Source organism: Amycolatopsis sp. NBC_00348 (assembly GCF_036114655.1).
In the GTDB taxonomy this organism is placed as follows: domain Bacteria; phylum Actinomycetota; class Actinomycetes; order Mycobacteriales; family Pseudonocardiaceae; genus Amycolatopsis.
This window is the reverse complement of sequence record NZ_CP107994.1, coordinates 7,141,745-7,366,392: the sequence shown is the minus strand read 5'-3', so window position 1 is coordinate 7,366,392 and position 224,648 is coordinate 7,141,745. Positions and strand designations below refer to the sequence as shown.

At 70.8% G+C, this 224,648-nt stretch carries 220 protein-coding genes, 2 tRNA genes and 1 pseudogene (2 of these 223 running past the window's edge); 113 read left to right on the top strand and 110 right to left on the bottom strand.

Annotation, left to right across the window (positions count from 1 at the left end; all coding sequences use genetic code 11):
• Positions 1-1,753, top strand: the 3' portion of a protein-coding gene (locus OHS58_RS32275; RefSeq protein ID WP_442875481.1) for a sacsin N-terminal ATP-binding-like domain-containing protein. 1,067 nt of this gene lie to the left of the window's left edge; the window shows 1,753 of its 2,820 coding nt (coding positions 1,068-2,820); the start codon falls outside the window, past its left edge; its stop codon occupies positions 1,751-1,753.
• Positions 1,754-1,757: 4 nt separating this feature from the next.
• On the opposite strand, the gene OHS58_RS32270 is transcribed toward OHS58_RS32275, so the two are convergent.
• Complete coding sequence (locus OHS58_RS32270) at positions 1,758-1,985, bottom strand: DUF2530 domain-containing protein (RefSeq protein ID WP_247063724.1); 228 nt, start codon at positions 1,983-1,985, stop codon at positions 1,758-1,760.
• A gap of 82 nt (positions 1,986-2,067) precedes the next feature.
• Between OHS58_RS32270 and OHS58_RS32265 the strand changes: the two genes are divergently transcribed.
• Positions 2,068-3,561, top strand: coding sequence for an NCS2 family permease (locus OHS58_RS32265; RefSeq protein ID WP_328649896.1), 1,494 nt, complete (start codon positions 2,068-2,070; stop codon positions 3,559-3,561).
• Here OHS58_RS32265 and OHS58_RS32260 read toward each other — a convergent pair whose 3' ends face one another.
• Positions 3,562-4,125 carry a hypothetical protein gene (locus OHS58_RS32260; RefSeq protein WP_328645005.1) on the bottom strand — a complete coding sequence of 188 codons (564 nt, stop codon included), beginning with the start codon at positions 4,123-4,125 and terminating at the stop codon, positions 3,562-3,564. It lies immediately after the preceding gene.
• A gap of 107 nt (positions 4,126-4,232) precedes the next feature.
• Here OHS58_RS32260 and OHS58_RS32255 point away from each other — a divergent pair, with 107 nt between their 5' ends.
• Together OHS58_RS32255 and OHS58_RS32250 are read left to right on the top strand one after the other, a co-directional pair.
• Positions 4,233-4,664, top strand: a complete 432-nt coding sequence (locus OHS58_RS32255) for a MarR family winged helix-turn-helix transcriptional regulator (protein WP_247058446.1) — start codon at positions 4,233-4,235, stop codon at positions 4,662-4,664.
• A gap of 122 nt (positions 4,665-4,786) precedes the next feature.
• Positions 4,787-6,043, top strand: a complete 1,257-nt coding sequence (locus OHS58_RS32250) for an MFS transporter (protein ID WP_328649895.1) — start codon at positions 4,787-4,789, stop codon at positions 6,041-6,043.
• Positions 6,044-6,151: 108 nt separating this feature from the next.
• Here OHS58_RS32250 and OHS58_RS32245 read toward each other — a convergent pair whose 3' ends face one another.
• From OHS58_RS32245 to OHS58_RS32220, 6 genes are all read right to left on the bottom strand, one after another.
• Positions 6,152-7,198, bottom strand: a complete 1,047-nt coding sequence (locus OHS58_RS32245; RefSeq protein WP_328645004.1) for a hypothetical protein — start codon at positions 7,196-7,198, stop codon at positions 6,152-6,154.
• A 224-nt stretch (positions 7,199-7,422) separates the two neighbouring features.
• Positions 7,423-8,226: an arylamine N-acetyltransferase family protein gene (locus tag OHS58_RS32240; RefSeq protein ID WP_328645003.1), complete on the bottom strand. Its 804-nt coding sequence runs from the start codon at positions 8,224-8,226 to the stop codon at positions 7,423-7,425.
• 103 nt (positions 8,227-8,329) lie between these two features.
• Positions 8,330-8,953: a superoxide dismutase gene (locus OHS58_RS32235; protein ID WP_247058440.1), complete on the bottom strand. Its 624-nt coding sequence runs from the start codon at positions 8,951-8,953 to the stop codon at positions 8,330-8,332.
• Positions 8,954-9,144: 191 nt separating this feature from the next.
• Positions 9,145-9,816, bottom strand: a complete 672-nt coding sequence (locus OHS58_RS32230; RefSeq protein ID WP_328645002.1) for a biliverdin-producing heme oxygenase — start codon at positions 9,814-9,816, stop codon at positions 9,145-9,147.
• Positions 9,817-9,888: 72 nt separating this feature from the next.
• A complete protein-coding gene (locus OHS58_RS32225; protein WP_328645001.1) occupies positions 9,889-10,488 on the bottom strand; it encodes a TetR/AcrR family transcriptional regulator in 600 nt (199 codons plus the stop codon).
• Between the two features lie 9 nt (positions 10,489-10,497).
• Positions 10,498-11,997 (bottom strand): glutamate-cysteine ligase family protein, encoded by a 1,500-nt coding sequence (locus OHS58_RS32220; RefSeq protein WP_247058435.1) that lies wholly within the window; start codon positions 11,995-11,997, stop codon positions 10,498-10,500.
• 212 nt (positions 11,998-12,209) lie between these two features.
• Between OHS58_RS32220 and OHS58_RS32215 the strand changes: the two genes are divergently transcribed.
• From OHS58_RS32215 to OHS58_RS32205, 3 genes are read left to right on the top strand one after another with little or no spacing between them, the layout of a single operon-like run.
• Positions 12,210-13,016 carry a TrmH family RNA methyltransferase gene (locus tag OHS58_RS32215; protein WP_326944683.1) on the top strand — a complete coding sequence of 269 codons (807 nt, stop codon included), beginning with the start codon at positions 12,210-12,212 and terminating at the stop codon, positions 13,014-13,016.
• A gap of 51 nt (positions 13,017-13,067) precedes the next feature.
• Positions 13,068-13,688 (top strand): DUF2537 domain-containing protein, encoded by a 621-nt coding sequence (locus OHS58_RS32210; RefSeq protein ID WP_247058431.1) that lies wholly within the window; start codon positions 13,068-13,070, stop codon positions 13,686-13,688.
• Positions 13,689-13,707: 19 nt separating this feature from the next.
• A complete protein-coding gene (locus OHS58_RS32205; protein ID WP_326944682.1) occupies positions 13,708-14,061 on the top strand; it encodes an MmcQ/YjbR family DNA-binding protein in 354 nt (117 codons plus the stop codon).
• Positions 14,062-14,064: 3 nt separating this feature from the next.
• Here OHS58_RS32205 and sepH read toward each other — a convergent pair whose 3' ends face one another.
• From sepH to OHS58_RS32190, 3 genes are all read right to left on the bottom strand, one after another.
• Positions 14,065-14,916 (bottom strand): septation protein SepH, encoded by an 852-nt coding sequence (sepH, locus tag OHS58_RS32200; RefSeq protein ID WP_326944681.1) that lies wholly within the window; start codon positions 14,914-14,916, stop codon positions 14,065-14,067.
• A gap of 301 nt (positions 14,917-15,217) precedes the next feature.
• Positions 15,218-16,369, bottom strand: coding sequence for a sensor histidine kinase (locus OHS58_RS32195; protein ID WP_328645000.1), 1,152 nt, complete (start codon positions 16,367-16,369; stop codon positions 15,218-15,220).
• Entirely contained in the window at positions 16,366-17,028 is a 663-nt protein-coding gene (locus OHS58_RS32190; RefSeq protein WP_326957327.1) for a response regulator transcription factor, read from the bottom strand. The genes OHS58_RS32195 and OHS58_RS32190 overlap by 4 nt, the downstream gene beginning before the upstream one ends.
• Before the next feature lie 121 nt (positions 17,029-17,149).
• Here OHS58_RS32190 and OHS58_RS32185 point away from each other — a divergent pair, with 121 nt between their 5' ends.
• From OHS58_RS32185 to OHS58_RS32160, 6 genes are all read left to right on the top strand, one after another.
• Positions 17,150-17,683, top strand: coding sequence for a hypothetical protein (locus tag OHS58_RS32185; RefSeq protein ID WP_328644999.1), 534 nt, complete (start codon positions 17,150-17,152; stop codon positions 17,681-17,683).
• 5 nt (positions 17,684-17,688) lie between these two features.
• The gene (locus tag OHS58_RS32180) at positions 17,689-18,774 is read left to right on the top strand and encodes a peptidoglycan-binding protein (protein WP_328649894.1); all 1,086 of its coding nucleotides are present in this window, start codon (positions 17,689-17,691) and stop codon (positions 18,772-18,774) included.
• Complete coding sequence (locus OHS58_RS32175; protein WP_328644998.1) at positions 18,771-19,457, top strand: ABC transporter ATP-binding protein; 687 nt, start codon at positions 18,771-18,773, stop codon at positions 19,455-19,457. The genes OHS58_RS32180 and OHS58_RS32175 overlap by 4 nt, the downstream gene beginning before the upstream one ends.
• 77 nt (positions 19,458-19,534) lie before the next feature.
• Complete coding sequence (locus tag OHS58_RS32170; RefSeq protein WP_328649893.1) at positions 19,535-20,668, top strand: ABC transporter permease; 1,134 nt, start codon at positions 19,535-19,537, stop codon at positions 20,666-20,668.
• A gap of 172 nt (positions 20,669-20,840) precedes the next feature.
• The gene (locus tag OHS58_RS32165; RefSeq protein ID WP_328644997.1) at positions 20,841-22,367 is read left to right on the top strand and encodes an amidohydrolase family protein; all 1,527 of its coding nucleotides are present in this window, start codon (positions 20,841-20,843) and stop codon (positions 22,365-22,367) included.
• 47 nt (positions 22,368-22,414) lie between these two features.
• On the top strand, positions 22,415-23,659 hold the full coding sequence (locus tag OHS58_RS32160) for a glycosyltransferase 87 family protein (protein ID WP_328644996.1): 1,245 nt from the start codon (positions 22,415-22,417) through the stop codon (positions 23,657-23,659).
• 1 nt (position 23,660) lies between these two features.
• Here the strand turns inward: OHS58_RS32160 and serC are convergent, their stop codons facing one another.
• On the bottom strand, positions 23,661-24,788 hold the full coding sequence (serC, locus tag OHS58_RS32155; protein ID WP_247058410.1) for a phosphoserine transaminase: 1,128 nt from the start codon (positions 24,786-24,788) through the stop codon (positions 23,661-23,663).
• A gap of 153 nt (positions 24,789-24,941) precedes the next feature.
• Here serC and OHS58_RS32150 point away from each other — a divergent pair, with 153 nt between their 5' ends.
• Positions 24,942-25,259, top strand: a complete 318-nt coding sequence (locus tag OHS58_RS32150) for a hypothetical protein (protein WP_326957339.1) — start codon at positions 24,942-24,944, stop codon at positions 25,257-25,259.
• Positions 25,260-25,302: 43 nt separating this feature from the next.
• On the opposite strand, the gene OHS58_RS32145 is transcribed toward OHS58_RS32150, so the two are convergent.
• The 5 genes from OHS58_RS32145 to OHS58_RS32125 are packed head-to-tail and all read right to left on the bottom strand — an operon-like array spanning position 25,303 to position 30,092.
• Complete coding sequence (locus tag OHS58_RS32145) at positions 25,303-26,640, bottom strand: serine hydrolase domain-containing protein (protein WP_328644995.1); 1,338 nt, start codon at positions 26,638-26,640, stop codon at positions 25,303-25,305.
• A 23-nt stretch (positions 26,641-26,663) separates the two neighbouring features.
• A complete protein-coding gene (locus OHS58_RS32140) occupies positions 26,664-27,284 on the bottom strand; it encodes a response regulator transcription factor (RefSeq protein ID WP_247058404.1) in 621 nt (206 codons plus the stop codon).
• On the bottom strand, positions 27,281-28,438 hold the full coding sequence (locus tag OHS58_RS32135) for a sensor histidine kinase (protein WP_326951680.1): 1,158 nt from the start codon (positions 28,436-28,438) through the stop codon (positions 27,281-27,283). The genes OHS58_RS32140 and OHS58_RS32135 overlap by 4 nt, the downstream gene beginning before the upstream one ends.
• Positions 28,435-29,256, bottom strand: coding sequence for an ABC transporter permease (locus tag OHS58_RS32130; protein WP_326944671.1), 822 nt, complete (start codon positions 29,254-29,256; stop codon positions 28,435-28,437). The genes OHS58_RS32135 and OHS58_RS32130 overlap by 4 nt, the downstream gene beginning before the upstream one ends.
• Positions 29,253-30,092: an ABC transporter ATP-binding protein gene (locus tag OHS58_RS32125; RefSeq protein WP_247058397.1), complete on the bottom strand. Its 840-nt coding sequence runs from the start codon at positions 30,090-30,092 to the stop codon at positions 29,253-29,255. Before OHS58_RS32125 ends, OHS58_RS32130 begins: the two co-directional genes overlap by 4 nt.
• Before the next feature lie 1,014 nt (positions 30,093-31,106).
• Here OHS58_RS32125 and OHS58_RS32120 point away from each other — a divergent pair.
• Both OHS58_RS32120 and OHS58_RS32115 read left to right on the top strand, forming a co-directional pair.
• Entirely contained in the window at positions 31,107-32,813 is a 1,707-nt protein-coding gene (locus tag OHS58_RS32120) for an SDR family oxidoreductase (RefSeq protein WP_328649892.1), read from the top strand.
• A 20-nt stretch (positions 32,814-32,833) separates the two neighbouring features.
• The gene (locus OHS58_RS32115; RefSeq protein ID WP_326951678.1) at positions 32,834-33,418 is read left to right on the top strand and encodes a TetR/AcrR family transcriptional regulator; all 585 of its coding nucleotides are present in this window, start codon (positions 32,834-32,836) and stop codon (positions 33,416-33,418) included.
• Positions 33,419-33,473: 55 nt separating this feature from the next.
• On the opposite strand, the gene OHS58_RS32110 is transcribed toward OHS58_RS32115, so the two are convergent.
• Complete coding sequence (locus tag OHS58_RS32110) at positions 33,474-34,622, bottom strand: citrate synthase 2 (protein WP_328644994.1); 1,149 nt, start codon at positions 34,620-34,622, stop codon at positions 33,474-33,476.
• A 279-nt stretch (positions 34,623-34,901) separates the two neighbouring features.
• On the opposite strand from OHS58_RS32110, the gene OHS58_RS32105 reads away from it, so the two are divergent.
• The 6 genes from OHS58_RS32105 to OHS58_RS32080 all read left to right on the top strand — a co-directional run bounded on the left by OHS58_RS32105 (position 34,902) and on the right by OHS58_RS32080 (position 39,369).
• Positions 34,902-35,204, top strand: a complete 303-nt coding sequence (locus OHS58_RS32105; protein ID WP_247058393.1) for an urease subunit gamma — start codon at positions 34,902-34,904, stop codon at positions 35,202-35,204.
• Positions 35,205-35,280: 76 nt separating this feature from the next.
• Complete coding sequence (locus OHS58_RS32100; protein ID WP_326957345.1) at positions 35,281-35,586, top strand: urease subunit beta; 306 nt, start codon at positions 35,281-35,283, stop codon at positions 35,584-35,586.
• A 1-nt stretch (position 35,587) separates the two neighbouring features.
• Entirely contained in the window at positions 35,588-37,303 is a 1,716-nt protein-coding gene (locus tag OHS58_RS32095) for an urease subunit alpha (RefSeq protein WP_326957347.1), read from the top strand.
• Positions 37,303-37,983, top strand: coding sequence for an urease accessory protein UreF (locus OHS58_RS32090; protein ID WP_326944668.1), 681 nt, complete (start codon positions 37,303-37,305; stop codon positions 37,981-37,983). The genes OHS58_RS32095 and OHS58_RS32090 overlap by 1 nt, the downstream gene beginning before the upstream one ends.
• Positions 37,973-38,677 (top strand): urease accessory protein UreG, encoded by a 705-nt coding sequence (ureG, locus tag OHS58_RS32085; protein ID WP_326957351.1) that lies wholly within the window; start codon positions 37,973-37,975, stop codon positions 38,675-38,677. Before OHS58_RS32090 ends, ureG begins: the two co-directional genes overlap by 11 nt.
• On the top strand, positions 38,674-39,369 hold the full coding sequence (locus tag OHS58_RS32080; protein WP_328644993.1) for an urease accessory protein UreD: 696 nt from the start codon (positions 38,674-38,676) through the stop codon (positions 39,367-39,369). The genes ureG and OHS58_RS32080 overlap by 4 nt, the downstream gene beginning before the upstream one ends.
• A 63-nt stretch (positions 39,370-39,432) precedes the next feature.
• Here OHS58_RS32080 and OHS58_RS32075 read toward each other — a convergent pair whose 3' ends face one another.
• Positions 39,433-39,774 (bottom strand): hypothetical protein, encoded by a 342-nt coding sequence (locus OHS58_RS32075; protein WP_328644992.1) that lies wholly within the window; start codon positions 39,772-39,774, stop codon positions 39,433-39,435.
• 352 nt (positions 39,775-40,126) lie between these two features.
• Between OHS58_RS32075 and OHS58_RS32070 the strand changes: the two genes are divergently transcribed.
• Positions 40,127-40,837, top strand: coding sequence for a TetR/AcrR family transcriptional regulator (locus OHS58_RS32070; protein ID WP_326944666.1), 711 nt, complete (start codon positions 40,127-40,129; stop codon positions 40,835-40,837).
• 46 nt (positions 40,838-40,883) lie between these two features.
• Here OHS58_RS32070 and OHS58_RS32065 read toward each other — a convergent pair whose 3' ends face one another.
• Positions 40,884-42,557, bottom strand: a complete 1,674-nt coding sequence (locus OHS58_RS32065; protein ID WP_328644991.1) for a purine-cytosine permease family protein — start codon at positions 42,555-42,557, stop codon at positions 40,884-40,886.
• Between the two features lie 229 nt (positions 42,558-42,786).
• Here OHS58_RS32065 and pdxH point away from each other — a divergent pair, with 229 nt between their 5' ends.
• The 3 genes from pdxH (at position 42,787) to OHS58_RS32050 (ending at position 45,589) form a co-directional block, all read left to right on the top strand.
• Positions 42,787-43,464, top strand: a complete 678-nt coding sequence (gene pdxH, locus OHS58_RS32060) for a pyridoxamine 5'-phosphate oxidase (protein WP_247058377.1) — start codon at positions 42,787-42,789, stop codon at positions 43,462-43,464.
• Between the two features lie 285 nt (positions 43,465-43,749).
• The gene (locus OHS58_RS32055) at positions 43,750-45,015 is read left to right on the top strand and encodes an MFS transporter (protein ID WP_442788318.1); all 1,266 of its coding nucleotides are present in this window, start codon (positions 43,750-43,752) and stop codon (positions 45,013-45,015) included.
• A gap of 25 nt (positions 45,016-45,040) precedes the next feature.
• Entirely contained in the window at positions 45,041-45,589 is a 549-nt protein-coding gene (locus OHS58_RS32050; RefSeq protein ID WP_328644990.1) for a DUF3558 family protein, read from the top strand.
• Positions 45,590-45,651: 62 nt separating this feature from the next.
• Here OHS58_RS32050 and OHS58_RS32045 read toward each other — a convergent pair whose 3' ends face one another.
• The 4 genes from OHS58_RS32045 to OHS58_RS32030 all read right to left on the bottom strand — a co-directional run bounded on the left by OHS58_RS32045 (position 45,652) and on the right by OHS58_RS32030 (position 48,935).
• Positions 45,652-46,605: a hypothetical protein gene (locus tag OHS58_RS32045; RefSeq protein ID WP_328644989.1), complete on the bottom strand. Its 954-nt coding sequence runs from the start codon at positions 46,603-46,605 to the stop codon at positions 45,652-45,654.
• Positions 46,606-46,693: 88 nt separating this feature from the next.
• The gene (locus tag OHS58_RS32040; protein WP_326944662.1) at positions 46,694-47,524 is read right to left on the bottom strand and encodes an MBL fold metallo-hydrolase; all 831 of its coding nucleotides are present in this window, start codon (positions 47,522-47,524) and stop codon (positions 46,694-46,696) included.
• The gene (locus OHS58_RS32035; RefSeq protein WP_328644988.1) at positions 47,521-48,357 is read right to left on the bottom strand and encodes an MBL fold metallo-hydrolase; all 837 of its coding nucleotides are present in this window, start codon (positions 48,355-48,357) and stop codon (positions 47,521-47,523) included. The genes OHS58_RS32040 and OHS58_RS32035 overlap by 4 nt, the downstream gene beginning before the upstream one ends.
• A complete protein-coding gene (locus tag OHS58_RS32030) occupies positions 48,357-48,935 on the bottom strand; it encodes a TetR/AcrR family transcriptional regulator (protein ID WP_328644987.1) in 579 nt (192 codons plus the stop codon). Before OHS58_RS32030 ends, OHS58_RS32035 begins: the two co-directional genes overlap by 1 nt.
• A gap of 121 nt (positions 48,936-49,056) precedes the next feature.
• On the opposite strand from OHS58_RS32030, the gene OHS58_RS32025 reads away from it, so the two are divergent.
• The 6 genes from OHS58_RS32025 to OHS58_RS32000 are packed head-to-tail and all read left to right on the top strand — an operon-like array spanning position 49,057 to position 52,983.
• The gene (locus tag OHS58_RS32025) at positions 49,057-49,611 is read left to right on the top strand and encodes a hypothetical protein (RefSeq protein WP_328644986.1); all 555 of its coding nucleotides are present in this window, start codon (positions 49,057-49,059) and stop codon (positions 49,609-49,611) included.
• Positions 49,612-49,621: 10 nt separating this feature from the next.
• The gene (locus tag OHS58_RS32020; RefSeq protein WP_328644985.1) at positions 49,622-50,527 is read left to right on the top strand and encodes an aldose 1-epimerase family protein; all 906 of its coding nucleotides are present in this window, start codon (positions 49,622-49,624) and stop codon (positions 50,525-50,527) included.
• The gene (locus OHS58_RS32015; protein WP_328644984.1) at positions 50,494-50,982 is read left to right on the top strand and encodes a GNAT family N-acetyltransferase; all 489 of its coding nucleotides are present in this window, start codon (positions 50,494-50,496) and stop codon (positions 50,980-50,982) included. The genes OHS58_RS32020 and OHS58_RS32015 overlap by 34 nt, the downstream gene beginning before the upstream one ends.
• 9 nt (positions 50,983-50,991) lie before the next feature.
• Positions 50,992-51,489: a hypothetical protein gene (locus OHS58_RS32010; RefSeq protein ID WP_328644983.1), complete on the top strand. Its 498-nt coding sequence runs from the start codon at positions 50,992-50,994 to the stop codon at positions 51,487-51,489.
• 21 nt (positions 51,490-51,510) lie between these two features.
• Positions 51,511-51,720 (top strand): hypothetical protein, encoded by a 210-nt coding sequence (locus OHS58_RS32005; RefSeq protein WP_328644982.1) that lies wholly within the window; start codon positions 51,511-51,513, stop codon positions 51,718-51,720.
• 45 nt (positions 51,721-51,765) lie between these two features.
• Positions 51,766-52,983: an amidohydrolase gene (locus OHS58_RS32000; RefSeq protein ID WP_326944655.1), complete on the top strand. Its 1,218-nt coding sequence runs from the start codon at positions 51,766-51,768 to the stop codon at positions 52,981-52,983.
• A 69-nt stretch (positions 52,984-53,052) separates the two neighbouring features.
• Here OHS58_RS32000 and OHS58_RS31995 read toward each other — a convergent pair whose 3' ends face one another.
• Both OHS58_RS31995 and OHS58_RS31990 read right to left on the bottom strand, forming a co-directional pair.
• Positions 53,053-53,592 carry a Uma2 family endonuclease gene (locus OHS58_RS31995; protein ID WP_328644981.1) on the bottom strand — a complete coding sequence of 180 codons (540 nt, stop codon included), beginning with the start codon at positions 53,590-53,592 and terminating at the stop codon, positions 53,053-53,055.
• A gap of 226 nt (positions 53,593-53,818) precedes the next feature.
• Complete coding sequence (locus OHS58_RS31990; RefSeq protein ID WP_328644980.1) at positions 53,819-54,958, bottom strand: acyl-CoA dehydrogenase family protein; 1,140 nt, start codon at positions 54,956-54,958, stop codon at positions 53,819-53,821.
• A 104-nt stretch (positions 54,959-55,062) separates the two neighbouring features.
• Here OHS58_RS31990 and OHS58_RS31985 point away from each other — a divergent pair, with 104 nt between their 5' ends.
• From OHS58_RS31985 to OHS58_RS31970, 4 genes are all read left to right on the top strand, one after another.
• Positions 55,063-55,638, top strand: a complete 576-nt coding sequence (locus tag OHS58_RS31985) for a TetR/AcrR family transcriptional regulator (protein WP_247058349.1) — start codon at positions 55,063-55,065, stop codon at positions 55,636-55,638.
• Between the two features lie 41 nt (positions 55,639-55,679).
• On the top strand, positions 55,680-56,621 hold the full coding sequence (locus OHS58_RS31980) for a carbohydrate kinase family protein (protein WP_328644979.1): 942 nt from the start codon (positions 55,680-55,682) through the stop codon (positions 56,619-56,621).
• Positions 56,622-56,818: 197 nt separating this feature from the next.
• On the top strand, positions 56,819-58,135 hold the full coding sequence (locus OHS58_RS31975) for a citrate synthase (RefSeq protein WP_326944651.1): 1,317 nt from the start codon (positions 56,819-56,821) through the stop codon (positions 58,133-58,135).
• 65 nt (positions 58,136-58,200) lie between these two features.
• Entirely contained in the window at positions 58,201-59,547 is a 1,347-nt protein-coding gene (locus OHS58_RS31970) for a cryptochrome/photolyase family protein (RefSeq protein WP_328644978.1), read from the top strand.
• Positions 59,548-59,589: 42 nt separating this feature from the next.
• Here the strand turns inward: OHS58_RS31970 and OHS58_RS31965 are convergent, their stop codons facing one another.
• The 6 genes from OHS58_RS31965 to OHS58_RS31940 all read right to left on the bottom strand — a co-directional run bounded on the left by OHS58_RS31965 (position 59,590) and on the right by OHS58_RS31940 (position 65,189).
• Positions 59,590-60,780, bottom strand: coding sequence for an ABC transporter permease (locus OHS58_RS31965; RefSeq protein ID WP_326957379.1), 1,191 nt, complete (start codon positions 60,778-60,780; stop codon positions 59,590-59,592).
• Complete coding sequence (locus OHS58_RS31960; RefSeq protein WP_328644977.1) at positions 60,777-61,706, bottom strand: ABC transporter ATP-binding protein; 930 nt, start codon at positions 61,704-61,706, stop codon at positions 60,777-60,779. Before OHS58_RS31960 ends, OHS58_RS31965 begins: the two co-directional genes overlap by 4 nt.
• A complete protein-coding gene (locus OHS58_RS31955; RefSeq protein ID WP_328644976.1) occupies positions 61,699-62,253 on the bottom strand; it encodes a hypothetical protein in 555 nt (184 codons plus the stop codon). The genes OHS58_RS31960 and OHS58_RS31955 overlap by 8 nt, the downstream gene beginning before the upstream one ends.
• The gene (locus tag OHS58_RS31950; RefSeq protein WP_247058337.1) at positions 62,250-62,519 is read right to left on the bottom strand and encodes a helix-turn-helix transcriptional regulator; all 270 of its coding nucleotides are present in this window, start codon (positions 62,517-62,519) and stop codon (positions 62,250-62,252) included. Before OHS58_RS31950 ends, OHS58_RS31955 begins: the two co-directional genes overlap by 4 nt.
• Positions 62,520-63,087: 568 nt before the next feature.
• Entirely contained in the window at positions 63,088-64,629 is a 1,542-nt protein-coding gene (locus OHS58_RS31945) for a glycerol-3-phosphate dehydrogenase/oxidase (protein ID WP_328644975.1), read from the bottom strand.
• Complete coding sequence (locus tag OHS58_RS31940; protein ID WP_247063704.1) at positions 64,626-65,189, bottom strand: TetR/AcrR family transcriptional regulator; 564 nt, start codon at positions 65,187-65,189, stop codon at positions 64,626-64,628. Before OHS58_RS31940 ends, OHS58_RS31945 begins: the two co-directional genes overlap by 4 nt.
• Positions 65,190-65,286: 97 nt before the next feature.
• On the opposite strand from OHS58_RS31940, the gene OHS58_RS31935 reads away from it, so the two are divergent.
• The gene (locus OHS58_RS31935) at positions 65,287-66,906 is read left to right on the top strand and encodes an FAD-binding oxidoreductase (protein WP_328644974.1); all 1,620 of its coding nucleotides are present in this window, start codon (positions 65,287-65,289) and stop codon (positions 66,904-66,906) included.
• On the opposite strand, the gene OHS58_RS31930 is transcribed toward OHS58_RS31935, so the two are convergent.
• The 10 genes from OHS58_RS31930 to OHS58_RS31885 all read right to left on the bottom strand — a co-directional run bounded on the left by OHS58_RS31930 (position 66,903) and on the right by OHS58_RS31885 (position 78,001).
• Positions 66,903-67,466, bottom strand: coding sequence for a gamma-glutamylcyclotransferase family protein (locus OHS58_RS31930; protein ID WP_328644973.1), 564 nt, complete (start codon positions 67,464-67,466; stop codon positions 66,903-66,905). The two genes, OHS58_RS31935 and OHS58_RS31930, sit on opposite strands and share 4 nt — an antisense overlap.
• A gap of 65 nt (positions 67,467-67,531) precedes the next feature.
• Entirely contained in the window at positions 67,532-68,629 is a 1,098-nt protein-coding gene (locus OHS58_RS31925; RefSeq protein WP_326944643.1) for an S-(hydroxymethyl)mycothiol dehydrogenase, read from the bottom strand.
• 352 nt (positions 68,630-68,981) lie between these two features.
• Positions 68,982-70,244: a peptidase C39 family protein gene (locus OHS58_RS31920; RefSeq protein ID WP_328644972.1), complete on the bottom strand. Its 1,263-nt coding sequence runs from the start codon at positions 70,242-70,244 to the stop codon at positions 68,982-68,984.
• A 71-nt stretch (positions 70,245-70,315) separates the two neighbouring features.
• Positions 70,316-70,717 carry a PaaI family thioesterase gene (locus OHS58_RS31915; protein WP_328644971.1) on the bottom strand — a complete coding sequence of 134 codons (402 nt, stop codon included), beginning with the start codon at positions 70,715-70,717 and terminating at the stop codon, positions 70,316-70,318.
• Positions 70,718-70,828: 111 nt separating this feature from the next.
• Entirely contained in the window at positions 70,829-72,556 is a 1,728-nt protein-coding gene (locus OHS58_RS31910; protein ID WP_328644970.1) for a TIGR03767 family metallophosphoesterase, read from the bottom strand.
• 169 nt (positions 72,557-72,725) lie between these two features.
• Positions 72,726-73,223: a DUF4190 domain-containing protein gene (locus OHS58_RS31905; protein WP_328644969.1), complete on the bottom strand. Its 498-nt coding sequence runs from the start codon at positions 73,221-73,223 to the stop codon at positions 72,726-72,728.
• Positions 73,224-73,278: 55 nt separating this feature from the next.
• The gene (locus OHS58_RS31900) at positions 73,279-74,094 is read right to left on the bottom strand and encodes a carbohydrate ABC transporter permease (RefSeq protein WP_326944637.1); all 816 of its coding nucleotides are present in this window, start codon (positions 74,092-74,094) and stop codon (positions 73,279-73,281) included.
• On the bottom strand, positions 74,091-74,987 hold the full coding sequence (locus OHS58_RS31895) for a carbohydrate ABC transporter permease (RefSeq protein WP_328644968.1): 897 nt from the start codon (positions 74,985-74,987) through the stop codon (positions 74,091-74,093). The genes OHS58_RS31900 and OHS58_RS31895 overlap by 4 nt, the downstream gene beginning before the upstream one ends.
• On the bottom strand, positions 74,984-76,270 hold the full coding sequence (locus tag OHS58_RS31890; protein ID WP_328644967.1) for an ABC transporter substrate-binding protein: 1,287 nt from the start codon (positions 76,268-76,270) through the stop codon (positions 74,984-74,986). The genes OHS58_RS31895 and OHS58_RS31890 overlap by 4 nt, the downstream gene beginning before the upstream one ends.
• Positions 76,271-76,372: 102 nt before the next feature.
• On the bottom strand, positions 76,373-78,001 hold the full coding sequence (locus tag OHS58_RS31885; protein WP_326944634.1) for a long-chain fatty acid--CoA ligase: 1,629 nt from the start codon (positions 77,999-78,001) through the stop codon (positions 76,373-76,375).
• Between the two features lie 444 nt (positions 78,002-78,445).
• On the opposite strand from OHS58_RS31885, the gene mihF reads away from it, so the two are divergent.
• Both mihF and OHS58_RS31875 read left to right on the top strand, forming a co-directional pair.
• Positions 78,446-78,757: an integration host factor, actinobacterial type gene (gene mihF / locus OHS58_RS31880; protein WP_026468624.1), complete on the top strand. Its 312-nt coding sequence runs from the start codon at positions 78,446-78,448 to the stop codon at positions 78,755-78,757.
• 83 nt (positions 78,758-78,840) lie between these two features.
• Positions 78,841-79,983 (top strand): isochorismate synthase, encoded by a 1,143-nt coding sequence (locus tag OHS58_RS31875; protein ID WP_328644966.1) that lies wholly within the window; start codon positions 78,841-78,843, stop codon positions 79,981-79,983.
• A gap of 197 nt (positions 79,984-80,180) precedes the next feature.
• Here OHS58_RS31875 and OHS58_RS31870 read toward each other — a convergent pair whose 3' ends face one another.
• Positions 80,181-80,867 carry a 4'-phosphopantetheinyl transferase family protein gene (locus OHS58_RS31870; RefSeq protein ID WP_328644965.1) on the bottom strand — a complete coding sequence of 229 codons (687 nt, stop codon included), beginning with the start codon at positions 80,865-80,867 and terminating at the stop codon, positions 80,181-80,183.
• 130 nt (positions 80,868-80,997) lie between these two features.
• On the opposite strand from OHS58_RS31870, the gene OHS58_RS31865 reads away from it, so the two are divergent.
• Positions 80,998-82,167: an acyl-CoA dehydrogenase family protein gene (locus tag OHS58_RS31865; RefSeq protein ID WP_326957413.1), complete on the top strand. Its 1,170-nt coding sequence runs from the start codon at positions 80,998-81,000 to the stop codon at positions 82,165-82,167.
• A gap of 66 nt (positions 82,168-82,233) precedes the next feature.
• On the opposite strand, the gene OHS58_RS31860 is transcribed toward OHS58_RS31865, so the two are convergent.
• From OHS58_RS31860 to OHS58_RS31845, 4 genes are read right to left on the bottom strand one after another with little or no spacing between them, the layout of a single operon-like run.
• Complete coding sequence (locus OHS58_RS31860; RefSeq protein WP_247058300.1) at positions 82,234-82,554, bottom strand: hypothetical protein; 321 nt, start codon at positions 82,552-82,554, stop codon at positions 82,234-82,236.
• A 58-nt stretch (positions 82,555-82,612) separates the two neighbouring features.
• On the bottom strand, positions 82,613-83,254 hold the full coding sequence (locus OHS58_RS31855; protein ID WP_442875480.1) for a TetR/AcrR family transcriptional regulator: 642 nt from the start codon (positions 83,252-83,254) through the stop codon (positions 82,613-82,615).
• Positions 83,245-84,786: an ATP-dependent acyl-CoA ligase gene (locus tag OHS58_RS31850; RefSeq protein WP_328644964.1), complete on the bottom strand. Its 1,542-nt coding sequence runs from the start codon at positions 84,784-84,786 to the stop codon at positions 83,245-83,247. The genes OHS58_RS31855 and OHS58_RS31850 overlap by 10 nt, the downstream gene beginning before the upstream one ends.
• Positions 84,783-85,520, bottom strand: coding sequence for an enoyl-CoA hydratase/isomerase family protein (locus tag OHS58_RS31845; protein WP_326957417.1), 738 nt, complete (start codon positions 85,518-85,520; stop codon positions 84,783-84,785). Before OHS58_RS31845 ends, OHS58_RS31850 begins: the two co-directional genes overlap by 4 nt.
• Before the next feature lie 101 nt (positions 85,521-85,621).
• Here OHS58_RS31845 and OHS58_RS31840 point away from each other — a divergent pair, with 101 nt between their 5' ends.
• The gene (locus tag OHS58_RS31840) at positions 85,622-87,205 is read left to right on the top strand and encodes an amidohydrolase (protein WP_328644963.1); all 1,584 of its coding nucleotides are present in this window, start codon (positions 85,622-85,624) and stop codon (positions 87,203-87,205) included.
• 4 nt (positions 87,206-87,209) lie between these two features.
• Here OHS58_RS31840 and OHS58_RS31835 read toward each other — a convergent pair whose 3' ends face one another.
• Entirely contained in the window at positions 87,210-87,530 is a 321-nt protein-coding gene (locus OHS58_RS31835; protein WP_328644962.1) for a hypothetical protein, read from the bottom strand.
• 58 nt (positions 87,531-87,588) lie between these two features.
• Here OHS58_RS31835 and OHS58_RS31830 point away from each other — a divergent pair, with 58 nt between their 5' ends.
• The 6 genes from OHS58_RS31830 to OHS58_RS31805 all read left to right on the top strand — a co-directional run bounded on the left by OHS58_RS31830 (position 87,589) and on the right by OHS58_RS31805 (position 91,862).
• Positions 87,589-88,029, top strand: coding sequence for a GNAT family N-acetyltransferase (locus OHS58_RS31830; protein ID WP_328644961.1), 441 nt, complete (start codon positions 87,589-87,591; stop codon positions 88,027-88,029).
• Between the two features lie 39 nt (positions 88,030-88,068).
• Complete coding sequence (locus OHS58_RS31825) at positions 88,069-88,752, top strand: metal-dependent transcriptional regulator (RefSeq protein WP_247058286.1); 684 nt, start codon at positions 88,069-88,071, stop codon at positions 88,750-88,752.
• A 68-nt stretch (positions 88,753-88,820) separates the two neighbouring features.
• Entirely contained in the window at positions 88,821-89,654 is an 834-nt protein-coding gene (locus OHS58_RS31820) for an LLM class flavin-dependent oxidoreductase (RefSeq protein WP_326944624.1), read from the top strand.
• A gap of 72 nt (positions 89,655-89,726) precedes the next feature.
• Positions 89,727-90,071 carry a transcriptional regulator gene (locus OHS58_RS31815; RefSeq protein ID WP_326944623.1) on the top strand — a complete coding sequence of 115 codons (345 nt, stop codon included), beginning with the start codon at positions 89,727-89,729 and terminating at the stop codon, positions 90,069-90,071.
• A gap of 51 nt (positions 90,072-90,122) precedes the next feature.
• Entirely contained in the window at positions 90,123-91,181 is a 1,059-nt protein-coding gene (locus tag OHS58_RS31810; RefSeq protein ID WP_328644960.1) for a zinc-binding dehydrogenase, read from the top strand.
• Positions 91,182-91,235: 54 nt separating this feature from the next.
• Positions 91,236-91,862 carry an alpha-ketoglutarate-dependent dioxygenase AlkB family protein gene (locus OHS58_RS31805; protein ID WP_247058276.1) on the top strand — a complete coding sequence of 209 codons (627 nt, stop codon included), beginning with the start codon at positions 91,236-91,238 and terminating at the stop codon, positions 91,860-91,862.
• On the opposite strand, the gene OHS58_RS31800 is transcribed toward OHS58_RS31805, so the two are convergent.
• A complete protein-coding gene (locus OHS58_RS31800; protein ID WP_328644959.1) occupies positions 91,859-92,431 on the bottom strand; it encodes an ArsR/SmtB family transcription factor in 573 nt (190 codons plus the stop codon). The genes OHS58_RS31805 and OHS58_RS31800 overlap by 4 nt on opposite strands.
• An 88-nt stretch (positions 92,432-92,519) precedes the next feature.
• On the opposite strand from OHS58_RS31800, the gene OHS58_RS31795 reads away from it, so the two are divergent.
• On the top strand, positions 92,520-92,876 hold the full coding sequence (locus OHS58_RS31795; protein ID WP_326944619.1) for a hypothetical protein: 357 nt from the start codon (positions 92,520-92,522) through the stop codon (positions 92,874-92,876).
• Positions 92,869-93,093, top strand: a complete 225-nt coding sequence (locus OHS58_RS31790) for a hypothetical protein (protein ID WP_328644958.1) — start codon at positions 92,869-92,871, stop codon at positions 93,091-93,093. Before OHS58_RS31795 ends, OHS58_RS31790 begins: the two co-directional genes overlap by 8 nt.
• A gap of 32 nt (positions 93,094-93,125) precedes the next feature.
• Here OHS58_RS31790 and OHS58_RS31785 read toward each other — a convergent pair whose 3' ends face one another.
• From OHS58_RS31785 to OHS58_RS31765, 5 genes are read right to left on the bottom strand one after another with little or no spacing between them, the layout of a single operon-like run.
• Positions 93,126-93,959 (bottom strand): biotin-dependent carboxyltransferase family protein, encoded by an 834-nt coding sequence (locus tag OHS58_RS31785; RefSeq protein ID WP_328644957.1) that lies wholly within the window; start codon positions 93,957-93,959, stop codon positions 93,126-93,128.
• Complete coding sequence (locus tag OHS58_RS31780) at positions 93,956-94,564, bottom strand: 5-oxoprolinase subunit B family protein (RefSeq protein ID WP_328644956.1); 609 nt, start codon at positions 94,562-94,564, stop codon at positions 93,956-93,958. Before OHS58_RS31780 ends, OHS58_RS31785 begins: the two co-directional genes overlap by 4 nt.
• Entirely contained in the window at positions 94,561-95,313 is a 753-nt protein-coding gene (locus OHS58_RS31775; RefSeq protein WP_328644955.1) for a LamB/YcsF family protein, read from the bottom strand. The genes OHS58_RS31780 and OHS58_RS31775 overlap by 4 nt, the downstream gene beginning before the upstream one ends.
• A 1-nt stretch (position 95,314) precedes the next feature.
• Positions 95,315-96,109, bottom strand: a complete 795-nt coding sequence (locus tag OHS58_RS31770) for a putative hydro-lyase (RefSeq protein ID WP_328644954.1) — start codon at positions 96,107-96,109, stop codon at positions 95,315-95,317.
• Positions 96,110-96,119: 10 nt separating this feature from the next.
• Positions 96,120-97,361 (bottom strand): MFS transporter, encoded by a 1,242-nt coding sequence (locus OHS58_RS31765; RefSeq protein WP_247058259.1) that lies wholly within the window; start codon positions 97,359-97,361, stop codon positions 96,120-96,122.
• A 117-nt stretch (positions 97,362-97,478) separates the two neighbouring features.
• Here OHS58_RS31765 and OHS58_RS31760 point away from each other — a divergent pair, with 117 nt between their 5' ends.
• Positions 97,479-98,210, top strand: a complete 732-nt coding sequence (locus tag OHS58_RS31760; protein WP_247063703.1) for a GntR family transcriptional regulator — start codon at positions 97,479-97,481, stop codon at positions 98,208-98,210.
• A gap of 262 nt (positions 98,211-98,472) precedes the next feature.
• Here the strand turns inward: OHS58_RS31760 and OHS58_RS31755 are convergent, their stop codons facing one another.
• The 5 genes from OHS58_RS31755 to OHS58_RS31735 form a co-directional block, all read right to left on the bottom strand.
• Positions 98,473-99,837 (bottom strand): ricin-type beta-trefoil lectin domain protein, encoded by a 1,365-nt coding sequence (locus OHS58_RS31755; protein WP_328644953.1) that lies wholly within the window; start codon positions 99,835-99,837, stop codon positions 98,473-98,475.
• Entirely contained in the window at positions 99,834-101,699 is a 1,866-nt protein-coding gene (locus tag OHS58_RS31750; RefSeq protein ID WP_328644952.1) for a ricin-type beta-trefoil lectin domain protein, read from the bottom strand. The genes OHS58_RS31755 and OHS58_RS31750 overlap by 4 nt, the downstream gene beginning before the upstream one ends.
• Positions 101,696-102,739, bottom strand: a complete 1,044-nt coding sequence (locus tag OHS58_RS31745) for a ricin-type beta-trefoil lectin domain protein (protein ID WP_328644951.1) — start codon at positions 102,737-102,739, stop codon at positions 101,696-101,698. Before OHS58_RS31745 ends, OHS58_RS31750 begins: the two co-directional genes overlap by 4 nt.
• A gap of 104 nt (positions 102,740-102,843) precedes the next feature.
• A complete protein-coding gene (locus OHS58_RS31740; RefSeq protein WP_328644950.1) occupies positions 102,844-104,076 on the bottom strand; it encodes a family 16 glycosylhydrolase in 1,233 nt (410 codons plus the stop codon).
• Positions 104,077-105,182: 1,106 nt separating this feature from the next.
• Entirely contained in the window at positions 105,183-106,418 is a 1,236-nt protein-coding gene (locus OHS58_RS31735; protein ID WP_326944607.1) for an ROK family transcriptional regulator, read from the bottom strand.
• A 131-nt stretch (positions 106,419-106,549) separates the two neighbouring features.
• On the opposite strand from OHS58_RS31735, the gene OHS58_RS31730 reads away from it, so the two are divergent.
• From OHS58_RS31730 to OHS58_RS31695, 8 genes are all read left to right on the top strand, one after another.
• Entirely contained in the window at positions 106,550-107,737 is a 1,188-nt protein-coding gene (locus OHS58_RS31730) for an ROK family transcriptional regulator (RefSeq protein WP_326944606.1), read from the top strand.
• Between the two features lie 316 nt (positions 107,738-108,053).
• Entirely contained in the window at positions 108,054-109,610 is a 1,557-nt protein-coding gene (locus OHS58_RS31725; RefSeq protein WP_328644949.1) for an ABC transporter substrate-binding protein, read from the top strand.
• 117 nt (positions 109,611-109,727) lie between these two features.
• Complete coding sequence (locus tag OHS58_RS31720; RefSeq protein WP_326951677.1) at positions 109,728-110,750, top strand: ABC transporter ATP-binding protein; 1,023 nt, start codon at positions 109,728-109,730, stop codon at positions 110,748-110,750.
• Complete coding sequence (locus OHS58_RS31715) at positions 110,747-111,727, top strand: ABC transporter permease (RefSeq protein WP_247058240.1); 981 nt, start codon at positions 110,747-110,749, stop codon at positions 111,725-111,727. The genes OHS58_RS31720 and OHS58_RS31715 overlap by 4 nt, the downstream gene beginning before the upstream one ends.
• A gap of 1 nt (position 111,728) precedes the next feature.
• Positions 111,729-112,724 (top strand): ABC transporter permease, encoded by a 996-nt coding sequence (locus OHS58_RS31710; RefSeq protein ID WP_328644948.1) that lies wholly within the window; start codon positions 111,729-111,731, stop codon positions 112,722-112,724.
• Positions 112,721-113,713: an ABC transporter ATP-binding protein gene (locus tag OHS58_RS31705; RefSeq protein WP_326944603.1), complete on the top strand. Its 993-nt coding sequence runs from the start codon at positions 112,721-112,723 to the stop codon at positions 113,711-113,713. The genes OHS58_RS31710 and OHS58_RS31705 overlap by 4 nt, the downstream gene beginning before the upstream one ends.
• 41 nt (positions 113,714-113,754) lie before the next feature.
• Positions 113,755-115,158 (top strand): GH1 family beta-glucosidase, encoded by a 1,404-nt coding sequence (locus OHS58_RS31700; RefSeq protein ID WP_326957458.1) that lies wholly within the window; start codon positions 113,755-113,757, stop codon positions 115,156-115,158.
• 231 nt (positions 115,159-115,389) lie between these two features.
• Positions 115,390-116,019 (top strand): DUF2306 domain-containing protein, encoded by a 630-nt coding sequence (locus tag OHS58_RS31695; RefSeq protein WP_442788319.1) that lies wholly within the window; start codon positions 115,390-115,392, stop codon positions 116,017-116,019.
• On the opposite strand, the gene OHS58_RS31690 is transcribed toward OHS58_RS31695, so the two are convergent.
• On the bottom strand, positions 115,976-117,130 hold the full coding sequence (locus OHS58_RS31690; protein WP_328644946.1) for an acyl-CoA dehydrogenase family protein: 1,155 nt from the start codon (positions 117,128-117,130) through the stop codon (positions 115,976-115,978). The two genes, OHS58_RS31695 and OHS58_RS31690, sit on opposite strands and share 44 nt — an antisense overlap.
• Positions 117,127-119,469 (bottom strand): bifunctional salicylyl-CoA 5-hydroxylase/oxidoreductase, encoded by a 2,343-nt coding sequence (locus tag OHS58_RS31685; protein ID WP_328644945.1) that lies wholly within the window; start codon positions 119,467-119,469, stop codon positions 117,127-117,129. The genes OHS58_RS31690 and OHS58_RS31685 overlap by 4 nt, the downstream gene beginning before the upstream one ends.
• Before the next feature lie 66 nt (positions 119,470-119,535).
• Between OHS58_RS31685 and OHS58_RS31680 the strand changes: the two genes are divergently transcribed.
• Positions 119,536-119,928: a RidA family protein gene (locus tag OHS58_RS31680; protein WP_326944598.1), complete on the top strand. Its 393-nt coding sequence runs from the start codon at positions 119,536-119,538 to the stop codon at positions 119,926-119,928.
• 48 nt (positions 119,929-119,976) lie between these two features.
• Here the strand turns inward: OHS58_RS31680 and OHS58_RS31675 are convergent, their stop codons facing one another.
• Positions 119,977-120,831, bottom strand: a complete 855-nt coding sequence (locus OHS58_RS31675) for a PaaX family transcriptional regulator (RefSeq protein WP_326944597.1) — start codon at positions 120,829-120,831, stop codon at positions 119,977-119,979.
• 288 nt (positions 120,832-121,119) lie between these two features.
• Here OHS58_RS31675 and OHS58_RS31670 point away from each other — a divergent pair, with 288 nt between their 5' ends.
• The 3 genes from OHS58_RS31670 to OHS58_RS31660 are packed head-to-tail and all read left to right on the top strand — an operon-like array spanning position 121,120 to position 123,008.
• Complete coding sequence (locus OHS58_RS31670; protein WP_328644944.1) at positions 121,120-121,797, top strand: GNAT family N-acetyltransferase; 678 nt, start codon at positions 121,120-121,122, stop codon at positions 121,795-121,797.
• 43 nt (positions 121,798-121,840) lie between these two features.
• Positions 121,841-122,611 carry a hypothetical protein gene (locus OHS58_RS31665; protein WP_328644943.1) on the top strand — a complete coding sequence of 257 codons (771 nt, stop codon included), beginning with the start codon at positions 121,841-121,843 and terminating at the stop codon, positions 122,609-122,611.
• A gap of 37 nt (positions 122,612-122,648) precedes the next feature.
• Positions 122,649-123,008: a PLDc N-terminal domain-containing protein gene (locus OHS58_RS31660; RefSeq protein ID WP_328644942.1), complete on the top strand. Its 360-nt coding sequence runs from the start codon at positions 122,649-122,651 to the stop codon at positions 123,006-123,008.
• Between the two features lies 1 nt (position 123,009).
• On the opposite strand, the gene OHS58_RS31655 is transcribed toward OHS58_RS31660, so the two are convergent.
• A complete protein-coding gene (locus OHS58_RS31655; RefSeq protein WP_328644941.1) occupies positions 123,010-123,474 on the bottom strand; it encodes a MarR family winged helix-turn-helix transcriptional regulator in 465 nt (154 codons plus the stop codon).
• Between the two features lie 145 nt (positions 123,475-123,619).
• Here OHS58_RS31655 and OHS58_RS31650 point away from each other — a divergent pair, with 145 nt between their 5' ends.
• On the top strand, positions 123,620-124,015 hold the full coding sequence (locus OHS58_RS31650; RefSeq protein WP_328649890.1) for a nitroreductase family deazaflavin-dependent oxidoreductase: 396 nt from the start codon (positions 123,620-123,622) through the stop codon (positions 124,013-124,015).
• On the opposite strand, the gene OHS58_RS31645 is transcribed toward OHS58_RS31650, so the two are convergent.
• Together OHS58_RS31645 and OHS58_RS31640 are read right to left on the bottom strand one after the other, a co-directional pair.
• A complete protein-coding gene (locus OHS58_RS31645) occupies positions 123,996-125,186 on the bottom strand; it encodes an acyltransferase family protein (RefSeq protein ID WP_328649889.1) in 1,191 nt (396 codons plus the stop codon). The genes OHS58_RS31650 and OHS58_RS31645 overlap by 20 nt on opposite strands.
• 56 nt (positions 125,187-125,242) lie before the next feature.
• Positions 125,243-126,148 carry a LysR family transcriptional regulator gene (locus OHS58_RS31640; RefSeq protein ID WP_328644940.1) on the bottom strand — a complete coding sequence of 302 codons (906 nt, stop codon included), beginning with the start codon at positions 126,146-126,148 and terminating at the stop codon, positions 125,243-125,245.
• Between the two features lie 92 nt (positions 126,149-126,240).
• Between OHS58_RS31640 and OHS58_RS31635 the strand changes: the two genes are divergently transcribed.
• Genes OHS58_RS31635 through ligD form a run of 3 tightly spaced genes read left to right on the top strand, consistent with a single transcriptional unit; the run spans position 126,241 to position 129,003 of the window.
• Positions 126,241-127,548: an FAD-binding oxidoreductase gene (locus OHS58_RS31635; protein WP_328644939.1), complete on the top strand. Its 1,308-nt coding sequence runs from the start codon at positions 126,241-126,243 to the stop codon at positions 127,546-127,548.
• Positions 127,545-127,994 carry an oxygenase MpaB family protein gene (locus tag OHS58_RS31630; protein WP_328644938.1) on the top strand — a complete coding sequence of 150 codons (450 nt, stop codon included), beginning with the start codon at positions 127,545-127,547 and terminating at the stop codon, positions 127,992-127,994. Before OHS58_RS31635 ends, OHS58_RS31630 begins: the two co-directional genes overlap by 4 nt.
• A 52-nt stretch (positions 127,995-128,046) precedes the next feature.
• On the top strand, positions 128,047-129,003 hold the full coding sequence (ligD, locus tag OHS58_RS31625; protein ID WP_326944590.1) for a non-homologous end-joining DNA ligase: 957 nt from the start codon (positions 128,047-128,049) through the stop codon (positions 129,001-129,003).
• 67 nt (positions 129,004-129,070) lie between these two features.
• Here ligD and OHS58_RS31620 read toward each other — a convergent pair whose 3' ends face one another.
• Positions 129,071-129,829, bottom strand: coding sequence for a CDP-alcohol phosphatidyltransferase family protein (locus tag OHS58_RS31620; RefSeq protein ID WP_328649888.1), 759 nt, complete (start codon positions 129,827-129,829; stop codon positions 129,071-129,073).
• A gap of 70 nt (positions 129,830-129,899) precedes the next feature.
• Here OHS58_RS31620 and OHS58_RS31615 point away from each other — a divergent pair, with 70 nt between their 5' ends.
• Genes OHS58_RS31615 through ribA form a run of 6 tightly spaced genes read left to right on the top strand, consistent with a single transcriptional unit; the run spans position 129,900 to position 134,829 of the window.
• Complete coding sequence (locus OHS58_RS31615; RefSeq protein ID WP_328644937.1) at positions 129,900-130,856, top strand: zinc-dependent alcohol dehydrogenase; 957 nt, start codon at positions 129,900-129,902, stop codon at positions 130,854-130,856.
• Positions 130,857-130,888: 32 nt separating this feature from the next.
• Positions 130,889-131,287: a 6-pyruvoyl trahydropterin synthase family protein gene (locus tag OHS58_RS31610; protein ID WP_323323953.1), complete on the top strand. Its 399-nt coding sequence runs from the start codon at positions 130,889-130,891 to the stop codon at positions 131,285-131,287.
• Positions 131,284-132,351: a glycosyltransferase family 4 protein gene (locus OHS58_RS31605; RefSeq protein ID WP_328644936.1), complete on the top strand. Its 1,068-nt coding sequence runs from the start codon at positions 131,284-131,286 to the stop codon at positions 132,349-132,351. The genes OHS58_RS31610 and OHS58_RS31605 overlap by 4 nt, the downstream gene beginning before the upstream one ends.
• Complete coding sequence (locus tag OHS58_RS31600; RefSeq protein WP_328644935.1) at positions 132,348-133,175, top strand: class I SAM-dependent methyltransferase; 828 nt, start codon at positions 132,348-132,350, stop codon at positions 133,173-133,175. The genes OHS58_RS31605 and OHS58_RS31600 overlap by 4 nt, the downstream gene beginning before the upstream one ends.
• Entirely contained in the window at positions 133,172-134,194 is a 1,023-nt protein-coding gene (locus tag OHS58_RS31595) for a lysylphosphatidylglycerol synthase transmembrane domain-containing protein (RefSeq protein WP_328644934.1), read from the top strand. The genes OHS58_RS31600 and OHS58_RS31595 overlap by 4 nt, the downstream gene beginning before the upstream one ends.
• Complete coding sequence (gene ribA / locus OHS58_RS31590; protein WP_247058202.1) at positions 134,191-134,829, top strand: GTP cyclohydrolase II; 639 nt, start codon at positions 134,191-134,193, stop codon at positions 134,827-134,829. Before OHS58_RS31595 ends, ribA begins: the two co-directional genes overlap by 4 nt.
• Here ribA and OHS58_RS31585 read toward each other — a convergent pair.
• On the bottom strand, positions 134,818-135,516 hold the full coding sequence (locus OHS58_RS31585) for a creatininase family protein (protein ID WP_328644933.1): 699 nt from the start codon (positions 135,514-135,516) through the stop codon (positions 134,818-134,820). The two genes, ribA and OHS58_RS31585, sit on opposite strands and share 12 nt — an antisense overlap.
• 28 nt (positions 135,517-135,544) lie before the next feature.
• On the opposite strand from OHS58_RS31585, the gene OHS58_RS31580 reads away from it, so the two are divergent.
• The 4 genes from OHS58_RS31580 (at position 135,545) to OHS58_RS31565 (ending at position 139,702) form a co-directional block, all read left to right on the top strand.
• Positions 135,545-136,345: an inositol monophosphatase family protein gene (locus OHS58_RS31580; RefSeq protein ID WP_328649887.1), complete on the top strand. Its 801-nt coding sequence runs from the start codon at positions 135,545-135,547 to the stop codon at positions 136,343-136,345.
• Positions 136,346-136,481: 136 nt separating this feature from the next.
• Positions 136,482-137,945, top strand: coding sequence for a serine/threonine-protein kinase (locus tag OHS58_RS31575; RefSeq protein WP_328644932.1), 1,464 nt, complete (start codon positions 136,482-136,484; stop codon positions 137,943-137,945).
• A gap of 121 nt (positions 137,946-138,066) precedes the next feature.
• Positions 138,067-139,125, top strand: a complete 1,059-nt coding sequence (locus tag OHS58_RS31570) for a glycosyltransferase (RefSeq protein WP_326951673.1) — start codon at positions 138,067-138,069, stop codon at positions 139,123-139,125.
• Positions 139,126-139,153: 28 nt separating this feature from the next.
• Positions 139,154-139,702 (top strand): DUF4231 domain-containing protein, encoded by a 549-nt coding sequence (locus tag OHS58_RS31565; RefSeq protein WP_328644931.1) that lies wholly within the window; start codon positions 139,154-139,156, stop codon positions 139,700-139,702.
• 92 nt (positions 139,703-139,794) lie between these two features.
• Here the strand turns inward: OHS58_RS31565 and OHS58_RS31560 are convergent, their stop codons facing one another.
• A complete protein-coding gene (locus tag OHS58_RS31560; protein WP_328644930.1) occupies positions 139,795-143,043 on the bottom strand; it encodes a GH92 family glycosyl hydrolase in 3,249 nt (1,082 codons plus the stop codon).
• 177 nt (positions 143,044-143,220) lie between these two features.
• Entirely contained in the window at positions 143,221-144,075 is an 855-nt protein-coding gene (locus tag OHS58_RS31555) for a LysR family transcriptional regulator (RefSeq protein WP_328644929.1), read from the bottom strand.
• A gap of 71 nt (positions 144,076-144,146) precedes the next feature.
• Here OHS58_RS31555 and OHS58_RS31550 point away from each other — a divergent pair, with 71 nt between their 5' ends.
• A complete protein-coding gene (locus tag OHS58_RS31550) occupies positions 144,147-145,379 on the top strand; it encodes an MFS transporter (protein WP_328644928.1) in 1,233 nt (410 codons plus the stop codon).
• Positions 145,380-145,523: 144 nt separating this feature from the next.
• Entirely contained in the window at positions 145,524-145,715 is a 192-nt protein-coding gene (locus OHS58_RS31545; RefSeq protein WP_328644927.1) for a hypothetical protein, read from the top strand.
• Positions 145,716-145,786: 71 nt separating this feature from the next.
• Here the strand turns inward: OHS58_RS31545 and OHS58_RS31540 are convergent, their stop codons facing one another.
• On the bottom strand, positions 145,787-148,702 hold the full coding sequence (locus tag OHS58_RS31540; protein ID WP_328644926.1) for an AfsR/SARP family transcriptional regulator: 2,916 nt from the start codon (positions 148,700-148,702) through the stop codon (positions 145,787-145,789).
• A gap of 199 nt (positions 148,703-148,901) precedes the next feature.
• Here OHS58_RS31540 and OHS58_RS31535 point away from each other — a divergent pair, with 199 nt between their 5' ends.
• A complete protein-coding gene (locus tag OHS58_RS31535) occupies positions 148,902-149,492 on the top strand; it encodes a vWA domain-containing protein (protein ID WP_326957511.1) in 591 nt (196 codons plus the stop codon).
• Positions 149,489-150,421, top strand: a complete 933-nt coding sequence (locus OHS58_RS31530; protein ID WP_328644925.1) for a hypothetical protein — start codon at positions 149,489-149,491, stop codon at positions 150,419-150,421. The genes OHS58_RS31535 and OHS58_RS31530 overlap by 4 nt, the downstream gene beginning before the upstream one ends.
• Before the next feature lie 4 nt (positions 150,422-150,425).
• Here OHS58_RS31530 and OHS58_RS31525 read toward each other — a convergent pair whose 3' ends face one another.
• Both OHS58_RS31525 and OHS58_RS31520 read right to left on the bottom strand, forming a co-directional pair.
• A complete protein-coding gene (locus tag OHS58_RS31525) occupies positions 150,426-151,049 on the bottom strand; it encodes a response regulator transcription factor (protein ID WP_326944572.1) in 624 nt (207 codons plus the stop codon).
• Positions 151,046-152,146 (bottom strand): sensor histidine kinase, encoded by a 1,101-nt coding sequence (locus tag OHS58_RS31520; protein WP_328644924.1) that lies wholly within the window; start codon positions 152,144-152,146, stop codon positions 151,046-151,048. Before OHS58_RS31520 ends, OHS58_RS31525 begins: the two co-directional genes overlap by 4 nt.
• Positions 152,147-152,321: 175 nt before the next feature.
• Here OHS58_RS31520 and OHS58_RS31515 point away from each other — a divergent pair, with 175 nt between their 5' ends.
• A complete protein-coding gene (locus tag OHS58_RS31515) occupies positions 152,322-152,822 on the top strand; it encodes a GlcG/HbpS family heme-binding protein (RefSeq protein ID WP_326944570.1) in 501 nt (166 codons plus the stop codon).
• A gap of 10 nt (positions 152,823-152,832) precedes the next feature.
• Positions 152,833-154,035: an amidohydrolase family protein gene (locus OHS58_RS31510; protein ID WP_328644923.1), complete on the top strand. Its 1,203-nt coding sequence runs from the start codon at positions 152,833-152,835 to the stop codon at positions 154,033-154,035.
• Between the two features lie 7 nt (positions 154,036-154,042).
• Here OHS58_RS31510 and OHS58_RS31505 read toward each other — a convergent pair whose 3' ends face one another.
• Positions 154,043-158,044 (bottom strand): CHAT domain-containing protein, encoded by a 4,002-nt coding sequence (locus OHS58_RS31505; protein WP_328644922.1) that lies wholly within the window; start codon positions 158,042-158,044, stop codon positions 154,043-154,045.
• Between the two features lie 128 nt (positions 158,045-158,172).
• Here OHS58_RS31505 and OHS58_RS31500 point away from each other — a divergent pair, with 128 nt between their 5' ends.
• On the top strand, positions 158,173-158,802 hold the full coding sequence (locus tag OHS58_RS31500) for a hypothetical protein (protein ID WP_328644921.1): 630 nt from the start codon (positions 158,173-158,175) through the stop codon (positions 158,800-158,802).
• 4 nt (positions 158,803-158,806) lie between these two features.
• Complete coding sequence (locus OHS58_RS31495; RefSeq protein WP_328644920.1) at positions 158,807-159,946, top strand: RES family NAD+ phosphorylase; 1,140 nt, start codon at positions 158,807-158,809, stop codon at positions 159,944-159,946.
• 21 nt (positions 159,947-159,967) lie between these two features.
• On the opposite strand, the gene OHS58_RS31490 is transcribed toward OHS58_RS31495, so the two are convergent.
• Together OHS58_RS31490 and OHS58_RS31485 are read right to left on the bottom strand one after the other, a co-directional pair.
• Complete coding sequence (locus OHS58_RS31490) at positions 159,968-160,174, bottom strand: hypothetical protein (RefSeq protein ID WP_247058164.1); 207 nt, start codon at positions 160,172-160,174, stop codon at positions 159,968-159,970.
• Positions 160,171-161,529, bottom strand: a complete 1,359-nt coding sequence (locus tag OHS58_RS31485; RefSeq protein WP_328644919.1) for a glycoside hydrolase family 3 N-terminal domain-containing protein — start codon at positions 161,527-161,529, stop codon at positions 160,171-160,173. Before OHS58_RS31485 ends, OHS58_RS31490 begins: the two co-directional genes overlap by 4 nt.
• A gap of 116 nt (positions 161,530-161,645) precedes the next feature.
• Between OHS58_RS31485 and OHS58_RS31480 the strand changes: the two genes are divergently transcribed.
• The 8 genes from OHS58_RS31480 (at position 161,646) to OHS58_RS31445 (ending at position 170,587) form a co-directional block, all read left to right on the top strand.
• On the top strand, positions 161,646-164,549 hold the full coding sequence (locus OHS58_RS31480; protein WP_328644918.1) for a zinc ribbon domain-containing protein: 2,904 nt from the start codon (positions 161,646-161,648) through the stop codon (positions 164,547-164,549).
• A gap of 8 nt (positions 164,550-164,557) precedes the next feature.
• Positions 164,558-164,968 carry a hypothetical protein gene (locus OHS58_RS31475; protein ID WP_328644917.1) on the top strand — a complete coding sequence of 137 codons (411 nt, stop codon included), beginning with the start codon at positions 164,558-164,560 and terminating at the stop codon, positions 164,966-164,968.
• Positions 164,965-165,438: a hypothetical protein gene (locus OHS58_RS31470; protein ID WP_247058156.1), complete on the top strand. Its 474-nt coding sequence runs from the start codon at positions 164,965-164,967 to the stop codon at positions 165,436-165,438. The genes OHS58_RS31475 and OHS58_RS31470 overlap by 4 nt, the downstream gene beginning before the upstream one ends.
• On the top strand, positions 165,435-167,156 hold the full coding sequence (locus tag OHS58_RS31465; protein WP_328644916.1) for an Hsp70 family protein: 1,722 nt from the start codon (positions 165,435-165,437) through the stop codon (positions 167,154-167,156). The genes OHS58_RS31470 and OHS58_RS31465 overlap by 4 nt, the downstream gene beginning before the upstream one ends.
• Positions 167,157-167,176: 20 nt before the next feature.
• Positions 167,177-167,914 (top strand): vWA domain-containing protein, encoded by a 738-nt coding sequence (locus OHS58_RS31460; RefSeq protein WP_328644915.1) that lies wholly within the window; start codon positions 167,177-167,179, stop codon positions 167,912-167,914.
• 89 nt (positions 167,915-168,003) lie between these two features.
• Positions 168,004-168,885, top strand: coding sequence for a protein phosphatase 2C domain-containing protein (locus OHS58_RS31455; protein ID WP_328644914.1), 882 nt, complete (start codon positions 168,004-168,006; stop codon positions 168,883-168,885).
• Positions 168,882-169,853, top strand: a complete 972-nt coding sequence (locus tag OHS58_RS31450) for a hypothetical protein (protein ID WP_328644913.1) — start codon at positions 168,882-168,884, stop codon at positions 169,851-169,853. Before OHS58_RS31455 ends, OHS58_RS31450 begins: the two co-directional genes overlap by 4 nt.
• Positions 169,854-169,888: 35 nt before the next feature.
• The gene (locus OHS58_RS31445; protein WP_328644912.1) at positions 169,889-170,587 is read left to right on the top strand and encodes a protein DA1; all 699 of its coding nucleotides are present in this window, start codon (positions 169,889-169,891) and stop codon (positions 170,585-170,587) included.
• Here OHS58_RS31445 and OHS58_RS31440 read toward each other — a convergent pair.
• Positions 170,576-170,995, bottom strand: a complete 420-nt coding sequence (locus tag OHS58_RS31440; RefSeq protein ID WP_328644911.1) for a hypothetical protein — start codon at positions 170,993-170,995, stop codon at positions 170,576-170,578. The two genes, OHS58_RS31445 and OHS58_RS31440, sit on opposite strands and share 12 nt — an antisense overlap.
• A gap of 342 nt (positions 170,996-171,337) precedes the next feature.
• Positions 171,338-171,409: pseudogene (locus OHS58_RS48825) on the bottom strand (zinc-ribbon domain-containing protein); the annotation flags it as partial.
• A gap of 171 nt (positions 171,410-171,580) precedes the next feature.
• Between OHS58_RS48825 and OHS58_RS31435 the strand changes: the two are divergent.
• Complete coding sequence (locus tag OHS58_RS31435) at positions 171,581-171,961, top strand: hypothetical protein (protein ID WP_328644910.1); 381 nt, start codon at positions 171,581-171,583, stop codon at positions 171,959-171,961.
• 67 nt (positions 171,962-172,028) lie between these two features.
• Here the strand turns inward: OHS58_RS31435 and OHS58_RS31430 are convergent, their stop codons facing one another.
• A complete protein-coding gene (locus OHS58_RS31430) occupies positions 172,029-173,462 on the bottom strand; it encodes a TIR domain-containing protein (RefSeq protein ID WP_328644909.1) in 1,434 nt (477 codons plus the stop codon).
• Positions 173,463-173,470: 8 nt separating this feature from the next.
• Complete coding sequence (locus tag OHS58_RS31425) at positions 173,471-174,862, bottom strand: TIR domain-containing protein (RefSeq protein ID WP_328644908.1); 1,392 nt, start codon at positions 174,860-174,862, stop codon at positions 173,471-173,473.
• A gap of 48 nt (positions 174,863-174,910) precedes the next feature.
• Here OHS58_RS31425 and OHS58_RS31420 point away from each other — a divergent pair, with 48 nt between their 5' ends.
• Positions 174,911-175,405: a nucleotide exchange factor GrpE gene (locus tag OHS58_RS31420; RefSeq protein ID WP_328644907.1), complete on the top strand. Its 495-nt coding sequence runs from the start codon at positions 174,911-174,913 to the stop codon at positions 175,403-175,405.
• Here the strand turns inward: OHS58_RS31420 and OHS58_RS31415 are convergent.
• The 8 genes from OHS58_RS31415 to OHS58_RS31380 form a co-directional block, all read right to left on the bottom strand.
• Positions 175,402-175,536, bottom strand: a complete 135-nt coding sequence (locus OHS58_RS31415) for a hypothetical protein (RefSeq protein WP_256475619.1) — start codon at positions 175,534-175,536, stop codon at positions 175,402-175,404. The genes OHS58_RS31420 and OHS58_RS31415 overlap by 4 nt on opposite strands.
• Positions 175,533-177,179 carry a TRAFAC clade GTPase domain-containing protein gene (locus OHS58_RS31410; RefSeq protein ID WP_328644906.1) on the bottom strand — a complete coding sequence of 549 codons (1,647 nt, stop codon included), beginning with the start codon at positions 177,177-177,179 and terminating at the stop codon, positions 175,533-175,535. Before OHS58_RS31410 ends, OHS58_RS31415 begins: the two co-directional genes overlap by 4 nt.
• Positions 177,179-179,437, bottom strand: coding sequence for a GAP1-N2 domain-containing protein (locus tag OHS58_RS31405; RefSeq protein WP_328644905.1), 2,259 nt, complete (start codon positions 179,435-179,437; stop codon positions 177,179-177,181). Before OHS58_RS31405 ends, OHS58_RS31410 begins: the two co-directional genes overlap by 1 nt.
• A gap of 2 nt (positions 179,438-179,439) precedes the next feature.
• Positions 179,440-180,549 (bottom strand): TRAFAC clade GTPase domain-containing protein, encoded by a 1,110-nt coding sequence (locus OHS58_RS31400; RefSeq protein WP_328644904.1) that lies wholly within the window; start codon positions 180,547-180,549, stop codon positions 179,440-179,442.
• Between the two features lie 27 nt (positions 180,550-180,576).
• A complete protein-coding gene (locus tag OHS58_RS31395; protein ID WP_328644903.1) occupies positions 180,577-183,135 on the bottom strand; it encodes a hypothetical protein in 2,559 nt (852 codons plus the stop codon).
• Positions 183,132-184,706 carry an Hsp70 family protein gene (locus OHS58_RS31390; protein WP_328644902.1) on the bottom strand — a complete coding sequence of 525 codons (1,575 nt, stop codon included), beginning with the start codon at positions 184,704-184,706 and terminating at the stop codon, positions 183,132-183,134. The genes OHS58_RS31395 and OHS58_RS31390 overlap by 4 nt, the downstream gene beginning before the upstream one ends.
• Positions 184,703-185,668, bottom strand: coding sequence for a vWA domain-containing protein (locus tag OHS58_RS31385; protein WP_328644901.1), 966 nt, complete (start codon positions 185,666-185,668; stop codon positions 184,703-184,705). Before OHS58_RS31385 ends, OHS58_RS31390 begins: the two co-directional genes overlap by 4 nt.
• Before the next feature lie 484 nt (positions 185,669-186,152).
• A tRNA-Arg gene (locus OHS58_RS31380) sits at positions 186,153-186,225 on the bottom strand.
• 262 nt (positions 186,226-186,487) lie between these two features.
• On the opposite strand from OHS58_RS31380, the gene OHS58_RS31375 reads away from it, so the two are divergent.
• The 7 genes from OHS58_RS31375 (at position 186,488) to OHS58_RS31345 (ending at position 193,882) form a co-directional block, all read left to right on the top strand.
• Complete coding sequence (locus OHS58_RS31375) at positions 186,488-187,141, top strand: response regulator (protein ID WP_247058120.1); 654 nt, start codon at positions 186,488-186,490, stop codon at positions 187,139-187,141.
• On the top strand, positions 187,142-187,750 hold the full coding sequence (locus OHS58_RS31370) for a trimeric intracellular cation channel family protein (protein ID WP_247058118.1): 609 nt from the start codon (positions 187,142-187,144) through the stop codon (positions 187,748-187,750).
• Positions 187,751-187,818: 68 nt separating this feature from the next.
• Complete coding sequence (locus tag OHS58_RS31365) at positions 187,819-188,511, top strand: response regulator transcription factor (protein WP_247058116.1); 693 nt, start codon at positions 187,819-187,821, stop codon at positions 188,509-188,511.
• A complete protein-coding gene (locus OHS58_RS31360; RefSeq protein WP_410618533.1) occupies positions 188,508-189,926 on the top strand; it encodes a sensor histidine kinase in 1,419 nt (472 codons plus the stop codon). The genes OHS58_RS31365 and OHS58_RS31360 overlap by 4 nt, the downstream gene beginning before the upstream one ends.
• Before the next feature lie 483 nt (positions 189,927-190,409).
• Complete coding sequence (locus tag OHS58_RS31355) at positions 190,410-191,210, top strand: DeoR/GlpR family DNA-binding transcription regulator (RefSeq protein WP_328644900.1); 801 nt, start codon at positions 190,410-190,412, stop codon at positions 191,208-191,210.
• On the top strand, positions 191,207-192,289 hold the full coding sequence (gene galT, locus OHS58_RS31350; protein ID WP_326944561.1) for a galactose-1-phosphate uridylyltransferase: 1,083 nt from the start codon (positions 191,207-191,209) through the stop codon (positions 192,287-192,289). Before OHS58_RS31355 ends, galT begins: the two co-directional genes overlap by 4 nt.
• Before the next feature lie 72 nt (positions 192,290-192,361).
• The gene (locus OHS58_RS31345) at positions 192,362-193,882 is read left to right on the top strand and encodes a S1C family serine protease (protein ID WP_328644899.1); all 1,521 of its coding nucleotides are present in this window, start codon (positions 192,362-192,364) and stop codon (positions 193,880-193,882) included.
• Between the two features lie 318 nt (positions 193,883-194,200).
• Here the strand turns inward: OHS58_RS31345 and OHS58_RS31340 are convergent, their stop codons facing one another.
• From OHS58_RS31340 to OHS58_RS31320, 5 genes are all read right to left on the bottom strand, one after another.
• Positions 194,201-194,650 (bottom strand): hypothetical protein, encoded by a 450-nt coding sequence (locus tag OHS58_RS31340; protein ID WP_326944559.1) that lies wholly within the window; start codon positions 194,648-194,650, stop codon positions 194,201-194,203.
• Positions 194,647-195,771, bottom strand: a complete 1,125-nt coding sequence (locus OHS58_RS31335) for a molybdopterin-dependent oxidoreductase (protein ID WP_328649886.1) — start codon at positions 195,769-195,771, stop codon at positions 194,647-194,649. Before OHS58_RS31335 ends, OHS58_RS31340 begins: the two co-directional genes overlap by 4 nt.
• A 71-nt stretch (positions 195,772-195,842) precedes the next feature.
• Entirely contained in the window at positions 195,843-196,475 is a 633-nt protein-coding gene (locus OHS58_RS31330; protein WP_328644898.1) for a methyltransferase domain-containing protein, read from the bottom strand.
• Positions 196,475-197,155 (bottom strand): TIGR04282 family arsenosugar biosynthesis glycosyltransferase, encoded by a 681-nt coding sequence (locus OHS58_RS31325; protein WP_328644897.1) that lies wholly within the window; start codon positions 197,153-197,155, stop codon positions 196,475-196,477. The genes OHS58_RS31330 and OHS58_RS31325 overlap by 1 nt, the downstream gene beginning before the upstream one ends.
• Positions 197,152-197,796 carry a glycosyltransferase family 2 protein gene (locus OHS58_RS31320; RefSeq protein WP_328649885.1) on the bottom strand — a complete coding sequence of 215 codons (645 nt, stop codon included), beginning with the start codon at positions 197,794-197,796 and terminating at the stop codon, positions 197,152-197,154. The genes OHS58_RS31325 and OHS58_RS31320 overlap by 4 nt, the downstream gene beginning before the upstream one ends.
• Before the next feature lie 170 nt (positions 197,797-197,966).
• Between OHS58_RS31320 and OHS58_RS31315 the strand changes: the two genes are divergently transcribed.
• Genes OHS58_RS31315 through OHS58_RS31305 form a run of 3 tightly spaced genes read left to right on the top strand, consistent with a single transcriptional unit; the run spans position 197,967 to position 201,149 of the window.
• Entirely contained in the window at positions 197,967-199,394 is a 1,428-nt protein-coding gene (locus OHS58_RS31315; RefSeq protein ID WP_328644896.1) for a hypothetical protein, read from the top strand.
• A gap of 4 nt (positions 199,395-199,398) precedes the next feature.
• Positions 199,399-200,103: a response regulator transcription factor gene (locus OHS58_RS31310; RefSeq protein ID WP_247058098.1), complete on the top strand. Its 705-nt coding sequence runs from the start codon at positions 199,399-199,401 to the stop codon at positions 200,101-200,103.
• Complete coding sequence (locus OHS58_RS31305; RefSeq protein WP_326944555.1) at positions 200,100-201,149, top strand: sensor histidine kinase; 1,050 nt, start codon at positions 200,100-200,102, stop codon at positions 201,147-201,149. The genes OHS58_RS31310 and OHS58_RS31305 overlap by 4 nt, the downstream gene beginning before the upstream one ends.
• A 354-nt stretch (positions 201,150-201,503) precedes the next feature.
• On the opposite strand, the gene OHS58_RS31300 is transcribed toward OHS58_RS31305, so the two are convergent.
• Both OHS58_RS31300 and OHS58_RS31295 read right to left on the bottom strand, forming a co-directional pair.
• Positions 201,504-202,337, bottom strand: a complete 834-nt coding sequence (locus OHS58_RS31300; protein ID WP_328644895.1) for an MBL fold metallo-hydrolase — start codon at positions 202,335-202,337, stop codon at positions 201,504-201,506.
• A 37-nt stretch (positions 202,338-202,374) separates the two neighbouring features.
• Positions 202,375-203,436 (bottom strand): NAD-dependent epimerase/dehydratase family protein, encoded by a 1,062-nt coding sequence (locus tag OHS58_RS31295; RefSeq protein ID WP_328644894.1) that lies wholly within the window; start codon positions 203,434-203,436, stop codon positions 202,375-202,377.
• A gap of 123 nt (positions 203,437-203,559) precedes the next feature.
• Here OHS58_RS31295 and OHS58_RS31290 point away from each other — a divergent pair, with 123 nt between their 5' ends.
• Both OHS58_RS31290 and OHS58_RS31285 read left to right on the top strand, forming a co-directional pair.
• A complete protein-coding gene (locus tag OHS58_RS31290) occupies positions 203,560-204,060 on the top strand; it encodes a MogA/MoaB family molybdenum cofactor biosynthesis protein (RefSeq protein ID WP_247058089.1) in 501 nt (166 codons plus the stop codon).
• Positions 204,061-204,167: 107 nt separating this feature from the next.
• Positions 204,168-204,341 carry a hypothetical protein gene (locus OHS58_RS31285; protein ID WP_326944551.1) on the top strand — a complete coding sequence of 58 codons (174 nt, stop codon included), beginning with the start codon at positions 204,168-204,170 and terminating at the stop codon, positions 204,339-204,341.
• Positions 204,342-204,343: 2 nt separating this feature from the next.
• Here OHS58_RS31285 and mscL read toward each other — a convergent pair whose 3' ends face one another.
• The 4 genes from mscL to OHS58_RS31265 all read right to left on the bottom strand — a co-directional run bounded on the left by mscL (position 204,344) and on the right by OHS58_RS31265 (position 206,634).
• Positions 204,344-204,757 (bottom strand): large-conductance mechanosensitive channel protein MscL, encoded by a 414-nt coding sequence (mscL, locus tag OHS58_RS31280; protein ID WP_326944550.1) that lies wholly within the window; start codon positions 204,755-204,757, stop codon positions 204,344-204,346.
• Positions 204,758-204,840: 83 nt separating this feature from the next.
• Positions 204,841-205,485, bottom strand: a complete 645-nt coding sequence (locus OHS58_RS31275; protein WP_328644893.1) for an SAF domain-containing protein — start codon at positions 205,483-205,485, stop codon at positions 204,841-204,843.
• Between the two features lie 130 nt (positions 205,486-205,615).
• The gene (locus OHS58_RS31270) at positions 205,616-205,957 is read right to left on the bottom strand and encodes an FmdB family zinc ribbon protein (protein WP_247058081.1); all 342 of its coding nucleotides are present in this window, start codon (positions 205,955-205,957) and stop codon (positions 205,616-205,618) included.
• An 86-nt stretch (positions 205,958-206,043) separates the two neighbouring features.
• Positions 206,044-206,634, bottom strand: a complete 591-nt coding sequence (locus tag OHS58_RS31265) for a 5-formyltetrahydrofolate cyclo-ligase (RefSeq protein WP_328644892.1) — start codon at positions 206,632-206,634, stop codon at positions 206,044-206,046.
• Between the two features lie 24 nt (positions 206,635-206,658).
• Between OHS58_RS31265 and OHS58_RS31260 the strand changes: the two genes are divergently transcribed.
• The 5 genes from OHS58_RS31260 (at position 206,659) to OHS58_RS31240 (ending at position 210,680) form a co-directional block, all read left to right on the top strand.
• Positions 206,659-207,564: a UTP--glucose-1-phosphate uridylyltransferase gene (locus OHS58_RS31260; RefSeq protein WP_326944547.1), complete on the top strand. Its 906-nt coding sequence runs from the start codon at positions 206,659-206,661 to the stop codon at positions 207,562-207,564.
• Positions 207,561-208,841: a molybdotransferase-like divisome protein Glp gene (glp, locus tag OHS58_RS31255; RefSeq protein WP_247058075.1), complete on the top strand. Its 1,281-nt coding sequence runs from the start codon at positions 207,561-207,563 to the stop codon at positions 208,839-208,841. The genes OHS58_RS31260 and glp overlap by 4 nt, the downstream gene beginning before the upstream one ends.
• Positions 208,841-209,509, top strand: a complete 669-nt coding sequence (locus OHS58_RS31250; protein ID WP_326944546.1) for a GNAT family N-acetyltransferase — start codon at positions 208,841-208,843, stop codon at positions 209,507-209,509. The genes glp and OHS58_RS31250 overlap by 1 nt, the downstream gene beginning before the upstream one ends.
• Positions 209,510-209,672: 163 nt before the next feature.
• The gene (gene sepX / locus OHS58_RS31245) at positions 209,673-210,554 is read left to right on the top strand and encodes a divisome protein SepX/GlpR (RefSeq protein ID WP_328644891.1); all 882 of its coding nucleotides are present in this window, start codon (positions 209,673-209,675) and stop codon (positions 210,552-210,554) included.
• 53 nt (positions 210,555-210,607) lie between these two features.
• Positions 210,608-210,680 (top strand) — tRNA-Ala (locus tag OHS58_RS31240).
• Between the two features lie 318 nt (positions 210,681-210,998).
• Here OHS58_RS31240 and OHS58_RS31235 read toward each other — a convergent pair.
• Together OHS58_RS31235 and OHS58_RS31230 are read right to left on the bottom strand one after the other, a co-directional pair.
• On the bottom strand, positions 210,999-211,952 hold the full coding sequence (locus tag OHS58_RS31235) for an alpha/beta hydrolase (protein ID WP_328644890.1): 954 nt from the start codon (positions 211,950-211,952) through the stop codon (positions 210,999-211,001).
• Positions 211,953-212,007: 55 nt separating this feature from the next.
• The gene (locus tag OHS58_RS31230) at positions 212,008-213,306 is read right to left on the bottom strand and encodes a cytochrome P450 (protein ID WP_326944509.1); all 1,299 of its coding nucleotides are present in this window, start codon (positions 213,304-213,306) and stop codon (positions 212,008-212,010) included.
• A gap of 236 nt (positions 213,307-213,542) precedes the next feature.
• Between OHS58_RS31230 and OHS58_RS31225 the strand changes: the two genes are divergently transcribed.
• Entirely contained in the window at positions 213,543-214,349 is an 807-nt protein-coding gene (locus OHS58_RS31225) for an SAM-dependent methyltransferase (RefSeq protein ID WP_328644889.1), read from the top strand.
• A 4-nt stretch (positions 214,350-214,353) separates the two neighbouring features.
• Positions 214,354-216,468 carry a putative bifunctional diguanylate cyclase/phosphodiesterase gene (locus OHS58_RS31220; RefSeq protein WP_328644888.1) on the top strand — a complete coding sequence of 705 codons (2,115 nt, stop codon included), beginning with the start codon at positions 214,354-214,356 and terminating at the stop codon, positions 216,466-216,468.
• Here OHS58_RS31220 and OHS58_RS31215 read toward each other — a convergent pair.
• From OHS58_RS31215 to OHS58_RS31170, 10 genes are all read right to left on the bottom strand, one after another.
• On the bottom strand, positions 216,417-216,806 hold the full coding sequence (locus OHS58_RS31215) for a hypothetical protein (RefSeq protein WP_442875479.1): 390 nt from the start codon (positions 216,804-216,806) through the stop codon (positions 216,417-216,419). The two genes, OHS58_RS31220 and OHS58_RS31215, sit on opposite strands and share 52 nt — an antisense overlap.
• A gap of 98 nt (positions 216,807-216,904) precedes the next feature.
• Complete coding sequence (locus OHS58_RS31210; RefSeq protein ID WP_328644887.1) at positions 216,905-218,983, bottom strand: MMPL family transporter; 2,079 nt, start codon at positions 218,981-218,983, stop codon at positions 216,905-216,907.
• Between the two features lie 112 nt (positions 218,984-219,095).
• The gene (locus OHS58_RS31205; protein ID WP_247058029.1) at positions 219,096-219,344 is read right to left on the bottom strand and encodes a hypothetical protein; all 249 of its coding nucleotides are present in this window, start codon (positions 219,342-219,344) and stop codon (positions 219,096-219,098) included.
• Positions 219,341-219,685, bottom strand: a complete 345-nt coding sequence (locus OHS58_RS31200; protein WP_326944504.1) for an ArsR/SmtB family transcription factor — start codon at positions 219,683-219,685, stop codon at positions 219,341-219,343. Before OHS58_RS31200 ends, OHS58_RS31205 begins: the two co-directional genes overlap by 4 nt.
• A gap of 70 nt (positions 219,686-219,755) precedes the next feature.
• Entirely contained in the window at positions 219,756-220,493 is a 738-nt protein-coding gene (locus OHS58_RS31195; RefSeq protein WP_326944503.1) for a Long-chain-fatty-acid--CoA ligase, read from the bottom strand.
• A gap of 54 nt (positions 220,494-220,547) precedes the next feature.
• Positions 220,548-221,273: a DUF2786 domain-containing protein gene (locus OHS58_RS31190; protein WP_326944502.1), complete on the bottom strand. Its 726-nt coding sequence runs from the start codon at positions 221,271-221,273 to the stop codon at positions 220,548-220,550.
• A gap of 116 nt (positions 221,274-221,389) precedes the next feature.
• A complete protein-coding gene (locus tag OHS58_RS31185) occupies positions 221,390-222,052 on the bottom strand; it encodes a response regulator transcription factor (protein ID WP_326957654.1) in 663 nt (220 codons plus the stop codon).
• Positions 222,049-223,194: a sensor histidine kinase gene (locus OHS58_RS31180; protein ID WP_328644886.1), complete on the bottom strand. Its 1,146-nt coding sequence runs from the start codon at positions 223,192-223,194 to the stop codon at positions 222,049-222,051. The genes OHS58_RS31185 and OHS58_RS31180 overlap by 4 nt, the downstream gene beginning before the upstream one ends.
• 175 nt (positions 223,195-223,369) lie before the next feature.
• Positions 223,370-223,927: a TetR/AcrR family transcriptional regulator gene (locus OHS58_RS31175; RefSeq protein WP_328644885.1), complete on the bottom strand. Its 558-nt coding sequence runs from the start codon at positions 223,925-223,927 to the stop codon at positions 223,370-223,372.
• Positions 223,906-224,648: the 3' portion of an SGNH/GDSL hydrolase family protein gene (locus OHS58_RS31170; protein ID WP_328644884.1), read on the bottom strand. The gene runs 55 nt beyond the window's last position; only the last 743 of its 798 coding nucleotides appear in the window; its start codon lies off the right edge, out of view; the stop codon is at positions 223,906-223,908. The genes OHS58_RS31175 and OHS58_RS31170 overlap by 22 nt, the downstream gene beginning before the upstream one ends.

Below are 224,648 nucleotides of genomic sequence, written 5' to 3'. Positions count from 1 at the left end.
CACTCAGGACGGTCGGGAGGTCTCCGGTCGTCAGGCGCGCGTGATCGACGTCGATGTGCCTGGGCTGCCCGCGCTGCTGACCGACGTTGTTCCCGATCTGCTCGCCGAAGCGCCGCCCGCCAGTGCGCTCAAGGCTGTTTCTGTGCAAGTGATCAGCGTTGAAGAGGTGCTGGAAACGCTTACCGGCGCCACGCGGGAGCCGTCCTGGTGGCACGACGTCTACAAAGCACTGAACATCGCCGTCGAATCCCACGCGCTCGCCGCGGCCAGGCTCGACGGGCTGCCCGTGCCGCTCTCCGACGGCCGTACGTTGCCCGGTGCGCGGGGCAGCCTGCTCGTCGACGGCTCGGCCGAACTGCTCGACCTGCTGTCCGATGTGGACATTCCGGGGCTGCGGCTGGTGCACCCCGCGGCGTCGCACCCGCTGCTGGAACGGCTGGGCGCCAAGCACGCCGACGCGCGTGAGCTGCTCAACGCCGACCAGCTGCGTGACGCCGTCGAACGCAGTGTCGAGGACGTCCGGTCCGGTTTGGACGGGACGACGCTCGCCGGCGCGGTCCTCCGGCTGATCGCCGACTGCGGGGACGACGCTCCACAGTGGACCAGCGCGCTCGCGTTGCCCGCCACCGACACCTGGCGCCGTGCCGACGAACTCGTGCTCCCGGCGTCGCCGCTCATCGACATCTTCGACGAAGAGGTCTTCGAGGAGGACGGCACGCTCGACGTCCTCGACGACGACTTCGCCGAAGACTGGCCGGACGGGACGCTGAAAGCCGTCGGTGTGCTCGACTCGTTCGCGCTGGTCAACGACGACGAGCCGCACGAACCCGATCACGACCTGCCGGACGAGGAAGCCTGGTGGGACGCGCGCTCCGAGCCGCCGTCGACGCTCGTCGCGATCCGGGACCTCGACCTCGTCGCCGACGACTCCTGGCCCGCGGCGCTGCGCCTGCTCGCGGCGCGGCCCGAGACGTGGCACGCGCTGCGCACGCCCGGCGGGCACGCCGCCTGGTGGATCGCGCAGTACGCCGTGCTCGGCGGGCTGGCGCCGAACGAGTGGCGGCTGCCGGACGCCGACCTCGCCGGACTCTACGACGAGGTCCCCGACGTCGGGCTGACCGAAGACCTGCTTCGGATCGCCGGAGTGCGCAAGGATCTCACGCTGTCCACAGTGGACGAGGCGGCGGACGTCCTGCGCCGGCTCGGCGACCCGGACCGCACCGTCTCGGCCGGCTTGACCACGCGCGCCTACGACGCCGTCGTCGAGTCCGGGTTCGATCCCGGCGCGCCGGACGCCGTCCGGGCCGCGGACGGGTCCGTCGTCGAAGACGCGCTGGTCCTGGACGTGCCGTGGGTCGCCGGGGCGCTCGAACCGGACCAGTACGTCGTCGCGCCCGACGAGCCGGAGCGGCTGGCGGACCTGCTCGATCTCCCGCTGGCGAGCACCACCCCCGCCGAGATCATCAGCGAGGGCGAGTACGCGCCGTGGGCCGAGCTGCCCGCGCTCAAGCTCGTCGCCGAGCAGCTCGGGATCCGGCTGCCCGACGGTGGTGTGCTGGTGCACGACCCGCTGACCGTGTCGATCCAGCTCACCGAGCACGACGTCCAGTGGTGGTCCGACGGCCGGCTGCACGCGGCCGACACGTCGGAGGGCCTGGCCCGCGCGTTCGCCTGGGCGACCGGGCGCTGGCCGGACCGGCACCTCATCACGGCGCTGCTCGACGACCCGTCGCCGCGGACGCTGCTGGCGTAAAGGACTAGACCCGCTGCGCGGAACGAGAGCCGCGGCGGGCGGCGGCGCGCTGCCACAGGATGATCGCCATCCCGATGAAGCCGAGCACGAACCCGGCCAGCGCCGTCTGCACCCACAGCCCCGAAGTCGTGAAGAAGAGCACCACCAGCGCGACGGTCCAGATCGTGGTGCCTACGATCACCACCGGCGTCAGGTCGGTCAGCCTCTTGGGCAGTTCCGGCGTGTGCCGCAACGAGCCCGTAACCTCCGGTGGATTGCTCGGATCACTCACGAGGTGCAGGGTACTCCGCAGCAGCGAGAGAATGGGCAGGCGAATGGCGGAGCAGGAGACGACCCCCACCGGGACGCCGGAGGCGGCCGGCACCGGGACGTCCACACTGGACCGGTTCTTCAAGATCACCGAGCGCGGGTCGACCGTGCCGCGCGAACTGCGCGGCGGCCTGGTCACCTTCGTCACGATGGCCTACATCGTGGTGCTGAACCCGCTGATCATCGGCAGTTTCGCGCCGGACGACGCGGCCGCGCACAAGGACCTGCTCGGCGGGATCCTGCCGGTGCCGCAGGTCGCCGCCGTCACCGCGCTGGTCGCCGGGGTCATGACGATCCTGATGGGCCTGGTCGCGAACTACCCGTTCGCCATCGCCACCGGCCTGGGCATCAACAGCCTGGTCGCGGTCACCATCGCCCCGCAGATGACCTGGCCCGAAGCGATGGGCCTGGTCGTCATCGAGGGCGTCATCATCGTGGCGCTCGTGCTCACCGGCTTCCGCACGGCGGTGTTCAAGGCGGTGCCGGCGTCGCTGAAGTCCGCGATCGCCGTCGGCATCGGCGTCTTCATCTGCCTGATCGGCCTGGTCGACGCCGGGTTCGTCCGGCGGCTGCCGGATGACGCGCACACCACCGTCCCGGTCGGCCTTGGCATCAACGGCTCGATCGCGTCCTGGCCGACCGCGGTGTTCGTCGTCGGCCTGCTCATCACCGGCATCCTGGTGGTGCGCAAGGTCAAGGGCGCGATCCTGATCGGCGTGCTGTCCTCGGCGGTGCTGGCCATCGTGGTCGAGGCGATCGTCAAGGCCGGGCCGTCGAAGGGCACGAACCCGAAGGGCTGGAACCTCGGCTACCCGGCGCTGCCGGACCAGGTGCTCGGCCTGCCGAACCTCTCGCTCGTCGGCGACGTCTCGTTCGGCGCCTGGACGCGGCTGCCGATCATCACCGTCTGCCTGCTGGTGTTCACGCTGGTGCTGGCCGACTTCTTCGACGCCATGGGCACCATGACCGGCCTGGGCAAGGAAGCCGGGCTGATCACGAAGGACGGCCAGCTGCCCAACGTCGGCAAGGCGCTGTTCGTCGAGGGTCTCGCGGGCGCGGCCGGCGGTTTCGGCTCGGCCAGCTCGAACACGGTGTTCGTCGAGTCGGCGGCCGGCATCGCCGAAGGCGCCCGGACGGGCCTGGCGAACGTCGTCACCGGCGTGCTGTTCATCGCCGCGATGTTCCTGACGCCGCTCTACCAGGTGGTGCCGGTCGAAGCGGCCGCGCCGGCGCTGGTCGTGGTCGGCGCGATGCTGATGGCGCAGGTGCGCGACATCGACTTCACCGACTACGCGATCGCGCTGCCCGCGTTCCTGACCATCGTCGTCATGCCGTTCACGTACTCGATCGCGAACGGCATCGGTGCCGGCTTCGTCAGCTACGTCGTGATCCGCGCGGCGACGGGCAAGGCCCGCCAGGTGCACCCGCTGATGTGGGTGATCGCGGTGGCGTTCGTCGCGTACTTCGCGGTCGGCCCGATCCAGGCGGCGTTCAGCTGATCAGCCCGGCGCGCTGACCTTCATCGCGGCGTCCAGGACGCCGCGGTTGCGGTCGAACTCGGCGGGCGGCGCCTCGAAGCGGATCGTGACGAGGCTGTCGCCCGCGCCGAGCCCGACGACGACGACCCGCTCGGGCGTGCCGTCGCGGAGGTAGGTGTAGTCCCACTCCGCCGCGTCCGGGATGTCACCGGCTTCGACGGGCGTGACGACCGAGCCGTCGTAGTGGGTCTTCGCGGCGATGGCCTTGAGCCCGCTCAGGGCGTCTTCCTGCGTGATCGGCACCTTGTCGGTCTCCAGCAGGAGGTTGCCGCTGCGGTAGCTCGCGCGGTCCTTGTCGCGGGTCACGGCCCAGCCCGACGGGACCGGGATCCGGATCGCCCAGCCGCGGCCGTCCGCCACGTCCGGGAACGCGTACTCCGCCATGGACGGCTGCGCGGACGGGCTCGGTGCCGCCGTCGACGGCGGTGGTGCGGCCGCCGGCGCTTCGCCGCTCCGGAACAGCGCCACCACGACGGCCAGGATCGCCGCGCCGACCACGGCCGCGCCCACCAGTTTCTTGCTCATCCGCCCCCCCAGGTTCCTCCGTCGGGAAGGACGCGCGGCCGTCTTCCGGGTTGCGGGTTGACGGAGATCACCTGAAGGGAGGAAGTTTCGTAAGGTATGCTAACTATATGTCCGGCGACACGCACGAACGCTCCTTGGCGAGCCGTCTGCGTCTCGCGGTGGTCCGGCTCAACCGCCGGCTGCGGGCACAGCGCGTCGGGGACGATCTGACGTTGACGCAGGTCGCCGCGCTGTCCACCTTGCACAAGTGCGGTGCGCTGACCCCGGGTCAGCTCGCCGCGAAAGAAGGCGTCCAGCCGCCCTCGATGACGAGGGTGATCGCCGCGCTCGAGGAGATGAAGTTCGTCGAGCGGCGGCCGCACCCGACCGACGGCCGGCAGGCCATCGTCGAGTTGTCCGAGAGCGGGCTGGCCTACGTTCAGCGGGCCATCTCCGTCCGGGAGGCGTGGCTGGACCGGCAATTGGCCGATCTCGGTGACGAAGAGCGTGAAGTGCTCTCGAAAGCCGCCGAAATCATCGACAGGATGGCGGGGAACTAACCACGGTGACCACCACGGGTAGCGAAACAGAACGACAGATCGAGACCACTGCTACCCGGGACACGGCACCACCGCCGTCTTCGTCACCGCCGTCCGAATCCGTGCCCCAGCGCCGCGGCAGCATGTTCGCCTCCCTGCGGGTCCGCAACTACCGGCTGTTCTTCACCGGCCAGGTCATCTCGAACATCGGCACCTGGATGCAGCGCATCGCCCAGGACTGGCTGGTGTTCACCCTCAGCGGCAACAACCCGATCGCCCTCGGCGTCGCGGTCGCGCTGCAGTTCACGCCGACGCTGTTCCTCTCGCTGTGGGCCGGGGTCCTCGCCGACCGCGTCGACAAGCGGCGGCTGCTGACCTGGATCCAGGCCGCGGCGTGTTCGCAGGCCGTCGTGCTGGGTGTGCTGGACCTGACCGGGCTCGTGGCGCTGTGGCAGGTCTACGTCCTGTGCTTCACGCTCGGCACCACGGCGGCGCTCGAAGTGCCGACGCGGCAGTCGTTCGTCGCCGAGATGGTCGGGCGGGACCAGATCGCGAACGCCGTCGCGCTGAACTCGTCGATCTTCAACATGGCCCGGATCGTCGGCCCGGCGATCGCCGGTTTCGCGATCACCTGGATCGGCACCGGCTGGCTGTTCATCGCCAACGCGGCCAGCACGATCGCGGTCATCATCGGGCTGATCCTGATGAACCCGGACAAGCTGTTCCGCGTCGCGGCCATGCCGCGCGAGAAGGGGCAGCTGGCCGAGGGCCTGCGGTACGTCCGCCGCCGGTCGGACCTGATGACGGTGATGGTGCTGGTGCTGTTCGTCAGCACGTTCGGCATCACGTACTTCAGCTCGCTCCCGATCGTCGCGGCCAACGTCTTCCACACCGCGGCCGACGGTTACGGCCTCCTTTCGACCCTGGTCGCGGTCGGTACCTTCACCGGCGCGATCATGTCCGCCCGCCGCGGCACGAAGGGCAGGCCACGGGTGCGGCTGATGCTGATCTCGGCGTTCTTCCTGGGCGTGTTCGAGCTGATCACGGCGTTCATGCCGAACTACCTGACGTTCGGCCTCGGCCTGATCCCGCTCGGCTTCGCCACGATGACGTTCCTCAACACGGCGAACGCGCTGGTGCAGACCTCGGTCAGCCCGGAGATGCGCGGCCGCGTGATGGGCCTGTACGTGCTGGTCCTGATCGGCGGCAACCCGATCGGCGGCCCGATGGTCGGCTGGATGGCGCAGGCGTTCGGTGGGCGGTCTCCCTTCTACATCGGTGGCGCGGTTTCGGCGCTGGCCGCGGTGGTCTGCGCGATCGTGCTGATCCGGCGGGGCGGGGTCTCCTGGCCGGTGCAGCGGGGGTTCGGGCTGCGGGTGCTGAAGCGGACGAAGGTCTAGTCAGGCGGCTCGCGCACCCAGCCGGCCGGTTCTCGTACCCGGAGGGTCGGTTCGCGTGCCGGGGCGGTCGGTTCGCGTACCTGGAGGGTCGGTTCGTGCGTCCTGGGGTCAGCTGCCGAGCAGGCCGGGGACCATCGACTCGGCCCACGCGCGTAGCTCCTCGTCGGACTTGCGTGGGGACGTCCAGGCGAGCTGGACCTGTTGTCGTGATTCGTCGCTGAGCCGGATCACCACTCGCGGGTTGTCGACCATGGCGGGCCGGCCACCGATCCGGTCGGGGAAGTCCTTGGTGCAGCAGTCGTCGCTCGAAGCCTGGACGCCCAGACCGTCTTCGCGGTGTTCGCACTTGCCGCTGTGCTTCGGCACGAAGTCGGTGAGGGGCCGCTGGGTGCTCTGGGCCAGCAGGGAACAGAGCTGCCACGCGATCATCGGGGTCGAGGCGTCGACGATGCCGCTGCCGGGGGTCGGCCCGACCGCGCGGGACGGGATCGAGTCGTCGTAGGACGCCTTCGGCAGCGCCGGCCCGGGGGCTGTGATGGCGTTGACGATCCCATCGCCGAGGGTTTGTGCCAGGCCGCGCAGATCGCGGGCCGTCTGGTCCCGGGGGTCCTGGGAAACGGAGATCTCCAGGACCGGTTTCGCCCAGTCCGGCGCGCCTGGCCCGAGCAACCGGGTGACGACGCTCGCATCCTTCAAGAACCGTGATTGGTACGAAGTGGCGGCACGTCCGCCGATGGTGACCTGTTCGGGTGCGTCACCGGACCGGGCCGGCTTCCCGTCGCCGAGCTTGGCCGAAACCCGGAGCGTCGTGGTGACGACCTGGCAGCCGAAGATCACGTTGACCTGGCGGAGGACCGGCCCACCGAGCAGCTTCGCCCAGGTCGGTTCGGGCAGGGCCGAGCACAGGACGTGGCTCGCCGTGTAGCCGGGCAGGGCCGCGACCATTTCGCCGGTCGGCATCGGCACCTCGCGGACCGGCTCCGCGCCCTGTTCCGGCCACGGGCTCGGCAGGGTCGACGGTGGGGCGGGTAGTGAGACCGGCGGGAACACGATGCGAAACGCCAGCCACGCCCCGCCGCCGAGCAGCGCGGTGAAGGCGAGGACGGCGACGACGATCAGCGCCGCGGTACGGGTGGAGCCCCCCCTTGTGTTCACGCTGTGACCGTATCGGCACGCACCGACAGAAACCGTCGGTTTCGCGCACCGGAGGTCACCCGTACGAGTGAGATCCGAGTCTCCCTGGAAGACCCCTTGCCTCACGAGATGAGGTTAGGCTAACCTCATACACGTCCGCTTCGTGGTGGGAGCGGCAGTCAGTTCGGGAACGGACGGAGCCCCGGCCCTGGGAACCCCAGGCCGGGGCTTCGTTCATTTGCGGGTCACGGCAGTGTCGGGCTGAGCGAAGGGCTCGTCAAGGGGTTCTCACCCGGGAGCGTGGGCAGGCGCTGCAACGCCATCCCGAAGTACACCCGGTAGGCCGCGCGGATCGCGTCGTCGCCGGTCAGGGGGACCTCGTGGCGGATGCCGTCCACTGTCTCGATCAGCTTGGCGCCCGAGAGCGTCACGCGGCCCTGGGACGTCGGGCGGGAGCACGTCAGCGACCGCGTGAAGTGCGACTCCGGGGACGTCGACTGCCACCAGGCCATCGGCACGAAGTCCGCGAGCGGGCGCGGACGACGTTCCAGGCGGTACTGCGGCTTCCCGTCCATGAGGACGTCCACGTCGCCGTACGGCGCGTCCAGCAGCAGGAAGTCGCCTTCGGGGTCGCTCTGCGCGTCCACTCCGGACAGGCGCAGCGGGTGCCGGGAGAACCGGCCGAAGCCGACGTCGAGCAGCCACGGCTCGTCGAGCTCGACGACGACCGCCGCGTGGTCCAGGGGTGGGCCGAGCGAGCCGTCCGGGCGGAAGACCTGCGCCGCGCGCAGGGAAGCGTCGTAGCCGAGCTCGCGCAGCAGGGCGGCGAACAGGCCGTTGAGCTCGTAGCAGAACCCGCCGCGGCGCCGCTCCACGATCTTGGTGAACAGCGCCTCCTCGGTGAGCTCGATCGGCTCGCCGAGGTGGACGCTCAGGTTTTCGAAGGGGACCGCCGCCAGGTGGCGTTCCTGCAGGGTGCGCAGCGTCGCGAGGTCGGCCGCCGCGGGCCATGCGACGCCCAGCCGGGCCAGATACGCGTCAACGTCCATGCCCCAAGCCAAACACCTCGACCGCACTCGAGGTCAAGTGAATTCACCCGGAACGGAAAACGGGGCCCTCCACAGTGGAGGGCCCCGCTTGCGCACCGCGTGCTCAGCCGAGCAGCAGGCCGTTGCCGCCGGCGACGGCGTTGTCGAAGCGCTTGCTGATCTCGGCCCAGTTGAAGATGTTCCACAGGGCCTCGACGTACTTCGGCTTCACGTTCTTGTAGTCCAGGTAGAACGCGTGCTCCCAGACGTCGACCAGCAGGATCGGCACCGTCGGCAGGATCAGGTTGTTGTGGTGGTCGCGCAGCTGCTGGGTGATCAGCGTCTTGCCGATCGGGTCCCAGGAGAGCGCGCCCCAGCCGTTGCCCTGGATCGTCGTCGACACGGCGGTGAACTGCGCCTTGAACTTGTCGAAGGAGCCGAAGGCCTCGTCGATCGCGGCGGCCAGCTCGCCGGTCGGCTTGTCGCCGCCTTCCGGCGACAGGATCTTCCACCACACGACGTGGTTGGCGTGGCCGGCCAGGTTGAAGGCCAGCGTCGTCTCGAGACCGACGATGCCACCGAAGTCCCCGGCGTCGCGGGCTTCCGCGATCTTGTCGAGGGTGTCGTTCGCGCCCTTGACGTAGGTCGCGTGGTGCTTGCTGTGGTGCAGCTCGTTGATCTCGCCGGAGATGTGGGGCGCCAGGGCGCTGTAGTCGTAGTCGAGATCGGGGAGCTCGTAGCGGGCCATTGGCCCTCCTTCTGTCTTCGACAAGTTTCCGGTATCGAACCTAGTAGCACACGGCCGCTCGCGGCGAGCGGGGGCAGCTGGTCGTCACTGCGTGGGACGACCGGTTCGACAGTGGCGTACCCGGGGGCGCACCACCCGAAACCGAGCCTGCAACCTGGACTTAAGTCGAGGTCAAGGTGCTGTGACGACGATCATTCGGCGGTGCGGAACTCGGTCAGCCGCTGGGCCAGCTCGTCGAACACCGCGACGTTGCACTCGAAAGCCACCAGCGTCTCGTCGATCACCCGGGCGCGCTCGGCGTCGGTCCAGGGCGCGTTGTCCAGCTTCGCGCGGTAGACGTCGCGGAACTTCGGGGCGCTGCCGATGCCCTCGAAGTGGTAGAAGAGCGTGCCCGCGTCGGCGACGTCGTACGTCTTCTCCAGCAGGCGGCGGATGGCCTGGCCGCCCGCGATGTCGCCCAGGTAGCGCGTGTAGTGGTGGGCGACGTAGCCGCCGGCCCACGCGGACGCCTCTTCGATGCGCGCGACGTACGCGCGGGTCGACGCCAGAGGCGTGATCGTCGAGCGCCAGTCCGGGCCGACCAGGTGCGCCAGGTCGCGCTCCAGGCTCGGCAGCCGGCGGAGCGCGTCGAAGACGAACTCGCCGCCGACCGGGTCGCCGGCCATCCGGTCGCTGGCGGCTTCGATCGCGCTGTAGACGAAGTAGTACTGGACCGCCAGCTGGGTGTAGCCGTCCTGGGACAGCTCGCCGCCGAGCAGCGCGCGCATGTACGTCGAGTAGTTCGCCTTCTCGTGCACCTGCAGCGTCGAGGCGCGCAGGGTCGCCGAGAACGGACGGGTGTCGAGGTCCGTGGTCACCGACATGGAAGGCCTCCCGGCGATCGATCTGACACACTGTCAGAAAGAGCCTAAGCCATAACCAGCGGTAAGGCTACCCTAAACTTTCGCCGTCCCGACCGCTCGCAGCACGAACCGGACGGCCGCTTCGACGACGTCGTCGCGCTGCTCCGGCGGCCCCTCGACCAGTGCCCGGTTGCCCAGCGCGGCGGTGATCATGGTGATCAGGACGTCCGGGTCCTCGGCCGGCCAGCGCCCCAGGTCGACGCCGCCGGCGAGGATCGCGCGCAGCCGGTCGGTGATCGGGTCGGCGTGCGCGCTGATCCGCCGGTACGCCGCGGGGGCCAGCGCCGACGCGAGCGCCGTGCCCGGCGGCATGTGGTACTCGGCCAGCACCCGCAGCTGGAGCCGGACGAACGTGGCGAGCTGGTCCACCGGGTCGGCCTGGGCCTCGACGGCGTCGGTCAGCCGGGTGACGTACCGGGCGGCCTCGTCCTCGACGAAGGCGACGAGCAGGCTCTCCTTGTCCGGGAAGTGGTTGTACAGCGCGCTCCGGCCGACGCCGGCGGCCGCGGCGACGCCGGTGAGCGAGATCGCGTCGAAGCCGCGTTCGTACAGCTGGGCGCGCAGGACGTCGAAGACGCGCGCGCGGACTTCACGGCGATGCGCCTCCAGCGACCCACCGAGAATCTTCGGCATCGACCCAGGCTAATCGGCCACGGGCCACGTGTGCACGGGCTCGCCCGCTTCCGAGAGCTCCAGGTAGCGCCCGAGCATCCGGGTCAGCGCCGCCTCCCGGTCGAGCCCGTGCTCCTGCGCGTGCACGACGAAGTCGCGCTGCCAGGTGGCCCCGGTCCGCCGCGCGAGGCACCGCTGCTCGATGATCCCGAGGTAGCGCTCACGGGCCTCGTCGGAGACGTCGGAAGCGCGCAGCCCCTCGTGGGCCAGCGGGAGCAGCACGCGCAGCGCGAGCTCGTCCGGCGGGATCCAGCCGATGCCCGGCCAGTACAGCTGCGCCTCGAAACCGCGGCGCGCGCCCGCGTACAGGTTCTCCTCCGCCGCCTGGAACGACATCTGGCTCCACACCGGGCGTTCCGCCTCGGCGAGCGCGCGCTGGGCGCCGTAGAAGAACGCCGCGTTCGCGACGGTGTCGACGACCGTCGGCCCGGCGGGCAGGATGCGGTTCTCGATGCGCAGGTGCGGCAGGCCGTCGACGACGTCGTACACCGGCCGGTTCCAGCGCCAGATGGTGCCGTTGTGCATCCGCAGCTCGGTGAGCTTCGGCGCCTGACCGGCGTCGAGCGCCTCGATCGGGTCCTCGGCGTCGGTTTCCGGGAGCAGGCCGGGGAAGTAGCGGACGTTCTCCTCGAACAGGTCGAAGATCGACGTGATCCAGCGCTCGCCGAACCACACCCGCGGCCGGACGCCCTGGTTCTTCAGCTCTTCCGGGCGAGTGTCGGTCGCCTGCAGGAACAGCGGGATGCGCGTCTCCTGCCAGAGCGCCTTGCCCAGCAGGAACGGCGAGTTCGTGGCGAGCGCGATCTGCAGCCCGGCCAGGCACTGCGCGGCGTTCCAATGGGCGGCGAACTCCTCCGGCGCCACCTGCAAGTGCAGCTGCACGCTCGTGCACGCGGCTTCCGGAAGAATGGATTCCGCATAGCTGCGCAGGCGTTCCGGTTGCTGGCCCGGCAGCGGCGCGCCCTCCATCGCCAGCACGGTCCGTTCGCCGCGCGCCGCGAAGATCTGGTCGTTCAGCGTGACGTACCGGGATTTGTTGGTGAGCCATTTCTGGTCGAAGTGCTCGTGCTTCAACGTCGGCAGGATGCCGATCATGGCCAGCGCCGACCCGTTGTCCCCGGCTTTCGCCGACGCCGTGCTCAAGTACGCGCGGAGGTCGTCTTCCAATTGGAGCGCGGAATCGCCGGCCAGCGGCCGCGGCGGCACGTTCAGCTCCAGGTTGTGCTGCCCCAGCTCGGTGGTGAACGACGGGTCGTCCAGCGCTTCCAGCACCGCGGTGTTCGTCATCGACGGCCGTAGCTCGCGGTCGACCAGGTTCAGCTCCACCTCGAGCCCGATGTTCTTGCGGGGGAAGGAAAAACTGCCGTCGGTGAGCATCCGGGCCAAGGTGTCGAGACAGCGCTGCACCTTGCGGCGGTACCGTCCTCGATCGAGCGTGTTGAACGGTTGTGCCGCCAGGTCCATCCCCATGACCATCCCTGCTTCGCGTCGGCGTGGAACTAGTACGTGTTTCAGGTTCCCGGCGGATAACCGTTTCACAGCGGTTGAATCCGTGCTAGCGGCCAAACTGGTGCTCTCCGTCACCGGGAGTTAACCGACAGCAAATTGAACCCGTTCGTACCAGAGTGGCGTGGACGTTCGGACCAGTGAGCGACCCGGCAAGCGGATGACAGACTGGGCGGATGGCCGTGATCCACACCGATGACCGGGACGACCCGAGACTCGACGACTTCCGCGACCTGTCCACTGCGGACCGGCGTCCGGACCGCCCTGGTGGCAAGGGACTCGTGATCGCCGAGGGCACCGTCGTGGTGTCGCGGCTGCTGGCGTCCCGGTACCCCGTGCGCGCGCTGCTGGGCGTCGAACGGCGGTTCGCCGAGCTGGCGGACGACCTGGCCGGGACGGACGCGCCCCAGTACGTCACTTCGGCGGAGGTGATGGCCGACGTCGTCGGCTTCCACCTCAACCGCGGCATCCTCGCGATCGCCGACCGGCCGGCGCCGCCGACGGTATCCGACGTCGTGGCCGGGGCCGGCACGATCGCCGTGCTGGAAGGCGTGGGGGACCACGAAAACCTCGGCGCGCTCTTCCGCAACGCGGCCGCGCTCGGCGTCGACGGCGTGCTGCTCGGCCCCGGCTGCTCCGACCCGCTGTACCGGCGCAGCGTGCGCGTGTCCATGGGACACGTCCTGCGCGTCCCCTTCGGGTACCTGACGGACTGGCCGGGCGGGCTCCACGACCTGCGGGCGCGCGGGTTCGCCGTCGCCGCGTTCACCCCGCGGCCGGGCTCGGTCCCGCTGCGCGAGCTGCGTGAGCGCGTGCCGGGTCCGGTGGCTCTGCTGTTCGGCGCGGAAGGGCCCGGACTGACCGAGACGGCGCTCGCGGCTGCTGATCACGCGGTCCGGATACCCATGCCCGCCGGAGTCGACTCCCTCAATATCGCGACGGCCGCCGCCGTGGCGTTCTACGAACTGGTCTCGGGTGACTAAGGTGACGGCGATCTCTATTCTCGGCTGACCCCGCCGGCGCGAAAGGACCCCATGGAGCTGCGGATCCGCGGTGAGCGCGCGGTGCTGGCCGGACCCGGTGGCGACCAGGCGCGCGAGGTGGATCCGTACAAGCTCGCGATCGGCGGGGACCTGGCGCAGGCCCTGCACGAGTGGGCGCGGGTGGCTTCGGCCGTGTCCGCCGACCCGGGCGCGGAGGCGGCCTCCGTCGTCTCGCAGCGCGGCCGTCAGCTGGCCGGCCGGCTGGCCGCGGTGATGGGCACGGCCGTGCGGTTCGTGGATCCGGTGACCGGCGCCGACACCGTCGTCGAGCCGCCGCCGCGCCAGCCCGAAACCGGCCGGAAGCTGGTCCGGACGGTGCTCGGCCCGCCGGGGCCGCCCGGCGAGCCCACCCCGTGGGTCACCGGGCTGATCGTCTCCGCGTTCATCGCGGCCGTGGTCGTGGTGGCGATGCTGGCGCTGGCGACGACGCTGGCGCGCGAGACCAGCAGCTGGCTCGCCCTGGTGGCGTCCGTGGTGGTGACGGCCGGGATCGCGCCGTCGCTGTGGCTGATCCGCCGCACCCCGATCCTGCGCTGGGCCGCCTACGGCGCGGCGGGCGGCGTGCTGATCGCGTGGATCGGCGTGCTGGTCATCGTCTTCAGCGGCGCCTGACGCAGGGGATACTGGCGCGATGGAGCAGCTGGACGCGTTGCGGAAGTTGTGTCTCGCGCTGCCGGAGGCGAGCGAGCGGGACAGCCACGGCGAGCCGACGTGGTTCGTGCGCGGCAAGAAGACCTTCGTCAGCTTCGCGAACCACCACCACGACGACGGCCGGCTCGCCTTCTGGTGCCCGGCGGCGGCCGGGGTGCAGGAGGAGCTGGTACGCACCGAGCCCGAGCGGTTCTTCCGGCCGCCCTACGTCGGGCACCGCGGGTGGCTGGGGGTGCGGCTGGACGTCGACGTCGACTGGGCCGAGATCGACCGGATCGTGCGTGACGCCTACCGCCTGGTCGCGCCGAAGTCGCTCGCCGCGCTGGTCGAGTAGGACCTAACCGCGCTGCGAGCGGACCCCGAGCAGCACGTCCTCCCAGGACGGCACGATCGGGTGATTCTTTTTGGCCTTCGGGCGCGCGGGCTCCTCCGCGGTGGCCGTCTCCTCTTCGGGGTCGGCCGGGACGCGGGGGATCTCGCGGGTGTCGTCGTCCGGGTCCGGCTCGGCGGCCGGCAGCTCGGCGTGGTCCGGCGGCACCGAGTCCAGCGTCGGCTGGAACTCCGCGTCGCGGGCCGGGTTGAGCGCGCGGACCGTCCGGGGCGGGCGGTAGGCGTTGGGGTCGAGCAGGACCTCGGCGTTCTCGTCGAGCGCCGTCACCGTGCCACCGTGCGCTCCCGGGGCGAACGCCCAGTGCGCGCGGTTGTCCGAGCGGCCGGCCTTCCAGCGCAGCACGACGACCCAGCGGCCGTCGTCGCCCTTCCAGGAGTCCCAGGTGGCCTGCGAGTAGTCGTGCCCGCGCACGCCGAAGCCGTACGCGACGACCTCGCCGAGCGTCTGGACGTCCGGGCCGTCTTCGCGGACCGGGTGCGCGCTCTGCGCGAGCTCGGCCGTGCGCGACCGCTCGAGCAGGACGGGGTAGGCGTAGCGCTCGACGCGCTGCTCCGAGATCCCGGCGCCGCTCGCGACCTGTTCGACTGATTCGCCGGCGCGGATTCGCGCCTGGATCTCGCGTGGCCGCATCTGGCTCTCCAACTCGATTTCGATCTGGCCGAGGCGGGTGATGTCACCCCGCGCCGCCGCGCGCAGTCTCTCATCGGCCGGGAGGAGGAATTGCGTACGGCTCGCCGGGTCTTCGCACACGATGGACTTACCGTCCTCGTGCAACCCGACCACTCGCAGCGTGCGCATTGTTCGCCTTCCCCGATGCTTCACCGTTGTGGGTGCCCACGTTAGAACGGCGCGTCGGCTTGACGTGCGAGGCGCGCCGAGTCATCACCCAAAGGACCACTGTTCATCTTGTGACTCTCGCATCATCCGTGCCCAGGTCAGCGGCGATCGTGTGACACGCCGACCACGCAAAGTCACGATCGAGTGGATCGCTTCGGCGTGTTCCGGCAAAATCTCCTCCGACTGGCCCAGTCCGCTGGGCCCTGTGGTTTCTGGGACTGATGTGACTACTGGGACGCGTGGGACGTCGCGAGGTTCCCGCTCAGGACGGCAGGCGAACGGTCACGGTGAGCCCGCCGCGCTTGCCCGGCTGGGCCTCGGCGGTGCCGCCGTGGGCGTGGGCGACCGAACGCACGATCGAGAGCCCGAGCCCGGCGTTGCGCGTGTCGCCGGTCCGCTCGGCGCCGTTGATCCGGCGGAACGGCTCGAAGAGCGTCGGCACGGCTTCCGGGGGGACCACCGGGCCCGAGTTGCGGACCTCCAGGGCCGGGTCGCCGCGGACCTCGACGTACACCCAGCCGCCGCGGGCGTTGTACGTGATCGCGTTGACCACCAGGTTCGTCACCAGCCGCTCCAGCAGCACCGGGTCGCCCGCCACCGTGCGCGGCCGGAAGCGGGTCTCCACCTTGACGCCCGCCGCCTCCGCCTGGGCCGCGGTGGCCCGGACGACCGCCGCGACGACCTGGTCGAGCCGGACCGGCGTGCGCGCGGTCAGGCCGCGGTCGCTGCGGGCCAGGATCAGCAGGCCCTCGATCATCCGCTCGCTGCGCTCGTTGGTGTGCAGCAGGTGCGTGCCGAGCTTCCGCAGGTCGGGCGCGACTTCGGGGTCCGCCATCGCGACCTCGATCAGCGTCCGCTGCACGGCCAGCGGCGTCCGCAGCTCGTGGGAGGCGTTCGCGACGAACCGCTTCTGGCTGTCGAACGACTCCGCGAGCCGGTCGAGCATGCCGTCGAAGGTGTCGGCCAGCTCCTTCAGCTCGTCGGGCGGGCCTTCGAGGTTGATCCGCCGGTCGAGCTTGCCCGCCTCGAGCCGCCGCGCGGCCGACGTGATGTCGTGCAGCGGCCGCAGCGCCCGCCCGGCCATCAGCCAGCCGAACAGGACGGCGAGCGCGGCCGTCGCCACGAGCGCGATCGCCGAGTTGACGACCAGGGTGGACAGCGTCGAGGAGCGGTACTCGTCCAGCGAGCCGCTGACCAGGCGCACGGCCATGCCGGCGGGCGCCTGGACCGTGTCGTCCGGGAGCCCGTACGCCATGTCGGCGGCCGAGCCGAGCGACGCCGTCGCGAACCGGGCCGGGTCCGGCAGCGTGCCCTGCACCAGCAGGTAGTCGATGACGACCAGGACCAGCCCGGCCAGCAGGAACAGCCCGCCGTACCAGGCGGTCAGCTTGGTCCGGACGGACAGCGCGTTCACGGGGTGCCGAACCGGTAGCCGGCGCCGGGCAGCGTCTCGATCACCGGCGGGTCGCCGAGCTTGCGGCGCAACGTCATCACCGCGACGCGCACCGCGTTGGTGAACGGGTCCGCGTGCTCGTCCCACGCCTTGTCCAGCAGGTCCTCGGCGCTCACCACCGTGCCCTCGGCCCGCATCAGCACTTCCAGCACGGCGAACTCCTTCGGCGAGAGCTGCAGGAACCGGCCGTCGCGCGCGGCCTGGTGGCGCGGCAGGTCCAGCACGACGCCGTCGCGCTGCAGCACCGGCGGCAACGCGGGCCGCGCGCGCCGGGACAGCGCCTGCACCCTGGCGACCAGCTCGGCGAACGCGAACGGCTTGGTCAGGTAGTCGTCGGCGCCCAAGCCCAGCCCGGCGACGCGGTCGGTGACGTCGGCGGCGGCCGTCAGCATCAGCACCCGTGCCTCGCCGCCCGCCGCGACGACGGCGGCGCACACCGCGTCGCCGTGCACCTTCGGCAGGTCGCGGTCGAGGACGACGACGTCGTAGCCGTGCACCCCGACCCGCTCGAGGGCTTGTTCGCCGTCGTAACAGACGTCGACGGCCATCGAGAAGCGGCGAAGCCCCTCCGCGACCGAGTCGGCGAGCAGCCGCTCGTCCTCCACCACCAGCACACGCACCCGCCCAGTCTGCCCAGGCGGGCCATAAGCCCCGCATAAGCGACTTCGCTTAGCGCGCCGGAATCCCCCGATCCGTAGACCTTGCCACCGAACCGGAAGACCGGAAGAAGGGAGCGAGCCGATGCGAACACGCCTGACGCTCATCGCGGCGATCGGCGCCGCGGTGCTGCTCGCGGGGTGCGGGGCCAAGCCGGACGACGCGTCGAAGGTGGCCTCGATCTCGGGGCCGTCCTCGTCGGCCCCGGCCAAGGCCGCCGACAACAAGAGCGACGAAGACAAGATGCGCGACTTCGCCAAGTGCATGCGCGAGCACGGCGTCGACATGCCCGATCCGAAGCCGGCGGGCGACGGCGGGATGGCGGTCACGCTCGGGGGTGACGCCAAGGACGCGGGGAAGCTCGACGCGGCGCAGAGCGCCTGCAAGAGCCTCATGCCCAACGGCGGCGAGATGAAGCCGCCGAGCCCCGAAGAGCTGGACAAGATGCGCAAGGACGCCAAGTGCATGCGGGACCACGGCATCGACATGCCCGACCCCGACCCGGCGGGCAAGGGGGCGACCCGGCTGGGTGGCCCGGGCGACGACCCGTCGAAGTTCGAGGCCGCCGCGAAGGCGTGCGGGCTCGGCATGTCGATGCACGCGGAACCGGCCCGATGACCGAGATGATCGAATCCAAGCCGCGACGCCGGGGCCGGGCGCGCTGGTTCATCGCCGCGGCCGTGCTCGTCGTGGTGGTGGGCACCGGCTCCGCCGTGATCCTCACCCGCGTCTCCTCGGCCACTTCGGTGCAGGAGGCCGCTCCGCCGCCCGTCGAGACGGCGGAGGTGGCCAAGACCGACCTCGCCGAGGAAGAGGAGGCCGACGGCACCCTCGGCTACGGCGAGGAGTCCTCGGTCGCCGGCCGCAAGCCCGGCACCGTCACGTCGCTGCCCGACGCCGGCGCGACCCTCACCCGCTGCAAGGCGGTGTACGGCGTCGACGCCAAGCCGGTGCCGCTGTTCTACGGCACGCTGCCGTTCTACCGCGACCTCGCCGCGGGCGCGGCCGACGGCGCCGACGTCAAGCAGCTCGAGGAGAACCTCAAGGCGTGTGGCTACGGCGGTTTCGGCACGCCGGACAAGAAGTTCACGTCGGCGACGGCGGCCGCGCTGAAGAAGTGGCAGAAGGCGCTGGGGCTGGACCAGACCGGCGCGTTCGGCCAGGGCGACGTCGTCCTCGCGGCGGGGGAGCTGCGCGTGTCGGCGTTGTCGGCCAAGCTCGGCTCGCCGGCCCAGGGCGAGGTGCTCAAGACCAGCGGCACCGTCCGCTCGGTACAGGTCAAGCTCGACGCGGCCAAGCAGGACCTCGCCCAGCAGGGCGCGAAGGCGTCCGTGACGATCAACGGTAAGACGTCGAAGGGCACGATCACCGACGTCGGGAAGTCGGCGGTCGAGGGCAAGGACGGGGCGGGCCAGGACGACGGCAAGCCCAAGATCACCGTGACCGTCCAGCTCGACGACCCGGCCGTGGCCGGCACGCTCGACTCGGCCCCGGCGACCGTCCGGTTCACCAAGGACGTCCACTCCGGCGTGCTCGCGGTGCCGGTCGGCGCGCTGCTCGCGCTCGCCGAAGGCGGTTACGCCGTCGAGGTCGACGAGAACGGGAATCGGCGGCTCGTCGCCGTCCAAACGGGATTGTTCAGCGGCGGCAAGGTCGAGGTCAGCGGCAACGGCCTGACCGCGGGCATGCGGGTGGTGACGACGTCGTGACGCCCGTCCTGCGCGTGCACGAGGTCACGCGCGCCTACCCCGGCGGCGTCGCCGCGCTCGACGGCGTCTCGCTGAGCCTGGAAGACGGCGAGATGGTGGCGATCGTCGGGCCGTCCGGGTCCGGGAAGTCGACGCTGCTGCACCTGATGGGCACGCTCGACCGGCCGTCCACCGGCCGCGTCGAGCTGCGCGGCCACGACGTCGCCGTGCTGTCCGACCGGAAGGTCTCGGCGCTGCGATCGCGCTGGATCGGGTTCGTGTTCCAGCAGTTCTTCCTCGACGAAGGGATGAGTGCGGTGGACAACGTGTGCACCGGCCTGCTCTACGCCGGGGTGCCGCGGCGGCTGCGGCGCACGCGGGCCCGGGAGGCGCTCGACCGCGTCGGGCTGGGGCACCGGGCGTGGCACCGGCCCGGCGAGCTGTCCGGCGGGGAACGCCAGCGCGTCGCGATCGCCAGGGCCGTCGTCAACGACCCGGCGATCCTGCTGGCCGACGAGCCGACCGGCAACCTCGACACCGGGACCGGCGCGGCCGTGCTCGCGCTGCTGGGCGAGCTGTCCGCCGACGGCACGACGATCGTGGTGATCACCCACGACCGGGAGATCGCCGCGGGCATGCCGCGCCGGATCGAGCTGCTCGACGGGCACCTGCGGCTCGACACCGGTCTGGTGGGTGCGCGGTGATCGCCCCACCCGAGGTCCAGCTGCCCGAGCCGGCCCGGCTCAAACCACCGGACGTCGTCGCGCTCGGCGCCCACGGCATGCGGACGCGGCCAGTGCGCGCGGTGCTTTCCGCGCTGGGCATCGCGATCGGCGTCGCGGCGATGGTGGCGGTGCTGGCGATCCCGGCGTCCGGCGCGCAGGCCCTGCACGACCGGCTGGCCGCGCTCGGCACCAACCTGCTCACCGCCGGGCCGGGGCAGACGTTGTTCGGGGCCAACGCGACCCTGCCGGACGACGCCGTCGCGATGGCCAAGCGGATCGCGCCGGTGACCGCCGCGACCGGCACCGGGACGACGTCGGCCAGCGTGCGGCGCAGCGACAAGATCCCGGTCGACGAGACGTCCGGGCTCGGCGTCTTCGCGGCGCGACCGGACCTGCTCGGGGTGCTGGGCGGGAAGGTCCGGTCGGGGGCGTTCCTGGCCCCGGGCAACCGGAACTACCCGGTGACGGTGCTCGGTGCGCAGGCCGCCGCGCGGCTCGGCATCGACCACGTCGACCCGGCGCAGCCGCCGCAGGTGCTGATCGGCGCGCAGTGGTTCACCGTCGTCGGGATCCTCGGGTCGATGCCGCTGGCGCCGGAGATCGAACGGTCGGCGCTGGTCGGCTGGGACGTCGCGGAGCGGCTCCTCGGCTTCGACGGCCACCCGTCCACGGTGTACGTCCGCGCGAACGAGTCCGAAGTGGACGGTGTGCGGTCGGTGCTGGGCGCGACGCTGAACCCGCAGGCGCCCAACGAGGTCGAGGTCCGCCGCCCGTCGGACGCGCTCGCCGCGCAGAAGCTCACCGACAACACCTACAGCGCGCTGTTCCTCGGCCTCGGCGGGGTCGCGCTGCTCGTCGGCGGTGTCGGGGTGGCGAACACGATGGTCATCTCGGTGCTGGAACGGCGGCGCGAGATCGGCCTGCGCCGCGCGCTGGGGGCTACGAAACGCCAGGTGCGCGGGCAGTTCCTGGCCGAATCGGTGCTGCTGTCCGGGCTCGGCGGGCTGGCCGGGGTCGTGACCGGGGTGCTGGTGACCGCGGGCTACGCGCTGAGCCAGGGCTGGCCGGCCGTGCTGCCGGTCGGCGCGCTGGCCGGCGGCGTCGGCGTCGCGGCACTGGTCGGGGCGGTCGCCGGGGCCTACCCGGCGGTCCGCGCGGCGCGGCTCGCCCCGACGCGGGCGCTCGCCTGAGCTGTCACTTTCGTACCAAAAGTGTCTTCGGATCACTTTTGGTACGAAAGTGGCGCTTCGGTCGCACCTTCGGGTGTGCCCTGCACCGGAATTGAGCAAGGTGGAAGATTCCCCGACCGTGGCTCGCGGCGTTGAATATCGATCAAATCCGTTGATCGAAGGGGCGGCTGCCGTGGTGCGCGTCGAGGCGAACAGACGTGATTTCCTCCGCTGGCTGGCGACGGCAGGCGCGGGCCTCGCCGCCGCGGGTATCGCGCCCGCGCTCTTCGCCCAGGAAGCCGCCGCGGCCGGCACGGACGTCGTCGTCGTGCTCGGCGCCACCGTCGTCGACGGCACCGACGCCCCGGCCCGGCCGAACTCCGCGGTCGTGCTGGTCGGGGACCGGATCGCCTGGGTCGGCCCGGCGGCCGAGCTGCCGCACCACGCGGGCGCCCGGATCGTCGACGGCCGCGGCCGGTACCTGATTCCCGGCCTCTGGGACATGCACACCCACGGCATCGACTACGAAAAGCTGTGGCCGCCGCTGTTCCTGGCCAACGGCGTCACCGGCATCCGCGAGATGCAGGGCTACGACGAGAACCGCGCCACCCGCGACAAGATCGTGCGCGGCGAGCTGCTCGGCCCCCGGGTGGTGCTCGCCAGCTCGATCCTCGACGGCCCGGTCAGCCTGCTCGGCCCGCCGATCACGCAGGTGGCGACCCCCGAAGAGGGGCGCGCGGCCGTCCGGACCGCCGTCGAGCAGGGCTCCGACTTCGTCAAGGTCTACTTCTACCTGCCGAAGGACGTGTTCCTGGCGATCGCCGACGAGTGCCGCCGCGTCGGCCTGCCGTTCGCCGGGCACTGGCCGTACCGGCTGCGCCAGGTCGAGGCCGCGAGGGCCGGGCAGCGCACCTTCGAGCACCTCTTCGGCCTGTCCATCGCCACGTCCCGGCGGCGGGACGAGTTCCTGGCCCGCCTCGACGCGACGCCGTTCGACCCGGACGCGAAGCGCGACTTCTTCAACCTCGCCCGCGACCTCGACCGGCAGGCGGCCCAGACCTACGACCCGGCCACCGCGGAGCGCCACTTCGCCCAGCTCAAGGCGCTGGACAACTGGGTGAGCCCGACGTTCACCGTCAACCGCGTGATGTCGAGCCCGACCGAAACCTACGCGCACGACCCGCGGCTCAAGTACGTCTCGCAGGACATCGTCGACTACTGGGCCGACCGGCTCCCGATGTTCACGCCGGCCACGGCCGAGCAGATCGACCAGCAGAACGCGTACTTCGAGGCGCAGCTGCGCCTCGTCGGCGCCGCGCACCGGGCCGGGCTGGGGGTCCTCGGCGGCACCGACTGCCTGAACCCGTACGTCTTCCCGGGCTTCAGCCTGCACGACGAGCTCGGCTACCTGGTCCAGGCCGGGCTGTCGCCGCGGCAGGCGCTGCAGACGGTGACGCGCGACGCCGCGCGGTTCCTCGGCCGGTCGGCCACCGCGGGCACGATCACCCCCGGCAAGGTCGCCGACGTGGTGCTGCTCGACGCGAACCCGCTCACCGACATCCGCGCGGTCCGCCGGATCGACACCGTCGTCACCGCGGGCCGCGTGCTCGACCGGGCGCGCCTGACCCGGATGCTGGCCGACGCCGAGACGGCGGCAAAGCAGCCGCTGGCGAGCGCGAACAGCAGGTCAGTGGGCTTGCCGGTGCGTGGCTGCTGCTGAGCGCCCGGTAATCTCGGCCGGTCGGAGACCGGGCTCGAGGGGGACGCGTGACACAGTGGTCCGGGCGGAAGCTGGCGGGGGCGCTGGTCGTCCTCGAGATCGCCGCCGTCGTGCTGGTACTCGTGCTGAAGCGGTTCGACGGCCTCGACCTGGAGGTCTACCTGGGCGGCGCGAAGGCGCTGGCCCAGCAGGGCTCGCCGTACGACGCCTGGGTGCCGACGACGCACCAGATCCTGCTGCCGTTCACCTACACGCCGTTCGCGGCGGCGGTGTTCCTGCCGGGCACGCTGCTGCCGTTCGCGGCGACGATGAAGCTCGTCAGCATCGCCTCGATCCTCGCGACCGGCGTCGTCGCCTACCTCTACGTCGCGACGCTCAACGGCTCGCTGACCGACGCCTCGAAGGTCCGCGGCCGCGCGGTGGCGGCGCTCGTCGCGATCGTGGCGCAGCTGGCCGGCGCGCTGCTCGAGCCGGTGCGCTCGACACTGGGCTTCGGGCAGATCAACGCGCTGCTCATGGTCCTGGTGGTGCTCGACGTCCTGCTGCCCGGCAAGCGCGGGCGGACGAAGGGCCTGCTGATCGGCGTGGCCGCGGCGATCAAGCTGACGCCGGCGGTGTTCGTCGTCTACTTCCTGTTCCGCCGCGACTTCAAGTCGGCCGCGCGAGTGGTCGCCGGGTTCGTGGCGGCGGGTGCGCTGCTGTGGCTGGTCCGGCCGTCGGCGTCCTTCACGTACTGGACGAAGCTCGTCTTCGACGCGGGCCGCATCGGCGGCGTCGACTACGTCGGCAACCAGTCGTTGAAGGGCCTGGTGACGCGGCTGGGCCTGCCGGAAACCGCCGGGAACGTCGTGTGGCTGCTGGCCGCGCTCGCCGTGATGGCGGTGGTCGCGGTGGTGATCGTCCGGGCGGCCGAGCCGGTGCTCGGGCTGACCGCGTGCGCGCTCGGCGGGCTGCTGGTGTCGCCGATCTCGTGGACGCACCACTGGACGTGGTGCGTGCCGATCCTGGTACTGGCCGGGTACTACGGCGTCCGGTCCTGGCGCACCGACCGCGTGGTGACGTGGTGGGCCGGCGCGGTCGTCGTGGCCGGCCTGGCGCTGTTCATCTGGGGGCCGATGTGGTTCGCCCCGCGCCCGGCCCCCTCGGTGGGCTGGTGGCTGGCGACGGAGTCGTACGAACTCTTCGGCCTCGCCCTGCTGGTCCTCGCGGCTTTCGCCGCACCTCGCCTGAAAGCCGTGAAGGCCTCCTTACCGGCTGTAAGAGCCGGTAAGGAGGCCTTCACGGACGTCTAGGTCAGCTGCCCAGGCGTTCGACGACGTATTCGATGCTTTGGGTGAGCTTCGTGATGTCGTCCGGGTCGATGGCCGGGAACAGGCCGACGCGCAGCTGGTTGCGGCCCAGCTTGCGGTACGGCTCGGTGTCGACGATCCCATTGGCGCGCAGCACCTTCGCCACCGCGGCGGCGTCGACCTCGTCGGCGAAGTCCACCGTGCCGACGACCTGCGAGCGCAGGTCCGGGTCCTTCACGAACGGCGTCGTGTAGCTGGTCTTCTCGGCCCACTCGTAGAGCCGCGACGACGAGTCCTTCGTGCGCGCGGTCGTCCACTCGAGGCCGCCCTGGCCGTTCATCCACTCGATCTGCTCGGCGAGCAGGAAGAGCGTGGCCACGGCCGGGGTGTTGTACGTCTGGTCCTTGCGGGAGTTGTCCAGCGCGGTGGTCAGCGACAGGAACTCCGGGATCCAGCGGTCGCCGCCGCCGATCTCGCCGATCCGCTCGACCGCGGCGGGCGAGGCCAGCGCGATCCACAGGCCGCCGTCCGCGGCGAACGACTTCTGCGGCGCGAAGTAGTAGACGTCGAAGTCCTCGGCCTTGACGGGCAGGCCGCCGGCGCCGGAGGTGGCGTCGATCGCGACGAGCGCGCCGTCGGAGCCTTCGGGACGGCGGACCGGGACGGCGACACCGGTCGACGTCTCGTTGTGCGCCCAGCCGACCAGGTCGGCCCCGGCCTCGTAGGCGATCTCGGGCGCGCTGCCCGCTTCGGCCTTGACGACGATCGGGTCGGCCAGGAACGGCGCGCCCTTGGTGACGGAGGCGAACTTCGAGGAGAACTCGCCGTAGGTGAAGTGCTGCGAGCGCTCGCGCACCAGGCCGAACGCGGCCGCGTCCCAGAACGCCGTGGTTCCGCCGTTGCCGAGGATCACCTCGTAGCCCTCGGGGAGCGAGAACAGCTCGGACAGCCCGGCCCGGACGCGCCCGACGAGCGACTTGACCGGCTTCTGCCGGTGTGACGTACCGAGGTAGGTGGAACCGGACTCCGCCAGGGCGCTCAGCTGCTCGGCGCGGACCTTCGACGGTCCGCAGCCGAAGCGGCCGTCGGCCGGCTTGAGATCTGCGGGGATGGTCAACTCAGCGTCGGTCATGTGGCCAGTCTCTCAGGTCGGGACGGAGCAGGTCGAAGCGGTGCTGAAGTGTCCGGAATGTGGAATCGGCGCTGTTCCGGGCAGTGGGACGCGCTGCCGTGACCGTAAAAACACGGTTACCGGACGCCCTGACCGGGGCTACCTTGCCGCGTCATGACGACTGTGCAGCACAGCTTCCCCGCGCCGCCCGAGGTGCTGTGGAACGCACTCCCCGCCGGCGTCGCCGCCGTCGGCGGCCAGGGCCCGTACTACGAGGGCCAGCGCGGTTTCGTGTCCTTCCGCACCGGGATGACCCTCTTCAGCTGGGGCCAGGAGGTCACCGCGACGGTCACGCCGGCCGCGGGCGGGTCGACGCTCACCGTCCTGACCAACCTGAAGTTCGGCCTGTTCGACTGGGGCGAGGGCAAGCGCATCGCCACCCGGTTCGCGGCCGCCGTCGCGTTCTCCGCCGGGACGGTCGCGCTGGCCTGAAGGCCCCGCTCACCCGGCTGGGGGTGTGAGCGGGGCCCTCTGGTCAGCGCCAGCCGTCGACGCCGCCCGGCACCGGCGCGGCCGGGTCGTACGGCGTGCGCGTGAAGACGAACGTCGCGAGGTCGAGGTGGGTCGCGACGCCTTCGCCGTCCCGGCCCACCTTCAGCGTCTCGCCGGAGTAGTAGCCGTCGAGGCCGACGTACGTGTCGTCGCCGGTCGGCCGGAAGCGCGAGCCGCGCCCGGCCCCCTCGACCGGGGCCAGCAGGAGCGCGTCACCCTGGATCCGCAGGTGGTACGGCGTCGGGCCCCAGTGCCAGAGCCCGGTCAGCGCCAGCAGCGCCGGGTCCACAGTGGACGGCTGCCACTCCGCGGGCAGGTGCGGTTCCAGCTCTTCGGTCGTGGTGATCAGGTCCAGCGCGAGCTGGGTGATGCCGACGCCGGACGTCGAGTTCGTGAGCGCCAGCGCGCCGGTCCGGGTGGCCGGGTCGACCAGCGTGACGGCGAGGAAGCCGGGCATCGAGCCGGTGTGCCCGGCCAGCCGGCGGCCGCGGTAGCGCACGAGCATCAGGCCCAGCCCGAAGCCGGTCGTCCAGACGTCGGAGTCGTCGACGGTGACCATCGTGCGCATCTGCTCGAGGGTGTCCGGGCTGAGCACACCGCCGTCGTCACCGCCGAGGAACGCCGTCCAGCGGCCGAGGTCGGTGACCGTCGACCACAGCTGCCCGGCCGGGGCCATCGCGCCGGCGTCCGGGTGCGGCTCAGGCAGCAGGACGTCGGCGAAGGGGTGCACGGCGAAGCCGTCGGCGTGCGCGCCGACCGGGTGCGGGGTGGTGCGGGTCATCCCGAGCGGGCCGAGGATCTCCTCGTCGAGCACGGACAGCCAGTCCTTGCCGCGGTGGCGTGAGATGAGCTCGCCGAGCACGCCGTACCCGACGTTCGAGTAGTGGAACTTCGCGCCCGGGCGGTGCTTGGTGGCGCCGTCGGCGAGGCTGCCGACGAGCGCGTCCCAGTCGGCGCCGGAGGTGCGTTCCCACCACAGGCCGGGCGACTCGGACGTCAGGCCGGAGGTGTGGGAGAGCAGCTGGGCCACGGTCGCGGCGCCGAACGGCGTGCCCGGGACGTGTTTTTCGAGGGGGTCGTTGAGGTCCAGCAGGCCCTCGTCGCGCAGCCGCATGACGGCGGTGGCGACGAGGGTCTTGGTGATCGAGCCCAGCCGGTACTGGGTGTCGGTGCCGGGGACCGCGTCCCCGACGCGCCCCCGCCCGCCGGACCAGACGATCTCCCCGTCGCGCACCACGGCGGCGACCAGCGACGGAGCCCGGCAGGCCGCCTGCTCGTGGGCGATCCGGCGGAGCAGTGCGTGTTCGGTCGACTCAAGCATGCTGGCATTCTGCCGCGCGCCGCTCAGGTGAGCAGGTTCCGGGCCATCGCCGTGGTCACCGCGGCCGTCCGGTCCGAGACGCCGAGCTTGCCGAACGTCCGCAGCAGGTGCGTCTTCACCGTCGCCTCGCTGATGTGGAGCGCGCGGCCGATGTCGGCGTTCGTGCCGCCCTTCGCGACCAGGCGCAGCACCTCCACCTCGCGCGCCGACAGCGACTGGGGCCCGGGATTGCGGACCCGGTTGACCAGCTTGCCCGCCACCGACGGCGCCAGCACCGTCTCGCCGCGCGACGCCGCGCGGATCGCGTTCGCCAGCTCCGTGCGGGACGCGTCCTTCAGCAGGTAACCGGACGCGCCGGCCTCGACCGCGCGCAGGATGTCCGCGTCCGTCTCGTACGTCGTCAGCACGACGATCCGGCGGCCGGGTTGCTCGCGCAGGATCCGCTTGGTCGCGCCGACGCCGTCCAGCCCGGGCATCCGCAGGTCCATCAGCACGACGTCCGGCCGCGCGACGCGGTCGAGCGCGACCGCCTCGTCACCGGAGCCCGCCTCGCCGACGACCGTCAGGTCCGGCTCGGCTTCGAGCATGCCGCGCAGCCCTTCCCGGACGACGGGGTGGTCGTCGACGAGCATGATGCGGATCACGCGGGGACCTCCAGGGTCAGTTCGGTGCCGTCGGCGCCACTGCGGACGCTCAGCGTGCCACCCACCTGTTCCGCGCGGGACCGCATGCCCCGCAACCCGAACCCGGCGGCGCGGTCCGGGTCGAAGCCGGCGCCGTCGTCCCGGACGTCCAGCCGGACGGCGTCGTCCACAAGGGACAGCCGGACGAGCACCGCGGCCGCCGTCGCGTGCCGCCGGACGTTGTTCAGCGCCTCCTGCGCCCCGCGCAGCAGGACCACCTCCGCGGCCATGGCCAGCGCGGGCAGGTCACTGTCCACTTCGTACCGGACGGCCAGCCCGGTCTCGTCGCCGAGCCGGTCGGTCAGCCGGCGAACGGCGTCGACCAGCGAGCCCGACGTCAGGTCGTCCGGCGCGAGCGCGGCGACCATCGTGCGGGCTTCGGCGAGGTTCTCCCGCGCCGTGCGGGCGGCCAGCTCGGCGTGCCGCCGCGCCGCCGCCGGATCGGCGTCCACTTCGGACTCGATGGCCTGGGCGAGGGTGACGATGCTGGTGAAGCCCTGCGCGAGGGTGTCGTGGATCTCCCGGGCCAGCCGCTCGCGCTCGGCCGCCGTCGCCGCCGCCCGGGACAGCCGCACGACTTCCGCCTGGCTCTCCTCCAGCTTGGCGATCAGGTCGGCCCGCGCCCGGCTCTCCTCGATGACGTGCAGGATGAACTTGCCGGCCAGCACCCCGAACACGATGAGGATCGCGGTCATCGGCAGCAGGATGTGCAGCTCCGGGCCCTGCAGCCCGTTGTCGGCGATCGCCGACGCGGGGCTCAGCAGGATCGCCGCCGTGGTGAGCACCGCGGCCGGCCGGAACTCGAGCGTCATGAACAGCAGCGGGCACGCCATGAACAGGACGAAGCTGGCCGTCGTGTTGGCGAGCACCGCGGTCGCGACCAGGGCCAAGACCACGACCGCGAACACCCACCGCTGCCGCGTGTGCTCGTCGTTCCGGACGATCCCGCGGCCCCAGAGCAGGTACGTCAGCGCGAGCGCGGTGAGCGCCCCGACGGCGACGGTGCCGCGGACCGGGTCGGTCTCGTCCAGCAGCACCAGGACCGTCGTGGCGACGTAGGTGACCGCGAAGAGGATCTCCCAGAGCCAGTTGAACCGGTCCCAGGCGTCGTTCACTTCCCGTCGGTCCACCGGAAGCTCAGCCGCGCCAGCACCAGGCCCGCCACGCACCAGATCCCCAGTACCAGCGCCACCCGAGGCAGTTCCCATGAGCCGGCCATCTCCATTCCCACCGCGCCGTCCGGCAGGAACACCGACCGGAAGCCCTGGCAGATCCATTTGAGCGGGAAGAACGACGCGATGTCCACCATGATCTTCGGCAGGTTCGTGATCGGCGTGACGAACACGCCGGAGATGAACTGCAGCACCAGGTACAGCATCTGCACCACGGCCACCGCGCCGGTGGTCGACTTCGCGAGCGAGCTGAGCGCGATCCCGAGCAGCGTGCAGGACACGATGCCGAGCACGAACACCCACAGCAGCGTCAGCCACTTCGCCGGATCGGCCGGCAGCTTCAGTCCGAACAGCAGCGTGCTGACGGCGACCATCAGCACGGTCTGGGCCAGGCTGGACACCGCGACCAGCACCATCTTGCCGATGAAGTAGGACGCCGAGGGCATCGGCGTGCCGCGCAGCCGCTTGAGCGCGCCGGTCTCGCGGTCGGCGGAGACGCCGGTGGCGATGCTGTTGAACGACGTCGAGACGATGCCGGACCCGATCATCCCGGCGGCGAGCAGCTGCCCCGACGTGACGCCGGCCAGCGCGGTCGGGCCGTCCAGGATGGAGCCGAGCAGGATCATCAGCACCGCGGGCAGGGAGAAGGTGAAGACCACCTGTTCCTTGTGCCGGAAGAACTGCCGCAGCTCGGTGCCGCCGCGGGCCAGGCCCAGCGCGAGCGGGCCGGGGAGGTTTCGGGTGGCTGCCGCGGTGGTCATGCCTTGTCTCCGATCAGGTCCAGGTAGATGTCTTCCAGGCTGGGCCGGGTCACCGTGAGGTTCCCCAGCTCGCGGCCGCCCGCGGAGAGCTGGTTGACGAGCTTGGTCGGGTACGCCGTGCGCTCGGTGTGCTCACCGCGTTCGTCGGTCCACCGCACGGTGGCCTCGGCACTCGCTCGGCCGCCGAGGTTCTGCGGCGTGTCCTGGGCGACGATCTCCCCACGCGCGATCACCGCGACGCGATCGGCGAGCGCCTCGGCCTCGTCGAGGTAGTGGGTGGTGAGCAGGATCGTCGTGCCTTCGCCGGCGAGATCGCTGATCAGCGCCCAGAACTGCCGCCGAGCTTCGGGGTCGAACCCGGTGGTGGGCTCGTCGAGGAAGAGCAGCTCGGGCCGCCCGACGATCCCGAGCGCGACGTCGACGCGCCGCCGTTGCCCGCCGGAGAGCGCCTTGACCCGCGACTTGGCCTTCTCGGTGAGCCCGACCTTCTCGATCACCTCGTCGGGATCGCGCGGGTTCGGGTAGTACTTCGCGAAGTGGCGGACGGTCTCGGCAACACTCAGCTCGGCGGCATCGTTCGCGGTCTGCAGCACGATGCCGATCTTGGAGCGCCATTCCCGCCCGGCCTTGCCGGGGTCTTCACCGAGCACGGTCACCTCGCCACCGGTCCGCTGCCGGTGACCTTCGAGAATCTCGACGGTGGTGGTCTTCCCGGCACCGTTGGGCCCGAGCAGGGAGAAAACCTCACCTTGGGCGATGTCCAGATCCAGCCCGGCCACCGCGAGGTGACCGGGATACTGCTTGCGCAGGCCGCGCACGCTCACTGCTGTGGTCATGGGTCCAGCTTGGTCTTCATGCGTGTGGATTCCGCCCAACGCGCGACTGAATCCGGCTGTCCACCGATCGGTGGACAGAGTCGTCGGCCGGGGCGGGTCTTGGACCTCTGACCTGGGCCTGGGCTGCACCTGGGCCGGGGCATGGTGCCGGTGGACCGTTCGCGCTTCAACCGGCGGGGATGGCCCGCTCGTGCCACCTCGGTCCCGGCGCGAGTGGCCCGTTCGTGTCGCTCCGGTCGTGGTGCGAGCGGTCCGTTCGCGCCTCGCCGGGCACAAGTGGTCCGTTCGCGCCCGACTCGGCACGAGCGGCCCTTTCGTGCCACCGGCTCCGGCGCGAATGGCTCGTTTGTGCCGTGCTGCGCGTGAGTGGCATTTCGTGCTCCAGCCCGGCGCGAGTGGCCCGTTGGTGTCGCGTTGGGCGCGAATGGCCCGTTCGTGCCGCTCCGACCTTGGGGCGGGTGGTCCTTATGCGGTGCAGTCCCAGCACGAGTAGCTCTTGCGGGCTGCCACCGGTCCCGGCGTGAGTGGCCCGTTCATGCCGCGCTGCGCGCGAGTGGCCCGTTGGTGTCGTGTTGGGCGCGAACGGCCCGTTCGTGCCGCTCCAGTCCTGGTGTGAACGGTCCGTTCGCGCCTCGCCGGGCACGAGCGGTCCATTCGTGCTCGACTCGGCGCGAGTGGCCCGTTCCGTGCCGCCTTGCGCGCGAGTGGCCCGTTGGTGTCGCCCGGGGCGCGAGTGGCCCTTTCGCGCCCCTCCCGCAGCGAACGAGACCCCGGCGCGTCGCCTCGGCACCGCCCCCGACCCGACCGGCGCGTCCGCGGCATCACCGATCCGTAGGCCGCGTTGTCGGCGCGGCGGCTTGCGAGATCGTGCAAGGTTTCCCGTGGAACCACAAAAACGCTGTCATACAAGGGAAATGCACGAACGGCGCCCATCCGGTAGCCCCCGCAAGGGTGAATGATCAGTCGCGCGCTTGTTGACAAGTTGTCTAACATGACGGAATGCCTCACAAGTGGGTGACCGCCAGCGACGGTATTCGCCTCTCGGTCGACATCGACGGCCGTGACGACGGGCCGACGGTCGTGCTCGTGCACGGCTATCCCGACAACAGCTCGATGTGGGATCCCGTCAAAGCCGAGCTGCGCGGCAGACACCGCGTCGTCACCTACGACGTGCGGGGTGCCGGGCGGTCCGACAAGCCGTCGGGACGCTCGTCCTACCGGCTGGACCAGCTGGCCGATGACCTCAAGGCCGTCGTCGACGTCGTCCAGCCGGGCGGCAAGGTGCACCTCCTCGCCCACGACTGGGGCTCCATCCAGACCTGGCACGCCGTCACCGGCGACGGGCTGCGCGGGCGCGTCGCGTCCTTCACCTCGGTCTCCGGGCCGAGCCTCGACCACGCCGGCGCCTGGTTTCGCGCGCAGCTGACCCGTCCGTCGCCGAAAAGGATCAAGAACGCGCTCGCCCAGTTCCTGCACTCCTGGTACATCCTCGCGTTCCAGCTCCCGTTCCTCCCGCCGCTGCTCTGGCGCACCGGCATCATGCCCGCGCAGATCGCCCGGATGGACCCCGGCGCCGCGAAGCCGAGCACCAAAGACGGCGTCAACGGACTCGAGCTGTACCGCGCGAACATGTTCACCCGGCTGAGCCGTCCGGTACCGCGCGAGGCCGACGTCCCGGTGCAGGTGCTGGCCCCGACCGGCGACGCCTTCGTCACGACGCCGCTGCAGACCGAGATCGCCGAATGGGTGCCTGACCTGCGGGTTCGCCGGATCGTCGGGACGCACTGGGTGACCCGCGCCAAGCCGAAGGTCATCGCCGACGCGGCCGCCGAGCTGATCGAGTACACCGAAAACGGCGCCGAGAGCCGCGCGCTCCGCAAGGCGAAAGTCGGACCGAAACCGGGCAGGTTCGCCCACCAGCTGGTCGTCGTCACCGGCGCGGGCAGCGGTATCGGCCGCGCGACCGCGCTCGCCTTTGCCGACGAGGGTGCCGACGTCGTCATCACCGACATCGATCCGAACGCCGCCGCGGAGACCGTGAAACTCCTGCAGGACAAGGGGGTCGACGCCGCCGAGTACACAGTGGACTCCAGCGACGGCCCCGCCGTGCACCGGTTCGCCGCGCAGGTCAAGGCCGAGCACGGCGTGCCGGACATCGTGGTCAACAACGCCGGGATCGGCATGTCCGGGCCGTTCCTCGACACGTCCGTCGAGGACTGGGAACGCGTCATCGACGTCAACCTCTGGGGTGTCATCCACGGCTGCCGCGCGTTCGCGCCGATGCTCGCCGAACGCGCCGAGGGCGGGCAGATCGTCAACCTGGCGTCCGCCGCGGCCTACCTGCCGTCGAAGATCCTTTCCGCTTACGCCACCACGAAATCCGCCGTGTTGACGCTCAGCGTCTGCCTGCGCGCCGAGCTGGCCGAGCACCACATCGGCGTCACGGCCGTCTGCCCGGGCATCGTCAAGACGAACATCACCAGCACCACGCGGTTCGTCGGAGTGTCCGACGAGGAGCAGCAGCGGCGGCAGAAGGAAAGCTCGAAACTGTACGCGCGGCGCGGGTTCGGCCCGGAAGGCGTGGCGAAGGACATCCTGCGGGCGGTGGAAAAGGACACCGCCATCGCACCGTCCACTCCGGAATCCAAGGTCGCGCTGGTCCTTTCGCGACTGACGCCGGGGCTGCTGCGAGCGGCGGCGAAACTGGACGTCACCCCTTGACCGAACGCCGGCCGCGGCGGATGTCGCCGCAGGCGCGCCGCGACGACCTGATCCGGGCCGCGCTCGACCTGTTCGGGTCGCGGCCGCCGGAACTGGTCACGGTGGACGACATCGTCGCGGCGGCCGAGGTGTCGCGGCCGCTGTTCTACCGGTACTTCCCCAACCTGCGCGAGCTGCAGGTGGAGGCGCTGCGCACGGTCACCGACGGGCTGATCGACGGCCTCGCCGGGCTCGAGGAGGGCCCGCCGGAGGCGCGGCTGCGCGCGGCCGTCCGCGGCCTGATCGACGTCGCGGACAACTACCGCGCGGGCTACATCGCCTTGCTGCGCAGCGGTTCCGTGATCGCGACGTCGGAGACGAACGCGGCGGTCGACGCGGTCCGCAACCGCGCGGTCGCCCTGATCCTCGACGCGCTCGGCGTCACGGACCCGTCGCCCCTGGTGCTGCTGACCCTGCGCTGCTGGACGGCGGTAGTCGAGGGCGCCCTGCTGAGCTGGCTCCAAGAACGCACCGTGCCCCGAGAATCCTTGGACGCCTGGCTCGTCGACCAGCTCACCGCGATGCTCGCCGCCACCGCCGCCCACGAGGTCACCGCAAAGCCGTGAAGGACTCCTTACCGGCCATAAGAGCCGGTAAGGAGTCCTTCACGGACAACGGCGGTCAGCGCTGGGCGACCAGGTCCCAGCCTTCGACGTCCTGCGGGGTGCGCGGCGCGGGGCCGATGTACTTGGCCGACGGCCGCACCAGGCGGCCGGTCCGCTTCTGCTCCAGGATGTGCGCGGCCCAGCCGGCGGTGCGCGCCGAGCTGAACATCGACGGCATCATGTGCGGCGGGACCTGCGCGAAGTCCAGGATCACGGCGGCCCAGAACTCGACGTTCGTCTCGATCGGGTGATCCGGACGGCGCTCGCGCAGCTCCTTCAGCGCGGCCTGCTCCAGCGCCGCGGCGACCTCGTAGCGCTCGGCGCCCAGCTCCTGGCAGGTGCGCCGCAGCACGCGGGCCCGCGGGTCCTCCGCGCGGTAGACGCGGTGGCCGAAGCCCATCAGCCGTTCCTTGCGGTCGAGGATGCCCTTGACCAGGCCGGCGGCGTCACCGGTGCGTTCGACCTCTTCGATCATCGGCAGCACGCGGGCCGGGGCGCCGCCGTGCAGCGGGCCGGACATCGCGCCGATCGCGCCGGACATGGCCGCCGCGACGTCGGCGCCGGTCGAGGCGATGACGCGGGCGGTGAAGGTGGACGCGTTGAGGCCGTGCTCGGCGGCCGACACCCAGTAGGCGTCGAGGGCCTTGACGTGGGCCGGGTCCGGCTCGCCGCGCCAGCGGATCAGGAAGCGTTCGGTGATCGAGTGGGCCTCGTCGACGCGGGTCTGCGGGACGGCCGGCTGGCCGATGCCGCGGGCCGACTGCGCGACGTAGGACAGCGCCATCACCGAGGCGCGGGCCAGCTGCTCACGGGCCTCTTCGTCGGTGATGTCGAGCAGCGGGCGGTAGCCCCAGATCGGGGCGAGCATGGCCAGCGCGGCCTGGACGTCCACCCGGACGTCGCCGGTGTGCACCGGCAGCGGGAACGGCTCGGCGGGCGGGAGGCCGTGGCCGAACCGGCCGTCCACGAGAAGGCCCCACACGTCGCCGAAGGTCACCTTCCCGGCGAGGTCTTCGATGTCGACGCCGCGGTAACGCAGGGCACCGCCGTCCCGGTCGGGTTCGGCGATCTCGGTGTGGAAGGCGACGACGCCTTCCAGACCCGGTCGGAAGCCGTCGTCGGGTTGGCCGGACGGCTGTGGCTTGCTGATCGTGGAGGTAGTCACTGTTTCGCGAAACCTTTCGGTGCGCTTTCTTCCCCGGCTGGTCGCGCTGACGGGATACGCACGGAAAGCGCGCACCATCGCACGGATGGATAGACCTTGCTCCCTCGATCGCCGGGGGGCAATCGAAAGATGTGGTGGTTTCGGTCACGATTACGAGAACGATTCAGTCACCCAGGCCGTCCGACAGGAGAATTTTTCGCCACGGACTGTGACGAACCCCAGGTAAATCCTGTGTTTCCGAACCGGGCGCGGCTGTGGTCCGGGTGATAGACCTGACTGATGCACCTCAGCCCCCAGGAGCGCGACAAGCTGCTGATCCACGTGGCGGCGGACGTCGCGCGGAAGCGGCTGGACCGCGGGGTCCGGCTCAACTACCCGGAGTCGGTCGCGCTGATCACCGACCACGTCCTCGAAGGCGCCCGCGACGGCCGCACGGTCAGCGAGCTGGTCGCCAGCGGCCGGACCGTGCTCGGCCGGGCCCAGGTCCTCGACGGCGTGCCGGAGATGGTCGACTCCGTGCAGGTCGAGGCCACTTTCCCGGACGGCACGAAGCTCGTGACCGTGCACGACCCGATCGTCTGACCGCCCGCCGGTCGTGAGTGCGTAACAGTGTTAGAACACTGTTACGCACTCACGACCCCCACGTGAGAGGAGCCGGATGCGTCCAGGCGAGATCATCCCCGGCGACGAGCCGGTGGAGCTGAACCCGGGCCGCCTGCGCGTCCGGCTGCTCGTGCGCAACCTCGGCGACCGGCCCGTGCAGGTCGGCTCGCACTACCACTTCGCGGCCGTGAACCCGGGCCTCGAGTTCGATCGTGACGCCGCCCGCGGGCACCGGCTCGACGTCCCGGCCGGCACGTCGGTGCGGTTCGAACCGGGCGTCGAACGCGAAGTCGATCTCGTTCCGCTCGCCGGCGCGCGCCGCGTGCCGGGGCTGCGGTCCGAATTCTCGGGGGAGTTCTGAAATGCCGCAGATCGACCGCGAGCGCTACGCGGAACTGTTCGGCCCGACCACCGGCGACCGGATCCGGCTCGCCGACACCGACCTCCTGATCGAGGTCACCGAAGACCGCTCGATGGGCCCCGGCGGTTCCGGCGACGAGGTCCTCTTCGGCGGCGGCAAGGTGATCCGCGAGTCGATGGGCCAGGGGACGGCGACGCGCGCCGAGGGCGCGCCGGACCTGATCATCACCGGCGCCGTCATCCTCGACCACTGGGGCATCATCAAGGCGGACGTCGGCGTCCGCGACGGCCGGATCGTCGGGATCGGCAAGGCGGGCAACCCGGACACGATGGACGGCGTCGATCCGGCGCTGGTGATCGGCCCGTCGACGGAAGTGCTGTCCGGCAACGGGAAGATCCTCACCGCGGGCGGCATCGACTGCCACGTCCACTTCATCTGCCCGCAGCTCGTCGACACCGCGCTCGCCGCCGGACTGACCACTTTGGTCGGTGGCGGCACCGGGCCGAACGAGGGCACGAAGGCCACCACCGTGACGCCCGGCGCGTGGAACCTCGGGCGGATGCTGTCCGCTATGGACGGTTACCCGGTCAACGTCCTGTTGCTGGGCAAGGGGAACACCGTCCGGCACGAGGCACTGCGCGAGCAGCTGGCCGCCGGCGCGGGCGGGTTCAAGCTGCACGAGGACTGGGGCACGACGCCCGCGGCGATCGACGCCTGCCTCACCGTGGCCGACGAGTCCGGCGTCCAGGTGGCCATCCACACGGACACGTTGAACGAGGCCGGCTTCCTGGAGTCCACTGTGGACGCCATCGGTGGGCGCTCGATCAACGCGTACCACACCGAAGGCGCCGGCGGCGGGCACGCGCCGGACATCATCCAGGTCGTCTCGCTGCCGAACGTGCTGCCGTCGTCGACCAACCCGACCCGGCCGCACACCGCGAACACCCTCGACGAGCACCTCGACATGCTGGTCGTCTGCCACCACCTCAACCCGTCGGTGCCCGAGGACCTCGCCTTCGCCGAGAGCCGGATCCGGCCGACGACCATCGCGGCCGAGGACGTCCTGCACGACCTCGGCGCCATCTCGATGATGAGCTCGGACTCGCAGGCGATGGGCCGGATCGGCGAGGTGATCATCCGTACCTGGCAGACCGCGCACGTGATGAAACGCCGTCGCGGCGCGCTGCCCGGCGACGGCGCGGCCGACAACCTGCGCGCGCGTCGTTACGTCGCCAAGTACACGATCAACCCGGCCATCGCGCACGGCATGGAGACCGAGATCGGCTCGGTCGAGGTCGGCAAGCTCGCCGACCTGGTGCTGTGGGAACCGAAGTTCTTCGGCGTCCGGCCGCACGTGGTCCTGAAGGGCGGGTTCCCGGCGTGGGCGGCGATGGGTGACGCGAACGCGTCCATCCCGACGCCGCAGCCGGTCATGGCCCGCCCGATGTTCGGCGCCAACATCGGCGCCGCGCTCAGCCTGCACTTCGTCGCGCCGGAGGCCCTCGACAGCAACCTGCGGGAGACGTTCCGGATCACGCGGCCGCTGGTCGCCGTCTCGAACATGCGCGCGCGGACCAAGGCGGACATGGTGCTCAACGACGCCACGCCGGACGTCCGGGTCGAGCCGGACAGCTTCGCGGTGCACGTCGACGGCGAGCTGATCGAGCCGCAGCCGGTGACCGAACTGCCGATGGCGCAAAGGTACTTTCTCTTCTGATGGACCTTTCGGCACTCATCCTCGCGGACTCGCGCTTTCCCGGCGGCGGGCACGTCCACAGTGGCGGGCTCGAAGAAGCCGTCGCGCGCAAGTTGATCAAGTCCGAAAGGGACCTTCCGGGATTCCTTTCCGGACGGTTGCGGACGGCCGGTTCCCTGGCGGCGGTGTTCGCGGCGGCGTCGGCCCACGCGGCCGCGCGATCTGTCGCGAGTGGACACTGGTCCCGGCTGGACGCCGAGCTGGACGCGCGGACGCCGTCGCTCGCGCAGCGCGAGGCGTCACGGGCGCAGGGGCGGGGGACCGCGCGGGCCGGGCGGATCTCCTGGCCGTCACCGGTGCTCGTCGCGCTGGTGAAGGAAACCCCGCGGCCGCACCACCCGATCGTGCTGGGCGCGCTGGTCGGCGTCGCGGGCGGTGCGCCGTACGACGCCGCGATGGCCGTGGCCTACCTGGCTGTGAGCGGGCCCGCCAGTGCGGCGGTGCGGTTGCTGGGGCTGGACCCGTTCGCCGTCAACGCCGTTGTCGCGCGGCTCGACCTGCGGTCGGTGTGCGAGACCGCGGCCGCGGTCGCCGGCGACGACCCGGCGTCGCTCCCGGCGCCCGGATCACCCGGGTTGGATCTGTTCGCCGAGGCGCACGCCCGGCATCACCAGGAAGAGGTGCGTCTCTTTGCCAGCTGAAGGCCACGGTCACGGGCATTTCCACGAGGTCAACTTCGACCCGACGGCCGCCGAACCCGACCACTACGACCCCGCGCCGACGGCCGGGCGCGCGTACCGGATCGGCATCGGCGGGCCGGTCGGCTCGGGCAAGACGGCGCTGACCGCGGCGCTGTGCCGGGCGCTGGGCGACGAGGTGAACCTCGCCGTCGTCACCAACGACATCTACACGACCGAGGACGCGGATTTCCTGCGTCGCGCGGGAGTTCTCGACCCGGAGCGGATCGAGGCGGTGCAGACCGGCGCGTGCCCGCACACGGCGATCCGCGACGACATCACCGCGAACCTCGACGCCGTCGAGCGCCTGGAGGAGAAGTTCGCCGGGCTGGACCTGGTGATCATCGAGAGCGGCGGCGACAACCTGACCGCGGTGTTCAGTCGCGGGCTGGCCGACAGCCAGGTGTTCGTGGTCGACGTCGCGGGCGGCGACAAGGTGCCGCGCAAGGGCGGCCCCGGCGTCACGACGGCGGATCTGCTGGTGATCAACAAGGTCGACCTCGCGCACCTGGTCGGCGCGGACATGGACGTGATGACGTCGGACGCGCACCGGATGCGCGGCGAGCTGCCGGTCATCACGCAGTCCCTTGTGGACACCCCGGACGCGCCGGCGGTGGCGGACTGGGTCCGGTCGCTGCTCCCGGTCCGCGCCGGGTGAAGGCCCACGCCCGGCTGACGGCGTGCTTCGACGGCTCGCGCACGATCCTGCGCGAGCTGCGCTCGATGGCGCCGCTGACGCTGTTCCCGCGCCGCGGTGGCGGCCGGACGGCGGTGGTCCACCTGGTCAACTCGGCGACGTCCCCGTTGGGCGGCGACGACCTCCGGCTGACCATCAACGTCGGCCCGGGCGCGTCCCTGCGGCTCTCCGGCGTCGCGGCCACCTTGGCGCTGCCCGGCCTGCACGGCGAGGGCTCACTGTCCACAGTGGATGTCTCGGTGGCCGAGGGCGGCCGGCTGGAGTACCTGCCGGAGCCGACGGTCATCACGGCCCGGGCCCGGCACACCGCCGTGTTCCGGGCCTCGCTGGCGGACGACGCCTACCTGCACACGCGCGAGGTGCTGGTGCTGGGCCGGGCGAACGAGAAACCGGGCACGCTCACGACGTCACAGCAGGTCACGCGGGGTGTGACGCCGGTGCTGCGCCAGACGCTGACGATCGGCGACTCCACTTTGGACGCGAGCCTGGCCCACCTGGCGGGCCGCCGGGTCCTGGCCACCGACCTGGAAGTGGGCGGCGAGGAACTCCCGGCGGCCTCCGGTGAGTGGTGGTCACGCACGCCGCTGGCCGCCGGTGGCACCCTCACGACCTCGCTCGCGCCGGACGCCGTCACGGCGCTGGCGCCGTTCTGAGCAGCCCCCGATTTCCACGCTAGCGGAGGGGGCCGACAGTTTCGGGCGCCGCCGCGCGCCGGGTCACTGGTGGTGGCCGCAGGCCCACTTCCAGGTGGCGGCGCCGTACGCGGTCGCCGCTGTGTCGGGGTCCTTCCCGGGAGCCGGCATGGCGATCGCGTCGGCTTGTGCGGGGTCCAGCGCCGTTCGTGCGAGCCCGGCGATCGCGAGCGCCGAGCCGGCGGCGCAGAAGTTCGTGGCCGACTCGAACATCTCGTCGTACGTATGGGGCGAGTTCGGCGTGAACCCGGCCTTCTTCATCTCGGATGTCCATTCCGCCTCGGGGTCTGGTGGCGCATCATTACCGCAACCGGCAAGAGGCAGGGCGGACAGCACGGCGAGCGCGAGCAAGACGATGCGAAGCAACAGTGGTTCCCCTCGAAAGGTGATCGACATCGTGATGTCGTCGACACGTCGGGGCTCGTTACCGGCCGCGGTGCGGCACTTTCGCGTGAACGTGCCGCCGCTCGCCGGGGAAGACCCCCTGCGCCGTCCCCGGCGAGCGGAAGTTGTCGAATGCCGGATCGGCCGGGGAGTACCGGCGCCGGCCTCGCGAAAGCGTTTGCGCGAGCGGGATGCGCTCGTTCTCGATACCGTGCGCGCGCAGGCTCGGTGTCGTACGCGGCGACCGAATCCGCAGATCCTCTGGTAACGAAGATTTTCACAATTTACTCACCCGGGTAGGATCTGGCAATCCCTCGGAAGGAGGAGAGAACCGGTGGCTCGCACGTACGGCGGGGTCGCGCCCGAGCAACGTCGTGCCGATCGCCGTCAACGGCTGCTCGTGGCCGGGCTCGAGCTGTTCACCTCCACCGGTTTCCGGCACACCAAGATCACCGAGGTGTGCGCGCGGGCCGGCGTGTCGACGCGGAACTTCTACGAGGAGTTCACGAGCAAGGAGGACGTGCTCCGCACCCTCCACGACCAGATCAACAGCCTGGCGCTCGCGCACGTCACCGCGGAGCTCGACAAGGTCGCCGACGCCGACGCGCTCACCCGCATCTCGAAGCTGCTGGACGTCTTCATCGCGACGGTCACCGTGGATCCCCGGATGCCGCGCCTCAACTACGTCGAAGCGGTCGGCGTCAGCGCCGAGCTGGAGGCGCAGCACCAGGTGTGGGTCGACCGCTGGGCGAACTTCATCGCCGCCGAGGCGAACCGCGCCGCGGAGCACGGCGTCGTGCCCGTGCGGGACTACCGGCTGACGGCGATCGCGCTGGTCGGGGCGGGCACCGGGCTGCTGCGCGAATGGCAGGCGCACGACCCGCCGCTGCCGGTCGAAGAGATCGGCGCGGAGTTCCGCGCGATGATGCTGTCGGCCATCATGCGGCCGGAAAAGATCTTGGACATCGAGGGCAACCGCGGTGCCGCGGCCGACGTGGAACAGTCGAGCCGGGAGGGGGATCCGGGGGGAACCCGGCCAACGTGAAGGCCCGTTACCGGCGGCGGACGCCGGTAACGGGCCTTCATGGACGTTACGCCTGGCGCGCTGTGGGAATGCCCAGCGAAACCGGACCCGTCGTCTGGCACAGGTCGTGGCAGCTGTTGTCGAGCGTGCAGCACAGCGAGCAGATCGGCCCGCTCTGCTTCGCGCAGTCGGCGACGTCCGGCAGTTCGTACGGATCACCGCAGACCGAGCAGGTGTACGTCGCCCGCAGGTCGACGTCCTGGTCGGGCCCGGCGACCGTGTTCGGCCGGGCCAGGTAGTACTTCCCGCGCGTCACGACCGCCAGCGTCGGCACCAGCACGATCGCGATGACCAGCGCCAGCAGCGGGCTGAACGCGGCCAGGAACGGCCCGAACGCCCCGAAGTACGCCGCGATCGACACCGTCGAGGCGACGAGCATCGAGCCGAACCCGACCGGGTTGATCTTGTGCAGGTAGGCCCGCTTGAACTCGATGTACTTCGGCGAGAGCCCGAGCGGCTTCGCGATCACGAGGTCCGCGCACACCGCGCCGATCCAGGCGATCGCGACGTTCGAGTAGAAGCCCAGGATCTTGTTCAGGAACCCGAACGCGCCGAACTCCATCAGCGCCAGCGCGATCCCGCAGTTCACCAGCACGTACCAGACGCGGCCCGGGTGCTTGTGCAGCACGCGGGAGAAGAAGTTCGCGAACGACAGCGAGCCCGAGTACGCGTTGGTCGTGTTGATCTTGATCTGCGAGACGACGACGAACAGCGCGGCGAACGTCAGCGCGACCGGCCCGAGAGCCGGCTTCACGACTTCGACGTACGGCGCGATCGGTTCGAGCGCGGCCGTCTCGCCGACGACGCCGAGCGCGAGGAACGCCAGCAGCGCGCCCCCGATCTGCTTCGCGGCCCCGAGGATCACCCAGCCGGGCCCGGCGGCGAGCACCGCGGTCCACCAGGCCCGCTTGTTCTCCGCCGTCTTCTCCGGCATGAACCGCAGGTAGTCGGCCTGCTCGCCGATCTGCCCGATCAGCGACAAGGCGACACCCATGCCGAAGCCGAACCCGATCGCGGAGAACCCGGACCCGGCGCCGTCCGTGCCGCCGAAGGCCGCGAAGTCGGCGAAGCGGCCCGGCTCGCGGACCAGCACGACGATGAACGGCAGCACCAGGCCGGCCAGCCACAGCGGCTGCGTCCAGGTCTGCATCTTCGCCACCGCGCCCATGCCGTAGAGCGCGAACGGCAGGACGATCAGCGTGGCCAGCAGGTAACCGACCGCCAGCGGGATGCCGAGGGCGAGCTCGAAGGCCTGGCCCATGATCGAGCCTTCGAGCGAGAAGAAGATGACCGTGAAGCTCGCGTAGACGAGCGAGGTGAGCGTCGACCCGAAGTAGCCGAAGCCGGCTCCGCGGGTCAGGAGATCCATGTCCACTCCGGACTTCGCGCAGGCGGCCGCGATGGGCACGCCGGTCGTGAAGATGACGACGGCGGCGGCGAGGATCGCCAGCACCCCGGAGGTGAAGCCGTAGGAGAGCACGATGCTGGCGCCGATCGCGAAGTCGGCGAGGTAGGCGATGCCGCCCAGCGCCGTTGTCGCGACCACGAACGGTGACCATTTCCGGAACGAATGAGCGGCGAAGCGCAGTGAGTAGTCCTCGCGGTTCTCATTCGCCGCGAGTGGTGCGTACTGGCGTTTCGGTGGGGCCGTTTCTTCAGCGTTCGACAGGATCTCGGTCATGCCTGCCTCCGGGGGTGGTGGGGAACGGGCCGAAAGATAGACGCGTCCTTTATCGATCCCGGTCCGGGAGGTAACGCGGGCGTAAACGCTTGCTGACGGGCGGTTACGTGACGATGGCGGCGAAGTCGTGTCGGGAGTCACCGTTCAGTGGGTTCCGCTGCAGCTCGCGAGGCCCTAACGTCACCTGGACCCAAGTGTCAGGGCCCCGACCGGGTACGGAGGTTTGGCGATGATGCCGGAGATCGAGGACAAGGTGGAAGACGCCGTGGTACGCCTGCCCGGGATGCGCGTCGCCTACGACGGCGCCGCGTTCGACGAGTCGGCGCTGGCGGCCACGTGGACCGACCAGTTGCAGGGCTGGCTGAACCAGGCCGTCGCCGCCGGGATCGCCGAACCCAACGCGATGGTGCTGGCGACCGCGGACGCCGAAGGCCGCCCGTCGTCCCGCACCGTGCTGTGCAAGGGCCTCGACGAACGGGGTGTCGTGTTCTACACGAACTACACCTCGTCGAAGAGCCACGACCTGACCGCGACGCGCTACGCGTCGGTGACGTTCCCCTGGTACCCGCTGCACCGCCAGGTCCACGTCCGCGGTGAGGTCGAGAAGGTCGGCGTCAAGGAGACGGCGGAGTACTGGGCGCAGCGGCCGCGCGGCTCGCAGCTCGGGGCCTGGGCGTCCCCGCAGTCCCGCGTCGTCGACGGGCGCCGCGCCCTGGAGACCGCGCTGCACGGCATCGAGCGGCGCTTCGCCGACGTCGAGCGGATCCCGGCCCCGCCGCACTGGGGCGGCTGGCGGATCCGGCCGGACCTCGTCGAGTTCTGGCAGGGCCGCGAGGACCGCATGCACGACCGGCTCCGCTACATGCGCCACGAGGACGGCTGGAACATCGAGCGCGTCGCCCCGTAGCTGTCGATCTTCCGAAGGGCCCCCGCCGCGGCGGGGGCCCTTCGGCGTTCCGGCGTCGACGCCGGCCGTCGCGGCCGGGTTGTCCCCACCCCGGCCGTGATGTGGACAACCGGGCCCCGGAGACGGCTTTTCCGGCGTCCCGTCGGCCGGCCCCGATAAACTGGGTGCGGGGCCGAACCCCCGGAGAGGGCGGGGGGTGCTCGCCGGCCGCGGCGACGAAAATCACGCGACCGGGGATAGTTAGCCGAGCTAAGCTCATTGGTTGTGAGTGATCAACGGGGGACCTTGCCGCCCCGCACGGGCATCCGCGGGCTTCTCGGTCGCATCATCGTCGACACCCGGCCGCTGAAGATCCCGGCCTTCCGCCGGCTCTGGCTGTCCACTGTGGTCACCGCGGTCGGCACCCAGCTGACCGCCGTCGCCGTGCCCAAGCAGGTCTTCGACCTCACCGGCTCGTCGGCGTACGTCGGTCTCTCCGGGCTTGTCGCGCTCGTCCCGCTGCTGGTCTTCGGGCTCTGGGGCGGCGCCATCGCCGACGCCGTCGACCGGCGGAAACTCCTGTTCGTCACGAACGTCGGGGTCGCGATCACGTCCGCGCTGCTCTGGCTGCAGGCGTTCCTGAACTTCGGCTCGGTGTGGCTGGTGCTCGCCCTGCTGGCCGTCAACCAGGCGTTCTTCGCGATCAACATGCCGACGCGCGGCGCGGTCGTCGCCCGGCTCGTCCCACCCGAGCTGCTGCCGTCGGCGAACGCGCTGAGCAGCACGATGTCGACGTTCGGCGCCGTGTTCGGCCCGCTGATGGCCGGCGCGCTGATCCCCGTCCTCGGCCTCTCGACGCTCTACCTGATCGACGTCGTCGCCCTGACGATCACGCTCTTCGCGGTCTGGCGGCTGCCGTCGATCCCGCCGCTGAACGGGCCGTCGCGTCGCGCCGGCGTCCGCGACGTCGTCGACGGCTTCCGGTACCTCGCCGGGCAGAAGATCCTGCTGGCCTCGTTCGTCGCCGACATCATCGCGATGGTCTTCGGCATGCCGCGCGCGTTGATCCCGGAGATGGCCGAACGCACCTTCGGCGACCCGCCCGGCGGCGGCCCGGCGCTCGGCTGGCTCTACGCCGCGCTGCCCGCGGGCGCGATGCTGATCGGGCTGTTCTCCGGCTGGCTGACGCGCATCCACCGCCAGGGCGTCGCGGTCGTCATCTCGATCTGCGCCTGGGGCGCGGCGGTCGCCGGGTTCGGGCTCGCGCACTCGCTGTGGCTCGCGGTCCTCTTCATGGCGGCGGCCGGCGCCGCGGACATGGTCAGCGCGGTCTACCGGATGGCGATCCTGCAGACCGCCACCACCGACGAGATGCGCGGCCGGCTCCAGGGCGTGTTCACCGTCGTCGTCGCCGGTGGCCCGCGGATCGCCGACCTCACCCACGGCTGGGGCGCCGCCGCGTTCGGCACCGAAGTCACGGCGACCGTCGGCGGGCTGCTGGTGATCGTGCTGGTCCTGGCCGCGATGCTGGTGCTCCCGGCGTTCTGGCGGTACCGGGCGCCGACGGCTTAGGGCGCTTCCGGCTACTGTGCAAAGTATGCGTATCGCAGTCGCTTTGGTCGCTTTTGCCGCTTTGACCGCCTGCTCCGCCGAGGACAAGCCGGCGCCGGCGCCCAGCTCGTCGTCGCCCGCGCCCAAGCCGAGCACGAACGCCGCCGCGGCGTCGCTCGACCCATGCGCGCTGCTGCCGGCCGCGGCCGTGTCGAAGGCGCTGTTCCTGGACAACCTCACGGCGGTGCCGGGACCGGTGCAGGACAACGCGACCAGCGGCGGCAAGGCCCGCACCTGCGAGTACAAGCTCGACGACAAGGCCGCGGGCGCGCTCGCGGTGACGCGGTACGACGGCCGCCAGGCCAAGCCCGCCGACATGGTCGCGTCGATCAAGAAGGCCAAGCCGGGTGCCCAGGACGTCGCCGGGTTCCCGGACGGCGCGGTCTACTACGTCGACGAGCAGAAGACGGCCACCCTCGCCGCGGCCGAGCTGGTGTCCGGGACGCCGGTGCTGATCAACTACACCGGCCCGGCGAAGATGACGCCGGAACAGCTCGCGCCGCTGGTCAAGGCCGCTCTCGCGGCGAGCAACTGAGCTGTGACGGGGCTTCGCCCCGGCCGGGGGCTCCGCCACCCGGACCCCCGAAAGCTGCGGGTTCAGGCCCAGCCGACGAGCTGCCGCTGCCCGGCCGCCGGCAGCTGCTTCAACGCGGGCCGCGTGATCGCGCCCGGCGTGGTGGGCGAGTCGAACCACTCGCCCTGCGTCGTCTGGTAGAGCACGGTGGCCCGGTCCGGCGCGGCGGCCGCCTTGCCGATCCGCGGCTCCGCGCGGTCGACGAGCTTGGTGACCTGCGGAACCCCGTCGTCGACCTTCAGCCGCGCGAGCGCGCCGTGCGCGTCGGTGCCGCCGACGGCGTACAGCAGCACGGTGACGGCGTCGAGCGCGGTGACGAAGTAGTAGCGCGTGCCCGCGTCGTCGTAGGTCGCGTAGCCGATCGCGCCCGACGAGTCGGTCAGGTAGGCCAGGCCGCCGGCGCGCCGGACGTCCTTCCAGGTCAGCACCGTGCCCTGCGCGTCGGGCCACCAGGCCTGGACGCGCGGGTCGAGCGGGTCGTCCGGCGGCACGAGGCCGGCTTCCTCGGTGTTCTGGCCGGGCCGCGTGTAGTCGGTGGAGTAGACGGTTTTGCCGTCGTCGAAGTAGAGCTTCGTGCCCATCGGGCCGAACCGCGGGTTCCGGAAGCCCGCCACGGTGCCGGTGCGTTCGTAGCGCCGCCCGCGGCGGTCGAGCTTGAAGACGTCGACGCCGCCGCCGGACTCGAGGGTGGCGTACTGCCCGTCGGGGGAGACGAGGTCGAGCTTGCTGGCCGGCCCGTCGAACCGGGTCGGCGAGGTGTCGCGCCCGGGCAGCGGCAGGGTGGTCTTCACGACGCCGGTGGCGGGATCGGCGAAGACGACGTCGTCGTGACCGGGGTTGCGCTGGAGCAGCACCACCCCGGAGAGATCGAGCGGCGCCTGCACCGGCGCGACGGCGGGAGCGACCGGCGGGCCGCCCCCGCAGGCCGCCACCAGCAGGGCGAGCAGCACCACGCCCCACCGACGCTTCCCCACCATCGAGCCTCCCGAAGTCCACGGCTCAGATGCGGCGGGCGATCGTCCGGTTCCCGGTCGTGAGTGAGAAACAGTGTTCTAACACTGTTTCTCACTCACGACGGCGCAGGGCGGCCAGTTCCACCGGGCTGTGGGCCGAGAACACCGTCACCTCGTCCTGGTGGGCCTTCACCAGCTCCTGCAGCCGGGCCAGGTTGGCCAGGCGGGCGTCGCGCTTCGTCTGGACGATGTTCTGGAACGCCGTCATGCCCGGCGGGCAGTGCGGGGCGACCGGGTCGAGCTGGCCGTGGAAGAAGTACGCGTCGCCCGCGTGCAGGAGCCAGCCGTTGCCCGTGTCGATCGCGACGCCGTTGTGGCCGAGCGTGTGGCCCGTCAGCGGGACCAGCAGGATCTCCTCCGGCAGGCCCTTCAGCGACCGGACCGCGTCGAAGCCGAACCAGGGCTCGCCCGTCTCGTCGTAGGTGCTCCACAGTGGACGGTGGGCGAACTGGGCCGCGCGGTAGCGGTTCTTCTCGGCCGCGTTCGACGGGGCCGTCGCCGCGCGCTGCTCCTCGGTGCGGACGTGCACCACCGCGTTCGGGAAGTCCGCCAGCCCACCGGCGTGGTCGACGTCGAGGTGGGTCGGCACGATGTGGCGGACGTCGGCCGGGTCGAGGCCGAGCGCCTCGATCTGCGCGACCGCCGTCTCGGCCGCTTCGAGCCGGGCGCCGACCATCGCCATGAACGGCCGGCCCAGCCACTTGCCCGGCTGGGCGACACCCTGGGTGCCGAACCCGGTGTCGACCAGCACCAGGCCGTCGCCGGTCTCGATCAGCAGGCAGTGGGCGACGAGCTCCGCCCGCCGCAGCAGCCCGGGTTCGCCGTCGAGCAGCTTGCCGCCCGCCGGGCGCATCGTGCCGCAGTTGAAGTGGTGCACCTTCATACGCTGCTCCTGGTGCTCAGCCGGAGGAACTGGGTCTCGTCGTGCGCGGCGAAGACGGTGACCTCGTCGCCGTGCTCCTGAACAAGCTGTCGCAGGCGGGCGTGATTGTCCAGCCTGGCGCCCTTCACCGTCTCCATCCGGCCCTCGAACCACTTCAGGCCCGGCGGGCAGTGCGGCGCGGCCGGGTCGACCTGGCCGTGGAAGAAGTACGAGTCGCCCGCGTTGAGCAGCCACCCGCTCCCGGTGTCGACGGCGACGCCGGCGTGCCCGCGCGTGTGGCCGCCGAGCGGGATCAGCAGGACCTCGTCGGTCAGGCCGGCCAGCTGTCGGACGGCGTCGAAGCCGAACCACGGTTCGCCGGTGTCCGGATAGGACGTCCACTGTGGACCGTGACTGAACTGGATCTTCCGGTACCGCCCGCGTTCCGCGGCGTCACGCGGCGACTGCAGGGCCCGCAGCTCCTCGGCGTAGACGTGCACCCGCGCCCACGGGAAGTCGATGAGCCCGCCGGCGTGGTCGAGATCGAGGTGGGTCAGCACGATGTCCCGGACGTCCGCCGGGTCGAGGCCGAGCGCCCGGATCTGCGCGATCGCGGGCAACGCCGGATCCGCGACCGGGTTCGACTGCCGGACGAACCCGGCGCCGAGCCAGGCCTCGCGGTCGACGGCGGCCGGCGTGCCGGTGCCGGTCTCGACCAGCACCAGCCCGGTGGCCGTCTCCAGCAGCAGGCAGTGGCAGACCATGGTGGCGCGGCGGAACAGGCCCGGCCGGCCGTCGACCAGCCGGCCGCCGAGCGGGCGCATGGTCCCGCAGTTCAGGTGGTGGACGCGCATCAGGAGAACTCCCGTTCGAGGGTGGCGTGCAGGTGGGCGGCGACGGCCCGCAGCGGGGCGACGTCGCGGCGGGTGCGGGCCAGCAGCAGCCCGCCTTCGACGGCGGCGAGCACGATGGTGCCCAGCTCGTCCGCGCGCTCTTGCCCGAGTCCCTGGGTGGCCAGGTACGCGGTGAGGATGTCGTGCCAGTCCGAGTAGCCGTCCGCGCAGGCTTCGCGGATCGGCTCGCTCTCGGCGGCGGCGTCCAACGCGACTGTCGCGAGTGGACAGCCGCGTTGGAAGTCGGACTCCGTGAGGAAGTTCGCGAGCGCGTCGACGACCCGGTCGATCGCGGTCACGACGTCCGGGGCGTCGGCGACGACGGCGCGGAGCAGCGCGCCGGTGCGTTCGCTCGACAGCCGGACGGCTTCGGCGGCCAATTGTTCTTTGCCGCCGGGGAAGTGGAAGTAGAGCGACCCCTTCGGCGCGCCCCCGGCCGTCGTCAGCTGGGTGAGGCCGGTGGCGTGGTAGCCCTGCGAGTGGAACAGGTCGGCGGCGGTCTCGAGCATCCGCTGCCGCGTGTCGGTGCGGCGAACCATGGGACGACCGTAACTCAAACTATGACGACCGGTCTAGTGAGTAACGCTGAAAAGTTCGGCTACGGCCATCCGGGTGAGGTCGCTGGTCTGACCGGGTACCGGCGGAGCAGCATCACTAAGCGTGAGCGAATCCGAGTTCGTCGCACTGTCGGGTGGTGTTCGCCGAGCGCTGCCCCGGGCTGCCGCCAGCTTGCGGCGGCGCGTCACCGTGACGCTGGTGCTGCGTCGGCGTTCGTCAATCCCTGACCAGCTCATCGCGGGTCCTGGCACTCTCGGACGAGACCTGTTCGCCGAGCGGTACGGCGCCGATCCGGTCGACGTCGAGATCGTCCGCGCCGCCCTCGCCGACCTCGGACTGGAGGTCGGGGAGAGCGACCTGGGTACACGGAGCGTAGTCGTTTCGGCTCAGGTCAGGACACTCGTCCGGGTCCTCGGGCCCCGGCTGTGGATCCCCGCCGAGCTCGACGGCATCGTCCTCGCGGTACTCGGCCCCGGCGACGGGCCCGGCGACTCCCTGGCCGCACTGGCCGCGGCGGTGCACGCCGAGCCGACTCCACCGGCGCTCGACGTCGACGTGGCCGAGCAGGACTGGACCGAGCAGGAACGCGCGGTGCTGGCCGAACTGCTGGCGGACGCGGCGGCGCTGGGCATCAAGGTCGTCCCGCAGCCTCGGTAAGGTCGTCCGCATGGGCAACCCGACCGGTCAGCAGTTCGAGATCACCCGCGGCAACGCGCGCGCCGTCGTCACCGAGATCGGTGCGGGCCTGCGCGCGTTCGAAGTCGGCGGAGTGCCGTACGTCGAGGAGTTCGCCGAAGACGCGAAGCCGCCGAAGGGCGCCGGGCAGGTGCTGCTGCCCTGGCCGAACCGGACCAAGGCCGGCCAGTGGACGTTCCAGGGTGAGAAGCAGCAGCTCGAGATCACCGAGGAGGCGCGCGGCAACGCCATCCACGGCCTGACCCGCCACCTCGAGTGGGAGCTGCTGGAGCACGCCGAGTCGTCGATCACCCTGGCCGTCGACGTCGAGGTGCAGCCGGGCTGGCCGGTGCCGCTGCGCGCGACGATCACCTACGACCTCGCGCCGCGCGAGCTGACCATCACGCACGAGATCCGCAACGAGGGCGAGCAGCCGATCGGCGTCGGCGTCGGCACGCACCCGTACTTCCGGATCGGCGACGTCCCGACCGACGAGCTGACCCTCACCCTGCCCGCGAGCCGCGTCCGGCCCTACCTCGGCGACGAGCAGATGCCGTACGCGCCGGAGCAGGACGTCGAGGGCACCGAGTTCGACTTCCGCGGCGGGCGCGTCCTCGAAGGCGTCGACCTGGACACGGCGTTCGGCGGTCTCACGACGGCCGACGACGGGCTGCACCACTTCTTCCTCGCCCACGGCGACCAGCAGCTGCTGGTCTGGACCGGCCCGGACTTCCACTGGGCCCAGGTCTTCACGCCGGACGACCTGGTCGGCCGCGGCCGCGCGGTGGCGATCGAACCGATGACCTGCCCGGCCGACGCGCTCAACACCGGCACCGACCTGGTCGAGCTGGAGCCGGCGGCGTCGTGGTCGGGCAGCTGGGGCATCCGCGTCAAGTGAAGCCGCTTCGCCTGGGCGTCGCCGACGCGGGTGAAGTGCTGACGCTGCAACGCGCCGCGTACGTCAGCGAAGCCCGCGCGCACGACGACTTCGACCTGCCGCCGCTGCTGGAAACCTTCGCGGAGGCGCAGGCGGCGTTGGAGTCGTGCCTCTCGTGGGGTTTCCGCGAGAACGGCCGGCTGCTCGCGTCGGTGCGGCTGACGGTGACCGGGCACGTGGGTCTGGTGACCCGGCTGGTCGTCGCGCCGGATCGGCAGGGTGCCGGCCTGGGCGGCGGGCTGCTGCTCGCGGCCGAGGCGGCGGCCCCGCCGGAGGTGACGGTGTTCCGGCTGTTCACCGGGTCGAAGAGCGTCGGGCCGCTGGGGATGTACGCGAAGCACGGCTACCGCGAGACGCACCGGACGCCGGAGAACAACCACGAATTGGTGCACCTGGAGAAGGCGCGGGTTCCGTAGGCTGCTCCGGTGCAGACGGTCTCGTTCTGGCAGGCCTGGGGGCTGTGGTTCGACGGCCGGTCCGTGGCGGGTTTCCGGCTGTGGGGCCTGCCGGTGCTGTGGTGGGGCCGGTTCGGCAAGCTCGGCCAGTTCACCGGCGGCCTGGCGGCGATCATCGACATCGTGGGCGTCGCCCGCATCACGGGGTGGGGCGAGCGGCTGCGGGCGAGGCCGGTCGAGGGACAGCGGCAGACGCTCGCCGAAACCTGGCGCCGAAGCCGGGTGATCTTCCGGGCCGCCTACCGCGACCTCTTGGCCGACTACATCCGGCCGAAGCAGATGAAGGAACGGCGCATCGAAGGGCGGACCGGCGAGCCGAAGCGCGAACCGCTCGACGCGGAGACCCGCCGGGTCAAGCGCATCCTGGTGACCGTCGTGCTCGTCTGGGCGGCGCTGATGTGGGCCCTGACGATCTGGGCCCGCTCAGCGTGGGACGGCGGGTCCGTCGAGCAGGACCTGCCCTGGTGAGTGGCGATTCTGGTTGTCGTCTTGACCTTTCCGCTCTCGCTCATGGCCGTGTTCACCGGCATCTCGCTCGGCCTGAACCTGCTGGCCCGGGCCTGGCCGCTGGTCGTCTACGGCTTGTTCGTCCGGCCGCCGCTCGTGCTGCTGCGCGGTCCGCAGCCCGACCGGTCGCTGCGCGTCATCGGCGTCCTGCTGGTCGTCGTGGGTTTCGCGTTCGATCTGCTGGCGAGCTGAGCCCGGCTCGCGCCTGCCCGGACCAGTTCGTTAGCGTGGCGAACTATGGCGAAGGCAATTGTCGGGGGCTACGTCGTCCCCATCGACGGTGATCCCATCGACAACGGCACGGTCCTGATCGACGACGGCAAGATCGTCGCGATCGGCACGGAGGCCGACGTCGACATCCCGGAGGACGCCGAACTGGTCGACGCGGCCGGCACCTGGGTGCTGCCCGGCTTCATCGACGCCCACGCGCACCTCGGCGTCCACGAGGACGGCGAGGGCTGGTCCGGCAACGACACCAACGAGATGACCGACCCGAACGGCGCCCGGTTCCGCGCGATCGACGGCATCGACCCGTACGAGCCCGGCTTCGACGACGCGCTGGCCGGCGGCGTCACGAGCGTCGTCATCAAGCCCGGGTCGGGCAACCCGATCGGTGGCCAGACCATCGGCGTCAAGACCTGGGGCCGCAGCATCCTCGACATGGTCTTCGCGGAGCACGTCAGCGTGAAGAGCGCGCTCGGCGAGAACCCGAAGCGCGTGTACGGCGAGAAGAAGCAGACGCCGTCGACCCGGCTGGGCGTCGCGGCGATCCTGCGCGAGGCGTTCACCAAGGCCCGCAACTACCAGGCGAAGCGCGACCACGCGGCCGCCGAGGGCAAGCCGCACGAGGTCGACCTGACCCAGGAGGTCCTGGCCAAGGTCCTCGACGGCGAGCTGTACTGGGACCAGCACGTCCACCGCGCGGACGACATGGTCACGGCGATCCGCCTCGCCGACGAGTTCGGCTACAAGCTCGTGATCAACCACGGCACCGAAGGCCACCTGATCGCGGACCTGCTCGCCGAGCGCGACGTCCCGGTCATCCTCGGGCCGCTGTTCACCACGAAGTCCAAGGTCGAGCTGCGCAACCGCACGCTGCGATCCGCGGGCATCCTGGCCCGCGCCGGCGTCAAGATCGCGATCACCACGGACCACCCGGTGATCCCGATCAACTTCCTGGTCTACCAGGCGGCGCTCGCGGTCAAGGACGGCCTCGACCCGCACACGGCCCTCAAGTCGCTGACTGTCAACCCAGCTGAGATGCTGGGTCTGGACAGTCAGATCGGCTCGCTGAAGCCGGGCCTGGACGCGGACGTCGTCCTCTGGTCCGGCGACCCGCTGGACGTGATGAACCGCGCCCTGCGGGTCTTCGTCCGCGGCGCCGAGGTGTACCACTTCGACGAGCAGCTGGGCGAAGGCGTATCGGCGGACCGCCGGTACCGAGAGTCCCGCTGACCGTCCCCAGAGCGGACGGACGACACGCCGGTTACCGGGCGGTTCCAGCGTGTCGTCCGTCTATTCACATCACGACAGCAGGGCGTCGAGGTCGAGCTTGACCGGGAACGGGACGTCGGTCGCGAAGGTCCCGGTGACCGCGGCAGCGTCCACGTAGCCGCGGCAGGCGGCGAGCGAGACCGGCTCGCCGAGGTCGACGATCCAGTAGTGCGGAATCCCGGCGTCGGCGTACTCGTCGTGCTTGACGCGGTAGTCGGTGCGCCGGGAGCCCGGCGACACGATCTCGACGACCACGGCCACCTCGTCGGCGCGGATCAGGTCGCCGGCGCGCGCGACCGCGGCCCGGTCGAAGACCAGCAGGTCCGGGCGGCGGGAGAAGCCGGGCTCGCCGTGCGGTGCCAGTTGCAGGTCAAGGTCCGTGCCGAGGGCGAAGGCGAGATCGCGCGGCAACTGCCGTTCGAGCTGTCCGGCCAGCCGGCACGCGGCCATGTTGTGCCTCCGGCCGGCGCCGGGTGACGGCACCACCCGGCCTTCGACCAGTTCGGTGAAACCGCGGTCGGTTTCCCCGAGCGCTCGGTACTCCTCGACGGACAGCAGACGGCCGGACATGGGGTAACGGTATCCGTGCCGGCCGTGCGACAGCCTTCGCTGGACCGGGCTACAAGACCCCCGGCCGACAACCCGTAACCCGCGTGATCGAAGCCGCGACTCGCGTGATTGAGGCCGGAACTCGCGTGATTGGGGCCGGAACCGCGAGTTCCGGCCCCAATCACGCCGGATACGGCCCGGATCACGCGAGTTCCGGCTCGGATCACGCGGGTTCGGGGTAGCCGGGCTACGCCGAGGCCTTCAGTTCGCGGGCGATGACCATGCGCTGGATCTGGTTCGTGCCTTCGAAGATCTGCGGGACCTTCGCCTCCCGCATGTACCGCTCCACCGGGAAGTCGCGCGTGTAACCGGCCCCGCCGAGGACCTGGACGGCGTCCGTCGTCACCTTCATCGCGCCGTCCGTGGCGACCAGCTTGGCGATCGACGCCTGCCGCTGGAACGGCATCCCGCGGTCGCGTCGCCGGGCCGCGTCCAGGTACGTCGCGCGCGACGACTCGACCGTCGCCGCCATGTCGGCCAGCAGGAACTCGACGCCCTGGAAGTCGATGATCGGACGGCCGAACTGCGAGCGGCCCTTCGCGTAGGTGACCGCCTCGTCCAGCGCCGCCTGCGCCAGGCCCACCGCGCACGCCGCGATACCCAGGCGTCCCGAACTCAAGGACGACAAGGCGATCCGAAGTCCCTGCCCCTCCGCGCCGATGAGCCGCGAAGCCGGCACCACGGCGTTGTCGAAGTTCAGCTGGGCCGTCGGGGAGCCCGTGAGGCCCATCTTCCGTTCGCGCGCCGCCGCCGAGAGGCCGGGCGTCGAGCCGTCGACCAGCAGGCAGGAGATGTCCTGCTCGCTCGTGCGGACCATCGTCGTGTAGAAGTCCGCGACGCCGGCGTGGGTGATCCACGCCTTCGTGCCGTTGACGACGTAGTCCGAGCCGTCGAGCCGCGCGCGGGTCGACAACGCGGCCGCGTCCGAGCCCGCCTGCGTCTCCGACAACGCGTACGCGCCGAGCAAACCCCCTTCGAGCATGTCCGGCAGCCACTCGTCACGCTGCTCGTCCGTGCCCCAGTTGGCCAGGCCGTAGCAGGACATCGTGTGCACCGAGAGCCCGACGCCGACCGTCATCCACGCGGCCGCGATCTCCTCCAGGACCTGCAGGTACACCTCGTACGGCACGTCGCCGCCGCCCCAGCGCTCCGCGTACGGCAGCCCCAGCAGGCCGGACTTGCCGAGCAGCCGGAACTGCTCGCGCGGGAACCGCTCGGCCTCCTCGGCCTCGGCCGCGCGGGGTGCCAGCTCGTCGCGGGCGATCTCGGTCGCCAGCGCGACCAGGTCTTCGGCGTCCGAATCGGGCAGCAGGCGTTCGGCAGGCATGGTCGTCCTCCCAGACAACGGTACTGAAAACAGTACTGTGGGTCTGTTGAGAGTACAGTACGACGAGCCCGGGGTGGTCGTGAGACGTAGGAGATAGTGGTCCGATGGAAGCCAGTCGCAGGCCCACCGCGAGGCAGCGCGCCCTGCTCGCCGACCTCGAGGCCCTCTTCCTCGCGGAGGGTTTCGCCGCCTTCACCCTGGACGACATCGCCGCCCGCCTGCGCTGCTCGAAGTCGACGCTCTACGCGCTCGCGCCCAGCAAGGAGCAGCTCGCCGTCAAGGTCGTCGCCCAGTTCTTCCGCGGCGCCGCGGCGCGCATCGAGGAGCGGATCGCCGGGATCGACGACGCGCCCAAGCTCATCGGCGAGTACCTGGCCGGCGTCGCCGAGCACCTGAATCGCGCGTCGGCGACCTTCATGCGCGACATCGCCGAGTTCGCCCCGGCGCGCGAGACCTACCAGGTCAACAGCCGGTTCGCGGCGCAGCGGATCCACGCGTTCATCGACAAGGGCGTCGCCGACGGCGTCTTCCGCGACGTCCACGCCCGCCTCATCGCCGAGATGACCGGGCTGATCGTCGAGGGCATCCAGACCGGCGTGCTCGCCCAGCGCACCGAGGTGTCGGACGCCGAAGCGTTCACCGCGCTGGGTGAGCTGTTGCTCGGCGGGCTGAACAAATAGCGGACAGGAATTGTCAGCTGAATCTCCTCTAAACTCGCCGCGTGATCGTCGTAGGCGGAGAAGCTCTCGTAGACCTCGTCCCGGGTGACCCCCTGGACTCCACTGTGGACGGTGGGCTGCGCGCGCTGCTGCCGCGCCTGGGCGGCGGGCCGTACAACGTCGCGCTGGCCGCGGGCCGGCTCGGCGTGCCGGCGGCGTTCCTGTCGCGGGTGTCCACCGACCGCTTCGGCGAGGCGATGGTCGAGCGGCTGCACGCGTCCGACGTCGACACGTCGCTGCTGCAACGCGGCGACGAGCCGACGACGCTGGCCGTCGTCGCGCTCGACGCGAAGGGCGCCGCGCACTACACGTTCTACGTCGAAGGCACGGCGGATCGGCTCGTCGCCGACCCCGGCGCGCTGCCGAAGCAGGTCACCGCGCTTTCGCTCGGCACGCTCGGCATGGTCCTCGAGCCCGGCGCGTCGGCGTACGAGGCGATGCTGCGGCGCGAGGCCGCCCGTGGCGTGCTGACCGTGCTCGACCCGAACATCCGCGAAGCGCTGATCACCGATCCGGCCGCCTACCGCGCCCGGTTCGCGTCGTGGCTGCCGGACGTCCGGTTGCTGAAGATCTCCGACGACGACACCGCGTGGCTCACCGAAGGCGCCGACCCGGTAGCCGCCGCGAAGACGTGGGTCGAGTCCGGTGTGGACGCGGTCGTGCTCACCCGGGGCGCCGACGGCGTCGCGGTGATCACCGCCGCAGGTGAGGTGGCCCACGTGCCGTCGCGCAAGGTCACGGTGGTCGACACCATCGGCGCCGGCGACACCGTGCAGGGGGCGCTGCTGGCCTGGCTGACCACCCGCGAGGTCTCGGACCTGGCCTCCCTGGACGCGGACGCGTGGCGCGAAGCCCTCACCTTCGCCGCGAAAGCCGCCTCGATCACCGTGTCGCGCAGTGGCGCGGAGCCGCCCACATCGGCCGATATGGCATCCACCGTGTGAACCTGGTCCCAAAGCGGGTACCAGGGGCAACGTCACCGCTGCGCGGTGCCGGGGTTCTCGACTAGCGTAGAGGGGCATTCTTCATACCCCAGCGGGGCGGTGTGCAGCGAGGCGCCAGTGTTTCCTCGCGTGAACACGTGGCTACCTGTGGAACCTACAGGCGCCGCCGTCCCGTGCCCAACGTGAGAGGGACTTGCATGTCCGACGCGACGACTGCGGGGCAGTCCGGCGGCGAAACCGCGAAGCTGAGCCTTCCGAGTGGCGAGCACGAATTCAAGATCGTCCACCCGGTCGAGGGCGCGCCCGGGATCGAACTGGGGAAGCTGCTGGCGCAGACGGGGTACATCACCTACGACCCCGGTTTCGTCAACACCGGCGCCGCGTCGTCGGCCATCGCCTACATCGACGGCGACGCCGGCATCCTCCGCTACCGGGGTTACCCGATCGAGCAGCTGGCCGAGAAGTCGACCTTCATCGAGGTCTCCTACCTGCTGATCTACGGTGAACTGCCGACCGAAGCCCAGCTTTCCGACTTCACCCAGAAGATACAGCGCCACACGCTGCTGCACGAAGACCTCAAGGCGTTCTTCAGCGGCTTCCCGCGCGACGCGCACCCGATGCCGGTGCTGTCCAGCGCCGTGTCCGCGCTGTCGACGTTCTACCAGGACTCGCTCAACCCGTTCGACGAACCGAACGTCGAGCTGTCCACCATCCGCTTGCTCGCCAAGGTCCCGACCCTGGCCGCGTACGCGTACAAGAAGTCCGTGGGCCAGCCGCTGCTGTACCCGGACAACTCGCTCGGCCTGGTCGAGAACTTCCTCCGCATGACGTTCGGCTTCCCGGCCGAGCCGTACGAGGTCGACCCGGACGTCGCGAAGGCGCTCGACCTGCTGTTCATCCTGCACGCCGACCACGAGCAGAACTGCTCGACCTCGACCGTGCGCCTGGTCGGCTCGTCCGAGGCGAACCTGTTCGCCTCGATCTCGGCCGGCATCAACGCGCTGTTCGGCCCGCTGCACGGCGGTGCGAACGCCGCGGTGCTCGACATGCTCGAGGGCATCAAGAACGACGGCGGTGACGTCGCCAAGTTCGTCGAGCGGGTGAAGAACAAGGAAAAGGGCGTGAAGCTGATGGGCTTCGGGCACCGGGTCTACAAGAACTACGACCCGCGCGCGAAGATCATCAAGAACACCGCCGACGAGATCCTCGGCAAGCTGAAGGGCGGCGACCAGCTGCTCGACATCGCCAAGAAGCTCGAGGAAACCGCGCTTTCGGACGATTACTTCGTTTCGCGCAAGCTGTACCCGAACGTGGACTTCTACACCGGCCTGATCTACCGGGCGCTGGGCTTCCCGACGAAGTTCTTCACGGTGCTGTTCGCGCTCGGCCGCCTGCCGGGCTGGATCGCGCACTGGCGCGAGATGATCAACGACCCGGCCACCAAGATCGGCCGCCCGCGGCAGATCTACACCGGCCACGCGTCGCGGGACTACACCCCGATGTCGGAGCGCTGAGCTTTCTGACCCTGATAAACGCCCCGTCGTGCACTGGCACGGCGGGGCGTTTATCGTTGTCCGGCGTGACCAAAGAAGCACCCGTCGTCCTGTGGTTCCGCCGCGACCTGCGCCTCGGCGACCACGCCGCACTGCTCGAGGCGTCGAAGCACAGCAAGCACGTGCTCGCGCTGTACGTGCTCGACGAGGCGCTGCTCAAGCCGTCCGGTGACGCGCGGACGGCGTTCCTCTACGGCTGCCTGGAGAAGCTCGACGAGCAGCTCGGCGGCCGGCTGATGCTGGTGCGCGGCGACCCGGCGGCCGAAGTGGTCCGGGCCGCGCGCAAGATCGGCGCGTCCGCGGTGCACGTCAGCGCCGACACCGGCCCGTACGGCCGGCGCCGGGACGCCGAGGTCGCGAAGGCCTTGGCGGAGAACAACATCGACTGGGTGGAGACGGGCTCGCCGTACGCGGTGGCGCCCGGGCGTGTCACCAAGCCGGACGGCGACCCGTACCGCGTCTTCACGCCGTTCTTCCGCGCCTGGACCGCGCACGGCTGGCGCGCGCCCGCGGACACCGGACCGTCCCTTGTGGACTGGGTCGAGCCGCCGAAGTCGTTGAAGATCCCCAAGCCGCCGCGCGTGTCCGCGGTGCTGCCCGAACCGGGGGAGCAGGCCGCGCTGGACGTCTGGCACGCCTTCCTCGACGGCGGCGTCGACACCTACGACGAGGACCGCGACCGGCCGGATCGTGAAGGCACCACGCGGATTTCGCCGTACCTGCGCTGGGGGTGCGTCCACCCGCGGACGCTGCTGGCGGACCTCGCCGGTGACGACCGCGTCGGCGCGAAGTCGTTGCGCAGCGAGCTGTGCTGGCGCGAGTTCCACGCCGACGTCCTGTGGCACCGCCCGGAAACCGCGCGCAAGAACTACGACAAGCGCTTCGACAAGATGAGCCACGACGACGACCGCGAGGCCTTCGACCGGTGGTGCGCCGGGAAGACGGGCTACCCGATCGTCGACGCCGGGATGCGGCAGCTGCTGGCCGAAGGCTGGATGCACAACCGCGTCCGGATGGTCGTCGCGAGCTTCCTGGTGAAGGACCTGCACCTGCCGTGGTGGCAGGGCGCGCGGCACTTCATGAACCACCTCGTGGACGGCGACCTCGCGTCGAACCAGCTGAACTGGCAGTGGGTCGCGGGCAGCGGCACCGACGCGGCGCCGTACTTCCGGATCTTCAACCCGACGACGCAGGGCGAGAAGTTCGACCCGAACGGCGACTACGTCCGCAAGTACGTGCCGGAGCTGCGTCCGGTGCAAGGGAAAGCGGTCCACAAGCTGAAGGACCGCCCCGCGGACTACCCGGAGCCGATGGTCGACCACGCCCACGAGCGCCAGGTGTCCTTGGAGCGGTACGGCGCGATCACCTCGTGAGTGTTTAGGGCGGTTAGAACCGCCCTAAACACTCACGACCGGTCAGCCGCGCAGGGCCTCCGACAGCTTGATGCGGCTGCCGATGCGCAGCACGCTGTTGCCGTAGATCTTGCCGCCCAGCCAGGTGAGCAGCGCGACCAGCGCGACGGTCAACCCGAGCGACAGCCCGATCTCCCAGCCCGTCGCGGCGCCGGTCGCGATCCGGGCCGGCATCAGGATCGGCGAGAGCAGCGGGATCAGCGAGACGACCTTGGTCGCCGTGCCGTCCGGGTCCTGCAGGAGCAGGTTGAACCCGGAGACGAACCCGATGATCAGCACGACGTTGATCGGCCCGACCACGGACTGCGTGTCCTCCTGCCGCGACACGAGTGAGCCGAGCGCGCCGTAGATCGTGGCGTACAACAGGAACCCGAGCAGGTACCAGAGCAGGCCCCACAGCAACGCGCCGGTCGCGAAGCCGGTCAGGGAGAGCACGCCGGTCGCCGTCGCCGCGATCAGCCCGGCGACGGTGAGGATGACGAGCTGCGTCAGGCCGACCAGGCCGAGCCCGATCACCTTGCCCAGCAACAGCTGCCACGGCCGAACGCTGGCGAGCAGGATCTCCACGACCCGGCTCGACTTCTCCTCGACGACGCCCTGGGCGACCATCATGCCGTAGGTGATGATGCTGATGTAGAGCAGGAACGCGACGATCACGCCGAGGATGAGCCGTTCCGTGTGGTCGGCGGGCTCCGGCGACAGCGCGTCGTCCTGCACGTGGGTGCCGTTGACCTGCGCCATCACGTCGGCGGGTTCGAGCTGCGCGGCCGAGAGGACGCCGTCGAGCACCTGCTGCTGCGCGACCTGGTCGAGCACCGTGCGCAGGCTGGTGTCCAAAGAGGACTTGTAGGTGGCGGTCAGCTTCGCCGCGCTGCCCGAGACGAGCGCGTCGAAGTCGCCGTCCTCGACCTTCTGCTTGCCCTCGGCGGGATCGGTGACGATGACCGTCGAGATCTGCTGGCCCGACTGCGCCGCCTTGGTCTGCAGCTGCTGGGCGATCCCGATGGCCTGCCCGGTCAGCCCGACCGTGCGCTTGTCCGCCGCCCCGGCCAGCGCCGTCTGGAACCCGACGTAACCCAGCAGCAGCACCAGCATCACGACGGTGCCGATCACGAACGAGCGGGTGCGCAGCCGCGTGTTCAGCTCACGCTTCATCACGAGCCAGACGGCCCGCCGGCCACTCAGCGTCCTCATCGTGGCTCCCCCTTGTCCGCTGTGTCGTTCTGAGAGACGGCGTCGCGGAACAGCTCCGTCAGTGTGCGGCGGCGATGGCTGAACTCGGTGACCGGCCCGGTCGACAACGCCGCGGCGAGCACGGCCTGGTCGTCGGCGCTCGGTTCGAGGCCGAGCACGGTGGTCGTGTCGCGTTCCTCCAGCACGCGCACGCCGGGCAGGCTCGCGGCCCAGCCGGGACGCGCACCCGGCGCCGTCACCACGAGCTTGCTGCCGGCTTCGGCGGTCAGCTCGCCGACGGTGCCGACGGCGACCATCCGGCCGTTGCGGATGATCCCGACGCGGTCGCAGAGCCGTCCGACGAGGTCGAGCTGGTGGCTGGAGAACACGACCGGCACGCCGGCCGCGGCCTTCTCGCGCAGCACCGCGCTCATCACGTCGACGGCCAGCGGGTCGAGGCCGGAGAACGGCTCGTCGAGCACCAGCACGGCCGGGTCGTGCACGAGCGCCGCGGCCAGCTGGACGCGCTGCTGGTTGCCGAGGCTGAGCTTCTGCACCTCGTCCTTGCGGCGCTCGGCCAGCCCGAGCCGGGTGATCCAGGTTTCGGCGTTGCGGTGGGCTTCGTTCGTGGTGAGGCCGTGCAGCTCGGCGAGGTAGACGAGCTGGTCCAGCACCTTCATCTTCGGGTACAGCCCGCGTTCCTCCGGCATGTAGCCGATGTGCGTGCGGGTTTCGTGCGTGATCGGCTTGCCGTCGAAGCGGACCTCGCCGCCGTCCGCGGCCAGCACCCCCAGTGCGATCCGCATCGTCGTGGTCTTGCCCGCGCCGTTGCTGCCGACGAAGCCGAACAGCTCCCCGGCGCGGACGTCGAACGTGACGCCGTCGAGCGCCACTTTCGCGCCGTAGCGCTTGGAGATCGCGTCGATCTCCAGGTTCCCCTCACTCATGTGTGTCCCCCTCTTCGAAATCCTCGGGGTCGTCGTCCGGGAGCGACCAGCCCAGCACGACGGGCGGGACCGTGGTGCCGGTGACCAGCAGCGCGGACATCATCATCACGCCGCGGAACGCGCCCTCGGCCTGCCCGGCGACGACCAGGGTGTAGAACATCGCGACCAGCATCAGCGCGACGAGCGCCAGGTAGCCGATGTAGGTGACGCGGTGGCGCCACTCGCGTTCGCGCTCGTCCAGCAGCCGGGAGAAGCTCCCGCTCATCCGGCCGGTCAGGATCTTCAGCAGCGTGAAGGCGGCTCCGCCGGCCAGCAGCGAGCCCGTCCAGAGGCCGAAGTACAGCCACGGCGAGACCAAGGTGAAGACGGCCGCGCTGCCGACGAGCACGAGGTCGGCAACGACCAGCACCCCGGCCAGCGCGCGCCGGTGCCGCCGGTCGCGCCAGCCCGGCAGCCGCTGGGCGTGCCGCAGTTCGCGTTCGTCCATCTTGTCGAGCTGACGTTCCCAGTAGGCCGCCAGCCGACCCTGCTGTTCGATCATGGTCATGCTCCCCCCTCGCGGTAAACCTGGGTGGACAGTGGCAGGAACGGCTCGCGGCTGAACACCGCTTCGACCGGCAGGTCGAACACCGCGCAGATCCGGAAGGCCAGGTCCAGGCTCGGATAGTGATCGCCGCGCTCGAGCGCCCCGATGGTCTGCGGGTTCACTTCGACGGCGTTCGCCAACGCGGCCCGGCTCATCCCCCGCTCCGCACGAAGCACGGGAAGCCGGTTGTGGATCGGCAGCTCCTTGCCGCGTCTGACCGGACTCATGAAACGTACTGTTGCAAAAACCCAACGACTCGTCAACCTAAGAGAACATCAAGCCTGCTTGTCCACAGCCCGTTTGTGATGTGGACAGCTCGGCCTCGGCGAAGGCTTTTCGCGGGGTTTGTCTGGGGGTGCCGATACGCTGGAAGCGGGGCCGGTCCCCCGGAGAGGGCGGGGGCTGCTTTTGGGCGGCGGGCGTGGCCGGCGAGTTCAACGGCGGCGCGGCTGGCGGGTTCCTGGGGTGGGGGCAGGCCGGGTGGTGGGCGCTTAGCTGGCACGTTCGTGGTGGGGCTGCCGGGATTCGAGCGGCACTTTCACGTAAAAGTGCCGCTTGGGGCGAGACTGTCGACGGGTCCGCAGCCGCGGTGTTGCCACGGCCGCGTCGGAGGGCCGACGCGATCGTTCGCGGATGACTGCTTCTGACGATGGAGGTTTCGGGACGTTCAACGTCCCGAAACCTCCATCAACGGCTAGTAGCCGGGGCGCGGGTGGAGTGAGCAGCGGTCGGTTCGCCTGGTCGCGTGCTCTCCGCCGCCAAGCGGCACTTTCACGTGAAAGTGCCGTCTCGGCGTCAGGCCAGGCCGGCCAGGGCTTTGTCGACCAGTTCGGCCACTCGTGGGGTCGCCGCGGCGGCGTCCGCTGGGACCAGGGCCAAGCGGGTCCGGCGTTCCAGCACATCCTCGATGTCCAACGCGCCCTCGTTGCGGACCGCCCAGACGATCTCCGCCGCCGTGATCTCCGTGCCCGGCGATACCGGTGCCGCGAACTCCGCGTCCAGCTCGCCCAGTGCCGCGACCCGGGGGGCCTCCGTGCCGTACTTGGCCACCAAGCGGGCCGGGGCGTCCACAAGGGACAGATCCTCGCGGCGGGCCGCGCCCAGCAACGGAAGTCTGGCCGTTCGGCAAGGCGAAGCCGACAGCCCGGCCAGTCGCACCGCCGCGTCGACCGCGTCTTCCGCCATGCGCCGGTACGTCGTGAGCTTGCCGCCCACCACCGTCAGCAGGCCGTCGGAACCCGCCAGCACCGCGTGTTTGCGGGACAGGTCCGCCGATCGGCCCCCCGTGCCCTCGATCAGCGGGCGCAGGCCGGCGTATGAGCCCGCGATGTCAGCGCGGGTCAGGGGGCGTGACAGGACCGACGACGCCAGTGACAGCAGGAAGTCCACATCGGACTCGGGAACCGTTGGCACGTCCGGCAACGGACCCGAAACGGGCTCGTCCGTCAGTCCCAAGTAGACGCGGCCGTCCGGCTGGGGGAGCAGGAACACGAACCGGTTGGTCTCGCCCGGCACGCCGATGTTGATCGACGTCGTGCCCATCGGGACTGTTCCCGGCGCCAGCACCAGGTGCGAACCGCGCGATGGGCGCAGGCGGACCGAGCCGGTCAGCGTGCCGGCCCAGACGCCCGTCGCGTTGATCACCTGGCGGGCGACCAGGTCCAGCTCGTCGCCCGAAACGCCGTCGCGGACGCGGACGTGGTCGGCTGTCACCGAGAGCGCCGACAGCCGGGTGAGGATGCGTGCTCCGAACGTCGCGGCTGTTCGGGCCAGGGAAACCACCAGGCGAGCGTCGTCGACAAGAGCGCCGTCGTACGCCAGCAAGGCTCCGCGCAAGCCGGAAGGGGACAACCCGGGCGCCAGGGCCAACGCTTCGGCGGCCGGGATCGTGCGGGGGCGCGGCAGCACCGACGACGGCGTGCGCGCGGCTCGGCGGAGGCCGTCGCCCGCGCGCAAGCCCGCCGACACCAGCGCCTGCTGCGTCCGGGATGTGCTGGGGTACAACGGGAACAGCTGCGGCATCGCGCGCGTGAGGTGTGGCGCCGTGCGCGTCATCATGATGCCGCGCTCGACCGCGCTCTCGTGCGCCAAGCCCAGTTCGCCGTGCGCCAGGTACCGCAGTCCGCCGTGGACGAGCTTCGACGACCAGCGTGACGTCCCGAAGGCGAGGTCGTGTGCCTCGACGAGCGCCACCGACAAACCGCGGGACGCCGCGTCGAGCGCGATCCCGGCGCCCGTGACGCCGCCGCCGACCACGATGACGTCGACGCGCTCGCCCGACGCCAGTTCCGCGAGCTCGCGTTCGCGGCGCCGCGCGTTGAGCGAACCGGACGTCATGGTTTCAAGGCCGCGTCGAGCACGTGGGTGAACTCCGCCATCAGCGCCGCCGGGTCGAGGTCCATCGTGGCCGGCCGCAGCGAGAACGCGAAGGACTGGACCAGTAGCAGCACCGACCGGGCCTGCGCCGCGACCGGCGCGCGCCGGACCGAGCCGTCCTGGTGGCCGGCTTCCAGCAGCTGGTGCAGCACCTGCTCGGCGAACCGCTGGGTCGCGCCGAGCCGCTCCACGATGTACGGCAGCACCAGCTCGGGGTCGACGTCGAGCAGCGTGCGGAACAGCGGGTCGTTCGACAGCGCGCGGATGCCGGCCGAGGCGATGAGCACGAGCCGCTCACGGCTGTCCGCCGCCTCGGCGCCGCGTTCGCTCGCCGTGCGCAGCAAGCCGCTGAACTCGCGCGTCATCAACGCGGCGAGCACGCTGCGCACGTCCGGGAAGCGACGGTAGACCGTCATCCGGCTGACGCGGGCGGTGCGGGCGATTTCGGCGAGTGTGGTGCGGCGCACACCGACGGCCAGCACGCAGGTGCGCGCGGCGTCGAGCAGCACGTCATCGGCCACTCGCGTCGCCGTCTGCCGGTTACGGGTGTCCGCGAGCGCGGAAGATCCCGCGGTCTGCGTGGTGTGACGTTTCACGTCCATATGTCACACTGTAGTCGTGAACGAGCTGATTGACCACCGTCTCCGTCAGTCCTGGACCGCGGAAGCCGCCGACGCCGCCCAGCTGCCCGCGCGGGCGGCGAAGTGGCTTGAACAGCGTATAGGCCAGGTGGCTCCCAGCGCTGCACAGGTGGCCGAATTGACGGTGAAAATACCGTCGTCAAGTTTGGCCGAGTCTGCAGTGGAAGCGCTGTCCGAGGTCGTCGGAACCGCGAACGTGCTGGTCGACGACGCGGCGCGGCTCGCACGGGCCACCGGGCTGTCCTACCTGGATCTCCTGCGCCGTCGGTCGTCCGCGGTGGACTTCCCGGTGCCGGACGCGGTCGTGCTGCCCGCCGGGCCGGACGAGGTCCAGGCGGTGCTCGACGTCTGCGTGCAGCACGATGTCGGAGTTGTCCCGTTCGGCGGCGGGACCTCTGTGGTCGGTGGGGTCGCGGCGCTCAGCGGCGGGAAGACGTCCGTGATCGCGCTCGACCTCGTCCGGCTCGACGCGCTGGTGTCGGTCGACACCGAATCGCGCATCGCCGTGCTGCAGGCCGGCGTCCGCGGACCGGAAGCCGAGCGGCTGCTCGGCGAGCGCGGCCTGACGCTCGGGCACATCCCGCAGTCGTTCGAACGCGCCACGATCGGCGGCTTCGCGGCGACGCGCTCGGCCGGCCAGGCGTCGGCCGGCTACGGCCGGTTCGAGGACATGGTCACGGGCGTCCGGCTGGCCACCCCGCGCGGTGAGTGGAAGCTCGGCGTCGCCCCGGCGTCCGCGGCCGGGCCGGACCTGCGCCAGCTCGCCGTCGGCAGCGAAGGCACGCTCGGCGTCATCACGGAGGTCTCGCTGCGCGTCCGGCCGGCGCCGCCGGTCAAGCGGTACGAGGGTTACGCGCTGCCCGGCTGGGAAGCCGGCGCGGCGGCGGTCCGTGACCTCGCCCAGAACCACGTGCTCGCCGACGTCACCCGGCTGTCCGATGTGGACGAAACCGAGGTGTCGCTCGCGCTGAACGCCGGGCTCAAGACGACGGCGCTGCGCAAGTACCTGGCCGCGCGCGGGGTGCGGCGGCCGTGTTTCCTCATCGTCGGCTGGGAAGGCACCGCGCACGACGTCGCGGTCCGGCGCCGCGAGACCACGCGCCGGCTGAAGGCGCTCGGCGCGGTGCGCGTCGGCAAGGCGCTCGGCGAGTCCTGGCGGCACGGCCGGTTCGGCGGCCCGCGCCAGCGTGACGCCCTGATGGACCGCGGCGTCTGCGTCGAGACGCTGGAGACCGCGACGTACTGGTCCACTGTGGACGAACTGCGCGACGACGTCCGCGCGGCGCTGACGGCGTCGCTGGGCCGCGCGATCGTCATGTGCCACATCTCGCACGCGTACGAGACGGGCGCGTCGCTGTACTTCACGGTGCTGACCGCGCGCGACCAGGCCGACCCGGTCGGGCAGTGGCAGCGCGCGAAGGCCGCGGCGTGCGAGGCGATCAGCGGCCTGGGCACGATTTCGCACCACCACGCCGTCGGCGTCGACCACGCGCCGTACCTGAGCGCGGAGATCGGCAAGCTCGGCGTCGAGGTGCTGCGCGCGGCTAAGTCCGCGGTGGACCCGACCGGGATCCTGAACCCAGGCAAGCTGATCTAGGGGAAGGTGCGCCCGTCCGGTGGCTCGACGACCTCGCACGCGACGCCCGGGCCGGCCGCTTCCTCGCCCCGCAGCTCGACGGCCTGCGCCTGCGGGACGTCGGCGGTGCGGACGGGCTTGCCGTCGACCAGCAGCGGGAAGCGGATCGGCATCGCGCCGATGTAGGCCAGGACGTCGGTGACCTTGCTGCCGTCTTCGAGCGTGATGTCCGGGTCGGTCAGCCGGACGAGGTGGTAGCGGTTGCCGCGGCCCTCGCAGACGTCGAGCACCGCGAGCTGGTCCGGCGTCACGAACCAGACGGCGTGCTCCTCGACGCCCGGCAGCGCGGTGAGCGTCGCCGGGCGCTGGCCGTCGCGGTAGCGCAGGCCGGACGCCCAGACCGCGGCGAGGCCGTCGCACCGGGCGTGCGCGACGACGACCGGGCCCCGCAGGCCCAGCTCGGCGCGCATCCAGCTGATCTTCGACGGGTTCGCGTTGGAGCCGTACGCCAGCACGGCCTGGCGTTGCCGCCAGCCGTCCGGCGCCGTGTCCAGCGGGTAGCCGGCGCCGTCGGTGTGCACGAAGGAGAAGCCCGGCCGGGTCCCCGGGTAGGGGTCGGCCGGGTAGTCCTCGTCGACGAAGAGCGTCAGAACGTCACCACGCTACGCAGGACGTCGCCGTGGTGCATGCGCTCGAAGGCCTGCTCCACGCCGTCGACGCCGATCCGCTCGGTGACGAACTTGTCGAGCGGCAGCCGGCCCTGCAGGTAGAGGTCCACCAGCATCGGGAAGTCGCGGCTCGGCAGGCAGTCGCCGTACCAGGACGACTTGAGCGAGCCGCCGCGCGAGAAGAAGTCGATCAGCGGGAGGTCGTTCAGCCGCATCTCCGGCGTCGGCACGCCGACGAGCACGACGGTCCCGGCCAGGTCGCGGCCGTAGAACGCCTGGCGCCAGGTCTCCGGCCGGCCGACGGCGTCGATCACGACGTCCGGGCCGAAGGAGCTGGTGGCGTCCTGCATGGCCTCGACGACGGCTTCTTCGCTCAGCCCGCGGCTGTTGACGGTGTGGGTGGCGCCGAAGTCCTTGGCCCACTCCAGCTTCCGGTCGTCCATGTCGATCGCGACGATCGTGGTGGCCCCGGCCAGCTTCGCGCCCGCGATGGCCGCGTCGCCGACGCCGCCGCAGCCGATGACCGCGACCGAGTCACCGCGGGTGACGGCGCCGGTGTTGATCGCCGCGCCGAGCCCGGCCATCACCCCGCAGCCGAGCAGCCCGGCGACGGCCGGTTCGGCGTCGCGGCTGACCTTCGTGCACTGTCCGCTGTGGACGAGCGTCTTCTCGAGGAAAGCGCCGACGCCGAGCGCGGCCGACAGCTTGGTGCCGTCGGCGAGCGTCATCGGCTGGGTGGCGTTGAACGTCGAGAAGCAGTACCACGGCTTGCCGCGCTTGCAGGCCCGGCAGGTGCCGCAGACCGCGCGCCAGTTGAGGATGACGTAGTCGCCGGGTTCGATGTCGGTGACGCCGTCCCCGACGGCCTCGACGACGCCCGCGGCCTCGTGGCCGAGCAGGAACGGGAAGTCGTCGTTGATCCCGCCTTCGCGGTAGTGCAGATCGGTGTGGCAGACCCCGCAGGCCTGCACGTTGACGACGGCCTCGCCGGGCCCAGGATCGGGCACCAGAACCGTCTCCAGCGAGACCGGCTCGCCCTTCGCCCGCGAAACGACCCCCTGGACCTCGTACGGCATGTATCCACCTTCCGGCTGCACTGCTGGTTCGTCCGCAGCTTGCCACGGATCACGCGCAGATGGCGACATCCGCATGAGTGAGAGTCGATGCGGAGGGTGCGCTGTGTTGCGCTTCACGCAACTGTGCGGCCGGAGTTGGCGATGGCCTATGCGTGCGTGGCGAGCCAGGCATCGATGACGTCGAGGTCACCCGGCGCGAGGCCGACGCTCGGCGTGACGGTGTGGAGCAGTGCCTGCCCCGGGTGGTGTGCCGCCACCCAGCGCTGATCCGGCCAGGTCAGCGCGGACAGTCATGAGGGGCACCCTGAGGGACACAACGTCCCTGAGGGTGCCCCTCACGACACGTCGAGGGTCAGGCCGGCGTGATGATGTACGCGATCCCGCCCGGGCCGCCCGCTACGGTTCCGTCCGCGCGGTAGCGCTGCGTGCGCTGCCAGATCTTCTCGAACTGGTCCCGCTTGTAGACGTTGCGCACCCGGTCGTTGCTGCTCGACGCCGGGTCGTTGACGATCACGTCGCCGTCCTTGGTGAAGCCGACCACCACCATGATGTGGCCCGCCGTGCCGTAGCCCGCGCCGTCCAGCTCGGAGGCCAGGAACGACTGGGACGTGATCACCGGGATGCCGCGGACGATGTAGTTCTCCAGCTCGTTCAGCGAGTGCAGCCGGGTGATGTGCCCGCGCAGCCCGCGTGACGCCGCATACGCCGTGTTGAACGGCCAGTTGCCCGTGCCGTCGTACGCGTGGTCGTAGGTGTAGCGCGCCGCGAACGCCACCGACGGGTCGACGTAGTCCGACGGGATCCACGACATCTCCGCCGCCGACGGCTTCTTGCCCCAGTACTCGGCCACCATCTCCGTCGACGTCGGGCTGCACCATGCCTCGCCGCCCCCGCCGTACTGCGGGAACTGTCCCTTGTGGAGGTTCTGCGCGTACGCCGGCACCTTCAGCTCGATCCCGCTCGCGCGGCCCGGCTTCGTCGTCTGGACGTCGAAGCGGCTCGGCACCGCCGAGGTCATCGCGCCCAGCGACGTCACCGACGGCGTCGCGTGCGAGCCCGCCTCGCGGTAGAGGCTGATCCGCAGCTTGTACGACTTGAGCGTGACGCCGGCCTTCGTGACCAGGGTGTCGACGTCGACCAGGGCGTTCGCGTCGTCCTGGCCGTCGACGCTGGTGCGCAGGATGTCGGCGTCGCCGCTGGCCCAGCGGCCCATCACGTACCAGCCGGTCTCCGCGCCCGCCGCCGTCTTGCCTTGCGCCTCGACCTGCAGCCAGGTCTTCGCCGGCGTCTGCGCGTTCCACGACGACACGAGCTGCGTCGCGCCGAAGCCCTGGCGGTACGACGGGGACGTCCACTGGCCGTATTCGTACGTCTTCGTCGTGCCCAGCTCGGGCTCGGCGTGCTCGACCGTGCCGATCGGGCGCGTGATGCGCAGGCCGTCGCGGGTCAGCGCGAGCCCGGCGAAGCTGCCCTCGTGCAGGCGGCCGCCGGCCCACTCGTGGTAGTCGATCGACTCGTCGTCGCCCGGCCGGCCGGGCGCGGCCTCGGCGACCTGCGCCGTCACCGCCGTCAGCATCACAACGGACAATATGGCGAACAAACTGCGTACACGCATCCCGGCTCCTCGTTCGACCCACCCAGTAGCCAGGGATTTTCGCCGGTCCGGCCGGGTATGTAAACAGGTACCTAGAGGACGGCCTGGGTCTGTGTCACTTTCGCGACCAACCTGCCGTCGTCGTCGTGGATCTCCGTCTCCACCACGACGAACTTGCGGCCCGCGTGCAGTGGTCCGGACGACGCAGTGGCGTAGCCCGAACGCACCGCGCGCAGGAAGTTCGTCTTCGACTCGACGGTCGTCGTGCCCTGCGCGCCCTCGGGCAGGTTGAGGAACGCGCAGACGGCGCCGGTCGAGTCGGCCAGCGCCATGAGCGCGCCCCCGTGCAGCGCGCCGCCGAGCGTGCAGAGGCTCTCGTCCCACTTCAGCCGGCTGCGCACGAGCGCGGGCCCGTGCTCCAGGACCTCGACGCCGAGGCGTTCGGAGAACGGCATGGAGCGGTGGAAGAGCTGCGTGCCCTCGGGATCGGTCATGCCTCGCAGCTTGCCGGACGCCGAGGCTGCGGGTCGATTACCTCCGGGGTAGTCGTGAGTGGTTAGGGCGGTTAGAACCGCCCTAACCACTCACGACAAGCCGCGGAAGACTCAGGACAGCGGGTTGACGAGCAGCAGTTCCGTGTTGTGGTCCGCGTCCGAGCCGACGCGGCCCAGGTCCACGTGGATGTCGTTGTACGACAGCTCGCGGTACAGGGACGCAAGCGCTTGCGGGGTCCGGGCGTCGTAATCCACGGCGTACGGTGCTTCCGCCTCGATCAACGTCGTGAACAGCGACAACGTGCCGTCGGCGTTGTCCGCGACCTCGACGATGCGGGCCTGCTGCGGGAAGTCGACGTGCGACGCGGTGTTGATCTCCCAGAAGCTCTGCTTCGGCGTGCCGCCGGCGTGGGCGGTGATCTGGTTGCGGTGCGTGTGGCCGTTGACCCAGGCCAGCACGTTCGGGAAGCGCTTGAGCAGCGCGACGAACGCGTTGCCGTCGAGGCGCGGGTCGAGCAGGTGGCGCGAGTCCGGCAGCAGATTGCCCATCGAGCCGCTGGTGTGGTGGCTGAACAGCAGGAACAGCTCGTCGGTGACGCTGTGGGTGACCTTGCGGCCGAAGAAGTCGTAGTACGCCGAGCTGCCGCGCTTGAGCGTCGACTCGACCCAGCTGTACTGCGCGAGGCCGATCGAGCCGTCGGCGAACCCGGCGTCGGTCGTCGTGTCGAGGCTGATTCCGGTGATGCCCGGCGCGATCCGGAACGTGTAGTAGACGGCCTTGCCGTCGGCGTTGTCGGCGCCGAAGCCGTGCCCGACCGGGCCGGGGCCGGTGTTGGCCGTGTCCAGGTGCGCGCGGACGAACTCGCCGGTGCTGAACGGGCGGCGACGCGCGTCCGGCGTGATCTCGCGGATCGTGCCCCCGCCGCCGAACAGCTCGGCGACCGGCACGCTCGAGCCCGGCTTCTTGATGGCCGCGGCGAGCTTCTTCGCGGTGCTCTCGTCCTTGCCGATCACCTTGTACTTGCTGGTGTACCAGGCGTCGATGCCGGGGATCTGGGCCGGCAGCGACCCGACGATGCTGTCGTCGTGGTTGCCGAAGGTGCAGAACCACGGGACGTCGAGACCCGGCGCGGTGAACGTCCCGATGCCCGCTTCGAGCAGGCCGGGCAGCTGCGGGAAACCCTTGGCGGAGTAGGCGTCGGCGCCCGGGGTGGCCGGGTTCCAGAACGTGCTGTTGCCGGAGTTCTGGACGCCTTCGTACGCGCCCGCGTCGCCGGAGTTCGGCGTGATGCTGCCGCCGTTGAGCAGCTTGAGGAACCAGTCGAGCTCGATCAGCTCGTGGTTGTCGGTGTTGTCGCCGGTGGTGACCATGAGGTCGAACGGCCGGCCGGTGAACGGGCCCTGCCGCACGCTGTTGACGCGTTCGACGAGCGCGCTGGTCGCGACGGTCCCCAGCGCTTCCTGCGGCCGGTGCGCGGAGCCGATGTAGGGGTGCAGGTACTCGAAGCGCGCGGGGCTCTCGGTGTCGGTGATGTGCAGGTCGGTGAACTGCACGAACGCGCTGAGCGCGCGACGCCGGTCGTCGCGCCCGGCCTGCGGGGCGGCGAGGTCGCTGCGGACGACGAGCGGCCAGCCGGGGCCGGCGCTCAGCCGGGAGTAGGTCGTGGTGCCGCCGCCGGTCGCGACCTGCTCGAGGGTCGTCCCGGCGGTGCTGACGGAGCGGGTGGAGGTGAGCCGCAGCGCGCGGTCGAGCGCGTTCGCGGTGGGCGTGCAGAGCAGCAGCCCGAGACCGGCGGCGCCGGCGGCGGTGGCGAAGGTGCGCCGCGTGAGTTCGGCCATGGTGTCTCGCTCCCCAGGTATCTCGGTTGCCCAGCACCGTGCCGGACGACGTTGACCACACGGTGAACATGAAAAACATTCACCGTGACACTTGGGTTCACCATGTCACGGCGGCTGGGTGGGGTGTACCGCCGAAGGTCGTGGTCATTTCCGCCGCTGGCGCTGCCGCTCAGCAGGCGATGCCGCACGCTCCGGTGGCGGCGAACAGGCCGAAGAAGAACAGCATCACGATCAGCGCCGGGATCACACCGATGATTCCGCAGATCAGGCCCGCGATCGCCATGCCCTTGCCGGTGTAGCCGGGCCGGCCGCCCTGGACGATGCCGGCCCACGACAGGCCGATCGCCAGGAAACCGAGCAGCAGGTCCGCGAACGGGACCCAGAAGCCGATCAGCGCCAGGATGCCGACGACCATGCCCGCCACCGCCATGCCGCTCGTGCGCAGCATCGGGTACGCCGCCATCGCGTAGGGCTGGGCGAGGTAGGGCTGGGCGGGGTAGGGCTGCGACGGGTAGGCCTGCGCCGCGTAGGGCTGGACCGGGTACGGCTGCGTCCCGTAGTAAGGCTGCATCGCCGCCGGCGGGGCCGGCGTCGGCGTGGACGGCGGGTACTGCTGCCACGCCGGCTCGGCCGGGTCGGGCTGCTGGTAGGAGTCGAAATCGGTCACGCCGCACCCACTTCTGTCAGTAATCCGAAGTCGTTCCGGTGACCCCGGTTGTTACTCAGCCCTTCAGGCCCGACTCCGTCACCCCCTGCACCAGGTACCGCTGCAGGAACGCGAACAGCAGCACGATCGGCAGGATCGACACCGCCGCCGCCAGGAACAGCAGGTTCAGCTGCGGGTTCTGGGCCGTCAGCAGGCCCGACAGCGCCACTTGGACCGTCCACGAATCCGGCGACTGGGCGATGATCAGCGGCCACAGGAACGCGTTCCAGCTGCCGATCACCGTGATCACCGCTATGGCCGCGAAGAAGCCGCGGGAGTTCGGGACCACGATGCGCCAGAACACGCCCCAGCGGGTGAGGCCGTCCACCCGGCCCGCCTCCTCCAGCTCGCGGGGGAAGTCCAGGAAGTACTGCCGGAACAGGAAGACGCTGAACGCGCTGAACAAGCCCGGGATCACCAGGCCGCGGAAGTCCGACAGCCAGCCGAGTGTCGAGACGACCACGAAGCTCGGCACGAACGTCACCGACGTCGGGATCATCAGCGTCGCCAGCACCGCGTAGAACACGATCCCGGAATGCCGGTACGGGATGCGCGCCAGGCCGTAGCCCGCCAGCGAGCACAGCACCAGCAGGCCGACTGTCTGCAGGACCGCCACGATCGCCGAGTTCAGCAAGCTCCTCGCGAAGGGGACGTCGTCCGAGGCGAAGAGCTTGGCGAAGTTCTCCCAGTGCACTGTGGACGGAAAGAATGTCCACTGTGGAGCGGTGATCTCCGCGCGCGAGGCCAGGCCGTTGCGCAGCAGCAGGTAGAACGGCAGCAGGAACAGCACGGCCGCGATGATGAGCGCCGTCCAGCGGAGGAATGCCCTCATGACGCACGTCCGAACCGCAGGACGCGGCCCTGCAGCAGCGTCACCAGAGCGATGATCAGCGCCAGGATCACCGCGCCCGCGCTGCCGCGGCCGAGGTCCTGGCCGCCCGAGCCCAGGGATGTGTAATACAGGTAGACCAACGGCGGCCGCGCGAACGGCGGGTAGCCGCGGGCGTCGCCCATGATGTTGTAGAACTCGTCGAACGCCTGGTACGCGTTGATCAGGTTCAGCAGCAGCACCGCCACGGCCGTCGCGCGCAGCTGGGGCAGCGTGACGTACCGGAACACCTGCCAGCCCGGCTTCGCGCCGTCGAGCCACGCCGCTTCGTACAGGTGGACCGGGATCCGTTGCAGCGCCGCGATGAACAGGATCATGTAGAACCCGAGCTGCAGCCACAGCCGCGCCGTCACCAGCACGATCCAGTACAGCGGCGGGTGGACCGTGCCCGTCCAGGCCACCGGGTCGGCGCCGAACAGCGACAGCACCGTGTTCGCCAGGCCGTACCGGACACCGGAGAACAGCGACGTCTTCCAGATCAGCGACGCCACGACGTACGAGCACGCGAACGGCAGGAAGAACACCGACCGGAAGAACGCGCGCGCGAACCGCAGCTGGTTGACGCCGAGCGCGAGCGCCAGCGACAGGGCGAACGTCAGCGGCACGATGAACAGCGCGAACACGCTGAACGTGCCGAGGCTGGACAGGAACGGCTCGTCGGTGAGCATGTGCCCGTAGTTGTCCAGCCCGACGAACCGCGTCGGCGTGACGGTGTTGCGCGCGTCGAAGAACGAGAGGTACGCGCTCCAGCCGATCGGCAGGTACGCGAACACCGCCAGCCCCAGCAGGAACGGCCCGACGAACAGCCAGAACGCGCGCGCATCGCGCCGCTTCATCCGAACAGGCGCTTGAGCTCGGCCTGCGCGACCCCGACCGCCGTCTTCACCTGCGCGGCCGGGTCCGCCCCCTCCTTCGCGATCTTCGCCGCCGCGTCGGACAGCGCCGTGTTCGCCTGCTGGGTCCACACGGGACCGCCGACCAGGTGGCTGTTCTCCTTGACGAAGCGAGCGGCGTCGGCGGCCGGGCCGGACTTGAGGCTGTCCGCGCGGTCGATCAGGCTCTGGCGCGCCGGGACGTGGAAGCCGAACTTCGTCGCGAACTCCAGCTGGTCCTGCGTCTGGTCGACCCACAGCCACTTGACGAACGCCTTCGCCTCGGCGACGTGCGCGCTCTTGGCGTTGACCATCGCGCCGTACGCGCCGACCGGCACCGACGGCGCGCCGCTGCCGTCGAGCTTGGGGAAGGGCAGCACGCCGAAGTCGTCGTCGAACGCGTCGCGGATCTTCGGCACGTTCCACAGGCCGGTCCACTGCATCGCGGCCAGCCCGTCGATGAACGCGCCCGGGTCCGACCAGTCGGCGGGCGCGCCGAGCAGCAGCGAGCCGTTGGTGTTGAGCGTGTGCAGCTTGGCCAGTGCGGTCGCCGCGCGCGGGTCGTCGAAGCCGACCTCGCGGTTGCCGTTCTTCAGGTAGTCGAGGCCGGCCGACCACAGCAGCGGTCCGGTGAGCACGCCGACGCCGCCGTCGTTGCCCGCGAAGAAGCCCTTGACGCCGTCCTTCGTGAGCTTCGCCGCCGCGTCGATCAGCTCGTCGACGGTCTGCGGCGGTTGCACGCCGGCCGCCTGCAGCAGGCTCTTGCGGTAGAAGAGCACCTGCGTGTCGGTGGCCTGCGGGATGCCGTAGACCTTGCCTTCGACGGTCTGCGCGGCCAGCACGGCCGGGCTGAAGTCGCCCTTCACCGGCCCGATGACGTCGTCGAGCGCGACGACCTGGTTCTGCCGCACCCAGTCGATCTTCACCTGCGCCTCGAAGACGTCCGGCACCTTGCTGTTCTGCAGCGCGGTGACGATCTTCGAGTCGTAGTCGCCGGGGTTCCACTGCACCGTGACGGCGGCGCCGGGGTAGGTCGCGGCATAGCGCTTGACGGCTTCCTGGACGCCGTCCTCGCCATACGCGTGGTACCACTGCTGCAGGCTGACCTTCGGGGCGTCGGACGGCGGCGGTCCCGCCGAGTACGCCGTCGACGCGGGTGGGTCGCCCTGCCGCCCGGTGTTGGACCCGCACGCCGCGACGAGCGCTCCGACCCCCGCGAGCGCGAGAAAACTACGTCTGTTCCGCATCCCCAGTACTCCTCCGCGTACGTCCGTGAATGCCACATCGAGGGACACAGAGTCCCTCAATGTGGCATTCACGGAACTGAAGCCACGCCGGAGATTTACCCGTTAGAGCTGTGAGATGTCGAGCTTTCCCTCGGAGTAGGACGCGCGGATCCGCTTCTTGTCGAACTTGCCGACGCTCGTCTTGGGCACTTCGTCCACGAAGGTCCAGTTTTCCGGCAGCTGCCACTTCGCGACCTTGTCGCTGAGGAACTCGCGCAGCTCCTCGGGCGTGGCCGTCTGGCCCTCCTTGAGGACGACGGCGACCAGCGGCCGCTCGTCCCACTTCTCGTCCGGGATGCCGACGACCGCGGCCTCGGCCACCGCCGGGTGGCCCATGACCTGGTTCTCCAGGTCGACCGACGAGATCCACTCGCCGCCGGACTTGATGACGTCCTTGGCGCGGTCGGTCAGCGTCAGGAAGCCGTCCGAGCTCACCTTGCCGACGTCACCGGTGCGCAGCCAGCCGTCGTGGAACTTCTCGGGGTCGATGTCCTGCCCGCCGTAGTACTGCCCGGCGATCCACGGGCCCTGGACCTCCAGCTCGCCGACGGCCTCGTTGTCCCAGGGCAGCACCTCGCCCGAGTCGCCGATGAGCCGGGCCCGCACGGACGCCGGGAAGCGGCCCTGCGTGTAGCGGTAGCGCCAGGCCTCGTCGCCGGTCGCCGACGCCGGCGGCCGCGCGACGCTGCCCAGCGGCGACGTCTCGGTCATGCCCCAGGCGTGCAGGATCGGCACGTTGTGGCGCTCCTGGAACGCGTGCATCAGCGACGGCGGCACCGCCGAGCCGCCGACCACGACCTCACGCAGGTGCGAGATGTCCTGGGGGTGCGCTTCGAGGTGGGCGAGCAGGCCCTGCCAGACGGTCGGGACCGCGCCGGCGAACGTCGGCTTGACCTCGGCCAGCAGCGCGGCGATCGGGGCGGGCTGGAGGAAGCGGTCCGGCATGACGAGCGTCGCGCCGACCATCAGCGCCGCGTAGGGCAGGCCCCACGCCATCGCGTGGAACATCGGCACGATGGCCAGCGCCTTGTCGTGCTGGGCGAGGTTCATGCTGTCGCTCATGCAGACCTGCATCGAGTGCAGCCAGATCGACCGGTGCGAGTAGACGACGCCCTTGGGGTCACCCGTGGTGCCCGACGTGTAACACATCGCGGCCGCGGAGCGCTCGTCGATCTCCGGCCAGTCGAAGGTGTCCGGCTGCGCGGCCAGCAGCTCGGCGTAGGAGTGCACCTCGACGCCGGCCGGGGCTTCGAGCGCCGACGCGTCGCCGTTGGCCACGATGACGTGCCGGACGGTCTTGAACTCCGGCAGCTGCTTGGCCAGCAGCGGCACCAGCGTGCCGTCGACGATGACGACCTGGTCCTCGGCGTGGTTGGCCACGAAGACCAGCTGCTCGGGGAACAGGCGGATGTTCAGGGTGTGCAGCACGGCGCCCATGGCCGGGACGGCCAGGTAGGCGGCCAGGTGCTCGGCGTTGTTCCACATGAACGTGCCGACGCGCTGGTCGCCGGTGATGCCGAGGCTCCGGAGCGCGTTCGCGAGGCGGGCGGCGTTGCGGCCCAGCTCGCCGTAGGTCTCGCGCCGGGCTTCTGAACCGGTCCAGGTGACGACTTCGCTCGCCGAGTGCACCGACGTGCCGTGGCGGAGCAGGTTCGCCAGCGACAGCTGGCCGTCCTGCATGGTGCTCAACATGGTCACTCCCGGGGGTGTTCGCCGGTGAACTGGGGTTGAGCCGACTCTAGTGCGGATCGGGTGAAGCGGGCATGGTCAACAATGGCTCCGTTCGGTCACGGTCGTCGCCCGATCGCGGGACGACCGAACGGTGATCATGATCATCGGATCTGGCCCTTTTCCTTGTATGTAAGGAAATAAGCGCGGATTCGGGGCGTAGTGGAGGCTTCACTTCCGGGTGAGTCAGGCCACTCGGGACGCGGATTGGGAGCGTTTCCGCAGGCCGGAGCGGGTTGCCCGGCATCACCTCCAGGGGTAATAAGTGCGTGTCGGTTGCACGGCCGCGATCCCGGTGGCGTTTACTGGGGCCGTGGTAAGGGACGGCTGGCCAGCGCTTGCAGCAGCAAGCACAGCAAAAAGCCGTCGGCCGCGAAAGCGGAGACCTGAGAGGAAAGGACTACTACGTTGGCTCTGCCTACGTTGACTCCGGAGCAGCGCGCCGATGCACTCGCCAAGGCGGCCGAGGCTCGCAAGGCGCGTTCGGAGCTGCTCGCGTCGATCAAGTCCGGCAAGGAGAGCATCGAAAAGGTGCTCAAGCAGGCCAAGGAGAACAAGACGATCGGGAAGACGAAGGTCACCCAGCTGCTGAAGGCCGTTCCCGGCCTCGGCGCGGTGAAGGTCGCCGCCCTGCTCGAGCAGGCCGGCATCGACCCGGACCGGCGCGCCGCCGGCCTGGGCGAGCGCCAGCGCGAGGCGCTCATCGACGCGCTCAAGTAGCCGTCACCAGGAGCTGACCGCGGGGGGAGTGTCGCTCGTGACACTTCCCTCGCGGATCTCCCGGATCCTGGGACTCTGGAGTGGTGGACGAACTCCCTGCCGTTGATTTGGCCGCCCGCTACCAGCGCGGCGACTTCCTGTTCACGACCGCCCGGCGCGCACTCCTGGCGCAGGGCACCCTCCGGACCGTCACCGAGACGGACCCCCGGCGGCTCGCCGCGGTGCTCCCCGGCGTCCTCGCCGAGACCGGCGCCCCGCTGGCGGTAGGCGTCCTGCCGTTCGACACCGGGCCCGACACGAAGGTGCCGGGTCACCTGGTCGTGCCGCGGACCGTCCACCGGTCCGAAGGCGCTCCGTCGCTGCCCCGTGAGGTCCTGCCGGCGCCGTCGCGCGTGCGTGCGGTGCCCTCACCCGAGCAGCACATGGCTTCGGTGCGCGCCGCCGTCGACGCTCTTCGTGAGCGTGACCTGCGGAAAGCCGTCCTGGCCCGCGCGCTCGACCTCGAGTTCGCCGCCCCCCTGGTCGCCGAAAGCATCGTGCGCAACCTGGCGGTCGGCAATCCCCGGCACTTCACCTACGCGGCCGAGCTGCCCGGCGGCCGGACGCTCGTCGGCGCGACGCCCGAGCTGCTGCTGCGCCGCACCGGGTCGACGGTCTTCTCCAGCCCGCACGCCGGCTCGATGCCGCGCTCGGCCGACCCGGCGACCGACCGGGCCAACGGCGAGGCGCTGCGGACGTCCCGCAAGGACCAGCTCGAGCACGCCGTGGTCATCGACTACGTCGTCGAGGCGCTGCGGCCGTTCTGCCGGACGCTGGAGGTCCCGGCCGAGCCCGAGCTGGTGACGACGCCGGCCATCTGGCACCTGCGCACGCCGATCACCGGCGAGCTGGCCGACCCGGGCGTCACCGCCCTCGACCTCGCGGCGGCCCTGCACCCGACCCCGGCGATCTGCGGCACCCCGACCGAGGGCGCCCGCGACCTGGTCCAGGAGCTGGAGCCGTTCGACCGCGACTACTACGCGGGCGCGGTCGGCTGGGTCGACGCCACGGGCGACGGCGAGTGGGCGGTGGCGATCCGCTGCGCCGAGATCGCGTCGACGTCGATGCGGCTGTACGCGGGCGGCGGCATCGTCCCGGCGTCGGACCCGAGGGCGGAACTGGACGAGACGACGGCGAAGTTCCGGACCCTGCTGACGGCGATGGGCCTGGAAGACTCGATCACGTAGTCCACAGCACGCGAAGCAGGTCGACCCGGTTCTGGTCTTCGAGGAACCAGGTAGGTCAGCAGTCGTTCGCCGTGAGGGCCGAACACGAGGCCGCGCATGGCGCCGTCCGGGTTCGCGCGGTGGTACGGGTCGCCCTTGTCCGGCACGATTTCGAGCACGGCGACCATAGCGGCGGGAGCCGCTACTCCGTGTCTTTGTCAGGGCACCCAGTGTTCCTCGGTCACCGACAGCTCTTCGGTGGTCAGGACGGCGATCGCCGCGCGGTAGCCGTCTGCGGCCTTCAGGTCCGACAGGCTCGTGCGGGCCGGGTCCAGGGCCGGGTCGCCCGAGGCGAGCAGGCGGGCCGGCTCGTCGTAGCGGGAGAACGTGATGCTCTGCAGCGGGATCTTCAGGCCCTTGCCCGTGGCCTTCATCACCGCTTCCTTGCGCGTCCAGTAGACGAAGAACGCGCGCGCCTTCTCTTCGCCCGACAGGCCGGTCAGGTGCTGGGCCTCGGCGGGGCTCAGCGCGTACTCGATGAGGCCCTCGTCGGCCTTGCGCGTCGCCGTCTCGACGTCGAGGCCGACCGGGACCGCCGGGGTGGCCGCGAGGCCGATCAGGTCGCCCGAGTGTGAGATGGACAACGTCAGGTCCGCGCCCGGGATGCGTGGCCTGCCGTGGGGCTTGCCGCAGTCGTCGCAGGTCGCGTCGAACTTCACCGACTCCAGCGGGATGCCCAGCCGCTCGGCCGTGACCGTCTTCGCCAGGACGCGGCCGGTGAGGAACCGGCGTTTGTCCGCGTCCTGCCGGTACGCCCCGAAGCGGTCCTGCTCGACGTCGTCCAGCAGGCGCAGGAAGCGCGGCTCGGCGGGCAACGGCGCTGACCAGCGGACCACGATCTCCATCACATTCCCGATCCTTCCCGGTGCCAGGCCGGTTGTCACGAATTCGGGTGCAGGACTGGGGTAATGCCACACTCAGCGGGTACTCTTGACTAAGCAAGCGCTTAGCCAGTGTCGGAGGAGCAGCTCACCCATGGACTTTTCTCTCAGCACCGAAGAACGGGAAGTGCGCGACTGGGTCCGCACGTTCGTCCAGCGCGAGCTGGTTCCGCTCGAGCAGGAGGTCCTGCGGCGCGAGCGCGCGCACCAGCCCGGCCTCACCGGCGAGGAGCTGAAGGACCTCCAGCTGAAGGCCAAGGAGTCCGGCTTCTGGGGCATCCTGACGCCGGAGGAGTACGGCGGCATGGGCATGTCCGCCGTGATGGCCGCGCTGCTCGAAGCCGAGCTGGGCCGCACCTTCGTGCCGTTCCGCTTCGGCGGCGCCGCGGACAACATCTTGTTCCACGCCAACGAGGAGCAGAAGCAGGCCTACCTGCTGCCGACCATCTCGGGCGAGCGCAAGTCCTGCTTCGCGATCACCGAGCCGGGCGCCGGGTCCGACGCGAAGGCCATCCGGGCGACCGCGCGCAAGGACGGCACGGACTGGGTCATCAACGGCGAGAAGACCTTCATCACCGGCGGCAACGAAGCCGACTTCACCATGGTCTTCGCCATCACCGACCCCGAAAAGGGCGCGAACGGCGGTGTCACGTGCTTCCTGGTCGACCGCGAGGCCGGCTGGAAGTCCGAGTACATCGACACCATGGGCGAGTGGGGCCCGGCGTCGCTGATCTTCCAGGACGTCCGCGTCCCCGAGACGCAGATCCTCGGTGAGGAAGGCCGTGGCTTCGAGCTGGCCATGCAGTGGATCGGCCAGGGCCGCTACCTGCTGCCGGCGCGCGCGATCGGTTCGTGCGAGCGGCTGATCTCGATGGCCATCGAGTACGCCAACACCCGGGAGACGTTCGGGCAGAAGATCGCCGAGCGGCAGGCCATCCAGTGGATGATCGCCGACTCCGGCGTCGAGCTGGAAGCCCTGCGCTGGCTGGTGCTCAGCGCCGCCTGGCAGGTCGACCAGGGCGTCGACTCGCGGCACGCGCAGTCGATGGCGAAGCTGTACGGCGGCCAGAAGGCCAACGAAATCGTCGACCGCGTCATGCAGATCCACGGCGGCATGGGTTACACGCGGGAACTGCCGGTCGAGCGCTGGTACCGCGAGCTGCGGCTGCTGCGCATCTACGAGGGCACGGACGAGATCCAGCGCCGCACGATCGCGCGCAACCTGCTCAAGGGGCACGTGAAGGTCGGCGGCGTCCTCGGCTGAGGACCCCCGGAACGCGGTCAAGGCCACCTCCCGAACTCCGGGAAGTGGCCTTGACGGCGGTTGGAGCTACTTCTTGTTGCGGATGGCGATCGGTACGCCGGCCAGGTCCTCTTCGTTGCACAGCAGCTTCACGTCGTAGTACGGCGAACCCTGGCGGTCGTCGTAGTCGAGGTGGATGGCCAGGACGTCGAGGGGCTCGCCCAGCCACTCCTGCGCCTGCCGTAGCCACTTGGAGCACCGCTCCAGGGCGGTGGGGAGATCGTCATCGCGGAACTCGACCGGGCGGTAGGGCACGTCCTGCACCTGATCGCGGGGGTTTGCCGGCGTCGGGAGGCCCGGCGCGAGACCCGAGTCGTCCAGTTCCAGTTGGATCGTTTCCTCAGTCACCCTTCGAGCGTCCCCCACGCGCGCCGTCTGAGCAAGGCGTACTCAGGTAAAACCGGCGCTAAACGGACAGCCCCCACTCTTTGGCGATGATTTCGCGGCACCGGGCCAGGTTGCTCACGCCGGGAGCCGACGTGCAGCCCAGCGCCCGCGACGCCAGCTCCGCGTAGTGCTCCGCGAGCTGGTCCAGCGCGAGCGGGCCACGCGGCGAATACCACCGCGCGACACCACTGCACATCTCCAGCAGGGCCAGCCGGGTCACCGCCGGGTGTTCGGTGTGGAACACCCCGGCCGCGACGCCTTCGTCGATGGCCGCGGCCCAAAGCCGCTCGTAACCGTCGCGCAGCGCCACGACCGGCTCGCGCGCCGCCGGGGACAGGACGTCGACTTCGTTGTCCACCACCCGGGTTTCCGCCGGGCCGACCGCGTGCGCGAGCACGTGCAGGGCCACCAGCGTGCGCAGCCGGTGCACCGGGTCGGGGCTGCCGGCGGTCGCTTCGCGGGCGGCGTCGAGGAGGCGGGTCAGCGCGGTGTGCATGATTTCCGCGAGCAGATCCTCCTTGGTGCCCATGTAGTGGTACAGGCTCGCCGACGAAAGTTCCGCCTCCTGGGCCAGATCCCGGATGCCGGTGCCGTGGAAACCTTTGTTGGCGAACAGTTTCACGGCCGCCGCGCGCACCCGGTCGCGACTGCTCACAGCCATCTCTCCACCTTCGTGTCCCAGGCGCCGGCGCGCAGGTCGGCCACCTTCCGCAGCTCGCCCTTGGCGACGCGCTCCGACGGCGTCAGCGGCAGCTCGTCGGCGAACGCCCAGAACCGGGGAACCTTGAAGTAGGCCAGCTTTTCCGCGCAGAACGCCGTCAGCGCGGCCGGTTCGGGACGCTCGCCGTCGCACACGACGTACGCCTTGATCTCCTCGCCGCGCAGCTCGTCCGGGACCGCGATGACGGCCGCCACGCGCACCGCCGGGTGCAGCAGCAGCGCGCGTTCGACCTCGTCGGCGGAGACGTTCTCGCCGCTGCGGCGGATCATGTCCTTCGTGCGGCCGACGTAGTAGACGCGGCCCGCGTCGTCCATCCGGGCGAGGTCGCCGGTGTGGAACCAGCCGTTCTCGAACGCTTTCGCCGTCGCGACCGGGTCCGCGTGGTAGCCGTGCATCAGGCCGATCCCGCGGATCAGCAGCTGCCCGGTTTCCCCGCGCGGCAACGGTTCCCCGTCGGGCCCGGCGATCATCACCTCGCGGTCGCGGCTCGGCCGGCCGATGCAGCCGGTGCCGACGGTCTCGTCGTGGTCGGCGGCGCCCACCCGGATGTCGCCGCCCGTCTCGGTCATCCCGAACGCCTCGAACCACGGCACGCCCCACCGCTGCTCCAGCTCGGCGTGCAGGTCGAGCGGGATCGCGGACGCGCAGATCGCGCGGACCTTGTGATCGCGATCGGCGTCGGCCGGCTCCTGGCGCAGCAGCAGCGCCGGCATCAGGCCCAGGCAGTAGAACCACGTGACGCCGTGCTCGCGGACCTTCGCCCAGAACGTGCTGGGGTGGAACCGGTCCAGCACGACGAGCGTGGCGCCGCCGGCCAGGCCCAGCGCGACGTTCCACTGTGGATCGATGTAGTGGAACGGTTGCGCGGTCAGGATGACGTCGTCCGCGCCGACGGCCGGGAAGTCCGTGGCGAGGCTGACCGCGAGGGTGGTCCAGTACCGGTTCGGCAGCACGCAGCCCTTGGGGGCGCCGGTCGTGCCCGAGGTGTACTGGAGGTTCACCGGCGTTTCCGGCACCGGCGTGAAAGCGGCACTTTCACGTGAAAGTGCCGCTTGGAGCGCGTCCGGGGTGACGACTTCGGCGAGGCTGGTTTCCGGGGCGATGCGCGTGAGCAGGTCCACGAACTCGTCGGCGGCGATCGCGAGCCGGGCGCCGGAGTGGCGGAGCACGTGGGCGCCGTCGAACTCGCGGTAGTTCGTGTTGATCGGCACCAGCAGCGCGCCGATCTTGGCCAGGCCGAGCCAGATCAACGGGAACGCGGGCACGTTGCGCAGCATCACGGCGACCCGGTCGCCCGGGCCGACGCCGCGTTCGGTCAGCGCGGCGGCGATGCGCGACGTTTCGGCGTCGACCTCGGCGAAGGTGAAGCGCTGGTCGCCTTGGTCGAAGATCCACGCCGTCCGCTCAGGCCACAGTTCGGCGGCCCTGGTGACGAGCTGGGCGAGGGTCCCGATCTCGGCCAGCGGCGTCACGTCCGGCTCCGGAAGGCCTCCGTGGACGCGGCGACCGCGGCCGAGTGCTCGGTGATCAGCGCGTGGCTGACTTCCAGCTCCAGCGCGGGCTCGACGTCGATCGGGGTGTCGAGGACGCGCTTCGCCATCGCGGCGGCGGCCGGCGGATGCTCGGCGATCCGCTTCGCCCAGCTGCGCGCCTCGGCCTGGAGCTGATCGGCGGGGACGGCCGCGTTGACCATGCCCAGCTCCGCGGCCTTCCGGCCGTCGAAGCGCTCGCCGAGCAGCAGCAGCTCCTTCGCCTTGAGCGGGCCGACGAGCAGCGGCAGCAGCCGCGACGCCGCGCCGGTGACGCTCAGGCCCAGCGAGACCTCGGGGAACGCGAACACCGCGTCCTCCGCCGCCAGGATCAGGTCGCAACCGAGCGCGAACTCGGCGCCCGCGCCGATCGCGTAGCCGTGCACCGCGGCGATCACCGGCTGGCGCAGCGCGCGCAGCCGCCGTGTGACGTCCTGGAGCCGGTCCAGGCGCGCCCGCGAATCACCTTCCGGGGTGGATTCCTTGAGGTCGTGGCCGGCGCAGAAGGCCCGGCCGTTGCCGGACAGCACGACGACGCGCGCGTCACTGCGGGCGGCGGCGTCGAGGGCGGCGAGGAAGTCGTCGACCAGCACGGCGGCGACCGCGTTCAGCCGCTCGGGCCGGTTGAGCCGGATGTGCGCGATGCCGTCTTCGACGGCGAAGTCCACGGTGGGCATGAGGCCGATGCTAGACGTTCGATCGATCGATCGATAGCCTTCGAATGAAGCCGCGGCGCGAAGCGCCTCCGTTGAGGGTGGCGGCGGGGAGGAAGGCGGAGATGCGGGTTGATGCGGTCTACGAAAACGCCCTGGTGTGGACGGGCATGGGCTTGACCAGCGCACTCGCCGTGCTGCACGGCCGGGTCGTCGCGCTGGGGGAGGACGCTCTCGGAGTGTCCGCGCGCCGCCGCGTCGACCTCGGTGGCGGGTTCGTCGTGCCCGGCTTCCACGACGCGCACAACCACATGGCCTGGTTCGGGATGGCCCTCGACGACGTCCCGCTCGGCGGCTGCCGCAGCGTCGAGGAGGTCTACGACGCCGTCGCCGCGCGGGCCGCGACGCTGCCGCCCGGCAGCTGGGTGATCGGGAGCGGGTACGACCAGAACAAGCTCGCCGGCGGGCACCCGGACCGGCACGGCCTCGACCGCGCGGCGCCCGGGATGCTGGTGCGGCTCAAGCACACGTCCGGGCACATGACGGTGGTGAACTCGGCCGTCCTGGACCAGCTGGACCTGGCGCACGTGCCGGTCGGCGGCGATGTCGTGCACGCCGACGGCTCGCCGACCGGGCTGCTGCGCGAGCAGGCCCAGCTGCTGCTGCGGCCACTGACCTACCCGACGCCGGTGGAGCAGGTCGTCCGCGGCCTCGACCGGGCGTCGGAGCGGTACCTGTCCGAGGGCATCACGAGCGTCCAGGAGGCCGGGATCGGCGGCGGGCTGGTCGGCGAGACACCCGCCGAACTGGCCGCCTACCAGGTCGCGCGCGACCGCGGGGTGCTGCGCGTGCGCAGCACCGTGATGGTCGCCGCGAGCGTGCTGCACGATCTGCCAGACGGCGCCGGGTTCGGCCTCGACCTCGGCCTGCGCACCGGCCTCGGCGACGAGTGGCTGCGCGTCGGCCCGATGAAGCTGTTCGCCGACGGTTCCCTGGTCGGGCGCACCTGCGCGATGCACGAACCCTTCGACGGCGAGCCCGAAAACCGCGGCTACTTCCAAGTGCCCGAGGACGAGATCGCCCGCACGATCCGGAAGGCGCACGACGCCGGCTGGCAGATCGCGACGCACGCGATCGGCGACCGCGCGATCACCGTCGTCCTCGACGCGTACGAAGCCGCGTTGGCCGCTTCGCCGCGCGCGGACCACCGGCACCGCATCGAGCACTGCGCGGTGCTCCAGCCCGCGGAGCTGACCCGGCTCGCCTCGCTGGGGCTGCTCGCTTCGCCGCAGGGCCGGTTCGTCAACGAGCTCGGCGACGGGATGCGCGCCGCGCTCGGCGAGGCCCGCGTGCCGTGGTGCTACCGGCTGCGCAGCGTCCTCGACGCGGGCTGCGTGCTCCCGGCGTCGTCGGACCGCCCGGTGGTCGACGGCGCGCCCCTGCTCGCCCTGGCGGACATGGTGCGCCGGCGGACGGCGTCCGGCGCGCCCTTCGCACCCGAAGAGGCGCTGACGCCGGAGCAGGCGTTGCGCGCGTACACGTACGGCTCGGCCTACGCGAGTTTCGCCGAGCAGGACCTAGGCACGCTGGAGCCCGGGAAGCTCGCCGACTTCGCCGTGCTCTCCGGCTCGCCGCTGGACGAGTCCGCTTTGGACGACCTGAGCGTGCTGGCCACCGCCATCGGCGGCGAACTGCGTTACCAGGCCTGATGTCTCACTTGCCTCCCACGAACTCGAGTGCCTCCTTCGCCAGGGCGGGCCACGGCTGCGGCGAGTCCGCCGCCAGGGCCAGCCATTCCTTCATCGGGGTGCCCTTGTTCGCGTCGAACCGGACGCCGTGGCCGCCGTCGACCAGCTCGTCCACCCGCGCTGCCGGCAGCTTCAGCACCAGCTGCCCGCGGACGAACATCACGAAGATCCGGCCGCCGACGCGCAGGGCGCCACGCCCGAACCCGCCGGTCGCGCCGGGTGGCGTGATGCCCGGTTGTCCGGTGAACTCGTCGACCAGGTCTTCGTACTTCTCCTCCGGTGCCATCGACCACCTCCTCCGCGCTCGACCCTAACGACCACCACCGACAGAAACGGGAGGCGAAATGCCCGTCCGCGACGCCGTCGTCGAAGACATCGAGGAGATCTGCGCGCTCATCGAGGAGCACGCCGTCTACGAGGACAAGCACGACCTCAAGCTGGACCGCGCCGAGATGAGCGGTCACCTGTTCGGGCCGGCGCCGAAGGCCTGGGTGCTGATCGCGACCCCGCCCGGCGAGCCCGGCACGGTCGCCGGCTTCGCCTTCTGCAGCTGGAACTTCTCCACCTGGGAAGCCAAGCCGGGGATCTGGCTGGACGACCTGTTCGTGCGTCCCACGCAGCGGCGCCACGGCCTCGGCGGCGCGCTGCTCGCCGAGCTGGCCGCCCGCACCGACGGGCGCGTCGAGTGGGACATGCAGGCGGGCAACGAGAAAGGCGAGGCGTTCTACGCCCAGCTCGGCGCGGAACCGGTCCCCGGCTGGATCCGCTACCGCTGGCGGCCGTGAGGCGCACGGCGAAAGTACGCGGCCCGTATCGTATGCGGCATGGGAGATGGTTCGGTCCGGAGATCCTCGTCGGTCGAGGACTACGTCCGGGTGATCTACGGCCTGGTCGAGCGCGGTGAGCCCGTCACCAACACCTCGCTCGCCGGCCGGCTGGAGGTCAGCCCGTCCTCGGCGTCGGGGATGGTCACGAAGCTGTCCCAGCTCGGCCTGGTCACCCACGTGCCCTACCGCGGCATCGAGCTCACGGCCGACGGCCGGCTGCTCGCGCGGTCGGTGCTGCGCCGGCACCGGCTGATCGAGACGTACCTGGTCTCCGAGCTCGGCTACACCTGGGACGAGGTCCACGCGGAGGCCGACGCGCTGGAGCACGCGGTGTCCGACCGGCTGGTCGAGCGCATCGCGGCCAAGCTCGGCAACCCGGTCCGCGACCCCCACGGCGACCCGATCCCGGCCGCGGACGGCAGCGTCGAGGAACTGTCGGTCCGCATCCTGGACGACCTGGAGCCGGGCGCGGTCGGCGAGATCGTCCGGGTCTGGGACACCGACCCGGAGCTGCTGCGCTACCTGACCGAACACGCGATCAACCTGGGCGAACGCATCGAGGTGGTGGAACGCCAGCCGTTCGGGGGACCGATGGTGGTCAAGGTGGGGTCACCCCCGGAGGTGGCCACCCACGCGATCGGCAAGGAGATCGCGCAGGCCCTGTCAGTCACGCTGCGCTAGCCGACGTACGTCCGGGTGACGTCCTGGAGCGGATGTGGTGACACCGCCGTGCCGCCGATCATGGCCGCATGACCACTCCGTTCCGCTTCGGCATCGTCGCCGGCTATGCCCCTGACCTCGGTGCCTGGACTGCTCAGGCGCGGCGGGCCGAGGCACTCGGCTTCGACACCCTGCTCGCCACCGATCCCGTCTCCGGGGGTGACCCGTTCGTGCTGCTCGGGGCCGCCGCCGCGGTCACCGAGCGGATCACCCTCGGTACCTTCGTGCTCGCCGATCCCTTCCGGGACGCGCGGGTGCTCGACTGGCAGGCGCAAACCCTCCACCAGCAGACCGGCGGCCGGTTCGAGCTCGGGCTGGGTGCCGGGCGGCCCGGTGCCGACGCGCACGCCGCGGTGCTCGGGCGGGAGTTCGGCTCGCCGGGTGAGCGCGTCACACGGATGGCCGAAACGATCGCGCTCCTCAAGCGATCGATCGACCGGCCGCGGCTGCTGCTCGCCGCAAGCGGGCCGAAAATGCTGGCGCTCGCCGCGCAAGAAGCCGACATCGTCACCTTCTCGTGGGCGCCCACGACCACGGAAGACCAGGCCCAGTCCATTGTGGATCGATTCCGAACGCTCGCCGGGCCGCGGCTGCCGGAGATCGAGCTCGGGCTGAACCTGATCGCCGTCGGTGACGAGCCGTCCCAGCAGGTGGTCCGCTTCGCCGGGGTGGACCTCCCCGAGCTGGCGGCGATGGGTGCGGTCACCGTGCTGCCGTCGGATCCGGGCCGTGCCACGGAAAACCTCCGCCGGTGGCGGGACCGGTGGGGGATTTCCTACGTCACGGTCAACTCCGGCCACATGGCACCCTTCGCCGCGATCGCGGACCACGTCAGGACTTCCGGGGCGTTCGCAGGTGGGTGAGTGGTCTTCCGATCTCGCCGAAGCAGGCCTACGCTCCAATTTTCGGTTTCGGGAGTGCTTCGGAGCGATGTGATGACCGGTCAGCGAACACACACGATCGACCGGGGGGAACAGGCGGAACTCGACCGGCTGCTGGCCGTTGGGCCCTTCGCCGTGGCACTGCGGACGGCGATCCGGCATCGCGGCCTCGGCCTCGACCGGATCCGCTATCGCTTGCGCGGCAGGGGAACCACGGTCAGCTTGGCCACCCTCAGCCACTGGCAGTCCGGGCGGTGCCGGCCCGAACGGGTGGAATCGTTGGAGGCGCTGAGAAACCTCGAGGACATTCTCAACGTGCCCGATGGTTCACTCAGCAAACTGCTCGGGCCACCGCGGCCGCGGACCCGCTTCCACCCGCAGCCGCCGCCGCTCAACTGAGCGACGGCAACGGAAACCCGCTCACCTGAGCGGCTCGGTTAGGCTCGCGATATGCGAGCTGTGGTGATGGCGGAGTTCGGCGTCCCGCCCCTGGTCCAGGACGTGCCGGAACCGGTCGCGCCGCCCGGCGGGGCCGTCATCGAGGTCGACGCCACCGGCGTGTGCCGCAGCGACTGGCACACGTGGCAGGGACATGACAGCGCGGTGACACTGCCGCACGTCGCCGGCCACGAGCTCGCCGGCCGCGTCGTCGCGCTCGGCGAAGGCGTGCGCGGCTGGGCGCTCGGCGCGCGCGTCACCGTGCCGTTCGTCTGCGCCTGCGGCACGTGCGCCCAGTGCGCCCGTGGCGACCAGCAGATCTGCGATCGCGAGTTCCAGCCGGGCGCGACGCACTGGGGGTCGTTCGCCGAGCGCGTCGCGATCGGGCACGCCGAGGTCAACCTGGTGGCGCTGCCGGACTCGCTCGGCGCGGCCGAGGCGGCGGCGCTGGGCTGCCGGTTCGGCACGGCGTTCCGCGGGGTGCTGCGGCAGGGCCGGGTCACGGCCGGGCAGTGGGTGTCGGTGTACGGCTGCGGCGGCGTCGGGATCTCCGCCGTGCTGCTCGCCGTCGCGGCCGGGGCGAAGGTGGTCGCGGTCGACGTCTCGCCGGCCGCGCTCGAGCTGGCGGCGAAGTCGGGAGCGGCGCTGACGGTCGACGCGTCGGCGTTCGACGGCCACGAAGCCGTCGCCGCGCACGTGCGCGAGCTGACCGGCGGCGGCACGCACGTCTCGCTCGACTGCCTCGGCTCGCCGTCGACCTGCGCGGCGTCGGTGGGCAGCCTCCGCAAGCGCGGGCGGCACGTCCAGGCCGGGCTGATGCCGCCGGCGCAGGGCGTCGCGCCGATCCCGATGCACCGGGTCATCGGCGGCGAGCTGGAGCTGGTCGGGATCCACGGCCTGCAGGCCCACGAGTACCCGGAGCTGCTGCGCGTCGTCGAGACGTCGGGCATCGACCTGGCCGCGCTGATCGGCCGCCGGATCAGGCTCGACGACGTCCCGGCCGCGCTGGCCGAGATGAACGACCCGGTGCCGGCGCGGGCGGGCGTCACCGTGGTGACGTTCGGTGCGTGATCCACGGCACGTTGCCGGAAGTCGGCGGCGGGAGTCGCTGGCACAATCGAAGTAGTGGACGCTCTTCTGCCGAGACCCCGCGCCGAACTGGCGCCGGGTGCGGTGCACCTGCCCGACTGGCTCGATTTCGACGCGCAGCGCGACCTCGTCGCCGCCTGCCGCGGCTGGCCCGGCTACCGCAACACGACCTACCCCAACGGCGGCGTGATGTCGGTCAAGACCGTCTGCCTCGGCTGGCACTGGTACCCGTACGGCTACTCGCGCACGACCGACGACGGTCGGCCGGTGCTGCCGTTCCCGGACTGGCTCGGCGACCTCGGCCGCCGCGCGCTGGCGGACGCGTACGGCGAACCGGCCGAGGACTACGAGCCCGACACCGCCTTGGTCAACTTCTACGCCGCGAAGACGAAGATGGGGCAGCACCAGGACAAGGACGAGCAGAGCGCGGCCCCGGTGGTGTCGCTCAGCCTCGGCGACACGTGCGTCTTCCGCTTCGGCAACACGGAGTCGCGCAACAGGCCGTACACCGACGTCGAACTGCACTCGGGCGACTTGTTCGTCTTCGGCGGGGCCTCCCGGTTCGCCTACCACGGCGTCCCGCGGACGTTGCCGGGCACGGCGGACCCCGCGCTCGGCCTGACCGGCCGGCTGAACATCACGCTGCGGGTGTCCGGGTTCTAGGCGCTGTCCGTCTCCGGGACCATGACCAGCCGGACGGCCAGCGCGCGGGACCCCTCGGGGTGCTCGCCCGGCGCGGTGACGTACCTCCAGATCAGGTTCTGGTACTCCTCGACGAACGACGCGATCTGGTCCTTCGTGAGGCGCAGGCCGGAGCGGTGGATCTGGTTCCAGCCCTCGGCACTGTCATACCCCGCGTACGCCCGCGTGACCAGGCCGATGTCGTGGCTCATCTTGAGCGCGCCCAGCTTCAGCGCGGCTTCGCGCTCGTCCGGTGTCATCTCCAGGCCGGGTGGCGTGAAGATGTCCTTCGACAGTGCCTTCCACCAGCGCTCGCGGCCGGTGGAGCGCTCCTCGATCTCCGCGATCAGGTCCAGGTCGGCGAGCTTGCGGAGGTGGTAGCTGGTCGTCCCAGTGCTCTCGCCGAGGGCTTTCGCGACGCTCGTCGAGTTCGCTTCGCCGTGTTCGCCCAGGTAGGACAGGATGTCGCGGCGCACGGGGTTGGCCAGGGCCTTGTAGAAGGCCTTGAGATCCGCGCCGGTGAGGACCCGCCGCTCGGGACGTTCGACCATGCCCGGAGCGTACTACAGAGACTGTTTGCAAAGAATCTCTGCATTCGGCTACCTTGGGTTCCGGGGGTACGAGACTTCGGGGGTTTCGATGCGGAAGGTCTTCTGGGCGGCGGGATTGTGCCTGCTGCCGTGGATCGCGGTACTGGGGATGACACTGCCGGACGTCTATCCGGCGCAGCACTGGAGCCTGGCGTGGACGGGCTTCGACGCGGCGGAGGCGCTCGGCCTGCTCGCGACGGCCTGGCTGCTCGGCCGCGGCGACCCGCGGATGCCGTTCGCCGCGATCGGCACGGCCACGCTGCTGCTGACCGACGCCTGGTTCGACGTCGTCACGGCCGGCGACGACGTCGTGTTCTCGCTGCTCATGGCCGGGCTTGAGGTGCCGCTGGCCCTCGCGTGCCTGTCGGTGGCCCTGCCGCGGCCGGCGGTCCCGGCCCATGTCTGAGCTGAGCCCGCGGCTGCGCGACGAGATCGACGACCAGGTCGCGGAGGCCTTCGACGCCTACCTGGCGGAGTCCGGCCTGGCACGGCGACGGCGGCGGGCCTGGCCGGTGCTGGTCGCGATGGCTCTGGGGGTCATCGCGACCGGCCTGGCCCCGGGCGCGGCCTGGGCGATCTGGCTCGCGGTCACGGCCTGGGTGGTCTGCCGCAGCTTGTCGTGAGTGTTTAGGGCGGTTCTAACCGCCCTAAACACTCACGAGGCCCGGAAGCGGAGGGTCTGGCCGGGGCGCAGCTGGGCGGCGACGTCCAGGTCCTCCTCGTCGACGACGGCGATCACCGGGTAGCCGCCCGTCGTGGGGTGGTCGGCGTGGAACAGGATCGGCTGGCCCGACGGTGGCACCTGCAGCGATCCCGGCACGCACGGCTCCGACGGTAGTTCGTCGTGGCGGGTGCGGGAAAGGGGAGGGCCGGTCAGGCGGATGCCGACGCGGTCCGAGTCCGGTGAGACCGTGTACACAGTGGACAGCAGCCGCGCCGGGTCGGTGAACCAGTCGCGACGCGGGCCCGGCGTCACGCGCAGCACCGGCGACACCGGCAGGGGCGCGCGAGGCGCGAGATCGACTGTTGGGAACCCGGGCGGCGGAGATCCGATCGGCAGCAGCATTCCCGCGGCGAGAGGCGGCGGGCCGAGCTTGCCGAGGGTGTCCGTCGACCGCGAGCCCAGCACCGGTGGGACGTCGATGCCGCCACGGACCGCGACGTAACAGCGCAGCCCGGTCGACGCCATGCCGAGCGCCAGTTCCTCGCCCGGCCGGAGTGTGATCGGCCCGTTCAAGCCGCCCTTCGACAGCGGGCAGTCCGCGCCGGTCACCGCGATCGTCGTCAACGCCGTCGCGCGCAGCACCAGGCCGCCGAGTGTGACCTCCAGGCCCGCGGCCCCCGACGGGTTGCCGACGAGCCGGTTGGCCAGCCGGAACGAGCCGCGGTCGGCGGCGCCCGAACGGCTGACGCCGAGGGCCGCGTGGCCGGGGCGGCCGAGGTCCTGCACGGTCGTGGCGAACCCGGGCCGGAGGATCTCGAGCTTCACGAAACCTCCCGGAAGCGCACGCGCGTTCCCGGCGGCAGCAGGTTCGGCGGGTCGCGCTCGACGTCCCACACCGGCGCCTCGGTCCGTCCGAGCAGCCGCCAGCCGCCCGGCGACGCGCTCGGGTACACCGCGCTGTACTCGCCCGCGATCGCCACAGAGCCGGCCGGGATGCGCGTCCGCGGCGACGATCGGCGGGCCACGTGCAGCACCGGGTCCGCGCCGGACAGGTAGGCGAACCCGGGCGCGAACCCGCAGAACGCCGAGACGTACGACCCCGCGCTGTGCCGGGCCACGACCTCCGCGACCGACAACCCGGTCTCGGCCGCGACCTCCGTCAGGTCCTCGCCGTCGTACACCACCGGGATGACCACCTCGTGCGCGTCGACAGGCTGACTGTCCACAGGGGACACTTGACGCAGCAACGCGCCCAGCCGGTCAGCGGAGGTCATCGCCGGGTCGAAACGGACCAGCAGCGTCCGCGCGGCCGGAACCAGCTCTTCGACACCAAGAGGCGGCGTCTGCGCCAGCGCGGCCTGATAACCCAGTACGTCGTCGACCTCCACGAGCACCGCGCGCCGCCCGCACGGCAGCAGCCGGACGGTCATCCGGTGAACGCGGTGAGCGGCACACCCGCGTCGGTCAGGCCGTCGCGGATCTGCCGGGCCAGCTCCACCGCGCCCGGCGTGTCCCCGTGCACGCACAGGGAGTCCGGGCGCAGGTCGAGCTTGGCGCCGTCGGCCGTGACGACCCCGCCGCCGGTCGCCATGGCCACCGCGCGCTCGGCGACGGCGCCGGGTTCGTGCAGCACGGCGCCGGGCTGCTTGCGCGACACCAGGCGGCCTTCCGCGGTGTAGGCCCGGTCGGCGAACGCCTCGGCGTACGCCACCACCCCGACTTTTTCCGCCTCCCGCTGCATTTCCGAGTCCGGCAGGCAGAGCAGCGCGAGCGCCGGGTCGTACCGCCGCAGGCCCTCGACGATCGCCGCGGCCTGCTCCGGGTCGGCCGCCGCGGTGTTGTACAACGCGCCGTGCGGCTTCACGTACGTCACGCGGCTGCCGGCCGCGCGGGCGAACGCGTCGAGCGCGCCGATCTGGTAGAGCACCTCGTTGGCCAGGTCCTCCGGGGCGATGTCGAGCGCGCGCCTGCCGAACCCGGCCAGGTCGTGGTAGCCGACGTGCGCGCCGATCGCGACGTCGCGATCGGCCGCCAGCTCGCACACGTGCCGCATCACCGACGGGTCGCCGGCGTGGAAGCCGCACGCGACGTTCGCGCTCGTGACGATGTCGAGGACGGCTTCGTCGTCGCCCATCTTCCAGGCGCCGAAACCCTCGCCGAGGTCGCTGTTCAGGTCCATTTCAGCCCACCCGGTATTCGCTGTCGTGGCGGTCGGTGATGAACATGTACCCCGGCGCGTGGGTGATCGCGTACGGCGGCCGCGACGCCATCAGCGCCGCCTGCGGGGTGACCCCGCAGGCCCAGAACACCGGGACGTCACCGTCGGCCGCGTCCACCGGATCACCGAAGTCCGGCCGCGAAAGATCTTCGACGCCCAGGGTACGCGGGTCCCCGATGTGCACCGGCGCGCCGTGGACGGCCGGCATCGCGCGGGTGATGCGGATGGCGTCGTCGACGCGGTCCTCGGGGAGGTACCGCATCGACACGACCATCGGGCCGAAGAGCCGCCCGGCGGGCTCGCACGGCCGGTTCGTCAGGTACATCGAGACGTTGCGGCCCTGCTCGACGTGCCGCAGCGGGATGCCCTCGGCGGCCAGCGCCGTCTCGAACGTGAAGCTGCAGCCGATCGAGAAGGCGACCATGTCGCTGCGCCACAGCCCTGTCGCGTCCGAGACCTCGCCGGCGAGCACGCCGTTCTGCCAGATCCGGTAGCGCGGCAGGTCGGTGCGCAGGTCCGCGCCGTCGGCCAGCTTGGTGCCCGGGTCGCCGGGGTCGGTGACGTCGAGCAGCGGGCACGCCTGCGGGTTGCGGGTGCAGAACAGCAGGACGTCGTAGGCCCAGTCCTGCGGCACGGCGATCAGGTTCGTCTGGGTGAAGCCGCCGGCCCAGCCCGTCGTGGGGCGGGCCGTGCCGCGTCGGAACGCCTGGCGGGCTTGCTCCGGCGTGAACGTGGCTGGTTCGTCGAAAGTCGTCATGAGTTCCCCCTCAGTCAACGAGTTCGATCCCTCGGGTCTCGGGCAAGCCCAGCAGGGCGAGCGCGGCGATGGCGTAGCCGATGGCGCCGAACACGATCGCGCCACCCGCGCCGAGGAAGCCGACGACGGTCGGGAAGATCGCGCCGACCGCGCGGCCGAAGTTGTACGTGAAGCCCTGGCCGGTGCCGCGCACCGTCGTCGGGTACAGCTCGGCGAGGTACGCGCCGAAGCCGCTGAAGATCGCGGACATCGAGAAGCCGAGCGGGAAGCCGAGCACCAGCACGAGACCGTTGGCGCCCTTGGGGATCTGGGTGTACGCGACGATCAGCCCGGCCGACAGGATCGCGAAGGTCAGGAAGGTTTTCTTGCGGCCCATCAGGTCCGTCAGGTAGCCGCCGCAGACGTACCCGACGAACGCGCCGGTGATCAGGAACGCGAGGTAGCCGCCGGTGCCGATGACGGTCAGTTCGCGCGTCTTCTTGAGGTACGACGGCAGCCACGTCGAGATCGTGTAGTAGCCGCCCTGGACGCCGGTCGCGAGCAGCGCGGCGAAGAACGTCGTGCGCAGGAGGTCGCGGTGGAAGATCTTGACCAGCGTGCCCTTGACGCGCTCGCCCTTGAGACGTTCCTCCGCGCGGGGCGCGTCCTTGACGCTCTTGCGGACCCAGAGCACGAGCAGCGCCGGGATGACGCCGGTCCAGAACATGATGCGCCAGGCCAGGTCGGGGCTCGCGAGGCTGAACACGACGGTGTAGACGATCACCGACAGGCCCCAGCCGACCGCCCACGCGCTCTGCACGAACGCCACGGTCCGGCCGCGGTAGCGCGCCGAGGAGTACTCCGCGACCAGCGCCGCGCCGGCCGCCCACTCACCGCCGAAGCCCAGGCCCTGCAGCGCGCGGAAGATCAGCAGCGTCTCGAAGTTGGGCGCGAACCCGCAGAGCACGGTGAACACCGTGTACATCGCGATGGTGATCTGGAGCGTGCGGACGCGGCCGATGCGGTCGGCCAGCATGCCGGCGCCGATGCCGCCGACGGCCGACACGACCAGCGTCGTCGTGCCGAGCAGGCCGGCTTCACCGCTCGAAATGCCGAAGTACGCGGTGATCGCGGCGAGCCCGAGGGGCAGGGTCTGGTAGTCGAACGAGTCCAGGCCGTACCCGCCGAACGCGCCGGCGAAGGCGAGCCGGCCGCGTTTCCCCAGTGTGCGGAACCAGTCGAACGGCCGGGCCTCGGTTGCTGTGGCAGTCATGTCGGGCACCTCCAGGCCAGTGTCTCATCGTGGCGTGCCTCACACAGTAAGGATTGTTCAACAATTCCACAAGAGTGCAATTCGATCGTCCCCTGCGTGACGGGTACCATCGTCGCCGTGGTCATCGAAGACAGCGTGGTCCCGGACCTTCCCGGCCTGGAGGCCGATCGCGGCCTGGTCAGCCGCAAGAGCACCGCCGAGCGGGTGGCGGGCGTCCTCCGCAAGCGCATCGCGGAGGGCTTCTTCCTGCCCGGCGGGCGGCTGTCGGAGCAGGACATCGGCAACGCGCTCGGTGTCTCGCGCAACACGCTGCGGGAGGCGTTCCGGCTGCTCACGCACGAGCGGCTGCTCGCCCACGAGCTCAACCGCGGGGTGTTCGTGCGGATCCCGAGCATCGAGGACGTCGTCGACATCTACCGCGTGCGCAAGATCATCGAGTGCGCCGCGGTCCGGGGCGTGACGGCGAAGCCGGCGTCGTTCCCGCGGATCAAGGAGAAGGTCGACATCGGCGACGAGGCCGCCCGCAACGGGAACTGGAAGGACCTCGGCACCGCGAACGTCTGGTTCCACCAGGAGCTGGCCGCGCTGTCGGGCAGCGAGCGCGTCAACGAGCTGGTCGGCCGGCTCACGGCCGAGCTGCGGCTGGTGTTCCACATCATGGCCGAGCCGCGCCGCTTCCACGAGCGCTACCTGCCGCGCAACCACGAGATCCTGGACCGCGTCGAGGCGGGCGACGGCCCGGGCGCGGAGCAGCTGCTGATGAAGTACCTGGAGGACGCGGAGGAGCAGCTGGTCGAGGCGTACGCCGACCGCGCGGCCGCCGCCCGGGCGGCGATCGCCGTCGAGTAGTGCGTCTTCGGGCACGCTTGCGGTCCGGACGGGCCGAGCGCGGCGTTTCCGGGCCCCGGACTGGATAACCTCAGCGCGGTTTCGCCGCCGGATACCCCCAGCGGCCCGCGAAACCCGGCTGCCGGGGCGTGACCACCCCCAGGGTCACCCCCGGCAGTTCCGAAACGGCACGCGGCACCCCTGAACGCCGAAGTCCGTGAATGCCACATTGACGGACACTGTGTCCCTCGATGTGGCATTCACGGACTTCAGAGGTGGTGCGTCAGCCGGCGTAGCGGGCGAAGATCCTCGTGAAGTCCCACGCCTGCTGGGAAACGCCCGAACACGTGTCGTCGTTCGGGTAGGCGCCCGGGCAGGGGCGGTCGCGGTTCGCGGACCAGAACGTCAGCCGGGCCAGGTGGTGCGTGTTCGCGTAGGCCAGGATGGTGGTGAAGTCGGCCAGGGTGACCGTCTCGCTGTTGTCCGTGATGCCGTTCATCGACGAGATGCCCATGTGCCGGTAGGCCGTGTCGTCGTCGTAGCCGTAAGCCGACTTGACGACGTTCTTGAGGCCTTCCGCCGCGCGCTGCGTGAGCGTGCCCATGTTCTGGCCGGCGCCGCCGAAGTCGAACGGCATGATGACCCAGCCGTCGACCGTGAGCCCGGACTGGGCCGCGCGGTTCACCAGGCTGTTGTCCGGCCCCGACTGCCCGGTGCCGAACGTGACGTACAGCTTGATGCCCGCGTTGTTCGCCCGGATCGTCTTCAGCGCGTCGACCGTGCGCTGCTGCACCGTCGGGTTGCTGTAGGCGTCGGCCTCGATGTCGATGTCGATCGCCTTGAGGCCGTAGGCGCTGATCACCTTCTGGTACGCCGCCGCCAGCTCACCCGCGCTGCCGCACGACGACTCCAGCTTGTTGCCGGAGTAGCCGCCGAACGACGGGATGACGTCGCCGCCGCCCGCGCGCACCGTGTTGATGGTGTTCTGGTCGACGCCGCCGGTCAGCGCGCGGCCGCCGTCCCACTGCGGGTTGCAGTAGCCGTTGGACAGCACGAACGCCAGCGTGAACCACTTGACGCCGGTGGCGTTCTGGATCGTCGCCGGGCTCGGCGGGTTGCCCCAGCCGTTGTAGAGGTACGGCGCGACGGCCATCACGCCCGGCCCGGACGGCGGCGGGGTCGTGCCGCCGCTCGGGAGCGTCCACTGCTGGTTGGCGCTGCTCGCACACGTCCAGATCTGCAGCCGCGTGCCGTTCGCCGAGCTGTTGCCGGTGGCGTCGAGGCACTTGCCCGACCCGGTGTTGACGAGGTTCTTCGCCGCGTTGGCCGTCCACTTCTGGGCGTTGGAGCCGTTGCAGTCCCAGAGCTGGATCAACGCGCCGTTCGCCGTGCCCGCGCTGGTCACGTCGAGGCACTTGCCCAGCGCCTGCAGGGATCCGTCGCTGCCGACTGTCCACTGTTGAGCGCCGCTGCCGTTGCAGTCGTAGAGCTGGATCGCCGTACCGTTGGCGGTGCTCGCGGCGTTGACGTCGACGCACTTGCCGGCGATTCCGGTGATCGGGCCGGTCGCCGCCTGCGCGACTCCTGGTGCGAGCACCAGTGCCGACGCCGCGGCTACCAGCGCGCCGAATGCTGCCAGTTTCTTCATGCGGGCACGTTCCACTTCTGGTTGGCGGCGCCGGTGCAGGTCCAGATCTGCAGCCGGGTGCCGTTCGCGCTCGAGTTGCCGGTCACGTCGACGCACTTGTTCGACGCCGCCCCGACGAGGTCCTTGGCCGCCGTCGCCGCCCATCTCTGATTGGCCGTCCCGCCGCAGTCCCACAACTGCAGCTGGGCACCGTCCGCTGTGGACTGTCCGGTCACGTCGAGGCACTTGCCCAGCGCGCGGAGCGTGCCGTCGGTGCCGACCGTCCACTGCTGCGCGGCCGAGCCGTTGCAGTCGTAGAGCTGCACGGCCGCGCCGTTCGCGCTGCTGCCGCTCGCGACGTCCAGGCACTTGCCGCCGAGGCCGGTGATCGGCCCGGTCTTGCCGGTGCCGCCACCGCCGCCGGTGCCCTGGTTGCCGGCCCAGGTGAACGTCGCCGACGTGTGGCCGGGCAGGTTGTAGGTGAACGACGAGTTGCCCCAGTTCACCCGGACGCTCTGATTGCCGGTGCTGGTGTTGTACGCGATCAGTGCCTTCGAGCCGTCCGGGTTCTTCCAGGCGACGTTGCGGACGGTCGAGTTGTCGTTCGAGTCGATCCGGACCGCGCCGGGCTTCACGAACTTCGTCAGGTGACCCATCGTGTAGTACTCGACGGTGTAGTCGACCTGGCCGTTGCGGCCGTCGCCATTGTGGACGGTCACCAGGCCGGTGCACGTGTCACAGCCGCCGTTGTGCGGGTTGTGCGCCTGGTCCATCGCCAGGCTCCACTTGGTGACCGTGCGGCTCCAGTTGCGCGTGTAGTCGACGATGTTCGTCATGTCCTCGGCCTGCTGGTTCGACACCCAGGTGCCGCCGGAGTGCTCGGTCGAGTACGCGTTGACGCTCGGGTACTGGTTGTGCACGGTCGTCTGCTGCGAGACGTTGCCGCCGTAACCGTGCCACGCCATGCCGCCGAAGTTCGGGTCGTTGCGGATGGCGGCGTCGTCCATTGTGGGCGCCGCGAAGGACTGGTACTGGTCCCAGTTCCAGTCCAGCGCGAGGACCTTTGTGGACAGTCCGGCGCTGTGCAGCGCGGGCAGCAGGTTGGTCTTGGTGAAGTACGCCAGGCCCGCGCCGTTCCAGTTGGTCGACGGGTAGCTCGCGCAGCACGTCGGTTCGTTCTGTACGGTCAGGTAGTTGATCGGCACGCCGGCGGCCTGGTAGGCCTGGACGTACTTGACGAAGTACTGCGCGTACGCCGGGTAGAACTGCGACTCGACCCAGCCGAGCAGGTAGCTGTCGTTGTCCTTCATCCACGGCGGCGCGCTCCACGGCGAGGCCATGACCTTGATCTGCGGGTTGAGCTGCAGCGCCTGCTTGGTCAGCGGCAGCACGTCCGCCTGGTCGTGCGCGATGGAGAACTTCGCCAGGTTCGGGTCGGTCTGCCCGGCGGGCACGTCGTCGAACGTGTAGCTGTTGCGCGCGATGTCCGACGCGCCGATCGGGTTGCGCAGGAAGCTGATGCCGATGCCCGCGTTGGGGTCGAACAGCTTCTGCATCACCGAGTTGCGCGTGCTGGCGCTGAGCAGGTTGCTCGAGTTGAGCAGCCACGCGGCGGAGTCGGTGAACGACGCGCCGGCGCCCTCGAACTGCTGGTAGGTGGTGTTTTCGTTGACGTTGATGGTCTGGCCGCCGGTGCCGGTGCCCGCGGTGAAGCTGATCGGCGTCTGCTGCTGCAGGCCACGGGTGACGTTGACGCCCTTGGCGTCGTCGGTCGTGGTGAGCCAGACGTTCACGGCTTCGCCCGCGGCCTGCGCGGGCACGGCGAAGGCGGCCGCGGCGAGCGCGGTCACGCCCAGCAGGGAAAGGAGAGAGCGTTTTCTCATGGGAGCGTCCACTTCTGGTTCGCGCCGGACCCGCAGGTCCAGATCTGGAGCCGGGTGCCGTTGGCCGAGCTGTTGCCGGTGGCGTCGAGACACTTGCCGGAGCCCGCGTTGACGAGGTTCTGCGAGCCGTTCGCCGACCACTTCTGGGCGTTGCTGCCGTTGCAGTCCCACAGCTGGACGGTGGTGCCGTTGGCCGTGCCCGCGCTGGTGACGTCGAGGCACTTGCCGAGCGCGCGGATCGTGCCGTCGGAACCGACCGTCCACTGTTGAGCAGTGGTGCCGTTGCAGTCGTAGAGCTGGACGGCGGCGCCGTTGGCGGTGCTCGCCGCGTTGACGTCGACGCACTTGCCGCCGACGCCGGTGATCTGCCCGCCGCCGGCGGGCGGCGGGGTGGTGGTGCCGCCGGCGAACTGCGTCGCGACCTGCTCGCCGAGACTGGTGGCGTTGTTGTGGTTCTCGATCGGGTTGACGTGCGTGTTCGGGAACACGATGTACGTCACCGGACCTTCGGTGCCGCCGTTGCTCGGGTCGGGGTTGATGCCGAGGTTGACGGCGGTGGCGTAGGAGGCCTCACCGATGATGCTCGTCGGCCCGGTGTCGCCGACCACGGCGTAGGTGACCTGGTTGTTGTAGATCACCGCCACGACCGAACCGCCGTCGATGCCGTAGTTGCGGTAGTCCCATGTGGACGTCGGCTGCGGCAGCACGATGTAGGGCAGCTGGGCCGCGTTGAGCGGCTGGTCGGTCGAGGTGTGGAACGCGGTGTCCGGGTAGAAGCAGCAGTCGGTCTGCTCGTTGCACTGCGTGGTACGGACGCCGTCGCAGTCGATGTCCATGTCGGCCTTGAAGAACACCGCACCGTTGGCCTGGCAGACGGGCACGGTCGCCGCGCCGCCTTCGTCGAAGGAGTACTTGCCGTTCGAGATCTGCTGGCAGGACGTCGTTTTCGCGAGCAGCTGGCTCGCGGACGGACCCGCCTCGACCGCCGCTTGCGCGGAGGTGGACGTCAGGAAAGAAAGCGCTAACAGGGCACACCCCATTAGCGCGACGAGAAATCGCCGCACTTGGATTCTCCTGTGGGGTAAGGGCTCGTGAGTGCGTAACAGTGTTAGAACACTGTTACGCACTCACGAGGGGGACCGGGTCAGGGAGTGGTCCACTTCTGGTTCGCGCCGCCGCCGCAGGTCCAGATCTGCAGGCGGGTACCGTTCGCACTCGAATTGCCGGTGGCGTCGAGGCACTTGTTCGCGTTGGGGTTCACGATGTCCTTGGCCCCGCTGATCGCCCACTTCTGGGCGGCGGTGCCGTTGCAGTCGTAGAGCTGGACCGCTGTCCCGTCGGCAGTGCCGGCGGCGTTGACGTCCATGCACTTGCCGAGGGCGCGGATCGTGCCGTCGGTGCCGATGGTCCAGTTCTGCGCGGCGTTGCCGTTGCAGTCGGTGATCTGGATCGGCGTGAGGTTGGCGGTGCTGGCGCCCGCGACGTCGACGCACTTGCCGCCGATGCCGGTGATCCGCCCGGTGCGCCCGGACGGCGGGGTGGTGCCGCCGCCGGTGTCGTTGGTGACGTGGACGTAGTCGACGACCAGCTGCTGCGGGAACGTCGTGCTGCTGTTGGGGTCGCCGGGCCAGTACCCGCCGACGGCGAGGTTGAGGATGATGAAGAAGTTGTGGTCGTAGACCCAGCGGTTGCCGTTCAGGTCGGACGGCGTGCGCGTCTGGTAGAGGTTGCCGTCGACGTACCACTTGATCTGGTTGGGCGCCCAGTCGACGGCGTAGGTGTGGAAGTCGTCGGAGAAGTTGGGGCCGTTGTAGGCCGCGCCGATGCCGCCGGAGCCGGAGTAACCCGGGCCGTGGATGGTGCCGTGCACGGTGTTCGGCTCGAAGCCGACGTTCTCCATGACGTCGATCTCGCCGTCGGTCGGCCAGTTGCCGCCGCCGAGCATCCAGAACGCCGGCCACATGCCCTGCCCGCGCGGCAGCTTCATGCGCGTCTCGAAGTGGCCGTAGGCCTGGCTGAACTTGCCGGAGGTGTTCATCCGCGCGGAGGTGTACTCGCAGCGGCCGTACCAGCAGTTGTAGTTGCCGGGGTTTTCCTTCTTGGCCGTGATCACGAGGTGGCCCTGGCCGTCGAGCTGGGCGTTGTTCGTGCCGGAGGTGTAGTACTGGCGTTCGTGGTTGTTGACGTTGTCGCCGGTTTCGAGCTGCCACTTGGAGCCGTCGACGGCGGACCCGGCGGGGCCGTTGAAGTCGTCGGTGAAGGTGGCCGCGGCTTCGGCGGCGGGTGCGGTCAGTGCCTGCTGCCCGAGGACGAGCAGCGAGCCGACGGCCAGTAGCGCCGCTGCTCTTCGCAACTTGCGGAATTTCGAGGTGGACATCTTTGTCGCCTCTCTCACCGTGGGGACCGGCGTTCCGCGCGCAGCACGGAACGCGGGGAGGGGAGGGTGGCCGTGCATGCCGGGGCGGCGGCAGGCGTGACCGGGCATCGCGGTGCCGTCCGCGGTCCGGGGCGGGTGGATCGCGGGCGACGAAGGGTTCTACAGGGCTTTGTTGTGCCTGGCAACAAAGTATGCATGGTCCAGACAAGTCGGGCAACAGTCGGACCGTCATTTTTTTTCAACCCGAATTAAGGGTGGGTTGCTGACGGGTGTGGGCGGCTCGAGGTGCTGTTGAGCTGCGGAAGGTCCGGTTCCCGCTCAGCGGGGCATGGCGGTTGTCCACAGGGTTGTCGGGTTGTGGATGGGGGGTGCTTCTGGTGGGGCTTTTGCCCTGGGGTTGTCGGGTGGGGTCGATACGCTGGAGCGGGGATGGACCCCCTGGGGAGGGTGGGCGCTGTTCGGGTGGGCGCTGCTCTGGTGGGCGCTGCCAGTGCAGTGGTGGACGCGGTTCGGACGGGTGGGCGCTGCTCGGGTGGGCGCCGCTCTGGAGCCGCGAGGGCTGTGCGGTGGTGGACGCAGTTTGGGCTTGGTGTTCGGAATTTCAGCTGTGGCGACGGCCCGATCAGGGGGCATCCACAGCCCCGCCGGGTTGTGGACAAGTGGGCGCCTGACCTGGTCTTCTGCAGCCTTTTGTCGGTCGGCGCCGATACGCTGGTGCGGGGATGGACCCCCTGGGAGGGTGGGCGCTGTTCGGGTGGGCGCTGCGCGAAGCCGCCGCGAGAACCTGGCTGTGGAGCCGGCGGCCGCTGCTCGGGCGGGCGGGCGTTGCTCGGAAGGCGGGCGCTGCTCGGGAAGACGCTGCGCGAAGCTGCCGCGAGAACCTGGCTGGCGGAGTCGGCGGCCAGTTGCCAGCAGCGGCCCGGCCCGGCCGGCCTCCCGGCCCGGCAGAGCCGGCCTCAGGCCGAGCCGGCCTCCCGGCCTGGCAGAGTCGGCCAGCCGCGGCCCAGCCCAGCCTCAGGCCGCGTCGACCCCAGCCTGGCCGAGCCAGCCTGGCCGAGCCAGCCCATCCGGGCCAGCCCATCCGGGCCAGCCCAGCCCAGCGGGCCTCAGGCCGCGTCGGAGTTTGATGCTCCTGGCTTGGCTAGCCGGGATGTCGCTCCCTGCTCCAGCAGGTCCGCCACCGGCAGCGTCGCCGCGCCCGTCGCTACCGCGTCCAGACCGAGAGACCCCAGCTGGATCGACGTCTGGCTGAACGGGTGCCGTAGCGCGTGTTCCCCGGCGGCCTCACGAATGCGCGGCAGGAGCTGCTCGCCCAGGGCCAAGCCCGCCCAGCCGCCGATCACGATGCGCTCCGGGTTGAACAAGTTGATCAAGTTCGCGATGCCCGCGCCCAGGTAGCCCGCCGTGTCGTCCAGGACTCTCGCCGCCGTTTTCGACTTCGGGGCCGCCTCCAGCAGGGCCGAGAACTGGGCCTGCTCGTCCGCTCCCGGGATGTCCTTGCCGCGCGCCTTCCGGTACCGCGTCAGCACGCCCTCCGCGCCGATGTACGCCTCCAGGCAGCCGTGTGCGCCGCAGCGGCATTGTGCGCCGCCGTACGCGATCGTCGTGTGGCCCCACTCGCCCGCGCTGCTCGTCGAGCCGCGGTACGTCGAGCCGTCCGCTACCACCGCCGCGCCTACGCCCGAGCCGATCAGCGCTATCACCGCGTGCTTCGCGCCGCGGCCCGCGCCGAACCACATCTCCGCCTGGCCCTGGGTCTTCGCGCCGTTGTCGACGAACAGCGGCAGCGTCACCCCGGCGTCGCGCAGCAGGTCCGTGAGCGGGACGGCGTCCCAGCCGACCGTCGGCGCGTGCACCAGCACCCGCTCGCCCTGCTCGACCGTGCCCGGGACGCCGATGCCGACGCCGAGCACGGCGGAGTCCCCGATGCCCGCGCTGGCGAACACCTCGCGCAGCCCGGACGTCACCTGCTCGACCGCGGTCGCCGGGTCCGGCGCCGCCGGGAGCGGGTGGTCGACCGTCGCGAGGCGGTTCATCGCCAGGTCGAACAACTCGATCTTGACGCCGGTCTCGCCGATGTCGACGCCGACGACGTGGCCGTACGCCGGGTCGACGCGCAGCAGCACGCGCGGGCGGCCGCCGTCCGATTCCACCTGGCCCGCTTCGGTGATGAGCCGTTCCTCGCCCAGCTCGGCGGTGACGTTGCTGACCGTGGCGGCACTCAGTCCGGTCAGCTGGCTGAGCTCGTGCCGCGACAGCGGGCCGTCGAAGTAGAGTTTCGACAGCAGCAGGGAACGATTGTGCCGCCGCAGATCGCGGACGGTGGTGCGCTTGCTCGCCATGGGCAACCCATCTGAACTCTTACCGGCTACTGACAGGATGCCTGATCACCCTAAGTTGTGGCCATGTATTAACTGGTGAACTAAGTCCCGAACTGATGGTTGCACCGCATGTGTCTGGCACAATCCCCACCGTGACCCAGGTGGTGCGGCAGACGACCAGAGACCTCCGGCGGCACAACCGTGCGGCGCTCCTCTCCACCCTCTACCTCCACGGCCCCGTCAGCAGACTGGAACTGGTAGCTGAATCGGGACTGTCGGCCGCCACCGTTACGAACGTCGTGGCCGAGCTGATCGCGGACGGCGTCGTCGCCGAAGCCGGATCGGTCGAATCGGACGGCGGACGGCCGCGGACGCTGCTGGCCGTGCGGCCGGATTTCGGCCACGTCGTCGGCGTCGACGTCGGCGAGACGCACGTCGAGGTCGGCCTGTTCGACTGCGCGCTCGGGACGCTGGGCACCGTGCGCCACCCCCTCGTCGGCACGCGGCTCGACCCGGGTGAGGTCGCCGCGCTGGTGCGCGCCGGCATCGCCGAGGTGCTCGAGGGTGGGGACGCCGCCGCGGTGTTCGGCGTCGGCATCGGCGTGCCCGGGGCGGTCCGCGACGGCGGGATCGTCCACGCGCCCACCCTCGGCTGGCGCGGCGTGGCCTTCGCCGACCTCATCCGCCCGCACGTCGTCGCGCCGTTGCACCTCGACAACCGCGCCCGCACGCTGGGCCAGGCCGAGAGCTGGCTGGGGGCCGGCCGCGGCGCCGGGCGCGCCATCGTCGCGCTGCTCGGCGTGGGGGTCGGGGCCGCGGTCGCCACGGCCGGGCCGTCCCACCCGGGCATCACGACCAGCGAGTGGGGGCACACGGTCGTCAAGGCGGGCGGTGCGGCCTGCCGGTGCGGGTCGCACGGCTGCCTGGAGGCCTACGTCGGTACCGAGGCGGTCGTCCGGCACTACGCCGATCGGGTGGGGAAAGATCCCGTCATCGGGGACGAAAGCGACGCCGAACTGGCTCATATCGTGGCCGAAGCGCAGGTCGCCGGGCCGGCGGCGGAGGTGCTGGCCGAGACCGGCGAGTACCTCGGGATCGGCATCGCGAACCTCATCAACCTGCTCAGCCCCGACCGGGTGGTGCTTTCCGGCTCCGCAGGGGCGATCATGGGTCCGGCGATCCTGCCCGCCGTGCGTGACGCGGTCGGCCGGCACGCGCTCGACTACCTCGCCGGGCGCACCGAAGTCGTCCTCGGCCGGCTCGGGCCGGAGGCCGTCGCGCTCGGCGCGGCCACCCTGCCGGTCGCGCAGCTGCTCGCCGCGGGCGGCCGGACCGGCTGAAACCCCTTGCGTCGCAAGGGGTAAACCGCCGGTCGGCCCAAGCCTGCGAGTTCTTTCAGTACTTAAACTTAGGTACAAAACGTTACCGCCGTGTTATTGACGTGACCCGAGTCACCCGGGTTGACTCGTGGCGTCGTTCGGTCGCCGGCGGTCGGGGCTCGCTACCAGTCGACACGGAGTAGTCGTCGATGACCAGGAGGAACCGATGCGAGTCAAGCGCTCCATCGTCGCAGCGCTAGTGGCACTAATGGCCCTGGGGGGCTTGACCGCGTGCGGGGGAGGTAGCTCGAGCGCAGGTCAGGGCAACCCCAACGCCGTGCTCAACGTGGGGATGCCGAACGGCCCGCAGTCGGAGAACAACAACCCGTTCCTCGAGACGTCGGCCGCGGCCAACCTCGGTTACCGGTGGACGATCTTCGAACCCCTCGTGATGCTCAACCGCGTCAAGCCGCAGGAGCCCGGCAAGCCGTGGCTGGCGACGAAGTGGGATTGGTCGGACAACTACAAGAAGCTGGTCCTGACCGTCCGGGACAACGTGAAGTTCTCCGACGGCCAGCCGATGACCGGTGACGACGTGGCCTACACGTTCGGCCTGCTGCGGGACAACAAGGCGCTGAACATCGACGCCGTCCCGTACAAGGACATCACCGCGGCCGGCAACCAGGTCACGCTGAGCTTCGACAGCTCCCAGTTCGTCAACCAGGTCAAGATCCTGCAGACGATCGTGGTGCCGAAGCACATCTGGCAGGGCATCAAGGACCCGGCGCTCGACACGATCAAGAACCCGGTCGGCACCGGCCCGTACACGCTCAAGTCGTTCACCCCGCAGACGGTGATCGTCAGCCAGCGCGAGGGCTACTGGCAGGAAGCGCCGAAGGTCAAGGAGATCCGCTACACGTCCTACACGGACAACAACGCGCAGGTCTCGGCGCTGGCCAGCGGTGCGGCCGAGTGGAGCTTCGTCTTCATCCCGAACTACAAGGCCGTCTACACGAACAAGGACCCCGAGCACTACAAGCTCTGGTTCCCCGCGCAGCTGGCCGTCCACGGCCTGTGGTTCAACACCGAGAAGGCCCCCTGGAACAGCGCGCCGCTGCGCCAGGCGATCAGCAAGGTGATCAACCGCGACGACATCTTCAACCAGGGCGAGGCGGGTTACTTCTACCCGAAGAACGACCAGGTCACCGGCATCCCGACGCCGGCGGGCGACCCGTTCATCGCGCCGCAGTACCAGGGCCAGACCGTCAAGGTCGACGTCGCGGCGGCCAAGGCGCAGCTCACCGGCGCCGGCTTCACGTTCAACGGCGACAAGCTGCAGGACCCGTCCGGCAAGCCGGTCACCCTCAAGCTCACGGTCCCGTCCGGCTGGTCGGACTACATCACCGACCTGGAGATCATCAAGGACAACCTGTCGCAGATCGGCATCACCGCGACGGTCGACAAGATGAACCAGGACGCGTGGACGAAGTCGGTCGACACCGGTGACTTCGAGGGCCTGATGCACTGGACCAACGACGGTGCGACGCCGTACGACATGTACCGCGACGTCATGGACGGCAACCGCTACAAGCCGACCGGCCAGGGCAACATCAACGGCAACTACGGCCGCTTCAAGAACGACGAGGCGACCAAGGCGCTCGAGACCTACGCCAACGCCGAGGACGACGCCTCCCGCACCGCCGCCATGGCGACGCTGCAGAAGATCATGATCGACCAGCAGCCGATGATCCCGACGTCGGCCGCGAACTCCGGTGGCGAGTACAGCACGAAGAACTGGACGGGCTGGCCCGAGGAGGCGAACCCGTACGCCCCCGCGCAGCCCACCCTGCGCAACGCGCTGGACATCATCCTGCACCTGAAGCCCGCGGCCTGATCGATGGCGGACTCAGGTGTGAAGACCGAACACGGGGACGGCCACGGCGACGCCGCGGCCGCCCCGGCCCCCTCCGATCCGGCCGAGGCCGGATCGGAGGGGGAAACCCCCGGTGCGGTGGTCCTCGAGGCGGAGGGCCTGACCAAGCACTTCCCGGTGCGGCGCAAGGGACGCGCCGGGCTCACCGGCCCGCGCCGCGCCGTCCAGGCCGTCGACGACGTCTCCCTGACGTTGCGGCGGGGGCGGGTCACCGCTCTGGTCGGCGAGTCCGGCTCGGGCAAGTCGACCGTCGCGCGGCTGCTCGCGGGGCTCTACCCGCGCACCGGCGGCGACATCCGGCTGCACGGCGAGACCGTGAACGTGCGGCACGGCAAGGCCTTCCGGGCCTACTGCCGCCGGGTGCAGATGATCTTCCAGGACCCGTTCGCGTCGCTGAACCCGGTGCACACCGTCCGGTACCACCTGACGCGGGCGCTGAAGATCCACGGCCGGGCCGGCGACGACCTGGAGCAGGCGCTGCACGACCTGCTCCTGCGCGTCCAGATGACGCCGCCCGAGCGCTACATCGACAAGTTCCCGCACGAGCTGTCCGGCGGGCAGCGCCAGCGCGTCGCGATCGCACGGGCCCTCGGCGCCGACCCGGAGGCCCTGCTGGCCGACGAGCCGGTGTCCATGTTGGACGTCTCCATCCGGCTCGGTGTGCTGAACCTGTTGCGGGACCTCAAGGAACGCCTGCACCTCGCGATCCTCTACATCACCCACGACATCGCGTCGGCGCGCTACTTCGCCGACGAGACGATGGTGATGTACGCCGGCCGGATGGTCGAAGGCGGCGACAGCGAGACGATCACGCAGCGCCCGGCGCACCCGTACACGCGCCTGCTCATCGAATCCGCGCCCGACCCCGACCGGCTCCAGGTCGCCGCCGGGGACAGCGACCTCGCACCCGGTGAGGTGCCCGTCGAGCGCGGGGCCGGCGAGCCGCCGAGCCTGATCGACCCGCCGTCCGGCTGCCGGTTCCACCCGCGCTGCCCGGTCGCGATGGAACGCTGCAAGACCGACCTGCCGCCGCGGTTCGAGGTCGACGACGCGCCCGGCCACTGGGCCGCGTGCTGGCTGTACGACGGGGCCGCCCGATGAGGTACCTGCTGCAACGGCTGGCCTTCTACCTCTTCACGGCGTGGGCCGCCGTCACCATCAACTTCTTCATCCCGCGGCTGATCCCGGGTGACCCGGTGCAGTCGCTGATCACGAAGAACCAGGGCACGCTCAGCGCCGACGCGATCCAGTCCCTGTACGTCCTCTTCGGACTGGACAAGAACGAAAGCATGGTGACCCAGTACTTCCACTACTGGGCCCAGCTCTTCCGCGGCGACCTCGGGCTGTCGTTCACGTTCTTCCCGACGCCGGTCACCGAGGTGCTCGGCGACAGTCTGCCGTGGACGATCATCCTGGTCGGCATCACGACGATCATCGGCTTCCTGATCGGCACCGGCCTCGGTGTGGTCGCCGGCTGGAAGCGCGGTTCGTGGGTCGACGGCCTGCTCCCGGTGACGACGTTCCTCTCGTCGGTGCCGTACTTCTGGCTCGGCCTGATCGCCCTGACGCTGCTGGCCGGGCCGGGGAGCTTCTTCCCGTCGTCCGGCGGGTACGACCCGGGCCTGATCCCCGGCTGGGACCCCGACTTCATCGGCAGCGCGATCCAGCACAGCCTGCTGCCCGCGATCACCATCCTGATCAGCTCGATGGGCAGCTGGATCCTGGGCATGCGCAACATGATGGTGACCGTCGCGTCGGAGGACTACGTCACCGTCGCGCACGCCAAGGGCCTGTCCGAACGCCGGGTCGCGGTCGGTTACGCGGCGCGCAACGCGCTGCTGCCGAGCGTCTCCGGGTTCGCGCTGGCGCTCGGGTTCATCGTCGGCGGCACGCTGCTCGTGGAGATCGTCTTCTCCTACCCCGGAGTCGGCTTCGAGCTGTTCCAAGCGGTCGGCTCGCAGGACTACCCGCTGATGCAGGGCATCTTCCTGATCATCACGCTGTCGGTGCTGGTGGCGAACCTCCTCGCGGACGTCGCCTACCTCGCGCTCGACCCGCGGACCCGGAAGGCGGGCTGACATGGCGGTACCAGCAGCGGACGTCAAGGCCGCCCAGGCCCTCCCGATCGACGCCATCGCCGGGCGCGCCAAGCGGCGCCGGTTCCGGTTCCTCACCGGCGGCAAGACGATCACCGGGCTCAGCGTCATCGTGTTCTTCCTGATCATCGCGGTGATCGGTGAGTGGATCGCGCCGTTCGACCCGTCGGCCCGCAGCAACGACCTGCTCGAAGGGCCGTCGGGCCGGCACTGGTTCGGCACCACGCACCTCGGCCAGGACATCTTCAGCCAGGTCCTGGTCGGCACCCGCAGCGTCATGCTCGTCGGGCTGACCGCCGGCGTGGTGGCGACGATCCTCGCGGTCGTCGTCGGCGTCACGTCCGGTTACCTCGGCGGGACGCCGGGTGAAGGACTCTCCGCACTGTCCAATGTGTTCCTCGTGATCCCGGCGCTGCCGCTGATCATCATCATCGGCAGCGCGCTGCCGAGCGGTGGTGATTACCTGGTCGCGGTGGTCATCGGGTTCACGTCGTGGGCGTGGGGCGCGCGGGTCCTTCGTGCGCAGACCCTTTCGTTGAGAGGCCGGGAATACGTCGAAGCGGCGCGCGCCACCGGCGAGTCGACGTGGCGGATCATCTTCTTCGAGATCCTGCCGAACCTGACGGCGGTGATCGCGTCCAGCTTCGTCGGCACGGTGATCTTCGGCGTGATGTCGGAGATCACGCTGGCGTTCGTCGGCGTCTCGAGCTTTTCGAACTGGAACTGGGGCACGATCCTGTTCTGGGCGCAGAGCCAGCAGGCGCTGGCCCAGGGCGCTTGGTGGTGGTTCGTGCCGGCCGGGCTGGCGATCGCCGTCCTCGGCACCGCGCTGTCCCTGCTGAACTTCGGCATCGACGAGTTCGTCAGCCCGCGGCTGCGCGGCAGCGGCAAGGCGAAGGTGAAGGACATCCACGGACGCACGCAGCACATGCGAGTGGGCTTCACGCCCGTGCTCGGGCGGGAGGAACAGGCATCATGACACCGGTCCTGGAGATCAAGGGCCTCGACGTCGACTACGGCGTCGGCGACGAGGCCGTGCGCGCGGTGCGCGACGTGCACCTGACGCTCAACCGCGGCGAAGTCCTCGGCCTGGCCGGGGAAAGCGGCAGCGGGAAGTCCACTTTGGCCTACGGGCTGACGCGGCTGCTCGCACCGCCGGGCGTGATCCGCGGCGGCGAGGTGATCTACCACCCCGAGAACGCCGAGCCGTACGACGTCCTGAAGCTGACCCACAAGCAGCTGCGCGACTTCCGCTGGGCCGAGACGTCGATCGTGTTCCAGGGCGCGATGAACTCGCTGAACCCGGTGCACAAGGTCGTCACCCAGCTCGTCGACGTCATCAAGGCGCACGAGCCGGACACGACCCGCGCCGGGCGGGTGGCCCGGGCGAAGGAGCTGCTGAAGCTGGTCGGCATCTCGGCCGACCGGCTGGAGGCCTACCCGCACCAGCTCTCGGGCGGCATGCGCCAGCGCGTGATGATCGCGATGGCGCTGGCGCTCGAACCACGCGTGGTCATCATGGACGAGCCGACCACTGCGCTCGACGTCGTGATGCAGCGCCAGATCCTCGGCCAGCTCGTGGAACTGCGTGAGCGGCTGGGCTTCTCGGTCCTGTTCATCACGCACGACCTCTCACTGCTGGTCGAGTTCTCCGACCGGATCGCGATCATGTACGGCGGCCGGATCGTCGAACAGGCCCCGGCGTCGGCGCTCTACCGGGACGCGCTGCACCCGTACAGCTACGGCCTGCTGAACTCGTTCCCCGCGCTGCGGGGTCCGCGACGCGAGCTCAGCGGGATCCCGGGTTCACCGCCGGACACGCGGGGCATGCCGGCCGGCTGCGCGTTCCACCCGCGGTGCCCCAAGGCCTTCGAGCCGTGCGACTCGAAGGTGCCCGTGCTGGGCCTGCCCGGCGGCGACGCGTCGCGCGAAGTGGCGTGTTTCCTGCACCCCGTCGCAACCCCCTGAACGTCGCCCGTCCTGTCCGGTACCACTGGAGGAGAGCCGCCTTGACCGAGACCACAGCCGCGACCGCGCAGCAGCAGGCGTTGATCGACAGCCTGCCGCCGGACTTCCGCTGGGGCGTGGCCACCGCCGCGTACCAGATCGAAGGAGCGGTCTCCGAAGACGGGCGCACACCGTCCATTTGGGACACTTTCTGCCAGGTCCCGTGGGCGATCGACAACAATGACAACGGTGACATCGCCTGCGATCACTACCACCGGATGCCCGAAGACATCGGGTTGGTCAGTGAACTGGGCGCGGACACCTACCGGTTTTCCGTGGCGTGGCCCCGGATCCAGCCGCGCGGCCGCGGCCCGGTCAACGAGGCGGGCATCGGGTTCTACGACCGGCTGGTCGACGAGACGCTCGGCAAGGGCATCACGCCGTGGCTGACGCTCTACCACTGGGACCTGCCGCAGGAGCTCGAAGACGCGGGCGGCTGGCCGGCGCGGGACACGGCGTACCGCTTCGCGGACTACGCGATGCTGGTGTTCGACCGCCTCAAGGACCGCGTGCGGCACTGGACGACGTTGAACGAGCCGTGGTGCTCGGCGATGCACGGGTACGTGCACGGCGTGATGGCGCCGGGCCGCCGGGACTACGCGGCCGGGCTGCACGCGGTGCACCACCTGCTGCTGGGCCACGGCCTCGCGACGCAGCGAATGCGCGAAGCCGCGCCGGCGGACACGGAGTTCGGCATCACGCTGAACATGTGCACCGCCGACCCGGCGACCGACGCGCCGGAAGACGTCCGCGCGGCGCGGCAGGCGGACGGGCTGGGCGTCCGGATCTACCTGGACCCGCTGGTGCGCGGGGAGTACCCGGAAGACGTGGTCGAGGACCTGGCCGCGCGCGGTGTCAAGCTGCCGGTGCAGGACGGCGACCTGGAGATCATCTCGGCCCCGCTGGACTTCCTGGGCGTCAACTACTACTTCGGCCAGCAGTTCTCCGGCGTCGACGAGCAGGGCAGCGCGGTCGACTCGGACGGCGTCCCGACGTCCCGCACGGTGCCGTTCGGCGAGCCGACGACGGCGATGGGCTGGGAGATCCTGCCGGACAAGTTCACCGAATTGCTGACCCGCCTGGGCCGCGACTACCCGGGCGTCCCGATGTACATCACGGAGAACGGCTCGGCGTTCGACGACGACCCGGATTCGAGCGGCTTCGTCCGCGACGAGCAGCGCACGGCGTACCTGGCCTCGCACATCGCCGCGGTGGCGGCGGCGCGCAACGCGGGCGCGGACGTCCGGGGCTACTTCGCCTGGTCCCTTTTGGACAACTTCGAGTGGGCTTACGGCTACGCGAAGCGGTTCGGCCTGATCCGGGTGGACTACGAGACGCAGGAGCGCACGGTCAAGCAGAGCGGCCTCTTCTACCGCGACACGGTCCGCCGGGTCCGCGGCAGCTGAGCGACGTCCGTGAAGGCCTCCTTACCGGCTCTTATGGCCGGTAAGGAGGCCTTCACGGCTTTTCGGCGGTAAGGCGGGCCCCACCAGGGTGGCGGTGGCAGGCCCCATGGTTGGGCCCCGGGGATTTCCCTAGCTTCGTACGGGTAGCCGACCCTTGGGGGAACCATGAGTGTCCGGACCGAAATCAGACCCGCGCCACCGCAGCGGCCGCCGTGGTGGCGACGGCCGTGGATCGGGCCGCTCGCGTTGCTCGTGCTCGCTTTCCTGGCCTTCTCGCTGCCGCCGTACCTCGCCTTCGACCCGGCGCGGTCGCGGGTGCCGCAGCCGGCCGGCTTTCCCGCGCACTACTGGTTCCTCGTCGCCCACGTGATCTTCGGATCCGTCGCCATGGTGGGCGCCGTGCTGCAGATCTGGCCGTGGCTGCGCCGGACGTACCCCGTTTTCCACCGTTACGCCGGCCGCGCGTACGTCTTCGCCGGCGTGCTGCCGGCCGGGGTGATGGCGCTGACCATCGGTTCGCAGAGCCCCTTCGGGCCCACGACGCGGGTCAGTGACATCGTCGCGGCGCTGCTCTGGCTCGGCTGCACCTTCGCCGGCTGGCGCGCGGTGCGCGAGCGCCGCTTCGGCGACCACCGCAAGTGGATGATCCGCAGTGCGTCGTTGACGTTCTCGATCATCGTCAACCGGCTGATCACGCCGATCGCGATGGTCGTGCTGGAGCCGCAGATCCCGACCACGTTCGGCGGCAGCGAGCTGGCCTACTCGCAGAGCGTCGCGGCGATTTCGTCCTGGGGCGGTGTGGCGATCGCGCTCGTCTTCAGCCAGTGGTGGCTCGAGCGGAAGCCAGCCACCGCGCGATGATCGTCCGCTGGATCTCCGACGCCCCTTCGTAGATGCGCGGCGCGCGGACCTCGCGGTAGAGGTGCTCCAGCAGGTGCCCGCGCCGCAGGGCCCGGGCGCCGTGCAGCTGGACCGCCGAGTCGACGACGAACTGGGCGGCCTCGGTGGCGAACAGTTTCGCCATCGCCGCGCGGCCGCCGAGGTTCTGCTCACCCGCGTCGTACGCGCCCGCCGCCGCGTAGACGAGCAGCCGGGCGGCTTCGGTGCGCGTCGCCATCTCCGCCAGCGCGTGTGCCACCGCCTGCTGCTTGATCAGCGGGCCGCCAAAGGCTTCGCGCTGCCCGGTGTAGTCCACAGTGGCGTCGAGCGCGGCCTGCGCCATCCCGACGGCGAACGCGCCGACGCTGGGGCGGAACAGGTCCAGGGTTCGCATCGCGACCGCGAACCCGCGGTTCTCCTCGCCGAGCAGCTCTTCGCGCCGGACCTCGACGCCGTCGAACGTGACGGTGCCGATCGGGTGCGGGCTGACCAGGTCCAAGTGCTCGCCGCCGAGGCCCGGACGGTCGCCGGGGACGACGAACGCGCTGACGCCGCGAGAGCCCGCGCCTTCGGTGGTGCGCGCGAACACCGTGTAGAAGTCGGCCTCGGGGGCGTTGGAGATCCACATCTTCTCGCCGGTGAGGCGCCAGCCGTCGCCGTCGGGCTCGGCTTTCAGCGAGAGCGCGGCGGCGTCCGAACCGGCGTCCGGCTCGGTCAGCGCGAACGCCGCCACCGCGTCACCGGCCGCCACCGCGGGCAGCCACTTCGCGACCTGATCGTCCTGTCCGGACTGCAGGATCGGGTAACTTCCCAGGCCCTGCAACGCCAACGCCGTCTCGGCCTCGGTGCTGACGGTCGCAAGGTTCTCGCGCAGGATGCACAGGTCCGTCGCGGCGGCCTGGCGTGACGGCTTTCCGTCGGCGACGCCGGGGAAGAGCCGCGCGAGCAGGCCGAGCGCGCCCATCGCCTTGAGCAGCGGGCGGTTGACGGCACCCTCCACACCGGACTCGGCGAGCGGGCGCAGCTGCTCCTCGGCCAGCTTCCGGACGTCCGCCGCGAAGGCGTGCTGGTCCGCGTTCAGGGTGAAGGTCATCGGTCGCCTTCCGGTCGCCAGCGGGCGTGGGCGGTACCGGCCGGGCCCGACCGGACGAGGTCCAGCCGCGGTTCCGGGCCGTCACTGCGGCCGGTCTGCGGCTTGCGGTTGCCCGCGGCGAACTGCTTCGGCCAGGCGATCGGATAGCCCTGCTCGGCCGCCGCGTGCAACGTCCACTGTGGATCGTAGAGGTGCGTGCGGCCCAGCGCGCACAGGTCCGCGCGGCCGGCCAGGATCAGCGAGTTGACGTCGTCGTACGACGAGATCGCGCCGACGGCGATCACCGCGATGCCGTACTCCTGTCCGATCTCGTTGCGGATCCGGTCGGCGTACGGCGTCTGGTAACTACGGCCGTACTGCGGCTTCTCGTCGCACACGACCTGACCGGTCGAGACGTCGATACCGTTCGCCCCGTGGGAAGCGAAGGCGCGCGCGATCTCGACGGCGTCGTCGGCGTCGATGCCGCCGTCCGCCCAGTCGGTCGCCGAGATCCGGACGGTCATCGGCCGCTCGGCGGGCCACACCGCACGGACCGCGTCGAAGACTTCGAGCGGGAAGCGCAGCCGGTTCTCCAGCGAGCCGCCGTAGCCGTCGGTCCGCTGGTTCGTCAGCGGGGAAAGGAAAGAAGAGAGCAGGTAGCCGTGCGCGCAGTGCAGTTCGAGGACGTCGAACCCGGCGCGGGCGGCGGCTTCGGCGCACGCGACGAACTCGTCCCGGATCGCCGTCATGTCCGTTGTGGACAGTTCGCGGGGGACTTGGTTCCGCTCGGAGTACGGCAGCGCCGAAGGTCCGCAGACTTCCCAGTTGTCCGACGGCAGTGGCTCGTCGATGCCGTCCCACATGAGCTTTGTCGAGCCTTTGCGGCCGGAGTGTCCCAATTGGACGCCGATGCGAGCGGGCGACTGGGCGTGCACGAAGTCGACGACCCGCTTCCACCCGGCTTCCTGCTCGGCCGTGTAGAGGCCGCCGCAACCGGGCGTGATCCGGCCTTCGGGCGAGACGCAGACCATCTCCGTCATCACCAGCCCGGCGCCGCCGAGGGCTTTGCTGCCCAGGTGCACCAGATGGAAGTCGCCCGGAACGCCGTCGACCGCGGAGTACATGTCCATCGGCGAGACGATGATCCGGTTCGGCAGCTCCAGTTCGCCGAGCTTGAACGGCTGGAACATCGGCGGCCGCGACGTCGTGCCGAGCGAGCGCGCGAACCAGTGGTCCAGCTCGGCGGCGAACTCCGGATCACGCAGGCGGAGGTTGTCGTAGGTGACGCGGCGGCTGCGCGTGAGGATGTTGAACGCGAACTGCGGCGGGTCCTGGTGGGCGTACTGCGCGATGTTCTCGAACCACTCCAGGCTGGCCTGCGCGGCGCGCTGGGTCGACGTCACGACCGGCCGCCGTTCCAGCTCGTACGCCTTGAGCGCCTCCGCGACGCCCGCGTTTTCGTGCAGGCACGCGGCCAGCGCGAGCGCGTCCTCCATCGCCAGCTTCGTGCCGGAGCCGATCGAGAAGTGCGCGGTGTGCGCGGCGTCGCCGAGGAGGACGACGTTGCCGTGCACCCAGGTCTCGCAGCGCACGGTGCCGAACGTGACCCACTTCGAGTTGTTCGCCATGACGGCGTGGCCCTGCAGGACGTCGGCACAGAGTTCGCGGATCAGCGAAATCGAGTTCTCGTCGCTCTCGCCGGGCTTGAGCGCGGTCGCCGCGACGGGGGCGAACGTCCGCTGCCAGACGTCCTCCTGCACTTCGAGGATGAACGTGCTGCCCTCGCGGCCGTACGGGTAGCCGTGGATCTGCATGTTCCCGGCCGGCGTCTCGAGGACGTAGAACTTGAAGGCGTCGAACACCAGGTCCGTGCCGAGCCAGATGTAGCGGCACCGGCGCGTCTCGACGCTCGGCCGGAAGTGCTCGGCGTGTTTCGCGCGGACCGCGGAGTTGACGCCGTCGGCGGCGATGACCAGGTCGTAGGCCGACAAGTCGACCGGCGCCTCTTCGTGGAAGCGCAGCTCGACGCCGAGTTCCGCGCAGCGGTCCTGCAGGATGCCGAGCAGGCGCTTGCGGCTCATCGCGGCGAAGCCGTGGCCGCCCGAGGTCGTGACGGTGCCGCGGTAGTGGACGTCGATGTCGTCCCAGCGGGCGAACTCGGCGCGCATGGCCTCGTGCACGGCCGCGTCGGCGTGCTCGATGCCGCCGAGCGTCTCGTCCGAGAACACCACGCCGAAGCCGAAGGTGTCGTCGGGCGCGTTGCGCTCCCAGACGGTGATGTCGTGACCCGGGCCGAGCTGTTTCGTCAGCGCGGCGAAGTACAGGCCCGCCGGGCCGCCGCCGATGACCGCGATACGCACGCCGTCCAGGGTATGTCGTCATGCGTACGACCGTCAATGAGGCGAAAGATGGGCTACCGTGTCCGCATGGAACGCATCAACCCGCCGGAGCTGGGCAAGCCGTCCGGGTTCTCGCACGCGGTGGTCGCCGAGGGGCGCGTCGTCTTCCTCGCCGGGCAGACCGCGCTGGACGCGTCGAACCGGATCGTCGGCGACGGCGTCGTCGAGCAGTTCGAGCGCGCGCTGGGCAACCTGCTGACGTCGCTGCGCGCGGCCGGCGGCGCACCCGCGGACCTCTGCAGCGTGACGATCTACATCGTCGACATGGCCGACTACCGGGCGCACGCGCGTGAGATCGGCGCGGTCTGGCGGCGGCTTGCGGGCACCGAGTACCCGGCGATGGCCGGCATCGGCGTCGACCGGCTCTGGGACGAAGAGGCGCTGGTCGAGGTCCAAGGCTTCGCGGTCGTGAGTGGTTAGGGCGGTTAGAACCGCCCTAACCACTCACGACAAGCCGCGGCAGAGGACTCAGCCGAGGTTGATCGCCTTCGAGACGTAGGCGCGGGCCGGGTCCTCCAGCCGGGCGTGCAGCTCGAAGAACAGCTCGGCCGCGCGGATGCCAGACCAGTCGCGCGGCAGGAACTCCGCGGGCAGGCCGGGGTCGAGGTAGGGCATCCGCCGCCAGCCGGTGAGCACCCGGACGTAGTCGCCGAAGGCCTCTTCGTCGGCGACGGACTTGCGCCGCTGCCAGCGTCGCAGCGCCGGGCCGTGCTCGTCGAGGAACGTCGTGTACAGCTCGTCGAGCCGGTCGAGGTCCCACCAGTCGCGGACCTTCGCCGCGACGTCGCCGAAGGCCAGGTGGTCGGCCCGGAAGAGGTCGGCGTACCCGGCGAGACCGAGGCGGGTCAGCGCCTCGGCCGTGACGTCGTGCAGGTGCGCGGGCGCGATCCAGACGCCCGAGGCGGCGGTGCCGAAGCCCATCCGGGCGAGCTGGGTGCGCAGCAGGTGCCGCTTGTGCCGCTCGGTCTCGGGCACCGAGAACACCGCGAGCAGCCAGCCGTCGGCCGGAGTCGCGCGCTCCCGGCGGAAGATCCGCTCGTCACCTTCGCGCAGGATCCCGCGGGCGTCGTCGGACAGCTCGTAGCCCGCGGTGGCGTTGCGCCGCACGGCCTCGAGGATCCCGCGCCGCTTCAGCCGGGAGATCGACGAGCGCACGGCGGGCTCGTCGACCCCGACGGCGGCCAGCAGATCGATCAGCGACGCGACGGAAAGCCAGCCGCCTTCGGTGCGCGAATAGAGGCCGTACACCGTCACGATGAGCTGACGAGGCTGGGCCGCACGGCCGGAGCCGTCCAGTTCGGTCGCCTCGGGTACGGCCGTCATCGGGTCACAATAACAACCGGCCGCCGACGGCTCCGCTACGATTTCGCCGCGATGCCGCGGGAGCCTGGGGCGATGACGCGGCCCCGGCGACCGGGTTCGGCGCGAGGTACCGGCGGCGGCCGGAGCCGCGACGACCACTCCGGCGGACGGCCGCCGCGATTCGCGAGCCGCGCCGGAAGAACGGGAGCACTCCCGGCGTCGTTGCCGCGAGGTGTCGGCGGCGGCCGGAGCCGCGTCCTGGCCGTAACGAGCACTGCCGCGAGCTCGCTCCGCTACGATTTCGCCGCGATGCTGCCAGCCACCAAGGGGATCTTCGACCGGCTCAGCCGGCGCGGGCGCCTGATGTCCAAGCGGGCCTGCGACCGGTCCGGCCATGTGGTGCGCACCGGGCGCTTCCTGTTCCGCACGCCCACCGCCTGGGAGTACGCCGCCGCGGTCGCCTGTGGGAGTGATCCGGCCGCGCAGCGGTGGCTCGGCTGGCAGCGCGACTCCATCGTCGCGCGGGGGGCTCGTGCGGACGCGTTGCGCGTCGTGCCCGGTACCGGGCCGGACTGGGTGTCGCCGGATCCGCAGTCGATCGACCTGGTGATGATCGACATCGAGGCCGGCCGGTGCGTCGGGCTGGTCAGCGTGCACACCGGCGAGGACGGCGGGCCGGAGACCGGTGGTTACCTCGCCCCCGACTACCGCGGCCGCGGCATCGGCCGGACGCTCTTCGCCACCGGGCTCGTCCTGGCGCACGACCACCTCGGCCTGCCGCGGGTGCGCGCCGGCGCGGAGGTCGGCAACGTCGCGAGCGCGCGGTCGCTGCAGGCCGCGGGGCTCGCCCGCGTCGCCGGCCCGCCGACCTACCGGCTGCCCGACGGCCGAGTCACCGAGGCCTGGTGGTTCGAGCACGCCGTCCCGCGGGTGACGCGCTGCGCCGGCCCGCAGGCGACCTGGTTCCCGGCGACGTCGGCGCTCTGAAACTTCGGCGGGCGCCGACGTTTCCCGCGCCTACGGTCACCGCATGACCCAGCTGACCGCCCCGGTGCCACCCGTTCCCGCCCACGTCCCGCCCGGCGGTGTCGCCTGGCTGCGCGCATCCGTCGCCCGCTTCAGCAACGGCGCCGACCACGTCCGGCGGCGCGCCCTCGCCGTGTCGCTGCTCGCCGGGATCGACGAGAACGCGTTGCGGGACAAGGCTTTTGCGTGGACCCAGCGGATCGTGGAGTTGGTCGAAGACGTCGATGTGATGGCCGTGATCGCCCGGCCGGTGCCGGTCGGCGTGCTCGCGGAGGCGCTGGGGCTGCCGGACGTCTCGGCGGACGTCGCCCTGGTCGCGGCCGCGTACCACCCGCACGTCACGCCCTCCGAGGCGGCGGAAGCCGCGATGGGACGGCTGATCGACGCGTGCGGGGGAGCCGACGAACACGCGGCCGCCCGGATCGGCCTGCTCGTCCAGGCCTGCGACGCCACCGCCGGCCTGATCGGCAACGCGCTTTCCGCGCGGCTGGCCGGAAAACCGGGCGAGCTGCTGGCCGATCCGCCGGTGCTGCGCACGCGCCGCCGCGTCGACGGTGAGGACGTCTCCGTCGAACTCACCGGGACGCCGTTCGGCGCCGGACCGCGCGAATGCCCGGGGCCGGCGCACGCGATCGCCCTCGCGACCGGGGTTCTCCAGGCGTTGCGGGGTTTCCGCCTGACAGAAGCGGAAACGGCGTGGGTGTCGTCGCCGAATCTCCGGATGCCCCAAGTACTCCGGGTGACCCGTGGAAGTTCTGCCGGTGGCCTCTGCTAGAACTACCGCGTTCATTTCTCTGGGGGAAGGCCGGAAATTGCTGTACATGGATGGGCTGCTCGGTTTCGTCACGCTCGGGCTGTGGATCTTCTGCCTGGTCGACGTGATCACCACGGACGAGTCGTCGTGCCGCAACCTGCCGAAGACGTTGTGGCTGCTGCTGGTGCTGCTGGTGCCGCTGGTCGGGTCGATCGTCTGGCTGATCGCGGGGCGGCCGCAGCAGGTGTCGCGCGCCACCGGCCGCTACGAGCGCACCGCGCCCGCGTTCCCGGAGTACGACCGGCCGGGCCGGTTCGCGGCGACGAGCGCGGATGACGACGACGAGTTCCTCCGCAAGTGCCGCGAGCGCGCGGAAGCGCAGCGGAAGCTGGCGCGCGAGAAGGGCAGCGACGCCTGAGCTAGCAGGCGGGGCCTTCGCAGGAGCCGCGTTCGTAGGCCTGCAGCGTCGAGATCACCAGCTTGCGCTCGGCCGGCGTCAACGGCGTGAGCGCGTTGCTCCACGCTTGCGCGCCGCGGGCCAGCCAGGCGTCGACGGCGGGGCGCTTGTCCGGCTGGATGCTGACGATCGTGCGGCGGCGGTCGGCGGGGTCTTCGGCGCGGTTCAGCACGCCCTGGCGGCTGAGGTCGCCGACCATCAGGCTCGCCGTCGTCGGCGCCACCTCCAGGCGGCCGGCCAGCTCGGTGACCGTCATCGGGCCGTCGAAGAGCAGGTAGGACAGCAGCGAGAGGTGCCGCGGCGCCAGCGTGCAGCCGTTGAGCTCGTCGGGGACCGGAGTGCGCTTCGCCCGGCCGACCAGGCGCGGCATGAGCAACAGGAGCTGCCGCACGCCGTCTTCGACACTCGGCCCGGCTTCCGTTGACATCGCACTCCTCCCGTCGGTAGCTTTGTTTGCAAAACAAACGCTTCGGCCGCTCCCGAGCCTACCTCGGGGTACCGATCGAGCGTACCGGCAAGAAACAGGGGTTGAGATGACGTCCGAGGTTCCGGGTTTGACCGAAGTTCGCGCGATGAACCAGGGGGTCGCCGAGGAGTTCCGCGCGAACAAGGGTGTCGTCGGCGGCATGTTCGAGGGCAAGAACGTGCTGCTGCTCACGACGATCGGGGCGAAGAGCGGCGAAGAGCGCCTGTCCCCGCTGGTCTACACCCGCGACGGCGACCGCCTGGTGATCGCCGCGTCCATGGGTGGCGCGCCGAAGAACCCGTCGTGGTTCCACAACCTGGTCGCGAACCCGAAGGTGACGCTCGAGGTCGGCACCGAGAAGTTCGAGGCGACGGCCACCGTGATCGCCGACCGCGCCGAGCGCGACCGCCTGTACGCGGGCATGATCGCCCACGCCGAGGGCTTCGCCGACTACGAGAAGAAGACCGACCGGATCATCCCGATCATCGTCCTGGAGCGCTAGGAACCGACGTCCTGGCCGACGCCGGGGACGGCTCGACGCGAGGCTCGGCAGGCTGCTCGGCGGCCTCCCGCTCCTCGCGCCGGGCTTCCTTGCGCGTGATGAGCCGCTTGCCGACGTCGATCAGCGGTTTCTCCACCCAGCGGTGGATCAGGTCCGCGATCGCCAGGCCGACCAGGAACACCGTCAACGCAGTGACCGTGCGGTTCACCACGAGCCCCGGCACCGCCTGGACGACGGCGAAGTGCACCGGGCCCTGCAGCAGGTAGAGCGAGTACGACCGCTCGCCGACGAAGCGCATCGGCGCCGTGCCGAGCAGCCAGCCCAGTGGGCCCGGGCTGACCAGGACGATCAGCAGCAGCATCGTCAGCACCGTGTACCCCACGAGCAGCAGCAGGTTCTGCCGCGATTCGTTCCACAGGGTGTCGAGGTTCGTGTGCAGCAGGCCGAACGCGGCGACGATCGGGATCGCGGCCAGCGGGTGCGTCAGCGGCTTCAGCAGCGCGTACCCGCGGCGGTAGTGCAGCAGGATGGCCAGCAGGCAGCCGCTGGCCAGGATGAAGTAGTGGATGGTCGAGCGGTAGATCGCGACCTTCGAGTCGCCGAGGATCCAGCCGCCGGTGGTCAGCGGCACCAGGGCCAGCAGCGTGACCATCGCCACGCCGACCAGCAGGAACTTGCGCTTGGCCGCGCCGATCCCGATCGCGACCAGCAGGAACGGCCAGACCAGGTAGAACTTCTCTTCGATGCCCAGCGTCCACGAGCCGCTGAAGAAGTTGTCCGTGCCGTTGGTGAACGAGGGCAGGAACTCGTTGAGGAACGTCAGGTAGAACTTCAGCGCGTTCGGGAAGTCGCGGGCGTGGAACTCGCCGCGCAGGACGACGAACGCGACGATCCCGCCGAGGATCACCAGGTACGGCGGCAGGATCCGGAAGACGCGCCGGATGTAGAAGTTCGACAGCGAGATCCGGCCGGTGCGGTCCTGCTCGCGCAGCAGCAGCGTCGTGATCAGGAAGCCGGACAGCACGAAGAAGATGTAGACGCCGACCCAGCCCGACAGCCAGCCCCACTTCGGGCCGCCGAAGTGGAAGAAGATGACCATCGTCGCGGCCAGCGCGCGCAGGCCGTCGAGCCCGGGGAAGCGCCGGCTGCCGAGGTAGTCCTCATGGCTCATCGTGCGCAAGACGTTCCCCCATCAGTGTCACAGTCGGGGGCGAGTATAGGGCGTGGCTACGGACGCCCCGGCGGTGTGGGGCGGGGCAGGTGGGTCCGGGCGAACGCGATCAGGGCGCGGGCCGCCGGGCCGATCGGGCCCTCCGCGCGCCACGCCAGCGCCAGCACCCCGCGCAGCCGCGGCCGGACGATGTCGAGCACCCGCACGTCACCCTCGTGGTAGCGGGCCAGTGACTCCGGCACCACCGCCACGCCGAGGCCGCGCACCGCCAGCTGCACCAGCACGTTCGGGTCCGCCGCCTCGAACGCGATCCGCGGCGTCAGCCCTTCGGCCGCGAAGGCCCGGTCCAGCGCCGTGCGCAGGCCGGTGCCCTTCGGCAGGGCCATCAGCGGCGGCCCGGCCAGGTCGACCAGCGCGACCTCCGCGCGGCCGGCCAGCGGACCCGACGGCGCCGTGACGGCCAGGAACGGCTCGTCGATCAGCACCTGCGTCGTGATGCCCGGCGGCGGCTCGGCCGCGAGACCGACGACCGCCAGGTCGAGCCGGCCCTCCCGCAACGCCGTCAGCATCGTGTCGGAGTTGGCCTCGGCCAGCGTGATCTCCACCGCCGGGTAGCGCTCGTGGAACCCGGCCAGCAGGTCCGGCAGCCCGACCGGGCCCGCCGACGTCACGGCGCCGAGCGCGACCTGGCCGCGGACCAGTCCGGCCAGCTCGTCGACGGCTTCGCGCACGCCCTGCACCGCCGCGAGCGCGGCCCGGGCGTGCGGCAGCGCGGCCGCGCCGACGTCGGTGAGCCGGACGGTGCGGCCGGAGCGGTCCAGCAGCTCCTGGCCCAGCTCGCGCTCGAGCCGCCGGATCTGGGCGCTCACCCCGGGCTGGGCGACGTGCATCCGCTCCGCCGCGCGCGTGAAGTTGCCCTCCTCCGCGACGGCGACGAAGTACGCGAGCTGGTGCAGTTCCATAAGCACTGATTCTAGTCGGGATATAAACCAGATCTTGGACTTCTGATCGTCGCGGACCGAAGGTGGAAGGAGCACCGAAGGAGGAGTTCACGATGGACGTCACCCCGCTCACCGGCCGGGTCTTCGAGCCCGGCCAGGACGGCTACGCCGACGAAGTCGCCGGGTTCCAGCTCGCCGTCGCCAGCCGGCCCGCCGTGGTCGTCGGCGCCGAGACCGCCGCCGACGTCGTCACCGCCGTCCGGTTCGCCGCGGCCCAGGGCCTGCGCGTCACCGTGCAGGCCACCGGGCACGGCCTGACCGCGGGCACCGACGGGCTGCTGATCAGCACCCGGCGGCTGACCGGCGTGGACGTCGACGCCGCGGCCGGCACCGCCCGCGTCGAGGCCGGGGTCCGCTGGGGCGCGGTGCTCGAAGCCGCCGCGAAGCACGGGCTCGCCCCGCTCAGCGGCTCGTCGCCGGACGTCGGCGTTGTCGGCTACACCCTCAGCGGCGGCTTCGGCCTGATGGCGCGGAAGTACGGCCGCGCCGCCGACGACGTGCGCGCGATCGACGTCGTGACCGCCGACGGCTCGCTTCAGCACGTCGAGGCGGGTTCGGACCTGTTCTGGGCGCTGCGCGGCGGCCGGGCGGACTTCGGCATCGTGACCGCGCTGGAGATCGGCCTGGTCCCGGTCGCCGAGCTGTACGGCGGCGGCCGCTACTTCGGCACCGCGGACATCCCCGCGGTGCTGCGGGCCTGGCGCACCTGGGCGTCGAGCGCGCCCGACACGCTGACGACGTCACTCGCGATGATCCCGTACCCCGACCTGCCGATGGTGCCGGAACCGTTGCGCGGCAAGCACATCGCGCACGTCCGGGTCGCCTACCTCGGCGACGGCGGTGACGACCTCGTCGCGCCGCTGCGGGCCGCGGCGCCCGCGTTGCTGGACACGCTGAAGCCGATGCCGTTCAGCGAGTCCGGCTCGATCGCGGCCGAGCCGCCGCACCCGCACGGCTACCACGGCACCAACGCGACGGTCACCCAGCTCAACGACGCCATGCTCGACGCCATCGTCGAACACGCGGGCCCGGGCGCGGACGTCGACACGGTGCTGATCGTCGACCGGCTGGGCGGCGCGCTCACCCGGCCGCCGGCGGTGCCGGGCGTCGGCTGGGACAGCGCGGCGGAGTTCGTCGTCCGGGCCCTTTCCGTGGTCGAGGCCGGGATCGAGCCGGTCCGGCGGGCGCACGCGAAGCTGTTCGACGCGCTGACGCCGTGGTCGAGCGGGCGGCTGCTGCCGTTCGTGTACGGCGAGCACGACCCGGCGGAGGTCGCCGAGAGCGTCTACCCGGCGGGTGACCTGCGGCGGTTGCGCGAGCTGAAGCGCGAGTACGACCCGAAGGCCACCTTCGGTTCTTGACACAGCCTCAACAGCGGCGTTCCCTGAGCAAGGTCGACAGCGGCAACCTGTTCCGGCACCCGGCGAAGCGGACGCGGACCGCACTCACCTACCTCGCCGTCGCCACGATGGGCACCGACGCCGAGCGCGCCGCCTACCGCCGCGGCGTCAACCGGGCCCACGCCCAGGTCCACTCGGCGCCGGACAGCCCGGTGACCTACGACGCCATCGCGGCCGCACCGGCCCGGCGCTTCCACCGCTTCGTCACGACGGGCTTCCTGCCACCGCACTTCCGCGCGGAGATGCACCTGACCTGGACGTCGGCCGACCAACGCCGGTTCGACGCACTCCTGCGCGGGGTCGGCGCGGTGGTCCGGCTCAGCCCGGGCCCGCTGCGGCGGTTCCCGTGCAACCTCTGCCTCTGGGACCTCCGCCGCCGGCTGCGCACCGGGCGTCGGCCGTTCTGAGGAAGGCTCGCAACGAGTTGACCGCTTCGCGCGCGCGGGCGAAGGTGGGCCGATGAGCAGCGATGAGCTCCGTCACGGCGTGAAGTTGAGCAGTCTCGACCAGGAGGTCTTCCCCGGTGCGGGGGCCACCAAGCGCGAGATGCTCGACTACCTCGAAGCGGTCGCCGACCGGATGGTGCCGGAGCTGCGCGATCGGCCGTTGTCGGTGGTGCGGGTGCTGCGCGGCCAGGGGCCGTTCATGCAGAAGAACCTGCCGAAGTACACGCCGGACTGGGTCGAGCGGATGCCGCTGTGGGCCGACCGCTCGCGCCGCGAAGTCATCTACGCGCTCGGCAACGACCTGCGCACGCTGATCTGGTTCGGCAACCAGCGGGCGATCGAGTACCACGTGACGCTCTTCCGCGGCGAGCCCACCACCGGGCCGACGCACCTCGTCCTCGACCTCGACCCGCCGGAGGAAGGCCCGTTCACGCTGGCGATCGACGCCGCGAAGCTGGTGCGCGAGGCGCTGCAGGCCGACGGTCTCGACGGCGCCGTCAAGACCAGTGGCTCGAAGGGGCTGCACGTCTTCGTCCCGCTCGCCCCGGGCCAGTCGACCGAAGACATCGCGGCGGCCACCCGCGCGGTCGCGGCCCGCGCCGAGCGCATCGACCCGGCGCGCGGCACGACGGAGTTCGTCAAGGACCGCCGTGACGGCAAGGTCTTCCTGGACTCGACCCGCTCCGGCGGCGGCACGGTCGTCTGCGTCTACAGCCCCCGCAACCGCCCGGGCGCGCCGGTGTCGTTCCCGGTCCGCTGGGCCGACCTGGACGGCGTGAAGCCGTCGGACTTCACGGTCCACACCGCGCCGGCCCTGCTCGCCGACGGCGACCCGTGGACGGCGGAGATGCCGGAGCCGTTCGTGCTGCCGGCGGACCTCGTCGAGGAGGGCCACACGATCCCGGTCGCCCGGGTGGCCGCGATGCACGAAGGCAAGCGCCGCGCCAAGGCCGCCCGCGAGTCGGGCTGACAGCGCACCGGTCGTGAGTGGTAATTCGGGTTAGAACCCTCATTACCACTCACGACCCGACGTGAGGTCAGGCGGCCTGGTTGTGGCCCGGCAGCGCTGTGCCGTGGCCGAGGCGGCGGGTGAGGACCGCGATCGGGGCCGGGCGGGCCGCCGGGACGCGCGTCCGGGCCAGCCAGACGACGTCGCGGCCGAACGACCAGACCAGTGACGTCAGCGCCACCACCACCGCGGCGAACGTCCACGCCACCGGCAGGATCTCCGACACCGCGACCACCAAGACCACGCCCTGGACCGCGGCCACCGTCTTGCGGGCCATGCTCGGGTACAGCGGCGCCGTCAGCCACGGCATCGCCCACGACGCCGCGACGAACGCGTAGCGCATCAGGCCGATCGCCAGCACCCACAGGCCGAGCTTCTCCGACACCTGGACGCACAGCAGCAGGATCAGGAACGCGTCGACCTCCATGTCGAAGCGCGCGCCGAACTCCGACGTCGTCCCGGTGCGGCGGGCGACCTGGCCGTCGACGCCGTCCAGCGCCAGCGCGACGGCGATCAGCGCGACCAGCCACGCGATCGGCTGGTGGGCGTCCGCGATCAGTTCCGCGGCGCAGCCGACGAGCGTCGCCCGGGCGAAGGTGATCCAGTCCGCCGGACCGAAGCTCCCACGGCCGGTGCGTCGCAGGCCCCAGCCCGTCAGCAGCACCAGCGCGAGGCCGAACACGAGCCCGGTCGCCCAGGCGATCGGCGCGAGGCCACCGGCGACGGCTCCGGCGGTGAGCACCCACGCCGGCACCGCCGCGCGTAGGAGAAGTCCGTGCTTGATCATCGTCCGCTCCGCGAATTTGCTCATAGGGTGGCGGCGACACCAGCCTCCGGTCGCCTGCTAGGAGAAACACGTGGAACGCGCTTTCTGGGTTCAAAAGCCGGGCGAAGGCGAGATCCGGCCCGTGACGCTGCGCGACCCCGGACCGGACGAAGTCCTTGTGCGCACGCTGTGTTCGGGCGTCTCGCGCGGCACCGAGACCCTCGTGTTCCGCGGCGGCGTCCCGGCGAGCCAGTACGACGTCATGCGCGCGCCGTTCCAGGACGGCGAGTTCCCCGGCCCGGTGAAGTACGGCTACCTCAACGTCGGCGTCGTCGAGACCGGCGAGCTCCGGGGCAAGACCGTCTTCTGCCTCTACCCGCACCAGACCGCGTACGTCGTCCCGGTGAGCGCGGTGACCCTCGTGCCCGACAACGTCCCGCCCGGCCGCGCGATCCTCGCCGGCACCGTCGAGACCGCCGTCAACGCCGTCTGGGACGCGCGGCCGCGGCTCGGTGACCGGATCGCCGTGATCGGCGCCGGGATGGTCGGCGCCAGCGTCGCCAAGCTGCTGTCCGGCTTCCCCGCGACGCGCGTGCAGCTCATCGACGTCGACCCGCGACAGAAAGAGATCGCCGACGCACTCGGCGTCGACTTCGCGACGCCGGAAGCGGCGCTGGGCGACTGCGACCTCGTCGTCCACGCGAGCGCGTCCGAAGCCGGCCTCGCGAAGGCGCTGGAGCTGCTCGCGCCGGAGGGCGAGGTCGTCGAGCTGTCCTGGTACGGCGACCGGAAGGTCAGCGTGCCGCTCGGCGAGAACTTCCACTCGCGACGGCTGACGATCCGCAGCAGCCAGGTCGGCACGGTCGCGCGCCCGGATCGCGACTACGCGCAGCGGCTCGGCGTCGCTCTCGATCTTCTGGCCGATCCGGCGTTCGAGGCGCTGGTCAACGGCGAATGCGCGTTTGCCGACCTGCCGTCGGTGTTACCCCGGTTGGCCGCGAATGAACTTTCCGCCCGCTGCCTCCGTGTCATGTATCAGCCGCAGTAACCACGTCCACCCCGAACGCATCGGAGGTCTTGGTGTTCAGCATCACCGTCCGTGACCACGTGATGGTCGCCCACAGCTTCCGCGGAGAAGTCTTCGGACCCGCGCAACGCCTGCACGGCGCGACCTTCGTGGTGGATGCCACCTTCCGCCGCACCGACCTCGACGAGGACAACATCGTCGTCGACATCGGCAAGGCCACGGAAGAGCTCGGGGCGGTGCTGAGCGACCTGAACTACCGCAACCTCGACGACGAGCCGGTGTTCAAGGGCATCAACACCTCGACCGAGTTCCTCGCGAAGGTCATCGCCGACCGCCTCGCCGACGCCATCCAAGCCGGACGCCTCGGCGAAGGCGCGCGCGGGCTCGAAGGCATCACCGTCTCGCTGAAGGAATCGCACGTCGCCTGGGCGAGTTACGAGCGTGCGCTGTGAACGGCCTCTACGTGATCCTGCCGGGCGACGTCGACGACCCGGCCGTCCCGAGCGGCGGCAACACCTACGACCGCCGGATGTGCGACGGCCTCACCGCCGCCGGGCTGGACGTGCACGAGATCGCCGTCAGCGGCAGCTGGCCGCGGCCGGACACCGAGGCGCGCGCGGTCCTGGGCCACCTGCTTTCGGCGTTGCCCACCGGCTCCGCCGTGCTGCTCGACGGCCTGGTCGCGTGCGGTGTGCCCGAGGTGATCGTCCCGCAGGCGCGCCGCCTGTCGCTCTCGGTCCTGGTGCACCTGCCGCTGGCCGACGAGACCGGCCTGCCGCCCGCGCTCGCCGCCGAGCTGGACGCGCTGGAGCGCGAGACGCTGCACGCCGCGAGCTCGGTCGTCGCGACCAGCGAGTGGGCGGCGCGACGGCTGATCCGCCACCACGGCCTGGCCCCGCACCGCGTCCACGCCGTGACGCCCGGGGTCGACCCGGCGCCGCTGTCGATCGGCACCGACGGCATGTCGCGCCTGGTCTGCGTGGCCAACGTGACCCCGCGCAAGGGCCAGGGCGTGCTCGCTCAGGCCCTCGAGACCGTCGCCGACCTGCGCTGGACCTGCGAATGCGTCGGCGGCATCCGCCGGGAGACGAAGTACGTCGAGCGGCTGCGCGAGCACCGCCTCGGCGCCCGGTTCACCCTCACCGGCCCGCGGACCGGCCCGGCGCTCGCCGCGACCTACCACTCCGCAGACCTGCTCGTGCTGCCTTCGCGCGCCGAGACGTTCGGCATGGTCGTCACCGAGGCCCTCTCCCGCGGCGTGCCGGTGCTGACCACCGACGTCGACGCGCTGCCCGACACCGTCGGCGTCGCGCCGGACGGCTCGGTGCCCGGGATGCTCGTGCCGGGCGACGACGTCGACGCGCTCGGTGCCGCGCTGCGCCGCTGGCTGACCGAAGCCGACCTGCGCAAGCGTTTGCGCACGTCGGCGCAGCTGCGCCGCGAGACGCTGACCGGCTGGGACGCCACCGCGCGCCGGATCGCCGAGGTGCTGCAGCGGCAGGAGGCGGCGGCATGACCGCGTTCGCACCGGCCTGGCTGTACCTGCGGGAACCCGCCGACGCCGCGGCTCGCGCCACCGAGCTCGTCGACACGCTGCGCGAGAACCTGCCGGAAGGCGACCTGGTCATCCGCGACCTCGGCTGCGGCACGGGGTCGCTCGGCCGCTGGCTGGCCGCGCGCCTGCCCGGCACGCAGCGCTGGATCCTGCACGACGAGGATGCCGAGCTGCTCACCCGCGCCCGCACTTCGCTGCCGGCCGCCGCGCTGGACGGCAGCCCGGTCGCCGTGGTCGCCGAGCAGCGGGACGTCACCGCGCTGCGCGCCGCCGACCTCGCCGGGACGTCGCTGGTCACCGCGTCCGCGCTGCTCGACCTGCTGACCGAGGACGAGGTCACGGCGCTGGCCGGCGCCATCGTCGGGGCCGGCTGCGCGGCGCTGCTGATGCTCTCGGTCACGGGCCGGGTGGAACTCTCGCCCGCCGACCCGCTCGACTCCGCCCTCTCCGCCTCGTTCAACGCCCACCAGCGCCGGCTCACCGGCGGCAGGCGGCTCCTCGGCCCCACCGCGGGCGACGTCGCCGCGACCGCGTTCGGCAGGCTCGGTGCCACGGTCGTCCGCGCCGAGAGCGCCTGGCGGCTCGGACCCGATCAGGCCGAGCTGCAGCGGCAGTGGCTCGAGGGCTGGGTCGGCGCCGCTGTCGAGCAGCTGCCCGAGTTGCGCCCGGCCGCCGACGTCTACCTGCAGCGCCGGCTGGAGATGGCGCAGGCCGGTGAGCTGCACGCGGTGATCCACCACGGCGACCTGCTGGTCCTGCCGCCGAGCCTGGAGGTGGCGGCGTGAAGCGCGCGCTCGCCTGGCTGCGCATCCTCGGCGCCGTCGGCATCCTCGCGGTGCTCGTCTGGCAGCTCGGCAGCGGCGCCTTCCTCGACGGCCTCGGCCGGATCGACACCGTCGGCGTGGTGGCCGCGCTCGGCATCGGCTTCGCGACGACGCTGTTCAGCGCGGGCCGCTGGCAGATCGTCGCCACCCGGCTCGGCCTGCGGCTTTCGCTGCGGACCGCGGTCGGCGACTACTACCGCGCGCTGTTCCTCAACGGCGTGCTGCCCGCGGGCGTCCTCGGTGACGTCCACCGCGCGGTGCAGCACGGCCGCGAGTCCGGCGACGTGCCGCGCGGCGTGCGTGCCGTCGTCCTCGAACGCACCGCCGGCCAGGTCGTCCTGATCGGCTCCGCCGTCACCGTCGTGCTGGCCTGGCCGGGGGTCGTGCCGGGCGCGTTCCGCCAGGTCGTGACGCTCTGCGGGGTCGTCGTGGTGCTGCTCGCGGTCGCCGCGGCGGTGATCGGCCGGACGGTCGGCGGCCGCTGGATCCACAGCCCGTCGAAGGTGCGCCGCGGCTTCGCCGCCACCCTCGCCGACGTCCGCCTGGGCCTGCTGACCCGCGAGACGTGGCCCGCCGTCGGCTTCCTGTCGGTCGCGACGCTGGCCGGGCACCTGGCGCTGTTCGTCGTCGCCGCCCGCGTCGCCGGCGTGGACGCACCGGTCGGGCAGCTGCTGCCCCTGATGATCCTCGCGCTGCTCGCGATGGGTCTCCCGCTCAACGTCGGTGGCTTCGGCCCGCGTGAAGGCGTCTGCGCCCTGCTCTTCGGCGCGGCCGGCCTCGGCGCCGCCCAAGGTGTCACCGTCGCCGTCGTCTACGGCGTGCTCTCGCTGGTCGCGAGCCTGCCCGGCGCCGGTGTCCTGCTCGTCCGGAGCATCGCCGGGTTCCGCCTGGCCCGCGCTCCGCACGCCGGAACCGTCGTTCCCGCCCCGCGCACGGCGGCCGACGTTCCTGTCGAATCGGAGATGGGATTGAAGTCATGACCGCAAGCGAAGCCGTCGAAAACCTGCCGCACCGGGCCGTGGTCGAGCGGGTGGTCGACACCCGGCTCCCGACGCGGCACGGGACCTTCCGCGCGGTCGGCTACCTCGACCGGACCGGCACCGAGCAGGTCGCGCTGGTCCACGGCGAGATCACCGAGCTCGGAACGCTCACCCGCGTCCACAGCGAGTGCCTGACCGGGGACGTCTTCGCCTCGACGCACTGCGAATGCGGCGACCAGCTGGCGGCGGCCCTGGACCGGATCGTCGAAGAGGGTGCCGGCGTGCTGATCTACGTCCAGGGTCACGAGGGCCGCGGGATCGGCCTGCTCGCCAAGCTCAAGGCGATGCGCCTGCAAGACGAAGGCCTCGACACGGTGGACGCGAACGTGGCCCTCGGCCTGCCGATCGACGCCCGCGACTACCACTCGGCGGCCGGCATCCTGCAGGACCTCGGCGTCCGCTCGGTGCGGCTGCTGTCGAACAACCCGGAAAAGGCCAACCAGCTCACCCGCTACGGAATCCGCATCAGCGAACTGGTTCCGCTGCTGGTTCCGCCGAATCCGGAGAGCCTCCGCTACCTCCGGACCAAGGCCGAGCGGATGGACCACCTGCTCCCGCACCTGTCAGGCGCTTAACACCTCGAGCAGCGCGGCGAAGCGCTGGACCAGCGTGTCCAGCACGACGTGCCCCTTCGCCGCGGTCGCCAGGGACGGCCGGCCGACGACGCCCGACTCCGTGTACGCCCGCAAGCCCAGCGTCAGCAGGTGTTCGCGGTCGGTGACGTGGTCGGCCGTCTCGTACCCGGGCCGGACCAGGTGCGGGTGCGCGTGCAGCAGGATCGACGTCTCCAGCTCGCCCGCGTGCATGTCGTCGTCCAAAGACGTCCGCAGGCCGGCCGCGGTGTGCGCGGCCTGCCAGTCCGCGACGCCGGGGAACAGCGCCATCGACCCTTTCGACTCCTGGACCACATTGGACAGTACGTAGTTGCCGCCGTGCCCGTTGACCAGCACGAGCCGGTCCACGCCGGACGCTTCGAGCGAGTCCGCGACGTCGGTGACGACGGCGTGCAGCGTGCGCGCGGAGACGCTGACCGTGCCGGGCCACGCGGCGTGCTCGTGCGAGCAGGAGATCGGGAGCGGCGGCAGGTGCAGCACGGGGTACGCGTCGGCGACGGCCTTGGCCAGCGTCGCGGCGATGACGGTGTCCGTCACCAGCGGCAAGTGCGCGCCGTGCTGCTCGAAGCTGCCGATCGGCAGCACCGCGACCGCCGCCCGCCGCCGCTGCTCATCGGCCGTGGTCGCGAGCGGGAACAGGTCGGTCATGGCGGCACCCCTTCTCTATGTTGGTGGCATGAGCGAGCATGCCGCACTGCTGGACGTCGCGCGCGAAGCCGTGGCGAAAGCGACCGCGATCATCCGGTCGCGCCCGAGTTTTTCCGTTTCCGCGAAAGGTGATCGCGACCTGGTGACCGACGTCGACACCGCGGTCGAGGACGCGCTGCGCGAGTTCCTCGCCGCCGAGACGCCGGAGATCGGCGTCTTCGGCGAGGAGCGCGGGCGCAGCGGCGACGGCGGTGATCGCTGGTGGGCGCTCGACCCGATCGACGGGACCGCGAACTTCGCCCGCGGGATTCCACTGTGCGGGATTTCCCTGGCGCTGGTGGACGGCACGCAGAGCACGGTCGCGGCGATCACGCTGCCCTATCTGGGCGTCACCTACACGGCCGCGGAAGGCGAAGGTGCGTTCGCGAACGGGGAGCGCGTCCGCGCGTCCGCCGCGACGGAGATGTCGGACGCGATGATCGCCGTGGGTGACTTCGCGATCGGTGAACTCGCGGACGAGAAGAACCGCGCCCGGCTGTTGCTCCTTTCGGACCTCGGCGCGCGGGCGCAGAAGATCAGGATGTACGGCAGCGCGGCGATCGACCTGGCGTGGGTGGCGGACGGAAAGCTCGACGCAGCACTGATTCTGGCCAACAAACCGTGGGACACGATGGCCGGCGTGCTGCTGGTGCGCGAGGCCGGCGGCGCCGTCGTCGACCGTGACGGCAGCGAGCATTCGGTCGATTCCACGGCCACGATCGCCGTCGGTGCCGGGCTGCGCAAGGAGATCGTGGACGCGCTTGATCGTGCCCATGGGGTTGTTCGTTAAGATTCCGGGTACACGGTGGGCAGCGCCACGTGCGTGATTGCACTGTCCGCGCAAGGTTTTCGGTTACGTTGGTACCGGTCGGCGGATGAGCCTGGCATGCTGGCCGGATCTCGTGGGCCGCTTCGGAGAATGGTGGATGCTCGTGGAAAGTCGCCGGATCCGCGATCGGTACCGGCTGATCGAGCCGATCGGCGGCGGCGCGATGGGCACGGTGTGGCGCGCGCAGGACGAGCGGCTCGACCGCACGGTGGCGATCAAGGAACTCCTGCTGCCGCACGACCACGACGAGGACCGCACCGAAGAAGCGAAGAACCGCGCGATGCGCGAGGCGCGGATCGCGGCCCGGTTGCAGCATTCCCACGCGATCACGGTGTTCGCCGTCCTCGAGGAAGAGGACCGGCCGTGGCTGGTGATGGAGTACCTGCCGTCGAAGAGCTTCGCCGTCCTGATCCAGGAGGAACCGGTTCCGGTCGACGACGCCATCCGCGTCGGCGCCCAGATCAGCTCCGCGCTGGCGGGCGCGCACCGCGTCGGGATCGTCCACCGCGACGTCAAGCCGGCCAACATCCTGGTCTCCGACGACGGCACGGCGAAGATCACCGACTTCGGCATCTCCCGCGCGATCGGTGACGTCAAGCTCACCGCCACCGGTGAGATCGCCGGAACGCCCGCGTACCTCGCGCCCGAGATCGCCCGCGGCGAGGACGCGAGCTTCGCCGCCGACGTCTTCTCCCTCGGCGCCACGCTGTACGCCGCCGTCGAGGGCTCGACGCCGTACGGCACCTCGGACAACCCGATCGCCTTGCTCTACAAGGCGTCGAGCGGGGAGATCGAGCCGCCGGTCAAGGCCGAGCGGCTGACCCCGCTGCTGCTGCGGATGCTCGCCCCCGAACCCGCCGAGCGGCCGTCGATGGACGAGGTCGAGCGGGAGCTGCGGGCGCTGCTGACGGACGACGAGCCGGGGGAGGCCGTGCTCGCGGCGACGATCCCGGAGGCGCCGGCCGCCATGCCGGCCTCGGCCGTCATCCCGCCCCCGCCGGGCGAGGTCGCCGCGGTGTCGCCGGGCGCGCGCAAGGGCATGATCGCCGTCGGCGCGGGCGCGGCGCTGCTGTGCGTCGCGGTCGTCGTGGCGATCCTGCTGGTCGTGCGCCAGAAGCCGCCGCAGGACAACGCCGCCCCGCCGGCCTCGCCGGCGCCGTCCACCTCGGCTTCGGCCCCCACCTCGGCCTCGCCGTCCCCGACACCGCCGCCCACGTCGGCGCCGTCGACCTCGGCGCCGCCGACGTCACCGACGATTTCGACGGTGGCGTCCGCGAAGAACGCCGCCGACGCGCTCAACTCCTACTACCAGTTGCTCCCGGGCAACCCGGCGGAGGCGTGGAAGCTCCTGACCGCCCACTTCAAGGCGTCGCGCGGCCAGACGTACGAGACGTACACCCGCTTCTGGGGCCGGTTCAAGTCGGTGAACGCCAGCGGCGTGAAGGAGGTCGGGCCCAACCGGGTCACCGCGCACGTCGTCTACGACGGCGGCCAGGCCGAGAACGACACCTTCACCATGATCCAGGAGAACGGCGTCTGGATGATCGACGGACAGGTCTGAACCGGCCCGGTGCCGGCCACGTGTGACAGATGAGCCGTCATCGTCGTCGACCGCGCCTGGAGGTAGCCGTGTCCGTTTCCACCGCCCTGCCCCGGCGTCCGCGATGAGGCCCGCCGACCCGATGGTCTTCATCCTCCCGGCCGCGCCGCCGGGCAGCGACAGCTACGACAAGCGCATGTGCCAGAACCTGCCCGCCGTCGGGCAGCCGGTGCTGGAGCTGCCGATCGTGGGCGACTGGCCGGAGCCGGACGCGACGGCTCGCAGACGGCTCGCACGGTCACTCATGGCGCTGCCCGACCGCACGGTGGTGCTGCTCGACGGCATGATCGCGGCCGGCGTCCCCGAGATCGTCGTCCCGCACGCCAGACGGCTGCGGCTGGCCGTGCTGGTCCACCAGGCCCTCGCCGACGAGCCCGGCCTCGATCCGGCGCGCCGCGCGGAGCTGGACGCGTGCGAGCGCGAGACGCTGCGGATGGCGGGCATGGTCGTCGCGACCAGCCCGTGGCTGGCCCGGCTGCTGATCGACCGCCACGACCTGGACCCGAGCCGCGTCTACGTGGCGAAGCCGGGCACGGACGCGGCCCCGCTGGCCGCGGGTGCGGACGGCGTGTCCCGCCTGCTGTGCGTCGGCGACGTCACCCGCCGCAACGGCCAAGACGTGCTGGTCGAGGCCCTGGGCGAGGTCGACCACCTCGCGCTGTCGTGCGTCTGCGTCGGCTCGCTCGAGGTGTCCCGCGGTTACGTCGACGAGCTGGGCTGGTCGATCGAGCGCCTCGGACTGGGCGGCCGGATCACGCTGTCCGGCGACGCGGTGGACCTGGGCGCGGCCTACAACGCGGCGGACCTGCTGGTGATCCCGTCGCGCGGCGGCGCGTCGGGCATGTTCGTGGCGCAGGCCCTGGCCCGCGGCATCCCGGTCCTGGCGACCGAGGTGGGCGGGGTCTACGACGCCCTGGGCGTCGACGCGGACGGCGAGATGCCGGGCCTGCTGGTCCCGCCGAACGACCCGTTCGCCCTGGCGGACGCCCTGCACCGCTGGTACGCGGACCCGGAGCTACGCAGATCCCTGCGCACGGCAGCCCTGGGCCGGGGAAGCGCACTGGAGGAATGGGACGTCGCGGCAAGACGGCTGACGCAGGTGCTGTCGAGGTTGGCGTCGGAGCCACGCATCGTCGCCTGACCCTTGCCGCGGCTGGCAGTCTGGCCGGATGGCGCCCCAGTCCGAACGGCCCGACCACCACCTCGACTCCGAACGCGGGTTCCTCGAAGTCGCCGGTCGCGAGGCGGACCGCCCGCTGCGCGAGACGCTGCTGGGCTTCCGCGACCTGGTCTCGGCCGACATGGACTGGGCCGACGTCCGCAAGCGCCGCTTTCGGCAGCGCGCGTCGATCGTGCGGGTGAGCGCGCTCGTGCTCACCGCCGCGTCGACCGTGGTCCTGGGCATTCAGGAGATCCCGGCGCGAGCGTCGATCGCGTTGCCGATGGTCGCGTTGGTCACGGTGCTCGGCGGGCTCGAGACGTTCTTCAACTGGCGCTCGCGCTGGGTGCTGATGGAGGAGACCCGCTACAGCCTGAACCGGCTGCGGGACGACATGGACTACTACATCGTCGCGACCCCGACGGCCGAGCTGAGCCGCGAGCGCCTGCAGGAGTTCTTCGACCGGCACCAGGCAACCTGGTCGGACGTCAGCCGCCAGTGGGTCGAGTTCCGCAAGCTCGACCGCGCGCCCCAGGCCCCGGAGGTCCGGCCGTCCTGACGGCACCTCGCCGCCCCGACCGAAAAGCCGTGAAGGCCTCCTTACCGGCCATAAGAGCCGGCAAGGAGGCCTTCACGGCTTTCAACGAGCGCTCACGCCAGGGTGAGCGCGTAGATCTCCACCCGCGGGTCGTTCGGCAGGCTCACCGACTGCAGGGTCTTCCCGCCGTCCAGCGCCGCCGAGATGCCGAACAGCCGTACCGCCGGCCCGTCGACGCCGCTGCCCGCCTTGATCCGGTGCGGCATGTCCAGCACCACCGGGCTGCCCGATCCCGCCCAGTCGCCGAACGTCGCGGCGAGGTCGGCGCTCGTGCCGTCCGTGTAGTGCGCGGTCAGCGTGGTCGTCACCGGGCCGTTGTGCGACGACCCGACCAGCCGCAGCGCCGCGTGCGGCCCGGCCGGGAGCAGCAGCGACTGGCCCCGCGCCTCGACGAAGTTCGCCGCGGTCCCCGACGCGTCCGGTGCCGCGTACGTGACGCCGTCCCAGGTCACCGACCCGGCCGCCGGCAGCAGCGCGGCGTCGTAGCTCCAGCCGCCGCCGTCGAAGTTGCCCTCGGACGACGCCGCGACCGTCGCCGTGCCGTCGTGGTTGTAGTCGCGGCCGAGGTCGACCGCGCACTGCGTCCCGGCGGAAGCGCACGCCGACGGCGTCCGGACCTCGATCGACACCGAGCGAGTCACCGTGTTCGCGCCCAGCCCGGCCGCCTTGACCTGCACCGGGTACGTCCCGGCGGCGGTGCCCGCGGGCACCGTCACCGTGATCGGCACCGTCTTCGACGTCGGGAGCCGTCCGGACCAGATCACCTGGATCGGCTGAACCTTCGTCTTCCACCCGGCCGGCGCGGTCGCCGTCACGGTCACCGGCTGCAGCAGCGGGTTCTGCGCGACGACGTCCAGGTCGAGGTGCACCTGCTGCGCCGCGCCGGCCGGGATCACCACGGACGTCTGCCGCAGCGACGCGTCGACGTGCCGCCGCAGGTCACCGACGGCGTTGTTCACCGACGGCGGCTGGGCGCCGGCCGAAGTCCCCCACGAAGACGGCTTCGAGCCGAGCTTGTGGTTCAGCGTGCCGCCGTGGGCCAGGGCGGACCAGTCCAGCGACGTCTGCCGGACGTCGCGGCCGTTGAGCGACACGCTCTGGACGTACCGGTTGGTGTCGCTCGCACCCGGCGCGTTCACCGTGAGCGTGCCGCCCTGCGACCGCCCGTACTGACCGATCCGGACGGTCGCCGACTCGAACTGCGGGCTCGACACGGCGAGGAAGTTCGCGCCGCTCATCGTCGGGTACAGCCCGAGCGACGAGAAGACGTACCACGCGGACATGGTGCCGAGGTCGTCGTTGCCGGTCATGCCGTCCGGGCCGGTGGTGAACAGCGTCATCGCCGCGCGGACGACGGTCGCGGTCTTCGCCGGCGCGCCGACCCAGTTGTACATGTACGGCGCGAGCAGGTCGGGCTCGTTGTTCGGGTTGTACGTCGGCTTGCCGTAGTAGTCGTACGGGCTGGCGATCCAGTCGTTGCGCGCGGTCCCCGCGGGGTCCGTGAGCAGCTTGTTGTAGACGAAGAACGAGTCGAGCCGCTTCTCCGTCGCGGGCTTGCCGCCCATCAGCGAGACGAGCCCGGCCGGGTCCTGCGGCACGAGCCACTGGTACTGGTAGGCGCCGCCTTCGTGGAACTGGTGGTCGGCGTCGACCGGGTTGTACGGCGTGAGGAACGTGCCTTCGGTGGTGCGCGGGCGGAACGCCTGCGTCGAGGAGTCCCAGAGGTTCTTGTACCACTGGCCGCGGTCGGCGAACATCCGCGCGTCGGCCTGGTGGTTCAGTCCCTTCGCCATCAACGAGAGTGCCGCGTCGGCCGCCGAGTACTCCATGGTCGCCGACGCCGGGTGCTCGCAGTCGTTGTCGCCGCCCTTGGCCGCGCAGTCCGTGCCGAGCGTCAGCCCGCTCGGGATGTAACCGCGGTCGTTGTAGTAGTCGACGCCGGAACGTCCGTTGTACGGCGAGTCGGCGGGCGGCGTGCTCGTCGCGTTCTTCTTGAGCAGCGCGTACGCCTCTTCTTCGTGTCCGGCGAGCAGGCCCTTCGACCACGCCTCGACGAGGAACGGCGTCACCGGGTCGCCGGTCATGATGTTCGTTTCGCTCTCGGCCAGCGCCCAGCGCGGCAGCCAGCCGCCGTCCCGGCCGATGGCGACGACCGACAGCGCGACGTCCCGCGCGACCTGCGGTTCGAGCATTTCGAGCAGCTGGTTCTGGGGCCGGTAGGTGTCCCACAGCGAGAAGTTCTGGTACGGCGTGTAGCCGGCGGCCGTGTGCACCTTGGCGTCGAAGCCGGTGTACGTGCCGTCGGTGTCGCCGGCGAGGTTCGGGTGCAGCTGCGAGTGGTAGAGCGCGGTGTAGAACGCCGTCTGCCGCTCGGTGGTGCCGCCGCCGATCTTGATCGCGCCGAGCCGGTCGGCCCACTGCTGGTGCAGCGCGGTCTTCGTGGCGTCGAAGTCGTAGCTGTCGTTCGTCTCGGCCGTGAGGTTCTTCCGCGCGCCGTCGAGCCCGGTGTAGGACAGCCCGACCTTGAGGACGACGTCGTGGTCGGTGGTGGCGTCGAAGCTCGCCCAGGCGCCGTTGCCGCCGGTGCCCGCGGCGTCGCGGCTCGCGGGCGTGCGCGTCGAGCCGCGCCAGGTGCCGTAGGAGCTGAACGGCCGGTCGAAGGTGGCGGTGAAGTAGACGGTGTGCTCGTCGTGCCCGGCGCAGAACCCGCCGGCACGCACGCGGCCTTCGAGGGTCCGGTCGCCGACGACGTGGATCTCGGAGTCCTTGACGGACTGGTTGGCCTGGCCGGTGTTGAACAGGACGTTCGCCTGGCCGGTCGACGGGAAGGTGTAGCGCTGCCAGCCGGTGCGCGCGGTCGCCGTCAGCTCCGCGTTCACGCCGTACTTCTGCAGGCCGACGCGGTAGTAGCCGGGCTCGGCGTGCTCGTCGTCGTGGCTGTAGGTGGACTTGTAGGCGTCTTTGTCAACGTTGTCGACGGCGCCCGTGGTCGGCATGATCGGCAGCTCGCCCATCACGCCGCAGCCGACGCCGGACAGGTGCGTCTGGCTGAAGCCGTAGATCGCGTTCTGCAGGTAGTCGTAGCCACCCTGCCCGCCGGTGTCCGGGCTGACCTGCACCATGCCGAACGGCGCGCTCGCGCCGGGGAAGGTGTTGCCGAAGTTCTGCGTGCCGACGAACGGGTTCACCAGCGACACCGGATCGGCGGGCGCCGGCGCGGCTTGCGCCACGGCGGGGGCCAGGCCGACGACCACCACCCCCGCGGCCACCGCGGCGGCCAACCGTCTGCTCTGCGACCACATGGGCGCACCTCCCAGGAGATGACAACGTTGTCAGAAGCGGACCTTTGGTCACGTCCTCGGTCCGGTGAGCACCTTTCCACCTCGATGGGCGTTTGAGAAGCCCTCAACCGGCCGCTTCGCGCAGTAACCGAGCATCGTCACTGACAGCGTTGTCGGCGAGTGGCGGACACCCGACGTTCACCGGTTCCGCGCGACGGCGAGCAGCGCGGCGATGCTCGGCTTGCGTTCGTCCCGCCGCCGCCAGGTCATGGTGACGCTGGTTTCCGCGCCGGCCAGCGGAATCGCCGTCGCGCCGGCGTGCTCGACGATCCCGGGCACGATCCCGCACCCCAGCCCCTGCGCGACGCACCGGCACAACGCGGCCAGGCTCCCGACCTCGGCCTCGATGACGGGCCCGTCGATCCGGTCCAGCATCTCCCGGAAGCCGCAGCCTCGTTGCGTGGCAAGGAACCCGACGCCGTGCAGATCGCCGGGCCGGATCTCCGCCTTGGCCGCCAGGGGATGACCGTCGGGCACGATCACGACGAGCGGTTCCGTGCCGAGCACCTCGCTGGCGAAAGCGGGATCGGCGGGCGCGTCCCCGAACGTGAAGCAAACGTCCATTTCGGACTCCCGGACGGCCGCGTACAGCTCGCCGCGCCCGCCTTCCCGAACCGAGACCCGCACCCGCGGCCACCGCTGCCGGTACTCCTTGAACATCCCCGGAACCCGGTGCGCGCAGAGGGTTTCGAGCGCCCCGATCGTCAGCTCGCCCTCGGGTTCACCACGTTCGTCGTCGACGGCGGCCTTGGCCTCCTCGACGAGCGCGAGCACCCGATCGGCGTACCCCACCAGCCGTTCCCCGGCCGCGGTGAGCGCCAACCGCCGGCCGCGCTCGAACAACGGCGTCCCGAGTTCGCCTTCGAGGGCCTGGACTTGCTCGGTGACGCTGGACTGCGCGTAGTGCAGCTCACCGGCGGCCCGGGTGAAGTTGAGCGTCCGCGCGACGACGCGGAAAGTGCGCAGGTGGCGCAGTTCCATGGTGTCCCCCATCGGAGTTCCCGATACCGGCCATCGTAACTCCCTGCTTCCGCCGACGTCACGGAGCGTCCAGGCTCGAAGCCGTGCCAAGACTCCTCACCGGCCTCTCGCTGGGCTACTTCCTGGTCATGCTGGACACCACGATCGTCACGGTCGCGCTCCCGGCCCTAGCCCCATCGCTGTCCGGCCAGCAGTGGATCTCGAACGGCTACACGTTGACGTTCGCGGCGTTCCTCCTGACGGCGGGAGCGTGGTCCGACCGCTACGGCGCCCGCCGGATCTTCTTTCTGGGCCTGCTCTCGTTCGCGCTGCTCTCTCTACTCTCGGCTCTGTCGGTTTCCGTCCCGATGTTGATCGCTTTACGCGCCGTGCTCGGCATCGCCGGCGCCCTGCTGGTGCCGTCGTCGCTGTCCCTGATCGCGGTCGCCTACCCGGAACCCGCCTCTCGCGCGAAGGCCATGGGCGTGTGGGCGGCGGTGAGCGGAACCGGCCTGGTGGCGGGCCCCCTGCTGGGCGGCCTGCTGACGGAGACGTTCGGCTGGCGGGCGATCTTCGTGGTGAACGTCCCGGTGGCGCTGATCGCCCTGGCCCTGTCCCGCAAGGCCCCGGCAACCCCACCCAAACCCCGCCACACCGACCTGACCGGCCAGGTGTCCGCGGTGATCGCGTTGTCGACCCTGACGTACGCCTTGGTCGAGCGGAATTGGTGGGTATTGTTGCCGTCCGCATCGGCCGCGGCGGTGTTCGTGATATCCCAACGCCGCCCGGACGCGATGCTCCCGTCCCGCCTCATTTCCCGGAACCTGCTGGCGGGCGCGATGGTGAATTTCGCATTGTCAGGTGTTCTGTTCGTGCTGTCGCTGTATTTCCAGAAAACCCGGGGCTATTCACCGTCGTCGACGGGCTTGGCGTTCCTCCCACTGACGATTCCGACGGCGTTCAACCCGATCTTCACCGGCCGTCTCGTGGCCCGGATCGGCCCCCGGATCCCGGCGGTGTCGGGCTTCCTCCTGATGTCGGCCGGCACGCTGCTCCAGGCGCTCGCACCTGCTCTTTCGGTAGTGGCGTTGGTGTTGCTGGGTTTCGGGGTCTCACTGGCCATCCCGTCACTGCTGACCGCGGTAGTCGGCTCTGCGCCGCGAGAGCTGGCGGGCATCGCGGGCGGAGCGTTGAACGCCGCCCGCCAGACGGGCGCGGTCCTGGGCGTGGCGATCCTCGGCTCCCTGCTGAACGTCACCACGACGGCCGTCGTACTCGTCGCGGTGAGTGTCCTGCTGGTTACCGGCGCGTCGATTGTCGCGGGCCGTCGCGCCTGATGACTTCGCCTGTTTCCTGTTTCCTGCTTCGTTAGTCAACAGGCAACTCCTTGTTGTGAATTCGTGCGTGACGAATCCTGATCGCAGGGCGCGGAAATACCGCAGAAAGCCCAGATCAAACACCTTTCCCAAGGAGGATTCGTCATGTCTTTGCCCAAGAAGCTGGCCAGAATCGGCGGCCCGGTGCTCGCGTTCTGCATCATCGCGGCGTCCCCGCTGATCGGTTCCACCTCGGCGTTCGCGGACGGCGACGACGGCGGGACCCCGCCCCCGCCGCCCACCAGCACCACCACCCCGCCGCCCGCGGGCACCGACGGCAACCCCTGGCACGGTTGAGGTGCGCCGGGCCGGTCACGATCGGTTCGTGACCGGTCCGGTGACGGGCGGCGAAACAGCGCCGTCGAATATCACGGCCGGCGGCAGACGCACTCCAGTTTCGCGCGTTCCTCGCGCACCCGCTCGACGTCCGGCAGGTCGAGCTCGGCGAACCCGTGCTCGGCTGCTTTCCAGTGCGTGACGGCGTTTTCGTGGTCGCCCATCGCGTGCAGCGTCTTCGCGATGTCGTGGTGGGCGCGGGCCTCGTACGTACGGTTCCCGTGGCCGTCGGCCAGGTCCAGCGCCGCCTTGCCGGCAGTGAGCGCGTCGCGGTGGGCGCCCTGGGCTAGGGCGGTCGCGCCGCGGTCCAGGTAGAGCTGGGTCTGCAGGTCGGCGTCGGGCGCGTTCGCCGCCACCTCGCGCGCCTTGTCGTGGTAGCGCACGGCTTGGGGGAAGCGGCCCTGCTGGCGGTGCACGTTGCCGATGTTGTTCAGCGCGTACGCCTCGACGACGTGGTCGCCGACCTCGGCGGCGTGCCCGTGCGCCTCGGTGTAGCTGGCCAGCGCCTCGGTGAGCAGGCCGAGCTTCTCCTGCGCGGCCCCGAGGTTGTTCAGCGTGTGCGCGACGCCCTGGATGTGGCCGATTTCGCGCAGCATCCGCGCGGCCGCCGCGTTCTGCTCCATGGCGACGGCGAAGTTGCCGTGCAGCTCGTTGAGGTAACCGAGCATGCTCAACGCGTGGGCCTCGCCCCGCCGGTCCTCGGTCTGTTCGTACTTCTCCCGCGCCGCTTCGAGGTGGGCGATCGCCTGGTCGTGCTTGCCCAGCTCCATCGTCGGGATCGCGAGCGCGCACAACGTCGCCGCTTCGCCGCGCGGGTCGCCGAGGCGGCGCCACTTCGGCAACGCCCGGGCCGCGAGTTCGAGCGCTTCGGACAGCTGCCCGCGCCGGTCGTGCGCGGTCGCCAGCCGGAGCAGCACGTGCGCCTGGCCGTAGTCGTTGCCCGGGTCGGCGGCGACGGTCTCCCAGGCCAGCTCGAGCGTGCCGATCCAGTCCTCGAACTGGTTGGTCGTGTTGAAGTAGCGCCACAGCAACACGGCCAGCCGCCACGTGTGCTCGGGCAGGTCGTGCTTGGCGGCGTACCGGATGGCGGCCACGAGGTTGTCGCGCTCGGCGACGATCCACCGCAGCCCCGCGCCGGTGTCGGCGAAGGCCGGCGTCACCGCGGAAGACCGGTCGGTCGCGGGCAGCTGGGCCTTGTCGAACGGGTACGCGGCGCCGACCGCGGCCGCCAGCGTCACCAGGTAGAAGTCGAGCAGCCGCACGAGAGCTTGCCGCGGCGCCGGTTCCGCACCGGCGAACTCCTTGAGCGGGTCGAGCATCAGGTACCGCTCGGGCGCGGCCTCCTCCAGCAGGCTGACCTCGTGCAGGTCGTCGAGCAGTGACCGCGCTTCGCCGACGTCGCAACCGGCCAGTGCCGCGCCGCCGGTGACGTCGACCTCCGGCCCGGGCAGGCTGCCCAGCAGCGTGAACATCGCCCGCTGCGGCTCGCCGAGCTGCTGGAACGACACCCGGACGGCGGCGATGCCGTCTTCCTCACCCCACGGCCCGCTCTCTTCGAGCAGGTGGAGCAGGTGTTCCAGCGGCCACCGCTCGTGCCGCCGGAACAGCGCGGCCGCCACCCGGACCGGCATCGGCAGGAACCCGCACCGCTTGACGACCTCGGCCACCGCCGCCGCCCGGCCGCGCACCCGCGGCGGCTCGGTCAGCGCGTGGAACAGGTCGACGGCTTCTTCGGGCGCCAACGGCGAAAGCCGGACGGAGTCGCCGGTGTCGGCGTCGCCCATCCGGCGGCTGGTGACGACGACCAGGCAGCCGTCCGCCTCGGGCAGCAGCGGCCGGATCTGCTCCGGCGACGCGGCGTTGTCCAGCACGATCAGCGTGCGCGTGCCCCAGAGCGTCGTCTGGTAGAGCGTGGCTTTCCGGCCGACGGTGGCCGGGATCTGCTCGGCCGGGACGCCGAGCTCGACGAGCAGTTCGGTGAGCGCGTCGCCGACGCTCGTCGGGTCGACGCCGAGGGTGAACCCGTTCAGGCGCGCGAGGAGCTGCCCGTCGGGGAACCGGTCGCGGAGCCGGTGGGCCGCCTCGACGGCCAGCCCGGTCTTGCCGACGCCGGGCGCGCCGCTCACCCAGACCGCGCGCCGCCCGGTCGCGGCCGCCGTCTCGATCGTGGCGAGTTCCGTGGCCCGGCCGGTGAACCCGCCGGGCCGCGACGGCAGCGAGCTGGGCGGTTCGCCGTGCTCCGCCCGCGCGGCGAGGTTGCGCAGCACCGGACCCGGTTCCATGCGCAGCTCGGCGAGGGCGGCGCGAGTGCCGTTGAAGACGCGCAGCGCGCCCACCCGGTCGCCGCCGGCGATCAGGGCGCGCATGAGCAGCTCGGCGTGCATCTGGCCGGCCGGGTCGGAGCGGACGAGCGGCCGCAGCCGGTCGCGCGCCGAGCGGTGGTCCCCGGTTTCCAGCTCCAGCTCGGCCAGGTCGCCGACGGTGTCGGGCAGGCTCTCCTCCGGGAAGACCACCTCCGGCCCGCCGACGCGGTCGATGTCGATGTCCTCGAGGAACGCCCCGCGCCAGAGGCCGGCGGCCTCGCGCAGCAGCTCGACGGCCCGGCGCGGATCACGCGTCCGGACCTCGGCGGCCTCCGTCCGCAGCCGGTCGAACCGGACGGTGTCGAGCTGCGCGTCACCGATCCGCAGCAGGTAGCCGGTCGGGGTCGTCTCGATGGTCACGTCGGTGTCCTGCACGACGTCGCGCAGCCGCTTGATGTAGCCGCGCACCATGGTGGGCTTGGCTTCCCGGCCGGCCCAGACGATCTCCGCGAGGCGCGCGGGCGTCACCGGCTTGTTCGCGTTCAGGAGCAGCACGACGAGGACGAACCGTTGCTGCTGGTCACCCAGCTGCACCGGGGCGCCGTCGTGCCACGCCTCGAGCGGGCCGAGCATCCGAAACTCCACGCGGCCTCCCCGGCGCCAGCTTGCTGTCCGCAAATGACATCGCGCAATCGGCCGAAAGGGTTTCGAAAATCCGCATTTCCTGCACGTTCGATACACACGCCCTTGCCAGGCTGCGCCGGTGAACCAGGGGCGTGAGGGAGAAACCGGTATGGGGTCCGACGTGTTGCCGTGCTACGTCGCTTGCGATGTGTCGCTTTCGATGGCGGATCACCTCGACGAGCTGAACACCGGGCTGCGGGAGTTCCGCGGCGCCGTGGACGCCGACGCGTCGGTCACCGGCCGGATCCTCTGCAGCGTGATCGGGTTCGGGGAGACCCCGCACGTGGTGCAGCCGCTGCTCCCGATGGACGACCTCGCCGAGCTGCCCGCGCCGCGGGCGGGCGCCGGCACCAACTTCGGGCCGGCGTTCACGTTCCTGCGCGAGGCCATCGACGGGGACGTCGGCGGGCTGGAGAAGCACCGGCTGCAGGTGCACCGCCCGGTGGTGTTCTTCCTGTCCGACGGCCAGCCGACGGACCCGGTGACCTGGCCGGCGGCGTTCGCTTCGCTGACCGACCCGGCGTGGGCGCGCCGGCCCCGGGTGGTGGCGTTCGGCGTCGGCGACGCGGACGAGGACGCGCTCGGCCGGATCGGCACGTTCCGCACGTACTTCGGCCGCGACGGCGTCCGCGTGGGCACGGCGTTGATCGCCTCGGTGATGCACGTTCTGTCGACTTCCCGTCCACCGGCCGGTCGCATCCTGTCCAGAAAGGAGACGTCATGGAAACGCACTGAAGGAGACCGGCTGTGAGAGGGCGCGCAGAACTGGTCCAGGAGCTCAAGACCCTGCGCAAGGGGCGCGGCTTGCTGGGCAGGCTGGAGGAGCGGGTGGGCCCGGTGCTGCGGTCGGCCTGCGAAGTGACCGACGAGGACGGCCTGGCGACGGTCCGCCAGAAGGTGGCCGGCCGCCTGTCCGAGCTGGCCGAGCACCTGCCGGAGGACCTGCGGCTGGCGGCGTTGGCGGCCTTCGCGATCTGCGCGGAGGCCCGCCAGCCGCTGTACCAGGACCGGGTGAAGTGGGCGGCGATGCGCGTCGACCGCGACCCGCGGACGGTCCGCCGTCGCGTGGACGAGGCCATCGAGCTGCTGGCCGAGCTGGCCACCGGAGCTTCGGCCGCGCCGGCCGCGTCCCCGGCCGACCGCTGGCACTCGACGTCGCTGACGGTGGCGATGGTCCTCGACCAGCCGCAGCCGGAGATCCTGGAGCAACGCCGGATCGTCGCCGACCAGGACGGCTTGCGTTCGCTGGACCTGGCGGTGTCGTTGCCCGCCGGCCGTCAGGACCTGACGGTGACGGTGCTGTACGGCGGCACGCTGGTGGACCGCGGGATGGAGGCGAGCGACCGCTGGGGCTACGGCCTGGAGCTGCCCCGCCCGCTGGCCCGGGGCGAGTCGTGGGAAGTCGCGGCCCTGTTCCGCCTGCCGTCCGCGGCGGCGCTGAGGCCGTACATGGTGTGCGTACCCCGGCACCTGTGCGACTCGTTCGACCTGCGCGTCCGCTTCGGACTGGAGCACCCACGCGAGGTCCGCACCCTGGAGGGCGCATTCCAGCGAGACGTCTCAGACCCGGCCTACAGCGGCGGCCGTCACGCGGTCGATTCGGCGGGGGAGGTCCACCTGCGGTTCCGGGGACTGACGCCGGGGCTTGCATACGGCGCGAGGTGGGACGACGAGCCGTGATCGGTCAGTCCAGCAGCCGTTGTTCCTTCGCCACCGCGACGGCGCCGGCCCGGGTGTCGACGGCGAGCTTGCCGTAGATCCGGCTCAGGTGGGTCTTGACCGTGGCCTCGCTGATGAACAGCGCACGGGCGATCTCTCGGTTGCCCAGCCCCTGCGCGAGCTGGCGGAGGATGTCCCGCTCGCGATCGGTGAGCGACGGCCGTGGCGTGCGCAGCTGCGCCATCATCCGGTCGGCGACCGGCGGGGAAACCGCGGTTCGGCCGGCCGCGGCCGCCTCGATCGCCGCGTACAGCTCGTTGGCGGACCCGGCTTTCAGCAGGTACCCGGTGGCGCCCGCGGCGATGGCGCGGGTGATGTCCGCGTCAGTGTCATACGTCGTCAGGACCAGGATCCGGGGCGCGCCGGGATCGGCGAGGATCCGCCGCGTCGCCTCGATCCCGTCGATACCGGCGCCCAGCTGCAGATCCATCAGGACGACGTCCGGGCGCACGGTGGCCGCGGTCGCGACGGCCTCCTCCCCGCTCGCCGTCTCCGCGACGACCTCGATGCCGTCCGCGCCCGCCAGCAGTGCGCGCAGCCCGGCCCGCACGACGGCGTGGTCGTCGCACACCAGCACGCGAATACTCATGGGGCAGTCTCCAACGGGATCGCAGCCGAGATCACAGTGCCTTGGCCGGGGGCGGACTCGACGGTCAGACGGCCACCGAGCTGCTGCGCCCGGGCCCGCATGGCCGGCAGGCCGTGACCGCGTTCGCCGGGTTCTGTTTTTGTCACACGGAAACCCCGTCCGTCGTCGGCGACGTCGAGCACGACCTGGTCGTCGAGGTAGGTGAGGGTGACCACGGCGCGGCCGGCTCCCGCGTGCTCGAGCGCGTTGGCCAGCGCGCCCTGGGCGATGCGGACCAAAGCGGACTGAACGCGCTCGGGCAACGGCCGCTCGGCGCCGTCGACGCGGACCTCGGCGGGCAGCCCGGCCTGCGTCTGCCGGTCGGCGACGGCGTGGAGCGCGTCTTCGAGCGTGGCGTCGGCGAGATCGGCGGGCGCGAGGTCCTGCACGAGCCGGCGCGCTTCCGACAGGTTGCCGGCGCCGACGCGCAGCGCGGAACGCAGGTGCTCGCGCGCCAGCTCGGGCCGGGCCCAGGCCTGGTCGGCGGCCTGCAGCAGCATCGCCTGGCTGGACAGGCCCTGGGCGAGGGCGTCATGGATCTCGCGGGACACCCGGTGCCGCTCGGCCAGGACCCCGGCGTTTCGTTCGGACTCGCGCAGCCGCTCGGTTTGCCGCCGCATGAAGGTGATCACCGCGGTCGTGACCAGGGCGATGGCGATCGGCACGATGGTCAGGTTCGGGTCGAAGCCGTCGGCCAGCCGGTTCTGCGAGACGACCACGAGCGCGGTGACCACGGCGACCAGGGCGACGGCCGGGCCGGTCGGCAGCGTGCGCAGACCGGTGACGAACAGCGGGATCGCCGACCACGCGAAGCTGGGCGCGAGCACGACCAGCACCACCCAGAACACCAGGATGACGATCAGCCAGACGAGGCCGGGCTTCAGCAGCCCGACGCCGTACGCGACGACGAGGGCCGCGGTCAGCGCGATCACCCAGGGCGCCAGCGGGGTGCCGTCGTGGCGCGTCAGGAACCGGACCGCGGAGGCGAGCACCAGCAGCAAGAACGCCGAGTGCATGACGGCGGCGAGCCACCGCGCGTCCGAGTCGGCTGTCGTCATGTTCACTCCCCTCCGCTCTCAGCGTCAACCGGGTCCGGTGCCCGCGCATCAGCCGATCGGCTGACCCGGACGTCGGCCGGTCGACGCGGGAAACGTCGCCGACGCATCGACCGCGTCGACCCCTTGGCGGGCTGAAGCTGGAGCCATCGAACCCCACGATCCCGAGGAGCGCACCATGATCTCGACCCGCACCCGCATCGCCGCCGCTGTCGCCGCGCTCGCCATCACCACGGTCGGCGCGGTGTCGGCCACCGCGGCTCCGGCCACCGGCGTCGTCCAGACGTCACACCTGACGATCGCCTCCGCGCAGAAGGCCGCCCAGGCCGCACTGAACGCCGCGACCAAGGCCGGCCAGCACGTGTCGGTGGCGGTGGTGGACCGCGACGGCAACACGGTCCTGACCCTGCGCGGCGACGGCGCGGGCCCGCAGTCCTACAGCTCGGCGCAGCAGAAGGCGTTCACGGCGGTCTCGTGGAACGCGAAGACGTCCGAGCTGGTGGGCCGCCTGCAGCAGACCCCGACGTTGAAGGACATCGAAGGCACCCTGTTCCTGGCCGGCGCGGTCCCGGTGACCGCGGGCGCCACCCCGATCGCGGCGGTGGGCGTCGCGGGAGCGCCGTCGGGCGCCCAGGACGAGACGTTCGCCCAGGCCGGCGTGGACGCGCTGGGCAAGTAACGTGTCTCCGATGTTGATCAGTGACGTCCGCCCCTGGGGCGGCGAGCGCAGCGACGTCGAACTGGACGGCGACCGGATCACGGCAATCCGCCCGCACTCTCCTTCTGCGTCTCCTTCGCTCGAGGGCCGAGGCCGCCTGCTGTTCCCGTCGTTCAGCGACGTCCACGTCCACCTGGATTCGACGCGCATCGGCCTCCCGTTCCGCCCCCACACGGGCGGCCCGGGAGTGGTCGCGATGATGACGAACGACCGTCTCAACTGGCGTTCGGCTGAGGTGCCACTGCCGGAGCGCGTGGCCGGAACCTTGGAGCGGATGATCGGGTTGGGTACGACCCGAGTCCGCAGCTACGCCCAGGTAGACGTCGACTGCCGCCTGGAGAAGCTGGACGCAGTCCTGGCCGCCCGCGAGAAGTACGCCACTCAAGCCGAGGTCCAGGTAATGGCGTTCGCCCAGGCGGGCATCCTCCGCGAGCCGGGCACGCTGGACCTCCTGGACGCAGCAATGCGCTCCGGAGCAACAGTCATCGGCGGAATCGACCCGTGCACGCTGGACCGCGACCCGAAAGGACACCTGGACGCGGTCTTCGCCCTGGCCGAGAAGCACCAGGCCGAGATCGACATCCACCTGCACGAGCCGGGCCACCTGGGCCTGTTCTCGACGGACCTGGTGATCGACCGAGTCCGGGCGCTGGACATGCGCGGCAAGGTGACGATGTCCCACGCGTACGACCTGGGCTCGATCTCGGAGTCGGTGAGCCGCAGGGTGATCGACGACTTCGCTTCACTCGACATAGCGATGACCACAGTCGCCCCTTCCGCCGCCGGCCAGCTACCCCTGCTGGACCTGGTCGCCTCGGGCGTCCGCATCGGCCTGGGCGAGGACGGCCAGCGGGATTACTGGAGCCCCTACGGCAACTGCGACCTACTGGACCGAACCTGGCAACTGGCCTTCACCCGAGGCTTCCGCCGAGACGAGCACATCGAGCTGGCTTTGGCGATCGCCACGATGGGCGGAGCATCGATCATGAGCCACGACGTCCCGCGCTTGGCGGGTCTCGACGACCGCCCGGGCCTGGCAGTGGGAGACCGAGCAGACCTGATCCTGGTGGACGGCGAAACCCCGACAAGCGCGGTGATGGACCGAGCAAAGGACCGCACGGTCCTCCACAACGGCGTCGTGGTGGCCGACGGTCTGACCGTGATCGGGCGGTGACGAGACATCAACGGCCGTGATGGGTGAACGCGGCCCAGTACCGGGGATCGGACAGCGCCGCGGAGGTCGCGGTCACGGTGAGTTCGATGGGCAGCCCCGCCAGCGGAGGCCGGTGGGGATCGATGGCCCAGAGCTGCATTGCGAGCAGCGCCTCCGACGGACTGCGGCCGAGCTGCAGCTCGTGGTGGAAGTAGCACATCAGCACAGCCGTCTGGTGGGTCGAGACCCGCCATTTTGTACCGATCACCGACGATGCGCCGGTGGCGAGCAATGCGGTGGCAATGGAAAGCCCCTCGTCGGAGTCACCGCCGAGATCGGTCTCGCAAGCCGCGGTCACCACCAGCCCGCCCGGTGTCCGTTCGGAGCGCGGGACAGCCGGGTTCAGCAGTTCCAGGACCGACATCGCCGCCTCGCCGGTGCCGATGCGGGCGTTGACCGGGTCGGGCTCCGCCACCGCGTGGCAGGCCAGGTGGAGTACCGCCGGACGACGATCGCCCAGCAGCACGTCGATCAGGACCTCACGGGAAACGGCAACCGCTCCGGGCCAGGAGCTGTGGCCGAAGAACCGGCCCTGCGGGTGGAGACCCGCGAGGTAGCGCGCCTCCTGTCCGCCGATTCCGGCGTCTTTCCCATCCGCCACAAAGGTCATACCGGCCTCGGCCGGGAGCACCGGACGGCGAGCCACTTCGCCGAGCTGGTGGGCGGACGCCGCGTAGGTCACTTGGAGCCGCTCGGGGAGAAACTGCCCTCCGCCGGGCTCGCGGGCCGCGTGCCAGGGAATGCGGTCGAGGCTTCCGCACGGGATGAGCGCGATGCGGCGCGCATCGGAAAGGTGCTCGCTCAGCCGGCCCATGGTCGTTCGCCATGCCCACTCACAGGAGGCGTCGATGTCCGTCGGGGCTTGTTCCGGCGGCCCGAGGTCCGGTAGTTCGAGGCGCCCCAGCTCGCCGGTACGCGAAAGGTGGACGGCGTACCCGGCGGTGTTGTTCCCACCCGGCACCAGGTAGACGAGGAAGTCGAGTCCCAGTTCTCGCAGTACACCTGCTACCTCGCCGGCGATCGGCTGAGGTGGCCACTGGCCGACGTCCTCCGGGGCGCTCGAATCAAGGGCACGCCGGCGCAGGTCGTCGGGGATGGCGACTCGGCCTCCGGCGATCGCCGACATCTCGGCGCCGGTGAGGGCGTTCGCCGGAACGGCCCGCGTGATCGTGGGCGTGACGCGTTCACGCAGGACCGCGGGCAGGTTCGTGGCGGCGTGCAGGCGCAGAGTGCGGCCGATCTCGAGCATCGCGAACGCGGGTTGCGGCCGGTCCCGCTCGAGGCAGCGCCGGGCCCAGTCGACCGCTGTCGCGGCCGCCGACGCGGCGAGCGAGGCGCACTCCGTGAGGTCGCGCTGGATCAGGATCTGCCGCGCGTACCTCCGGAGGACCAGGCAACCAGTGGTGACAGCGGCCTCGAGATCGGCCTCGGTACCCCGAAGCCACCACGCCTCGATCAGGGGCTCGATCCTGCCGAGTGCGACCGGAAGATCGAGCAGCCCGTCAGCGAGGCTCTTTTCCACCAGGGCGATCGCGTCATCGAGTGCGGCCGGATCACCGCTCACCCGGTAGACCGTCAGGCACGCCAGGCTCGCCATCGTGGTCATGACGACGCCGGTCTGCCATTCGACGGCATCCTCGCCTGCCACGGCCCTGAGCTTCTGCGCCGCGTCGAGGATACCTGGCTGGTTCCCCGTTCTGGTGTTCTCGAGGAGGTCCAAGAACACGCCGAAGGCGGCCGGGTAGGGACCGAAACCTGCGGTGAACTCGCGAAGCTTGATCAGCGAGGCGGCGGCAGCAGCAACGTCGTCCGACAACAGCTTGCCGAGGTCGATCTCATCGTGCCGCACGGGGCCGGTGCCGCCGAGGAGACCGATCATCGTTTCCAGCTTCTCGAGGTCGTGGAGCTCGTACAGGGCGTTCGCGGACCGTGGCCTGCCGCCCACGTCCCGCAGGTGCTCGGCGGCCGCACGGAGGTCCGCCGCGTCCCCGACCGTCAGGTAGCGCATGAGCAGGCTCCACGCGAGGCCGCAGACGGCGTCGTGGCGGACACTGTCGCCGAGCGGGAGCCGATCGAGCATCTCCTGGTGCCGGAGGACACCGCTGTTGACCATGTCGTGGTCGCGGTTCTCGGCGCCGAGCAGGACTTCGGTGCGAGCGAGCGCGAAGCGCGCAAGCGCCCAGATCGGTTCATCGAGCTGGTTTCCCGGGTCGGCGGTCAGCAGCAGCTCCCGGACTCCGTGGAGGTCGACCGGCTGCTCGAACTGGTTGTGCCGGTGGAGCAGCGCTGTCCCGAGAAGGATCTTGGTGAGCGGGTTCAGCGGATGACCGGCGGGACAATCGGTCAGCAGCTTTTCCAAGCTTCTCAAGACTTTCTCGAGCCCGGGAGGATCACCCAGCACGGCCGTGCGGTTCATGCGCTGCAGTGCTAGTTGAAGGCGCAGAGGCAACCGCAGCGGATCGTCCGATCGCAAGCGGGCGGCAGCCCCGGACAACTCCTCGATGATCACTTGCTGTTCTTCCAGTTCTTCGGTCGCGTCCGGGCCCGGAACCTGGCCGCGCAGGTGCGATCGGAACAACACGACCGACGCCCGGAGTTCCTCGCGGCCCGCCGTTCCGGCGGGCAGTGCTTCATGCCAGCCGCGCAGGAGAGCCAGTTCGCGGGTGCCGGTGACTGCGTCGAAGTCAGCCATCGCGCCCAGCGGCGACCAGCCGAAGGCGCGCAGCCCGTGGCGTCGAGCGAGGACGTGGGCGCCCGCCACGAGCAGGGTCAGCAACGTCTTGTGGTCCGCCACGTCCGCCCGCGCGGCCGCCCACATCCGCTCCGCCACCCGGGCCGTCTCGTCGTCGGCGCACGGCTCGTCAAGTGCCAGCTCCGCGCGGGCGAGCGCTCGCCACGACTGGACGAACTGCTCGGTGATCGGCAGCTTGTCCAGCAGTTCGATCAGCCGTCCGACGTCGTTCTGCGGCCGGGAGCGGCGCAGGCTGTAGGCCTCCGCCAAGGCGAGCCGCACAAGCAGGCTTTCGTCCCGCATCCGGTCCTTCAGCGCTTCGAGCTTGCCGATGGCCACGGCCACTTCTTGCGGTTCACCGTCCCGGCAGAACGTCACGTAGAGCTCGCTCAGTTCTTCGGCGCACAGCTCCGCCCCGGATTCGGACGGCCCGTCGGCCAGTACGCGTTCCAGGGTGCCGATCGCATCGAGGCGGTCCTGGTCGTCCGAGGACATCGCGAAGCGCAGGCTGAGCATGTGAGCGAGGTCGAAGGCCTGGTCCGAGGCGTCCAGATCACCACTGCGTGCGTGCGCGATGGCGGTGTCCAGCTCCGAGAGCTTGGCCAGGCTCGCGGGGCTCGTGACGTGCTGGTTGAAATGCAGGCGCGAGAGGCGGTGGGTCACCAGGTCGAGCAACGGCTGAGCGAGCTCCTCGCTCTGGAGCACGTCTCGCAGCAGGGGCAACGCTTCCCGTTCGCCCTCGTCGTGCAGCTCCAGCCCGATGCCGAGGAATGCCTGCGTCGCGTGATCGGCGCCGGGCTTGGCCCGGGCGATCCGCAGCCACTTGACCGCCGCCTCGACGTCGTCCTGGGACCGCTCGTCCTCGTTGCGGGTGAGCAGCAGCCGGCCGAGCATGGTGAGCAGGGGTGCCCATTCGAGGAACGGCGCGATCTCGCTGAGGTGATCGATCGCCCGGGTGAGATCGGCGGGGTCACCGTTCGCCTCCCAGCGCTCCTCGTACCGGAACGGGAGTTCGGTGTGGAGCTCGAAGCGCAGCGCGGGATCGTCGCGGGCCCCGGCCATCGCCACTTCGCCGTGTCTGATGGCTTCGTCGAACTCGTCCTCCGGAAGCAGCCGGGTGAGCAGAAGCCTGATGTGCAGCCCGGTCTCGTCGCCTGGATCGAGGGATGCCAGCAGTCGCCGGAGGTCGGCGGGATCCGGTTCGCGACCGAAGAAATCCTCGTCTTCATCGTCGGCCACGCGCACCTCCGCTCCTCGTCCGACACTACGCGCCGGGTGAGTCGTGAGGGGTGGCAACAAGTTGTCACCCCCCGATCCTGGCGCACTCGAGAGCGCCGGCGTAGACATGGGGCTAGAGGAGGCCGGAATTGGCGTACCACAACGGGATCATCGAGATCACGAGGCAGCTCGAGCACGTCCTGGCGCGCCTGGGCGCTGCGGACGCGACGAAGCTGCGCTCGTTGCTGGGTGCGTTCGCGACGAGCGTCGAGGAGAACCGCGATCAGCTGGCCTCCGACATCGCGACGTTGGTGTTGCCCTGGTACGAGCCCGGTGAACCGATCTACGAAGCGTTGAACGAGGAGCGGTACGCGGAGGTTCGTCAAGCTCCCGTGGTGGCGCTCTTCCTGGTTCGCCTCGCCCTGGGGCTGCCGGCCGCGGACGACCCGCGCGAGCGAATCCTCGGCATCCAGCAGGTGACGACAGCCACCGAACTCCGTCGCCGGGGAGCCGATCCGGACGTCCGCGACCTGATCCGGCTGCCACGGCCCGACGGTTCGGTGTCCGTGCCGGACTTCCAGTTCGACGCCGATCTCCGGCCTCGTTCCGTGGTCCTCGAGGTCAACCGCGTGCTCGGCGCGGATGACGATCCGTGGGCGGTCGCGGACTGGTGGGTCAGCGGGAACATCTGGCTCGACGCGGTACCCGTCACGTTGCTGTCCGACAACGTCGTCGAACCCGGCCTCGTCGCGGCCGCGACCGCCGCTGTGGACGGGTGATCCCGTGCCGTCGCGCCGGCCGCCGGCCGAGCTTCCCAGAGAGCCCGCACGCCACCGCCTCGCCGCCGGGACGGTGCTCTGGCGCGTCCACCCGAACCACACCGAGGCCGTGGCGGCCGACCCGCCGGTGCGGTCGGTCTTCGGGGGCGGCCGGTTCGACGCCGTGGCACCAGCGGAACGTGGTCAGATGTACGTCTCGCCCGCCGACCGGACCGCCGTGCTGGAGCGTTTCCTGCCGGACCTGGTCTTCGACTCCGACGGCCGCCGGTTCCTCCTGCGGCGGGCGGTCGAGCGGAAGCGGCTGTCGGCACTGCGGGTCACACGGGACCTGTCACTCGTTCGCCTGGTTTCCGGCGAAGACCTGGCCGCGATCGGGCAGGACCGCTGGCTGTTGACCGAAACGCAGTACGGTCCGACCAGGGAGTGGGCCCGGTGGCTGCGCGAGCAGGCGCCCTGGGCCGACGGGATCGTCTGGCAGTCCACCGTGGACCTGCCGGCGGAGACGATGGTGCTCTTCGAACGGGACGACCCTCCAGTAGAGGTCGTGGACTGGCAGTCCGGCGAACTCGGCGGGGTGGAGCGGGCGGCCTGGCTCGGCGCCGTGCTCGGTGCTCACGGCGTGCAGATGGACTCACCGAGACGGTCCCGCGTCAAGGCCTTCATCAACTACCGCAAAGGTGAGTGCGGCGAGGCAGCGTTTCTGTTGCACAACCAGCTCGCGCTCCGCTGGGGAGACCAGAAGGTCTTCCGGGACAACCGGTCGATCCCGCCCGGGCAGGTCTTCCCGGGTGAGCTGATCGACAAGGTGCGCACGTGTCGTGCGCTCCTCGTGCTGTTCGGCCTCGGCTGGGAGGACCACCGGGGAGCGAGCGGTCGCGCGCTCGATGATCCCCAGGACTGGGTCCGGCGGGAGATCGAGGAAGCGACGGCCGCGGGCGCCGAGGTCGTTCCGGTGCTCGTGGGCGCCCGTCGGCAGCTCACCGACCGGAATCTGCCCGACGCACTGGCGCACCTGGCTCAGCGGCAAGCTCTGCACCTTCCGCACGGGTTCGGGGAGGCGGAAGTGAAGTGCCTCGTGGACCGGCTGATCGAGCGGATGCCGTGGCTGGACGAGGATGACGACGAGGACGAGAAGACAGCCTGACGGGCGAGCCCGGCGTGAGGTTCAAAGCCAGCCTCGCTTGGCGACCGCGACCCCGGCGGCGAACCGGTTGTCCACACCCAGCAACGCGTAGACCGCCTTGATGCGCCGCCGGACGGTGGTGACGCTGATTCCCAGGCGGCGGGCGATGACGTGGTCGTCGTAGCGCGCCATGAGCACCAGAACACATCGTTGCTCTTCGGGCAAGCCGTTCGCCGTGGATTCGGTCATGGTGTGCACCCGGTCTTGAGGTGGACCACCCGGCTGAGGGCTTCGCCCAACCGGCTCTGGGGCAGTTCGCCGGCGGCGACGGCGTGCTCCAGCCGGTCGAGTACCGGTGAAACGGGCTCGGGCGACGACCAGAGAACGAGGTCCGCGCCCGCGACGAGTGCGCGGGTCGCGGCCTCGGCCAGACCGAACCGGTCGGTTATCGCCCGCATCGCGCCGAGGTCGTCGGTCATGGCGACTCCGTCGAACCGGTATTTGCCACGAAGCAACTCGTACGCCGCCGCGCTGAGCGACGCCGGCAGTCCGCCGGTCAGGCCGGGGACGTCGAGATGTCCCATCATCACGGCCGGTGCGCCGGCCGGCAGGAGCATCTCGTAGGGCTTCAGGTCGTGGCTTTCCAGTACGGTTAGTGGCGGTGTGCGCGGAAGCAGACGGTGTGAGTCGCCGGATGCGTTGCCGTGTCCTGGAAAGTGCTTGAGCACGGGGGTGACGCCGGCCGCGCGCAGCCCGTCGGCGAACGCACCGGCGTAGCGGGTCACGACAGCCGGATCAACGCTGAACGAGCGGTCACCGATCACGCTCTTCGCAGGCGCGTCGCTGACGTCGGCGACAGGGGCGAGGTCCATGGTCACCCCGCGATCCAGGAGCTGACGGCCTCGGCTGTAGCCGAGTGCGCGGGCTTGATCCGGGCTGCTGGTGGCGGCCAGGGTGCGCGCGCTCGGTGTTGCGCCGTCGAGGTCGTCGATCCGCTGGACCCGGCCGCCTTCCTCGTCCACGGCGGTCAGCAGCGGGATCCCGGCCATCGCGCTGATCGCGGCGAGGCGGCCTCCGGTCAGCAGCCTCGTCGAAGTGCCCCCGATGAAGATCGCTCCGACGTGCTCATCCCGGACGAGACCGGCGGTCGCCCGCTCCTGTCCCGGGTCCGCCCCGGCCATGATCAGCTGGGCGACTCGCTCCCGCGTGGTCAGGCCCGAGAGGAGATCGGCGCAGTCGCCGGACGGCCGGCTCGGCGCCGCGAGCGCGCCGGCGGTGGCGGATTCCACCGGCTGCGTCGGCGATCCGGCTCCCAGCAGGCAGGCGACGGCGCCGCCGGAGAAAACCAGCAGGAGCGCGCAAGTCCGAGTGCGATACCCGGGAGTTTTCACCATGCCTCCGCCTCGGCGTCCGGTGGGTGAGCGGGAACCGGAAAGAATGTTCGTTTCCACGTTCGATTCCCGGCTGCGAAACGTTACAAGATTTTCCGGAACCGCGACCGGCCGTCCTGTCCACTTTCTGTCCAGATTCCGATCGTCTTGTTTCGAGTGAGAGCAGGCCGGACCGCTGGCGATCATGGTGATGACAACGAGCCGGTAACGCATTGCCTGTCGCTCTCTCCACTCTCGTAACGCGGAAAGCAAGCAGACCGACATCGCTGGCGTCCCGGCCACGGAAATCCGCGCCGCCGGCTTTTGTGTCCTTTCCGAATGGAGTCGAGGTGCCTGTTCTCAATTCGAGGCCGCCGGTCGAGGCCCCGGCACCGGCAGATTCCGGCTGTCCGGGTTGCGGGACGCGCGGGCCTGCGAGTGATCGTTTCTGCGCCGCCTGCGGGCAGCCTCTGGGTCGAACCGTGTCTGTTGCCGCAGCCCCGAGGGAGGAGACCCGGCCGGCAGCGGGGGCGCGTGGCGACGTGCTGCTGGAACTGCTCGAGCGTCGTGGTGAGCTCGGACCGCAGCGGGTCGCCGTGGCCGTCGGCGGGGAAGCGATGTGCCTGGCGTGCGGGGCCGACGCGGCCAGAGGGCAAGCAGCTTGCGCGGAGTGCGGCGTGCCCATGGCGCTCGGCGATGCCGGGGACCGGCCGGCTGTCCTCGGCAGGTTCCACAAGCACGGGCGCCGGCTCGTCCGGGCGAAGTTCGCGCTGTGCGTGGGTTTCGCGGGCGGGGACGCAAGACTGCTCAAGGGAAACGGCGAATTCGACGTCGTCGCCCTCGACGAGCTTTCGGTCGCGGAGGTCCCGCTCAACAGCGAAGTGGACCTGCGCGGGCTGCGTGGTCCGGCGGCGGCTCTGCTCTGGTGGGCAGCTCGGCCCACTGCCCCACCCGGCGTGGCGTGGTCACCTGCGGCTCTGCCGGCTCACGTCCGTTCCGCTTACGCGGCGGATCTCGGCGCGACGAGGTTGCACGCGCTCGACCTGCTCCGCCTCGACCGCCCGGATCTGCTCGGCGAGATCGGTCTCGGCGAGCCCGAGGCGACCTGGCTGCGTGTTGTGCACGCGGCCAGGAGGTCTCGGTTCGAGGCCCTCGTCGATGCCGCGGCGAGACTGCCTGCCGGCCGCTACCGGAGGGTTGTCGCCGTTCTGTCCGCCTGCGCGGACGGAATCGTGGGTGTGCCGGGTGCGGCCCAGCGGCTCGCCGGGTGCCTGGTCGCCTTCTCCGCGGACGAACCGCTCGCCGCCGCGCTGGAACGGAAGCTCGGGATCCGGAAGGCCGCTCACGGCGACGTCATGGCCGACGAGTGGCTCCGCGCGCAGAGACACGGTTTGCCCGGCACCGTTTTCGCGATGCTCGACGGGCGACCCGACGAGGAGACGACCGGCCTGCTGGGGCCCGCCGGAAGATTGGCCGCGGCCCACGGTGGCTCGCTCGCGGTTGTCGGAGCACCGGAGATCACGGTCGCGTCGATGACCGTTCTCGACGACATCGTCGAGCGTGGCGCGGTCGACGCCCAAGCTGTGCGAAGCGCACAAAGGCCGGTTGACGAGCTCACCTACCTCGTCGGACGCACGCAGCCGGAGAAGCTGACGGAAACCGAACTGGAAACACTGGGGCACCAGGACGAACTGGACCGGCGTGCTTTTGCTCGCACCGGCGAGGTCCCCGCAGAACGGCGTGAAACCCGGCTGGGCAAGCACTTCGCCGCGGTCGAGGCGTTCGAGCGCAGCCGACCGCAGGACGTCACGATCGGCGACGTCCTCGCGGAGCACCGCTCGGTCGCGGAACACCTGGTCGGCTTGCTCGAGGAGTCCGCCGAAGCTCCGGCCGGACTTCCGGAACCGATCGTGGCGGACGTGTCGGTGTGGAGCTACCTCGTCCGCACCTACGGCGCCGACCGCCTGCGGGCCGTTCCGGGGCTGGCGGCACGCCACCCGAGGTTCTTCGAGTGGGTTTCGCTGTACGCCGCGAGGGAGCACCTGTTCCTCGCCCAGTGGCAGGCCGGAGCGGACGCCGCACGGGAATGTCTTCGCGTCGCCGTCGACGAGTCCGTCCGCGACGAGGCCCAGAACCTGCTCGCTTGCGCCCTGCACAACCTGGGCGACCACGCGGGAGCGGTCCGGGAGCTGGAGAGCGCGCTCGAAGGCGAACATTCGCCGGCGTTGCTGGCGAACATCGGCGTGGTCGCCCCCCACCTGGACACCGAACTCGCCGCGCGGCACCTCGCCCGGTTGGTCCGCGAGGCGCCGACGGCTGCGATGCGGACGGCGGCGGCCGTGCGGGCACTGGCGATCTGGCGGGGCGAGGGCGAGCGTGTCTGGGAGGGTGAAGAACCCGGTCGTGAGCTGCCGACCGTGCTGCGTGAGCCGTTGCGGTCGATCGTGGCCGAAGACATCCCACTCGCCGACTTCCGGGAAATCAGCCTGGTCCTGTCGAGATTCGACAAAGCGTGGATCAGGCGGCCGGAGAGCCTCGCGCGGTCTCCTCACGCGAAGAGCCTGGAAGCCCGGTACGCCCGGGCACGAGCCGAAGACGACCTGTCTGCGGTCATCGATTTCTTCGCGTCGATCCGGGACTGGGACCAGGGCCCGGACTGGGTGCGGCCCGCTCGCGACCAGCTGATCGACGACGTGCGCGCCGTCATGGTCGAAGACCTCGACGGAGCGGCCGTCGCCGGGTCCACGGCGTTCGCCCTCGCCACCCGCCTGAGCGGGCTCAGCCCGTACGACCGCGTATCGCTGAGCGTGCTCTCGGCCTGCACCGTCAGCTACGTCCTGCTGCTCGACGACAAGGAGATCTCCGACGCGATCGTCGACATGCACAAGTCCGCGCTCGAGCTGCTCCCGGGACTGAGCGACGAAGACCGATCCCGCATCGAGCCGTTCGTCGAACTCGCCACCCGGCGAGTGGCCATCAACATCCAGCAGGCGCGGGTTCGCGAGATCGGGAAGATCGTCGATCCGTACAACCAGGCCGTGGACATCCTGGACGTGGTCCAGCGCGGGACGACGGCCTGGTTCACCGCCCGCGGGGTGGTCGCCGAGACCGTCGAACTCTGCCGAGCGACTCGCACGCAGCTGCTGCCCTGGTCTCGCGCCGTCGAGCACGCGGAGACCCGGACGGACATCCTCGATTTCCTCGATCAAGTCCGTGACCTCGAATTCAAGGCCCAACGCGCCCTCGGCGGCTGAGGAGAGTCATGCGCAACCCCTACCTGTTGCTCGGGATCGACTACGGAACCCCGCCCGACCTCGCGCGCCGGCACTTCGCACGCGCGGCGCGGCGTGTGCGCCGTGCCGCGGGCGGTCCGGTCGGCATCGAAGACCTGAACTGGGCCCTTCACGAGGTGCAGAGCCGGGCGGGCACGGCCGAGGACGACGTCAGCGTCTACCGGGTGCCCGCCAACCCGGCTGTGTTCACCCCGCTCGCCCGCGGCCTGTTCGCGCTGCCACCGATCCGGCTCCCGAGGCGCACGGAGACCTCGGACGACGACCGCGCGGTGCTCGCCGACGAGCTCGCCAAGGACGTCGGCGAGCTGGTCGCCGCGGTCATCCGGGCGACGGCCACCTTCGACTACGGCTACCTCACTCCTGAAGGGAAAGAGTTATGACCCGACGCACCGACGCGCTTCTCGCGCGGCTGTCCGAAGTCGAGCGATCGCTGGACCGGATCAGCCGCTCGATCGAGCGCATCGAGGTGGCGACCATCGTCCGCGAGCCTTCGTCGGCGTTGTCCGTCGACGCGTACGACGGGCTGCGGCGCCAGATCGTCGCGGCCGCCCAGGAGCGGACGGCGCACCTGAGGCAGCTCGCGGTCTTCGCGGAGGCCGCGCACGCCCAGGCTCCGCAGCTCCGGCAGGTGGTCGAGGAATGGCTCAGCCAGGCGGGGGTGGTCCGCTGGGCCGACCCCGCCGACTCGCGGTACTACGACGACCTGGGGGGTGACGGCGACGAGCTGCGTGTCCTCCGGCACGCCTTCGTCGACGAAGCAACCGGCCGTCCCGTCGTGATGGGGCAGACCGAACGCGTGCCACGCCTTCCCGCCGCTCGGCACGCGGGAGAGCGCGAGGTGCGGTCGTGAACCCCTACGGCATCGACTTCGGCACGACGAACTCGGTTCTGGCCCAGTGGAACGGGCACGAGGTCGAGGTGCTCTCCATCGACTCGCCGCCGGCGGAGTGGGAGCAGCTCGGGTTCGACAAGGTGATGCCCTCGGTGGTCGGCGTGTCCCAGGACGGGCGCCGGACGACGTTCGGCTGGGCCGCGAAGCGACAGCAAGAAGGCAAGCTCGAAACCGTCAAGAGGCTGTTCGCCACGGAGGAGTTCGTCGACATCGGCGGTTCGCGGGTGTCGGTCGAGGAGGCCGCTGCGCTGCTCTTCGGTCACCTGCGCAGCGCCTCGGCCGGCGTAGAGGTCGACCGGGCGGTCGTGACCATCCCGGCCAACAGCCGCGGTTTGGCCCGCTACCGCACGAAGCTCTGCGCCGGGCTCGCCGGCATCGACGTCCAGGCGCTCGTCAACGAGCCCACGGCGGCCGCGATGGCCTATGCCGTCGACGCCCGCCGCGACCAGAACATCCTGGTGTTCGACTGGGGCGGTGGAACCCTTGACGTCACCGTTCTCGAGACGATCGAAGGTGTCTTCATCGAACGGGCGTCCAAGGGAATTCCCCGGTCGGGCGGGATCGATCTGGACGAGGCGTTCGCACTGGCGATCCGCAACCGGCTTCCGCGGCGACCGTCGTGGTCGCCGGGGCAGGAAGCGCAGTTCCGGCTGGAGGTCGAGCGGGCGAAGATCCTGCTGTCCTCCCAGACGGAGACGAACCTGCGGCTTCCGGACGGCGAATATGTCCAGGTCGACCGGGTGCTCTTCGAGAAATCGATCGGCAAACTCCTCGAGGAGGCGCGGCAGCCCATCCTGCAGTGCCTGCGCGACCTCCAGATCGGTCCGGGCGGAATCGACCAGCTGGTCATGGTCGGTGGCAGCAGCAAGATCCCGGCCGCGCGCAAGCTGGTGTCGGAAACGGTCGGCCGCGAACCGGCCACCGGCTGCGATCCCATGACCGCGGTGGCGGAGGGGGCCGCCATCGCGTCCGCGATCCTGCTCGGCCAGCTGGACAAGGACTTCTTCGTGTCCACCGAACACGCGCTGGGCACGATCGTGCACAACGACAACCAGCGTCCGGAGTTCAGCGTGCTGATCCCGCGGAACCGGCAGCTGCCGGCGAGGGAGAGCGACAACTACATCCCGGCCGTCCAAGGACAGCGATCCGTGCTGGTCCGGGTCATCGAAGGCGATCCGGCCAAGGAGGTCTCCGATCCGGACAACGTGGTGCTCAAGGAGTGGAGCATCGACGTCGACCCGGATCTGACCCAGCAGGAGAACGCGTTCGACATCAGCTACGAGTACAACGTGGACGGCATCCTGCACATCACCGTCACCAACACCAGGACCGGCCGGGTGATGTTGCGCGACGACGTCTCGTTCGGCGTGACCAAGGACAAGTCGCAGCTGATCAACCTCGCGACCCGGGTCCGGACGACCATCGAGTCGGGTGGCGGACCGGCCGGTTCGGCGACACCGGCGCCTGTGGCGACCGCGCCTGCACCCGCCCTGGACAGCGCGACGGTCCACCTGCTCGAGCGTGCGCGGAACAAGGTGGTGCCGTTCGTCGGCGAGGACGAGGGGCAGCGCCTCGAAGCGTTGTGCTCGGACCTCGAGCGATCGGTCGGCGCGGCTTCCGACGAGTGCCGTGAAGCGCTGGAACGCAAGCTCCGCCAGTACGCCTACCTGTTCTGATCCGATCGAGAGAAGGAACCATGCCCGACGAACTCGCCAAAATCCTGCCGTTCTACGTCGTGATCGATGTTTCGTGGTCGATGGACGGGGAGCAGCTCCAGAACGCCAATGACATCATGCCCAGGCTCTCGGACGCGCTGGCGACCGATCCGATCCTGACCGACAAGATCCGGCTCGCGCTCGTCGACTTCGCCGGTGACGCGCAGGTTCGGCTGCCGCTGTGCGACCTCCTTGACCCCGACGTCGTCCTGCCGGGGCTGTCGTGCCGGGGATCGACGTCCTACGCGGCCGCGTTCCGGTTGCTGCGCAAGGAGATCGAGGCGAACGTGACGCAGTTGAAGGCCGATGGTTTCAGCGTGCACCGGCCGGCGGTGTTCTTCCTGACCGATGGCGCGCCCACCGACACCGAAGACGAGTGGACAAGCGCGTTCCGGGAGCTCACCGAGTACGACCGGCAGTCCAACGTCGGCTTCGCGATGTATCCGAACGTGATCCCGTTCGGGGTCAAGGAGGCCGATCCGCAGGTCCTGCGACGGTTGATCCACCCCGCGACGGGGACGAAGCAGAGCCGGATGTACCTGATGGACGAGGGGAACGACGCCGCGCAGGCGATCGCCGGCATGGCCGAGATCATGATTTCGAGCGTTCTCAGCTCCGGGACCAACCTGGCCGGCGGCGACTCCGGCCTGATCCACCCGGATCCCGCGGACCTGCCGAGCGGGGTCGCGGCCGCGAACGCGAACGGGGACTTCCTGTGACCCACCACCTGGACGAGAGCGCTGCGCAGCCCGCTCCGCGGTTCGATCCGGTCGAACCCGTCCGGATCGGCGACCCGGGCCGGGCCGCCGTGGCCGTGAAACCGAAGCTCGACTCCCGGTTCCCGGACGTTCCCGCCTACATCATCGACGCGGACCAGGTGCGGGACGACCGCGGTGGCGCGAGCCTGGAGCTGCGAGCCGCCAGCATTCGAGGGCTGTCGCACCGCTTCTACGGCTCGGCGCGGCAGGACGCTTACGCCCGGATGTTGAGTGAGGACGGCCGTTACCTCGTCGCTTGTGTCGCCGACGGTGTCGCCGCCGGCGAGTATTCGCACCTTGCTGCGGAGATCGTCACGCGCGACGGCTGCCGGAACCTGGTGGAACAGCTCTCGGCCGTCACTCCGGAGAAGCTCGACTGGCTGATGATGCTGGGGAAACTCGTCTCCCGGACGGTATCGGCCGCCCACGACATCGCCCGCCGGAACGGTGGTGATCCGCCGGGCACCGATCCACGCGAGGCGGGCCGTTACCTGGCCTCCACCGCGTTGTTCGCGGTGATCGACCTGGAGCCCGGCGCGAACGGCGAGCACACCGCCCACGTCGTGGCTCTGGGCGACACGTCGGCTTGGCTGCTCAACCCCGGTGACGCCGTTCCGTGGACCCCTCTTCAGCACGTCAAGAACTCCGACAGCGAAGTCGCGTCGAGCACGACCGCCGCCATTCCCGTGGTGCCCGCGGTGGCTCCGGAGACCGTCGTCGTCCGTTTCGGGCCTGGAACCGCCTTGGTGCTGATGACCGACGGCGTCGGTGACGCACTCGGAAGCGGCGGCGGAGAGGTCGGGGCCTTCCTCGCGCGGGCTTGGGCCACTCCGCCCACTTCACTCAACTTCGCGGCGCAGGTGGACTTCGCCCGTCGCTCTTACGACGACGACCGCACCGCGTTGGCGCTCTGGCCGGTCCCCAGCCCATGAGCGACGACGAGATCGACCGTGCGGAGCTGGGTGATCTCGGTGAGCGGCTGGGCAAGGGCGGCCAGGCGACGGTCCACCTGCTGCCCTCGCTACGGCTTCCGGATGTCGCCGGCGAGGTCGTCTACAAGCACTACCACGCCGGCCACCAGCCGCCGCACGGTCTCCGTGCGATCGTCCGCGCCCGCAGCAAGCTGGCCGCGCCGGTGCGTGCCCGGCTCGACGGGATCGCATCGTGGCCCGCTCGCGTCGTCATCGAGCAGGGGGCCGTCTGCGGTGTGGTGATGCCGCTGATCCCGAGCTCGTACTTCGACCGGCGACGCCTGCCGAGCGGGAAGGTGAGCACGCTGCCGCGGGAGGTGCAGGGCCTGTTCGTCGGGCCCGAGGTCGCGTCCCGGGCCGGGCTCGCGTACCCGGACATGACCGACCGGCGCGCGGTCTGCCGCGACCTGGCAGGCGCGCTGGCGCTGCTTCACGAAAACGGGCTCGTCTTCGGCGATGTCAACGCCAAGAACGCGTTGTTCAGGACCGGCGCCACGCCGTCGGTGATGCTGGTCGACTGCGACGCGGTCCGCATCCGGGGATCGGCGCCGGTGGTCCGGCAGCTCAACGCGCCGGACTGGGCGCCTCCGGAAGGAGCGGTCCTCACCCAGGCCACGGATCTGTACAAACTGGGGCTGTTCGTCCTGCGGACGCTCTCACCGGGCCCGCAGGCCAGCACGTCCCGCAGCCCTCAGCGGGTGCGGTCGGTGCTGGACGCCGAAGGACGCCGGTTGCTCGGCGCCGCGTTGGCCGACCTGGGCAGGCTTCGGCCCGAAGCCGCCGAGTGGGAGTCCTACTTCGCCACCAGAACCGGGCTGAGCTCGGTGCCCGATCAGGTGGCAGCCGGCTCGGGACGACAGCCGGCGCCGACGACGACCTCGGGTTGGCGCCGGGACCCCGGTACCGGGCGCTGGGTCCCCGCACTGTGACGCGGGAGGCGCCGGCGCGCTGCACCGTCTGCGGTGTGCGGGTCAACGGCGCGGCGCTGCTGGCCCTGCGTGGAGGTCTGAGCTGCGCCAGTCACCGCGAGAGTGTCACGTGTGCCTTCTGCGAACACCGTGTGCGAGTCAGACCGGCGACCTGGTGCGACCTCGGGAGTGGCGTGCTCCGTTGTGAACTGTGCGCGCATGACGCCGTCGACCTCCAGCGCCAGGTCGCCCCGGTGCTCGGCCGCGTCCGGCAGTCCCTCGCGCGCAGGGGCCTCGCGCTGCGGCAGCCCGCCAAGGTCCGGCTGGTGCCACCGCACGAATTGCTCGAGTTCGGCCGCGGACAGGGCCATGCCCTCGGCGCCACCACCATCCGCTACCGGCAAGACGAACCCGGGAGGGTCGCCGACATCCGTATTGTCGCGGGCCTTCCCGTCGAGTTGTTCTACGGCGTCGCCGCCCACGAGTTCGGCCACGCTTGGTTGGCGCAGCGGCGGCACGGGCGCCTGCGACCGGAAATCGCGGAAGGACTGTCCGAGGCATTGGCCTACGGCGTTCTGCGTGACCTGGAAACACCGCTGGCGGCGCAAATCCGGGAGCGGATGAAGATCAATCCGGATCCCGTCTACGGTGCCGGGTTCCGGCTGGTTCGTGACGCAATTCTCCGATTCGGATTGAGCGGTGTTCTCGATTCCCTGGTGCGGGCCGGCGAACTTCCGGGCCGGTTACTTGCGTAGCAGGGTGTTGCCGGCGTAGCCGCCCGTGTGCATCAGCCGTTTCGCGTAGCAGTCGTCCTTGTTGATCCCGTACGAATCGCACCACGTGTTGGCCGAGGCACCGTCGCCGAACGACTGGGCCTCCACGGTGATCCAGAAGTCCGGGTACTTGAAGCTGGAGTAGTCCCCGGACCACAGCAGCAGTGCTTGCGGGTGCTGCTGCCGGTTGGTGACGAAGTCCGCCCAGATCGCGTCGTAGTCGTAAGTGACGCCGTTGGCGAGCATGTCCGGCTTCTTCGCGGAAAGCTGCGGGAGCCAGGAGCCGACGAGCTGCTCGACCTGGGCCCGGTCCTGGTCGACCTGCTGCTGCAGCAGGCTTCGCGCATCCGTGGGTGCCGCGCTCGTGGTTTCTGTCGTGGGCGCGACCATCGTCTCCGTGATCCGCGATTGTGATTGCGTTTCACCGTCTGCGAAGGAGCCACTGCCCCCGGAGCCGCCCGGGGCGGGCGAGTTGTTGCCCGCGGTTGTCGAAACCAGTACGACGGCGCCGATGACCAGCGCACAGATTCCTGCGGCTACAGCGGTTTTCGCGCCCTGGGTCAGGCCCGGTCCGGTCGTGGTGTGGTTCTGGACCGAGACCGGTGGGAGTGGAGGAGGCGGCGACGGATATCGGGGACTCGCAGGCGGTGGTGGTGGCGGGGGCGAGGCCGATGGCCGCTGGTCGTCCGAGGCCGAGGCCGAGGCCGAGGCCGCAGCCCGGCGCGGGACGGCGGCCCCGCAGCCGACGCAGAACCTGGCGTCGTCGCGCAAGTTTTCGCCGCATTGCCGGCATTCTGCTGTCATGCCCGACGCACCTCTGCCATAGATCCTGGTGGTTTCCCTGTTCAAGTCGTTCCGGGTGTCATAACGTTACGAGCTCCGAGAAGAATTCCGGTCATTTGCCTGCAACGATCCGGCGACCGCGGACGACTATGCCGCAAGAACGTCGAAGTCGTCAGCGAAAGGTGACAAAAAATGGAAGTTTTCTGGGTGCTCGTCGTCATCGCCTTGCTGTGCTGGGCGATCTTTGTCCAAGTGGACGCACGCCGGCACGTCGCGGTCGAGGTCGCGATGTCCGAACAGGCCGCGGCAGAAATCGTCGCCGCCTGTTTCAACGTCACCTGGACCAAGGTTTCCGGGAAAGGTGATCTCAACTACCGGCAGAAGCTGCGGGTCGGCGCTCCCGTCGTCTCGATCGCGTTCTCGCCGGACGGGACGAGCAGGTGCGGCGTCGAGATCTGGACATCGGAGTTCAGCACGCGCTACGGCATGATGAACCACGCGCAGCTGGCCTGGCGGAAGAAGCGCAAGCTGGCTTCCGAGCTGGCCAAGAGCCTTGACGCCGCGGCCAGCTGACACCTGTGGACCGATCGCTGGGGAGCGCGGGGTGTGGTCCTCGGCCACACCCGCGCCCGTCGGCGCGTCAGGTTCTTCCGTTCGAGCGCAGCCGGTGTGCGGCGATGAGCCCCGGCCGGCTGAGCACGGCGAGTTGTTCCTCCAAGGACGCCAGCCGCTCCTGGATCGTCGTGGTGATCGTGGCGATCTGGCCGCGGTCGCCCCCGCGCTCGAAGGCGATCGCCCCGGCGAAGGAACCGACGATCACGATGACTGCGCCCAGCCAGCACAGGGCGCTCAGGACGTCCGGTCCGTCCGCGACCCAGTCGAGCACCAGCGCGACGGTGGCCAGCACGAACGCCGCAGCCATGAGCCCCGCGTGGGTGAGGGTGACCCACGGGCTCCGCTTGCGCCACCACGCGATCAGCCGAGTGGACTCGGGTGCGCTCATCGCGGCGACGGCGCCCCGGATGTTGGCGAGTGCCAGCTGGGCGTCCTGCTGCCGGACGAGTGGCAGCGGCGCGTTCCACGACTGGAGCCGGGTCTCCAGCTCCACGCACGCGTGTCGTACCCAGAAGGGCGTGGCTTCGGCGGGGCGCCGGGGCCAGTCCGGCGCGTGAGCCTGATTGCGCAGCCACGCGACAGCCATGGACATCACTGCGACGACACCGATGGTCACCACGAGGAGCAGCGTGCCGGCGTCGAGTCCGGAGGTGGCGACGAGCATCAGCATCACCATGCACAAGCCCAGGAAGAACACGCCCGTTCCGAACACCACGAACGCGCGGTTCGGTGTGCGTACGAGCCGTTCGTCCAGCCAGTCCATCGGGCGGCGGAGTGCGAATTTGCACCCGCTGACGATCAGGATGATCACCAGGTAGAACGTCAGCACGCCGGCGAACAGCGCCGCGTTCCACGCGGCGGGAAGGTCGGGGAACGGCACGAAGCGCACCGCGATGTTCGCGCAGCCCAGCAGCGCGGACAGCAGGAACACGCCGATGGCCGCGCCGATCCTGCTCCGGTCGCGCAATGGCTCGACCGCCGTCACCAGTTCCGGCGCCTGGGGGGACACCACGAGCTCGATCTCGGCAACGACGGACTGCATCCCGTCCGCCAGCGACCCGAATCGCAGTTCGACGCACTGTGCGTGCGCCAGCTCGCGGATGTCCGGGGGCAGGTCTTGAGGTAACGGCATGCCGGCTCCGGTGAGCACCACCGGCACCAGCCGGGTACTGCTCGCGAGCGCGATGGCGATCTCGTAGCGCACCCAGTCCCGCGGCCGGCCCGACCGGTCGGCCAGGTCCGAAAGCCAGGTGGGGTGGATGACCACCACCAGCACATCCGTCTCCAGCAGGCGCGCTCGCAGCGCCGCGGGGTAGGGCTCACCGATCCGCAGCGTCGTGTCGAAGTAGACCGCCTCGTGTCCGAAGTAGACGGACAGCCGCTCCGCGAGCGCCTCGACCACCAGCGCGTGGGGCAGCAGGTTGCCCGCCGCGTCCCGCTGCCGGTAGTTGACGAACACTTTCCCGCTCATCCGCGCCCCCGCCCTGGCATTGCCCCGTGCTCGTGAACCATGGTTGCGAGCTTTTGCTGCCACTCCATGATCTCCGAGCTCCAACGCCGCGAGTTCCGCCTGTCCAGCAGGCAGTTCACGGACAGGCCCGCCATGGTGAAGATCGCGGCGATCGCGATCGTCAGGCCCGCCGCGAGGAGCGAACGCCTGGGTGCCGGCTCGCCGAACACGCTCACCCCGGTCGCCACGACCTCCAGTGCGACGATGCTGGCGAACCAGCTGAGATAGGCGACCGCCTCGCTCCGGTATCCACTCTTGATCCACGCCGGCATCGATGCACGGGCTCGGTGATCCAGTTCCTTGCGAGCACCATCGAGCCTCGAAAGGATCAGCTCCGCGTCCTGCCGATCGGCCTTCGTGTAGTCCTTTCGCGACTTCTTGCCGTCGACCAGCCGCTGCTCCAGCCGGTGGGCCGCGCGGCGGAAGACGGCGTGCTCGGTCGTAACCGGAGGTGGCCATTCTTCATCGCGGTCCGCTGTGCGTTGGAACCAGAACGAAAGAACCCAGAACGCGATCAGGAGGAACGCGGCGAAGGCGGAGATCTTCCACAGGTTGAGGTTGTCGTCCTCGGTGAGGGCGTGAATGCTCATGGAGAGGCTCGCGAGGACGATGAGCGCGGGCGCTATCCAGTACAAGGCGAACATCTTCCGCACGCCTTGTATTCCCGAGCTCTTTTCCCACCGGTCGGTCAGGGGTTTGAGCGCGACCACGAGGGTGGTGGCGAGTGTTGAAGCCAGCGCCAGCACGACAGCTGAGATGGCGGCGGGACGCGCGAACAGTTCCCAGAGGGTTTCTCCGCCGGTGAAGAAGAGAATCGGTGTCAGCGCGAACAGTGAGATGGTGCTGATCAGGAGGCGCAGCCAGAGTCGCTTCCTGCGTGGCGCGGGATCCTCGGACGCCGCGGTGGCGGGAGCGACGTGCTTCTCGAGCTGGCGGATCAGATTGTTCAGGTCGGTGGTGTAGGTGGCCGGGCCGACGGGTGCCGCTTGCCGGTGCGCCAGCTCGCTGATCTCGGCGGGCAGTTCGGTCCACTCCGGCATCGAAGCGTTCCCGATGGGTACGGGGATCACGTGGATCCGCCGTTCCAGCGCGGTCCTGATCTCGTGTAGCACCCAATCCTTGTGGCGGCGTTCTTTGAAAGAGTCTTCCCAGCCCTCGTGGATCACCGCGATGAGCACCGTGCACGCTTGGAGTCTGCTCTCGAGGGCATCCGGGTATTGATCACCGGGAACTATGCCGTTGTCGATGAACACCTCCTCGGTTCCGAAATAGCGCTGCAGTCCGTCGGCTATGGCGGCGACGGCTGTCCCTTGTGGGTTTCGGCGGTAGCTCATGAATATGCTGGACATGCTTCTCTCGTCTTGATTTCCTGGTCTTTTGTCAGTATTTTTCTTCTGGTGGATAACAACACCGAAGCGGCTGCCGGCATCGACGAAGCGCTCAGCGCCATCCGAACCGAACTCGCGGGCTTGCACGCGCAGAGCAAGTTCCTGAACGAGGTTGTCGACCGGCTGCACGCCGAGAACGAGCAACTCAGGCGGGCCGGGTCCAAGGCTACCGTGCAACCTGCCCTGCGCGAGCTGATCAAGCTGGCCGATGACTGGCGGAGCAGAGCGGCCGCGATCCGGGAGGGCGCCGATTCGGCCCAGCTGTGCGCCGACGTCGTCGAAGACGTGACCCTGGTCCTGGAACGGCAGGGGGTCGAAGCGTTCTCGGCTGACGCGGGCGCCGAGTTCGACCGGCACGAACACCGTGCCGTCGGCACCCAGGTGACCGAAGACGAGACCCTCGACGGCCGGGTCGCCGAGGCGCGCAGGCCCGGGTATCGCAGCGATGAGCGCGTGGTGCGGTTCGCCGAGGTCGTGGTGTACAAGGTGGCCACCGGCGGCTAGACGGTGACCGGCTGGCTCGCCACGACACCGATCACCACGATCACCCCGAGCGCTACCAGTGCCACGGCGATCACCAGCATCACCATGGCCACGCGCCTGCCGTTCGCCACCGCTTTCGGCACACCGCTCATTGCACGGCCTTCCTGTTGATCAGCCACCGCACCGGCGCCGCGGGGTCGTCGTTGACGACACCGCCGGCCGCCGAAGGGTGCGAGGTCACGTCGCGGGCGTCCTCGTAGCTCACGACGAAGTACGCGATCGTGGCGAACTGGTTGTCGATCGAGGCCAGTAGATCGCGCTGGCCCACGTTGTTCAGCCACTCGCGGACCGCGGCGTCCCGCTCGGCGCGGCCGGCCTGCTGCAGTCCCGCGTAGGGGTGGTCCGTGCCGGTCGATTCGATGAGCGCGTCAGCCTTCGTCAGCACGATGGCGACAGGCATCTTCAGCAGGCCGCCGGCTTTGACGCCGAGGTGTTCGCGCTGAGCCTCCACAAAGCGCTCCAGCGACGTCTTCGGCAGAGCGTTGGACGCGTGCACCCGGCCGAGGATCGCCCGGTCCGTCTCGGAACGCACCTGACGCAGCGAGAACGGGTCGATCACGAAGACGATACCGCTGGTGTGCTTGAGGAACTGCGACTCGGCGAGCTGATCGGGGCTTTCGGGGATTTCGCCGGCCGGGTCGTAGAGGTACAGCAGCCGTCGTGCCCGGCTGCCTTCCGCGCCGATGTACACGTTGTAGGCCCTCGGCCGCGTGATCGTGGTCTTGAGGGCGCGGTTCGGGTCGTCGAGCACACCACGCTGCAGGTTGCGCTCGAACTCCTGCTTCGCCCGTTCGTCGGCGAACTCGAACCCGTCGTCCAGCAGCATCAACCGGCTGACCGCGGAGAACATGTACACGGACTTGCCGGCCGTCGGTCCGGCGATCACAGGAATGTGCACGGTCGGTGCGGTCAGCCCCCCGATCGGCAACTGCGCCCGGCACTCGGCGCACTGCGCCGGGAGTTTCGCCTTGCCGTTCGCCAGCAGGGTCGGCAGCACCGTCTCGCAGCGGCACGTGCGGTGCAGCACACCCGACATGCCGGGCAGTAACCTCTTGTGCTCGGCCTGGCAGTCCGGACAGCGGTAGATCGGACGCGTGGCGCGCACGTGGCAGGTGCCGCACTCGATCGTGATGCCGCGCACCCAGAGCGCCCCGACCTCGAGCACCTGCGACGCGCCGGCGGTCGCCGTGGCGAGGAGCACGAGAAGACCCAGCAGGACCGCGAACACCGCGGACACTACGAGGAGGAAGGCACTGGCGGCCGCGGCACCCATGACCAGCCCGACGACGACCATCGCGGCGAGTGGGTAGGTCACGGCGTGGTTCAGGGAGGAGAACCTCGCCCGGTTCCACGTCCGGCCCGCGAGCGACCGGGAAAACCTCGGATCGGGTCGTGTCTTCGGGTCGTCGACGACGACCCGGGCCCACATCCGTCCCACCGCTTGGATGAGCACCTTCTGGTAGTCGAGCAGGATCGGTCCGGCGTAGTAGCTGCGATAAGCGGGATCGGAGCCGGGCTTCCTCGATGCCGGATCGATGTGCAGGTGCGCCGTCGGGCCGTACGGCGTGAAGCCGGCGAACGCCGCTGTCACGAATTCGATGAGCCCGATGGTGAACGCGATCAGCCCGCTCACCGCGAAGAACAACGCGCCGATGTAGAGGAAGGCGGTGAAGAGCACGGGGACCACGGCGATCACCAGGCAGAAGGCGATCGCGATCCCGATGACGTATCCCATCAGCGCTGCCTCCGCAGACCGAGCAGGTTCAGCAGCCCCCGGTTCGCCTCGTGTGCCGACCGCCACTCGCGCCACCACTTGGACCAGCTGCCCTTGGGCGCGGCGACGTCGAGCCGGGATCGCACCGCCGTCGACTTGAGCAGCTCGCCGATCCGGTCGAGGTGTTTCGGCTTGCGCCTGGAGACCGCGGCCACCAGCGTCTCGTTGACGAGCCGGCGGCGGACCCGCTGGTCGGAGACGCTCCACCAGACCACGATCACGGACGCGACGTAGTTCGGATCGGCCTTGACCAGACGCGCGCTCGCGCGCTCGCCGTACGTCTCGAGGAACCGGCCGCCCGTCTCTCGCAGAGTCGTCTCGAGCAGGTTGTGGTGCGTTCGCGTGTCGGCGCGCAGCACGTACTCGGCAAGGGCACCGAGCAGGTTCTGCGCGGACGCCGCCGGCAGGGAGGGCAGCAGCCGCAGCCCTTCGCTCACGGGAAGTTCGGCGTCGTCCCTCGGAGTGGCGTGCTGGAGAAGGCTGAGGAACTTGGCCGTCTCGAGCATGGTGGCCTCTTCCGCGCGCATCGACCCGACCAGGTCCGGGGCGAGCAGCTCGTCGACCAGCCCGGCGTCGCTGGGTCCCAATTGGCCCCGAGCCGCCTGGTCCAGCGTTCGTGCCACGATGCGGCTCAGCAGACCGGTGCCGACCAGCACGTCGGGGTGCAGTGAGCTGAGGGCGCGTTCAGCCTCCGCCTGCGACACCTCGGCCGGCCACAGCACGGCGCCGAGCCGTCGCCAGTCGACCTCGTGGTCGTCGAGTGCCTTGTCCAGCACCGAGACCCGGTCCTCCTTGCCTTCCCGGGCGAGGACCACGTCCGCAAGGAGCGCGACCCGGCCTCGACCGCCGATCCTGCGGAGGAGCTGACCTGCGTGCGGCGTCAGGGACGTGCACAGCGGGATGATCTGCCGCGGGTCGGTGAGCCGGGCCGACAGGACGCGCAGCGTCGCCGCACGGAACTCGTCCTGCCCGGCCATGCGGTCGAGAACGGTCTTCGACTTCGGATCGGTCATCGCCGGGAGGACGGCTTCGGCCACGACCTGGTCGAGCTGCGCCGGGTCCAGCCGGGGTAGCCAGAGCTGTTCAGGCGCCGTGAGGGCGGCGAGGTAGTACGTGCCGAGCAGGTCGGCGGAGACCGGTTCCCGGCGGCGGTCCGCGGCCTCGAGGTGATTCGCCCACCGGCGCAGGTCGGCCGGCCCGCCGACGGCCCGCAGCCGCCCGGCGAGTCGTTGCCAGCCATCGGCGAGGAGCGTTCCCGGCATGCGTTCGACCGCGAGGGCGGCGGCGTCGAGCAGCAAGGCTTCCGGCACGTCACGGCCGGGCGGAACGTCCGCGGCGCACTCGATCAGCACGGCGAAGGCTTCCAGTTCGCCCGCCGACAGCGGTGAGGTCAAGCGGTCCGCCGCCATGATCGCGCTCTGGACATCACTCCTGCTCCACAGCGCGGCCATCATCGTCGCGTAACGGGTGGTTTCCTCGGCCCCGGCCTCGAGCGGATCGACGACGGTGAAGTCGCCGTAGCTCGGGAGCAGCACGTCCGGCGTGGTGCAGCTGACGAGCACGCCGGCATCTTCCGGCCGCGACGTGTAGGTCACGAACGAGATCGCGACCCCGAGCGCGCGGGGGAAGGACCGGCAGAGCGCGGCCAGCCACAGCGCCGCCGTCCGGTCGTCCGGGACGACGAGCACGACCCGGCCCCGCCCGTCGGTGAGCACCCGCTGCACCGCGCTGATCACCCGCGCCAGACCTCCGGCCCCGCCCGGCGCGGACAGGAACCGGCGGATGTCGGCCGGACTCGTCGCGCTGCCGGGCGTGAGCGCGTCGACCGGTGGAAGGTCGGTGCCGCGTTGTCGCGAGTGGACCCAGACGGAACCGCGCCACATGTCGATCGGCAGCGCACGACCGAGTTCCCGGTCGGCCTCGCCGAGCAGGAGCGCGTGAGCGAAGTAGTTGCCGGTCCGGCCGGTGAAGTCCGCGCCCGTGTACCGGGTCTGGAACAGCACGGCGGATCCGCCGGTGCGGGCGTACCCGAAGGCCACGGGGAAGGCGCCGAGATCGGATTCGTCGGCGTTGGCGAGCTGCGGTCCCACTTCGTAGGCGCTGGCCCGCACCGCGAGGTCCACCAGCTGCTTGGGTGCGCCCGGAGTCAGTGCGCTGATCTGGAAGCCCTGGATGCCCTCGAGGCCGTCCTCGCACGACGTGTAGTGAAGCTGGTGCATGCTCATCGCTTGCCTTTCATCATCCTGATCGCACCGAACCGGGCCAGCAGCCACAACATGGGGTCCTCCAGGCGGTACGGGTGCACGCCTTCCGGCGCGAGGTGCTTGCCGTCGACCGGCGGTGCCCCCAGCGCGGAGAGCCCGAAGTACCGGTAGGTCTCGAACGTGTTGGCGATGCTGCGATCGAAGGCCGGGTCGTACCACTGGTCGAGCCAGGCCCGGACCTCCTCGTGCACGTCGAGCCCGTCCGCCTCGTCGTAGACGCCGATGTGTCCCGACGGCTGCCGCAGCGGGGACTCGGGCGCCAGGGAATCCGGCAGCAGGTCCAGCTTGGTGAGCGCGACCGCCAGCGGGGTGCGCAGGCGCCGCTCGACCCGGCCGGAACTGCGCTCCCGGAGCAGCTCGCCGAGCCGGTTCAGCACGTGAAGCTGATCGGTGTAGCGGGACTTCGAGCCGTTCACGCCGACCAGATCACGGACCTTGGGCATCTGCAGGGGATCGAGCAACAGGATGATGCCCTCGGCGGCGTCGAGGTAGCTGATCAGCTGGTCCATCGCTTCGGCGCGGGCGACGTCCTCGCCCGCGGTGTCGTAGAACACCGTGACCACCGGCGCGATGCGCGCCGATCCGAACATGCCCTGCCGCCGGAAGCGGAGGCTGAACATCAACGGTTCCGGGCTGGTGACCCGGGCCGAAGCCGTCTGCCTGAGCGGACGGCCTTCTTCGAACAGCGGCGTGTCGAAGTCGCGCCGGTAGCGCACACGGGACTCCTCGCCGAGCAGGTCGAGCGACATCCCGGTGAACCGCTCGTTCACCTGGCCACGCTGGAACTCGTGGATCAGCACGCCGACCCAGGTGCTCTTACCGGAGTCGGACGAGCCGATCACCGCGATGTTGCGGCCGGCGCCGTCGAGGTACTCACGCAGGAGCTCCCGCCCGCAGCTCGGGCAGACGCGCCGGCTCTGGGGGAGCTTCCCGTGCGGGCAGCGGCCGTTCTTCAACTGCCGTTCTGCGAAGGTCTCACCCTTGTGGTCGCACTGCTCCCCGCACCGCATGTGCAGCTCGTTGCGCCGGGAGCTCGTCCAGCAGTACGGGCACTTCGTTTTGGTCACACCGGTTCCCAGCACGCGAAGGGGTGGTCAGGTCAGTACGAGCTGGCCGGGGCTGGCGGCCACCATGTGCACGCGTTCGTCACGGGAGAACGCGCGGATGTGCAAGGGCCGCCGCAGGTCCGGCGGCACGGTGAACTCGACGCGCATCGGCGCGACACCGGCTTCGGTGGTGACCAGTTCGTGGCCGTCGCTCGCCTCGAGCGGGCGGAGTCCCGACTTGGCCACCACGACGATCGACGGCACCCCGCTGCCCGGTTCACCGTCCACCACGAGGATCCGGCGCGTCCGCCGCAACGACCGCACCCGTTCGATGGAGTAGCGGATCGCCACCGGCGTCGACCCCTGGCCGAACAGGATCGGTCCGAAGCTGCGCGTCTCGCCGTCGACGAGGGACGTGCACACACCGAACCAGTGATCACCCGCGGGCGCAGGGACCGAGACACCACGGCTGTCGTAGGTCACCCGGGTCACGTCGAGTTTGGATGCGGCGGGATCGGCCGGACCGGTCGGCTTCGTCCCTGTGCGCCACACCACCCGCGCCGAGGTCGCACCGGGCGGCCACTCCCACGTCAGACGGACGGTCGGGCCGAGCCGATCGACGCGCAGCGACCGGACGGTACCGTGCCGGACGTCGACCGCGCACGGGGCGCCGATCGCCGCGAGGTCGCCCAGCACGGTCACGGGCAGGAGCTTCTGACGCCTCGCCGATGCCGCGAGCTCGACCCGGAGCCAGTTCCGCCCGGCGCCGGGCGCACTGCGAACCGGCACGCCGTAGGCGCGAGCCTTCGACACCGGCACGACCTCTTGCGCCGGCGCGTCCACGTTCTGGCGCAGCTCCAGGATTTCGACGTCGCCCTGGGCCGGAGCCGTCCACCGCACCAGCAGCCCGTCGCCGTCCGCCTCAGCGGTCAGATCGGTGACGGCGTCGGGAATTTCCTGGCATCGAGCGGAAGCGTGCACACCATCGCTCTCGGCGATCGTCCCGTCCGCCAGCCGGTAGGTCGCCGTCACGACGTAGTCGTAGGCGCGCCCGGCGCGTACGCCGGTGTCCTCGAACGTCGAGGACTGCACGTCGCGCACCGCACTTCCGTTGCGCCGCACGACGGCGCCGGAAGCGCCGGCGGGGAGGCGCCAGCGTCCGGCGATCCGGTGGGGCTCGCCCCGCAGCACCAGGTCGAGCACATCGCGCAGCACCGTCACCGCGGCCGTGCGTGCCGGTCGTGTCGACGGAGTGCCGTCGCGGGTCGTGCGGACCTCGTAGCTCAGCGGGGTGCCGCCCGGCGGGTCGTCGTCGGCCACCTCGAGCTCACGCGTGTCGGCGCAGATCAGCGTGCTGCCACGGGTTACGCGGTAGCCGATGCGGCCGGCGTGCGCACGGCTCGGTCGCCACGACACGACGACCTGGCCGGCCCGCACGACCGCGGTCGCCGACGGTGGCGCTGCCGGCGCACACCGTTCGATGGCGACGTCCAGGTCGTGGTCGGAGAGCTGCTCGCGGATCCGGTAGTAGCCCGTTGCGGCCGCCTCCACGTCTTGGCGTTCGAGCTGCCTGCACCGCGCGATTTCGGTGTCGAGCGTGGTCAGCTGGGCAGCGAGCTCGGAGCGCCGTTCCCGCCACTCGTCCGGCAACCCGGGCTGTCCGTCCAGCACGGCGAGCGCGGTCCGCAACCGCAGGTCGCGGACCGCGGAACGGTAGTCGTCCTGCCAGGCCGGGGCGGTACTCGCCGGGTTGGTGAAGTGGCACCAGGCCGCGTAGGCGGTGGTGCCCGGGTCCGCGGGCAGCTCCAACGCAGCCAGCCGCTCCGCGACCGCCTCGGCCGCCGCGGCGACTTCCGAATAGCCGTAGGGCGCCTGTGCCGCGAGGCGGGACAGCAGTTCGTGGCGCAGCACAGCGATCAAGGACGCGTCGCCGAGCCATTGCTGAATCCTCTTCAGCAGAGTCTGTTCCGCAGTGGTCTCGGCATCCCGGGACACCCGCAGTTTGCTTCGCCGCGCTTCGAGATCGCGCTCGGAAGTTCGCGTCCCGTTGAGCGTGCCGGCCAGGTAGTCCCACAGCGAGGCGTGCTGGAGCTGGACGAGCAGGTGGTGTGTGTCGGACCACTGGCGCGGCTCGGGCGTGGCCGGCAACTCGACGGGTTCGAGCTGCCGGGCGCCGATCTCCGCGAGCGCCGCCAGGACCGTGGTCCGGGTCAGCGCGCCTCCCGATTCGCGGACGAGTGACTCGACGCGTTGCCCGGACAAGCCAGGTGCGCCGCGAAGGCGCTGCTGCAGGCCTGCCCCCAGCTTGCGGGTCCGCGCGGACACCGCGGCCCGGTGCGCCGCCGACTTCGCCGGGTCCGTGAGAGTCGCCACCGCCGTCTCGTGCAGCGCTCGCAGCTGGTCGCACGCCCGCTTGAACCCGCCGTACTGCCGGTTGTTGAGCTGGCTTTTGATCTTGGCGAGCGCAGTGCGCACCACGTCGGCGCCGGCGACATCCGGCGGCAAGAGGTACACGCGGAAAAAGTCCTCGTCGGGCCGCCAGCCGTCTTGCACCGGCTTGAGCACTTCTTCGACGAAGCGGGCGCTGTCGAAATGCCACTCGCTCACCGCTGGAGCGCGGGCAGCGGGGCCCGCTTCACCTCCTCCGGCACCAGACCACTGATCTTGGCCTCGAGCCGGAGTTCCTTGCCGTTGCTCGCGACCGCGGAGACCCGGAGGATCCCGTCCGCTTGGAGGTTGAACGAGACTTCGAGCGGCTGACCGGCGGGCTGGTCCGGCGGCAGCCCGACCAGGTCACCCTTCACGAGCTCGAGGTTGTCCGGCAGCTCGATGCTCAACACGTCGGTTTTCGACTCGTAGACCACGATCTCCACCATTTCCTGGCCGTGGGCGACGGTGCGGAACGTGCCCCGCGGCGATGCGGGGATCTCGTCGTTGGGCCGGATCAGCCACGAGACGATCCGTTCGCCGTCCTGGTTCCGGGGGTCGCGCACGATGGCGATCCCATAGCCCTTGGACGTGACGTCGACGATCTTCGGGATCGGCTTGCCGCCCGGCAGGCTGCCCATCGAGGACGGCGAGCCGTCGGTCTCGGCCACGCTGCTCGCGGCGAAGAGGGCCGCGCCCTTCGCGACGATCTGATCCGGATCGGCGAGCTTCGGCGCCGGCAGGTCGGGGAAGTCCTCTGCGAGCCGCTGCTTGACCGCGGGAGAGTGCGACATACCACCGACGAGCAGCACCTCGTGGATCTGGTCCACGCTCTTTTCCCGGGCGTGGCCGAGCACGTCGCGCGTGAAGTCGAGCGTCCGGCCGAGCAGGTCGGCAGTGCATTCCTCGAGTTCCTTGCGGGTGATCTCGATCTTGGCGCGTTCGCCGTGCGCGACGATCGAGCTGCTGTAGGTGTCCCGTCGGGACAGTCCCTTCTTGGCGTCCTCGGCGAGCAGCGTGATGGCGCCCGCCGCGTCGAGGTCGGCTCTCGGGTCGGAGTCCGGGTGCTGCTCCTGGAACTTCTCGCTGATCCGGTCCATGAGGCGGTCGTCCCAGTCCGCGCCGCCGAGCCGGTGGTCGCCGCCCGTCGCGACCACGCGGATTTCGCTCTGCGACACGTTGATGATCGTGACGTCGAACGTGCCGCCGCCGAGGTCGTACACCAGCACGGTGCGGTCCTCGCCGGGGTTGATCAGCCCGTACGCGATGGCGGCCGCGGTCGGCTCGTTGATGATGTTCACGACGTTCAGGCGGGCCATCTCACCGGCGTCTCGCGTGGCTTGGCGCTCGGCCGCGCCGAAGTAGGCGGGCACAGTGATGACGACGTCCGCGAGCGGGCCGTCCGCCGGCACGTCGACACCGAGGACGCTGAGCGCGTCCTCGACGACCTGCTTGAGGATCACCGCGGAGATCGACTGGGGGTAGCGTTCCTCGCCATCGATCTCGACGGTGTAGCCGTCCTCGCCCATGTGCCGCTTGATGAGGTCGACCACGCGACCCGCCTGGTTCTTCAGCTCGTTCTTGGCGAACTTGCCGACGGTGACGCTGCCTGTCTCCTCGAAGAACACGACGGACGGTGTCGTGAGTTCGCTCTCCTGGTTGGGCAACACGGTGGCTCGACCGTTCTCGTCGAGGTGCGCGACGCACGTGTAGGTGGTGCCGAGGTCGATGCCGAGTACGGGTCGGGTCATGGTTGGTCCTTGTGAAGGTTGGTGTTCTGCTCGTCGGGCCGGATGCCACGAACCCGCTTCGTGAGGTCGGAATGGTCGATGCGGCCGCCCTTGGCGCTCCCGCCGCCCGCAGTGGCCGGTGCGGGTCTGACGCTCGTACCGCGCCTCCGGTGCAGCGCGTACGCGACAAGAGCGAGGAGCACGAGCCCGCCGAGAGTGCCGAGGAGGACCTTGCCCCAGGGAAAGACCGGCGGTTCCGGCTGGGGCAGCGCGGCGATCGTCACGCCGCACGAACTCGCCACGATTCCGTAGAGCTGCCGCAGCAGCCCGGACGTATCGGTGACGAAATAGTCCTGGCCGACATTCGGGCCCGTCACACTCGCGAGATTCCGCGCGCCGACTTGGTCCAGGTCGATGCCGACGCCGGCTACCCGGGTGTGGTCGCGTTTCAGCTGGGTGGACGCCGCAATAGCGGCTGGGACGGCTTCGTCACCTTCTTGTACCGGATTTCCGTAGACGTTCGGCAACCCGTCGGTTATGAGCACGGCAACGTTGAGCCGGAGCTCTTTCGCGGCGAGGAACGCCGCTTCCCAGTTCGTCGCGCCGTCGTTGTCCCCGTCGTGGGCCGAGAGGTCTCCGATCTGCTCTTTCAGCTGGTGGCGGGAATCGTCGTCGGAAATGTCGACCGCGGACCTGACGACTCGGGCGTCCGTGCCGAAGTCGATGATCGAGACTTCGGAGTGTTTGTCGCGCAGCGCATCGACGACGTTACTCGCCGCCTCGCGGACTTCGTCGAACCTGGGTTCCATGGAACTCGACTGGTCGATGAGCAGGCCGATGCGCAAGGGGCAGTGAGCCGGCCAAGGCGGGTTCGCCTCGATCGTCTGCGCCGTGGCGAAAGGAAGTTGGCCGAACAGTGAAAAGAGGACGACCGCGCAGATGACAGCAGCACGTCGTGGTCGCGAGGCCGTTGCCGCAACCAAGCTCGTCGTGAATTTGGATGGGTAAATCGCGAACGCTCCCTCGCCGTGATCGACTCAGCAGCACGGTAGCCTAGCGGTCGCGATGTGCTTCCGTCGAGAGTTTCGAAATCTGTCAAGTAATTGTCCAGAACAGCGCTTGGCCTGAATGCGGCCCATTCGGTGCCGCCGTTCCTGTCGACGTGGTGTCGGTTAACGTTGGTGTCGTGAATGGTGGCCCGGACACGTCGCACGTGAGGGTGGTGTTCAATGATCACCGCGCCGGCGGAACGATGGGCGGACATTGGACCGGCTCGGTGTGAAACGCGCTCTTCACGGGCAGTGTTGACGTCGGCCAAAGGGAGAACCGCGTACTCGGGCAACGGTCCGGGTGCGACGGTTGCGTCCAGGGGCCACGTTGGACTCGGGCGATCTTCCGCCGGCTTGAAGCCGCCGCACGGGTCGCTCGAAGAGCGTCGTCGCCGACGCGCGAGTCTGGTGAGTGGAGTGCCCCCGGCAGGATTCGAACCTGCGACACCCGCTTTAGGAGAGCGGTGCTCTATCCCCTGAGCTACGAGGGCGTGTACTGCCAGCCTCAGCGTACCGGGCCCGGGACACGCGCTGGCGCAGGGGCACGGATGGAGTAACCCGACCTCCGTCGTCACCCGACTGAGTGGTTCTGACCGCGGCTGTACACCTCCAGGGTGGGCCGAGGGCGCCTGACCTGGTCGGACCAGCAGCTCACCTGGTCGTGTCTGGTTTCGAACTGCTGAACAACAGTAGGTAACCTTCGTTAACGGGACGCGGGGAGCCGCCTCCTACTGGCTGTTGCGGAGGGCTTCGTTGATCAAGCTCATGTTCGCCGACGACGAGGAACTGGTGCGCTCGGGGTTGCGCGCGATGATGTCCGGGGCCCAGGACATCGAGATCGTGGGCGAGGCGAGCGACGGCAGATCCGCGGTGGAAGTCGCCCGCCGTTATCACCCTGACGTGGCCCTTCTCGACATCAAGATGCGCGCGCCCGACGATGGCATCCGGGCGCTGCGGGCCATCCTCGCGCTGCCCGATCCGCCCACCGTCGCCATGCTGACCACCTTCGACATCGACGAGTACGTGAGCCTCGCGCTGCGGCTCGGGGCCAACGGCTTCCTGCTCAAGGACATCGACCCCGCCGCGCTGCTCCGGGCCGTGCGTGACCTGGCCAAGGGCGGTGCCGTCCTCGATCCGGGGGTGGCCGCGCGGATGGTGCAGTCGCACCGGGACGAACAACGCGCTGCTCAGCCGGCTCGCAAGCTGCTCGCCTCGCTGTCCGAACGGGAACGCGAAGTCGTCGCGTTGATCGGGCAGGGTCTCAGCAACGCCGAGATCGGTGGCCGGCTTCACCTGTCCGAGGCCACCGTCAAGGGGTACGTCTCCGCCGTGCTCTCCAAGATCGGGGCGGCCAACCGCGTGCAGGCCGCGCTGCTGGCCTACCGCGGTGGCCTGCTCGACCAATAGATGCTGCTCACGGCGCTGGAGTTCCTCGGGCTCGTCGCCTTCGCGGCGTCCGGGGCGCTGGCCGCCGTGCGGGCCCGGCTCGACGTCTTCGGCGTCGTCGTGGTCGGGCTCACCACCGCGCTCGGTGGTGGGGTCATCCGGGACGTCCTGCTCGGCATCCATCCGCCGACGACGCTGCGGAACTGGCCCTACCTCGCCGTCTGCGCGGTGACGGCGCTCGTCGTCTTCGCCTTCCACCCGCAGGTCGCGCGGCTGCGGCGCGGCGTGCTGCTCGCCGACGCGCTCGGCCTCGGCGTGTTCGCCACCGCCGGGACGACCATCGCGCTCAACGCCGGCGCGACCGTCTACGCCGCGTGCTTGATCGGCATGACGACCGGGATCGGCGGTGGCGCCGTGCGCGACCTGCTGCTCCGGGAAATCCCGCTGGTCCTGCGGAAGGAGATCTACGCCGTGGCCGCGCTGGCCGGCTCGGTGCTCGTCGCCGTCGGTCACGCTCTGCGACTGCCCGAGGGGCCGGTCACCGTCGTGGCGGCCGCGGCCGTGGTGGCCGTGCGGATGGTCGCGCTCTGGCGGCACTGGAACGCGCCGGTCGCGCGCGGTCCGGAGTGAGAGAAACTCTTTGTGTGTTCTGTGTGTGTTCTTAGGCGAGTCTCAGCACGCTGAGTAAAACTATCGCCATGCGCATCCTTGTGGTGGACGACGACCGCGCCGTCCGTGATTCGCTCCGGCGGTCCCTGGAGTTCAACGGCTACCAGGTCGAGCTGGCCAGCGACGGTGCGCAGGCGCTGGAGGCGATCATCGCCAACCGGCCGGACGCGATGGTCCTGGACGTCATGATGCCGCGGCTCGACGGCCTGGAGGTCGCCCGCCGCCTGCGCAGTACTGGCGACGACCTGCCGATCCTCGTGCTGACGGCCCGCGACACCGTCTCGGACCGGGTGTCCGGGCTGGACGCCGGCGCCGACGACTACCTGCCGAAACCGTTCGCGCTCGAGGAGCTGCTCGCCCGGCTGCGCGCGCTGCTGCGCCGCGCCGTCCCGGAAGGACCCAACGGACAGGCGTCCGAGACACTGTCCTTCGCGGACCTCACCCTCGACCCGGGTACGCGCGAGGTCCGCCGCGGCGGCCGCGAGATCAGCCTGACCCGGACCGAGTTCGCACTGCTCGAGCTGTTCCTTTCCTACCCGAAGCACGTCCTCACGCGGGGCCGGATACTGGAGGAAGTATGGGGTTACGACTTCCCGACGTCGGGCAACGCCCTGGAGGTCTACGTCGGCTATTTGCGCCGCAAGACGGAGGCCGAAGCGGAGCCGAGGCTGATCCACACGGTGCGGGGGGTGGGTTACGTCCTGAGGGAAACCCCGCCGTGATCGACCCGCCGGGGGAGGAGGACCCGCGCGGCACCCGCTGGGGTACGCGCCGGTTCTCCCTGCGCGGCCGGGTGACCCTGCTCGCCGCGGCCTGCGTGGCCGGCGCCGTCGCGCTGGTCTCCCTCGGCGCGTACATGGTCGTCAGCAGCAACCTCTACCAGCAGCTGGACGACGGCCTCGTCGCGCGCGCCGAGGCGGCGGTCAACTCGCCGCAGGTGCAGACCGAGCTGCGGCAGGTCCCCGGCGCGTTCCTGGCGAGCGCGGACCTGCAGATCGGGCAGCTCAACGCCGCCCCCGACGTCCAGCACGCCGTGATGACCTACCCGCTGTCGAGCTCGGCGCCGCCGTTCGACCAGCGGGAGCTCGACGTCGCCAACGGCGATTCGGCGCAGTCGCTGCGGACGGACTTCCACACGGACAGCCGGGTCGTCGCGCTGCCCTCCGGGCACGGCGAAGCCATCGTGCTGGCCCAGTCGATGGGCCCGACCAAGCGCACGCTGAACGAGCTCGCGCTGGTGCTGTTCCTGATCGGCGGCGCGGGCATCCTGGTCGCCGCCGCGGCGGGCACCGCGGTCGCGCGCGCCGGCCTGCGCCCGGTCGACCGGCTGACGTCGGCCGCCGAGCGCGTCTCCAAGACCGGCGACCTGCGGCCGATCCCGGTCAGCGGCGACGACGAGCTGGCCCGCCTCACCCAGACGTTCAACACCATGCTCGGCACGGTCGCGGACTCGCAGGAGCGGCAGCGCCAGCTGGTCGCGGACGCGGGCCACGAGCTGCGGACGCCGTTGACGTCGTTGCGCACCAACCTCGAGCTGCTGCTCGCCGCGAGCAAGCCGGGCGCGCCGCCGTTGCCGGACGCGGACCGCGTCGACATCGTCGCGGACATCAGCGGCCAGCTCGACGAGCTGACCCAGCTCATCGGCGACCTCGTCGAGCTCGCCCGCCAGGACGAGCCGCGCGAACGCTTCGAGCGCGTCGAGCTGCTGGACGTCGTCGAGCGCGCGCTGGACCGGGCGCGGCGCCGCGCGGGCGAGATCAACTTCGACGTCTCGCTGCAGCCGTGGGTGCTCACTGGGGACAACAGCTCGATCGAACGCGCCATCCTGAACCTGCTGGACAACGCGGTGAAGTTCTCGCCGCCGGACGCGACGGTCTGGGTGCGGCTCTACCCGCTCGGCGACGGCACGGCGGTGGTCGAGGTGGCGGACGCCGGCCCGGGCATCGCCGAGGAGGACCTGCCGAAGGTGTTCGACCGCTTCTACCGCTCGTCGGAGGCACGGACGCTGCCCGGTTCCGGGCTCGGCCTCGCGATCGTCAAGCACGCGGCCGAGCGCCACGGCGGGGCGGTCTACGCCGCGCGGGCGCCGGAGGGTGGCGCGCTGATGACGATCCGGCTGCCGGGCGCGCCCGGCTGAGGTCGCCGTCGGGTAACACCCGGGACGGCCGCCATGGTGTCCGGCCAGGATCGGCGCATGCTGCTGCGTCGATGCCTGGCCGCCGGAGGAGCCGGCGTGGTCGCGGCGGTGGCCGTGACGCAGGTGCCGACGACCGGCTGGTGCACCGGAGGCGGCGGCTGTGTCCTCCTCCCGTTCGTGCTGGTCCCGCTCGTGCTGTTAGCCGCCGTCCTGCTCGCCTGGGCGGTCATGCGCGTGGCCCGCGTCCCCCCCCCCGAGGTTGGCTGGCCGCGCTGGTCACCTCCGACGCGCTGCCGCGTGGCCGGCAGGTTGCGCTCGTGTCGCCCGTGGTGGTGTTGTTCGGCTGGGGTGTTCTGCTGCCCCTTGTGGTTCCCGGCCTGTGACCTGGTGTTTCAAAGTTCACCCCGATCGCCTCAGCGGATACCGTGTTGAATCGTGTAGGATTTTGTGTGGTTGGGGAGCCGACTCGGGACGGAGTGAACGGTGCTGGCGCGTCAGCGACAGGCGGTGATCCTGGAAGAGGCACGCCGGACCGGTGCGGTCCGGGTCAGTGACCTCGTGACCAGGCTGGGCGTGTCCGACATGACGGTGCGCCGCGACCTGGACGTCCTCGCCGGGCGCGGGCTCGTCGAGAAGGTCTACGGCGGTGCCACGTCGATCGTCGGCAAGAGCACCGACGAACCCGGTTTCGAGGCCAAGTCCGTCCGCCAGCGCGCGCAGAAGGAAGCGATCGCCGAGCTCGCGGCGAACCTCGTCCGGCCCGGTACCGCGATCGGCATCTCCGCCGGCACCACCACGTGGACGCTCGCGCGGGCACTCGACGCGATCTCCGGGCTCACCATCGTGACCAACTCGATCCAGGTCGCGGACGTCCTGCGCGGGTCGACGCAGCCGGACCGCACCGTCGTGCTCACCGGCGGCGTGCGGACGCCGTCGGACGCGCTGGTCGGGCCGGTCGCCGTGCACAGCCTGCGGTCGCTGCACCTCGACGTCGTCTTCCTCGGGGTGCACGGGATGTCCGACGGGCCGGGGTTCACGACGCCGAACCTGACCGAGAGTGAGACCGACCGCGCGCTGGTCGAGGCCGGGCGCAAGCTGGTCGTGCTCGCCGACCACACCAAGTGGGGCACCGTCGGCATCTCGACGATCGCCGACCTGGACGAGGCCGACGTCGTCGTCACCGACGACGGGATTTCCGTCGAAGCCAAGGAAATACTCGCCGAAAGGGCAGGGGAACTCATGATCGCCGAGACGGCGGAGACAGTCGAGGCTGAAGAAGCGTGAAGCGCACGTCACGGCGCCTGGCCGATGGCCGGGAGATCATCTACTTCGACCAGCCCGGCGCGCCCGAGCGCGTCGCCGAGGACACCCGCGACCTGCCGCCGGTTTCGGCCGCGTCGGAGATCCGGCTCGACCCGCTGACCCACGAGTGGGTCGCGATGGCCGCGCACCGGCAGACGCGGACGTACAAGCCGCCCGCCGACCTCTGTCCACTGTGTCCGAGCAAGCCCGGCAAACCCAGTGAGATCCCGGAAAGCGACTACGACGTCGTCGTGTTCGAGAACCGCTTTCCGTCCTTCGCCGAGGATGTGACCGGCGAACCGACCACTGTGGATGGTCTCGGGCTGGTGCCGGTCAAGCCGGGGCGGGGTCGCTGCGAGGTCGTCTGCTTCACCAGCAACCACGACGGTTCCTTCGCCGGCCTGACGCCGAAGCAGGTGCGGGCCGTGGTGGACGCCTGGGCCGACCGGACCGCCGGACTGTCCGAAGTGCCCGGTGTGGAGCAGGTCTTCCCGTTCGAGAACCGCGGTGAGGAGATCGGCGTCACGCTGTCCCACCCGCACGGGCAGATCTACGGCTACCCGTTCGTCACGCCCCGGACCGCGCGCATGCTCGACGTCGCGCGCGCCTACCAGGCCGAACACGGGCGCCCGGTGCTCGGCGACGTCCTGGCGGCCGAACGCAAGTCCGGCGCGCGGGTTGTGGCGTCCGGTGAGCACTGGACGGCGTTCGTGCCGCCGGCGGCCCGCTGGCCGGTCCAGGTGCAGATCGTGCCGCACCGGCAGGTTCCGGACATCCCCGCGCTGACCGACGCCGAGCGCGACGACTTCGCCGACGTCTACCTGGACGTCCTGCGCCGCTGTGACGCCCTGTACGACCGGCCGTTGCCCTACATCGCGGCGTGGCACCAGGCGCCGGTGCGCCAGGACCGCGAGCTCGGCTGGCTCCACCTGGAGCTGTTCTCCGTGTTGCGCGCGAAGGACAAGCTGAAGTACCTGGCTGGGTCCGAATCGGGCATGGCGGTCTGGGTGAACGACGCGACACCGGAGCAAATCGCGGAACGGCTCCGCGCGGCGGGGTGACCCGGCCATACTCATCTCCGATGCACAGGTTCGGCTCAGGAACCTCTCAGGACCGTCCCGCAAGGTGATGACATGACCGAGAACGACCCCACCGCGCACGACCCCGCGACCCCGCGGCCTTCCGCGGACGCCCAGCCCGGCTCCGGGCAGGATGCCGCTCAGGGCGGTTGGGCCGGGAGTCCTTACGGCGAGCAGAGCGCGCCCGCCAGTCCGTACGGCGAGCAGAGCGCGTCCGGCAGCCCCTACGGCGACCCGGGCACGGCGACTCCGTCCGGGGGCACACCGCACTACGCGGCGCCGGCCGAGCCGTCCTACCACGCGGTCACGGGGGCCGACCCGTCCTACGGGGCGCAGAACGCGAACCCCTGGTCCGCGCCGGGTGCGCAGACGCCGCCGCAGGGTCACCCCCAGCAGAGCGTCTACCCGCCGCCGAACACGTACGGGCCGCCCGGCACGTCGATCTACAACGCGCCCGCCGCCCCGCCGCCGAAGCAGAAGCGTTCCGGCGGCAAGCTGCTCGCCGGCGTCGCGCTGGTCGCGCTGCTGGTCGGCGGCATCGCCGGCGGCACGGTCGGGTACCTGACGGGCGGGACGTCGGGCCCGTCGAGCAACGCGCTCGACGCGCCGAAGCCGGCCCAGCAGACCGGCAACGCGCCCGCGGGCTCGGTCGAGTCCGTCGCGCAGAAGCTGTCGCCAAGTGTCGTCGAGCTGCAGGTGAGCGGGCAGCAGGGGGCCGGTGAGGGCTCCGGGTTCGTCATCAGCACCGACGGCTACATCCTGACCAACAACCACGTCGTCGAGGTCGCCGCGGGCGGCGGGCAGATCCAGGCCGTGTTCCAGGACGGCCGGAAGGCCGCCGCCAAGGTCGTCGGCCGCGACCCGACCACGGACATCGCCGTGGTCAAGGTCGACGGCGTCGGCAACCTGACCCCGGTCGAGATCGGCCGGTCCGACGACCTGCGCGTCGGCCAGTCCGTCGTCGCCATCGGCTCGCCGTTCGAGCTGGCCGGCACGGTCACGTCGGGCATCGTCAGCTCGCTGCACCGGCCGGTGCGGGCGGGCGGCAGCACCGGTGACCAGACCACGGTGATGGACGCCGTCCAGACCGACGCGGCGATCAACCCGGGCAACTCGGGCGGTCCGCTGGCCAACATGTCCGGCCAGGTCATCGGCATCAACTCGGCGATCTACAGCCCGCAGTCCGCGCAGGGTGGCCAGGGGCAGGGCCAGGGCGCGTCCGAGGGCGGCAACGTCGGCATCGGCTTCGCCATCCCGATCGACCAGGCCCGCCGCACGGCGGACACGATCATCAAGACCGGCCAGGCCGTGCAGACCTACATCGGCGCGCAGGTCAAGGACGCCCCGCAGGGCGGCGCCGAGCTCGGTGCCATCACCGCGGGCAGCCCGGCGGAGAAGGCCGGCCTGAAGTCGGGCGACATCGTGACGAAGATCGACGACCGCAACATCGACTCGTCCGACACGCTCGTCGCCGCGATCCGCACCCGGGCGCCGGACGAGAAGGCGACATTCACCCTCCAGGGTGGCCGCACGGTCGAGGTGACCCTCGGCGGGCAGCCCGTCACCCCCAACTGATCCGTTCCAGACGCTCGGCCGCCCTGGCGCGGCCGAGACCAACTTGGCTCGACCCCCGTAGCTTTCGGGGCCGGACCCACAAGGCCACGCGCGACCGGATTTGATGCCGGTCGCGCGTGGCCGCATTTGTGGGGGCTTGCGGACGGGCTGTTCGCGTGTCTGGCTGGGCATCGCGCGTGATCAGGGAGGTATCACGCGTGATTGGAGGGTCGACACATGTGATTGGAGGGGCATCACGCGTGTCTGGAGGGTCGACTCGTGTGTCTGGAGGGTCGACTCGTGTGTCTGGAGGGACGACACGCGTGTCTGGGGGGTCGGTTAGGTGCGGCGAGTTTGTGGGCGGGTGGGGCGCTTGCGGTGGGGTGTCAGGCGGTGGCGTAGGGCCGTCAGGACTACCGCCAGCCAGACTGCGGCCAGGGTCAAGGTGAGGCCCAGCGCTGGGTTGCCGTCGTGGAGGCCGGGCATGGGCGCGGTGCCGTAGGGACGCCAGAGCAGCGGGAATGCCAGGATCAGCAGGACGCCTGTGAGGACTGTGCCGGTGACCACCGGGGTCTTCCAGGGTTGCGGGAGGACGCGGGCCAAGGTGAGGCCGAGGATCGCCGTGAGCGGGGCGATGACGGCGTCGTTGAGGATCGGGCCGCCCACGAGCCAGCCGATCGTGCCGAAGACGTCCGGGCGCAACGGCAGCGCGTAGTCGGCGAACAGGACCACACCCCACACGAGGGCCGCGAGGCCCGGTAAGGCGAGGAGTACACGGGCGGTCTTCACAGGGCCTCCAGTTTCGTGACCCACTTCGTCTGCAGCACCCCGGGCCGGTTCGGCGCGATGATCCGGCACGGGAAGCCGTGGTCGAGGTCGAGGACGTCGCCGTTGAGCTCCAGCGCGAGCAGCGTCAGGTCGTCGGCCGTGTGCTCGCCCGGGAGCACGCTGACGCCGTACAGCCCGGCTCGCTCCAAGGAGGACACCCGCACCGCCGTGCCCGGTTGTGCCCCGGTGGCCTTCAGCAGCGTCGGCAGGGAAATCCCGCGCCAGGTCGCCGACTGGCTCCAGCCCTCGACGCACGCGATCGGCAGCTCGGCCGTCGTCTGCGGCAGGGCACGCAGCTCGTCGAGCGAGAACTTCGTGGTGCCGCGCGGGGTCACCACCGAGAGCCGCCAGACCGCCGCCTGCGCCGTCTGCGTGACGCCCGCAGCTACGGCGGTGCGGTTCACCGGCAGGCCCTGCGTGCCCTTGCCCGTCTTCCAGGCGAGGCCGGAAACGCCGCGCAGGAAGGGAACTGTGGCCCCGGCGGTGGCGACCACCGCGACGCCGGTCGCCAGTCCCGTGGTGCGGAGGAAGCCACGTCGCGACAACCCGACGGCCGGCGCTTCCTCGGCCTCCGAGTTGACCCGGCTCAGCGCGCGGCGGATGACCGGCAGCTTGACCGCGACGTGCACCAGGATCGACCCGATCGCCAGCCACGCGACCGCGTAGTGGACCTGCGGGAAGTAGAACCCCCACGGGTAGTTCTGCGCGACGTTCAGCAGGCCGGTCGTCAGCTCGAAGAACGCCGAACCCGACAGCACCAGGATCGAAAGCCGCTCCAGGGCGTGCGGCAGCGAGCGGACCAGCGGCCGGCCGAACAGCTTCGGGTAGACGCTCCACAGTTTCGCCAGCAGCAAGGGGATCGACGCCACGCCGGAGATCACGTGCAGCCCCTGCGTGACCCGGTAGAGCCCGACCGGGCGGCTCGGCCAGAAGAACCACTCCGGCGGGTGCTGGATGAAGTGGCTGATCAGGCCGGTCACAAAGCAGGTTGTGAACGTGACCGCGAGCGCCAGCCCGATCTTCGACGTCACGCGCTCGTGGTGCGCCGCCGCCTCGAACTGTTCTTCCTTGGGGATCGGCAGCTGGTCGACGCGGTCGTTCAGCCGGGCCCGGGCTTCGCGGGCGCGCACCGCGAGGGGCGTGCGTTTGGGCTTCACGGCTTCTCCAACCGGGCGAACCAGCGGTGGCCGTGCCGGGTGGTGCGGTGGACGTGCAGCCCGGCCCGGTTCGCGACCTCGGCGATGGCGTCCGCGCCGACCCAGGCCCAGGTGAACCACGCGACGTCGGCGTGGCCGGGCCGCAGCCGGACGCGCTCGTGCCGCAGGCCGCCGCCGGGTGGGTCCAGTTCCACCAGGACATCGCCGTCATCGGCGATCAGTTCGGCCGCGCGACGCAGCAGCACCGCGGGGTCGCCGCCGATGCCGATGTTGCCGTCGGCCAGCAGGACGTGCCGCCAGCGAGCCTCGCCGGGCACGTGGTCGAAGACGTTGCGGTGCAACGCACTCCCGCCGCGACGCCGGGTCAGGCGTACGGCTGTGCGTGAGCTGTCCACACCCAGCGCGACGACGCCGCGTTCGGCCAGCGCGGCGGTCAGCCGACCCGGGCCGCAGCCGATGTCGAGGGTCGGGCCGGTGCAGGCGTCGAGCAGCACCTCGTCGCCGTCGGACGCCTGGGCCCAACGCTCGACCGGCAGCTCGATCTGTTCGCCGCTGGGCAGCTCGAGCCAGCAGCGGTGGCCCAGCAGGCCGCGGTCGAACTCGCTTCCGGTGCTCGCCGGCGCCGTCATCAGGCGGCCGCCCGATCAACGGCCGCGACGGCGTGGGCGAACCGGCTGTCCGGGCATTCGAGCGCCACCCGGCGAGCGTCGGTCATCGTGTCCACATCGGACAGTTCGGCCGCCTGCCACGGCTCCAGCCCGCACGTGATGAGGGCACGCAGCGTGCGTTCGCCGGTGTCGTCGCGGGACATCGGGACGCCCGCGAGGGCCTGCGCCCGCCGCGGGTCGGTGAGGCCGAGGGCCCACCAACCGCCGTCCGCGGCCGGGCCGAGCACGCAGTCGCGGCCGTTCCGCAGGACCGGGTCGATCGTCGCGGCCAGCGAATCCGGCGTGACCTGCGGGGTGTCCATGCCGATCTGCAGGATCGGGAGGCCGGCGTGCACCGCGGCGGCGTCGGCGTGGGCGTTCGCCAGCCGGGCGCCGAAGTCCCAGCCACGCTGCGGGATCACGGTCGCGCGGCGCAGCGCGACCCCGATTTCGGCGCCCCGGGCGGCGGCGTCGAGGTCGCCGGTCATCGCGACGACCGGCGCGGCGCCGGGTACCGCGCAGGCCGCGTCGAGGGTGTCGAGCAACGCGGACGCGGCGATCTCCGCCGCCTGGGCCGGTGTCGCGGGCGGGCAGAGCCGGGTCTTGGCGAACCCCGGCACCGGTGCCTTGGCCACGACCAGCAGCACGAATTCGGCCTTCATCGCGCCAGCACCCGCCCGAAGTCGCGGACTGCGCGCAGCGTGCCCCGCACCGAGCCGGACACCTTCGACTTCGTGCCCTTCGCCCGCTCGCCGTACCGGACGTCGAACTCGCGGACCCGCCACCCGGCGCGCTGCGCCCTGATCAGCAGCTCGAGGGGATAGCCGAACGCGCGATCCGTGATGCCGAGGCCGAGCAGCGCCCGCCGGTCCGCGGCGCGCAACGGCGCGATGTCCCGCACCGGCAGCCCGCGGGTGCGCAGCAACAGCGACAGCACGACGTTGCCCGCCCGCGCGTGCCACGGCCACACCCCGGGCCCGGTCGGCACCCGGCGTCCGACGGCCAGGTCGGCGCCGGCCACGACCGCCGCCACCAGCCGCGGCAGGTCGGCGAGGTCCAGGGAGCCGTCGGCGTCGGCGAAGCACACGATGTCCGCGGTGGCGGCTTCCAAACCGGTGTGCACGGCCGCGCCGTACCCGCGACGCGGCTCGTGGATCACCTTCGCGCCGAGCGCGGCGGCCACTTCGGGTGAGCCGTCGGCCGAGCCGTTGTCGACCACGATCGCGCGGTAGCCCGGCGGCAGCCCGCCGAGCACATCGGGCAGGGCGCCCGCCTCGTCGAGGCAGGGGAGGACCACGTCCACTTCCAAGTCAGTCACGCCGCTGACGGTAGGTCTATCGTGGACGGTGGGAAACCGTTGCAGTGCTTACTGAATCATGACGTTGACCGATCGGGTGACGAGTTCTTACCGGCTCGTTACGGCTGCCGTCGCCGGACCGCGGAACCCGGCGTACGGCCCTAAGGTGGACGGCGATGAGCGAGCCGAAGTCGGCAGCCGGGCTTGCCGAGCCGACTGCCCGCGAACCCGAAGACCTGCCACCCGATCGACCCGCGCGCCGCGCCCGCCGGGCCGATCTCCTCGCCGTCGCGGCGGCCGTGGTGCTCGTCGCCGCGGCCGCCGCGGCCGGCCTCTACTACAACCGACCGAACTCCGGTGTGGTCATCTTCGTCAGCGCGCCGCCGCTGTTCGCCGACTGGCTGCCGCACGTCGGCCCCGGGTCGGTGTTCGCGGTGCTGATCGCCGCCGCGGTGGTGCTCCACGGCCCGGCGCTGGCCACTCGCCTGCCGTGGCGCCGCGCCCTCGTCGCCGGCTACTTCGCCTCGCTCGCCTGGATCTTTTCGTTGACCTTGGTCGACGGCTGGGCGCGCGGGTTCGCCGGGCACCTCACCATTCCCCAGGAGTACCTGCACGAGGTACCCGGGATCACCGACATCCCGCGGATGCTGCGCGAGTTCTCCTCCCGCATCCTCGACTTCCAGCCGAACTCCTGGACCACCCACGTGTCCGGGCACCCGCCAGGCGCGACGCTGGTCTTCGTCTGGCTGGACCGGCTCGGCCTGCACGGCGGCGCGTGGGCGGCGACGGCCGTCGTGCTCGTCGGCAGTCTGGTGGCGGTGGCCGTGCCCGCCACAGTCGCCTTGCTCGGCCGGCCGGAAGCGGCTCGCTCGGTGCTGCCCTTCGCCGTGCTCACCCCAGGAGCGGTGTGGATCGGCGTGTCGGCGGACGGCCTGTTCGCCGGGGTGACGGCGACCGGCCTGGCGTTGCTGGCGCTGTCCGCGAACGGGTTCGCCCACGGCCGCCGGTACGCCGTTCCCGCCGGGCTGGCCGCGGGCGGACTGCTGGGCTTCGGCATCTTCCTGTCGTACGGACTGGTGCTCCTGGGTGTGGTCGCGCTGGCCGTGGCCGTGCTCGGACGGCAGTGGCGGGCGGCGGCACTGGCGATCGTGGCGGCGCTGGCTGTCGTCGCCCTCTTCGCCTGGGCGGGTTTCTGGTGGCTCGACGGCTACCACCTGGTCGTCGAGCGCTACTACCAGGGAGTCGCCCTGGTCCGGCCGTACTCCTACTGGGTGTGGGCGGACCTGGCCGCGGTCGCGGTGGCGCTCGGTCCCGCGGTCGTGGCTGCCCTCCGGCGCGGCCTGACCGAGGCGTTCCTGCCCCGCCCCCGCCCCGCGGTGTGGGCCGAACCGGTGCTCCTCCTCGGCATCGCCGCCCTGCTCGCGATCATCTTCGCCGACGTTTCGGGCCTGTCGAAAGCGGAGACCGAACGGATCTGGCTACCGTTCGGGGCGTGGCTGCTGCCGATGACGGCTCTGCTGCCACGGCCGGGGCGCCGGTGGTGGCTGGCCGCGCAGGCCGCGACGGCGCTGGCGGTCAACCATCTGCTGCTGACGGGCTGGTGAAGACATGACAGGCGATCTGGCCGGGCGCGTGCTCGTGGTCGACGACGACGAGACCGTGCGCGACGTCGTGCGCCGCTACCTCGAGGTGGCCGGGTTCACCGTCGACATGGCCGGTGACGGCGCCGAGGGGCTGGCGAAGTTCGCCGCCCACGAGCCCGACCTGGTCGTCCTCGACGTCATGATGCCGGGGATCAACGGCCTCGAGGTGTGCAAGCGGCTGCGCCAGGTCAGCCAGGTGCCGATCGTCATGCTCACCGCGCTCGGCGAGGAGGAGAACCGGATCGCCGGGCTCCAGCTCGGCGCCGACGACTACGTGACGAAACCCTTCAGCCCCAAGGAACTCGCCCTGCGCGTGGCGTCGGTGCTGCGGCGCGCGCGGATGCCCCGCCCGGAACCGGCGGCCGCGGAACTCGTCGACGGCGACCTGCGGCTGCAGATGACCGCCCGCACCGCGACCCTCGGCGGCCGCGAACTCCCGCTCACCACCCGGGAGTTCGACCTGCTGGCGTTCTTCCTCGGCCACGCCGGCGTCGCCTACTCGCGGGCGGACCTGCTGGAGAAGGTCTGGGGCTGGGACTTCGGCGACCAGTCGACGGTGACCGTCCACGTGCGACGGTTGCGCGAGAAGATCGAGCGCGAACCGGCCAAGCCGACCCGGGTCGCGACCGTCTGGGGCGTCGGCTACCGCTACGACCGGGAGCAACCGTGATCGAACCCGGAGAGTCCTTCGGCGAGATTCTGGCGCACCTCTGGCACATCCTGCCGCTGGCGTTGCTGTTCGCCCTTCCCGTGGCCGTGCTGGGCGGCGTGGTGCTCTACGTGCTGCGCCGCGGTTCCCTGGCCACCACGCTGACCGTGCTGGTGCTGATCCCGGTGCTCTCGACGCTCGTCGGCGTGCTGGGCGTCAGCGGGTTCATGTTCACCCCGGCGCTGACCACGATGCTGCTGGTCTGCCTGCTCGTCGCGGTGATCACCGTGCCCGCCGCGATCATCCTCGGCCGGGCCATCGCCCGCCGCAGTGTGTGGGAGCGGGAGGCGCGGAACCGGGAGCGCGCGGCCGAGGCCTCGCGGCGCGAACTCGTCGCCTGGATCAGCCACGACCTGCGCAGCCCCCTGGCCGGCATCCAGGCGATGGCGGAGGCGCTGGCCGACGGCGTCGTCTCCGAACGCGACGAGGTCGCCGACTACGCCCAGCGGATCAGCGGCGAGACCACCCGGCTGTCCGGGATGGTCGGCGACCTGTTCGAGCTTTCGCGGATCACCGCGGGCGCCCTCGAGCTCACCATGTCCGCGGTGCCGCTGCGCGACGTCGTCAGCGACGCCGTCGCCGCCCAGAGCCCGGTCGCCGAGCGGAAGCGGGTGCGCGTGCTCGCCAACGCCGAGTCCTGGCCGATCGTCTCCGGCAGCGACCCGGAACTGGCCCGGATCGTGCGGAACCTGGTGTCCAACGCGATCCGCCACACCCCGCCGGACGGGACGGTCGCGGTGCAGATCGGCGTCGACGGCGACGAGGCCCTGCTCGCCGTCGACGACTCCTGCGGCGGCATCCCGGACGACGAGATCGGCCGCGTCTTCGACGTCGCCTTCCGCGGCACGCAGGCCCGCACGCCCGAGCGCAGCGGGACGACCACCGGCGGCGGCCTCGGCCTGGCCATCGCCAAGGGCCTGGTCGAGGCGCACCGGGGGAAGATCGGCGTGCACAACCACGGCCCGGGCTGCCGGTTCGAAGTCCGCCTGCCGCTGGCGATGTCGTAGAGATGGGTGACACCCACATCGGTGGGACCGCCGGCTGATCCGAGTCCCGGCCGCCGCGGCCGGTCACCTTCCCGTCAGAGGCTGGATCACTCTGACCAGGGAGGAACCATGAAGAGGACGTTGCCCGGGGTCGCACTCTGCGCATTCTTGGAGCAGTGGACCGAGTTCGGCGCCGGGACGCGCGGTTAGAGCGGTCGGCTGCCCTGGGGAACTCGCTCGCCATGAAGTCGATGAAGTTCCAGTCGATCAACGTGCTCGGCGCGATCGTCGACTGGTCGTGACCCGGGCGCTGTGCCGGCTCCCGGCGCGGTGGAGACGGCCGTGCGTGACTGCGTGGCCCTGCGCAACGAAGCCCTAGACGGCGACCGGGGTCCGGCCCGGGCCGAGGCGGAGGAACTCCAGGCCGGGGAAGTGGGCCGGCGCGATCACCGCCGACGTGCGCTCGGCCTCGTCCAGCCAGCGCTGGCGGGTGCGGGCGGCCTCGGCCGGGTCGTGGTCGGCGATGAAGTGGATCCGGTCGTCGCGCAGCTGCACCGGTGCGTGGATGACGTCGCCGAGCAGGATCAGCCGCTCGTCGTCCGCCTCGACGTCGAGGACGTAGTGCCCGGGGGTGTGGCCCGGCGCGTGGCGTGCGGTGACGCCGGGGGCCAGCGGGACGGCTTCGCCGTGGATCGCCTCGATGCTCCCGGCCGTGCGCACCGCTTCCAGCCCGACGCGGCTCCAGTCGTCGTGGCCGAGCCGTTCGACCATCGGGTGCCAGTCCGCCGCGCCGTGGACGACCCGGGCGCGGGCGAACGCCGGCGTGCCCTCCGGCGCCAGCCAGCCCACGTGGTCCGAGTGCAGGTGCGTGACGAACACCGTGTCGACGTCCTCGGGTGCCGTGCCCGCCTTGGCCAGCGCAGCCAGGAGGTCGCCGCCTTCGCCCATCGGCGGCGCCGGGTCGCCCGTGGCCGGCGTGACGCCGTGCGGGAAGCCGGTCTCGCGCGGGCCGAACCCGGTGTCGACCAGGATCGTGCGGCTCTGGCCGCGGACCAGGAACGCGCCGATCGGCACGTGCACGGTGCCGTCCGGGTCGAGGACCTCGGGGTGCTCGACCGGGTCCAGTCCGGGGAAGAACGGGATCGGGATCCGGCACAGGCCGTCGGTCAGCGCTTCGATCGTGTAGTCGCCCACGGTGATCCGGTGCATGACCGGAACAAGTGCGACGGCCGCCGGACCATTCCCGTCAAACCGAAACCGGGTCCCGCAGTTCCGCCGTCGCGAAGCCGTCGATCCCGGTCGCGAACCCGACCTCCGCGGTGAACCCGAGCAGCTCCCGGGCCCGCGCGGGGTCGGCGACGACGTGCCGGACGTCCGCGGCCCGGGCCCCGCCGACGACCCGCGGCGCCGGGCCGTCGCACGCCCGTGCCAGCTCCCCGGCCAGCTCGCCGACGGTGTGCGGGGTGCCGGAGCAGACGTTGACCGGGGTGCTGTCGCCCGCCGGTCCGGGCGTGTGGAGGGCGAGTACGTTGGCCCGCGCGACGTCGTGGACGTGCACGAAGTCTCGCTGCTGCCGGCCGTCTTCCAGCACCAGCGGGGCTTCGCCGCGGACCAGCGCCGAGCGGAACAGGGACGCGACGCCGGCGTACGGGGTGTTCTGGGGCATCCGCGGGCCGTAGACGTTGTGGTAGCGCATCGCCCAGACGCTGCCGCCGGTCTGCCGGGCCCACGCGCCGGCCAGGTGTTCCTGCGCCAGTTTTGTCGCCGCGTAAGTGCTGCGAGGGTTCAGCGGCGCGTCTTCGGGCACCAGCTGCCAGGCCAGTTCGGTGCCGCAGACCGGGCAGCGCGGCTCGAACCGGCCTGCGTCCACATCGGACACCCGGCGCGGCGACGGCGGCACGACGCCGTGGTCCGGGCACGAGTACCGGCCTTCGCCGTAGACGACCATCGACGACGCCAGCACCAGCTTCCGCACGCCGGCCGCGTGCATCCCGGCCAGCAGCACCGCCGTGCCGTAGTCGTTGTGCAGGGCGTACGACGGCGCGTCCGACGGGTCGATCCCGTGCCCGACGACGGCCGCCTGGTGGCACACCGCGTCGACGCCGTCCAGCAGCTCGGCGACGATCTCGCTGTCGGTCACGTCGCCGCGCAGGAACCGGTGCCTGCCGGTGTACGCCGGTGGCGTGCGGGAGCCGTGGGCCGTGGCGAGCAGGTTGTCGAGCACCACGACGTCGTCGCCCGCATCGGCCAGCTGATCGGCGATGTGTGACCCGATGAACCCGGCTCCGCCGGTGACCAGTACGCGCATAACGGACACGCTAGGTGCTCGCGCCGGGCGCCGTCACGACGAGCGCGGTCACGTCACGGAATCGTCAGAACTCGCCGGGCACCTCCCGGCAGTGGGCCGCCGAAACCGACTACGGTGGGCGCCATGGAACGGAGTGCACAACGGCTGGGCCGGGCCCTCGTGGTCATCGTGGACGATCGCGTGGCGCACGGCGAGCACGAGGACGGCACGGGACCCCTGGTGACCGAGCTGCTCGAAGAAGCGGGCTTCATCGTCGACGGCGTGGTCGTCGTCGAGGCCGAGTCCGTGGGTATCCGCAATGCGCTCAACACCGCCGTGATCGGCGGTGCCGACCTGGTGATCACCGTCGGCGGCACCGGTGTGCTGCCGCGTGACAACACCCCCGACGCCACCGCCGGCGTGCTCGACCGGCCCATCCCGGGCATCAGCGAGGCGATCCGCGCGTCCGGCCTGGCCGCCGGCGCCGTCGACGCCGGGATCTCGCGAGGGCTCGCGGGCGTGTCCGGCAGCACCCTGGTGGTCAACCTCGCCGGCTCGCGCTCCGCGGTGCGGGACGGGATGGCGACCCTGACCTCGCTCGTGCCGCACGTGATCGACGAGCTTTCGGGCCTCGAAGAGGTGTGATGCCCGGTCGCGCGCTGCGGATCCACAGCGCGCGCCAGGCACCGCCCGGACGAGAGCGTTCCTTCGCTCTGGAGTTGTCAATGAACGCGTCGTGGGACACTGGGGCCATGCCGGGCAAAGAACGCGACCACCAGGCCGGCAGCGCGCAGCGCCGCCGGGTCGACGAGATCTTCGGGGACGTCCTGCCCGAGACGACCTCCGACGAGCGCGACCCGGACCGGCGCACCGGCCTCCCGGACGACTGGTACCGGGAGAACCGGCCACCGCACCACGACCGCTGACCTCAGCCGCGGCCGCCGTCGCGCTGGGCCTGGGCCCGCAGCAGGTCGCGGATCTCGATGAGCAGCTCGACGTCGGTCGGCTCCGAGGGACCCGGCTCCTGGCCGCGCTTGCGGCGCTCCTGCACGTGCTTCACCGGCAGCACGATCACGAAGTAGACGACCGCCGCGACCAGCACGAAGTTGATCGCCGCGTTGATCACGTTGCCGAAGTCCAGGAACGTGCCGGGGTTGTTGTCGAAGATCTGGTAGCCGAGGCCCTTGGCGGCGTCCGTGCCGCCGATCGTGTTGATCAGCGGCTTGACGAGGCCGGTGGTGAACGCCGTGACGATGGCCGTGAACGCCGAGCCGATGACCACCGCGACGGCGAGGTCGACGACGTTGCCGCGCATCAGGAAGTCCTTGAAACCCTTGAGCACTGGTTCTCCTCACGAACGGGGACGGTGCTCCACCGCCCCGAAGCCTGCCGGGGGATGCCGTCGCCCGTCTCGGCGGACGCGGGCTAGCGGAGAGTAACCGTTACCGGACGGTCCAGTGAAATCGCCGCCACCCTCGTCGCGACTTCTTCCGGAAGCCGAAGCAGCACAAGCGGTCCCTTGGCCGGTCCGGCGAGCGGACGCGCCGAGCCTGCTTCCGGCGATGAGATCGTCACCACCGTGGCCCCACTGGCCAGCACGGACGCGGACCCGCCTGGCGCGGCCACGACGTCGACGCGCTGTCCGGGGCGCAGCAGTTCGGCCACGGCCGCGTCGGCGAGCCGGACCGGCACGGTCGCCGTCGCGGGATCACCCGAAGCGGGGATGGTGATCGCCAGCCGGACGTCGGTCAGGGGTTCACCGGCGCGGACGGCGCCCGCCAGCAGCCGCCCGGCGGCGACGTCGAGGGTGCTCAGGGCCCCGGAAGGGCGTGTCTCGCTGGGGAAATCGGCCAGCCGGACGTCGGCGGCGCGGAGCGTGGCGCCGGACGGGAGATCGCGCGCCGCGACGACGGTCGGGGTCGTCGGTGCGCCCCGCGCGGAGCCGGGATGCGCGACGAGCAGGGTCCCGGTCAGGAGCAGGCCGACGGCGAGCCAGCGGCGGAGCAGCCGCGTCCGCCGGCTCGGCAGCCGGGTGAGATCGAGTGTGCGGAGCTTCGCCAAGACATCCACAGGTGCTCCTCGGTCGGATCGGGTGCGGCCACGTGCCGCACAAGATCGACGTTAGGAGCAGCGGACGGGCCGCCGGAAGGGCCTCGCCCGCACCCTGTGGACAACCGGGGTGTTGTGGATAACTCCGGGCTCAGGAGGCCGCGGCGGCGGTTTTTGTCGTACCCGAGGACGAGGATGCCGAGCCCGAGTCGGACTTGGGCTTCGACTCCGTCTTGGTCTCCGGCTTCGACTCGGACTTGCCTTCGCTCTTGCCCTCGCTCTTCGCCGGGGTCGAGGTGGTGCTCGACTTGCTGGCTTCACGCGAGTCGGTGCGGTAGAAACCGCTGCCCTTGAAGACGACGCCGACCGAGCTGAAGACCTTGCGGAGCGGGCCGGAGCACTGCGGGCAGACCGTCAGGCTGGGGTCCGAGAACGACTGCACGGCTTCGAACCGGTGGTCGCATTCTTTGCAGGCGTACTGGTACGTAGGCACTGAGGGCTCCTTTGCTGGCACTCATCCGACAAGAGTGCCAACTAGATTGTGCTTGAAAGCATTCCCCGAACGCAATTCCTCGTTGCTCACATCGGCAGCTCGAGCACGCCTCGACCCGGGGTCAAGACGCCGCTCATCCGCACGTCGTGAGGTTGTCCGGGCAGCCGGTCGACCAGCTCTTCGTCGCGGACGACGGCGAGCAGGCGCGCCCCGGCCGCGGCGAACACCAGCGAGCGATCGTAGTGCCCGGCGCCGCGGCCCAGGCGGACACCCTGACGGTCCACGGCCAGCGCGGGCACCAGGACCAGCTCGGCCGCGCCCACGGCGGCGGCACCCAGGCGTTTTCCGCCCGGCTCGAGGACGCCGCGCAGCCGGCCGGGCGCGAGATCGGCCTCGCCGGTGTACTCCGCCCAGTCCAGCGGACCGGGGGCCGGGGCGATCACCGGCAGCAGGACCCGCGCCCCGCCGGCGGCCAGCGCGTCGACGAGCGCCGTCGTGCCCGGTTCGGTGCCGAACGGCAGGTACGCGCACACGGTCGTGGCTGTGACCTTCGACACCGCACTGACCAGCGCCGATGCCTCGTGAGCGTGCGATTCGGCGGGCTGTTCCGCTCTCGCGCGCGTGAGGCGGGTACGCCACTCCGCCTTGCTCAGGTGCTCATTGCCCAGCGCATGCATGGCCTCACGTTAGGCTTTGCGCCCATGACGGGCGCCGCAACCTCCAAGACGTTCAGAACCGCCATCGTGCCTGCCGCAGGGCTCGGTACACGCTTCCTGCCGGCGACGAAGGCCGTGCCCAAGGAACTCTTGCCCGTGGTGGACACGCCGGGGATCGAGCTGGTCGCGGCCGAGGCCGCGGCCGCCGGCGCGGAACGCCTGGTCATCGTGACCTCGCCGGGCAAGGAAGCCGTCGTCAAGTACTTCGAGGACCAGCCCGAGCTGGAGGCGAACCTCGAGGCCAAGGGCAAGACCGAGCTGCTGGCGAAGGTCCGGCGCGGTCCCGCCCTGCTGGCCGTCGAGACCGCCATCCAGGAGCAGGCCCTCGGCCTCGGCCACGCCGTCGCGCAGGCCGAGCCGAACCTGACGCCCGAGGACGAGGCCGTCGCGGTGCTGCTGCCGGACGACATCGTGCTGCCCACCGGCGTGCTCGAGCGGATGAGCGAGGTGCGGGCCAAGCACGGCGGCAGCGTGCTCTGCGCGTTCGACATCCCGAAGGCCGAGATCTCGCCGTACGGCGTCTTCGACGTCAGCGACACCGGCGAGGACGACGTCAAGCAGGTGCACGGCATGGTCGAGAAGCCGAAGCCGGAGGACGCGCCGTCGACCTTCGCCGCGGCCGGCCGCTACCTGCTCGACCGGGCGATCTTCGACGCGCTGAAGCGCATCACCCCGGGCTCCGGCGGCGAGCTCCAGCTGACCGACGCGGTCGCGCTCCTGATCACCGAAGGACACCCCGTGCACATCGTCGTGCACCGTGGCGGACGTCACGACCTGGGGAATCCGGGTGGTTTCCTGCGCGCCGCGGTCGATTTCGCGCTTGAAACGCCCGAGTACGGTCCATCTTTACGGGCGTGGCTGACGGAACGGATCGGGACAGATCGCCCATGACGGAATCCCTCGACGAGGCGCGGCCCGAAGTGGCCGAGGACGAGGAGGCCGAGTTCCGCTCGGTCGAGTCGCAGATCGCGATGACGCTGGACGCCGCCGTCCGGCCCCGGCCGGTGCGGGTGGCGATCTCCGAGGCCCAGGGGCTGCTCTGCGCCGAGGAGGTGGTCGCCGAGCACGCGCTGCCCGGGTTCGACCAGGCGGCGGTCGACGGGTACGCGGTGCGCAGCGTCGACGTGCGCACGGCCGGGCAGGAACCGGTGCAGCTGCCGGTGGTCGGCGAGATCGCGGCGGGCTCGCGCCAGCCGCGACGGCTCCAGCCGGGCCAGGCGGTGCGCGTCGACACCGGCGCGCCGCTGCCGACGCTGGCCGACGCCGTCGTGCCGCTCGCCTACACCGACGGGCACCAGGCCAAGGTCACCGTGCACCGCTCGGTGCCGTCGGCGGGGTACGTGCGGCGGGCCGGCGAGGACGTCCAGATCGGTGACGTCGCGGTCCGCAGCGGCGACACGATCGGGTCGGCGCAGGTCGGCCTGCTCGCCGCGGTCGGCCGGGCGAAGGTGCTGGTCTACCCGCGGCCGCGGGTCTCGATCGTGTCGGTCGGCGACGAGCTGGTCGACATCGACCGGACGCCGTCGGTCGGGCAGGTCTACGACGTCAACTCCTACGCCTTGGCCGCGGCCGCGCGGGACGCGGGCGCCGAGGTCAGCCGGGTCGGCATCGTGTCGAGCGAGCCGAAGCGGCTGCGGGAGATCGTCGAAGGCCGGCTGCTGATGTCGGAGATCGTGGTCGTCGCCGGCGGTGCCGGGGGCAGCACCGGCGACGAGGTCCACTCGGCGCTGTCCGACCTCGGCCGGATCGACGCGACGCGCATCGCGATGCACCCCGGCTCGGTCCAGGGGTTCGGTCGGCTCGGGCCCGACTCGGTGCCGACGTTCCTGCTCCCGGGCAACCCGATGAGTGCGCTGGTGGTGTTCGAGGTGCTGGTGCGGCCGCTCATCCGGGCGGCCCGCGGCACGCGCAACCCGCACCGGCGGATCGTCGGCGCGCGGCTGCTGTCGCCGATCACCTCGACCGAGGGCCGCCGCGGCTTCCTGCGCGGGCAGCTCCTGCGTGACGAGGCCAACGGCGAGTACCTGGTCCAGCCGCTCGGGCAGTCCGGGGCGCACCTGCTCGCGTCGCTGGCCGAAGCGAACTGCCTCATCAACGTGCCGGAGGAGATGACGGAGGTCGCCGCGGGCGAGCAGGTCCAGGTCACCTTCCTGGCGCAACGGGCCTGATGAACTCCGTGTCGGGCGTCTCCTACCCGGTCGAAAGCCGGCACCCGGGCTGGCCGTCGCGGCTCGGCCCGCTGCGGGTGCCCGCGGGGGAGGTAGCGATCCGGCCGGTGCGGCTGCGCGACGCCGGCGAGTGGAGCCGGATCCGGCTCCGGGACCGGGCGCACCTCGAGATGTGGGAGCCGACCGGCGTCGGGCCGTGGCCCGAACGCAACGCTTTCTGGTCGTGGCCGTCGCAGTGGGCGGCGTTGCGGTCGCTCGCACGGCGTGGTCAGTGCCTGCCGTTCACGATCACCCTCGACGGTCGTCTGGCCGGTCAGATCACTGTCGGTAACGTCGTCCGGGCGTCGCTGCGGTCCGCGTGGATCGGCTACTGGGTCTCGTCCGAAATCGTCCGCGGCGGGGTCGCGACGGCCGCCGTCGCGCTGGTCACCGACCACGCCTTCGCCGCGTCCGGGCTGCACCGGCTGGAGGCCACCGTGCGCCCCGAGAACGCCGCCAGCCTGCGGGTTCTCACCAAAGCGGGGTATCGGCAGGAGGGGCTGTTCGAGCGCTACCTCGACGTCGCCGGCGCTTGGCGGGACCACTACTGCTTCGCCGTCACGCGCGAGGAGACCGGCGCCGGGCTGGTGTCGCGGCTGGTCGCGGCGGGGCGTGCCGACTACGCCTGACGGTGATTACCCATCCGGGGCTGTGAGCGCGTTACCACATGCTGTGAGATTCACCTAATCCGGTGAGGCATTTCCGTGATCGAACCCGGCGAGCCTCCGCCCGATCTGTTACTCCTGTGACTAGCGTGATTTCAGGTGAAGGATTCGGGGGAGGTGACGGGGGATGCCCAGCTCCGTGATCATCGTCGCGCTCGCCGCGGCATGGCTCGTCGTACTCGTGCCCATGGTCGCGCGCCGGCGGCAGCAGGTCGCGAGGACCGCTGACTCCGCGTTGGCGGCCAGGGTCGTGCGCAGTGGTGGTGGACGCAACGAAGACCGGGAGGAATTCGCCATGTCCGACAGTCCCGTCAAGTCCAATCCGGTGAAGTCCCGGCCCTCGGTCGAGGACGACCTCGCGGAGCTGGAGGCGGAGCTCGAACTCGACGACGACCTCGACGAGGAAGAGCCCGAACCGCTCCCACAGCCGGGCCGTGCCGAGCGGCGGGCCGAACGCGAACGCGAACGGGCCGGCTACCGGCCGGGCCGCGGCGGCTTCGACCCCGAGGCGGCGGAGATGGCCGCCCGCGCGAAGTACAGCTTCCGGCAGCGCGTCGTCGTCATCCTGCTCGTCGTCGCGGTGATCACCGCCGGCGTCGCGGGCTTCCTGTTCCCGCTCGTCTGGTGGGGCCACGCCGTCGCCGACGTCGTGCTGGTCGGGTACCTCGTCTACCTGCGCCGCCAGGTGCGCATCGAGGAGGAGATCCGCCAGCGCCGCCTTGCGCGGTACAACGGCACCCGCGCCCCGCGCCGCCCGTCGGAGCCCGGACCCCGGCCGTCGGTTTCGGCTTCCGTTGACGACGACGTGGAGCTGGAGGACGAGGCCGACGACGTCGCCGCCGTGGAGGTCGTCGAACCGGCCCGCCGCGAGATCGTGGAACGCCGCCCGTCGCCGACATCCCGCATCCGCCGCAGCGCGGTCGTCGTCGACCTGGACGACGAAGACCCGGCGTTCGAGGAGCTCGACGAGCCCGGGACCGGGCCTTACCGCCGGGCCGTCGGAGAGTGACCCCCCGCGTGTCGTGCTCGTAGGGCACTGCTAAGCTCTACGAGCACGATCAAGGGGCTGTAGCGCAGTTGGTAGCGCGTCTCGTTCGCATCGAGAAGGTCAGGGGTTCGATTCCCCTCAGCTCCACTCCGATCGTCGGGGAGCCCTATTCGCGGAAAGCGCGAATGGGGCTCTCTTCGTTGTGTCCTCTGGGGGTGCAACCCCCAGACCCCGCCCGGGGGCGCGCCCCCGGACCCCCGTGTGTGGTTGCGTTCTCGTGGTCGTTCGGCTGTGGCTGTCAGGTCAGGTCTCGGTAGTGGTGTTGCAGGCTGGACCAATGCTCCGCTGGATCCTGAAGGACGCCCTGGACCTAAGCGCAGCTCGCCGGGCTGGAAGAACGGTGTGGCCATCTTGCCGTAGCGTCGGGCCACGGCCGCGGTCGTGACTATGCCCATCGCGACCTTGCTACGAAACGGTCTTCAGCCAGTTCGTCACCTGGGCGAAGTACGTTCCCGCGTTCGGGGCGTAGTTGATCGCGTGGCCGTAGCCGTTCAGGATGTATGTCTGGAGGCGGGCTGCCGGGGCGAAGAACGGGGCTTCCGACGCGCGTAGCGCCTCCGGGGTTGAGCAGTCGCTCGCCAAGGGGCCGCAGAAGTGGGGGTCGTTGCCTACCACCAACAGGACCGGGACTGTGATCTGCAGCGAGGCCGGGATGATCACCGTGGTCAACGCGATCGTGTCCACGGCTTCCGTCGCGGCGAATACGTCCTTTGTGGACTCGTCGTAGGCGATCGCTCCTGCGTCGTTGGGGCCTGGGGTGTGGAAGGCCGTGTAGCGGGTTCCCGGCGACGTCGTCAGGTAGCCGACGTCCAGGCCGCGGCTGGAGAGGCGGGGGTCCAGGGGTGCGGGGATCATGTTCGCCAGCACCGGGATCACCGTGACGTAGTTCATCCGGTGCGTCATGTCCGTCACCAGCACGCCGTCTACGTCGTGGAAAGTGCCGGCCTCGATCATCGCCATGGCCGAGCCGATTGAGTGGCCGCCGACGATCACTTTGGTGAACCGGGCTCGGATCGACTGGATCACCTGGTGGACCGCGTTCGCTTGGACCGTTGCCGACAGGAGGGCGCTCAGGGGTTTGGAGCTTGAGCCCGTACCCATGCGGTCTACTGCGAGCGTCGCGACGCCTGCCTGGTTCATCGCCAGGCGGAACGAACGCAGCTCCGGGGTGTAGGCGATGTCCCAATAGGACGCGTTGTACGTGCCGCCGGGGATCAGGACCACCACCGTTTGTGCCTGGGACGGGGCGCAGAGGCGGCCGTGCATCTGGCCGAGTGCTACCGGGACGTACAGGTCCTGGCAGGTGACCGTGTCCGCCTGGGCCGGGGTTGGCACGGCGAGCGCCGCCGCGGTCAGCAACAGGGCAGCACAAAGGCGGCGGAAAGCTTGGCGAAGCAAGGAGAACTACCTCCAACTAGCGACGGACTGCCGTCATCGGCAGGCTTTCGGGGTAGGCGGCCGAGGTGAACTTGACGCGCACCGGCCGGCCCGGGACCGGGACCAGCCGCCACTGCGCGGCCACCGTGGCCACCGTGATGACGATTTCGTTCTGGGCGAAGACGTTCCCGACGCACTGCCGGGTGCCCGCACCGAACGGGATGAACGCGCCCTTCGGCAGCTGCTTCGCCCGCTCCGGCGACCAGCGGCCGGGATCGAACGTCTCCGGGGCCTCGAAGCTGGCGGGATCGTGGTGCAGCGCGTGCGGGCTGACGATCACCTCGGCGCCCTCCGGCAGCCGCTCGTCGCCGAGCCGGACTTCCGTGAGGGTGCGGCGCATCAGCATCCAGAGCGGGTACTGGCGCAGCACCTCGTCGACGACCTGCCGGACGTAGACCAGCCGGTGCAGGTCGTCGCCGGTGACCGGGCGGCCGGCCAGCACCTCGTCGACTTCGGCGTGCACCCGCGCTTCGACGTCCGGGTTGCGGCCCAGCTCGTGGAACATCCAGGACAGCGCGAGCGCGGTCGTCTCGATGCCGGCGGTGAGCAGGGTGAGGACCTCGTCGCGTGCCTGCTCGTCGGTCATGCCGGCCAGCAGCAGCATCGACAACAGGTCGCCGCGGTCGACGCCGTCGGCCCGCCACTCGCGGATCACCTCCAGCACGATCGCCTGCATCCGCGTGATGGCTTCGTCGAACCGGCGGTTGCCGGGGATCGGCAGCTTTTCCACGAACTTCGGCGACAGTGCGCGAATCATGCCCTGCTGGATGATCACGTAGATGGAACGGCGTGCTTCGGCGATCGCCTCTTTTCCGAGCTCGGTGGAGAACAGGGCCTCGCCGACGATCGTCACCGCCAGCCCCTGCAGGTCTTCGTCGATCTTCCGCACTTCGCCCGGCCGCCACGAGTCGCTCAGCTCGGCCGCCGCGTGGCGCATGGTCTCGACGTACGCGGCCAAGCGGTCGCGGTGGAACGCCGGCTGCATCAGCCGGCGCTGCCGCAGGTGGAAGTCACCGTTCGAAAGCACCAAGCCGTTGCCGACGAACGGCCGGAACTTGTCGAACATGGCGCCCTTGCGGAACTTCGGCCCGGCCGTGACCAGCACCTCGTGGCTCAGCCGCGGGCTGGTGACGAAGTACGTGGGCGACGGGCCGAGATAAACCTTGACGATCTCGCCGTGTTCTCGCAATGCGTCGGTGAATACGAAGCGTCGCCGCAAGAGCGCCGGGGTGTGCCCGAGAAAAGGCCACCGGCCCGGCGCGACCGGGACGGTCATGAGGACTCCTCGTTACGCCATTGTGTGGATTCCGCCAACGAGACGGCCTACGGTAGGCGCGTCCGGCCGAGCGTGACAGTGCCCGAACGGGTGGTCTGTGGTCACGCATATGGCGCAGCGAAGAGATCGCGCGAGATGGCTAAACTCGGAGCCATTCCCGATGTGACTAGAAGGTGTTCTCTGTGACACGATCACCGGAATGGGTGCCACCGGGTGTCGATATCTCCGTGCCGAGCATGGCCCGCACCTACGACTTCATGCTGGGGGGAGGGCACAACTTCGCCGTCGATCGCGCGGTGGGCGCGCAGATCGAGCACGCGATGCCCGGCCTGCGCGAAGCCGCGCGCGTGAACCGCGCCTTCCTCGGCCGCGCGGTGCGGTACATGGCCGACCGCGGGATCAGGCAGTTCCTCGACGTGGGCTCGGGAATCCCGACGGTGGCGAACGTGCACGAGGTGGCGCAGGCCCGCGACCCGGAGTGCCGGGTGGTGTACGTCGACCGCGACCCGGTGGCGGTCGCGCACAGCGAATTGATGTTGGCGGGCAACGATCACGCCGCTATCGTGCACGCAGACATGCGGGACCCGGAGAAGATCCTCGAGTCACCGCAGGTCCGTGGCCTGCTCGACCTCGACGAGCCGGTCGGGCTGCTGATGTTGCTGATGCTGCACTGGATCCCGGACGAGTCCGGGCCGCTCGAGCTCGTCGGCCGCTACGGCGCGGCGCTGGCGGACGGCAGTTTTCTCGCCATCACCCACGTCACCGGCGACCACCAGGGCGAGAACCTCACGGAAGCGACCGACGCGATCAAGGAAAGCCGGAGCCCGGACCAGGTGACATTGCGAACGCACGAAGAAGTGACGAAGTTGTTCGCCGGATTCGAAATCGTCGAACCCGGTCTTGTGGGGTGTGGCGAATGGCGTCCGGCCGGTCCGGCGGACATCTCCGGCACGTCCGAGATGAATATGCTGGTTTACGCCGGAATCGGCCGCAAGAACGCCACAGGTGACCGGTCCGCGCACGCGAAAACACAGCAAGGCTGAACCAATGGCGAAACCCGATCACGCGCGCGCGGACACGTCCGATCCGGAGCGGGAGCGGAATCTGCTCGCGCGCAAGTGGGCGTACCTGCTCAGCGGCGTCACCGTTGTGTCGCTGAGCCGGGAGGGGCTCGAGGCGGAACTGCGCGGCCTGCTCGACGCGTTCTGCGCGAACCTGCTGGACGGCTCGGCGGACACCGCGCCCGCGGAACGGATCGGCGCCCGGCTGGTGTCGCTCGGTTACGTCGGTGAGCCGGGGCTGCGGTGCACCCTCGAAGTCCTCGGGAAGGGCCTGCCGTCGCTGGCGGAGCTCCGGCCGCCGGACCGGTTCGCCGAGCGGATCGTGCTCGGGCTGGGCGCGCTCTCGTGCGGGTTCCTGATCGCGCACGAACGCAGCGTCCTCGACCAGCAGGAGATCATGCACCTGTCGCTGCTCAAGGCGGTGCGGGACGCGCAGTGGAACCTCAAGGAGAGCGAGGCGCGCTTCGACGAGGTCGTCACGACTTCGGCGAGCGGCATCGCGGTCGTCGGGCTCGACGGCCGCATCGTGCGGGCCAACACCGCCCTGGCCGAGATGCTCGGGCGCCCCGCCGGCGCGCTGACCGGGACCGGGCTCTACGACCTCGTGCACCCGGACTCCGTCAAGGCCCTCCGGGAGGCCCTGCGGACGCTGGCCGAGGACGGCAGCCGGGACCGGGTCCGGCAGTCCCAGCGGCTGTTGCGCAAGGACGGCGACGTCGCGCGCATCTCGCTCACCGCCTCGCTGCTGCGGGACGCCGGTGACCGGCCCGCGTACTTCGTCGTGGTCGCCGAGGACGGCACCGAGCTGATGCTGCTGCAGAGCGAGCTGAGCCGGCAGGCCCTGCACGACGTGCTGACCGGCCTGCCGAACCGCCAGTACTTCGGCACCCACCTCGAGACCGCGCTGCGGCGCGCGGACCCGGTCCACGGCGTCACGCTGCTCCACGTGGACCTCGACGCGTTCGGCATGATCTGCAACAGCCTCGGCCGGCGCGTCGGCGAGCAGGTGCTCGTGCACTTCGCGCAGCGGCTGAAGGCCGTCGTGGCCCGCGAGCGGGCGATGATCGCCCGCTTCCACAGCGACGAGTTCGGCATCCTGATCGAGAACACCGCGATGACGCCGGACATCAACACCATCGTGCGCGCCATCAACGACGAGCTCGCCGAGCCGTTCTTCGTCGAGGGTCACGGGCTGGCGCTGTCCGCCAGCGCCGGGGTGGTGCACCGGCCGGTGCGGGGCATCGACCCGGCCGAGCTGCTGCGCGCGGCGGACCAGACGCTGCGGCGCGCCAAGGCGCGGCGACGCGGTCAGTGGAAGATGTTCGACCCGGTGGCCGACGCCGCGGATCGGCGGGCGCAGGGCCTCGCCGTCGGCATGGCCGGGGCGTGGGAGAACGGCGAGATCGAGGTGCGGTACCGGCCGATGGTGCGGCTGGCGGACGGCGGGCTGGCCGGCGTCGAGGCCCGGCTGCAGTGGGACCGCCCCGGCCGGCCGCCGCTGGCGCACGAACGCTGCGCGGCGCTGGCCGAGGCGACCGGGCTCGTCCTGCCGCTGGGCGACTGGGCGTTGCGGACGGCGAGCCGGCAGGGCGAGTGGTGGCACCAGCGCCTGGACTTCGGCCTGCCGGTGGTCGCCGGCCTGACCGAGCACCAGGTGACGGACGAGGCGCTGGGCACCCGCGTCACGGGCCTGCTGGCGGACTCCGGCCTGCCGCCCGAGCAGCTGATGATCGGCGTCCCGGTGGGCGCGGTGGCGACGTCCGGGGTCGTCGAGAACCTGACCGCGCTGGCCGGGCTCGGCGTCCGGGTGCTGCTCGACGAGTTCGGCATGGGACCGGACGACCTGCGGGCGGTCGAGGACCTCCCGGTCGGGGTCGTGCGGGTCGCCCGCCGGCTCGCTGAATGGCAGGCGTGGACGGAATCGACGTTCCTCGGCGAGCTGGTGCCGCTGGTCCGGCAGGTCGGTGCGACGCTGGTCGTCGACGGGATCGACACCGCGGGCCAGGCGGACTGGTGGCGGGACGCCGGTGCGGAACTGGCCACCGGTGACTACTTCGGCACCGCCAGCGCACCGGGCGCGGTCGTGGAGCTGCTCGTCTGAGCCTTCCACCGCGTCAGGGCGACGGCGGCCGGCACGATCGCCATGCCGCCGATGGTCCGCGGGGTCAGCGGCTCGTCCAGGAAGAGCGCGCCCAGGGCGATGGAGACGGCCGGGAGCAGGTAGCCGACGGTCGCGGCCGCCGTGGCCACCGGGAGGGCGACCGCCGTCAGGGCTGTCGCGGTCATCAGCTGGGCGACCGACAACGCCAGCGGTGCGCCGTTCGGCGGGAGCTTCCGAGCCGTGTAAGCGAACGCGATCGCGTAGCTGAGCGCGGCGCCCAGCAAGGACAACGCTCCCTCGCTCAGGAGGCCCGCCTGCTGCCACGGCGCGAAGATCACCAGGATGCCCGCGAAACCAGTACCAGGCCCAGGATCCGGGGCGGTGTTCGGTGCCCAGGCTGAGCCGATCAGCGCGAGGTGGACGGGGTCCAGGCCGGTCAGGGCCGGCCCGCAGGTTTCCAGAGGCGGTCGCCGACCAGGGACAGGGCCGCCGGGAGCAGGACGCCCCTGACCACCGTCGCGTCCAGGAGGATCGCGAACGCCATGCCCAGCCCCAGCATCTTGTACTCGATCGCCGCGAGGCTCAGGAAGATGCTGAACACGCCCGTCATGATCAACGCCGCGCTCGTCACCACGCCGGAGCTGCTCGCCGTGCCTTCGACGATCGCGTCGCGAGCCGGGTGGCCCGCCTGCCGGCGTTCGCGGATGCGGCTGAGGATGAAGATGTGGTAGTCCGTGCTCAGCCCGAACAACAGCACGAACAGGAACATCGGCAGCCAGCCGAGCACGCCGCCGTAGGGTGTGAAACCCAGTAGTGGCGCGAGAAAGCCGTCCTGGAACACCAGCGTCAGCACGCCGTAGGCCGCGCCGACCGACAGCAGGTTGAGCAGGATCGACACCGCCGGTACCACCACCGACCGGAACACCAGGAGCAGCAGCACGAACGCGAGCAGCAGGATGAACCCGAAGACGTACGGCGCCCGCTGCAGCACTTGCGCGGTGAAGTCGTGGGCCTCCGCCGTCCGGCCCGCGACCGCGAAGTGGACACCGTCGAGCCGGCCGATCGTCCGCGGCAGCAGGGTTTCCCGCAACGTCGTGAGTGAGCGGTCGGCCACTTCGTCGTTTCCGGTGCCGCCGAGCGGGATCCGCACCACGAGGGCGTCGCCCACCGGCACCACGACCGCCGGCTTCGGCGTCTGCGCGGTGAGTTCGTCGATCGCCCGGCGGACCGCCGGGGTGTCGACCGGGCCGCGGTCGCTCCAGAGGACGACGTGCGCCGGCATCGTCACGCCGGGAAACGCTTCCTGGACGCGCGCGGCCGCGTCGATCACCGGGACGCTGCGCGGCAGGCTTTCGGTCGGGGCCGGGTCCTGCAGCCGGATTCCGGCGGCGGGCAGGGCGAGCAGGACCAGGAGCCCGGCGGCGAGCCCGGTCCACAGCGCCGGCCGCCGCGTCACCGTCGAGGCGACGCCGGCCCAGAACCGCGAGCGGGTGCCGCGCTTGCCCAGCCAGGGGATCCGGAGGCGGTCGACGCGGGTACCGAGCAGCGAGAGCGTCGCGGGGAGCACGGTCACCGACGCGAGCACGGCGAGGCCGACGACGAGGATCGTGCTCACGGTCAGGCCGCGGAGGTTGTCGAGCCCGGTGAAGAGCAGGCCGGTGACGCACAGGGCCACGGTCAGCCCCGACACGACGATGACGTGCCCGGACGTCCGCGCGGCGATCCGCAGGGACTCGTCGACGCCCTGGGCGCGTTCTTCCCTTACCCGGCGCAGGAAGAACAGCGAGTAGTCGACGCCGACGGCCATGCCGATCAGCAACGTCATCGAGGAAGTGGCGCTGTTGACCGGGATCCAGTTGTCCACTGCGGACAGCAGGCCGAAGGTCGCGAGCACCGTGGTGCCCGCGAGCAGCACCGGGACGGCGGCCGCGACCAGCGAGCCGAACACGGCCAGCAGGATCAGCAGGGTGAGCGGCAGCGAGCGCGTCTCGGACCGTTTGATGTCCTCCTTGATGCTCTGGTCGACCGCGCCGGACACGCTGAGGTCGCCCGCTTGCGCGAGCCGGACGTCCGGGTGCCGGGCGGCGACGGTGGCGACGACGGCGGTCGCCGTCGCGAGGTGCGGCTTGATTTCCGGGCCGGTGCCGAGGATCCGGAAGGTGACGAGGCCGGCCCGGCCGTCGGTGGAGACCTGGGCCGGGTCGTCGAGCGGGGAGCGGATGTCCGCGACCGCGCCGGACGTCGTCAACGTCGTCACCAGGTCGGCCAGGGCCGGCGAATCCTTGGGTACCAGGACGTTCTCCCAGAACGGTTCGCGGACGTCTTGGCGGTCGAGGACCGCTTGGCCGGTGCCGGCGTCGCCGGCGGGGCTCGAGCGCGCGTCGGTGCCGGGGGCGAACGTGCCGATGACCCAGGCGAGCGCGACGAGCGCCAGCCAGCCGGAGATCGCGGCGGCGCGGTGGTGCACCGACCAGTTCGCGACGCGTTCGACCACGGGCCTGCGTGCAGGCAGCATGAACTAAAGTCCTTCCGTGAAGGAGTGATCCGATGAGAGCTCGCCCTCGGGCGAGTGGGTGCTTCTTCCTCCTGGGCCGCCGAGTTGCCGCTCGGCGGTCCAGGGCCTCAGGTCAGTCGACCTCCTTGAGCACGTGTTCGATGGACCGCAGGCGGTCCTGGACGTCCCGCAGCTGCCGTTCGGTTTCTTCCTGCGTCCGGACGGCTTTCTCCGCCAGCGCGCGGTATTCGTGCTCGCGGGCCAGCGCGGCCTTGGCGCGCCAGGTCGAGGCCAGCTGCACGATCGCGACCGTGAGCACGACGGTGATCAGGACGAAGACCCCGGTCACGCCGATGATCTCCTGCCACTGGTGCCAGTTCATGTCCGTCCCTCCTCGCCGTCCGCGTGGACGGACTCCGGTGTGCTCAGCGTCGGCACGGCGGCCGCGATCGCTTCGGGCGTCAGCACGACGGAGAACGGCGTGAGCTCGTAGAACCGCAGCGTCTTGCCGTCTTCGCCGACCTCGAAGCTGGCCGTGACCAGACCCGCGGCTTCGAGTTTGCGCAGGTGCACCTGCAGGAGCGCGCGGCTGATCCGCAGTGCGCGTGCCAGTTCGCTGACGTACGCGCGTTCGGCCAGCAGGGCCGCGACGATCCGCAGCCGGTGCGGGTTCGCCAGGGTCCCCAGCAGCCGGACGAGCTCGTCCCCGGTGGGCTCGGTCACGGCGTCCTCCACATGCAAACAAAAGCTAGCAGGTGGCGGCGCGAGGGTCCATCAGGGTGATCCCCGAGGCTTACATCGGGTGGTCCATCCAGACGTTCGGCTCCACGTAGGTCGCCGTGTCGTGGGCCGTCGACGCGTACACCGGGGCGATGCCGCCGGGGATGAAGTTCTCGCCCTCCGCCAGCTTGACGCCGGTCCACTCGCGCCAGTCGGCCAGCGAACCCGCCAGCGTCACCGCGAACGGGCAGACCTTGACGACCCGGGCGCCCAGCCGCTCGTGCGTGCGCAGCCAGCGGTCGGCCAGCAGGCCGTCTTCCCGGCGGCGGGCCGCGTACTCCGGCATCGGGACGGCCGGCTCCTGCTCCTTGCCGATCGGGCGGACCGACACGATCAGCTTGCGCAGTCCCGTTTCCGCGGCCCGCGCCTTCAACGCCTTCAGCATCGGCGCCGACAGGCCGGAGCCACGCAGGTGCGGCGCGATCACGACTTCCAGCGCGCACAACGCGTTCGGCGCGCGACCGTCCATGACGTCCTGCGCCGCCCACTCGATGGCCTGGTCCCAGCCGTGGTCCGGCAGCTCCGTGCGGTCTTCCGCCGGGAACGCCAGCGGGACCGAGAGGGCGCGCGCGATCGGGACGCCGTCGTCGTCCAGCGCGATCAGGAAGTAGCGCGCCCAGTGCCGCAGGAACCGCTCGCCGGTGATCATCCGGCCGCTCGCGCCCTGGTAGATGAACTGGCCGCCGACGTCACCGAGGTTCAAGGCGGGTTCGAGCAGGTCGGGACGGTCGGCAAGATCCACCACGCGCATCCGCCCAGTCAAGCGGAAACGATCAACGCCGGGATAGCGGCAACCGGGCGACAGTCAGCGGACGGGCAGGGCCTTGCGACGCCGGGTGAGCGCCGACGGGTCGAGGTTCGCCTTGGTACCGGCGTCGTGGCCGTCGAGGTAGCCGCTGCCGGACAGTCGCCGGGGTGCGGCCGAGCGCAGGTCGCCGTACTCCTCGTCGAACCGGTGCTGGACCATCGCCGAGCGGTCGCGGACGACCAGCTCGGCCGAGCGCGCGCCGGGCGCGGCCGTGCGGACGGCCTCCTGCTCGGCCAGCGAAAGCCGCTCGTGGACCGCGCGGGCGAAACCGTGCAGCCACGTGCGCCGGTACGCGGCCAGCGACTCGCCGGGGAAGAACCCGCCCGGCCGGACGCGGTTCAGCTGGGTGCTCGCCTGCAGCAGGAGGCTGGTGAACAGCAGCTCCACACGGCCGAGGTCGGACTGGTAGCCGAACACCGTGACGCTCTCGACCTTCTGGCCGACGCGGTGCAGCAGGGTCCGGCAGCGCAGCGGGTAGGCGACCGAGGTGAGCAGGCTCGCCTTGTCCCGGCTGTACGGGTCGTTCATCGGGATGGTGAGCGTGCCGATGTCGTCGACGCTCGCGCCGGCCTCGGCGAGCATCGCCTGGTCGATGCCGTACCGGGCGACGAGCTCGGCGGCCTTCTTGTTGTACGCCTCGGCTTCCGCTTCGGTGACCGCCGGGTCCTCGGCCTTGGCGAGGAGCTTGCGGATGCGCTCGAGCTGCGGGTCTGACTCGGACATGGGCGGAGCTTATTCGATCAGGTGTTCGGACGCTCGCACCGGGTGAGCGTGTCGCGGACACCGGCGTCGTGACGAGCACCGTGGTGATCGGTCGGCGCTCGCCGTGCGGCGGGATCTCAGCCGCCCGGCTGGACCAGGCCGGTTTCGTAGGCCACCACCACCGCCTGTGCGCGGCTGGAGATGCCGAGCTTGGTCATCAGGCGGTTGAGGTGGGTCTTGACCGTGGCTTCGCTGACCCGCAGCTCGGCCGCGATCCAGCCGTTCGGGACGCCCGTTCCGACGAACCGCAGCACCTCCAGCTCGCGGTCGGTCAAGGCGGCCAGTGCCGGTGACGCCGCAGGTGGTTCCGGTGGGGTGCGGGTGAACGCCTCGACGAGCCTGCGGGTGATCGTCGGGCCGAACAGCATGTCGCCGCGGGCGACCGCGTGGATGCCGGCTACCAGCGTCTCCGTCGGGCTGTCCTTGAGCAGGAAGCCCGCCGCGCCCGCGCGCAGCGCCGTGTAGACGTACTCGTCGAGGTCGAAGACGGTCAGCATGAGCACGCTCGGCCGCGGTGACCCGGCCGCGGCGAGGATCCGCTCGGTCGCCTTGACGCCGTCCAGGCCCGGCAGCCGGATGTCCATCAGGATGACGTCCGGCCGCAGCGCCGCCGCCTTCTCGACCGCCTCCAGCCCGTCACGCGCTTCGCCCGCGACGTCGATGTCCGGGACGGCGCCCAGCAGCGCGACGAACCCGGCGCGGACGAGGTCCTGGTCGTCGACCACCAGCACACTCGTCACTCGGGCTCCTGCGGTTGGGGGACCGGCCGCGGGTACGGCAGCGTCAGCACCACGGCGAACCCGGCCGGGTCGCGGGGGCCGATCTCGATCACGCCACCGTACATCCGGGCGCGCTCGCGCATGCCGATCAGCCCATGCCCGCCCGGGTTCGGCGGGGCGGCCGGCGCGCCGCCGGGGTCCGTGACGCCGAGGACCAGGTGCTCGGCGCGGTAGTCGAGGGTCAGCTCGGCCGTGGCGCCGCCGTGCTTGAGGACGTTCGTCAGCGCCTCCTGTGCGACGCGGAACGCGCACAGCTGCTGGCCGGGCGGCAGCGGCCGGGCCGCGCCGGTGACGCGCAGCTCGACCGCGATCCCGGCCTCGCGGACCCGGGCGGCGAGCGTCCCGAGGTCGCCGAGCCCGGGCTGCGGCCGGTACCCCTCGAGCGGGTACTGCGGCGGGCGAAGCACGCTGAGGAGGCGTCGCAGCTCGTCGAGCGCTTCGGTCGTCGTGCCGGTGATCGTGTCCAACGCGCCGCGCGCGGTGTCCGGCGCCGACTCGAAGACGTACTTCGCGAGGTTGGCCTGCACCGAGATCACCGAAAGGTGGTGCGAGACGACGTCGTGCAGCTCGTGCGCGATCCGGACGCGTTCCTCCGCGACGGCCAGCTCCGTGTCGTGCTCGGCGTCGCGGATCCGGTGGCTGCGGACGTAGGCGGTGCGCCCGATCGCCGCGACGCCGACCGCGAGCAGCAGCGACAGCAGCGTGTCGCCGACCGGGGAGACCGGGCTGCCGAACAGCATCGACGTCTCGTAGGCGATCAGGCCGAGCACGGTGACGGCGAGCGCGTCGCGGAAGCGGCAGTGCGCCCAGACCGTGTAGGCGGCGATCATGACGCTGAGCTGGCCGAGCTGCGACCGGAAGCCGAGCGCGTAGAACACGCCCATCAGGGCGACGCAGGTGACCACCGTCGTGATCGGGAACCGGCGGCGCGCCGCGAGCGGCAGGGCGCTGAGCGCGGCCAGGACGAGCCCGAGCGGACGCGCGTGCGTGCCGAACGCGCCACCCAGCTCGGTGGCGCCGGCCACCTGGTAACCCGCGACGAGCACCGCGAGCACGGCGTCGGTCAGCCGTGGCCGCGCGCGAAGTCCCCGCAGTGTCGTCACCGGCAGAAAGCTACCTGTGTACCGCGAAGGTTTACCTCGGCTACGTCGTCAGTTGCTTCCGCTGCGTGGTCGTTCGCCACTACGGTCGGCCCTTGACTCGGCGGAGAGGGTGCCCCACCGGGGCCGGGGGAGGTCTCCGGAGCCCCTCTTCGCCGGGCGTCAACCTCGCCGGGCGTCAATCGAGGTACGCGTCCAGCGTGACGGCCAGCGCCGACTCCGGCGACGGCGCGAAGCTCGCCCCGGCCAGCCCGCCCCAGAGCCACAGCTGCGCGAGGCCGTGCAACGCGGCCCACAGCGACGCGGCGACCAGCCGCAGGTCGGCCCCGGACCGCGCGATCGGCGTCGGCACGGCGGCCACCAGCACGGCGAAGGTGTCGAAGACGGCGCTCGCCGCCGCCGAGAGCGCCGGGTCGGCCGGGTCGATCAGGTCGCGGCGGAACATCAGCTCGAACATCGCCGGGTTGGTGAGCGCGAAGTCGACGTAGCTGTGGCAGGCGGCGGTCAGCCGGGCTCGCGGCGACGTCTCCGGCAGCGTCTCGCGGCGGGCGAGCAGCTCGGCGTAACCACGCGTCGCGACGGCCGACAGCAGCTCGGCGCGGCCGGAGAAGTGCCGCAGCGGAGCGCCGTGCGACACGCCCGCCGCCTTCGCGATCCCGCGCAGCGTGACGGCGTCGACGCCTTCGCCGGCCAGCAGCTCGGACGCCGTGTCGATCAGGCGTTGCCGGGTGCCCACGCCTCGTCCAGGGTGATCGGCAGCAGGTCGGGGCGCTTGGCGAAGAAGCCGTCGCCGGGCTGGCGGCCGATCAGCCGGTTGCGCGTGCGCGTGACGGCGACCGGGAGCACCTCGCGGGCCAGCCACCGCAGGTCGGCGCGCCAGCTGCCGGCGGCCGCGGTGCCGGGCAGCGGAGCGAGCCACGCGGGGTCGTGGTCGAGGCCGAGCCGGTCGAGGACGTAGGCGGCGAGCCGGTGGTGGCCGTGCGTGGACAGGTGCAGCCGGTCGGCGCCGAAGTAGCGCGAGTCGGCGGCGGCCTGGTCGGGCCACAGGTCGACGAGCCGCGCGCCGTAGCTGACGGCGGCTTCGCGGATGGCGTCGTTGAGCGCGACGATCCGCGGCCGCATCCGCGCGCCCAGCGGCATCCGGCTGGAGACGTCGCTGAGGGTGAAGGTGACGACGGTGGGCGCGATCTCCGTGCAGGCCCGGATCGCGGCGTCGACGCGGCGGGCGACGGTCCGCGCGTCCCAGCCCCGGCTCATGACGTCGTTGCCGCCGCCGAAGAGCGCGATCAGGTCGGGCTCGAGCTTCGTCGCGGCGGGCACCTGCTCGGGCACGATCTGGTCGAGCCGCCGCCCACGGACGGCGAGGTTCGCGTACCGGAAGCGCGGATCTTCCGCAGCCAGCCGCGCGGCGACGAAGTCCGCCCAGCCCCGGTACTGGTGCCGGCCGGGGTACGGGT

What these genes read in the sequence shown, in the direction of transcription:
- OHS58_RS31330 (WP_328644898.1), bottom strand. Translation starts at nt 196,475, where the DNA reads ATGACGGCGCCGGCGAGCACCGGAAGCGAGTTCGACCGCGGCCTGCTG.
- OHS58_RS31795 (WP_326944619.1), top strand. Translation starts at nt 92,520, where the DNA reads ATGCGGAAGGTCTTCTGGGCGGCGGGATTGTGCCTGCTGCCGTGGATC.
- OHS58_RS31490 (WP_247058164.1), bottom strand. Translation starts at nt 160,174, where the DNA reads ATGACCGAATCCACGGCGAACGGCTTGCCCGAAGAGCAACGATGTGTT.
- OHS58_RS32145 (WP_328644995.1), bottom strand. Translation starts at nt 26,640, where the DNA reads ATGCTTGAGTCGACCGAACACGCACTGCTCCGCCGGATCGCCCACGAG.
- OHS58_RS31325 (WP_328644897.1), bottom strand. Translation starts at nt 197,155, where the DNA reads ATGAAGGCCGAATTCGTGCTGCTGGTCGTGGCCAAGGCACCGGTGCCG.
- OHS58_RS31810 (WP_328644960.1), top strand. Translation starts at nt 90,123, where the DNA reads ATGCGAGCTGTGGTGATGGCGGAGTTCGGCGTCCCGCCCCTGGTCCAG.
- OHS58_RS31265 (WP_328644892.1), bottom strand. Translation starts at nt 206,634, where the DNA reads ATGCATGCGCTGGGCAATGAGCACCTGAGCAAGGCGGAGTGGCGTACC.
- OHS58_RS32090 (WP_326944668.1), top strand. Translation starts at nt 37,303, where the DNA reads ATGGACCTTTCGGCACTCATCCTCGCGGACTCGCGCTTTCCCGGCGGC.
- OHS58_RS31715 (WP_247058240.1), top strand. Translation starts at nt 110,747, where the DNA reads ATGAGGTACCTGCTGCAACGGCTGGCCTTCTACCTCTTCACGGCGTGG.
- OHS58_RS31820 (WP_326944624.1), top strand. Translation starts at nt 88,821, where the DNA reads ATGACCACTCCGTTCCGCTTCGGCATCGTCGCCGGCTATGCCCCTGAC.
- OHS58_RS31755 (WP_328644953.1), bottom strand. Translation starts at nt 99,837, where the DNA reads ATGAAGAAACTGGCAGCATTCGGCGCGCTGGTAGCCGCGGCGTCGGCA.
- OHS58_RS31390 (WP_328644902.1), bottom strand. Translation starts at nt 184,706, where the DNA reads ATGACCCGACCCGTACTCGGCATCGACCTCGGCACCACCTACACGTGC.
- OHS58_RS31770 (WP_328644954.1), bottom strand. Translation starts at nt 96,109, where the DNA reads ATGACGACTTTCGACGAACCAGCCACGTTCACGCCGGAGCAAGCCCGC.
- OHS58_RS31895 (WP_328644968.1), bottom strand. Translation starts at nt 74,987, where the DNA reads ATGAAGCGGCGCGATGCGCGCGCGTTCTGGCTGTTCGTCGGGCCGTTC.
- OHS58_RS32260 (WP_328645005.1), bottom strand. Translation starts at nt 4,125, where the DNA reads ATGAGCAAGAAACTGGTGGGCGCGGCCGTGGTCGGCGCGGCGATCCTG.
- OHS58_RS31285 (WP_326944551.1), top strand. Translation starts at nt 204,168, where the DNA reads ATGCCGGGCAAAGAACGCGACCACCAGGCCGGCAGCGCGCAGCGCCGC.
- OHS58_RS31600 (WP_328644935.1), top strand. Translation starts at nt 132,348, where the DNA reads ATGACCGCGTTCGCACCGGCCTGGCTGTACCTGCGGGAACCCGCCGAC.
- OHS58_RS31405 (WP_328644905.1), bottom strand. Translation starts at nt 179,437, where the DNA reads ATGCACCAGCTTCACTACACGTCGTGCGAGGACGGCCTCGAGGGCATC.
- OHS58_RS31705 (WP_326944603.1), top strand. Translation starts at nt 112,721, where the DNA reads ATGACACCGGTCCTGGAGATCAAGGGCCTCGACGTCGACTACGGCGTC.
- OHS58_RS31830 (WP_328644961.1), top strand. Translation starts at nt 87,589, where the DNA reads ATGCCCGTCCGCGACGCCGTCGTCGAAGACATCGAGGAGATCTGCGCG.
- OHS58_RS31765 (WP_247058259.1), bottom strand. Translation starts at nt 97,361, where the DNA reads ATGACTGCCACAGCAACCGAGGCCCGGCCGTTCGACTGGTTCCGCACA.
- OHS58_RS31585 (WP_328644933.1), bottom strand. Translation starts at nt 135,516, where the DNA reads ATGACCGACCTGTTCCCGCTCGCGACCACGGCCGATGAGCAGCGGCGG.
- OHS58_RS31260 (WP_326944547.1), top strand. Translation starts at nt 206,659, where the DNA reads ATGACGGGCGCCGCAACCTCCAAGACGTTCAGAACCGCCATCGTGCCT.
- ribA (WP_247058202.1), top strand. Translation starts at nt 134,191, where the DNA reads ATGACCGCAAGCGAAGCCGTCGAAAACCTGCCGCACCGGGCCGTGGTC.
- OHS58_RS31440 (WP_328644911.1), bottom strand. Translation starts at nt 170,995, where the DNA reads ATGGTCGCGCCCACGACAGAAACCACGAGCGCGGCACCCACGGATGCG.
- OHS58_RS31955 (WP_328644976.1), bottom strand. Translation starts at nt 62,253, where the DNA reads ATGACCATGATCGAACAGCAGGGTCGGCTGGCGGCCTACTGGGAACGT.
- OHS58_RS31865 (WP_326957413.1), top strand. Translation starts at nt 80,998, where the DNA reads ATGGACTTTTCTCTCAGCACCGAAGAACGGGAAGTGCGCGACTGGGTC.
- OHS58_RS31690 (WP_328644946.1), bottom strand. Translation starts at nt 117,130, where the DNA reads ATGACCTTCACCCTGAACGCGGACCAGCACGCCTTCGCGGCGGACGTC.
- OHS58_RS32150 (WP_326957339.1), top strand. Translation starts at nt 24,942, where the DNA reads ATGACGACTGTGCAGCACAGCTTCCCCGCGCCGCCCGAGGTGCTGTGG.
- OHS58_RS32235 (WP_247058440.1), bottom strand. Translation starts at nt 8,953, where the DNA reads ATGGCCCGCTACGAGCTCCCCGATCTCGACTACGACTACAGCGCCCTG.
- OHS58_RS31450 (WP_328644913.1), top strand. Translation starts at nt 168,882, where the DNA reads ATGAGCGACGACGAGATCGACCGTGCGGAGCTGGGTGATCTCGGTGAG.
- serC (WP_247058410.1), bottom strand. Translation starts at nt 24,788, where the DNA reads ATGACCGACGCTGAGTTGACCATCCCCGCAGATCTCAAGCCGGCCGAC.
- OHS58_RS31300 (WP_328644895.1), bottom strand. Translation starts at nt 202,337, where the DNA reads ATGCACCGGATCACCGTGGGCGACTACACGATCGAAGCGCTGACCGAC.
- OHS58_RS31410 (WP_328644906.1), bottom strand. Translation starts at nt 177,179, where the DNA reads ATGGGATACGTCATCGGGATCGCGATCGCCTTCTGCCTGGTGATCGCC.
- OHS58_RS31845 (WP_326957417.1), bottom strand. Translation starts at nt 85,520, where the DNA reads ATGCCCACCGTGGACTTCGCCGTCGAAGACGGCATCGCGCACATCCGG.
- OHS58_RS31835 (WP_328644962.1), bottom strand. Translation starts at nt 87,530, where the DNA reads ATGGCACCGGAGGAGAAGTACGAAGACCTGGTCGACGAGTTCACCGGA.
- OHS58_RS31815 (WP_326944623.1), top strand. Translation starts at nt 89,727, where the DNA reads ATGACCGGTCAGCGAACACACACGATCGACCGGGGGGAACAGGCGGAA.
- OHS58_RS31745 (WP_328644951.1), bottom strand. Translation starts at nt 102,739, where the DNA reads ATGGGGTGTGCCCTGTTAGCGCTTTCTTTCCTGACGTCCACCTCCGCG.
- OHS58_RS31425 (WP_328644908.1), bottom strand. Translation starts at nt 174,862, where the DNA reads ATGTCCAGCATATTCATGAGCTACCGCCGAAACCCACAAGGGACAGCC.
- OHS58_RS31365 (WP_247058116.1), top strand. Translation starts at nt 187,819, where the DNA reads ATGCGCATCCTTGTGGTGGACGACGACCGCGCCGTCCGTGATTCGCTC.
- OHS58_RS31460 (WP_328644915.1), top strand. Translation starts at nt 167,177, where the DNA reads ATGCCCGACGAACTCGCCAAAATCCTGCCGTTCTACGTCGTGATCGAT.
- OHS58_RS31975 (WP_326944651.1), top strand. Translation starts at nt 56,819, where the DNA reads ATGTCCGACGCGACGACTGCGGGGCAGTCCGGCGGCGAAACCGCGAAG.
- OHS58_RS32170 (WP_328649893.1), top strand. Translation starts at nt 19,535, where the DNA reads ATGCGGACGCGGCCAGTGCGCGCGGTGCTTTCCGCGCTGGGCATCGCG.
- OHS58_RS32125 (WP_247058397.1), bottom strand. Translation starts at nt 30,092, where the DNA reads ATGACCACAGCAGTGAGCGTGCGCGGCCTGCGCAAGCAGTATCCCGGT.
- OHS58_RS31555 (WP_328644929.1), bottom strand. Translation starts at nt 144,075, where the DNA reads ATGGGGGACACCATGGAACTGCGCCACCTGCGCACTTTCCGCGTCGTC.
- OHS58_RS31890 (WP_328644967.1), bottom strand. Translation starts at nt 76,270, where the DNA reads ATGCGGAACAGACGTAGTTTTCTCGCGCTCGCGGGGGTCGGAGCGCTC.
- OHS58_RS31790 (WP_328644958.1), top strand. Translation starts at nt 92,869, where the DNA reads ATGTCTGAGCTGAGCCCGCGGCTGCGCGACGAGATCGACGACCAGGTC.
- glp (WP_247058075.1), top strand. Translation starts at nt 207,561, where the DNA reads ATGACGGAATCCCTCGACGAGGCGCGGCCCGAAGTGGCCGAGGACGAG.
- OHS58_RS32250 (WP_328649895.1), top strand. Translation starts at nt 4,787, where the DNA reads ATGTTCGCCTCCCTGCGGGTCCGCAACTACCGGCTGTTCTTCACCGGC.
- OHS58_RS32065 (WP_328644991.1), bottom strand. Translation starts at nt 42,557, where the DNA reads ATGACCGAGATCCTGTCGAACGCTGAAGAAACGGCCCCACCGAAACGC.
- OHS58_RS32225 (WP_328645001.1), bottom strand. Translation starts at nt 10,488, where the DNA reads ATGCCGAAGATTCTCGGTGGGTCGCTGGAGGCGCATCGCCGTGAAGTC.
- OHS58_RS31885 (WP_326944634.1), bottom strand. Translation starts at nt 78,001, where the DNA reads ATGTTGAGCACCATGCAGGACGGCCAGCTGTCGCTGGCGAACCTGCTC.
- OHS58_RS31665 (WP_328644943.1), top strand. Translation starts at nt 121,841, where the DNA reads ATGACCCAGCTGACCGCCCCGGTGCCACCCGTTCCCGCCCACGTCCCG.
- OHS58_RS31950 (WP_247058337.1), bottom strand. Translation starts at nt 62,519, where the DNA reads ATGAGTCCGGTCAGACGCGGCAAGGAGCTGCCGATCCACAACCGGCTT.
- OHS58_RS31205 (WP_247058029.1), bottom strand. Translation starts at nt 219,344, where the DNA reads ATGAACTGGCACCAGTGGCAGGAGATCATCGGCGTGACCGGGGTCTTC.
- OHS58_RS32255 (WP_247058446.1), top strand. Translation starts at nt 4,233, where the DNA reads ATGTCCGGCGACACGCACGAACGCTCCTTGGCGAGCCGTCTGCGTCTC.
- OHS58_RS31945 (WP_328644975.1), bottom strand. Translation starts at nt 64,629, where the DNA reads ATGACGTCCGGTTCGCTCAACGCGCGGCGCCGCGAACGCGAGCTCGCG.
- OHS58_RS32205 (WP_326944682.1), top strand. Translation starts at nt 13,708, where the DNA reads ATGGAGCAGCTGGACGCGTTGCGGAAGTTGTGTCTCGCGCTGCCGGAG.
- OHS58_RS31315 (WP_328644896.1), top strand. Translation starts at nt 197,967, where the DNA reads ATGAGCGAGCCGAAGTCGGCAGCCGGGCTTGCCGAGCCGACTGCCCGC.
- OHS58_RS31825 (WP_247058286.1), top strand. Translation starts at nt 88,069, where the DNA reads ATGGGAGATGGTTCGGTCCGGAGATCCTCGTCGGTCGAGGACTACGTC.
- OHS58_RS32050 (WP_328644990.1), top strand. Translation starts at nt 45,041, where the DNA reads ATGCGTATCGCAGTCGCTTTGGTCGCTTTTGCCGCTTTGACCGCCTGC.
- OHS58_RS31670 (WP_328644944.1), top strand. Translation starts at nt 121,120, where the DNA reads ATGCTGCCAGCCACCAAGGGGATCTTCGACCGGCTCAGCCGGCGCGGG.
- OHS58_RS32100 (WP_326957345.1), top strand. Translation starts at nt 35,281, where the DNA reads ATGCGTCCAGGCGAGATCATCCCCGGCGACGAGCCGGTGGAGCTGAAC.
- OHS58_RS32035 (WP_328644988.1), bottom strand. Translation starts at nt 48,357, where the DNA reads ATGCGCGTCCACCACCTGAACTGCGGGACCATGCGCCCGCTCGGCGGC.
- OHS58_RS31985 (WP_247058349.1), top strand. Translation starts at nt 55,063, where the DNA reads ATGGAAGCCAGTCGCAGGCCCACCGCGAGGCAGCGCGCCCTGCTCGCC.
- OHS58_RS31510 (WP_328644923.1), top strand. Translation starts at nt 152,833, where the DNA reads ATGTTGATCAGTGACGTCCGCCCCTGGGGCGGCGAGCGCAGCGACGTC.
- OHS58_RS31965 (WP_326957379.1), bottom strand. Translation starts at nt 60,780, where the DNA reads ATGAGGACGCTGAGTGGCCGGCGGGCCGTCTGGCTCGTGATGAAGCGT.
- OHS58_RS32115 (WP_326951678.1), top strand. Translation starts at nt 32,834, where the DNA reads ATGTCGCCGCAGGCGCGCCGCGACGACCTGATCCGGGCCGCGCTCGAC.
- OHS58_RS31915 (WP_328644971.1), bottom strand. Translation starts at nt 70,717, where the DNA reads ATGACCGATCCCGAGGGCACGCAGCTCTTCCACCGCTCCATGCCGTTC.
- OHS58_RS31560 (WP_328644930.1), bottom strand. Translation starts at nt 143,043, where the DNA reads ATGTGGTCGCAGAGCAGACGGTTGGCCGCCGCGGTGGCCGCGGGGGTG.
- OHS58_RS31515 (WP_326944570.1), top strand. Translation starts at nt 152,322, where the DNA reads ATGATCTCGACCCGCACCCGCATCGCCGCCGCTGTCGCCGCGCTCGCC.
- OHS58_RS32040 (WP_326944662.1), bottom strand. Translation starts at nt 47,524, where the DNA reads ATGAAGGTGCACCACTTCAACTGCGGCACGATGCGCCCGGCGGGCGGC.
- OHS58_RS31435 (WP_328644910.1), top strand. Translation starts at nt 171,581, where the DNA reads ATGGAAGTTTTCTGGGTGCTCGTCGTCATCGCCTTGCTGTGCTGGGCG.
- OHS58_RS31230 (WP_326944509.1), bottom strand. Translation starts at nt 213,306, where the DNA reads ATGACCGTCCCGGTCGCGCCGGGCCGGTGGCCTTTTCTCGGGCACACC.
- OHS58_RS31900 (WP_326944637.1), bottom strand. Translation starts at nt 74,094, where the DNA reads ATGAGGGCATTCCTCCGCTGGACGGCGCTCATCATCGCGGCCGTGCTG.
- OHS58_RS31960 (WP_328644977.1), bottom strand. Translation starts at nt 61,706, where the DNA reads ATGAGTGAGGGGAACCTGGAGATCGACGCGATCTCCAAGCGCTACGGC.
- OHS58_RS32185 (WP_328644999.1), top strand. Translation starts at nt 17,150, where the DNA reads ATGCGAACACGCCTGACGCTCATCGCGGCGATCGGCGCCGCGGTGCTG.
- OHS58_RS31520 (WP_328644924.1), bottom strand. Translation starts at nt 152,146, where the DNA reads ATGACGACAGCCGACTCGGACGCGCGGTGGCTCGCCGCCGTCATGCAC.
- OHS58_RS31525 (WP_326944572.1), bottom strand. Translation starts at nt 151,049, where the DNA reads ATGAGTATTCGCGTGCTGGTGTGCGACGACCACGCCGTCGTGCGGGCC.
- OHS58_RS31750 (WP_328644952.1), bottom strand. Translation starts at nt 101,699, where the DNA reads ATGAGAAAACGCTCTCTCCTTTCCCTGCTGGGCGTGACCGCGCTCGCC.
- OHS58_RS31345 (WP_328644899.1), top strand. Translation starts at nt 192,362, where the DNA reads ATGACCGAGAACGACCCCACCGCGCACGACCCCGCGACCCCGCGGCCT.
- OHS58_RS32045 (WP_328644989.1), bottom strand. Translation starts at nt 46,605, where the DNA reads ATGGTGGGGAAGCGTCGGTGGGGCGTGGTGCTGCTCGCCCTGCTGGTG.
- OHS58_RS31620 (WP_328649888.1), bottom strand. Translation starts at nt 129,829, where the DNA reads ATGATCAAGCACGGACTTCTCCTACGCGCGGCGGTGCCGGCGTGGGTG.
- OHS58_RS31475 (WP_328644917.1), top strand. Translation starts at nt 164,558, where the DNA reads ATGCGCAACCCCTACCTGTTGCTCGGGATCGACTACGGAACCCCGCCC.
- OHS58_RS31675 (WP_326944597.1), bottom strand. Translation starts at nt 120,831, where the DNA reads ATGACGGCCGTACCCGAGGCGACCGAACTGGACGGCTCCGGCCGTGCG.
- OHS58_RS32020 (WP_328644985.1), top strand. Translation starts at nt 49,622, where the DNA reads ATGGGCAACCCGACCGGTCAGCAGTTCGAGATCACCCGCGGCAACGCG.
- sepH (WP_326944681.1), bottom strand. Translation starts at nt 14,916, where the DNA reads ATGCGCACGCTGCGAGTGGTCGGGTTGCACGAGGACGGTAAGTCCATC.
- ligD (WP_326944590.1), top strand. Translation starts at nt 128,047, where the DNA reads ATGAGCAGCGATGAGCTCCGTCACGGCGTGAAGTTGAGCAGTCTCGAC.
- OHS58_RS31925 (WP_326944643.1), bottom strand. Translation starts at nt 68,629, where the DNA reads ATGCCGTACGAGGTCCAGGGGGTCGTTTCGCGGGCGAAGGGCGAGCCG.
- OHS58_RS31780 (WP_328644956.1), bottom strand. Translation starts at nt 94,564, where the DNA reads ATGACCGTCCGGCTGCTGCCGTGCGGGCGGCGCGCGGTGCTCGTGGAG.
- OHS58_RS32265 (WP_328649896.1), top strand. Translation starts at nt 2,068, where the DNA reads ATGGCGGAGCAGGAGACGACCCCCACCGGGACGCCGGAGGCGGCCGGC.
- OHS58_RS31575 (WP_328644932.1), top strand. Translation starts at nt 136,482, where the DNA reads ATGCTCGTGGAAAGTCGCCGGATCCGCGATCGGTACCGGCTGATCGAG.
- OHS58_RS31840 (WP_328644963.1), top strand. Translation starts at nt 85,622, where the DNA reads ATGCGGGTTGATGCGGTCTACGAAAACGCCCTGGTGTGGACGGGCATG.
- OHS58_RS31295 (WP_328644894.1), bottom strand. Translation starts at nt 203,436, where the DNA reads ATGCGCGTACTGGTCACCGGCGGAGCCGGGTTCATCGGGTCACACATC.
- OHS58_RS31310 (WP_247058098.1), top strand. Translation starts at nt 199,399, where the DNA reads ATGACAGGCGATCTGGCCGGGCGCGTGCTCGTGGTCGACGACGACGAG.
- OHS58_RS32000 (WP_326944655.1), top strand. Translation starts at nt 51,766, where the DNA reads ATGGCGAAGGCAATTGTCGGGGGCTACGTCGTCCCCATCGACGGTGAT.
- OHS58_RS31290 (WP_247058089.1), top strand. Translation starts at nt 203,560, where the DNA reads ATGGAACGGAGTGCACAACGGCTGGGCCGGGCCCTCGTGGTCATCGTG.
- OHS58_RS31370 (WP_247058118.1), top strand. Translation starts at nt 187,142, where the DNA reads ATGCTGCTCACGGCGCTGGAGTTCCTCGGGCTCGTCGCCTTCGCGGCG.
- sepX (WP_328644891.1), top strand. Translation starts at nt 209,673, where the DNA reads ATGCCCAGCTCCGTGATCATCGTCGCGCTCGCCGCGGCATGGCTCGTC.
- OHS58_RS32130 (WP_326944671.1), bottom strand. Translation starts at nt 29,256, where the DNA reads ATGACCACCGCGGCAGCCACCCGAAACCTCCCCGGCCCGCTCGCGCTG.
- OHS58_RS32180 (WP_328649894.1), top strand. Translation starts at nt 17,689, where the DNA reads ATGATCGAATCCAAGCCGCGACGCCGGGGCCGGGCGCGCTGGTTCATC.
- OHS58_RS31995 (WP_328644981.1), bottom strand. Translation starts at nt 53,592, where the DNA reads ATGTCCGGCCGTCTGCTGTCCGTCGAGGAGTACCGAGCGCTCGGGGAA.
- OHS58_RS31635 (WP_328644939.1), top strand. Translation starts at nt 126,241, where the DNA reads ATGGACGTCACCCCGCTCACCGGCCGGGTCTTCGAGCCCGGCCAGGAC.
- OHS58_RS32220 (WP_247058435.1), bottom strand. Translation starts at nt 11,997, where the DNA reads ATGGGGATGGACCTGGCGGCACAACCGTTCAACACGCTCGATCGAGGA.
- OHS58_RS31580 (WP_328649887.1), top strand. Translation starts at nt 135,545, where the DNA reads ATGAGCGAGCATGCCGCACTGCTGGACGTCGCGCGCGAAGCCGTGGCG.
- OHS58_RS31650 (WP_328649890.1), top strand. Translation starts at nt 123,620, where the DNA reads ATGAACCAGGGGGTCGCCGAGGAGTTCCGCGCGAACAAGGGTGTCGTC.
- OHS58_RS32030 (WP_328644987.1), bottom strand. Translation starts at nt 48,935, where the DNA reads ATGGTTCGCCGCACCGACACGCGGCAGCGGATGCTCGAGACCGCCGCC.
- OHS58_RS31545 (WP_328644927.1), top strand. Translation starts at nt 145,524, where the DNA reads ATGTCTTTGCCCAAGAAGCTGGCCAGAATCGGCGGCCCGGTGCTCGCG.
- OHS58_RS32210 (WP_247058431.1), top strand. Translation starts at nt 13,068, where the DNA reads ATGGAGCTGCGGATCCGCGGTGAGCGCGCGGTGCTGGCCGGACCCGGT.
- OHS58_RS31570 (WP_326951673.1), top strand. Translation starts at nt 138,067, where the DNA reads ATGGTCTTCATCCTCCCGGCCGCGCCGCCGGGCAGCGACAGCTACGAC.
- OHS58_RS32230 (WP_328645002.1), bottom strand. Translation starts at nt 9,816, where the DNA reads ATGTCGGTGACCACGGACCTCGACACCCGTCCGTTCTCGGCGACCCTG.
- OHS58_RS31645 (WP_328649889.1), bottom strand. Translation starts at nt 125,186, where the DNA reads ATGAGCCATGAGGACTACCTCGGCAGCCGGCGCTTCCCCGGGCTCGAC.
- OHS58_RS31655 (WP_328644941.1), bottom strand. Translation starts at nt 123,474, where the DNA reads ATGTCAACGGAAGCCGGGCCGAGTGTCGAAGACGGCGTGCGGCAGCTC.
- OHS58_RS31565 (WP_328644931.1), top strand. Translation starts at nt 139,154, where the DNA reads ATGGCGCCCCAGTCCGAACGGCCCGACCACCACCTCGACTCCGAACGC.
- OHS58_RS31735 (WP_326944607.1), bottom strand. Translation starts at nt 106,418, where the DNA reads ATGGCGAGCAAGCGCACCACCGTCCGCGATCTGCGGCGGCACAATCGT.
- OHS58_RS31920 (WP_328644972.1), bottom strand. Translation starts at nt 70,244, where the DNA reads ATGCGTGTACGCAGTTTGTTCGCCATATTGTCCGTTGTGATGCTGACG.
- OHS58_RS31910 (WP_328644970.1), bottom strand. Translation starts at nt 72,556, where the DNA reads ATGGCCGAACTCACGCGGCGCACCTTCGCCACCGCCGCCGGCGCCGCC.
- OHS58_RS31415 (WP_256475619.1), bottom strand. Translation starts at nt 175,536, where the DNA reads ATGAGCGGTGTGCCGAAAGCGGTGGCGAACGGCAGGCGCGTGGCCATG.
- OHS58_RS32240 (WP_328645003.1), bottom strand. Translation starts at nt 8,226, where the DNA reads ATGGACGTTGACGCGTATCTGGCCCGGCTGGGCGTCGCATGGCCCGCG.
- OHS58_RS31195 (WP_326944503.1), bottom strand. Translation starts at nt 220,493, where the DNA reads ATGCGCGTGGTGGATCTTGCCGACCGTCCCGACCTGCTCGAACCCGCC.
- OHS58_RS31210 (WP_328644887.1), bottom strand. Translation starts at nt 218,983, where the DNA reads ATGCTGCCTGCACGCAGGCCCGTGGTCGAACGCGTCGCGAACTGGTCG.
- OHS58_RS31680 (WP_326944598.1), top strand. Translation starts at nt 119,536, where the DNA reads ATGGAACGCATCAACCCGCCGGAGCTGGGCAAGCCGTCCGGGTTCTCG.
- OHS58_RS31535 (WP_326957511.1), top strand. Translation starts at nt 148,902, where the DNA reads ATGGCGGATCACCTCGACGAGCTGAACACCGGGCTGCGGGAGTTCCGC.
- OHS58_RS31485 (WP_328644919.1), bottom strand. Translation starts at nt 161,529, where the DNA reads ATGCGTTACCGGCTCGTTGTCATCACCATGATCGCCAGCGGTCCGGCC.
- OHS58_RS31250 (WP_326944546.1), top strand. Translation starts at nt 208,841, where the DNA reads ATGAACTCCGTGTCGGGCGTCTCCTACCCGGTCGAAAGCCGGCACCCG.
- OHS58_RS32215 (WP_326944683.1), top strand. Translation starts at nt 12,210, where the DNA reads ATGGCCGTGATCCACACCGATGACCGGGACGACCCGAGACTCGACGAC.
- OHS58_RS31710 (WP_328644948.1), top strand. Translation starts at nt 111,729, where the DNA reads ATGGCGGTACCAGCAGCGGACGTCAAGGCCGCCCAGGCCCTCCCGATC.
- OHS58_RS31470 (WP_247058156.1), top strand. Translation starts at nt 164,965, where the DNA reads ATGACCCGACGCACCGACGCGCTTCTCGCGCGGCTGTCCGAAGTCGAG.
- OHS58_RS31800 (WP_328644959.1), bottom strand. Translation starts at nt 92,431, where the DNA reads ATGGTCGAACGTCCCGAGCGGCGGGTCCTCACCGGCGCGGATCTCAAG.
- OHS58_RS31220 (WP_328644888.1), top strand. Translation starts at nt 214,354, where the DNA reads ATGGCGAAACCCGATCACGCGCGCGCGGACACGTCCGATCCGGAGCGG.
- OHS58_RS31640 (WP_328644940.1), bottom strand. Translation starts at nt 126,148, where the DNA reads ATGGAACTGCACCAGCTCGCGTACTTCGTCGCCGTCGCGGAGGAGGGC.
- OHS58_RS31225 (WP_328644889.1), top strand. Translation starts at nt 213,543, where the DNA reads ATGGCCCGCACCTACGACTTCATGCTGGGGGGAGGGCACAACTTCGCC.
- OHS58_RS31190 (WP_326944502.1), bottom strand. Translation starts at nt 221,273, where the DNA reads ATGTCCGAGTCAGACCCGCAGCTCGAGCGCATCCGCAAGCTCCTCGCC.
- pdxH (WP_247058377.1), top strand. Translation starts at nt 42,787, where the DNA reads ATGATGCCGGAGATCGAGGACAAGGTGGAAGACGCCGTGGTACGCCTG.
- OHS58_RS31775 (WP_328644955.1), bottom strand. Translation starts at nt 95,313, where the DNA reads ATGGACCTGAACAGCGACCTCGGCGAGGGTTTCGGCGCCTGGAAGATG.
- OHS58_RS32095 (WP_326957347.1), top strand. Translation starts at nt 35,588, where the DNA reads ATGCCGCAGATCGACCGCGAGCGCTACGCGGAACTGTTCGGCCCGACC.
- OHS58_RS31870 (WP_328644965.1), bottom strand. Translation starts at nt 80,867, where the DNA reads ATGGAGATCGTGGTCCGCTGGTCAGCGCCGTTGCCCGCCGAGCCGCGC.
- OHS58_RS31855 (WP_442875480.1), bottom strand. Translation starts at nt 83,254, where the DNA reads ATGGCTGTGAGCAGTCGCGACCGGGTGCGCGCGGCGGCCGTGAAACTG.
- OHS58_RS32105 (WP_247058393.1), top strand. Translation starts at nt 34,902, where the DNA reads ATGCACCTCAGCCCCCAGGAGCGCGACAAGCTGCTGATCCACGTGGCG.
- OHS58_RS31740 (WP_328644950.1), bottom strand. Translation starts at nt 104,076, where the DNA reads ATGTCCACCTCGAAATTCCGCAAGTTGCGAAGAGCAGCGGCGCTACTG.
- OHS58_RS31990 (WP_328644980.1), bottom strand. Translation starts at nt 54,958, where the DNA reads ATGCCTGCCGAACGCCTGCTGCCCGATTCGGACGCCGAAGACCTGGTC.